This window comes from Myceligenerans cantabricum, from assembly GCF_054777735.1.
Map to the genome: position 1 here is coordinate 56,693 of NZ_BAAHAJ010000005.1, position 230,686 is coordinate 287,378.

193 protein-coding genes, 4 tRNA genes and 1 pseudogene (2 of these 198 cut by a window edge) are annotated in these 230,686 nt (G+C 72.1%); 69 read left to right on the forward strand and 129 right to left on the reverse strand.

Features of this window, described 5'->3' with window-relative positions; translation table 11 throughout:
- The 5 genes from rplK to ACYU96_RS05175 all read right to left on the reverse strand — a co-directional run.
- Positions 1 to 310 carry the 5' portion of a 50S ribosomal protein L11 gene (rplK, locus tag ACYU96_RS05155; protein WP_460749818.1) on the reverse strand. The gene continues 122 nt to the left of window position 1, outside the view, so the window shows 310 of its 432 coding nt (coding positions 1-310); it begins with the start codon at positions 308 to 310; the stop codon falls past the left edge of the window.
- Between the two features lie 69 nt (positions 311 to 379).
- The gene (gene nusG / locus ACYU96_RS05160) at positions 380 to 1,213 is read right to left on the reverse strand and encodes a transcription termination/antitermination protein NusG (RefSeq protein ID WP_460749821.1); all 834 of its coding nucleotides are present in this window, start codon (positions 1,211 to 1,213) and stop codon (positions 380 to 382) included.
- A gap of 219 nt (positions 1,214 to 1,432) precedes the next feature.
- Positions 1,433 to 1,663 carry a preprotein translocase subunit SecE gene (gene secE / locus ACYU96_RS05165; protein WP_123816635.1) on the reverse strand — a complete coding sequence of 77 codons (231 nt, stop codon included), beginning with the start codon at positions 1,661 to 1,663 and terminating at the stop codon, positions 1,433 to 1,435.
- A gap of 121 nt (positions 1,664 to 1,784) precedes the next feature.
- Positions 1,785 to 1,860, reverse strand: a tRNA-Trp gene (locus tag ACYU96_RS05170).
- Between the two features lie 148 nt (positions 1,861 to 2,008).
- Entirely contained in the window at positions 2,009 to 4,162 is a 2,154-nt protein-coding gene (locus ACYU96_RS05175; protein WP_460749823.1) for a serine/threonine-protein kinase, read from the reverse strand.
- Between the two features lie 111 nt (positions 4,163 to 4,273).
- On the opposite strand from ACYU96_RS05175, the gene ACYU96_RS05180 reads away from it, so the two are divergent.
- Positions 4,274 to 5,359, forward strand: coding sequence for an adenosine deaminase (locus tag ACYU96_RS05180; RefSeq protein WP_460749826.1), 1,086 nt, complete (start codon positions 4,274 to 4,276; stop codon positions 5,357 to 5,359).
- 129 nt (positions 5,360 to 5,488) lie between these two features.
- The gene (locus tag ACYU96_RS05185) at positions 5,489 to 6,493 is read left to right on the forward strand and encodes a L,D-transpeptidase family protein (protein WP_460749828.1); all 1,005 of its coding nucleotides are present in this window, start codon (positions 5,489 to 5,491) and stop codon (positions 6,491 to 6,493) included.
- Between the two features lie 55 nt (positions 6,494 to 6,548).
- On the opposite strand, the gene ACYU96_RS05190 is transcribed toward ACYU96_RS05185, so the two are convergent.
- Positions 6,549 to 7,403 (reverse strand): matrixin family metalloprotease, encoded by an 855-nt coding sequence (locus tag ACYU96_RS05190; protein ID WP_460749830.1) that lies wholly within the window; start codon positions 7,401 to 7,403, stop codon positions 6,549 to 6,551.
- Positions 7,404 to 7,545: 142 nt separating this feature from the next.
- Between ACYU96_RS05190 and ACYU96_RS05195 the strand changes: the two genes are divergently transcribed.
- Positions 7,546 to 8,724 (forward strand): UDP-N-acetylmuramate dehydrogenase, encoded by a 1,179-nt coding sequence (locus ACYU96_RS05195; RefSeq protein ID WP_460749833.1) that lies wholly within the window; start codon positions 7,546 to 7,548, stop codon positions 8,722 to 8,724.
- A gap of 24 nt (positions 8,725 to 8,748) precedes the next feature.
- Here the strand turns inward: ACYU96_RS05195 and ACYU96_RS05200 are convergent, their stop codons facing one another.
- Positions 8,749 to 9,873, reverse strand: coding sequence for a LacI family DNA-binding transcriptional regulator (locus ACYU96_RS05200; protein ID WP_460749835.1), 1,125 nt, complete (start codon positions 9,871 to 9,873; stop codon positions 8,749 to 8,751).
- A 63-nt stretch (positions 9,874 to 9,936) separates the two neighbouring features.
- On the opposite strand from ACYU96_RS05200, the gene ACYU96_RS05205 reads away from it, so the two are divergent.
- Complete coding sequence (locus ACYU96_RS05205) at positions 9,937 to 11,181, forward strand: MFS transporter (protein ID WP_460749838.1); 1,245 nt, start codon at positions 9,937 to 9,939, stop codon at positions 11,179 to 11,181.
- A 103-nt stretch (positions 11,182 to 11,284) separates the two neighbouring features.
- Here the strand turns inward: ACYU96_RS05205 and ACYU96_RS05210 are convergent, their stop codons facing one another.
- The 7 genes from ACYU96_RS05210 to ACYU96_RS05240 form a co-directional block, all read right to left on the reverse strand.
- Positions 11,285 to 14,551 (reverse strand): N-acetylmuramoyl-L-alanine amidase, encoded by a 3,267-nt coding sequence (locus ACYU96_RS05210; protein WP_460749840.1) that lies wholly within the window; start codon positions 14,549 to 14,551, stop codon positions 11,285 to 11,287.
- Between the two features lie 141 nt (positions 14,552 to 14,692).
- Positions 14,693 to 15,130 carry a MaoC/PaaZ C-terminal domain-containing protein gene (locus tag ACYU96_RS05215; protein ID WP_460749843.1) on the reverse strand — a complete coding sequence of 146 codons (438 nt, stop codon included), beginning with the start codon at positions 15,128 to 15,130 and terminating at the stop codon, positions 14,693 to 14,695.
- Positions 15,127 to 15,603, reverse strand: a complete 477-nt coding sequence (locus ACYU96_RS05220) for an FAS1-like dehydratase domain-containing protein (RefSeq protein ID WP_460749846.1) — start codon at positions 15,601 to 15,603, stop codon at positions 15,127 to 15,129. Before ACYU96_RS05220 ends, ACYU96_RS05215 begins: the two co-directional genes overlap by 4 nt.
- Before the next feature lie 35 nt (positions 15,604 to 15,638).
- The gene (gene rpmG / locus ACYU96_RS05225; RefSeq protein WP_123815762.1) at positions 15,639 to 15,809 is read right to left on the reverse strand and encodes a 50S ribosomal protein L33; all 171 of its coding nucleotides are present in this window, start codon (positions 15,807 to 15,809) and stop codon (positions 15,639 to 15,641) included.
- A 93-nt stretch (positions 15,810 to 15,902) separates the two neighbouring features.
- Positions 15,903 to 15,976, reverse strand: a tRNA-Met gene (locus tag ACYU96_RS05230).
- A gap of 65 nt (positions 15,977 to 16,041) precedes the next feature.
- A tRNA-Thr gene (locus ACYU96_RS05235) sits at positions 16,042 to 16,114 on the reverse strand.
- 246 nt (positions 16,115 to 16,360) lie between these two features.
- A tRNA-Tyr gene (locus ACYU96_RS05240) sits at positions 16,361 to 16,442 on the reverse strand.
- Between the two features lie 137 nt (positions 16,443 to 16,579).
- On the opposite strand from ACYU96_RS05240, the gene rarD reads away from it, so the two are divergent.
- A complete protein-coding gene (gene rarD / locus ACYU96_RS05245) occupies positions 16,580 to 17,578 on the forward strand; it encodes an EamA family transporter RarD (RefSeq protein ID WP_460749849.1) in 999 nt (332 codons plus the stop codon).
- Between the two features lie 143 nt (positions 17,579 to 17,721).
- Here the strand turns inward: rarD and ACYU96_RS05250 are convergent, their stop codons facing one another.
- Positions 17,722 to 18,570 (reverse strand): HAD-IIB family hydrolase, encoded by an 849-nt coding sequence (locus tag ACYU96_RS05250; RefSeq protein WP_460749851.1) that lies wholly within the window; start codon positions 18,568 to 18,570, stop codon positions 17,722 to 17,724.
- A gap of 204 nt (positions 18,571 to 18,774) precedes the next feature.
- On the opposite strand from ACYU96_RS05250, the gene ACYU96_RS05255 reads away from it, so the two are divergent.
- Positions 18,775 to 19,746, forward strand: a complete 972-nt coding sequence (locus ACYU96_RS05255) for an ArsR/SmtB family transcription factor (RefSeq protein ID WP_460749854.1) — start codon at positions 18,775 to 18,777, stop codon at positions 19,744 to 19,746.
- A 12-nt stretch (positions 19,747 to 19,758) separates the two neighbouring features.
- On the opposite strand, the gene ACYU96_RS05260 is transcribed toward ACYU96_RS05255, so the two are convergent.
- Positions 19,759 to 20,397 (reverse strand): TetR/AcrR family transcriptional regulator, encoded by a 639-nt coding sequence (locus ACYU96_RS05260; protein WP_460749856.1) that lies wholly within the window; start codon positions 20,395 to 20,397, stop codon positions 19,759 to 19,761.
- 114 nt (positions 20,398 to 20,511) lie between these two features.
- Between ACYU96_RS05260 and ACYU96_RS05265 the strand changes: the two genes are divergently transcribed.
- Entirely contained in the window at positions 20,512 to 22,005 is a 1,494-nt protein-coding gene (locus ACYU96_RS05265) for an MFS transporter (protein WP_460749859.1), read from the forward strand.
- Positions 22,006 to 22,130: 125 nt separating this feature from the next.
- Here ACYU96_RS05265 and ACYU96_RS05270 read toward each other — a convergent pair whose 3' ends face one another.
- The gene (locus tag ACYU96_RS05270; protein ID WP_460749862.1) at positions 22,131 to 22,703 is read right to left on the reverse strand and encodes a helix-turn-helix domain-containing protein; all 573 of its coding nucleotides are present in this window, start codon (positions 22,701 to 22,703) and stop codon (positions 22,131 to 22,133) included.
- Here ACYU96_RS05270 and ACYU96_RS05275 point away from each other — a divergent pair.
- Positions 22,702 to 23,211, forward strand: a complete 510-nt coding sequence (locus ACYU96_RS05275; protein WP_460749865.1) for a GNAT family N-acetyltransferase — start codon at positions 22,702 to 22,704, stop codon at positions 23,209 to 23,211. The two genes, ACYU96_RS05270 and ACYU96_RS05275, sit on opposite strands and share 2 nt — an antisense overlap.
- Positions 23,212 to 23,292: 81 nt before the next feature.
- On the opposite strand, the gene ACYU96_RS05280 is transcribed toward ACYU96_RS05275, so the two are convergent.
- Entirely contained in the window at positions 23,293 to 23,787 is a 495-nt protein-coding gene (locus tag ACYU96_RS05280) for a YajQ family cyclic di-GMP-binding protein (protein ID WP_460749867.1), read from the reverse strand.
- A gap of 124 nt (positions 23,788 to 23,911) precedes the next feature.
- Here ACYU96_RS05280 and ACYU96_RS05285 point away from each other — a divergent pair, with 124 nt between their 5' ends.
- Positions 23,912 to 24,661 carry a potassium channel family protein gene (locus ACYU96_RS05285; RefSeq protein WP_460749870.1) on the forward strand — a complete coding sequence of 250 codons (750 nt, stop codon included), beginning with the start codon at positions 23,912 to 23,914 and terminating at the stop codon, positions 24,659 to 24,661.
- 63 nt (positions 24,662 to 24,724) lie between these two features.
- On the opposite strand, the gene htpX is transcribed toward ACYU96_RS05285, so the two are convergent.
- Positions 24,725 to 25,615 (reverse strand): zinc metalloprotease HtpX, encoded by an 891-nt coding sequence (gene htpX / locus ACYU96_RS05290; protein WP_460749872.1) that lies wholly within the window; start codon positions 25,613 to 25,615, stop codon positions 24,725 to 24,727.
- Between the two features lie 174 nt (positions 25,616 to 25,789).
- Here htpX and ACYU96_RS05295 point away from each other — a divergent pair, with 174 nt between their 5' ends.
- The 5 genes from ACYU96_RS05295 (at position 25,790) to ACYU96_RS05315 (ending at position 30,042) form a co-directional block, all read left to right on the forward strand.
- Entirely contained in the window at positions 25,790 to 26,725 is a 936-nt protein-coding gene (locus tag ACYU96_RS05295; protein ID WP_460749875.1) for a hypothetical protein, read from the forward strand.
- Positions 26,726 to 26,780: 55 nt separating this feature from the next.
- Entirely contained in the window at positions 26,781 to 27,440 is a 660-nt protein-coding gene (locus tag ACYU96_RS05300; RefSeq protein WP_460749878.1) for a hypothetical protein, read from the forward strand.
- Between the two features lie 44 nt (positions 27,441 to 27,484).
- Complete coding sequence (locus ACYU96_RS05305; RefSeq protein ID WP_460749881.1) at positions 27,485 to 28,129, forward strand: hypothetical protein; 645 nt, start codon at positions 27,485 to 27,487, stop codon at positions 28,127 to 28,129.
- Complete coding sequence (locus ACYU96_RS05310) at positions 28,126 to 28,431, forward strand: hypothetical protein (protein ID WP_460749885.1); 306 nt, start codon at positions 28,126 to 28,128, stop codon at positions 28,429 to 28,431. The genes ACYU96_RS05305 and ACYU96_RS05310 overlap by 4 nt, the downstream gene beginning before the upstream one ends.
- A gap of 201 nt (positions 28,432 to 28,632) precedes the next feature.
- Complete coding sequence (locus ACYU96_RS05315; RefSeq protein WP_460749887.1) at positions 28,633 to 30,042, forward strand: FAD-dependent oxidoreductase; 1,410 nt, start codon at positions 28,633 to 28,635, stop codon at positions 30,040 to 30,042.
- 286 nt (positions 30,043 to 30,328) lie between these two features.
- Here the strand turns inward: ACYU96_RS05315 and ACYU96_RS05320 are convergent, their stop codons facing one another.
- From ACYU96_RS05320 to ACYU96_RS05405, 18 genes are all read right to left on the reverse strand, one after another.
- Positions 30,329 to 31,279: a class I SAM-dependent methyltransferase gene (locus ACYU96_RS05320; RefSeq protein WP_460749890.1), complete on the reverse strand. Its 951-nt coding sequence runs from the start codon at positions 31,277 to 31,279 to the stop codon at positions 30,329 to 30,331.
- An 8-nt stretch (positions 31,280 to 31,287) separates the two neighbouring features.
- Positions 31,288 to 31,920, reverse strand: a complete 633-nt coding sequence (locus tag ACYU96_RS05325) for a hypothetical protein (RefSeq protein ID WP_460749893.1) — start codon at positions 31,918 to 31,920, stop codon at positions 31,288 to 31,290.
- A gap of 166 nt (positions 31,921 to 32,086) precedes the next feature.
- Positions 32,087 to 32,857: a hypothetical protein gene (locus ACYU96_RS05330; RefSeq protein WP_460749896.1), complete on the reverse strand. Its 771-nt coding sequence runs from the start codon at positions 32,855 to 32,857 to the stop codon at positions 32,087 to 32,089.
- Complete coding sequence (locus tag ACYU96_RS05335; RefSeq protein WP_460749898.1) at positions 32,854 to 33,330, reverse strand: LpqN/LpqT family lipoprotein; 477 nt, start codon at positions 33,328 to 33,330, stop codon at positions 32,854 to 32,856. The genes ACYU96_RS05330 and ACYU96_RS05335 overlap by 4 nt, the downstream gene beginning before the upstream one ends.
- A 33-nt stretch (positions 33,331 to 33,363) precedes the next feature.
- Positions 33,364 to 34,575 (reverse strand): WXG100 family type VII secretion target, encoded by a 1,212-nt coding sequence (locus ACYU96_RS05340; protein WP_460749901.1) that lies wholly within the window; start codon positions 34,573 to 34,575, stop codon positions 33,364 to 33,366.
- 46 nt (positions 34,576 to 34,621) lie between these two features.
- Entirely contained in the window at positions 34,622 to 34,897 is a 276-nt protein-coding gene (locus ACYU96_RS05345; RefSeq protein WP_460749903.1) for a hypothetical protein, read from the reverse strand.
- Positions 34,898 to 35,075: 178 nt separating this feature from the next.
- On the reverse strand, positions 35,076 to 35,366 hold the full coding sequence (locus ACYU96_RS05350; RefSeq protein ID WP_460749906.1) for a hypothetical protein: 291 nt from the start codon (positions 35,364 to 35,366) through the stop codon (positions 35,076 to 35,078).
- 131 nt (positions 35,367 to 35,497) lie between these two features.
- Positions 35,498 to 39,970 (reverse strand): FtsK/SpoIIIE domain-containing protein, encoded by a 4,473-nt coding sequence (locus tag ACYU96_RS05355; protein ID WP_460749908.1) that lies wholly within the window; start codon positions 39,968 to 39,970, stop codon positions 35,498 to 35,500.
- Position 39,971: 1 nt separating this feature from the next.
- A complete protein-coding gene (locus tag ACYU96_RS05360; RefSeq protein WP_460749911.1) occupies positions 39,972 to 40,673 on the reverse strand; it encodes a hypothetical protein in 702 nt (233 codons plus the stop codon).
- The gene (locus ACYU96_RS05365) at positions 40,670 to 42,352 is read right to left on the reverse strand and encodes a serine/threonine-protein kinase (RefSeq protein ID WP_460749914.1); all 1,683 of its coding nucleotides are present in this window, start codon (positions 42,350 to 42,352) and stop codon (positions 40,670 to 40,672) included. The genes ACYU96_RS05360 and ACYU96_RS05365 overlap by 4 nt, the downstream gene beginning before the upstream one ends.
- 19 nt (positions 42,353 to 42,371) lie before the next feature.
- Positions 42,372 to 44,057 (reverse strand): FHA domain-containing protein, encoded by a 1,686-nt coding sequence (locus tag ACYU96_RS05370; RefSeq protein ID WP_460749917.1) that lies wholly within the window; start codon positions 44,055 to 44,057, stop codon positions 42,372 to 42,374.
- Positions 44,054 to 44,860 carry a PP2C family protein-serine/threonine phosphatase gene (locus ACYU96_RS05375; RefSeq protein ID WP_460749920.1) on the reverse strand — a complete coding sequence of 269 codons (807 nt, stop codon included), beginning with the start codon at positions 44,858 to 44,860 and terminating at the stop codon, positions 44,054 to 44,056. The genes ACYU96_RS05370 and ACYU96_RS05375 overlap by 4 nt, the downstream gene beginning before the upstream one ends.
- A 23-nt stretch (positions 44,861 to 44,883) precedes the next feature.
- Positions 44,884 to 46,776: an RDD family protein gene (locus ACYU96_RS05380; protein ID WP_460749922.1), complete on the reverse strand. Its 1,893-nt coding sequence runs from the start codon at positions 46,774 to 46,776 to the stop codon at positions 44,884 to 44,886.
- Complete coding sequence (locus ACYU96_RS05385; protein WP_460749924.1) at positions 46,773 to 49,229, reverse strand: transglutaminaseTgpA domain-containing protein; 2,457 nt, start codon at positions 49,227 to 49,229, stop codon at positions 46,773 to 46,775. Before ACYU96_RS05385 ends, ACYU96_RS05380 begins: the two co-directional genes overlap by 4 nt.
- Positions 49,226 to 50,575 (reverse strand): DUF58 domain-containing protein, encoded by a 1,350-nt coding sequence (locus ACYU96_RS05390; protein WP_460749926.1) that lies wholly within the window; start codon positions 50,573 to 50,575, stop codon positions 49,226 to 49,228. The genes ACYU96_RS05385 and ACYU96_RS05390 overlap by 4 nt, the downstream gene beginning before the upstream one ends.
- Positions 50,572 to 51,552 carry an AAA family ATPase gene (locus ACYU96_RS05395; RefSeq protein WP_460749929.1) on the reverse strand — a complete coding sequence of 327 codons (981 nt, stop codon included), beginning with the start codon at positions 51,550 to 51,552 and terminating at the stop codon, positions 50,572 to 50,574. Before ACYU96_RS05395 ends, ACYU96_RS05390 begins: the two co-directional genes overlap by 4 nt.
- Before the next feature lie 69 nt (positions 51,553 to 51,621).
- Positions 51,622 to 57,750: an Ig-like domain-containing protein gene (locus ACYU96_RS05400; protein ID WP_460749933.1), complete on the reverse strand. Its 6,129-nt coding sequence runs from the start codon at positions 57,748 to 57,750 to the stop codon at positions 51,622 to 51,624.
- Positions 57,751 to 58,020: 270 nt separating this feature from the next.
- On the reverse strand, positions 58,021 to 58,359 hold the full coding sequence (locus ACYU96_RS05405) for a DUF192 domain-containing protein (protein ID WP_460749936.1): 339 nt from the start codon (positions 58,357 to 58,359) through the stop codon (positions 58,021 to 58,023).
- Between the two features lie 482 nt (positions 58,360 to 58,841).
- Here ACYU96_RS05405 and ACYU96_RS05410 point away from each other — a divergent pair, with 482 nt between their 5' ends.
- The 12 genes from ACYU96_RS05410 (at position 58,842) to ACYU96_RS05465 (ending at position 70,535) form a co-directional block, all read left to right on the forward strand.
- Complete coding sequence (locus ACYU96_RS05410; RefSeq protein ID WP_460749939.1) at positions 58,842 to 59,654, forward strand: hypothetical protein; 813 nt, start codon at positions 58,842 to 58,844, stop codon at positions 59,652 to 59,654.
- Positions 59,651 to 60,370 (forward strand): Flp pilus assembly protein CpaB, encoded by a 720-nt coding sequence (gene cpaB / locus ACYU96_RS05415; protein ID WP_460749941.1) that lies wholly within the window; start codon positions 59,651 to 59,653, stop codon positions 60,368 to 60,370. Before ACYU96_RS05410 ends, cpaB begins: the two co-directional genes overlap by 4 nt.
- A 2-nt stretch (positions 60,371 to 60,372) precedes the next feature.
- Positions 60,373 to 62,049: a P-loop NTPase family protein gene (locus ACYU96_RS05420; protein ID WP_460749944.1), complete on the forward strand. Its 1,677-nt coding sequence runs from the start codon at positions 60,373 to 60,375 to the stop codon at positions 62,047 to 62,049.
- 1 nt (position 62,050) lies between these two features.
- Positions 62,051 to 62,419, forward strand: coding sequence for a TadE/TadG family type IV pilus assembly protein (locus ACYU96_RS05425; RefSeq protein WP_460749947.1), 369 nt, complete (start codon positions 62,051 to 62,053; stop codon positions 62,417 to 62,419).
- A 1-nt stretch (position 62,420) separates the two neighbouring features.
- Positions 62,421 to 63,914 carry a CpaF family protein gene (locus ACYU96_RS05430; RefSeq protein ID WP_460749949.1) on the forward strand — a complete coding sequence of 498 codons (1,494 nt, stop codon included), beginning with the start codon at positions 62,421 to 62,423 and terminating at the stop codon, positions 63,912 to 63,914.
- Positions 63,911 to 64,834 (forward strand): type II secretion system F family protein, encoded by a 924-nt coding sequence (locus ACYU96_RS05435; RefSeq protein ID WP_460749952.1) that lies wholly within the window; start codon positions 63,911 to 63,913, stop codon positions 64,832 to 64,834. The genes ACYU96_RS05430 and ACYU96_RS05435 overlap by 4 nt, the downstream gene beginning before the upstream one ends.
- Before the next feature lies 1 nt (position 64,835).
- The gene (locus ACYU96_RS05440; protein ID WP_460749954.1) at positions 64,836 to 65,717 is read left to right on the forward strand and encodes a type II secretion system F family protein; all 882 of its coding nucleotides are present in this window, start codon (positions 64,836 to 64,838) and stop codon (positions 65,715 to 65,717) included.
- Between the two features lie 22 nt (positions 65,718 to 65,739).
- On the forward strand, positions 65,740 to 66,975 hold the full coding sequence (locus ACYU96_RS05445) for a sensor histidine kinase (RefSeq protein ID WP_460749957.1): 1,236 nt from the start codon (positions 65,740 to 65,742) through the stop codon (positions 66,973 to 66,975).
- A complete protein-coding gene (locus ACYU96_RS05450; RefSeq protein WP_460749959.1) occupies positions 66,975 to 67,670 on the forward strand; it encodes a response regulator transcription factor in 696 nt (231 codons plus the stop codon). Before ACYU96_RS05445 ends, ACYU96_RS05450 begins: the two co-directional genes overlap by 1 nt.
- An 85-nt stretch (positions 67,671 to 67,755) precedes the next feature.
- Complete coding sequence (locus tag ACYU96_RS05455; protein ID WP_460749962.1) at positions 67,756 to 68,004, forward strand: hypothetical protein; 249 nt, start codon at positions 67,756 to 67,758, stop codon at positions 68,002 to 68,004.
- A 217-nt stretch (positions 68,005 to 68,221) separates the two neighbouring features.
- Complete coding sequence (locus ACYU96_RS05460) at positions 68,222 to 69,598, forward strand: OmpA family protein (RefSeq protein WP_460749965.1); 1,377 nt, start codon at positions 68,222 to 68,224, stop codon at positions 69,596 to 69,598.
- A 1-nt stretch (position 69,599) separates the two neighbouring features.
- Positions 69,600 to 70,535, forward strand: a complete 936-nt coding sequence (locus ACYU96_RS05465) for a pilus assembly protein TadG-related protein (protein WP_460749968.1) — start codon at positions 69,600 to 69,602, stop codon at positions 70,533 to 70,535.
- 154 nt (positions 70,536 to 70,689) lie between these two features.
- On the opposite strand, the gene ACYU96_RS05470 is transcribed toward ACYU96_RS05465, so the two are convergent.
- From ACYU96_RS05470 to ACYU96_RS05495, 6 genes are all read right to left on the reverse strand, one after another.
- On the reverse strand, positions 70,690 to 71,949 hold the full coding sequence (locus ACYU96_RS05470) for a DUF418 domain-containing protein (RefSeq protein ID WP_460749970.1): 1,260 nt from the start codon (positions 71,947 to 71,949) through the stop codon (positions 70,690 to 70,692).
- 4 nt (positions 71,950 to 71,953) lie between these two features.
- Positions 71,954 to 73,276, reverse strand: coding sequence for a DUF418 domain-containing protein (locus tag ACYU96_RS05475; protein ID WP_460749973.1), 1,323 nt, complete (start codon positions 73,274 to 73,276; stop codon positions 71,954 to 71,956).
- Between the two features lie 7 nt (positions 73,277 to 73,283).
- The gene (locus tag ACYU96_RS05480) at positions 73,284 to 75,746 is read right to left on the reverse strand and encodes a hypothetical protein (RefSeq protein WP_460749976.1); all 2,463 of its coding nucleotides are present in this window, start codon (positions 75,744 to 75,746) and stop codon (positions 73,284 to 73,286) included.
- Positions 75,747 to 75,861: 115 nt separating this feature from the next.
- On the reverse strand, positions 75,862 to 77,511 hold the full coding sequence (locus tag ACYU96_RS05485) for a hypothetical protein (RefSeq protein ID WP_460749978.1): 1,650 nt from the start codon (positions 77,509 to 77,511) through the stop codon (positions 75,862 to 75,864).
- A 130-nt stretch (positions 77,512 to 77,641) separates the two neighbouring features.
- Complete coding sequence (locus ACYU96_RS05490) at positions 77,642 to 78,340, reverse strand: hypothetical protein (protein WP_460749981.1); 699 nt, start codon at positions 78,338 to 78,340, stop codon at positions 77,642 to 77,644.
- 64 nt (positions 78,341 to 78,404) lie between these two features.
- Positions 78,405 to 78,794, reverse strand: coding sequence for a DUF1304 domain-containing protein (locus ACYU96_RS05495; protein ID WP_460749983.1), 390 nt, complete (start codon positions 78,792 to 78,794; stop codon positions 78,405 to 78,407).
- A 126-nt stretch (positions 78,795 to 78,920) separates the two neighbouring features.
- On the opposite strand from ACYU96_RS05495, the gene ACYU96_RS05500 reads away from it, so the two are divergent.
- The gene (locus ACYU96_RS05500) at positions 78,921 to 81,368 is read left to right on the forward strand and encodes a hypothetical protein (RefSeq protein WP_460749985.1); all 2,448 of its coding nucleotides are present in this window, start codon (positions 78,921 to 78,923) and stop codon (positions 81,366 to 81,368) included.
- A gap of 63 nt (positions 81,369 to 81,431) precedes the next feature.
- Positions 81,432 to 82,439, forward strand: coding sequence for a thiamine ABC transporter substrate-binding protein (locus ACYU96_RS05505; RefSeq protein ID WP_460749988.1), 1,008 nt, complete (start codon positions 81,432 to 81,434; stop codon positions 82,437 to 82,439).
- 79 nt (positions 82,440 to 82,518) lie between these two features.
- Here the strand turns inward: ACYU96_RS05505 and ACYU96_RS05510 are convergent, their stop codons facing one another.
- The 20 genes from ACYU96_RS05510 to ACYU96_RS05605 form a co-directional block, all read right to left on the reverse strand.
- Entirely contained in the window at positions 82,519 to 83,532 is a 1,014-nt protein-coding gene (locus ACYU96_RS05510) for a polyprenyl synthetase family protein (RefSeq protein WP_460750584.1), read from the reverse strand.
- 178 nt (positions 83,533 to 83,710) lie between these two features.
- Positions 83,711 to 85,609 carry an NADH-quinone oxidoreductase subunit NuoN gene (gene nuoN, locus ACYU96_RS05515; RefSeq protein ID WP_460749991.1) on the reverse strand — a complete coding sequence of 633 codons (1,899 nt, stop codon included), beginning with the start codon at positions 85,607 to 85,609 and terminating at the stop codon, positions 83,711 to 83,713.
- Positions 85,609 to 87,222, reverse strand: a complete 1,614-nt coding sequence (locus ACYU96_RS05520; RefSeq protein ID WP_460749993.1) for an NADH-quinone oxidoreductase subunit M — start codon at positions 87,220 to 87,222, stop codon at positions 85,609 to 85,611. Before ACYU96_RS05520 ends, nuoN begins: the two co-directional genes overlap by 1 nt.
- 12 nt (positions 87,223 to 87,234) lie before the next feature.
- Positions 87,235 to 89,190: an NADH-quinone oxidoreductase subunit L gene (gene nuoL, locus ACYU96_RS05525; protein ID WP_460749995.1), complete on the reverse strand. Its 1,956-nt coding sequence runs from the start codon at positions 89,188 to 89,190 to the stop codon at positions 87,235 to 87,237.
- A 15-nt stretch (positions 89,191 to 89,205) separates the two neighbouring features.
- Positions 89,206 to 89,505: an NADH-quinone oxidoreductase subunit NuoK gene (nuoK, locus tag ACYU96_RS05530; RefSeq protein ID WP_460749998.1), complete on the reverse strand. Its 300-nt coding sequence runs from the start codon at positions 89,503 to 89,505 to the stop codon at positions 89,206 to 89,208.
- Positions 89,505 to 90,374: an NADH-quinone oxidoreductase subunit J gene (locus ACYU96_RS05535; RefSeq protein WP_460750000.1), complete on the reverse strand. Its 870-nt coding sequence runs from the start codon at positions 90,372 to 90,374 to the stop codon at positions 89,505 to 89,507. Before ACYU96_RS05535 ends, nuoK begins: the two co-directional genes overlap by 1 nt.
- Positions 90,371 to 91,216 (reverse strand): NADH-quinone oxidoreductase subunit NuoI, encoded by an 846-nt coding sequence (nuoI, locus tag ACYU96_RS05540; RefSeq protein ID WP_460750003.1) that lies wholly within the window; start codon positions 91,214 to 91,216, stop codon positions 90,371 to 90,373. Before nuoI ends, ACYU96_RS05535 begins: the two co-directional genes overlap by 4 nt.
- Positions 91,206 to 92,501 (reverse strand): NADH-quinone oxidoreductase subunit NuoH, encoded by a 1,296-nt coding sequence (gene nuoH, locus ACYU96_RS05545; protein ID WP_460750006.1) that lies wholly within the window; start codon positions 92,499 to 92,501, stop codon positions 91,206 to 91,208. Before nuoH ends, nuoI begins: the two co-directional genes overlap by 11 nt.
- Positions 92,498 to 95,473: an NADH-quinone oxidoreductase subunit G gene (locus ACYU96_RS05550; protein ID WP_460750009.1), complete on the reverse strand. Its 2,976-nt coding sequence runs from the start codon at positions 95,471 to 95,473 to the stop codon at positions 92,498 to 92,500. The genes nuoH and ACYU96_RS05550 overlap by 4 nt, the downstream gene beginning before the upstream one ends.
- The gene (nuoF, locus tag ACYU96_RS05555) at positions 95,473 to 96,837 is read right to left on the reverse strand and encodes an NADH-quinone oxidoreductase subunit NuoF (protein ID WP_460750011.1); all 1,365 of its coding nucleotides are present in this window, start codon (positions 96,835 to 96,837) and stop codon (positions 95,473 to 95,475) included. The genes ACYU96_RS05550 and nuoF overlap by 1 nt, the downstream gene beginning before the upstream one ends.
- Positions 96,834 to 97,646: an NADH-quinone oxidoreductase subunit NuoE gene (gene nuoE / locus ACYU96_RS05560; protein WP_460750014.1), complete on the reverse strand. Its 813-nt coding sequence runs from the start codon at positions 97,644 to 97,646 to the stop codon at positions 96,834 to 96,836. The genes nuoF and nuoE overlap by 4 nt, the downstream gene beginning before the upstream one ends.
- Positions 97,643 to 98,956, reverse strand: a complete 1,314-nt coding sequence (locus tag ACYU96_RS05565) for an NADH-quinone oxidoreductase subunit D (protein ID WP_460750587.1) — start codon at positions 98,954 to 98,956, stop codon at positions 97,643 to 97,645. The genes nuoE and ACYU96_RS05565 overlap by 4 nt, the downstream gene beginning before the upstream one ends.
- Before the next feature lie 83 nt (positions 98,957 to 99,039).
- A complete protein-coding gene (locus ACYU96_RS05570) occupies positions 99,040 to 99,792 on the reverse strand; it encodes an NADH-quinone oxidoreductase subunit C (RefSeq protein ID WP_460750017.1) in 753 nt (250 codons plus the stop codon).
- A complete protein-coding gene (locus ACYU96_RS05575) occupies positions 99,789 to 100,340 on the reverse strand; it encodes a NuoB/complex I 20 kDa subunit family protein (protein WP_460750020.1) in 552 nt (183 codons plus the stop codon). Before ACYU96_RS05575 ends, ACYU96_RS05570 begins: the two co-directional genes overlap by 4 nt.
- A gap of 17 nt (positions 100,341 to 100,357) precedes the next feature.
- Positions 100,358 to 100,717, reverse strand: a complete 360-nt coding sequence (locus tag ACYU96_RS05580) for an NADH-quinone oxidoreductase subunit A (protein ID WP_460750022.1) — start codon at positions 100,715 to 100,717, stop codon at positions 100,358 to 100,360.
- Positions 100,714 to 102,018, reverse strand: coding sequence for a geranylgeranyl reductase family protein (locus tag ACYU96_RS05585; protein WP_460750025.1), 1,305 nt, complete (start codon positions 102,016 to 102,018; stop codon positions 100,714 to 100,716). Before ACYU96_RS05585 ends, ACYU96_RS05580 begins: the two co-directional genes overlap by 4 nt.
- Positions 102,019 to 102,423: 405 nt before the next feature.
- Positions 102,424 to 103,119: a demethylmenaquinone methyltransferase gene (locus ACYU96_RS05590; protein WP_460750027.1), complete on the reverse strand. Its 696-nt coding sequence runs from the start codon at positions 103,117 to 103,119 to the stop codon at positions 102,424 to 102,426.
- A 196-nt stretch (positions 103,120 to 103,315) separates the two neighbouring features.
- Positions 103,316 to 104,806, reverse strand: coding sequence for an isochorismate synthase (locus ACYU96_RS05595; RefSeq protein ID WP_460750029.1), 1,491 nt, complete (start codon positions 104,804 to 104,806; stop codon positions 103,316 to 103,318).
- Between the two features lie 137 nt (positions 104,807 to 104,943).
- On the reverse strand, positions 104,944 to 106,470 hold the full coding sequence (locus tag ACYU96_RS05600; RefSeq protein WP_460750032.1) for a DUF6114 domain-containing protein: 1,527 nt from the start codon (positions 106,468 to 106,470) through the stop codon (positions 104,944 to 104,946).
- Positions 106,461 to 107,054, reverse strand: coding sequence for a DUF6230 family protein (locus ACYU96_RS05605; RefSeq protein WP_460750035.1), 594 nt, complete (start codon positions 107,052 to 107,054; stop codon positions 106,461 to 106,463). Before ACYU96_RS05605 ends, ACYU96_RS05600 begins: the two co-directional genes overlap by 10 nt.
- Positions 107,055 to 107,254: 200 nt before the next feature.
- On the opposite strand from ACYU96_RS05605, the gene ACYU96_RS05610 reads away from it, so the two are divergent.
- Positions 107,255 to 107,875, forward strand: a complete 621-nt coding sequence (locus ACYU96_RS05610; protein ID WP_460750038.1) for a TetR/AcrR family transcriptional regulator — start codon at positions 107,255 to 107,257, stop codon at positions 107,873 to 107,875.
- A gap of 15 nt (positions 107,876 to 107,890) precedes the next feature.
- Here the strand turns inward: ACYU96_RS05610 and ACYU96_RS05615 are convergent, their stop codons facing one another.
- The 4 genes from ACYU96_RS05615 to ACYU96_RS05630 form a co-directional block, all read right to left on the reverse strand.
- Positions 107,891 to 108,412 (reverse strand): GNAT family N-acetyltransferase, encoded by a 522-nt coding sequence (locus ACYU96_RS05615; protein WP_460750040.1) that lies wholly within the window; start codon positions 108,410 to 108,412, stop codon positions 107,891 to 107,893.
- A gap of 196 nt (positions 108,413 to 108,608) precedes the next feature.
- Complete coding sequence (locus tag ACYU96_RS05620) at positions 108,609 to 110,111, reverse strand: S1C family serine protease (protein ID WP_460750044.1); 1,503 nt, start codon at positions 110,109 to 110,111, stop codon at positions 108,609 to 108,611.
- A gap of 125 nt (positions 110,112 to 110,236) precedes the next feature.
- On the reverse strand, positions 110,237 to 112,171 hold the full coding sequence (menD, locus tag ACYU96_RS05625) for a 2-succinyl-5-enolpyruvyl-6-hydroxy-3-cyclohexene-1-carboxylic-acid synthase (RefSeq protein WP_460750047.1): 1,935 nt from the start codon (positions 112,169 to 112,171) through the stop codon (positions 110,237 to 110,239).
- A 66-nt stretch (positions 112,172 to 112,237) separates the two neighbouring features.
- Positions 112,238 to 113,308 carry an o-succinylbenzoate synthase gene (locus ACYU96_RS05630; RefSeq protein WP_460750050.1) on the reverse strand — a complete coding sequence of 357 codons (1,071 nt, stop codon included), beginning with the start codon at positions 113,306 to 113,308 and terminating at the stop codon, positions 112,238 to 112,240.
- 92 nt (positions 113,309 to 113,400) lie between these two features.
- Here ACYU96_RS05630 and ACYU96_RS05635 point away from each other — a divergent pair, with 92 nt between their 5' ends.
- Positions 113,401 to 114,384, forward strand: coding sequence for a 1,4-dihydroxy-2-naphthoyl-CoA synthase (locus ACYU96_RS05635; protein WP_460750052.1), 984 nt, complete (start codon positions 113,401 to 113,403; stop codon positions 114,382 to 114,384).
- Here ACYU96_RS05635 and ACYU96_RS05640 read toward each other — a convergent pair.
- Positions 114,372 to 115,034, reverse strand: coding sequence for a maleylpyruvate isomerase family mycothiol-dependent enzyme (locus ACYU96_RS05640; RefSeq protein ID WP_460750055.1), 663 nt, complete (start codon positions 115,032 to 115,034; stop codon positions 114,372 to 114,374). The genes ACYU96_RS05635 and ACYU96_RS05640 overlap by 13 nt on opposite strands.
- A gap of 61 nt (positions 115,035 to 115,095) precedes the next feature.
- A complete protein-coding gene (locus ACYU96_RS05645) occupies positions 115,096 to 116,412 on the reverse strand; it encodes an AMP-binding protein (protein ID WP_460750057.1) in 1,317 nt (438 codons plus the stop codon).
- Positions 116,413 to 116,677: 265 nt separating this feature from the next.
- Between ACYU96_RS05645 and ACYU96_RS05650 the strand changes: the two genes are divergently transcribed.
- Positions 116,678 to 117,799, forward strand: coding sequence for a DUF3048 domain-containing protein (locus tag ACYU96_RS05650; RefSeq protein WP_460750060.1), 1,122 nt, complete (start codon positions 116,678 to 116,680; stop codon positions 117,797 to 117,799).
- A 67-nt stretch (positions 117,800 to 117,866) separates the two neighbouring features.
- Here ACYU96_RS05650 and ACYU96_RS05655 read toward each other — a convergent pair whose 3' ends face one another.
- Together ACYU96_RS05655 and ACYU96_RS05660 are read right to left on the reverse strand one after the other, a co-directional pair.
- Complete coding sequence (locus ACYU96_RS05655) at positions 117,867 to 118,736, reverse strand: 1,4-dihydroxy-2-naphthoate polyprenyltransferase (RefSeq protein WP_460750063.1); 870 nt, start codon at positions 118,734 to 118,736, stop codon at positions 117,867 to 117,869.
- Positions 118,737 to 118,825: 89 nt separating this feature from the next.
- Positions 118,826 to 119,104 carry a DUF4229 domain-containing protein gene (locus ACYU96_RS05660; protein WP_460750065.1) on the reverse strand — a complete coding sequence of 93 codons (279 nt, stop codon included), beginning with the start codon at positions 119,102 to 119,104 and terminating at the stop codon, positions 118,826 to 118,828.
- Positions 119,105 to 119,278: 174 nt separating this feature from the next.
- On the opposite strand from ACYU96_RS05660, the gene ACYU96_RS05665 reads away from it, so the two are divergent.
- Together ACYU96_RS05665 and ACYU96_RS05670 are read left to right on the forward strand one after the other, a co-directional pair.
- Positions 119,279 to 119,800 carry a PLD nuclease N-terminal domain-containing protein gene (locus ACYU96_RS05665; RefSeq protein ID WP_460750067.1) on the forward strand — a complete coding sequence of 174 codons (522 nt, stop codon included), beginning with the start codon at positions 119,279 to 119,281 and terminating at the stop codon, positions 119,798 to 119,800.
- An 83-nt stretch (positions 119,801 to 119,883) separates the two neighbouring features.
- Positions 119,884 to 120,087: a PLDc N-terminal domain-containing protein gene (locus tag ACYU96_RS05670; protein ID WP_460750070.1), complete on the forward strand. Its 204-nt coding sequence runs from the start codon at positions 119,884 to 119,886 to the stop codon at positions 120,085 to 120,087.
- Between the two features lie 69 nt (positions 120,088 to 120,156).
- Here the strand turns inward: ACYU96_RS05670 and ACYU96_RS05675 are convergent.
- The 3 genes and pseudogenes from ACYU96_RS05675 to ACYU96_RS05685 form a co-directional block, all read right to left on the reverse strand.
- Positions 120,157 to 121,803 (reverse strand): annotated as a pseudogene (locus tag ACYU96_RS05675) (carboxylesterase/lipase family protein); the annotation flags it as partial.
- Positions 121,713 to 122,159 (reverse strand): hypothetical protein, encoded by a 447-nt coding sequence (locus tag ACYU96_RS05680; RefSeq protein ID WP_460750072.1) that lies wholly within the window; start codon positions 122,157 to 122,159, stop codon positions 121,713 to 121,715. The gene ACYU96_RS05680 and the pseudogene ACYU96_RS05675, both read right to left, overlap by 91 nt.
- On the reverse strand, positions 122,156 to 123,634 hold the full coding sequence (locus tag ACYU96_RS05685) for a sodium:solute symporter family protein (RefSeq protein ID WP_460750075.1): 1,479 nt from the start codon (positions 123,632 to 123,634) through the stop codon (positions 122,156 to 122,158). The genes ACYU96_RS05680 and ACYU96_RS05685 overlap by 4 nt, the downstream gene beginning before the upstream one ends.
- Positions 123,635 to 123,775: 141 nt before the next feature.
- Between ACYU96_RS05685 and ACYU96_RS05690 the strand changes: the two genes are divergently transcribed.
- Positions 123,776 to 124,405 carry a TetR/AcrR family transcriptional regulator gene (locus ACYU96_RS05690; RefSeq protein WP_460750077.1) on the forward strand — a complete coding sequence of 210 codons (630 nt, stop codon included), beginning with the start codon at positions 123,776 to 123,778 and terminating at the stop codon, positions 124,403 to 124,405.
- Positions 124,406 to 124,420: 15 nt separating this feature from the next.
- On the opposite strand, the gene ccsB is transcribed toward ACYU96_RS05690, so the two are convergent.
- The 6 genes from ccsB to ACYU96_RS05720 all read right to left on the reverse strand — a co-directional run bounded on the left by ccsB (position 124,421) and on the right by ACYU96_RS05720 (position 130,147).
- Entirely contained in the window at positions 124,421 to 125,425 is a 1,005-nt protein-coding gene (gene ccsB / locus ACYU96_RS05695) for a c-type cytochrome biogenesis protein CcsB (protein WP_460750080.1), read from the reverse strand.
- A 3-nt stretch (positions 125,426 to 125,428) separates the two neighbouring features.
- Positions 125,429 to 127,366 carry a cytochrome c biogenesis protein ResB gene (gene resB, locus ACYU96_RS05700; protein WP_460750082.1) on the reverse strand — a complete coding sequence of 646 codons (1,938 nt, stop codon included), beginning with the start codon at positions 127,364 to 127,366 and terminating at the stop codon, positions 125,429 to 125,431.
- Positions 127,366 to 128,175 carry a cytochrome c biogenesis CcdA family protein gene (locus tag ACYU96_RS05705; protein ID WP_460750085.1) on the reverse strand — a complete coding sequence of 270 codons (810 nt, stop codon included), beginning with the start codon at positions 128,173 to 128,175 and terminating at the stop codon, positions 127,366 to 127,368. The genes resB and ACYU96_RS05705 overlap by 1 nt, the downstream gene beginning before the upstream one ends.
- Entirely contained in the window at positions 128,175 to 128,870 is a 696-nt protein-coding gene (locus tag ACYU96_RS05710) for a TlpA family protein disulfide reductase (protein ID WP_460750088.1), read from the reverse strand. Before ACYU96_RS05710 ends, ACYU96_RS05705 begins: the two co-directional genes overlap by 1 nt.
- Positions 128,867 to 129,511 (reverse strand): histidine phosphatase family protein, encoded by a 645-nt coding sequence (locus tag ACYU96_RS05715; protein ID WP_460750090.1) that lies wholly within the window; start codon positions 129,509 to 129,511, stop codon positions 128,867 to 128,869. The genes ACYU96_RS05710 and ACYU96_RS05715 overlap by 4 nt, the downstream gene beginning before the upstream one ends.
- A gap of 144 nt (positions 129,512 to 129,655) precedes the next feature.
- Positions 129,656 to 130,147, reverse strand: a complete 492-nt coding sequence (locus ACYU96_RS05720; RefSeq protein WP_460750093.1) for a MarR family winged helix-turn-helix transcriptional regulator — start codon at positions 130,145 to 130,147, stop codon at positions 129,656 to 129,658.
- A gap of 169 nt (positions 130,148 to 130,316) precedes the next feature.
- Here ACYU96_RS05720 and ACYU96_RS05725 point away from each other — a divergent pair, with 169 nt between their 5' ends.
- Entirely contained in the window at positions 130,317 to 130,868 is a 552-nt protein-coding gene (locus tag ACYU96_RS05725) for a YceI family protein (RefSeq protein WP_460750095.1), read from the forward strand.
- A gap of 112 nt (positions 130,869 to 130,980) precedes the next feature.
- Here the strand turns inward: ACYU96_RS05725 and ACYU96_RS05730 are convergent, their stop codons facing one another.
- A complete protein-coding gene (locus tag ACYU96_RS05730; RefSeq protein ID WP_460750098.1) occupies positions 130,981 to 131,574 on the reverse strand; it encodes a cupin domain-containing protein in 594 nt (197 codons plus the stop codon).
- A 203-nt stretch (positions 131,575 to 131,777) separates the two neighbouring features.
- Here ACYU96_RS05730 and ACYU96_RS05735 point away from each other — a divergent pair, with 203 nt between their 5' ends.
- Both ACYU96_RS05735 and ACYU96_RS05740 read left to right on the forward strand, forming a co-directional pair.
- Positions 131,778 to 133,397, forward strand: coding sequence for an NCS1 family nucleobase:cation symporter-1 (locus ACYU96_RS05735; RefSeq protein WP_460750100.1), 1,620 nt, complete (start codon positions 131,778 to 131,780; stop codon positions 133,395 to 133,397).
- A gap of 10 nt (positions 133,398 to 133,407) precedes the next feature.
- Entirely contained in the window at positions 133,408 to 134,151 is a 744-nt protein-coding gene (locus tag ACYU96_RS05740) for an aspartate/glutamate racemase family protein (protein ID WP_460750102.1), read from the forward strand.
- 62 nt (positions 134,152 to 134,213) lie between these two features.
- Here the strand turns inward: ACYU96_RS05740 and ACYU96_RS05745 are convergent, their stop codons facing one another.
- Positions 134,214 to 134,867, reverse strand: coding sequence for a redox-sensing transcriptional repressor Rex (locus ACYU96_RS05745; protein ID WP_460750105.1), 654 nt, complete (start codon positions 134,865 to 134,867; stop codon positions 134,214 to 134,216).
- A 57-nt stretch (positions 134,868 to 134,924) separates the two neighbouring features.
- The gene (locus ACYU96_RS05750; RefSeq protein ID WP_460750107.1) at positions 134,925 to 135,179 is read right to left on the reverse strand and encodes a glutaredoxin family protein; all 255 of its coding nucleotides are present in this window, start codon (positions 135,177 to 135,179) and stop codon (positions 134,925 to 134,927) included.
- Positions 135,180 to 135,311: 132 nt separating this feature from the next.
- On the opposite strand from ACYU96_RS05750, the gene ACYU96_RS05755 reads away from it, so the two are divergent.
- Positions 135,312 to 136,115, forward strand: coding sequence for an HAD family hydrolase (locus ACYU96_RS05755; RefSeq protein WP_460750110.1), 804 nt, complete (start codon positions 135,312 to 135,314; stop codon positions 136,113 to 136,115).
- Positions 136,116 to 136,242: 127 nt separating this feature from the next.
- Here the strand turns inward: ACYU96_RS05755 and ACYU96_RS05760 are convergent, their stop codons facing one another.
- Positions 136,243 to 136,914: a potassium channel family protein gene (locus ACYU96_RS05760; RefSeq protein ID WP_460750113.1), complete on the reverse strand. Its 672-nt coding sequence runs from the start codon at positions 136,912 to 136,914 to the stop codon at positions 136,243 to 136,245.
- Positions 136,915 to 137,011: 97 nt separating this feature from the next.
- The gene (locus tag ACYU96_RS05765) at positions 137,012 to 138,418 is read right to left on the reverse strand and encodes a TrkH family potassium uptake protein (protein ID WP_460750116.1); all 1,407 of its coding nucleotides are present in this window, start codon (positions 138,416 to 138,418) and stop codon (positions 137,012 to 137,014) included.
- Between the two features lie 183 nt (positions 138,419 to 138,601).
- Between ACYU96_RS05765 and ACYU96_RS05770 the strand changes: the two genes are divergently transcribed.
- Positions 138,602 to 139,780 (forward strand): acetoin utilization protein AcuC, encoded by a 1,179-nt coding sequence (locus ACYU96_RS05770; RefSeq protein WP_460750119.1) that lies wholly within the window; start codon positions 138,602 to 138,604, stop codon positions 139,778 to 139,780.
- 349 nt (positions 139,781 to 140,129) lie between these two features.
- On the forward strand, positions 140,130 to 140,228 hold the full coding sequence (locus ACYU96_RS05775; RefSeq protein ID WP_003792170.1) for a 30S ribosomal protein bS22: 99 nt from the start codon (positions 140,130 to 140,132) through the stop codon (positions 140,226 to 140,228).
- Between the two features lie 189 nt (positions 140,229 to 140,417).
- Here ACYU96_RS05775 and ACYU96_RS05780 read toward each other — a convergent pair whose 3' ends face one another.
- The 9 genes from ACYU96_RS05780 to arfA form a co-directional block, all read right to left on the reverse strand.
- Positions 140,418 to 141,143 (reverse strand): ABC transporter permease, encoded by a 726-nt coding sequence (locus ACYU96_RS05780; RefSeq protein WP_460750122.1) that lies wholly within the window; start codon positions 141,141 to 141,143, stop codon positions 140,418 to 140,420.
- Entirely contained in the window at positions 141,140 to 141,946 is an 807-nt protein-coding gene (locus tag ACYU96_RS05785) for an ABC transporter ATP-binding protein (RefSeq protein WP_460750124.1), read from the reverse strand. The genes ACYU96_RS05780 and ACYU96_RS05785 overlap by 4 nt, the downstream gene beginning before the upstream one ends.
- A gap of 117 nt (positions 141,947 to 142,063) precedes the next feature.
- The gene (locus ACYU96_RS05790) at positions 142,064 to 142,699 is read right to left on the reverse strand and encodes a TetR/AcrR family transcriptional regulator (protein WP_460750127.1); all 636 of its coding nucleotides are present in this window, start codon (positions 142,697 to 142,699) and stop codon (positions 142,064 to 142,066) included.
- Between the two features lie 4 nt (positions 142,700 to 142,703).
- Positions 142,704 to 142,844, reverse strand: a complete 141-nt coding sequence (locus ACYU96_RS05795; protein WP_460750129.1) for a hypothetical protein — start codon at positions 142,842 to 142,844, stop codon at positions 142,704 to 142,706.
- Positions 142,845 to 142,983: 139 nt separating this feature from the next.
- A complete protein-coding gene (gene mmsB, locus ACYU96_RS05800) occupies positions 142,984 to 144,168 on the reverse strand; it encodes a multiple monosaccharide ABC transporter permease (RefSeq protein WP_460750132.1) in 1,185 nt (394 codons plus the stop codon).
- Complete coding sequence (gene mmsA, locus ACYU96_RS05805) at positions 144,165 to 145,730, reverse strand: multiple monosaccharide ABC transporter ATP-binding protein (RefSeq protein WP_460750135.1); 1,566 nt, start codon at positions 145,728 to 145,730, stop codon at positions 144,165 to 144,167. Before mmsA ends, mmsB begins: the two co-directional genes overlap by 4 nt.
- A 168-nt stretch (positions 145,731 to 145,898) precedes the next feature.
- Positions 145,899 to 147,062 (reverse strand): multiple monosaccharide ABC transporter substrate-binding protein, encoded by a 1,164-nt coding sequence (gene chvE / locus ACYU96_RS05810; protein WP_460750138.1) that lies wholly within the window; start codon positions 147,060 to 147,062, stop codon positions 145,899 to 145,901.
- A gap of 176 nt (positions 147,063 to 147,238) precedes the next feature.
- Positions 147,239 to 148,306, reverse strand: a complete 1,068-nt coding sequence (locus tag ACYU96_RS05815; protein ID WP_460750140.1) for an arabinan endo-1,5-alpha-L-arabinosidase — start codon at positions 148,304 to 148,306, stop codon at positions 147,239 to 147,241.
- An 11-nt stretch (positions 148,307 to 148,317) separates the two neighbouring features.
- Complete coding sequence (gene arfA, locus ACYU96_RS05820) at positions 148,318 to 149,829, reverse strand: arabinosylfuranosidase ArfA (RefSeq protein WP_460750143.1); 1,512 nt, start codon at positions 149,827 to 149,829, stop codon at positions 148,318 to 148,320.
- Between the two features lie 340 nt (positions 149,830 to 150,169).
- On the opposite strand from arfA, the gene ACYU96_RS05825 reads away from it, so the two are divergent.
- From ACYU96_RS05825 to ACYU96_RS05840, 4 genes are read left to right on the forward strand one after another with little or no spacing between them, the layout of a single operon-like run.
- Positions 150,170 to 151,516, forward strand: coding sequence for an ABC transporter substrate-binding protein (locus ACYU96_RS05825; RefSeq protein WP_460750146.1), 1,347 nt, complete (start codon positions 150,170 to 150,172; stop codon positions 151,514 to 151,516).
- Complete coding sequence (locus ACYU96_RS05830; RefSeq protein WP_460750149.1) at positions 151,516 to 152,406, forward strand: carbohydrate ABC transporter permease; 891 nt, start codon at positions 151,516 to 151,518, stop codon at positions 152,404 to 152,406. The genes ACYU96_RS05825 and ACYU96_RS05830 overlap by 1 nt, the downstream gene beginning before the upstream one ends.
- A gap of 15 nt (positions 152,407 to 152,421) precedes the next feature.
- Positions 152,422 to 153,375 (forward strand): carbohydrate ABC transporter permease, encoded by a 954-nt coding sequence (locus ACYU96_RS05835; RefSeq protein ID WP_460750152.1) that lies wholly within the window; start codon positions 152,422 to 152,424, stop codon positions 153,373 to 153,375.
- Between the two features lies 1 nt (position 153,376).
- Positions 153,377 to 154,174: a DUF624 domain-containing protein gene (locus ACYU96_RS05840; RefSeq protein ID WP_460750155.1), complete on the forward strand. Its 798-nt coding sequence runs from the start codon at positions 153,377 to 153,379 to the stop codon at positions 154,172 to 154,174.
- A 106-nt stretch (positions 154,175 to 154,280) separates the two neighbouring features.
- Here ACYU96_RS05840 and ACYU96_RS05845 read toward each other — a convergent pair whose 3' ends face one another.
- The gene (locus tag ACYU96_RS05845) at positions 154,281 to 155,378 is read right to left on the reverse strand and encodes a LacI family DNA-binding transcriptional regulator (RefSeq protein WP_460750158.1); all 1,098 of its coding nucleotides are present in this window, start codon (positions 155,376 to 155,378) and stop codon (positions 154,281 to 154,283) included.
- A gap of 141 nt (positions 155,379 to 155,519) precedes the next feature.
- Between ACYU96_RS05845 and ACYU96_RS05850 the strand changes: the two genes are divergently transcribed.
- Positions 155,520 to 157,076, forward strand: a complete 1,557-nt coding sequence (locus ACYU96_RS05850; protein ID WP_460750160.1) for an alpha-N-arabinofuranosidase — start codon at positions 155,520 to 155,522, stop codon at positions 157,074 to 157,076.
- A 160-nt stretch (positions 157,077 to 157,236) separates the two neighbouring features.
- Here ACYU96_RS05850 and ACYU96_RS05855 read toward each other — a convergent pair whose 3' ends face one another.
- From ACYU96_RS05855 to ACYU96_RS05905, 11 genes are all read right to left on the reverse strand, one after another.
- Positions 157,237 to 158,784 carry an RICIN domain-containing protein gene (locus ACYU96_RS05855; protein ID WP_460750163.1) on the reverse strand — a complete coding sequence of 516 codons (1,548 nt, stop codon included), beginning with the start codon at positions 158,782 to 158,784 and terminating at the stop codon, positions 157,237 to 157,239.
- A 91-nt stretch (positions 158,785 to 158,875) separates the two neighbouring features.
- Entirely contained in the window at positions 158,876 to 160,435 is a 1,560-nt protein-coding gene (locus ACYU96_RS05860; RefSeq protein WP_460750165.1) for an RICIN domain-containing protein, read from the reverse strand.
- An 82-nt stretch (positions 160,436 to 160,517) separates the two neighbouring features.
- The gene (locus ACYU96_RS05865; RefSeq protein ID WP_460750168.1) at positions 160,518 to 162,005 is read right to left on the reverse strand and encodes a family 43 glycosylhydrolase; all 1,488 of its coding nucleotides are present in this window, start codon (positions 162,003 to 162,005) and stop codon (positions 160,518 to 160,520) included.
- Between the two features lie 86 nt (positions 162,006 to 162,091).
- A complete protein-coding gene (gene yjfF, locus ACYU96_RS05870) occupies positions 162,092 to 163,087 on the reverse strand; it encodes a galactofuranose ABC transporter, permease protein YjfF (protein ID WP_460750170.1) in 996 nt (331 codons plus the stop codon).
- Entirely contained in the window at positions 163,084 to 164,208 is a 1,125-nt protein-coding gene (locus ACYU96_RS05875; RefSeq protein ID WP_460750173.1) for an ABC transporter permease, read from the reverse strand. The genes yjfF and ACYU96_RS05875 overlap by 4 nt, the downstream gene beginning before the upstream one ends.
- On the reverse strand, positions 164,205 to 165,743 hold the full coding sequence (locus ACYU96_RS05880) for a sugar ABC transporter ATP-binding protein (RefSeq protein ID WP_460750176.1): 1,539 nt from the start codon (positions 165,741 to 165,743) through the stop codon (positions 164,205 to 164,207). The genes ACYU96_RS05875 and ACYU96_RS05880 overlap by 4 nt, the downstream gene beginning before the upstream one ends.
- 214 nt (positions 165,744 to 165,957) lie before the next feature.
- Entirely contained in the window at positions 165,958 to 166,956 is a 999-nt protein-coding gene (locus ACYU96_RS05885) for an ABC transporter substrate-binding protein (RefSeq protein ID WP_460750179.1), read from the reverse strand.
- Between the two features lie 219 nt (positions 166,957 to 167,175).
- Positions 167,176 to 168,687 carry an L-arabinose isomerase gene (gene araA / locus ACYU96_RS05890; protein WP_460750181.1) on the reverse strand — a complete coding sequence of 504 codons (1,512 nt, stop codon included), beginning with the start codon at positions 168,685 to 168,687 and terminating at the stop codon, positions 167,176 to 167,178.
- A 75-nt stretch (positions 168,688 to 168,762) separates the two neighbouring features.
- Positions 168,763 to 169,497, reverse strand: a complete 735-nt coding sequence (locus ACYU96_RS05895) for an L-ribulose-5-phosphate 4-epimerase (RefSeq protein WP_460750184.1) — start codon at positions 169,495 to 169,497, stop codon at positions 168,763 to 168,765.
- A 149-nt stretch (positions 169,498 to 169,646) separates the two neighbouring features.
- Positions 169,647 to 171,278, reverse strand: a complete 1,632-nt coding sequence (locus ACYU96_RS05900) for a xylulokinase (protein ID WP_460750187.1) — start codon at positions 171,276 to 171,278, stop codon at positions 169,647 to 169,649.
- Positions 171,279 to 171,339: 61 nt separating this feature from the next.
- Positions 171,340 to 172,428, reverse strand: coding sequence for a LacI family DNA-binding transcriptional regulator (locus ACYU96_RS05905; protein WP_460750190.1), 1,089 nt, complete (start codon positions 172,426 to 172,428; stop codon positions 171,340 to 171,342).
- Between the two features lie 75 nt (positions 172,429 to 172,503).
- Between ACYU96_RS05905 and ACYU96_RS05910 the strand changes: the two genes are divergently transcribed.
- Positions 172,504 to 173,841, forward strand: coding sequence for a hypothetical protein (locus ACYU96_RS05910; RefSeq protein WP_460750193.1), 1,338 nt, complete (start codon positions 172,504 to 172,506; stop codon positions 173,839 to 173,841).
- Position 173,842: 1 nt separating this feature from the next.
- Here ACYU96_RS05910 and ACYU96_RS05915 read toward each other — a convergent pair whose 3' ends face one another.
- From ACYU96_RS05915 to ACYU96_RS05935, 5 genes are read right to left on the reverse strand one after another with little or no spacing between them, the layout of a single operon-like run.
- Positions 173,843 to 174,511, reverse strand: coding sequence for a hypothetical protein (locus ACYU96_RS05915; protein ID WP_460750196.1), 669 nt, complete (start codon positions 174,509 to 174,511; stop codon positions 173,843 to 173,845).
- Positions 174,508 to 175,122: a hypothetical protein gene (locus tag ACYU96_RS05920; RefSeq protein ID WP_460750199.1), complete on the reverse strand. Its 615-nt coding sequence runs from the start codon at positions 175,120 to 175,122 to the stop codon at positions 174,508 to 174,510. Before ACYU96_RS05920 ends, ACYU96_RS05915 begins: the two co-directional genes overlap by 4 nt.
- The gene (locus tag ACYU96_RS05925; protein WP_460750202.1) at positions 175,119 to 175,886 is read right to left on the reverse strand and encodes a hypothetical protein; all 768 of its coding nucleotides are present in this window, start codon (positions 175,884 to 175,886) and stop codon (positions 175,119 to 175,121) included. The genes ACYU96_RS05920 and ACYU96_RS05925 overlap by 4 nt, the downstream gene beginning before the upstream one ends.
- Before the next feature lie 57 nt (positions 175,887 to 175,943).
- Positions 175,944 to 176,762 (reverse strand): pyrroline-5-carboxylate reductase, encoded by an 819-nt coding sequence (gene proC / locus ACYU96_RS05930; RefSeq protein WP_460750205.1) that lies wholly within the window; start codon positions 176,760 to 176,762, stop codon positions 175,944 to 175,946.
- Positions 176,763 to 176,805: 43 nt separating this feature from the next.
- Positions 176,806 to 177,453, reverse strand: a complete 648-nt coding sequence (locus tag ACYU96_RS05935; RefSeq protein ID WP_460750208.1) for a hypothetical protein — start codon at positions 177,451 to 177,453, stop codon at positions 176,806 to 176,808.
- Positions 177,454 to 177,641: 188 nt separating this feature from the next.
- Between ACYU96_RS05935 and radA the strand changes: the two genes are divergently transcribed.
- Positions 177,642 to 179,057 carry a DNA repair protein RadA gene (radA, locus tag ACYU96_RS05940; RefSeq protein ID WP_460750211.1) on the forward strand — a complete coding sequence of 472 codons (1,416 nt, stop codon included), beginning with the start codon at positions 177,642 to 177,644 and terminating at the stop codon, positions 179,055 to 179,057.
- 100 nt (positions 179,058 to 179,157) lie between these two features.
- Positions 179,158 to 180,240 (forward strand): DNA integrity scanning diadenylate cyclase DisA, encoded by a 1,083-nt coding sequence (gene disA / locus ACYU96_RS05945; RefSeq protein ID WP_460750214.1) that lies wholly within the window; start codon positions 179,158 to 179,160, stop codon positions 180,238 to 180,240.
- Positions 180,241 to 180,352: 112 nt separating this feature from the next.
- Here disA and ACYU96_RS05950 read toward each other — a convergent pair whose 3' ends face one another.
- Positions 180,353 to 181,093: a hypothetical protein gene (locus tag ACYU96_RS05950; protein WP_460750217.1), complete on the reverse strand. Its 741-nt coding sequence runs from the start codon at positions 181,091 to 181,093 to the stop codon at positions 180,353 to 180,355.
- A gap of 113 nt (positions 181,094 to 181,206) precedes the next feature.
- Between ACYU96_RS05950 and ACYU96_RS05955 the strand changes: the two genes are divergently transcribed.
- Positions 181,207 to 182,217: an HhH-GPD family protein gene (locus ACYU96_RS05955; RefSeq protein ID WP_460750219.1), complete on the forward strand. Its 1,011-nt coding sequence runs from the start codon at positions 181,207 to 181,209 to the stop codon at positions 182,215 to 182,217.
- A gap of 184 nt (positions 182,218 to 182,401) precedes the next feature.
- Here ACYU96_RS05955 and ACYU96_RS05960 read toward each other — a convergent pair whose 3' ends face one another.
- Positions 182,402 to 184,162 carry a glycerol-3-phosphate dehydrogenase/oxidase gene (locus ACYU96_RS05960; protein WP_460750222.1) on the reverse strand — a complete coding sequence of 587 codons (1,761 nt, stop codon included), beginning with the start codon at positions 184,160 to 184,162 and terminating at the stop codon, positions 182,402 to 182,404.
- 51 nt (positions 184,163 to 184,213) lie between these two features.
- Here ACYU96_RS05960 and ACYU96_RS05965 point away from each other — a divergent pair, with 51 nt between their 5' ends.
- Positions 184,214 to 184,783, forward strand: a complete 570-nt coding sequence (locus tag ACYU96_RS05965; protein WP_460750225.1) for an amino-acid N-acetyltransferase — start codon at positions 184,214 to 184,216, stop codon at positions 184,781 to 184,783.
- Between the two features lie 46 nt (positions 184,784 to 184,829).
- Positions 184,830 to 186,215 carry an alpha/beta fold hydrolase gene (locus ACYU96_RS05970; protein ID WP_460750228.1) on the forward strand — a complete coding sequence of 462 codons (1,386 nt, stop codon included), beginning with the start codon at positions 184,830 to 184,832 and terminating at the stop codon, positions 186,213 to 186,215.
- 4 nt (positions 186,216 to 186,219) lie between these two features.
- Here ACYU96_RS05970 and ACYU96_RS05975 read toward each other — a convergent pair whose 3' ends face one another.
- The 3 genes from ACYU96_RS05975 to ACYU96_RS05985 all read right to left on the reverse strand — a co-directional run bounded on the left by ACYU96_RS05975 (position 186,220) and on the right by ACYU96_RS05985 (position 190,249).
- Positions 186,220 to 187,740, reverse strand: a complete 1,521-nt coding sequence (locus ACYU96_RS05975; RefSeq protein WP_460750231.1) for an SLC13 family permease — start codon at positions 187,738 to 187,740, stop codon at positions 186,220 to 186,222.
- Positions 187,741 to 187,866: 126 nt separating this feature from the next.
- Complete coding sequence (locus ACYU96_RS05980) at positions 187,867 to 188,586, reverse strand: hypothetical protein (protein WP_460750234.1); 720 nt, start codon at positions 188,584 to 188,586, stop codon at positions 187,867 to 187,869.
- Between the two features lie 172 nt (positions 188,587 to 188,758).
- Entirely contained in the window at positions 188,759 to 190,249 is a 1,491-nt protein-coding gene (locus ACYU96_RS05985) for a helix-turn-helix domain-containing protein (RefSeq protein ID WP_460750590.1), read from the reverse strand.
- A gap of 209 nt (positions 190,250 to 190,458) precedes the next feature.
- Between ACYU96_RS05985 and ACYU96_RS05990 the strand changes: the two genes are divergently transcribed.
- The 3 genes from ACYU96_RS05990 (at position 190,459) to ACYU96_RS06000 (ending at position 194,162) form a co-directional block, all read left to right on the forward strand.
- Complete coding sequence (locus ACYU96_RS05990; RefSeq protein WP_460750236.1) at positions 190,459 to 192,390, forward strand: phosphoenolpyruvate carboxykinase (GTP); 1,932 nt, start codon at positions 190,459 to 190,461, stop codon at positions 192,388 to 192,390.
- Between the two features lie 180 nt (positions 192,391 to 192,570).
- The gene (locus ACYU96_RS05995) at positions 192,571 to 193,032 is read left to right on the forward strand and encodes a tRNA (cytidine(34)-2'-O)-methyltransferase (RefSeq protein ID WP_460750593.1); all 462 of its coding nucleotides are present in this window, start codon (positions 192,571 to 192,573) and stop codon (positions 193,030 to 193,032) included.
- Positions 193,033 to 193,175: 143 nt separating this feature from the next.
- Positions 193,176 to 194,162 carry a DUF808 domain-containing protein gene (locus ACYU96_RS06000; RefSeq protein ID WP_460750239.1) on the forward strand — a complete coding sequence of 329 codons (987 nt, stop codon included), beginning with the start codon at positions 193,176 to 193,178 and terminating at the stop codon, positions 194,160 to 194,162.
- Here the strand turns inward: ACYU96_RS06000 and ACYU96_RS06005 are convergent.
- The 3 genes from ACYU96_RS06005 to ACYU96_RS06015 all read right to left on the reverse strand — a co-directional run bounded on the left by ACYU96_RS06005 (position 194,159) and on the right by ACYU96_RS06015 (position 197,761).
- Positions 194,159 to 194,899 (reverse strand): ThuA domain-containing protein, encoded by a 741-nt coding sequence (locus ACYU96_RS06005; protein ID WP_460750242.1) that lies wholly within the window; start codon positions 194,897 to 194,899, stop codon positions 194,159 to 194,161. The genes ACYU96_RS06000 and ACYU96_RS06005 overlap by 4 nt on opposite strands.
- A gap of 127 nt (positions 194,900 to 195,026) precedes the next feature.
- On the reverse strand, positions 195,027 to 196,286 hold the full coding sequence (locus ACYU96_RS06010) for an NAD(P)/FAD-dependent oxidoreductase (protein ID WP_460750245.1): 1,260 nt from the start codon (positions 196,284 to 196,286) through the stop codon (positions 195,027 to 195,029).
- Positions 196,287 to 196,411: 125 nt separating this feature from the next.
- Positions 196,412 to 197,761 (reverse strand): NAD(P)/FAD-dependent oxidoreductase, encoded by a 1,350-nt coding sequence (locus ACYU96_RS06015; RefSeq protein ID WP_460750248.1) that lies wholly within the window; start codon positions 197,759 to 197,761, stop codon positions 196,412 to 196,414.
- A 121-nt stretch (positions 197,762 to 197,882) separates the two neighbouring features.
- Between ACYU96_RS06015 and ACYU96_RS06020 the strand changes: the two genes are divergently transcribed.
- Positions 197,883 to 198,692, forward strand: coding sequence for a MerR family transcriptional regulator (locus tag ACYU96_RS06020; RefSeq protein WP_460750249.1), 810 nt, complete (start codon positions 197,883 to 197,885; stop codon positions 198,690 to 198,692).
- 124 nt (positions 198,693 to 198,816) lie between these two features.
- On the opposite strand, the gene ACYU96_RS06025 is transcribed toward ACYU96_RS06020, so the two are convergent.
- From ACYU96_RS06025 to ACYU96_RS06040, 4 genes are all read right to left on the reverse strand, one after another.
- On the reverse strand, positions 198,817 to 200,703 hold the full coding sequence (locus ACYU96_RS06025) for a UxaA family hydrolase (RefSeq protein ID WP_460750252.1): 1,887 nt from the start codon (positions 200,701 to 200,703) through the stop codon (positions 198,817 to 198,819).
- Positions 200,704 to 200,905: 202 nt separating this feature from the next.
- Positions 200,906 to 202,231, reverse strand: coding sequence for an ABC transporter substrate-binding protein (locus tag ACYU96_RS06030; RefSeq protein WP_460750255.1), 1,326 nt, complete (start codon positions 202,229 to 202,231; stop codon positions 200,906 to 200,908).
- Positions 202,232 to 202,318: 87 nt separating this feature from the next.
- Positions 202,319 to 203,245 carry a carbohydrate ABC transporter permease gene (locus ACYU96_RS06035; protein WP_460750258.1) on the reverse strand — a complete coding sequence of 309 codons (927 nt, stop codon included), beginning with the start codon at positions 203,243 to 203,245 and terminating at the stop codon, positions 202,319 to 202,321.
- Positions 203,238 to 204,164: a carbohydrate ABC transporter permease gene (locus ACYU96_RS06040; protein WP_460750260.1), complete on the reverse strand. Its 927-nt coding sequence runs from the start codon at positions 204,162 to 204,164 to the stop codon at positions 203,238 to 203,240. Before ACYU96_RS06040 ends, ACYU96_RS06035 begins: the two co-directional genes overlap by 8 nt.
- A gap of 148 nt (positions 204,165 to 204,312) precedes the next feature.
- On the opposite strand from ACYU96_RS06040, the gene ACYU96_RS06045 reads away from it, so the two are divergent.
- The gene (locus tag ACYU96_RS06045; protein ID WP_460750262.1) at positions 204,313 to 206,331 is read left to right on the forward strand and encodes a DUF6807 family protein; all 2,019 of its coding nucleotides are present in this window, start codon (positions 204,313 to 204,315) and stop codon (positions 206,329 to 206,331) included.
- On the forward strand, positions 206,328 to 207,464 hold the full coding sequence (locus ACYU96_RS06050; RefSeq protein WP_460750265.1) for a Gfo/Idh/MocA family protein: 1,137 nt from the start codon (positions 206,328 to 206,330) through the stop codon (positions 207,462 to 207,464). The genes ACYU96_RS06045 and ACYU96_RS06050 overlap by 4 nt, the downstream gene beginning before the upstream one ends.
- 224 nt (positions 207,465 to 207,688) lie before the next feature.
- Here ACYU96_RS06050 and ACYU96_RS06055 read toward each other — a convergent pair whose 3' ends face one another.
- The 3 genes from ACYU96_RS06055 to ACYU96_RS06065 form a co-directional block, all read right to left on the reverse strand.
- A complete protein-coding gene (locus ACYU96_RS06055; RefSeq protein ID WP_460750268.1) occupies positions 207,689 to 208,894 on the reverse strand; it encodes a hypothetical protein in 1,206 nt (401 codons plus the stop codon).
- Positions 208,895 to 209,046: 152 nt separating this feature from the next.
- Positions 209,047 to 212,826 carry a carbohydrate-binding protein gene (locus ACYU96_RS06060; protein ID WP_460750271.1) on the reverse strand — a complete coding sequence of 1,260 codons (3,780 nt, stop codon included), beginning with the start codon at positions 212,824 to 212,826 and terminating at the stop codon, positions 209,047 to 209,049.
- Positions 212,827 to 213,200: 374 nt separating this feature from the next.
- A complete protein-coding gene (locus ACYU96_RS06065; RefSeq protein ID WP_460750274.1) occupies positions 213,201 to 214,640 on the reverse strand; it encodes a Gfo/Idh/MocA family protein in 1,440 nt (479 codons plus the stop codon).
- 269 nt (positions 214,641 to 214,909) lie between these two features.
- On the opposite strand from ACYU96_RS06065, the gene ACYU96_RS06070 reads away from it, so the two are divergent.
- Positions 214,910 to 216,286, forward strand: a complete 1,377-nt coding sequence (locus tag ACYU96_RS06070) for a hypothetical protein (RefSeq protein ID WP_460750277.1) — start codon at positions 214,910 to 214,912, stop codon at positions 216,284 to 216,286.
- Positions 216,287 to 216,414: 128 nt separating this feature from the next.
- Here ACYU96_RS06070 and ACYU96_RS06075 read toward each other — a convergent pair whose 3' ends face one another.
- Together ACYU96_RS06075 and ACYU96_RS06080 are read right to left on the reverse strand one after the other, a co-directional pair.
- Positions 216,415 to 217,101, reverse strand: coding sequence for a SprT family zinc-dependent metalloprotease (locus ACYU96_RS06075; protein WP_460750279.1), 687 nt, complete (start codon positions 217,099 to 217,101; stop codon positions 216,415 to 216,417).
- Positions 217,102 to 217,200: 99 nt separating this feature from the next.
- Positions 217,201 to 217,920, reverse strand: coding sequence for a FadR/GntR family transcriptional regulator (locus ACYU96_RS06080; protein WP_460750282.1), 720 nt, complete (start codon positions 217,918 to 217,920; stop codon positions 217,201 to 217,203).
- A gap of 94 nt (positions 217,921 to 218,014) precedes the next feature.
- Here ACYU96_RS06080 and ACYU96_RS06085 point away from each other — a divergent pair, with 94 nt between their 5' ends.
- The 3 genes from ACYU96_RS06085 to ACYU96_RS06095 are packed head-to-tail and all read left to right on the forward strand — an operon-like array spanning position 218,015 to position 221,141.
- Entirely contained in the window at positions 218,015 to 218,827 is an 813-nt protein-coding gene (locus ACYU96_RS06085; protein WP_460750285.1) for a (Fe-S)-binding protein, read from the forward strand.
- Positions 218,824 to 220,392, forward strand: coding sequence for a lactate utilization protein B (locus ACYU96_RS06090; protein ID WP_460750287.1), 1,569 nt, complete (start codon positions 218,824 to 218,826; stop codon positions 220,390 to 220,392). The genes ACYU96_RS06085 and ACYU96_RS06090 overlap by 4 nt, the downstream gene beginning before the upstream one ends.
- Complete coding sequence (locus ACYU96_RS06095; protein WP_460750290.1) at positions 220,389 to 221,141, forward strand: LutC/YkgG family protein; 753 nt, start codon at positions 220,389 to 220,391, stop codon at positions 221,139 to 221,141. The genes ACYU96_RS06090 and ACYU96_RS06095 overlap by 4 nt, the downstream gene beginning before the upstream one ends.
- A gap of 36 nt (positions 221,142 to 221,177) precedes the next feature.
- Here the strand turns inward: ACYU96_RS06095 and ACYU96_RS06100 are convergent, their stop codons facing one another.
- Entirely contained in the window at positions 221,178 to 221,681 is a 504-nt protein-coding gene (locus ACYU96_RS06100) for a DUF2000 family protein (RefSeq protein ID WP_460750292.1), read from the reverse strand.
- 50 nt (positions 221,682 to 221,731) lie between these two features.
- Here ACYU96_RS06100 and ACYU96_RS06105 point away from each other — a divergent pair, with 50 nt between their 5' ends.
- The 8 genes from ACYU96_RS06105 to ACYU96_RS06140 form a co-directional block, all read left to right on the forward strand.
- Positions 221,732 to 222,568, forward strand: a complete 837-nt coding sequence (locus tag ACYU96_RS06105; protein WP_460750295.1) for an AraC family transcriptional regulator — start codon at positions 221,732 to 221,734, stop codon at positions 222,566 to 222,568.
- A 65-nt stretch (positions 222,569 to 222,633) separates the two neighbouring features.
- A complete protein-coding gene (locus tag ACYU96_RS06110) occupies positions 222,634 to 223,341 on the forward strand; it encodes a uridine kinase family protein (protein ID WP_460750298.1) in 708 nt (235 codons plus the stop codon).
- A gap of 72 nt (positions 223,342 to 223,413) precedes the next feature.
- Positions 223,414 to 224,619 carry a glycosyltransferase gene (locus ACYU96_RS06115; protein ID WP_460750301.1) on the forward strand — a complete coding sequence of 402 codons (1,206 nt, stop codon included), beginning with the start codon at positions 223,414 to 223,416 and terminating at the stop codon, positions 224,617 to 224,619.
- 84 nt (positions 224,620 to 224,703) lie between these two features.
- Positions 224,704 to 225,933 carry a LacI family DNA-binding transcriptional regulator gene (locus tag ACYU96_RS06120; RefSeq protein WP_460750303.1) on the forward strand — a complete coding sequence of 410 codons (1,230 nt, stop codon included), beginning with the start codon at positions 224,704 to 224,706 and terminating at the stop codon, positions 225,931 to 225,933.
- A gap of 114 nt (positions 225,934 to 226,047) precedes the next feature.
- Positions 226,048 to 227,202, forward strand: a complete 1,155-nt coding sequence (locus tag ACYU96_RS06125) for a Gfo/Idh/MocA family protein (protein ID WP_460750305.1) — start codon at positions 226,048 to 226,050, stop codon at positions 227,200 to 227,202.
- 127 nt (positions 227,203 to 227,329) lie between these two features.
- Positions 227,330 to 228,652 carry a dihydrodipicolinate synthase family protein gene (locus ACYU96_RS06130; protein WP_460750308.1) on the forward strand — a complete coding sequence of 441 codons (1,323 nt, stop codon included), beginning with the start codon at positions 227,330 to 227,332 and terminating at the stop codon, positions 228,650 to 228,652.
- Complete coding sequence (locus ACYU96_RS06135; protein ID WP_460750311.1) at positions 228,649 to 229,611, forward strand: sugar phosphate isomerase/epimerase family protein; 963 nt, start codon at positions 228,649 to 228,651, stop codon at positions 229,609 to 229,611. The genes ACYU96_RS06130 and ACYU96_RS06135 overlap by 4 nt, the downstream gene beginning before the upstream one ends.
- Before the next feature lie 186 nt (positions 229,612 to 229,797).
- Positions 229,798 to 230,686, forward strand: the 5' end (the start) of a protein-coding gene (locus ACYU96_RS06140) for a heparinase II/III domain-containing protein (protein WP_460750314.1). The gene runs 1,010 nt beyond the window's last position; only the first 889 of its 1,899 coding nucleotides appear in the window; the start codon lies at positions 229,798 to 229,800; the stop codon falls past the right edge of the window.

Genomic DNA, 230,686 nt, shown 5'->3' on the forward strand with positions numbered 1-230,686 from the left:
TCGTCAGGTTGGCGACCTTGGTCGTGTGGGGCGTGCCCGAGCCCTTCTGGACACCCGCCGCCTTCTTGATGAGCTCCGCGGCCGGCGGCGTCTTCGTGATGAAGGTGAAGGAGCGGTCCTCGTAGACCGTGATCTCCACCGGGATCACGTTGCCGCGCTGCGACTCGGTCGCCGCGTTGTAGGCCTTGCAGAACTCCATGATGTTCACGCCGTGCTGACCCAGCGCGGGACCGATCGGCGGGGCGGGGTTCGCCGCACCGGCCTGGATCTGGAGCTTGATGAAGCCGGAGACCTTCTTCTTGGGAGGCATTTTCTGCGCTTTCTGTCGATGGGCCGACGCCGTGGGCGATGACCCGGTTGCACGGGAAAGGGGGGAGGATCAGATCTTGGCGACCTGGTCGAACCCCAGCTCGACCGGGGTCTCCCGGCCGAAGATCGAAACGAGGACGTGGAGCTTCTGAGACTCCACGTTGATCTCGGAGATGGTGGCGGGCAGCGTGTCGAACGGACCGTCCGTGACGGTGACCGACTCGCCGACCTCGAAGTCCACGTGGATGGGCGCCCTGGCCGACGCACCGGACGCACCGGCCTCGGAGGCGGCCTTCCCGCCGGCGGCCGGCTCGGCCTGCACGGTGGGCGCGAGCATCGAGTAGATCTCGTCGAACGTGAGGGGGACGGGCTGGTGGGTATGGCCCACGAAGCCGGTCACGCCCGGCGTGTGGCGCACCGCGCCCCACGACTCGTCGGTGAGATCCATGCGCACGAGCACGTACCCGGGGATGCGGACCCGGCGCACGATCTTCTTCTGCGCGTTCTTGATCTCGGCCACCTCTTCCATGGGGACCTCGATCTGGAAGATGTAGTCCTCCATGTTCAGGCTCTGGATGCGGTTCTCCAGGTTGGCCTTCACGCGGTTCTCGTAGCCCGCGTAGGAGTGGATGACGTACCAGTCGCCCGGCTGCGCACGCAACGTGCGCTTGAACTCGGCGACCTCGTCGACGACCAGGTCGCCGTCGGCGTCCTCGGCCGTGGCGCCCTCCTCGCCGGCAGGACTCTCGTCCTCGGCGTGGTCCGCCGGCTCCTCCGCCTCGTCGGCAGCGTCCGCAGGCACGTCGGCGTTCTCGGTGTCCACGGTCACATCACCGGCCGCCTCGGCGCTCTCGGCGTCGGGCAGCTCGACGTTCTCCGTCTGGTCCAGAGAATCCTGGGACACGTACGAACCTGCTTTCTTCTCCTGGCCGGGGAAGGACCCCGGCACGATCTTGCGGACGCGGTGGCTCGGATGCAGCCTTCGGAACACGACACCACACCCGGCCCCTATTGTCGCGCAGTGCGCGCGCCGAAGGGCGATGAATCATGCCCCACGACCTGTGCCGTGTGACACGGCACCGCCGCGGGGCGGGTGTGAGCCTCGAGGCTCAGCGAGCTCGCATCACTGCCCGAAGACGAGGAAGGTGAGCTTGCCGATGCCGAAGTCGAGTGCGGTCACGAACAGCATGACCACCACCAGGAAGACCAGGACCACCCAGGTGTAGTTGAGAAGCTCCGAGCGCGTCGGCGTGACGACCTTCTTGAGCTCGCCGATCACCTGGCGCACAAAGAGCGCGATCCGCGCGAAGATGTTGCGGCGGCCCTCGCCAGGCCGTTCCGCAGTGCTCTTCATCACCTCGGTGTCGCTCACTGCTACCCCACTCCTGTGGCATCTGCCCCGCCAGGAGGCGGAGCGGTCCGGCCCGGTGCCACTTGCGTGGCCCCGCTCTGCGCGACCCCGGCGGAGCCGACGCTGGCAGGGTAGACAGGACTCGAACCTGCAACCTGCGGTTTTGGAGACCGCTGCGCTACCAATTGCGCCACTACCCTTCGGCACGACGTCCTCGCCCGGCACCCCGTCAGGGGCACGCTCCAGCATGGCGACGAGCCAATCACCGGTGCATAACTGTACGGCACGGGAGCCAGTGGGTCGAACCCGAATCGGCCCCGGACCACCACAGGTCACGGAACCGGATCCTCAGGCGGTCCCCGAGCCGCCGGTGCCGCCGTCGGATCCGGCTTCGCCACCGTCACCCGCGCCGTCGCCTCCCGTGCCGTCGTCACCGGTCCCGTCGTCGCCCCCGTCCGGCGGGGGCGTCGTGTCCTCGTCCGCCGGATCGCTCGCGTCGTCCGTCGGTTCGGTCGACGGTTCCGGCTCCTCGGTGGGCTCGGTCGGCTCCTCGGTGGGCTCGGTCGGCTCGATCGACGGCTCCTGGCTCGAGGGCGCCGACGTCGAGGGGTCCGACGACGGCTCGGGAGTCGTCACCGGGTCCGGTGGCACGTACTCCTCCTCGGGCTCGGTCTCGGACTCCGTCGGCGACGGTGCCGGCTTCTCCGGCTTCGAGGCCTCCCGCGTGACCGTTCCTGCCGCCGGCCGGCCCCAGTCGCTGTTCGCGAGGCTCGCCAGGGCAAGCCCGCCACCACCGAGCACGAGCACGAGCGCGACCACGAGTGCGACGACGCGGCCCCGCCGGACGGGTTCCTTCTCCGTGGGCAGATCCACCGGCGGCGGACCGATCGACGCCGGGCCGACCGGCCCACGTGCCGCGGCGGGACCCTGCCCGGCCTCGAACGCGGCCGCCGCGGCAGCGCCGTCCGCCGCGGCAGGGACGTAGGCGCCGACGACGGTCGTGTGCGCGCCGCCGCCCAGCTCCTCGGCGAGCTGGCCCACCCGGAGCGTGCCGCCGCCGACCTGGTCGAGGTTCTCCGTCGGGTCGCTGCCGACCTGTGCGAGGTCGATCGTCGGGTCCCCCGACGGGGCCGACCCGAGCGCCCCGACGAACCCGACCGGACGGAGGCCCGGCGCGTCGAGCAGCTCGCGGAGGGCACGCGCCATCTCCGCGGCGCTCGGATAGCGGCGCACGGGGTTCTTCGCCATGGCCCGCGCGACGATCCGGTCGACCGTGCCGGGCACCGTCGGCTTGCGCGCGGACACCGCCGGCACCGGGGCCTCGACGTGGGCACGCAGCACGTCCTGGGCGGCCGAGCGCTCGAACGGAGCGTGCCCCGTGATCGCGTAGTAGGTCAGCGCGCCGACCGAGTACAGGTCGCTCCGGGCGTCGAGCGGCTGCCCCTTGGCCTGCTCCGGCGACATGCCGATGATCGACCCGGAGACGGTCGCCCCGTCCCCCGTGCCCCCGCCCGCCGCGGTGAGCCCCAGGTCCAGCAGGCCGACGCCGTACGTCCCGTCCTCGCGGCGGTCCACGATCACGTTGCGCGGCGCGATGTCGCGGTGCACCAGCCCGGCGTCGTGCACCGCCGTGAGACCGTCCAGCACGTCCGCGACGATCTCGAGGGCGGTCGGCCAGGGCAGGCCGCCGCCGGCGGCGGTGTCGGAGAGCAGGGACCCCGGGAACCGGCGCATGACGGTCCAGGGGACGACGGCGCCTGCGACGTCGTCCTCGCCCGTCGCCAGGACCTTGACCACCCCGGGGTCGTCGACACGCTCCGAGGCCTCGACCTCCCGCCGCAGCGCGGTGCGCGAGAACTCGTCGTCGACCAGGTGCGGGTGCAGCACCTTGACCACGAGGGACCAGTCGCCCACCTCGCCGGCCTCGGACGGACGGGCCTCGTAGACCGTGAACGTCGCGCCGGTGCCGAGCACGTCGCCGAGCTCGTACCGGCCGCCGAGCACGACGTGCCCGCCGTGCCGCTCGGGCTCGGCCGGCTCGCCGCTCAGGTCAGGCTGGGTGCGGTCGTCGTCGGGCTCGGGCACCTGCTCGCCGTCGTCGACGGGTTCCGCCGGACGACCGCCGGGCTCCGCGCCGGTGTCGCCGGGCTCGGCCTGCTGCTCCGCCGGGGCGTCGGTGGGCTCGGGCTCCGCGGGGCCGTCGGCAGGTTCGGGCTCCCGCTCCGCAGGGCCGGCCGGGCCGTCGCCGGAGTCGACCGGGACACCGTCGGGCTCCGGGTCGTCGCCGTCGGGTTCGGGTCGCGGCTCCGACGCGCCGGCGGCTGCCGGTTCGGGTTCCGGGTCTGCCGGCTCGACCGCCGGCCGAGCCGTGGAGTCGTCGGCGGCACCGCCGTCGTCTCCGGTCTCGGGGGCAGCGGCCTCCGGCCCGTTCTCCGGCTCAGGGGCCTCGGGGCCGTGGTCGTCGGGCACGCCCTCACCGGGCGTCTCAGGTGTGCTGGTCATTTCTCCCGGGAACTCCGGCAGGATCCGGAGACCTCGTTGCGGATGTAAGAGTCGTGGAAACGATCACGGGTCGCGCATGCCTCGCCCGACCCAGTTTGCCAGACTACGCAGATGCGAGACCTGGCGCTCCTTCCAAAGGCCCACCTACACCTGCATTTCACGGGATCCATGCGAGTCGGGACTCTCGTCGACCTGGCGGCCCAGTACGGGGTGAGACTCCCGGGGGCGCTCACCGACGGCGACCCGCTGCACCTCCCTGCGACGGAACGCGGCTGGTTCCGCTTCCAGCGCCTGTACGACGCCGCACGTCAGTGCGTCCGCTCCGAGGCCGACATGCGCCGCATCGTGGACGAGGCCGCGGCCGACGACGCCGCCGAGGGTTCCGGCCGCCTGGAGATCCAGGTCGACCCCACGTCGTACGCCCCGTTCACCGGCGGCATCACGCCCGCCGTCGAGATCGTCATCGACGCCGCGCGCAAGGCGAGCGCCGACCACGGCATCGAGGTCGGCGTGATCGTCGCGGCCTCGCGCATGAAGCACCCTCTCGACGCCCGCACGCTCGCGCGGCTGGCCGCGCACCATGTGGGGGACGGCGTGGGCGACGTCATCGGCTTCGGCCTGTCCAACGACGAGCGCCGCGGGAACACGAGCGGGTTCGCCCGGGCCTTCGAGATCGCCCGGCGCGCCGGGCTCGCCGCCGTGCCGCACGGCGGCGAGCTGCTCGGCCCCGACCACATCGGGGTGGTCCTGCGCGACCTGGCGCCGGACCGCCTCGGCCACGGTGTGCGGGCCGCCGAGAGCGACCATCTGCTGGAGGAGATCGTGCACCGTGGCGTGGCCCTCGAGGTGTGCCCCGCCTCCAACGTGAGCCTCGGGGTGTACCCGGACGCGGAAGCCGTCCCGCTCCGCCGCCTGGTCGACGCCGGGGCCCAGGTCGCGCTCGGCGCGGACGACCCGCTGCTCTTCGGCTCCCGCCTGCTGGCACAGTACGAGACCGCCCGGCACGTGCACGGGTTCTCGGACGCGGAGCTGGCCGGGCTGGCGAGGTCGTCGATCCGGGCGAGCCGTGCGTCGTCGTCCACGAAGGAACGCCTGGTCCGGGGTGTGGACGACTGGCTGACCACCCCGGACGCGGACATCCCTGCAGGTCACGGTCAATTTTCGGGCAATTGGGATCGACCTGTCACGGTTATGTGACGATCTCCGAGGGCAACGGACGTCGGTGCTGGCGCGTCATGGCTCTGTGACGGACACTCGCGAGGAGTGCTACGTCACTCGTCGAGACGGCGGGCGGCCCGACCGGGACGCCTGATGAGGAGAACCCACATGTCCAGGACACCCGGCGGAACCACCCCCCGACGCGCGACAGCGCTGCTCACGGCCCTGCTGCTGAGCGGCACCACGCTGGCCGGCTGCTCCGCCGACAGCGATCCGGAGGCGGAGGCACCCACCACGGCCGCCTCTCCGTCGGGCATGCCGTCCCCGAGCGAGGCGGAGGAGTCGAGCCCTGCGCCGTCCGACGAGCCGACGTCCGAGCCGACCGGGTCCGGCGAACCGACGCCCGACCGCACCCCGACCGACGAGCCGTCCGTCGCCGGGACGGCCGCCGCCGATGATGACGACGACCCCGGCGAGGACGAGGGCAAGCAGGACGACGACCGCGGGAACGACGACGAGCAGGACGACGACGAGAAGCAGGACGAGAACCGGACCGACGAGCCGGAGCTCCCGGACCACATCGCCTTCGGCGAGAGCAGCGAGCGCGTCGCGGACGTGCAGCAGCGGCTGCAGGAGCTCGGGTACTACGTGACGTCGGCCGACGGCGCGTACGGCGGCGAGACGCAGCAGGCGCTGTGGGCGCTGCAGAAGGCGGGCGGCCTGTACCGGGACGGCGTCGTCGGGCCGGAGACGCAGCAGGCGCTCGACGCCGGGACCGTGCCGCGGCCGAAGAGCACGTCCGGCAAGGTCGTCGAGATCGACATCAGCCGACAGCTCCTGCTGGCCGTCGAGAACGGCAGGGTCGTCAAGACCATCAACGCGGCGTCCGGCAACGGGGAGCGGTTCGAGGCGAAGGGCACTGTCTACACGGCCTCGACCCCGCGCGGCGACTTCACCGTGTACCACCAGATCGACGGGATGCATGCCTCGACTCTCGAGCTGGGCGACATGTGGCGGCCCAAGTACTTCAACGGCGGGATCGCCGTGCACGGGGCTGCCTCGGTGCCGCCGTTCCCGGCGTCCCACGGGTGCGTGCGCGTCTCGAACGCCGCGATGGACTGGCTCTGGGACACCTGGGGCGCGGACCCGGGGACCCGCGTGCTGGTGTACTGACTCGCGTCGGCGCGCGCCCGGGACTACGCGCGGCGGCGACCCGCGGCGGCGCGCGTCACGTGTCCGTGTGGCACGCCCCCTGGCCCGCGAGCGCGAAGCCCGCACGGTCACCGGCTCCCAGCTCGCGGACGTCGAGAGAGCCCTCGGGATACATGACCTGCGTAGGGTCGTCGACGTGGTCCAGGCCGAGGGCGTGCCCGAGCTCGTGCACCGCCACCGTCTCCACGTAGTCCCGTCCGTTGGGCAGGTACAGCCAGCGGTCCAGGACGTCCGCGTTCAGCGTCACCGCGCCGGTGACCAGTCGGGGCGCGCCGTCGATGGTCACCATCGTCGCCCCGCCGACGCCGGCGACCTCGCCGTCGAACACGGGCACCTCGTCGTCACCGGCCCACGCGATCAGCAGCGGGACCCAGCGATCGCCGTACCGCCTCGGCTGGACCGCCCGGCGGGCCCCGGACGGGTCCTCCTCCGTGGCGCCGTCCTCCTCGAACCGCAGCCCGGTCGCCTTCTCCACCCGCTCCACGGCGTCGCGGACCTCCTGCAGGACGGTCGCGGGCATGCCCTCGGTCCGCACCACGTAGTGCAGCGGACGGCACGGGTCGTGCCGCACGGGGGTGCCGTCAGCGGTCTCGTGCTCGAAGGCGTAGGCCTCGCCCGGCCCGGGGTCGACGGCCGGCAGGATGCGCTCGGACCGCGCGTCCTCGGGCGGCGGCGGGACGGGGACGCCGTCGATGCGCGGACGCAGCTCGGCTGCGCCGTCCCCGTCGGGGCGCCAGACGAACGGCTCCATCGAGGCCTGCTGGTCCAGCCCGAGCACCTGCCGCAGCTGGGGCAGTCCGACGGTCACCATCAAGGCGGCGACGACCGCGAAGACGACGAGCGTGAAGATCGTCCGGCCGGCTCGCTGCATGGTGCCTCCCACCCTACCGGCGCGAACTCCCAGGGCGACACGCACGAGACGCCCGATTGGTTCCCACGAACTTGACGGACTTCACCCGACCCATGTCGAAGATGTGCACAATCTTCAGCCCTCATGTAGATAGGCTTGCATGGTGACCGCAGACCAGGACGTGCTCCCACACAGCGCCGTCGTCCCGAGTCTCGCCGACCTCACGACGCTGAGGGTCGGTGGGCCGGTCGCCTCCTATGTCGAGGCGACCACCGAGCAGGAGCTCCTCGACGCCGTGCGCACGGCTGACGAGACCGGGGCTCCGCTGCTCGTCGTCGGCGGCGGTTCGAACCTCCTCGTCGCCGACGAGGGCTTCGACGGCATCGTCGTCCGCGACGTGCGCGGCGGTCTCGATGTCGCCTCCGCGGACGCGTGCGGCGGTGCGGTGGTCACCGCACCCGCGGGGCAGAGCTGGGACGAGCTCGTCCGGCAGGCGGTCGACGCGGGCTGGTTCGGTGTCGAGGCGCTCTCCGCCATCCCCGGCACGGTCGGTGCCGCACCCGTGCAGAACATCGGCGCCTACGGCCAGGAGGTCGCGTCCACCCTGGCCAGCATCCGTGTCTGGGATCGGGGGCAGGGCCGCGTGCGCACCCTGACGAACAGCGAGCTGGGCTTCGGCTACCGGACGTCGGTCCTCAAACGGTCCATGCACGCCTCCGGCCGCCAGGAGGGCCAGGGCGACCCCCGGGCGCCCTGGTACCCGACGCCCCGCTACGTCGTCCTGGACGTCACGTTCCAGCTGCGGCTCGGCACGCTGTCGGCGCCGATCGGCTACGCGCAGCTCGCGGCGCGGCTCGGCGTCGAGCAGGGCGACCGGGCGCCGTCGAAGGACGTGCGCGAGGCCGTGCTGGAGCTGCGCAGCGGCAAGGGGATGGTGCTCGACAACCCGGACGCGCCCGACCACGACCGGTGGAGCGCCGGTTCGTTCTTCACGAACCCGATCATGCCGGTCGATCTCGCGGACCGGCTGCCCGCGGGAGCACCGCGGTTCGCCGTCCGCGGGGTCACGGAGTCCGGGCGGGAGCCCACCGTCGACCCGACGCACGTCAAGACGTCCGCCGCCTGGCTCATCCAGCACGCCGGGTTCGCACCCGGCTACGGCCTGGCCGGCGAGCACAGCCCCGCGCGGCTGTCCACGAAGCACACCCTGGCGCTCACCAACCGGGGGGGCGCGTGCTCCGAGGACCTCGTCGCACTGGCGCGTGCGGTGCGCGACGGCGTCCGGGAGCACTTCGGCGTGACGCTGGTCCCGGAGCCCGTGCTGGTGGGCGTCGCGCTCTGACGGCGAGCCGGAGCGCCGGGACCGTCACAGGTCCGGGACCGGTCCCGTCGTCGTGCCCTCCTGGAACGACGTCGTCAGGACGACGTCCGCCGGGTCGTCGCCGGCCAGCACCGCCGCCACCGCGGTGCCCAGCGCGCGGCCCTTCTCGACGAGCGGCTGGCTGACGGAGGTCAGTACGTCCGGCGACAGCCACGGCAGGTCGAGGCCGTCGAAGCCGACCACCGAGACGTCCTCCGGGACGCGGAGCCCCAGCTCGCGCGCGGCGATCACCGCGCCGGCGGCCAGCAGGTCGGAGTGCGCCACGATCGCCGTCGGGCGCTCGTTGGCCGGGGCCCACTCGCCCAGGATCTCGGTGGCCGCGTCGCGACCGTGCTCCACGAGCGAGGCGGGAGTCTCCCAGGACATCACGGGCACGATCACGTCGCGCACCCCAGCCAGCCGGTTGCGGGTGGGGGTCTTGTCTGCCTGCTCGAGCCGCTCGGCGTCGACCGGCCCCGACCGCTCGCCCCGGCCGAACGGCATGGTGATCTCCGCGATCCGGGTGTGGCCCAGCTCGACGAGGTGCCGCACCACCTCCGCGGTACCGGTGCGGTCGTCTATCGCCACGACCGGGACGCCCTCGACCTTGTCCCCCTCGCCGATCACCATCGGTACGCCTCGGCGCTCGAGCGCGACGATGTTCGGGTCGTCCGGGGGCGCGCCCCACACGAGCACTGCCACGTCCATGGCGGCGGTCTCCACGAGCGGGTCGGAAGCGGCGGTGCTCTCCGGCGCGTCGCCGAGGCCGCCGACCGCCGGTGCCTTGGCACCCTGCGGCTTGCCGGGCACGAGCAGCACGCCCATCCCCTGCTCCCCGATGGCCGAGACCAGGCCGTGCATGACCTGCACCGCGACCGGGTCGCGGAAGGAACGTCCGAGCTGGTCGCCGATGACCACGCCCACGATCCCGGACCGCCCCTGGCGCAGCTGACGGCCCAGCGGGTTGGGCCCCGAGTAGTCGAGCTCTCTCGCCGCGGCCAGTACACGGTCCCGGGTCTGCGGCGTGATCGGGCCCGAGCCGGAGAAGGCCAGCGACGCCGTGGAGACCGACACTCCCGCGCGCTCCGCGACCTTCGCGAGGGTCGGCTTGCTGCCGGGCTGCCGGCTCATGAACTTCTCCTCGTGTGACGTCAATAGATTCTCGGACCGTATCGTTTCGCGGGACAATATCCCGTGCGATCTTTCAACGCAGCGTCCCGCGCCGTCTTCGTCGTCTTTGCCGCCAGCGGATTCGCGTTCGCGAGCTGGGCCTCCCGGCTGCCCGCCGTCCGTGACCACCTGGCCCTGTCCGAGAACCAGATGGGCCTCCTCCTGCTCACCGTGGCCATCGGCTCGGTCGCCGCGATCCCGCTGTCCGGTCTCATCGTGCAGCGGATCGGTACCGCCCGCACCGTGCTCGGCTTCGCCGTGCTGATGGCTGCTGGCATCGTACTCGCCGCGTTCGGCGCGCTCTGGGGCGAGGGCCTCGTCGTCCGCGGCGGGATGATCCTCATGGGCGTCGGCGCGGGCGTGTGGGACGCCGCGATGAACCTGGAGGGCGCGGCCGTCGAGCAGAAGCTCGGCCGGTCGATCATGCCGCACTACCACGCGGGGTTCTCGTTCGGCACCGTGATCGGAGCCGGGATCGGCGTGGGCGTCGCGTTCCTCGGGGTGCCGCTGCACTGGCACATGGTCGGGGCGGGGCTCGTCGCGCTCGCCTCCGTCATCGTCTCCGTGCGGTTCTTCCTGCCCGAGTCGGAGGTGCGCGCCACCGACGACGCCGCCGCGACGGCCGGGTTCGGCGACACGTACGCGGACCCCGCCACGAGCACGCCGGACACCGCGCACACCGGGATGCGCGGCATGCTGACCGCGTGGCGCGAACCGCGGACCCTGGCGATCGGGCTCGTGGTGCTGGCCGCCGCGCTGACCGAGGGCGTCGCCAACGACTGGGTCGGGCTCGCCGTCGTGGACGGGTTCGGCGTCACGAACGGCACGGGTGCGGTGGGCCTGTCCGTGTTCCTCGTGTTCATGACGGTGATGCGGCTCGCGGGGACGCGCGCCATCGACCGGTTCGGGCGGGTACCGATGCTGCGGGTGACGATGGTGCTCGCGATCCTCGGCGTGGCGATCTTCGCGCTGGTGCCCTGGTTGTGGCTCGCGCTCGTGGGCGTGGCGCTGTGGGGCATGGGTGCCGCGCTCGGCTTCCCGATGGGGATGTCGGCCTCGTCGGACGACCCGGAACGCGCGCCGATGCGGCTCGCCGCCGCGTCCACCATCGGCTACGGCGCCTTCTTCGTCGGCCCGCCCCTCATCGGCTTTCTCGCGGAGCACACCGGCTACCGCCTGGCCGTCCTGGTCCTGGCCGTCCCGACGATCCTGGGCCTGGTGGTCTCGTCCGCGATCCGCGAGCCCGCTACCGCGACGCCGGCGGCCTAGCACCGCCGGGGCACCGGGTCCCGGGGGCCGCCGCGCTGCCTCGGCGCAGGGAGCCGGACGAGGCAGCGCCGCAGCCGGTGGAGCCGGCGCCACGCGAACGGGGTCACCAGTTCGGCGTGGCGTCCGGGGTGTTCGACGGGAGCCTCAGCCTGTGGGGGTGGATGACGTACGTGAGGCCGTCCGTCGACGTCTGCCACACGCGCTCGAAGTTCTCGCGCGTGTAGACGCTCCGGACCTGCTCGTTCGAGTCCTTGTTCGGGTCGTTGAGGATCGGGTCGCCGTCCTCGGTGAAGCCGACGATCGTCAGCAGGTGCCCGTTCGTCCCGTAGCCGGCCTCGGGCATCTCCTCCGCCGCGAAGTTGATCGAGACGACCAGCGGGATCCCTGCCGCGACGAACTTCTCCGCCTCGGCCAGGGAGCGCAGGCGGGTCACGAACGACTCCAGCCCGAACCGGTGCGCGTAGGCAGTGTTGAACGGCCAGTTGCCCGCGCCCCCGTAGCTGTGGTCCCAGGTGCTGATCGCGGCGTAGTCGACCTGCGGGTCGCCGGCCGGTGCGTCGATGTCCTCCAGCAGCCGCGGGGGGACCTGGTGCTTGCGGCCGTAGGAGTACATGACCATGGTGGTCGACGTCGGCGAGCACCACACCTGGCCCCCGCCGCCGAACTCCGGGTACTCGCCGATGTGCGTGAGCTGGCTGTAGCCGGGCACGTCAAGCTCGACCGCGCCGTCGAGGGTGAACGCGCTCGTCCCGTCGTAGTGGTCGTCCGGCAGGTACTCGTTGGTCATGGTCGACACCGACGACAGACGCGGCGTCCTGCTCGTCCCCGCCGGCCGGTACAGCGTGACGCGGGTCTGGTAGGCCTCGGGCTCCCGGCCCGACTTCGCCACGTAGGTGTCGGTGAACAGGTAGGCGTCGTCGTCGGACTGGCCGTCCACCGACGTGCGGCGGATGTCGCCGACCGCGCCCCCGCCCGGCTCGAAGTCGTCGCCGCTCGCCCAGCGGCCCATCACGAACCACTTGGTCCACTCGCCCGAGTCCTTGCGGCCCCGGAACTCGACCTCCACCCACGTCCCTCGCGGAGTCCTCGCGTTCCACGAGGTCACGGACTCGTCGACGGGGTACCCGGTCTCCACCACGGGAGACGTCCACGTCCCGGTCTCGTACTCGACGGCGGCCCCGTCGCCGTGCGGGTCCGTGTACTCGACCACCGGCCCGGCACCCCTGATCTGGAGCGCGCCGCCCGCGGCGGGCCGCAGGTTCTCCCGCGTCCCGTCGGCCAGACCGCGCCTGCCGGACCAGTGCGTCGTGGTGATCAGCTCGTCGGGGGCACCGGCCTCGTCGTCGTCCCCCGGTTCCTCGGCGGCCGGCTCGTGCAGCTCGACGTCGTCCGCGCTCACGAAGAACTGCCGGTGCGCCAGCCAGACCTGGTAGTAGCGCGACTCGCCGCGCACGTCGGTGCGGTCGTCCGGGCCGGTCCCGTCGAACGTCTTGGCCCAGTAGTAGTCGGTGACGACGTCGGCGTCGGACACCGCGTACCTCTGGTCCGCGCCGATCTGGTACTCCAGGGCCCCGATCGGCTGCACGTCGATCCCCGGGTACGGGCCGTACGCGGCCTCCTCGGGATACGCCCGGCCGTAGACCGGCGCGGGCTCGTCGCCCGGGACGGTGATCGTCTGCGCCGTCGCCGGCACCACCACCGGGGCCGACGCCGGGTTGTGCAGCCACGCCTTCGCGCCCGCCCACCAGACACCGAGCCACTCGCCGTCGACCTCGTCCACGACGAGCCGGTGGCCCGACTGCACGCGGGCGCTGATGTCGCTCGCGAAGGTGCTGCCGTCCGTGCCGCCGGGCTGCCAGCCCGGGTCCCGGGACAGCGGCGCGTCCACCGACGGTGCCTGGTGCAGGTACCGGAAGTTCGTCCCCGCCCCGTCCGCGCACGGACCGCTGTTCGGCGAGGCCTCGTCGCAGCCGGTGACCTCCTGCGGGTTGTCGGCGTAGCCGGTGCGCACCTCGACGACGTCGCCCGGGGAGACGTCCGCGGTCGCCGCCGCGTCACCACCGATCGGCGCGCCGAGCAGCTCGAAGTAGTGGTCCCAGTCCCAGTAGGGACCCGGGTCCCAGTGCACGTTCTGGGTGTAGCCCTCGAGGATGCCCGGGATCTGGTCGTGGCCGATGATGTGCGCGCGGTCGAGCGGGATGTCGTACTTCTCGGCGAGATACCTCACCAGCTCCGCCGACGACTGGTACATCGCCTCGGTGTACCAGCCGGCCGTGCCCGCGTAACCCTCGTGCTCGATGCCGATCGAGTGCGCGTTCATGTACCAGTTGCCGGCGTGCCAGCCCACGTCCTTGTTCTCGATGTGGTGGGCGGCGTGCCCGTCCTCCGAGCGGACGGTGTAGTGCCAGGAGGCGCCGTTGTGCGGGTTCTGCACCAGGTTCACGGTGCCCTGGTAGGAGCCCTCCGTGTCGTGGATGACGATGTACTCCAGGCTCGGCCCGGCCTCGCCGGTCCGGTCGGCCTTGTCGTGGTTGCCGTACACGCGGGTGCCGTCGGGGTCGGACGGGTCGTGCTTGTCGTAACCCGCGGGCAGCCACTCGCAGTCGATCGTCTCCGGGCAGTCCGGGTCGACGGCGGTCGCCCCGGACCCCGTGCCCTCCCGTTCGGGAACGACGACGGACGCGTCGCCCTCCAGGATCACCGTGTCCCCGTCCGGGGTGACCTCCCCGACGCCGGACCGCAGCGTCTCGTAGACCTGGGCTGTGAAAGATTCGGAGTCGTTCATGCGTGAGACGGCCACCTCCCAGTCGTCGGCGCCGGAACCGGGTCCGGCATCCGCTGCGGACGGCTTCGAGTCCCCGGGGGCGGCGCCGTCGTCCACCGCCTGGGCCTGATAGGACGCGAGCAGGGCCGCGCCGGCGCACAGGTTCGCGCGGGCGTCGTCCTTGACGTCCGCGAGGGGGAGGCCGGCGAGCGAGGCGGCGCGGTCGAGCTCGGAGACGAGCTCACCGCCACCCGGGGCCGCGAACGGCGAGTCCCCGTCCTTGCCACCGTGCGCGACGGTCGTCGTGCCGCTCAGGTTGAACAGCCCGTAGCCGTCCTCCACGCTCGGGCGGCCGCCGTGCTGGTCCCAGCCGGACTCCAGGTGCGAGACAGCCTTGAGCAGGTCGGCGGGGACGCCCGAGGACCCGGCGGCGGCGTCGAACGCCTCGTCGAGGGATCCGGCGGCGACGACGGGCGCGCACAGGCTGCCGGTCTCGCCTCCGTCCGGCGTCGTGGTGACGGCCGACGCCGCGGCGAACGGGGCCACGGTGCAGACGAGCGCTGCGGCCGTGATCAGGGCGGTGGTGCGTCGTCGAACGTGCGTCACGACGGGGTTCCTCTCGTCGGCCTGGTCGAGCGAACGGGTCCGAGAGCATCACATCGTGAAACGGGTGGCGAGGGAAGGGGACATGCCCAATCCGAAAGGTCTTGACAAGCGCCGTCGCCCGTCGTGCTCGCGGTGGAGCCCTCAGGCGTCGAGACGGACGACGGCCTGCGTCTTCATGAGGACCTTGGTGCCCTCGAAGGTGACCGTGAGGTCGACGCGGGCGGTGCCGGCCTCCGCGTCGACGGCGCCGATCTTCCCGCTGACCTCGACGACCGCGGTGCCGTCCCCCGCGGGGACGGGCACGGGACGCGAGAAGCGCGTCCCGTAGCCGACGACGGCGCCCGGGTCCCCCGCCCACTCGGTGACGAGCCCGGCGACGCTGCCCATCGTCAGCATGCCGTGGGCGATGACGCCGGGGAGGCCGACGCTCTCGGCGAACGCCGGGTCCCAGTGGATGCGGTTGAAGTCCCCGCTCGCGCCGGCGTAGCGCACCAGGCGCGGCCGGTCGAGCTCGATGGTGCGGGTGCCGATCTCGGTTCCGACGGCGAGGTCGGCGAGCCGCGGAGCCTGCGTGGTCATGCGCCCTCCCCACGGACGGCGAGCATGGACGTCACGGTCGCGACGGGCTCGCCGGGAGCGGCGTCCGGGGCGGCGGCATGGCGCGGGACGGCGAAGATCTCGCAGCGGGTGGTGACCATGGACATCGGGCCGCGGCTCGTGACCGCGTCGACGTGCAGGACGGTGACCAGCTCGTCGCCGGCGACGATCGGCTGATGGTGCGCGAAGTGCTCGTCGGCGTGCACCACGCGGGAGAAGTCGATCCCGGCCTCGGGGTCGGTGACGTACTGCGCCTCGGCGCGCTGGGCGATCACCACCGCGAAGGTGGGCGGGGCGACGAGGTCCGGGTAGCCGAGACCCCGCGCCGCCACGAGGTCGTGGTGAGCGGGGTCCGTGGCCCCGACGGCGTCGGCGAACTCACGGATCTTCTCGCGGCCTACGGAGTAGGGAGCGGTGGCCGGGTACTCACGGCCAGCGAAGTCGGGGTTCGCCATCGTCGGTGAAGGGCTTCCGGCTGCGGGAGACGAGCTCAGCGGGTCTCGCGGTGCGACGTGTGCTTGCCGCAACGCGGGCAGAACTTCGCCATCTCGAGCCGGTCCGGGTTGTTCCGGCGGTTCTTCTTCGTGATGTAGTTCCGCTCCTTGCAGTCCACGCAGGCCATCGTGATCTTGGGGCGGACGTCAGCGCTCTTGCTGGCCATGGCTTCTCACCTCTCGCGCCTCAAGGGGAGGCGCCATGTGTGCGGATGATGTCTTACGGATTCCGCTCGGCGACGAGCACCGGGCGGAGGCGGTAGCGAGGGCGGGGATCGAACCCGCGACCTCACGATTATGAGTCGTGCGCTCTAACCATCTGAGCTACCCCGCCGCAACGTGACCGAACGCGAGGTCACCCACCAGCAACCCGATGGACGACCCCGCGCCGATTCACAGAGCCCCGAAAGGGAATCGAACCCTTGACCTTCTCCTTACCATGGAGACGCTCTACCGACTGAGCTATCGGGGCAGCGAGGAAGACTCTACATGCCCTCGGGCCTGGAGTGAAATCGAATCGTGTGTGACCTCGACCGCCCTCACCCCGCCCTCCGGCGAACCCTGCGAGCCCGCCCGGGCGAGCCCTGCGACGAGGGCACGAGGCGACCCGGCGCGAGGTCCGGGAGCGCACCTCCGGGCGGGGCGGCGTACGGGCTCCGCCCTCACAAGAAACGACGAGACCGGTGCGGCCGAACGGCCGCACCGGTCCCAGATCGCGTGGCGGGTGAGGGATTCGAACCCCCGTAGGCTGTGCCAGCTGATTTACAGTCAGCCCCCTTTGGCCGCTCGGGTAACCCGCCGTGGTGCGGGAGCAACACTAACCCGATCGGCCCCGCACGGGAAATCGAAAAGTGCGTCGCCGCCGGTGATGACCCTCACAGGCACGGCGGTGGCACCCTGGGCCCGACGCGCACCACGCGGCCCCTATCGTGACCTCGTGAGCAAGACCGCCCCCGACGGGGCATCCACGAACCCCCGCAGCAGCGCCGGACCCGGCCGGCCGGCGGCGACGCCGGAGACCGCCGGCGGCCGGAGCGACCGTTGGGGGCTTCCGCTCGGGATCGCCGCGTTCCTCTTCTGGGGCGTCGGAATGCCGCTGTTCTTCCCGCTGCTGGAGCCCGCGGGCGCGATCGAGATCATCGCGCAGCGGATCCTGTGGAGCCTGGGCTTCTGCCTGCTCGGGCTGGCGGCGACGCGGACCCTCGGCGAGCTGCGGCCGATCCTCACGAGCCCGCGCATGGTCGGGACGCTCGGGATCGCCGCGACCCTGATCGTCGTGAACTGGACGGTGTACGTGTACGGCGTCCTGACCGACCGGGTGCTCGACGCCGCGCTCGGGTACTTCCTCAACCCGGTCGTGACCGTGCTGCTCGCGGTCCTCGTGCTCCGCGAGCGCCTCCGACCGGTGCAGTGGGTCGCGGTGGGCCTGGGACTCGCGGCGGTCGTGGTGATCGCGACGGGGATGCGCGGGCTGCCGTGGATCGCGGTCTGCCTCGCGTTGTCGTTCTCGATGTACGGGCTGGTGAAGAACCGGACGGGCCGCTCGGTGGGCGCGCTGCCCGGGCTGACCGTCGAGACCGCGCTGGCGGCTCCGGCGGCGGCGGGCTACCTGATCTGGCTCGGGAGCGCGAACACGTTCGGGTCGCACGGTGCGGGGCATGCGTTGCTGCTGGTGTCGGCGGGGATCATCACCGCGCTGCCGCTGCTGCTGTTCGGCGCGGCGGCACGACGGCTGCCGCTGTCGGTCGTGGGGATGCTGCAGTACCTCGGGCCGGCGCTGCAGTTCCTGGTGGCGGTGCTGGTGCTGGGCGAGCAGATGCCCCCGGCCCGCTGGGCGGGCTTCGGCCTGGTCTGGCTGGCGATCGGGATCCTCACCTGGGACACGCTGTGGGTGGCCCGCCGCAACCCGCGGCCACGCACCGTGCCACGGTACTGAGACAAGTTCATCAGGCGTTCGAATCCATTCGAAACCGTCTGAAAGGTCCGCGAGACCCTGATGAACCATCATCCAACAGTCGGCCGTCGCTGAGTGGGCGTCGTCTCGTCGGCGGGCGTCGTCTCGTCGGCGGGCGTCGGCGGTCAGCTTCCGGCCAGGAGCTTCTCCAGCGCCACCGCGACGCCGTCCTCGTCGTTGGAGCCGACGACGTCGTCCGCGCCGGCCAGCACCTCGGCGTGCGCGTTCGCCACCGCGACGCCGCGACCCGCCCAGCGGAGCATCGGGAGGTCCACGGGCATGTCGCCGAAAGCCCAGACGTCCTGCGCGACGACGCCGAGCCGTTCGCACCACCGCGCGAGCGCGGCCGACTTGGTGACGTCCAGCGGGCTGAGCTCGGCGAGACCCACCGCGCCGGAGTACGCGAGGTTGGCTTTCCCGTGGGCGACCCGTCCGACGATCGTCTGCAGCGCTTCCGGCTCCGTGGCGGGCGACTGCGCCAGCAGCTTGAGCACCGGGTCCCGCCCGAGCGTCTGCTCCACGAGGACCGTGCGGTGCTCCGCGCCGAGGCCCGGTTCCGCGAAGCTCGGTGAGGAGACGAAGGCCGGGTCGTAGGCCGGGCCGCTGACCCGTTCGACCACCATGGCGACGTCGGACAGCGTGGCTCGCAGCGCGGCGGCGAGCGACCCGACGACGTCGTCAGCGAACCCGAACGACTCGATGACCTGGCCGCCGGCGAGGTCCCAGACCGCTCCCCCGCCGAAGCAGATCACGTGCCCGTGCCCGCCGACCAGGTCGGCCAGGTGTCCCAGCGCCCGCGCGGGCCGCGCCGTCACGAACACGACCTCGACGCCCTCCGCCTCCACGGCCGCGAGCGCCTCGCGCGACCGGTCGGACACGGTTCCCCCGGAACGCAGGAGGGTCCCGTCGAGGTCCGTGGCGACGACGCGCGGCAGGTTCGGTGAGGCGGGCCGAGGTGTGGGCGGGATGGTCACCCCGTAACGGTACTGCGACGCCGGAGGGCGCCGTGTCGGCCGGCCGGCGGGCACTGCCGCCGTCGGCCGAGCGGGAGATCGGCCACGACGCGCGCTGCGAGTTCCGTTATTTTCCTTGTGGGCTCGCGCGCGGGAGTCTTCACTGGTAGGTCAGGGGGCCATGCACAGCAGTCGGACTCCCACCATTCGCATGAAGGAGTCGCGATGCTGCGCTTCATCTTCACACCCGAGGACCTGTCGCGGGTCCGGCTCGCGCCAGGCCCGGACCCGCTGTGGGAGACGCTCCTGAGCGCCCACCTGGTGCGCGAGCTGGACGGGGCCCGGATCTTCGGCCGATGGCACCGGCGCGTGGTACCCGACCTCCCGCGTGCGGCGCTGCCCTACCTGTCGCTCACGCCGCCGGTCGGCTACTCCCCCGACTTCCTGACCCCGGAGGCGGGCTCCACCGACTTCGCGGCCGGCTCGGAGGACATGCTTTACACGTCGCCCGACCGGATCGCCGCGGAGATCGACATCCTCGGGCAGCAGCAGAAGACGGGGGCCTGGATGCGCGACCTGGCCGAGGGGTCGCCGCGGGTGGTGCGCAGCCTGCGGGCGTCGATGGCGGCGTTCCACTCGCACGCGCTCGCGCCGGTCTGGCCCCGCGTGCGGCAGGTCGTCGAGGCGGACCGGGCGGCCCGGACGCAGGTGCTCGCGGCGACGGGCGTGGAGGCGGTCCTCTCCACGCTGCACCCGACGACGACGTGGGCCGACGGTGTGCTCACCGTGCAGAGCCGCATGATGAACGGGGACGTGCTGCTGAACGGCCGGGGGCTGACGCTCGTCCCCTCGTACTTCTGCTGGCGCATGCCCATCACGCTCGCGAACCCCGACCTGGCCCCCGTGCTCGTGTTCCCGGTCTCGCACGACCGGCACCTGAGCGGCGACACGGTGACGAACGACAGCGCGCTCGCCGCGCTGCTCGGGCGGACGAGGGCCAGGGCGCTGCGGGAGCTCGCCGGGTCGGCGTCGACCACCCTGCTGGCGGAGCGGATGGACATCTCGCCGGCGTCGGCGTCGGAGCACACGACGGTCCTGCGACAGGCTGGTCTCGTGGCGTCGCAGCGCGACGGACGGCGCGTCGTGCACGTCCTGACGGAGCTGGGCCACGGCCTGCTGGAGGGGACGACGACGTAGCAGCCACCCCGGTCAGCGGCGGTCGGCGGAGGCCACCCCGGCGGCGGGCAGGATGATCCCGTCGATGGTCGAGATCAGGAAGTCGCGGTCGACGGGCCTGCCCAGCATGAGCACGCTGTAGGAGACCATCGCCGGACCGATCATGCAGAGCGTCTCGACATCGGCGTCCGCGGGGATCTCCCCCCGGTCGATCGCGCGCCGGAAGAAGATGCGGTTGAGGGACGCGCGCGGCTCGACGAGCGCCTCGTGCGCGGCGGCGGCGAGCTCGGGACTGCGGGCGATCATGGAGGCGATCCCGGCCATCACCTTGAGCTTGCGCTCGCTGTCCCGGATCGTCGGCGTCCTGATCATCGCGACGAGATCGCCGCGCAGGGTCCCCGTGTCGGGCAGGGCGTCGAAGTCGACGTCCTGGGACTTCATGCACGCGACGGCGTCGAGCACGAGCGCGGACTTGGACGCCCACCTGCGGTAGAGAGTCGCCTTGCCGGCCTTGGCGCGAGTGGCGACCATGTCGATCGTCATGCCGTCGTAGCCGGTCTCGGCGAGCACGTCGAGCGCGACCGCGAGGATCTCCGGATCCCGGGTGAGATCGCGCTTGCGCCCGAGCCGAGGCTTGTCCTCAGCCTGCTCGGTCTGCTCGATCTGCGTCATCGCAGTCGCACTCCTCTCCATCGGCCCGACCTTACCTGCGCCCATATTGCTGCACCAATCGTATCCGAAACTTGCGAGTATCGGAACTGCTGAGTTCCGTATATAGTGGTCGGCATGTCCTCAACACCCGCGACCGACAACCGTCGGTGGATCACGCTCGTCGTGGTCGGTCTCGCGCAGCTCATGGTCGTGCTGGACGCGACCGTCGTGAACATCGCCCTCCCCTCGGCACAGGCCGACCTCGGCTTCACGGACGGTCAGCGCCAGTGGGTCATCACCGCGTACTCCCTGGCTTTCGCGAGCCTTCTGCTGCTCGGCGGGCGGCTCTCCGACCTCGTCGGCCGCCGGCGCACCTTCGTCATCGGCCTCATCGGCTTCGCCGTCGCCTCCGGGCTGGGCGGTGCCGCCGGCACCTTCGAGCTCCTCGTCGCCGCCCGCGCCCTGCAGGGCGTGTTCGGCGCCCTGCTCGCCCCCACCGCCCTCGCCGTGCTGACCACGACCTTCACCATCCCGAAGGAGCGGGCACGCGCCTTCGGCGTGTTCGGCGCCATCGCCGGAGCGGGCGGCGCGATCGGGCTCCTGCTCGGCGGGATCCTGACGGAGACGCTCGACTGGCGCTGGAACCTCTACATCAACGTCTTCATCGCCGCGGTCGCCCTCATCGGGGCCATCGCCTTCGTGCCGCGCATCACCCGCGAGGGCCCGCGGCCCCGGCTGGACGTCCCGGGCACCCTCCTGGTCTCCGGCGCGCTCTTCAGCCTCGTCTACGGCTTCTCGAACGCCGAGACCGACGGTTGGGAAGCACCCTTGACCTGGGGCCTGCTGGCGGGCGCCGCCGTCCTGCTGACCGCCTTCGCCGCCTGGCAGACACGAGCGGCGCATCCGCTGCTGCCCCTGTCGATCATCCTCGACCGGAACCGTGGCACCGCCTACGCCTCCGTCCTGATCGCCGGTGCCGGCATGTTCGGCATCTTCCTCTTCGTCACCTACTACCTCCAGCTCACCCTCGGGTACTCACCGATCCGGACGGGGATGTCGTTCCTGCCGATGATCGCGATGCTGGTGCTCGCCGCACAGCTCGGCACCAACGCGTTCGTGCCCCGGTTCGGCCCGAAGATCATGGTCCCGATCGGCATGGCGCTGGGCACGGTCGGCATGGTGTACCTGACGTTCCTCGACGCGTCGAGCACCTACGCCGCCCACGTCCTTCCGCCGCTGATGATCATCGGCTTCGCGATGGGCACGATCATGCCCGCGTCGATGCAGACGGCGACGCTCGGCGTCGACCGGGAGTTCGCGGGTGTCGCCTCGGCGATGGTCAACACGAGCCAGCAGGTGGGCGGTTCGATCGGGACCGCCCTGCTCAACACCCTGGCCGCCACCGCGGCGGCCGACTACCTCGCGGCGCACACGCCCGTCACCGCGGCCGTCGGCCTGGAGGCGCAGATCGCCAGCTACGCGACGGCGTACTGGTGGGGCGCGGGCTTCTTCGCGGTCGGGGCCGTGCTGTCCGCCCTGCTGTTCCGCCGCCGTGGTGACGGGCTCTCGCTCGCCCACACCCAGCAGCCCGCCGCCGAGCCCGACAAGGAACCGGTGGCCGTCGGGTGAGGCTGCCGCACACCTGCCACCGTCCGGCCGGGGCACGGAGCTCGCTCGTGACGCCGTGACGGTGGCCGGTAGCGGCCCGCCCGCCGTCCCGACGACGGGTGGGCCGCTGCCGCCGTGCGCGCCTCCTACGGTGCCGCCCGCCGGCAGAGCACCACGACGTACCGGCACCCGGCGGCGCTCGTGCTGGCGAACTCCCGCGCGGCCGGTGCACCCAGCTCGAACACGTCGCCGGCGGCGAGAACGTGGACGTCGGGACCGTCGGTGAGGGTCAGCTCACCGTCCAGCACCCAGACGAGCTGCGCGTGGAACGCGTACGCGGCCGCCGGGTACGGCACGCGCTCCCCGGGCGGCAGGACCACGTCGGTGACGTCGGCAGGGAACGACGGTGTCGAGATCTGGCGCCGCAGGTAGCCGGTCTCGGGATCGCTCCAGTGCGGTACGACGTCGGCGCGCCGCACGGGGTGGGACGGCACGTCCTCGGGCTGCTCCATCAGCGTCGACACGCTCAGCCCGAGGGCGGCCGACAGCCGCCCGAGGAGCGCGGCAGTGGGGCTGCTCTGGCCGCGCTCGATCTTGCTGATCATCGCGCGGGACACGCCGGACGCCTCGGCGAGCCGGCTGAGAGACCACCCGCGCCGACCACGCTCGTCCCGCACCCGTTCTCCGAGCGCGGCCACGTTGTCTACTATCGTGGACATGAGTTCACTATATGCCGCAAAGGTGGCCGTGCGCGCCGCTCGCACCGACGACGCCCCGGCAGTGCGAGCGATCCGGAACCACGCCGCCGAGACGACGACGGCCATCTGGACCGGCGTCGCCATGACCGAGGGCGAGGCACACACCTGGGTGGCTGAGCACGTCGCGCGCAAGGCGATGCTCGTGGCGGAGGCCGACGGCGCCGTCGTCGGATACGCCTCGTTCGCCGCGTGGCGGGCGAAGGAGGGATACCGGTACTCGGTCGAGGACTCCGTGTACGTCGCACCCGGTCAGCAGGGCAAGGGTGTCGGGCGCGCCCTCCTGACCGAGCTGGTGGCCGCGGCCCGAGCCTCGGGAGCGCATCGCATGTACGCCGACATCGAGGCGGGCAACGCCACGTCGATCGGCCTGCACGAGAGCCTGGGCTTCCGCCGTGTCGGCCTGCTGGGCGAGGTCGGCACGAAGTTCGGGCGCTGGCTGGATCTCGCGATCCTGGAGCTGGCGCTGTAGTGAACCGCGACGCTGTCGTGAACCGCGAGGAGCGCGGCGGAGATCACCGGCTCGCACGAGCCTTCACGGACAGCAGCACCGTCACCGGTAGTTCGTGAACTGCAGAGCCACGTCCAGGTCCGCGCCCTTGAGGAGGGCGATGACTTCCTGGAGCTGGTCGCGCGACTTCGACGAGACACGGACCTCGTCGCCCGTGATCTGGGTCTTGACGCCCTTGGGTCCCTCGTCGCGGATGACCTTGGTGATCTTCTTCGCGTTCTCGCCGGCCAGCCCCTCCTTGAGGGACCCGACGAGGCGGTACTCCTTGCCGGACGGCTGCGGCTCGTTCTCGCCCGTGTCGATCGCCTTGAGGGACACCCCGCGCTTGACGAGCTTCGACTGGAACACGTCGAGCATGGCGAGCACGCGCTCGGGAGAGTTGGCGACCATCACGACGGCCTCGCCGCTCCAGGAGATGTCGGCGCCCACTCCCCGGAAGTCGTAGCGCTGCGAGACCTCCTTGGACGCCTGGTTGAGGGCGTTGTCGACCTCCTGGCGGTCCACCTTGCTGACGATGTCGAACGACGAGTCGGCCACGGCCGTGCTCCTTCTTCCTGTCGGGGTCGGATGCTGAGGTCAACCGTAGTCCGTCGAACGCGGAGGGGAGCGCCGTCAGGCACCCGGCCGTCGCCGTCGTCACCCTTCGATACAGTGACGAACCATGATCCGCAGCCTCGACCTCTCCACCTGGCGCCGACGCACCGAGTGGCCGCTCGTCGCGGTGGCCGTGCTCTTCCTCGTCGCCTACGGCCTGCCGATCGCCTTCGACGGCGTTCCCGCGTGGGTGAGCACCGCCTGCACCACGTTCATGACGGTCGCCTGGCTGGTGTTCGCCGCCGACTACACGGTCCGGCTCCACCTGTCCGGGTACTCGTGGACGTTCGTCCGGAGAAACTGGATCGACCTCCTGGTCGTCGTCCTGCCCCTGCTGCGCCCGCTCCGGCTGCTCCTGCTGATCAAGGTGATCCAGCGGTTCAGCCGCACGGGAGTGCAGCGGCTGCGCGGCCGGGTGGTCACCTATGCCACGGGCGGGACCGCGCTGCTGATCCTCACCAGCGCCCTGGCGATCACGGACACCGAACGCCACGTGGAGGGCTCGAACATCACGAGCCTCGGCGAGGGGTTCTGGTGGGCGATCGTCACGATGACCACCGTCGGCTACGGCGACTTCTACCCCGTCACGACGACCGGCAGGTTCATCGCCGCGGGCCTGATGCTGGGCGGCATCGCCCTGCTCGGTGTCGTGACCGCGACCCTCGCCTCCTGGATGGTGCAGACCGTCGAGGAGGCCAACGAGGAGGAGGAAGCGGCGACCCGCCGCGAGGTCCAGGCCCTGACGGAGGAGATCCGCGCGCTCCGCGCGGCCCTGCCCGAGACCAGCAGCCCGGAGCCGGAACGGCAGAACCGATAGGGCCGACGGCGGCCGGGGTCACCTTCCAAAGGAGGCGGCCCCGGCCGTCGTCGTGAGTGGGCCTCAGAACCCCCCGAAGCCCCCCGGCCCGAACTGGTTGCCGTAGGTGCCGCCCGCCATGCGCTCCAGGCGGGCGATGCGGTCCTTCATCGGGGGGTGCGTGGCGAACAGGCGCGCCATGCCGGCGCCGCGGAACGGGTTCGCGATCATCACGTGCGACACGTTCGTCAGCTCGCGGTCCTGCGGCAGCGGGGCGAGCTGCGTGCCGCGCTCGAGCTTCTGCAGCGCGGACGCGAGGGCGAGCGGGTCGCCGGTGAGCTTGGCGCCGTCCTCGTCGGCGTCGTACTCGCGCGTCCGAGAGATGGCGAACTGGATCATCGTCGCGGCGATGGGCGCGAGCAGCGCCGTCGCCAGCGCCGCGAGCGGGTTCCCGCCCTCGCGGCTGCCGCCGAACCACATCAGCATCGTGGCCACCGACGTGATCACGCCCGCCATCGCCGACGCCACCGACGACGTGAGGATGTCACGGTTGTACACGTGCATCAGCTCGTGCCCCAGCACGCCGCGCAGCTCGCGCTCGTCGAGCAGGGACAGGATGCCCTCGGTGCAGCACACGGCCGCGTTGGCCGGGTTGCGGCCCGTGGCGAAGGCGTTGGGCGCCTTGGTGGGCGAGATGTACAGGCGCGGCATCGGCTTGCGGGCCTGGGTCGACAGCTCGCGCACGATCCGGTGCATCTCCGGGGCCTGCAGCTCCGTGACCGGGTAGGCGTGCATGGCGCGGATCGCGAGCTTGTCGGAGTTCCAGTAGCTGTACGCCGTCGTCCCGAGGCCGATGAGGACGATGATCCACATCCAGCTCTGCCGTCCGCCCATCAGGACCCAGATCCCGAGGAGCACAGCCCACATCACGCCGAACATCGCGGCGGTCTTCAGACCGTTGTAGTGCCGATGCATCGCTACTTCCTTTCCACCCAACCCACAGAACGGCTCGTCGGGGCGAACGGTTCCCGGGGAGTTCTCCCCATGGTCCCGGGACTCGTCGGTATGGTTGAGTCTGCCTCGGCGACAGACCGGATTACCACACGTCTCACCTGGCGTGACGCATGTGGCATGTGAGAGGAGACGCAGGTGGGCGGCAACCTGTACGGCGCGGACATCGAGGCGCTGCGGCAGCTCGCGGACCGGATCGTCCGCGGCGGCGAGACGCTGGACGGCGTGGTCGGGATCGTCGAGTCCGCCATGCCCGACGCCGAGCAGTGGAGCGGCCCCGACGCCGAGGGCTTCCGGGACGAGTGGTACGGCTCGCACGGCCCCGCACTCACGGCGACCGCCCAGGCGCTGGCCGAGGTGGCCGAGACCGTGCGGGGCAACGCCGACGAGCAGGACGACACGTCGGGGAACCTGGGCGGCGTCATCGGTGGTGTCGGCATCGGCGGTGGTGTCGGTGGCAGCATCGGGAGCGGGGTCGTCGGCCAGAGCGCCGCGGCCGACTGGCGCGACGCCATCCCCGACCTGCCGGACGGGATCCGGGACATCGTCGATCTCGAGGGCCTGACGGCCACGATCGGCGGACTCGGCGCGGACGCGCTCTCCCTGCTCGGCAGCGGAGGCTGGGCGGACTTCGGCGAAGGCGCCGGCAAGGTCTTCGCCGTCGCCGGGCTGGTGACCGGCGGCTACCAAGCCCTCGACTCAGGGCTCGACTTCCTCCGCGAGGGCGGGTCCGACAACCTGTACGGCGCCGGCGACGGCGCGGTCACCGCGGTCCTCGCCGGGGGTACGCTCTTCGGCGGGCCGGCCGCCCCGGCCTTCGCCATCGCGGGAGCGGTCTGGGGCGGGGCATCCCTCCTCAACGGCCTCCTGTCGGACCGTCCGCTCACGCAGAACCTGATCGACTACAGCCCGGTCGGCATCATCTACAACAGCTTCTCCGACAGCGACTTCTCGGAGGACATCGCGGACATCGCCGATTCCGCGGTCGACGTGGCCGGTGATGTCGCGGGGAGCGTCGTCGACGCCGGCAGCGATCTGGTGGACGGCGCCGGCGACCTGCTCGGGCTCTGGTAATGACCCGGCAAGGCACGATGGGGCACGACAGCAGCACCAGAGGAAGGGCACGACGATGACCGAGACCACTGTTGACGCGCCGGAGGGCGGTGCGAAGGGCGCCGGTGCCCGGATCGATCTCGCCACGGTCGAGCTCCTCGCCCTCGTCTCGATGCGCCGCAACGCGGCGACGGACAGGGCCCGTGTCCTGCTCAGCCTGCCCGACGACGGGATCGACTCGCCGATCACCACCGCGGGCGTCGGATCTCTGCTCGTCCGGCGCATGGCCCAGGTGGCCGACGGCCGCCTCGCGCCGCAGGGCCCCGTGAACGAGATCGCGTCGATCCTGATGAACGCCGAGGAGTGGGCCGAGGCGATCGGAACCACCGGTGAAGCGACGAACGTCGCCGCCCTGGTCCGCTCGCGCACCGGGACCGTGCTGCTCGAGCCCCGCCCGTACGACGTGTGGAACGCCTGGCCGATGCCGCAGGACGACCCGCTGCCGGTGATCGGCGCACGGTTCGTCGCCGCGGCCTTCGGCAACCTGCCGGCGAGCCGGCGGTTCTCCGGCAGCGTCCGGGTCATCGCCGGTGACGGCACGACCCGGTCGGCGATCGCCACCGTGGCCGACGACGAGTCATGGACCCTGTCGACGGGCCCGGGCGGCGACCTCTCGGCACCGGCCCCCACGAACCCCGACCCGACCTTCCAGGTGCTCGCCTCGAGCCTGGCGTGACGACGACGGCCACCGCGACGCGCGCACACCACGAGAGGGAATCCATGACTGACCAGACCGCCCCACCTGACCTCCGGAAGATCGTGACGGAGTTCACCGGGTTCGAGATCACCGCGATCCTGTCCGCGACCGGCTCCGAGGCCGCGCTGCGCACCCGCGAGATGCTGCACCTGCCCGGGGTGAGCGCCGACTCGCCCGCCGTCGGCGTCGGGATGAGCACGCTCATCGCCCGCGGCAAGGTCGAGACCGGCGGCACGGGTGTCCGGCCGGTGGCCGAGGCGGCGGCACTCGCCGGCATCTGCGGTACGGCCACCACATGGATCGAAGCGGTCGCCATGGCCGGCGAGAAGAAGTCCGTCGCCGTGTTCGTGTCCGCGCCCGACGGGACCGTGTTCCTCGAGCCCGCACCGTTCGGGCTGTGGGCCGTGTACCCGGTCCGGTCCGACGTCCCGGTCGAGCAGGCGGCCGCCGGCTACCTGCGCGGGGCGTTCGAGCAGGCCGGCCGCGGGCCGTTCGGCGGAAGCGTCGAGGTGACCCGGTCCGGTGCGGCCGTCCGGACGGCCGCCGTCAAGGTGGACGCCGAGGGCACCTGGCGCATGCAGGCCGGCGAGCTCGACCGGCCGCAGCCGCCGGAGCAGATCGACGCCGACCCGACGTTCGCCGTCCTGGCGCAGGCGGTGGCCGCATGAGCCCGTCGACGACGCCGGGAGGCGTCGGCCCGCGCGGGGGAGGTCCCGCCGAGGCCAAGCGCCTGGCCCGCAACTCGACCCTGCTGGCGCTGATCTTCCTCGTCCTCGCGGCCGTGACGTGGTTCGGCTGGTGGAACGCCCAGGTCAACCAGATCGAGGGGCCGCGGTCCAAGGGCTTCACCGAGGGCGACCCGTTCCCCTGGTTCCTCGTCTACCCGCTGGCCGGTCTCGGGGTCTGGTTCGTCATCACGACGATCCGCCAGTGGGCGCGCTACCTCCGGACGCCGGGAGCGCGCCGCTGAGCCGAGCAGCGGCGTCGGCTTCGGTGCCCGCGTGGACGTCGTCCGCGCGCAGGTCGTCCGCGGGTGCGCCGGCGTCGTGGCCGGCGTCGTGCGCGTGGGTGCCGGCATCGTGGACATCATCGAGGGACGTCTGATCCGGTCGGTAGAATCGTCCGTGGCCTTCGATTGTGAATCAGTCCCTCGACCGGAAGGCGCCTCTACGTGAGCACCCGACCTTTGCGCGTCGCCGTCGTCGGTGCCGGACCCGCCGGCATCTACGCGAGCGACATCCTGTCCAAGACCGACCTCGACGTCTCGATCGACCTGTTCGAGCGCCTCCCGGCGCCGTTCGGGCTGGTCAGGTACGGCGTCGCACCGGATCACCCGCGCATCAAGCAGATCATCGTGGCGCTCCACAAGGTCCTCTCCCGCGGTGACATCCGCCTGCTGGCGAACGTGGACTTCGGCACGGACGTCAAGCTCGAGGACCTGCGGCAGTTCTACGACGCCGTGATCTTCTCCACCGGCGCCATCAAGGACGCCGAGCTGAACATCCCGGGCATCGACCTGGACGGCTCCTACGGGGCGGCGGACTTCGTCTCCTGGTACGACGGCCACCCCGACGTGCCCCGCACCTGGCCGCTCGAGGCGCGCGAGGTCGCCGTCATCGGCGCCGGGAACGTGGCCCTCGACGTGGCGCGCATCCTGGCGAAGCACCCGAGGGACCTGCTGCCGACCGAGGTCCCGGGGAACGTGTACGAGATCCTGCAGTCCTCGCCCGTGACGGACGTGCACGTGTTCGCGCGCCGCGGTCCCGCACAGGTGAAGTTCTCGCCGCTGGAGCTGCGCGAGCTGGGCCACGTCCCGGACGTGGACATCATCGTGTACCCGGAGGACTACGACTTCGACGAGGGCTCCGAGGCTGCGATCAACTCGTCGAACCAGACCAAGCAGGTCGTCAAGACCCTGACGGACTGGGCGCTCGACGACCCGGCGGCCAAGACGGCGTCCCGCCGCCTCCACCTGCACTTCCTGCACCAGCCGACCGAGGTGCTCGGCGAGGACGGGAAGGTCACGGGCTTCCGCACGGAGCGCACCGCCCTGCAGGGCGACGGCACCGTCAAGGGCACGGGCGAGTTCCACGACTTCCCGGTGCAGGCCGTGTACCGCGCGGTCGGCTACTTCGGCTCGCCGCTGTCCGAGATCCCGTTCGACGACCACAAGGGCGTCATCTCCAACCGTGAGGGCCGCGTCGTCGACATGGACGGCGAGCACGTGCCCGGCGTCTACGCCACCGGCTGGATCAAGCGCGGCCCGGTGGGCCTCATCGGCCACACCAAGTCCGACGCGTCGGAGACGGTGAAGCACCTGGTCGAGGACGTGGTCGGCGTCGCCGACGGCGCCGACGCGTCCGGCGGCGACCAGGACGGCGGACGCACCGCCCCGCAGGGCGACCCGGAGGCCATCAAGACGTTCCTCGCCGACAAGGGCGTGGACGTCATCGAGTGGTCCGGCTGGGAGCTGCTCGACGCGCACGAGCGTGCGCTCGGCGAGGCCGCGGAGCGCACGCGGATCAAGGTCGTCCCCCGCGAGGAGATGCTCGCGATCGCCAGGGGCGAGCACCAGGCCTGACACCGGCTCCGACCCGCACGACGACGGCCGGGGTCGCCTCCCACCGGAAGGCGCCCCCGGCCGTCGCCACCCCGCCCGCCACCGCGCCGCCGCCCGCGTCGCCCCGTCACCCGACCGTCTCGACCTGGTCGGTCGGTCTTTTCGTGAGTGATCGGCAGTTTGAACTGCCGATCACTCACGAAAAGACCGACCGCTCACGAAAGGACCGACCGGGCGGGCGGGCGGTTGTGCGGCTGCGGGGGAGGGCGGGGGCAGGAGGGGGAGGTGGCAGATGGGAGGTGGGGGGTCAGGTGGGGTGGCGGTTGGCTGTCAGGGTGAGGGTCGTGTACGGCATGGTGATCCTGCCGCCCAGGGCGTCGACCACTCGTGCGTTGCCCTGAAGGACGCGGGAGAGCGCGTCCGGTGACAGGCGCTCGTGCCAGGACAGGGTGGGCACCTGGTCGACCCACGTGTCGCTGGTGAACTCGACCTGCCAGGGGATGTCGTGCCGGTGCACCGCGCCGAACGCGCGCGAGCCCCAGATACCGGTGGTGGCGGCGCCGGCGAGCTTGTCGAAGCCCGTCATCGGCGACCGTTCCCACGGCACGAAGTCCAGCCCCAGGTCCACTCCGCGGTAGACGTCGGCGAGGGCCGCCGCCACCTCCGGCTCCGGGAGGCAGACGTTCCAGAAGACGGCGAGCCTCCCGCCGGGCCGGAGCACCTCGGCCGCCTTGGCCGCCCCCGCGCGCTGCTGCACCCAGTGCCAGGCCTGCCCGGAGACGACGACGTCGAACGCCCGCCCGGCCGGGTCCCAGGCGTCGAACGACCCGATCTCGACCGCGCACCCCGCCTCCCGCGCGAGGGCGGCCATGCGCTCGTCCGGCTCGACGCCGGTCACCTCGCAGCCCGCGTCCCGGAACAGCGCCGCGGCGGCGCCGGTCCCGATCCCGACGTCCAGGATCGCGGGCCGCTTCCGCCGGGGCGGAGCCTCCGGCACCGGAGGAGCCGCCCCGGCGGGACGATCCTGCCGGGGCGACGTCTCCGGCGTGGGAGGTGCCGCCCCGGCAGTGGCCTGCGAGTGGTGGTGGCTCGGCGCGGGATGGTTCGACGCGGCGAGCGGCGCGGCGTCGTCGACCACACCTGCCAGGACGACGTCGGTCAGGGCGGGCGGGTAACCCGGCCGCGTGCGGTCGTAGCGCTCCGCGTCCTCGCCGAACGAGACGGCGATCTCCCGCAGCGGACGCCGCCGGCCTGTCATGACGCGGGTCAGCCCTGCCAGTCGCCCGTGAGGTCCAGCGTCTGGTCCACCCGCGTGACGAACTGGTCCGTGATGATGGACTCCACGCCGGAGAGCTGGATCAGCGCGGGCGCACCCTGGCTGTCCGTGATGCCCCACACGACGGCAACGTAGGTCTCGCCGCCGGACTGATAGGTGTACGACGTGTTCGCCCGCTTGCCGTCCGTGCGGAGCGTGGTGAGGGGGGCGAAGTTGTCGTCGGTGGACCCGGTGCCCTTCACCTGATCGATGAACCAGTCCACGGACTCCTGCGGTCCCATCGTCTGGCCGCCCGGCATGAAGGCGATCCGGCCGGCGACGCCGCCGCTGTCGTTCGCCTTCTGATGGATGAACTTCCAGGGATCCTCGTCGGGGACGGCGGCCCAGTCGGCGGGTACCTGCGCCGTCACGTGCGAGGCCTGGACGGTCTGCAGGTCTCCGGGGGCTGCGGCGTCGTCCGTGCTGCCGTCCGTGGTGGGCTCGTCCGTCGCGCCCTCGTCCGTGCTCTCACCGGTGTCGGCCGCCGCGGTCGACTCCTCGTCGCCCACGGGCTCGAGGTCGCCGGCGGAGAACGAGCACGCGGTCAGTGCCGACGCGAGGATCCCGGCCGTCAGTACTGCCATCAGGGGACGTCGGGTTCGCATGTGAATCACTCACTTCCTGGTTGAGGGCCTTTCGGCCTGCGCGGGTGAAAAACTACCGTGTCGCGCGAGCCGTGCCCACTACGTCAGAGATGTCCGTCCGCCGGAGGGACGCCTCTCGAAGAACTGGCCCTCCTCGAAGAACGCACTACTTCTCGAACAGCCGCGCGCCGAACCAGTCGTGGCGCGGCCGCCAGCCGTTGTCGCGCAGCACCGTGAAGACCGGGATCTTGGCGTCCGCCGGCTTGATCATGGCGCCGCCCTCCCAGGACGTGCGCGTGCCGCCGTCGTCCCGGACGGTGACCTGGCCGTCGGCACCCTCGACGAACGTCGCGGACTGCCGGCCGGCGGACTTGCCGCGGGTCCACTTCCAGTTGGCGCGGACGAACGCGCCGCCGGGGTTCATCGCGGCACGGACCGACGCCGACCCGGAGTACTCGGTGAACCTGTAGTGCCCGGTCGCGGGATCGAGGTCGACCTCCATGCGCCACGCGTACGCCTGCTTCCCGCGCACGAACAGCGTCTGCCAGCGCACCTCCTCGACCTTCCAGCGCACCTCGACCCGTGCGCCCCGCGGAGTCCGCGACGCCTCGAGGAGGTACGGCAGCCCGTCGCTGTTCATCCCGAGGAGGTCGGCGACGACCCGGTCGACCGGCGTCGGGGCGTCCGGTGAACCGCCGGCGGCCGCCGGGACCCGCGCCTTCTCCTGCTGCTCGGCGGCCGCCCGCAGGCCCCGGCGCAGCGTCCACATCCCGCGGGCCAGCACCAGGACGCCGGTGACGACGACCAGCACGATGCCGAGGGCCGGGTTCCCGCCGAGAAACGCCAGGACCGCCCCCGCCGCCAGCACGAACCCGGCGACGAGGACGGCCCAGCGGCTGACGACCGCGAACCTTGCCGCTCCGTCGTCGTCCGTCACCGCTCGGCCAGCTTGACGCTGTCCTGGATCTCGCGGACCTGGGGCCAGATCTCGGCAGCCTGCGGACCTGCGCACGTGCCGGTGACCTCGACCAGGTCGCGCACGCCGTCGTGCTCGACGACGGCGATCCGCAGCGCCTGCGCGATCGTGCCGGTCTGCTCGGTGCTCCAGGCACCCTCGATACGCACGGCGGGCAGCCCGTCGAACGTCGTGCTCATGCGGCCCACCTCCTCGTAGCCCGGGGTGCTCTCGAACTTCTCGACCGCCTGCTCGATGACCCCGTCCACGGACTGGTCCGGCGCCATGCGCTGAATGACCACGACGACGTTCGGACGGAACTCGCCCGCGGGCCGCTCCTGGACGATGGCCATCTGCGCCTGCGGTACCGCGTGCGTGATCCAGCCGTCGGGGCAGTCCATGACCACGGCGGGAAACCCCGGAAAGGTCTCGCTCGGGTAGGTGACTGTGCTCATATCTCCATCCAATCAGGTAGTACCACGGTCATGTCAGAGGCCTCCGACGAAGTCGCCCACGGCGCCCGCCGCGTCACCGAACCCGTCGACGACGTCGCCACCCACGTCGGTGATCGCGTCGACGGTGTCGGCCGGCGACCACTCGAGGGAGACGTCGAAACCGGCGCCGACGCCCAGCGCGGCTCCGAGCGAGAGGTCGACGCCCACGCTGTCGAAGCCCACGTTGACGTCCGCGTCGGCCCGCACGCCGACACCTGCGTACACCTGCCCCTCGGCACCCGCCGTCACGCCGGCCGCCGTCACGGAGCCCGCGGCGGACGCCTCGGCGCCCGCGAAGGCCTCGGCACCGAGGCCGGCACCGACGCCGTGCGGACCGACGGAGACACCACCGTCGGCCTCCGCCCGGGCGCCCGCGAAGGCGTCGACCGAGCCTCCCGCACCCAGGTGGTCGCCGTACCCGACCTGGCCCTCGGCGCTGGCCCCGACGCCCACGTTGCCGCCCACCTGGCCCTCTGCCACGAGCCCGTTCTCGGACAGGCTGACCTCGCCGGAGGCGTCGTACCCGGCGCCTGCCGCCGCCCCTGCCGAGCCGGAGCCGTGGGCCCCGTCCTCGTCGCCGAACTCGCCCTCCGCACCAGCCTCGGCACCGGCGAACCCGCCGGTCTCACCCTCGGCGAGCGTGTGGTTGATGTCGCCCTTCTCGGACGCCGTGGTCGTGCTCTCCTGGGACGGCGTGTAGTTGCCGTTCTCGTCGTAGGTCCCGTGCTCCTCGTAGCTCGACCGGTAGCCGTCGTGCGTGCTGCCGCTCGTCGGGTCGTCCGGGTCGTTCGTCGCGGTCGGGTCGGAGCCCGGCGTCGGGAGCGGGTTCTCGCCCGACTCGTCGTCGCTGCCACCGCCACCGCCGCCGCCACCACCACCGGCACCGGCACCCGCCGTGCCGCCGACTCCACCTCCGACCCCGCCGCCCGCGAGATCGTCCGACGTCCCCTGCTGGTCGTCGGCGTTCTCGCGCACCTTCCCCGCGACCTCCTGCAACGCGCTCGCCGTCTCTCGCAGCCGGACCGCGTGCACGTCGGTCCACTCCGCGCGGAACTCCTCGCCGTCCGGACCGCTCCACTGCTCGAGGTCCGGCATCGCCGATTCGACGACGGCGACGACGCCGCCGAGCGCATCACCGCCCCGGGCGACCCGGTCGGCGAACGACCGAAGCGCCTCGATGTCGGCGCCGTAGAGCCCTCCGCTCATGGTTTCTCCTTAGTCTTCTCCGCGCGGCGGCGGCACGACCCGTCCCTCAGAGCGAGCTCGAGGTGCCTTCCTGCTCCGCGGCGTTGGCCTCGGCCGTCCCGGCAAAGGTCTCGAGCGCCGCGGCGATCTCGTTCAGCTTCGACGCGTGGGTGCTCGTCCACTCACCCTCGAACTGATCCGCGTCCGGCCCCATCCAGTCGGTCTCCTCGAGCTGCGCGGTGATCTCCTGCACTGTCGACCGGACCTCTTCGGCCTGTTGACGCAGGATGTTCGCCATCTCCCGGACCGCCTCGACGTCGAGGCCGAGCATGTCTCCCGCCATGTCCCACTCCTTCGCTCCCGGCCGTCTCTGGGTCGAGCGACCTCACCTGATCACCACTGCACCCACCCGGACCGGCCGGCGGATGCCGCCTCCCGACCGGCCGCCCCGTGACGCGCGATGGGTGCGGCACCGGTCCGGCACCGCACCCATCGAGTTCACGCCATCAGGCCACGACGCGTCAGAGCGCGTTCGAGGTGCCCTCCTGCTCGGAGGCGTTGCGCTCGGCGGTCTGGCCGTGCTCGACCATCCGCTCGGCGATCTGCGACAGCTGCGTGAAGAGCTCGCCGTCCCACTGCTCCTCGTACTGGCCAGCGTCGCTGCCGTTCCACTCGGTCTGCTGCATCTGCGCGTTGACCTGCTCGCCGGCCTGCTTGATCGTGTCGGCCGACTGCTGCAGAACCTGCGACAGCTGGCGGACTGCCTCGACATCGAGACCAGAGACGTTCTGAGCGCTGTGCTGAAGCGGCATTTCCTACTCCCTCTTCCGTGGCCACCCCTGCCGGGCAACCTCGATTGTTTTCGACACGATGTACTCAACCAGAGTCCGTGGTACCGCGGAATGGGGAGACCTCCCCATCCCCCCGCCATGCCCCGGGCACCTCACCCAGGCTGCGCGACGTGGATCTTCGCCGCCCGTCCGGCGGTGACGAGGAACCCGCGCCCGGGCGGGAAGTCCTGGCGCCGCAGCCGGCCGAGCGGGGTGTTCAGGAGCGTGTCGCCCTCCATGTCGCCCGGCGTCATGAGGATGCCGTTGCGGCCGGACTTGAACGGGCCGGCGAGCGCGAACGCCTTCGACCAGGTGGACGACTCCGCCTCGCCGATGACCATGATCTCCTTGCGCACCGCGGCCTTCACGAACGCCTCCAGCGGCTTCTCCGCCGGGGTGCCCGTCAGCTCGGTGTAGTTCTCGATCATGACCGTGAGGCTGCCCGGGGCGTACTTGTCCGCCTGCACCGCCTCGGTGAGCTCCTTGACGGACTCCAGGACGTCCTCGGGGGTCTGGGCCACCGTGTCCCACAGGTCCATCGAGCCGACGCTGCTGCGCCGCGACGAGAAGTACACGAGCCGGGTCCGGGTGGCCCTCCGCAGCGTCGTGGCGATCGTCACGAAGGTCGTCGTCCGGCCCGAGCCGGGCGGGCCCGAGAGCATGAGCGGCGACCGCTCCGGCAGGCCGATCGGCGAGATGTCCAGGTCCCGCAGACCGAGGGTGGGCCGGTTGCCGACCGTCGGCGGAAGAGCGGAGAGCATGAAGTCGTCCGGCAGGCGCTCGACGCCGGGCGCCCTGGGCGTCCCCGCGCGTTCCATCGCCGTCTCGAGCTTGCTCAGCTCGCGCGACTGGACGACGCCGTTCGAGTCACCGCTCAGCACGGCGATCTGGGCCTCCTGCCCGAACATGATGGCCCGGCCGGGCGCCGACGTCGCGTCGAGGACGTCCTTGGGCATGTTCAGCATCATGTAGTCGTCCTCCCGCGCCATGCGGTGCACGATGCGCTTCTGCACCGTGGACGCCAGCGACGGCGGGATGTTCGTGGCCCGGTCCCCGGTCATGACGATGTGGATCCCCACCGGGCGGCCGTCCGTGGCGAGCTGGGTGAACGCGCCGAAGATCGAGAACCCGCGCGCCACGCTGATCTCGTACGAGTCCCGGAACGCCCCGAAGCCGTCCACCAGCACGAAGATGCGCGGCTCGGCGGGCTTGTTCGCGATCTTCCGGTACTCGACGATGCTGCCCGCCCGCACCTCGGCGTACCGGGCGGAGCGCTCCTCCAGCTCCTGGGTCAGCCGCCGCATGAGGCGGGTGACCCGCTCCTCGTCCTCGCCGTCGATGATCGCGCCGACGTGCGGCATGTTCTCGAGCATCGTCAGACCGCCCGAGCCGCAGTCGATGCCGTACACCTGGGTCGGGCCGCCCCGCACCGTCAGTCCCGCGGAGATCGCGATCGTGCGCAGCGTGGTGCTCTTGCCCGAGCCGCCCGTGCCGTACACGGCCATGTTCCCGTCCGCGTCCGGCTCGTAGTGCACGGTGGGCTGCGCCTGGCCGTGCGGGTCGTCCAGGACGCCGAGCAGGAGCTTGGCGTCGGTCCGCGGGTTCGGCAGCAGCGCCAGGTCGTAGGTCTCGGCGAGCTCCGGCAGCCACGGCTTGCGGGGCTCGGGCACCCCGGCGGCGGTGGCCGCCTCGCGCATCGTCCGGACCATCCGGGAGATGTCGTTGGGGCCCGGGTCGCCGCCGTCGTCGGCCGACTCCACCGCCGGCATCTCCCACTTCCTGGCGACGCCGAAGTCCAGCTCCTCGATGTCGAGCTGGGCGGGCTCCGGCTCGTCCGAGGTCCAGCCGCCGGCGTACCCGGTCTGGAAGGTGGTGATGCGGCCCGGCCCGGTCTTCGCGGCGCCGCGCCCGGGGATCGACGCCGCGAAGTGCGCCGCCATCGGGTCGCCGAGCACGTCCTTGGAGTCCGACTCGTCGGCCATGCGCAGCGCGATACGCAGGTTCGTGTTGGCGCGCAGGTTGTCCTTGATGACACCGGCGGGGCGCTGGGTCGCCAGGATCAGGTGCAGCCCGAGGGACCGGCCACGCTGGGCGACGTCGACGACGCCGTCCACGAACTCGGGAACCTCGCCGACCAGGGCGGCGAACTCGTCGACCACGATGATGAGGCTCGGTGGCGCGTCGGGGTCGCCGGTCTTCTCCAGCGACGCGAGGTCCTTCGCCTTCTTCCGGTTCAGCAGGTGCTCGCGGTAGTGCAGCTCGGCCCGCAGGGAGGACAGGGCGCGCCGGACCAGGTGCTGCGACAGGTCGGTGACCAGGCCGACCGTGTGCGGCAGGTGCACGCAGTCGGCGAACGCCGCGCCGCCCTTGTAGTCCACGAACAGGAACGTCACCCGGTCCGGGCTGTGGGCGGCGGCCATGCCCATCACCCAGGACTGCAGGAACTCCGACTTGCCGGCACCGGTGGTGCCGCCGACGAGGGCGTGCGGGCCCTGGGTGCGCAGGTCGAGGTAGAACGGCTCGATACCGTTGTGCCCCACCAGGCCGCGCAGGTTGGTCGGCTTCTTGCGACGCACCGGGGGCGACCCGTCGCGCGGCGTGAGCGACAGGTTCTCCCTCCACCGGTCGACGATGCTGTGGGCGTCCGACGCGACCTCCGTGCCGGCGAGCGCCAGGTACGACACCGCCCGGGGCAGGTCCGTCTCGTCGCTGACCGGGGCGCCGACGTCGACCACCGGCGAGAGGATGCGGGCGATCTCGTGGGCGGTCACCAGGTCGGCGGTCTCGCAGCGCACCGGGAAGGACAGGAGGCCGTAGTGCACCTGGCCGGTGGTGGCGCTGCCGGCACCGGCCTCGGGGTCGAGCACGACGAACGTGCGGCACGCGGCGGGCAGCTGCTCGACCGAGGGGGCCACCCACACGACGTGCACGTTGGCGGACGGGCCGCGCTCGACGAGGCGGACCAGGCGCGAACGCTCCAGCGGGGCGTCGTCCTCGACGAGGACGACGACGGCCGGGAGCACCGGGTCGGGCGGAGGGTTCTCGCGGTCCTTCTCGGGGTCACGCTCCCCTCCGAAGGGCGGCGGGCCGTCGAGCTTCACGCCACGCGCCTCGATGAGCCCTTCGAGCCGGGTGAGCAGGGCCGCGCCCTGCCCGGGGTCGGCGGCGAGGTGGTCGCCGGCCCCCAGCGGGCTGTGCGGGGAGCCGGTGTGCGGCGCCCACTGCAGCCACTCCCAGTCCTGTCGCGACCGGTTCGAGGTGAGGGCGGTGACCACCACCTCGGCGGGCGAGTGCAGCGTGATCATCTGGAGGATGACGGACCGCGCCGCCCCTTCCACGGCGCCGGACCGGCCGGCGATGCCGACGCTGCCCGCGTAGCGCAGCGCGGCCGGGGAAGGCACGTCGTCGATGAAGATGCACTGCTCCTTGAGCTCGAGCACCTGCTCCCAGTGCTCGGGGAGGGCGTCGTTCTCCCGCGGCTCGCCGAACGCGGTGCGGGCGGGCGCGCGGCCGACCCCCAGGCGGACGGTGAGGAAGCCGCGATGTTCGGGCCGGTGCGTCCACATCAGGCCGCCGAGCCGGCGGACGTTGTCGATCGCTTCCGCCAGCGACGGCGTCTCGGCGGTGCGCACGGCACGCTCGACGGCGTGGGTGCGGCGGATCCGCTCCCTGGTGTACTCGACCGCCTGGAGGAACTGCTCGGTCGCCTGCTCGTACTCCTTCTTCGCGGTGACCTTGCGGTCCCACCACATGCCGATCATGAACAGGGGCGCCATGAACATGAACAGGAGCATGCGCGCGTTGTCGAAGATGAGGAACATCGACAGGCCCATGATGAACGGGACCATCATCATCAGCCAGGGCAGCCGGCGGGGCTTCGGCGGCTCGGGCGGCTTCGGCGCCATGATCTCGTGCTCGCCGAACCGGGTCACCACGCGCGGTGACCGGTTGAACTCGACGGCGGGACTGGTGGGCGCGATGCTCGTGGTGCGGTGCAGCGCGATGACGGAGACGACGTCGTTCCCGATGGTGATCATGTCGGAGCTGGTCACCGTCGCCCGGGTGACGGACTGGCCGCCCATCACGAGGCCGTTGGCCGAGTCGAGGTCGTGGATCTCGATCGACTCCCCGACCACGATGCGCGCGTGCCGCTTCGACGTCTGCTTGTCGGAGAGCCGGATGTCCATGTCGCGGCCGCGCCCGATGTAGGACGTCCCGACGGGCAGCGGGAACTCCCGCCCGGCGTCGGGGCCCTCGATCACGCGGAGCGTGGCGACGGCGGCACCGCGGTCCGCCCCGGGGACCATGAACTGGTCGGAGACCCGGACGATCTCGACCGTCGAGCCGGAGCGCAGGCCCGCCTGGGTCAGGTCGTTGTCGGGCCGGAGCACACGGCTGTCGGCGCCGCCCCCGGACTCGCCGCGGACCTGGAGGGTCAGGTTGTCGGGCGCCGCCGCGCCGTTGCGGGTCGGGTCCGCCGAGAACAGCGTCTCGGCGACGTCCCGCACGCTCGCCGTCGCGTCGGCGGTGACGGCGACGTTGGCCGAGGTCTGGTCGGGGCGATTCAGTGTCAGCTTGATCCGCACGTCAGGCGTCGTCCTTCAGATCGAGCAGGGGCAGGTCGTCGGGGGTCACCAGCCGTGAGGCGACGGCGTACTCCACGAGTCGGGCCCTGCGGTTGGTGGCCTGGGAGCCGGAGTCGCCACGCAGGCCCTTGACCCCGATCCGGTCGAGCTTCTCGCACACGTTGTCGAGCTTGCGGTTGAACCGCGTGGTGGCCCAGCCGAGCCGCCGGGCGGCGGCGGCGGAGCTGGGAATCTCGCTCAGCCCGCTGCCCTCGCGGCGCAGCATCGGCTCGGCGAGCGACACGATGAGCTGGCGCTGGCTCGTCGTGAACCGGATGGCACCGATGGTGGTGGCGCCGCTTCCCGAGTCGTCGTCCGACGAGATCTCGTGGTACGGCGCGTCCTCGAGGTGCACGGCGATCTCGTAGGTGGTGGGACCGGCCGTGAACACCACCGACGTGTTCGGGAAGACGATCGGCAGCCGGTTGCCCGGCGGGAGCCACGACTGCACCCCGCCCCCGGCGTCGCACACCGTGGCCGAGATCAGCGAGCCGACGTTCGAGAGCCACCAGATCCCCTCCTCGCGGGTCACCCGCAGGAAGCGGCGGTGCAGGTACGGGTTGTCGTCGACGGCGAGGTCACCCTCGCGGCCGATGTCGAGGGTCTCCGACTCGCCCTCCGGCCGGAACCACTCCCCGCAGAACTCGATCGCCAGTGAGCTCATCCGGCGGCTCCTTCCGGAGCCACGCAGGCGTCGGCGGCGTCGGACTGGTTGTTCTCGCGTACGGTCACCACGTCGACGCAGGTGTCGCCCGCCTCACGGGGCACGGTCACCGTGGTCACGTCACCGAGCGGCTCGTAGATCTCGATGTCCTCGGACAGGCTCCGCACCCGGTACGCGAACTCGTCGCCCTTCTCGAAGGACTGCGGCCGTTCCCAGGTCACGACGACCTTGTCGCCGTTCACCTCCGCGTCGACCTGCAGCGGGGGCGCCAGGTAGTTGGGCACCACCTGGCCGCCGACCGGCCCGCCACCGTTCGGGTCGACCGTCGACCCGCCGCCTGCGGCGGGTTCGTCGCCCTTCCACGGCTGGAGGACGACCACGAGCACCCCGATCCCGACGAGCGCGAGCGCGCCCAGGATCGGCGCCACGAGCCGCCACGGGCCGGGCCGCGGCTCCTCCTCGTCGCGCCCGGGGGCGACGTACTGCTCGGGCGCCCGCTGCCCCGCGGGCAGCGAGGTGCGTGCCACCGTCTCCTCGACGGTGCCCGTCCCGGAGCCGCCGCCAGCCACGAAGGGCAGGTCGGGCGCCGAGACCCTGCCCGTCGACGGCGCCCCGCCACCCGACGACGGCGGGCCGAACCCGCCGCCCGACGGGCCGGCGGCGGGCGGGACGCCGACAGGACCGGCCCCGGGCACCGGCGCCTGCGGGCCCGGGGCGGGCGGCGCCGCCTGGCCCGGGTCGATCGAGACGACGTTCCGGAACCTGGTGCCGTCCTGCTCGTCGTCGTCCTCCTCGTGCACGTGGCCGGACTCGTCGAGGATGTCGATGGTCGTCATGTCGCGCGACATCTCGACCTGGACCTGCTGCAGCGCACGCGCGAACGAGAGCGCGGTCGGGTAGCGCGAGGCGGGGCGCTTGCTCATGGCCGTGGCCAGCACCCGTTCCAGCGCGGGAGGCACGTCGGACCGGCCGATCGGCGGCAGAGCCCCCGTCTCGATACGGGCGATCAGGTCCGCCGAACGGTTCGAGCCGCCCGGGACCTCGAACGGTGTGCGGCCGGCCAGCAGCGTGTAGCACGTCGCGGCAAGGCCCCACACGTCGGTCGCGATCCCGCTGATCGGCGGGTCCTGGAACGACTCCGGCGGCGACCACGGGATGGACATGCCCTCGGCGGCGGAGGCCTCGTCGACCGTGGACGCGATGCCGAAGTCCGTCAGGGCAGGGTGGCCGAACTGTGTGACCAGGATGTTCGCGGGCTTGATGTCGCGGTGCAGGATGCCGAGCCGGTGCGCGGTCTCGACCGCGCCGGCGATCTGGATCGTGGTGCGCATCGCCTCGGCGAGGGAGAACCGCTCGCCGCGGTAGCGCGCGCCGAGGTTCGGCCGGGAGCAGAACTCCATGGCCAGGTAGGGGCGGCCGTCACCGGCCGTCGCGGCCTCGTACATGGTGACGATCGACGGGTGGTTGCCGAGCGTGGCCATGAGGTCGGCCTCGGCGTCGAACGTCTCGCGCTGCGTCGCGCTCGACCACTCCTTGAGCAGCACCTTGATCGCGACCTGGCGTCGCGGGCGGCGCTGCTCGTAGAGGAACACGTCCGCGAAGCCACCGGACCCGATGACCCTCTTGAACTCGTAGCCGTCGATCTGGGGCGGCGCGGACGGCGCTCGCTTGCTGCTCACTCGGTTCCCTTCGTGTTCGTCACCAGATGCCCTCGAACTTGAGGGTGGTGCCGTCGCCCAGGTCGACGACGTCACCGTCCGAGACGATCTCCTTCTCGTTCGGGTGGAGGCGCCGCGGCGGCTGCCCCGGTCGGATCAGCGTGGTGCCGTTGGTCGTGGCCAGGTCCGCGACCAGGACCTGCCACTCCTCGAGCGAGACCTCCAGGTGGGACCGGGAGATGTCCTGGTTCGGGCTCGAGACCGTCACCAGCCGCGGCATCTCCGACGCGGACGTGGTCGACGTGCGCGGACGACGCCCCACGATCACCGACCGGTCGAGCTCCACGACCTGGTCCCCGCGGGTCCCCCCGGCGCCCGCCTGCACGGTGCCGGTGGTGACCACGAGACGCCCCAGGGCTGGGCGCGACGCGTTCGCCGGTTCGCCGGCCAGGTCCTCGCCGCAGGTGCGGCACGCCGGCCGGGCCGGCGGGTTCGCGTGCCCGTTCGGGCAGGTCATGGCCAGGATCTGGACGCCGCCGGAGATCGGTTCGGAGACAGGTTCCGGGGGCGGCGTCGGCGCGCTGCCACCCGGGCCCCGCAGACCCGCGAGGTCCGCCTGCATGACCGTGTGGCCGTCGTGGTCGTCCAGGGGCACGTCGCCCGAGGGCTCGGCGTCCGAAGGCTCGGCGTCCGGCGAGGGCGCGGCATCGGCCGACGGCTCGGCGTCGGCGACGGAGGCGGCGCGGTGCGCGGCGGCCGGGGTGCCGGCTCCCGGGAGGCTCCCGGGGATCGCGGAGATCAGGCCCGGAGCCTCCGGCGGCGCGGCGTCGGCCGGGGCGGAAGGCGGCGGGGGCGGTGCGACGGGCCGGACGACAGGGCCCGACGCCGGTTCCGGCTGCTCCTCGTCCTCCTCCTCGTCCTCCTCCGGGGCGCGCACGGCCGCATCCTCGACGCTGCGCATGATCGTCTCGCCGAACAGGTGCTCGTACTCGTCGTCGCCGCCGATCTGCGTGGCCTCCGGCACGGGGCTCACCGGTGACGGGTCGCCGCCGGGCATCACGAAGGACGAGGCGACCGGCCCGGCGTCCGGGGCCGCCGGCTCCACGGCGGGCGGCTCCGCCGCGGGCGGGGGCGGGATCGGCGGGGCGCTCCCGACCCCGGGAATCTTCGCGAAGACCGCTGCCTCGTCCGGCGCGGGAACCTCGGCCGGCGCGGGAGCCTCAGCCGGCCCGGCGCCCTCCACGAGCACCCGGCTCACCGACGCCGCGGGCACGACCGCGGACTCGACGGGGAGGCCGCCGTCGAGAGCCGGGCCCTGCGGGCCAGGGGTCGCGGGCCCGGTGCCCACCACGAACGACGTCGGCTCCTCGATGATCCGCTCCGACCACGACACCACGTCCTGACCGGTCACCCGGACCGGGCCGGCGGCCGTGAGCACCGTCACGTGCACGCCCGACCCGCGCACGGCCACGTGCGCGGCACCCGTGGACTGCACCGAGACCACCGCGAACGGCGGGACCGCGCGCAGCCCGCCGGGCACCGACGTGAGCACGCCGAGCGCGGCCGCGACGCCGTCCGTGACGGCTTCCAGCTCGGTCCAGAGCTCGTTCAGCAGGTTGTCGTCGGCCTGGTCGGGCAGGACCACCACGGTCTCGCCCCGGATCACGGCGCGGGCGGGTCCCTCGGTGTAGTGCACAGTCATCTCGGTCCCTCCGGCGTTGGTCATCCGCCGTTTCGTGGTTGCGTGTCTTCCATCAGTCTTCGGCCGCCGGGCACGGCGTCGCCGTCCCGCTCGACCGTGGTGCCATCGGTGTCGTTGGGTACGCCGGTCACGTCCACGACCAGCACCGTCACGTTGTCGCGGCCCCCTGCCTCCAGGGCGGCGTCGACCAGCTCCTGGGCAGCGTTCCCCGGATCCGGGCACGCGAGCAGGATCTCCCGGATCTGCTCGTCGTCCAGCTCGGCCGTCAGACCGTCCGAGCAGACGAGGATCCGCTCGTGCGCCTCGACCGGAACATAGCGGAAGTCCGCGTCCAGCTCGTCCGGGCCGCCCAGCGCCCGCGTGATCACGTTGCGCCGGGGATGGTGCCGCGCCTCCTCCGCCGTGAGCATGCCCGCGTCGACCAGCTCCTGGACCTCGGAGTGGTCCACGCTCATCTGCTCGAGCTCGCCGTCGGACAGCAGGTAGGTGCGCGAGTCGCCGACGTTGACGATGAGCCAGTACGGGACGCCGTCCACGTAGGCCAGCACCGCCCCGGTGAGCGTGGTGCCCGCGCCCCGGCCGCGCGGGCTCGTCTCGATGGCCCGCACCTCCTTCTGCGCGACGTCCACCAGGACGTCCACCAGCTCCGGCTCGATCGTCTCGGCCTCGAGCAGGAAGCTCAGCGCGCCGAGCGCGGTGGCGCTGGCGATGTCCCCGGCGTCGTGACCGCCCATCCCGTCGGCGACCAGGAACACGCCGTTCTCGGCCAGGTACGCGTCCTCGTTGATCTTCCGGCGCCGGCCGCGGTCGGATGCGGAACCCCACATCAACGACGGCCGGTCCTGGGAACTCACACCGTCCTCGAGCCAGGGTGGACGACCACGCGCCGATCCCCGAAGTGGATCGTCGAGCCGACCGGGACACGTACTCGCGCGCCGGGCTCCGCCACCCGTGGCGGCAGCCCGGGAACCGACACCACGGTGCCGTTCGTGGAGCCGCGGTCCGTGAGCCACAGGCCCGCCGAGTCCACGCCCAGCTCGGCGTGGTTCTTCGAGACCGAGCGGGTCGGGTCGGGAATCTGGACCAGGTTCACGCCGCTGCTGTCGGGCGCCTGCGGGTTGCGCCCCACGAGCGCCGGGCCGTCCACCAGGACCGGGTCGCCCGACTCCAGCTCGAGCATGACGCCCGTGACCGCCGGCGGTTCCAGCGCGCGGCCCGAGCCCGTGGACATCTGCAGGTTCGTCGCGTCCGACGCCGGCTCGATGCGGGTGGCCTCCGGGTCCGGGCCCTGCGGGGACGCGTGCTGGCCCCGGCCCTGGCCGGGACCATCGATGCTGACGGCGCGGGTCGGCTGCGAGTCACGCCGCCGCGGCTGCGCGATCGGCGGGTACGGCGACGTCTCCAGCACCGGATGGTCGGGGATGGTGTTCGCTGCCGTCATCGGGCGCGGGGAGTTCGGCGTCGCGGGCGGCGACGGCGTGCCGGACGTCGTCGGCGGCCCGGCCTGCGGCGGGGACGACGGCGGAGCGGCGGGCGCCATGGGCTGCTGCGGCTGGGCCGACGGCGGCCGAACGGGCGGCTGCGGGGCCGACGGCGGCTGCTGAGCAGGCGGCTGCTGAGCGGGTGCTCCCGCCGACGCCGGTGGGAACGCGCCGCCCGGCGAGGCGCCGGGCACGTCGGTGATCAGCCCGCCACCGGACGGCGGCTCCGACGTCCGGGGGAACGACCACGGGTCCGGCTGCGCGGGGGCAGCCGTCCCGTCCGGTGTGAAGGATGCGGGAGCCTGCGGCGCGGGCTGCGGGCGCACCGGGTCGAACTGCGTCGCCGGAGCGGCGGTCGACGCGGCCGAGTGGGCCTGGCCGGCGGCGCGCAGCGCGCCGGGGCTGGCCGGGCCGCCCGCCGGCCTCAGCCCACCGGTGCCCGGGTTCCGGGCGGGAGCCTTCGGACGGGAGTCCGGGTCGAAGCCCGAAACCACCGGCACGGGCTTCTTCGTGACGTCGATGACGACGGTGCCGGCCGCCTTGTCGTGCCAGCCCTGCTTGCGTCCGCCCTTGTCCCACAGCGGGCTGAGCAGCACGACCCATGCCCCGACCCCGAAGGCCAGGCTGCCCGCGCCGACGACCAGCACGCGCAGGACGACGTGCCAGAAGCCGACCGGCAGCCGGTCGCTGACCGAGACGGTACGGATACCGAACGCGAGGTTGCCGAGCGTCCTGCCCGACTTCCCCTCCCAGATCCACATGGACAGGTTCCACAGCAGCATGAGACCGAGGCCGCCCCAGAGACCCACCATGAGGGTCGTGAACATCGCCCGGGCCTCGTTCTCGTCGATCGCGATCAGGCCCTCGGGGGGCTGCGCGACGGCGTACGAGATCCCGTACACGATGCCGAAGAGGAGACTGCCGACCACGCCGTCGAGCAGGACGGCGACGATCCGCCTGCCGACGTGCGCGTACACCGGCTCGGGCTCGGCCGGCCCGGGGCCCGGGTCCCGGACGGGGACCAGCGTCCCCGTCTGGAAGTCGTCGTCCCCGCCGTACGCCGCACCGTGGTGGTAGGGCAGGTCGGGAGGGTGGGGCGCGCCGGGGATGCCACCGGCCGGCTGCTGGACAGTACTCCGCGGCCCGGGCTGCTGCTCGGCCACGGGCTTGCCGGTACGCGAGAACTCGCGCCCGCACACGCCGCAGTACTGCGTCCCCGCAGCCTGGCGCGACAGGCAGCCGCTGCACACCACGTCCGTCATCGCTTCTCCTTCGAGCCTCGCGTCACCAGGTCCTCCAAGGCGCCCAGCATGCCGCGTCCGCCCGCCAGCCGCGCACGCACGCTCCGCAACGAGAGGGCGGCGAAGATCCGCTGCCGGGTGCCCACGGAAGAGCGTAGGCCGCCGAGTACCGTGTCCACCTCCCCCCAGAAGGAGTCCACCTCGTCCTGCGTCGGCTGCTTGCCGCTGAAGACCGTGGCGTCCGCCCGGTGCGCGAGCATCAGTGTGCCCGGGGACTCGTGCTTCGTCGCGATCAACCCGGCGCCCTCGCGCCGGGTCGCCGACGCCGGCACCGCCGTACCCAGGTCGGTGACGGTGTCGACCACCTCGTACCAGCCGCCGCTGAACCGGTCGGCCGGGTCCTCGGCGTTCCGGCGCCGCGTCCGGCGGCGCGCCTTGTACGCGAGGATGAGCAGGACCGGGAGCAGCAGCAGCGCCAGCGGGATGACCACCGCGAGCACGATGGTCAGGAACATGGCCCAGTCGAAGCCCTCGTTCTCGGCCTCGTCCTGCTCGTCGTCCTCCACGCTGCCGGCCTTGTTCTGCTCCGGCTCCTCCGGCGGCTCCGGCTCCTGCAGCACCGGCGGCTTCGGCACCTCCTGCGTCTGGGGCTCCGGCTGGATCTTCGTGTCCTCGTCGGGGTCGACGTCGACCGGCACCCAGCCGTACTCCTCGAACGGCACCTCGACCCAGGCGTGCACGTCCTCGCCGAGGACGGTCCACTCCTCGCCGCTCTGCCGCTCGGACTCCTCCTCGTCCTCCTTGAAGCCCATGACCACCCGCGCGGGGATGCCGGTCTGCCGGGCCAGGAGCGCGAACGCGACGGCGAACTGCTCCTCGTCGCCGATCATGTCGTCCTTCTCGAGCAGGTAGTCCACGCGTTCCGCGGCGTGCCCGGGACGCGACGGCGGCTGGCCTTCCAGGCCGCTCGAGAGGATGCCGCCCGCTTCCAGCGCGTCCCGGATGAGGGTCAGCTTGGCGGCGGGCTCGGTCTCCGTCCCGGTGTACTGCGCGGCCTTGGCGGCCACGTTCCCCGGGAGCGCCGTCTTCTCGGTCTCCGGCAGCTCGACCTCGGCCACCGTGGCGTGCTCGAGGTCCTCCTCCGACGGGGGCGTCGTCAGCAGCGTGTCGAGCTCGTAGGTGTCGCCGGGCCGCACGCCGGCCAGCGCCACGGCGGTCTCGGTCTCGCTGTTGTAGTACGTGCCCGTGCTCTGGTCCGCGGCGCGCGGCCCCGTCCAGGTCACGCCCGTGAGGTCGCCGACCTCCGGCACCCAGACGTCGTCGTACGCGAGGGACGTCACCTGGAGCGTCGTCGGCTCGCCCGTCGCCGCGGTGACGATCTCCTGGCCCACCCGGGTGTAGACGCCGGTCGCGCCGCCCTCCCCCGCGGCGTCGTAGACGACGCCGTCGTACTCGTCGAGCGTGGCCAGCCGCACGCGGGCGTTCTCGGGGAGGCCGCCGATCCGGAGGATCTCGGTCTCCTTCTCGTCCTTGGCGTAGTGCCGGAACGAGGCCAGCGGCGTCGCGAACTCGTGCAGCTCGAGCGGCGGCACGATCTCTTCGCGGAGCACCTTGCGCGGGCTGTCCGGCAGCAGCGCCGGCCCGGCGAAGCCGGCGGCGACGGCCGCCACACCGAGGATGACCGCACCCGTGCGGACGCGGTACCAGACCAGGCGGCGCGTGGCCTCACGGCTCTGGTCGGTGCTGATGGAGTGGGTCCCGACCCGGGCGCCCATCGCGCGCACGCCGCCCCACAGCAGGCCGACGATCGCGATCACGAGGCCCTGCACGACCGGCAGCGCCGTCTCCAGCGAGCCGAGCAGAATGACGCCGGCCAGGCCCGCCAGGATCGGCAGCAGCGCCCAGGACGCCTGTCGCAGCCGCAGCGCGATCGACCCCGCGACGAGCGCCACCAGCAGCATCATCAGGTACGGCACGATCGCCAGGTCGGGGAACGACGCCAGCGGCGGCACCGTCGTGACGAACGACTTCCAGCCCTGGATCGACCCGAGCAGGAGATCGCGCAGGGTGGCGATGCTCGGGACGAACCCGAAGATCGCGTGGCGCGGCAGCGCGAGCGCCGCCCCGAACAGCAGGTAGCCGACGACGGCGAGCGCGGCCACCGTCACGGCCGGCCACCGCCGCCAGGCGCACAGCCAGGCGATGATCAGGCCGAGGGCCGTACCGCCGACCGTGGGCAGCAGGTACGCCGGGGTGCCCCAGACGGGGCCGAACCCGATCAGGATCGCGCCGCACATCACGGCGACGGCCCCGACGTCGAACCAGGCGCCCCGCTTGACCGCGCGGGGGCGCGCGTCGTCGGCGCGGCGCGTGGTGCCGGTGCCCCGGGTGCTCGACCCGGTGATGCCGGACGGCCGGCCGTCCGGGTGGATCCCGCGGCGCGCTCCGCCGCGGGTGGTCTCGTCGTGGCTCATCCCTCACTCATCTTTCGCAGCGCGAGCGGCAGGTCACCCAGCTTGCCGAGCGTCAGCACGCCGAGCTCCGCGATGGCGTGACGGGACAGCGAGGCCCCGGGCACGCACTGGATCGCCATCACCTGGACGCCCGCGGGCAGGCGGGCCGAGGCGGAACGCAGCTCGGTCGGCGTGACGAGGCTCCCGGTGATGAAGGACATCACCGACGCGTCGTTCACCGTGCTGCCCGCGATCCGGGCAAGGTCCGCGAGCGTGGTCCTCGTCGAGGTCAGCTCGATCCGCGACAGGTCGTCCAGGAGCCGCGTGCGGTGGTCACCGCGCAGGCTGCCGGCGTCGTTCACCATCACCGTGACGCCGCGGTCCTCGCGGATCGCCTGGAGGCCGAGCGAGCCGCAGACGCTGACCGCGAGCTCGAACTCCTCCTCGTCGGCGTAGTCCGCGGCGCGGGTGCTCAGCAGCACGGCCAGGTGGGAGCGGCGCGTCTCCTCGAACTGGCGGACCATGAGCTGGCCGGTGCGCGCGGTGGTCTTCCAGTGGATGTGGCGGCGGTCGTCGCCGGGCACGTAGTCGCGCAGCGCGTGGAAGGACACGTCCGAGTTGGAGATGTCCTGGGTGACGCGCCCCTCCAGGTCCTTGAAGAAGCCGGTGTTCGAGCCCATCAGGTTCTTCACCTGGGGGTGCACGAAGAGCTCCTCCGGCTCGGTCCACGTGACCTCGCGGCGCAGCAGCCCGAGCGGGTCGGCGCGCACGGACTTCACCGGGCCGACCGAGATGACGCTGCGGCGCCGCGTCGGGATCGTGAAGATCTCCTCGTGCGCGCCGCCGCCCTTCAGCCGTGGCACGGGGAACGCGGCGGTGCCCGTGCCGACCGGCAGCTCCATCACCGACGGCAGCACCGGACGCCTGCTCTCGTTGCGCACGTCGAGGCGGCCGACGGCGCGATCGCCAACGGTGACGCGCCGCTGCGCCAGGTCGAGCACCACGGTGTAGCGGAACCTGCCCAGCACGAACGCGCTCGCCGCGATCAGGGTCACCGTCAGCAGCACCGCCGCGACCAGCACCTCGACCCAGGAGAACAGCAGGCCCGCCACCCACGCCGCGACCGCCGTGAGCAGCACGGCGATACCGAAGCCGCTGAACGCCTGCGTCAGCGGACGGAGCCACTCCCGCACCCGGGAGAGCCCTCGCCGGAGCCTGCCCGAGAGCCTCACCCCGCCGCGCCGGACGGCACGGCGCGCGTCCGCGCCCCGCACCCCGAGGCCGCGCCGGGCCTCCGCACGCTTCCCGTATCCCGGCCGCGACGTCGTGCTGGTGGTGACGGGCGGCCGGGTCGCCGTCGTCGTCATGCCGTCACACGCTCCTGCGGAGCGGCGACGTCGCTGAGGATGCGACCCAGGATGATGTCGGGCTGCGCGCCGGCGAACTCGGCCTCGGGGTCGAGCACGAAGCGGTGCGCCCACACAGGCTGGGCCAGGTCCTTCACGTCGTCGGGCAGCACGTAGTTGCGGCCGTGCGCGGCGGCCCACACCTTGGTGCAGCGCACGAGCGCGATCGCGCCACGGACGGAGACGCCGATCCGGGCCTCCGGCGCGTTGCGGGTCTCCTCCGTGAGCCGGGAGACGTACTCCAGCACGGCGGTGTCGGTGTAGACGGTGTGCGCCAGCGCCGACATCTCGGTGACCGCCTTGGTGGTGATCAGCGGCTGCAGGGCGAGGCTCCGGTCCTTCACCGAGGACCCCGTGAGGATCTCGACGGTGGAGGCGTGGTCCGGGTAGCCGACCGACGTCTTCATGAGGAAGCGGTCGAGCTGCGCCTCGGGCAGCCGGTAGGTACCGGCCTGCTCGATCGGGTTCTGCGTGGCGATCACCATGAACGGGTCGCCCGCGCTGTGCCGCACGCCGTCCACCGTGACGTGCCCTTCCTCCATGACCTCCAGGAGGGCGGACTGCGTCTTCGGCGAGGCACGGTTGATCTCGTCCGCCAGCACGATGGACGCGAAGATCGGGCCCTTGTGGAAGTCGAACTTGCCGGTGTTCTGGTCGTAGATCGTCACGCCGGTGACGTCGGAGGGCAGCAGGTCGGGCGTGAACTGGATGCGGCTGTGCGAGCCCTGGACCGAGGCCGCGATCGCCCGTGCCATCGCCGTCTTGCCGGTACCCGGGGCGTCCTCCAGCAGCAGGTGGCCCTCGGCGAGCATGCAGGTCAGCGCCAGGCGGATGACCTGGGACTTGCCCAGCACCGCCTGACCGACGTTGCCGACCAGACGGTCGAACGTCTGCGCGAACCAGGCCGCCTGCTCCGGTGTCATCGTGCTGGTGCTCATGTGTCCTTGCTTCCTCGTTTCAGGTGAAGTTCGTCGTGCGGGATGGACGGGCGTGGTGCCACGGCCGGGTCATCGTCCAGGGTTCGGCCAGTTGCCGGACTGGAAGAGACCCTCATCCCTCGCCATGACGCCGACAGCAGTGCCGTTGTAGCTCCCGCCCATGAAGCAGGACGTGGCGATGCTGCCGCTGTCTCCGCTGACGGAGTGCTTGGTGTCGGCCCCCGCGTAGGTCCGCGAGTGGCTCCTGATGTCGTGCCAGTAGGGAGCACCGCCGTAGGCGGTCGTGTCACCGGCGAAGCACGCGAGCCCGTGCGTTCCCGAGCCGAAGTCCTCCCAGTGCAGGACCCAGTTCCAGCAGGCGTTCGGCTCGTTGGTGCACTGGTTCGTGGAGCTGCCGCGCGTGACCCAGGCCTTCGGCTGAGGCTTCGGGTCCGTGCTGCCCGAGGCCGAGGCCCAGGAACCGCAGCCTGCCGCGTTGCACGCTCGGGCCTGCAACGTGTAGCTCTTGTCGTAGCCACCGCTCACACCGACGTTGGACGGCCAGGACGTGACCGAGCCCGACCTCGACTCCGAACGGGAGAGCTGCCACTCGATCTTCTGCACCGGGCGGCCGCCGCTCGAACCGGGTCCGCGCAGGGTGAAGTAGCCGTCGGTGGCGCTGGACTTGTGCCAGGTGACGCCCGGGGTTCCCGGCACCGTGTAGGGCCGCACCGAGTTCGACGCCGCCGACCACGCGGAGCACGCGCCCTTGTCGTTGCAGGCCCGCACGCTGAACGTATAGGTGGTGCCGTTGGTCAGACCGGTGAAGTTGTGGGAGGTGTTCGCACCGGCGCCCTGCTCGCTCGTCGCGGGGTTGGACCGCACCTCGTACCTGCCGCCCGTGCCGCGGAAGTCGCCGATGTCGCTCCATCGCACGGTCGCCTGCCCGCTGGTGTTGCTGCCCAGGCCGGCCGACGGCGTCCCCGGACGGTCCGGCGTCCCGAACGGCTGGACGGCGTTCGACTGCGGGCTGACCCCGGACTTGCCGGCCTTGTTCTCCGCCGTCACCTGGAAGGTGTAGGTCTCCTTGGTGTTCAGGTCCTCCACGGTCTCGCTGGTGCCCCCGGTGACCGTGAGCGTCTTGACCTTCGACCCGTTGGCGAGCACGTCGAGGTCGTACCGCTTGACGGCGTCACCGTTGTTCGCCGGCGCGGTCCACCTGACTTCGACCTGGCCGCCGAGATCGGTGTTCACCCGGGTCGCGGTCGGCGCGGCAGGAGCCTCCGGCGGGCCGGCGGGCACCTCGGGCGCCGACGGGTCGGACCACTCCGACGGGTCGGGCGCATCGTTCTCCGCCTGCACCCGGACCGTGTACGCCGTCCCGTTCTCCAGGCCGTCCCACGTAGTGCTCGTCGAGGCGATGCACTTCTTCTGGTAGGAACCGTTCGGCGCCGGCGGCGAGATCTCCAGGTTGACGCAGTCGATCGGCGACCGGTCGGAGTAGCTCTGGTTCTTCCAGGCGACCTTGAGGGACGCGTCACCGAACTTCAGCGTCGGGGGTGCGGGCTGGTCCGGCTTCTGGTCCGGGCGCGCCTCCTGGGACGCCGGCGACGCCTCGCCCGGGCCGACCTCGTTCTCGGCCTGCACCGTGAAGGTGTACGTCACGTTGTTGGTCAGGCCGGTGATGGTGCACGTGGTGGTGGGGCAGTTCTGCTCGTCGCCCTGCGACGAGGTGACCGTGTAGCTCTCGATGGGCGCGCCGTTGTTGTTCGGCTCGTCCCACGTGAGGACCACGGTCTCGGACCGCACCTCTTCGACACGCGGGGCGCGGGGTGCCTCCGGCTTGCCCAGCACGGTCAGGTTCACCACTCCGTCGACGTGCCGGTCCTCGTCCTGGGTGGCGTCCTGCACGGTGTACTTCACGCGCATCGCGCCGTGGAAGCCCTCCGCCGGCGTCACGACGACCTGGTCACCGCTGTAGTCCGGCGTTCCGCTGCCCGTCTCCACGACCGGCACGCCGACCAGCTCGAGCGGCGTCTCGGGGAACGGGTTGGTGTCGTTCGCCAGCACGTTGATGCTCTCCGCGACACCCTCGTGGGCTCCCTCCACGACATCCTCGCCCGTCGCGGCGAGCGGGCGGGTCGACGGCACGACCTGCACGGTCAGATCGCCCTTGACCGGGTCGGTCGTGCCGTCGGTCACCGTGAACGGGATGGTGTCCGAGGTGCCCTTGGCGACCGACGGGTCCGCCTGCGCGGTCACCGTGCTGCCCTGGACGGAGGCGTTCAGCCCCTCGGCGCCGGCCTGCACCTTGAACGTCAGGTCGTCGTTCTCCGGATCGGTCACGTAGGCGCCCAGGTCGACGGCACCCTCCTCGCCGGCCGGCACCTCCAGCACGGGCGACCCCTTGATCTCCGGAGGCTGGTTGTTCGTCGGCTTCACCTCGATGGGCAGCGTCAACGTCGCCTTGCGGCCGTCCGGGTCCTCCGGGCTGTCGCCGTCGGTCACCTCGAAGCTCACCGACGCCGGGCCGAAGTAGTCCTCCTCGGAGACATAGGTGAGACCCGTGAGCCCCGTGACCTCCACCGCACCCTCGACGGCGCTCACCGTCGAGTCCTCCGTGATGCGCGGCTTCAAGCCGTCCTCGACCACGACGTACTCGTTCAGGTCGATCTCCAGCGGCTCCCCGCTGAACGCCTCCAGCGGATCCAGACCCGGCTTCAGGTGCGGCGAGAGCGAGTCACCCGGCACCCGCACGAACGCACTGGACTCCAGCCCGTCCATGTCCGTGACCGTGTACGTGAGGATCTGCAGGTCAGACCGCACCTCGACCTGGATGTTCCCGTCCTCCGTCAGCGTCGCCCCCTCAGGCGTCCCGTCCAGGCTCACCTCGAGGTCCGCGCCCACCCCGTCCGGATCCACATCGTTGGCCAGCACATCGACCGTGACCGACTCCTTGCCCACCACGTCCGGGACCGAGAGCACGTCGTCGTGCGCTACCGGCCGCAGCAGCGGCGCATCCCTGGCAACCTCCACCGTGATCGTGCCCTGCGCGCGCGCCTTGTAGACGTCCTGGATGCCGTAGTAGAAGGGGTGCGCACCCGCCTCTTCCGGCGCGGTCACGACCACATCGTCCTCCACCACAGCCGGGTCCAGATCCCCGGTGCTCCCGAACAGGGACTCCACCAGACCGATCTCGTCGCCGTCCGGGTCCGTGTCGTTCTCCAGCGCGGCGATCGCCACAGTACGGTCCGGCCGCACCAGCGTCTCGTCGTCCTGCGCGACAGGCTTCTGGTTCGTCGCCGGCAACGGTGCGACCCCCACCCGCACCGTCCCGACCCCGACAGCACCCCGGCTGTCCGTGGCGGTATAGGTGAAGGTGTCCGTCCCCACCGACTTGGACGATGCCTCGAAGTCGATGAAGCCGTCCGTGATGCGCGCCTGCCCCATGGTCGGCGCGCCGGAGATGTCCGAGAGCATGACGTAGTCGCCGTCCGGGTCGATCCCGTCCAACGGCACGTCGATCCGCACGGTCCCACCGGACAGCACCCGCGCGTCGACGTCGGGCAGCTGCGGGGCGGTGTTCTCCGGATCGTCCCGCACGTTGATGGTGATCTGTGCGGAGTCGCGCTGCCGGTTCGGGTCCGCCACCTCATAGACAGCATGCGCCACACCGGCCTCGTCACCCGCCCTGAAGCGGACGACCTCCTGCGACACGAACGCCTCACCGAGCTCGGCCTCCGGCTCCTCCACCAGCTCCTCGGCCAGCTCCACCGGCAGACCGTCCGGGTGAGAGTCGTTCTTCAGCACCGGGATCGTCACCGTGTCACCCACGTGCACATCCACCTCGTCCGCACCCGCCTCCGGCGGCCGCAGCCGCTCCGACGCCGGAATCGGCACCACATGCACCTGCCCCGTAGCCGTCGCCTCACCGTTCGAGACCGTGTACCCGATCGTCGCCGTCGACTCCAGACGCCGGTTCTCGGTGATCTTCAAAACATGATGGTCCAGCACCGCGACCGTCAGACCGGAGTCCTCCGGAACATCAACCTCCTGCACCACCAGCACACCACCAGACGGATCGGTGTCGTTCGCCAACACGTCCACCAGACCCTCACCACCCTTGGGCAGCAGCACCTGGTCGGAGACGACGACCGGCTTGCCGGCCTCGTCCGGACGCTCGACGACGTCCACCCGGACCAGCCCGGTGGCGGAGTTCGGGCCGTCGCTGACCTGGTACGGAAGGTCGTACGAGCCTGCCTGCTCACTGACGAACCGGTAGCTGCCCGCCGTGTAGTTGGGCGTGATGTCCGCGGGCTTCGCGCTCCCCACGTTGACCAGCCGGAGCTTGTCGCCGTTCGGGTCCGAGTCGTTCTGCAGCGGGTGCACGGTGACGGGCTCGCCCGCCAGCGTGGTGACGTGGTCCTGCACCGGGATCGGCGGCTGGTCGTCCGCGACGACGTCCACCAGGACCTTGCCGTTGGCCACGGCGCCCTCGCCGTCGGAGACCGTGATGTCCACGATCTTGCGGCCCGTGCCGCCTCCGCCGTCGATGAACTCCACGGTGCCGTCCGGACGGGAGCGCACCTCGTTGTCCGGGTCGTTCGTCGTGGCCGTGGACAGGAACAGGTCGTCGCCGTCCGGGTCCTTGAAGTACGGCAGCGCGTTGAGCTCCGCGGTACCGGCCTCGGCGACCTTGAGCACCGGCTCGCCGGTCTGCTCGGGCACCTCGTTCTCCTGCGGCGGCCGGACCGTGAGCGTGACCTCCGACGCGACGACGCCGCCCTCGCGGCCGTCGTCGACCTCGTACTTGAAGGTGACGGTCCCGGTCGCGTCCGGGGGCAGGTCCGCCTGGAGCGCCGCGCCGTCCAGCACGCGGTCCACGGCGATCCCCGAGCCCACGTCCGAGCCGTCCGGCACGGAGACGGTCATGATGTCGCCATCGGGGTCGATGTCGTTCGCCAGCACGTCGAGCACGGTGGTGCGACCGGCCCGCAGGCCCAGGTCGTCCGGCTTCGGCTCGGGCGGCTTGTTCGGCTTGTCGCGGTCGGCGACCACCTGGTCCACCTGCTCGAAGACCGTCTCCTCGGAGTCGGTCTTCTCTCCCTCGTCGTCCTCGTTCTCCTTGAGGTCCCAGTCGTCGACCTTGCGGTAGTCGTCGGTGGGCAGCCAGAGGTCGCCGCCGATCACGTCGTTCAGGATGATCCTGCCGCGGTTCGTGCGGTACTCCAGGACGGCGTTCGGCGAGATCCCCTCGAGGGTCTGCCGGTCGTCCGAGTCCGAGCCGGCGCAGTCCCGCAGCACCTCGCCGGTGCTCGACCACGCGCCGTAGGTGCACCCGCCGACCTGCACGGGGGCGGCCGGGGTGCCCGAGGCCTGCTGCACGAGCGCATCGCTGCCGTCCAACGGCTGGTTGATCAGGGAGTCGGTGGTGGCGACGGCCACGGTGCCCGCCTCGCCGGACGGCTGCTGAAGCTTCGACTCGGCGAGCCCTTCGATCCGGATCCGCTCACCGCCCGGGACGATCAGGGTCTCTACCGTCTTGTCCAGCACCACCGGCTGGTCGCCGATCGCGGTGACCTCAAGGCTCGCGTTCTCCTGCACGCTGATGCGCTCGGTCTCGATCTCGCCCGGAGCACCGTGGTCGCTCGTCGGGACGATCGTGAGCGCACCGCCCTCGGCGGTCGTGGCGACGTAGACGGAGCCGTCGCCCCCGACGGCCAGGACGCCGCCCGTACCCACCTCGGCGGTGGGTTCGAGCTCCTCCTCGTCGAACGCCTGCACCCCGTCGAACGGCAGCACCCAGAGCCGGCCCGTCTCGCCGTCGTACACGGCGGAGGCAGCACCGCCCGAGGCGGCCTGCGCGCCGGACGGCAGCGCGAGGTCGGCGTCGCGCTGGAGGTGGGCGGGATCGATAGGGCTGGCCTGGGCGTTCCCGGTGTCGTCCAGGAGGACCCGGCCGCCGTCCTGCGACACGTCGAACGTCGTGGAGTTCGTCGCCATGATGCCGTCGATCGAGCTGGCCTCGAAGTTGTACCGGCCGAGCTCACCGTGGCTGGCCCTGGTCACCCAGATGCCGGAGTCGTTCAGCACGACGTCGGCGGTCGCCTCACCGTCATACCAGAGGGCGAGGCCCAGGAGGGTGCCGGAAAAGACCGTGACGACTCCTGCTGACGCGACCGCGCGCTTGTTCTCCATGAGTCGTGACGCCACGGACACGGATCTCCTCCTCGGCTGCGATGTTCTCGGTGGTCAGCGTGTCCGGAGGCCCACGATCCTTGTGCAGCCCCACAACTGGCTGTCCAAATGGTCCAGTTGATCCACGCCCAGATACCGAAGTTCACCTTACAAGGAGGCACTGACGCTCGAACAGAAATATTGCATGGGGAGATCTCCCCATCCGCGACATCTACCCACTCGTGAGGGTCGCGGGGGAGCTCCGTCCTCCGACGATTCGGCCCTGGCTGAAACGTCGCCGGACCAACCGGTTCACGACCCGACGAGCTCCACCCGGCTCCCCGCGCCGAGCCCCCAGCGCTCGAAGCTGCCGGCCGGCGCCTCCAGCACTTCTTTCACCCCACGGCGCACGGCCGAGAAACCCCATGGCCGCAGCACCTGCGCGTGCAGCACCTCGCCCTCTCGCGAGAGCAGCGCGACGTCGAGCCGCTCCCGCATCCACGCGCCGTGCACCGAGGAGCACGGACGCAGGATCAGGGCCTCGGGCAGCTCGCGGCGGAACAGCAGGCCACGCGCCCGGCCGAGCGCGGTGTCCGCCACCTCGGCCTCGGCGACCGGGCTACCGTTGACCACGAGAGTTTGCTGCTTCATCGGGGTCTTTTTACCACCGACGGCCGCCGCTGCACAGGGGGGAGCCCTCCAGAGCACGCCCGGCGTCGTCCCTGGCCGCCCGCGGGAGGCGGAGAAACCCATCTACCCCATGACCGATCACTCTCGGGCGGTGTGCATTTCGTGACTGGTCTCGGTCGCGGTCATCGCTCGTCACAATCGGACCGAGCCCCTAATTTCGGGCTTGATATCGTTTTCAGGGCCTGGTGGCCCTCCGCCCCTCACGACCCGGTCCGGTCGATTTCGTGACCGTTGTGACCGGCGCATGCTTGACTGCCCGACCCTGGCCCGCCAGCATCGCCGTGGGCCCGCCGGAGTGGCCTCGCTCACACAGGGGACTGCACGACGGAGCGGCCTGGCAAGGCAGTAAAGACAGCGCCTGGAGCGCGTGAACTTCAAGCAGGGGCCGTCCGGCCCTGGTTTGTTAGTTTCGGTAGCAAGCCACGCCAAGCGGAGGGGGACACGTGCTCGTCATCGCGATCGGAGCACCGGACGGCGTCGACCCCGCCGTCCACCGGGCGGAGCCCACGCTCGAAGCCGTGGTGAACGCGGTCCAGCGCCTCCCTGGCGACGACGTCGTCCTCGCCACCCGTGACGACGAGTCCCGCAGGGCCGCCCGGGCCGCGCGCCTGGCCCTGGGCTCCGAACGCCTCGCGCTGCTGCACCTCGACGTGCACCTCACCGCCTGGGCGATCATCCTCACCGGCCTCACCACCCCGGCGCTCCCCGCGGCGTCGGCCCAGGCGGTGGCCGACGACGTGCTCGCGCACGTCCATACCCGGGCGCTGCTCTCGACAGTCGCCTCGCTGGCCCAGCCCGCCCCCACGTTCCGCCAGCACGCCGGCAGCCTCCTGCCGTCGTCGGCATTCGTGGTGGACCCGGGCCGCGGCACCGTGGGCCGGTTCATGGGACACCTCGGCATCGGGGACGGCGAGCTGATCGTCGCCGCCCGGTCGCCGCGCGCCGTCGTCCCCGAGGCCCTCGCCCTCCTCCCCCGCCCCGCGGACGCCGAGCTGGGCGGGACGCAGGGCCTGAGGGCCGAGGTCTGGCCGGCGCCCCGCTGGTTCGAGGCCTCGTGCCTCGACGCCCCGCTCACCTCGACCATCACCAACGTGGCCTCCGGGTTCTTCCGCTGGCCGGCCTGCGAAGTCTGCGGCCGGGCCGCCCCTGGGGCCTGCCTCTTCTGCGACGTCGCCACGCGGTCCGCCCGGACCGGTCCGCGGGGCGGCGTCGCAGAACCCACCGCACATCCCGAGCCCCTGGAGGCCGTCCAGTGAACCCCCGGCAGCGGCGTGGAGTGTTCCTCCTCGTCGTCACCTCCTTCCTCGCGGTCGCCGTCTTCGTCGGCGTGCTGTATTACGTACGCACCGTGAGCACCCAGGTGGGACCGATGACCACCGTGCTGCAGCTGAACCGCGCGGTGGAGGCTCAGGAGCCCATCGAGCCCGCGATGCTGGAGGAGGTCGAGGTCCCGACGCGCTGGGTCTCCGAGTCTGCCCTGCACGACCCCGGCGAGGCCGAGGGCCTCGTCGCGGCCACCGCGTACAAGAAAGGTTCCGTCGTCCAGGACGGCATGCTGGTCGAGCGCCCGATCGTGCAGCCCGGATTTCGTGAGGTCGCCGTCATCGTCGACGCCGAGACCGGCGTGGCCGGCAAGGTGCAGCCCGGTGACCGGGTCGACGTCATCGCGACGATGCGCGCGAGCGGGAACACCGGGGACCTCGCGCGGGTGTGGGTCTCGAACGCTCTGGTCGTGGAGGTCGGGATCCCGCAGACCGTCGAGGATCCTGACGACCTCGCCCCGCGGCGAGGCCTCCCGGTGACCTTCGCGCTGAGCAACGACGACGCGCTGACGCTCGCGTACGTCGAGACCTTCTCCGAGAAGATGCGCATCGCGCTCCGCGGTGCGGGCGACGAGGCGGACGTCCCGTTCGAGCAGCGGACCTTCGACGGCAAGCTGACCAAGCCGCAGGACACGAAGCAGGGGAGCTGACCATGGCCACCAAGGTGCTGCTCGTGACGGCGTCGCACGAGGTCCGTGACCACCTGGGGCACGTCCTGTCCGAGTCGGACGGCTTCGAGCTGGCCGCCGCCGTGCCGGACAGCCCCGGGGTCATGACTGCCCTCGACCGCCACCCGGACGTCGGCCTCGTCGTGGTCGACGAGGCCGCCGACGACGGCCGGGGCCACGCCCTGACGCGCACGATCGGCATGGCGATCCCGCTCACCGGGATCGTGATGGTGGTCGACGCGCACAACGCGACCGAGATGAGCGCGGCGATGGCCGCCGCCATGGAGGTCGGCGCTCGCTCGGTGATCGCCCGCAACGCCGGCCTCGAGGAGATCCTCACCCGCTTCGAGGGGGTGGCGCAGTGGTCCGCGGTCGCGCAGGCCGCCGTCTCCGCGGAGCGCACCGGCGGCCGCAGCGGCCAGATCGTGGCCGTGGCCGGCGCGAAGGGCGGCGTGGGCACGTCCGTCATGGCGCTCCTGCTGGCGCGGGCCGCCCGGACGGGCGACACCACGCTCGTCGACCTCGACCTCGGCGCCGGCGACCTCACCGCGTACTCCGGGGTCCGCACCCGCCGCTCGGTGGTGGACCTCGCCGGTGTCGAGGGCGAGGTCACCGGCCGCATGCTCCGCGAGACCACCTACGACGTGCCCGGGGGCGTCCGGCTGCTGCCCGCGCCCGCCGAGGGCGAGCGTGGCGAGGAGGTCACCGCCGCGGCCGTCCGCTCCATCGTGGGAGCGCTCCGCTTCGAGTGCGACCTCGCGGTGCTCGACGTCGGCTCGCACCTCGACGAGGCTCGCGCCACGGCCCTGGAGTTCGCGGACCGCGTCCTGCTCGTCAGCACCCCTGACCTCCCCGCCCTGCGGTCCGCCCGCCGCACCCTCGCGCAGTGGGAACGGCTCGCCGTCCGCCGGCCGGCGTCGGTGGAGCTGGTCCTCAACCGGCGCAGCCCGAAGGACGAGGTCACACCCCAGCTCGCCGAGCGCATCGTGGAGCGCCCCGTCGCGTTCACGGTGCCCGAGGGCGGCCCGGTCTTCGCGGGCGCGGTGAACACCGCGACCCTCCTGGAGTCCCCCACCCCGGTCCACAAGGCGGTCGCCGAGGTGGGCGTCGCCGCGCTCCAGCGGGAGACGGCCAGCGCGCCGTCGGACCCGGAGGACTCCGCCACCGAGGTGGAGGCCCTCGTGGCCGGTGCCACCCGGCGGCCGGGCCGGCACGACCGGAAGGCCGAGGAGACCCAGCAGGACCCGCGCCTGCCCGCCCGGTCGCGCGCCGACCGCCAGGCCGGCCAGGCCATGGTCGAGATGCCGGTCTTCATCCTGATCGCCTTGATGACGATCCTGCTGTGCGTCCAGGGCATCGGCTGGGCCTCCGGCCTGCTGGCCGCCCGCGCCGCCGCGCAGGAGGGCGCCCGCACGGCCGGCATCGCCGGCTACGACGACAGCCCTGGCAACCCCGTCGACGAGGCGCTGCAGCGGCTGACCGAGCACCGCGTCCGCGAGGACGTGCGGGACCGCCTGCCCGACGGCCTGCGCACGTCCGTCCGCGACTCCGACATCGACGTCTCGTCCGACGAGGTCAGCGTCCGGGTCACGGTACGGACGGTGATTCCCGGCGTGGACCTGTCCGCCGCGTCGTCCGCCCCTGTGTATACGGAGGGATGACATGACCGCCAGAACCCGGAACCTGCACCGCCACGAACACGGGCAGGCCGCCGTCGAGCTCGTCGGCGTCGTGTTCGCGATCCTCCTGGTCGCGGTGCTCGCGATCCAGGGCGTCACGGTCGCCCAGACCGCCTCGATCTCCCAGGAGGCCGCCCGGAACGGCGCACGTGCCCTCAGCCAGGGGCACGACTGGGAGTCCGTGGTGGAGAACCAGATCCCCGCCGGCCTCGAGCTCGAGGACGTCGAGTTCGACGACGGCGACGGCACCGCCCGCGTACAGGTCACCGTGTCCGCTCCCCTCGGGCTGGGCGAGATGAGGGTCACCGACGTCTCGCTGACGCGCTCCGCCGAGTTCCCGATGGAGGACTGACGTGGCACTTCGCGACCGTCTCGCCGCCGAGGAGCGGCAGGACGACGACAACGACCTCGCCAAGGTCTACCGCGAGCGCCTGCTCGAGGAGATCGACGTCGACGACCTGTCCCGCCTCGCCCCGCCGCAGCGGCGGGTGCGGCTGGAGCGCGTGCTGTCCCGGATGTTGTCGGTCGACGGGCCCGTGCTGTCGGCCCGGGAGCGCAGCGCGCTGGTGCAGCGGATCGTGGACGACGCGCTGGGGCTCGGTGTGCTGGAACCGTTGCTGGCGGACGAGTCGGTCACCGAGATCATGGTGAACGGGCCGACGGACGTGTTCGTGGAGCGGTACGGCAAGGTGGAGCGGGTGCCGACGCGGTTCGCGTCGTCGGACCAGCTGTTCCAGACGATCGACAGGATCGTGTCGCAGGTGAACCGCCGCGTGGACGAGTCGTCGCCGATGGTGGACGCGCGACTGCCGACCGGTGAGCGGGTGAATGTGATCATTCCGCCGCTGGCGCTGGACGGCCCGACGCTGACGATCCGGCGGTTCCCGACACCGTTCCGGATGGCCGAGCTGGTGGACAAGGGCACGCTCGACCCGAACACCGCCGCGCTGCTGGGCGCCTGCGTGCGGGCGCGGCTGAACGTCATCGTGTCGGGCGGTACGGGCTCGGGCAAGACGACGTTCCTGAACGCGCTGTCGGGGATGATCCCGGAGCAGGAGCGCATCGTGACGATCGAGGACGCCGCCGAGCTGTCTCTCCAGCAGGGGCACGTGGTGCGGCTCGAGTCGCGCCCGGCGAACGTGGAGGGCCGCGGCGCCGTCGCGATCCGCGACCTGGTACGCAACGCGCTGCGCATGCGGCCGGACCGGATCATCGTCGGTGAGGTCCGTGGTGGCGAGACGCTGGACATGCTGCAGGCGATGAACACGGGCCACGACGGGTCGATCGCCACCGTGCACGCGAACACCGCGCAGGACGCGCTGGGGCGCCTGGAGACGCTCGCGTCGATGAGCGAGGTCGAGCTGCCGGTCATCACGTTGCGCGACCAGATCAACTCGGCGATCGACGTGATCATCCACCTGGACCGGTCGCAGGACGGCTCGCGCCGCGTGATGGAGGTGCAGGCGGTGACGTCGAGGCGGCGCGAGGACTACACGCTGTCCCCGCTGGTGAAGTTCGTGCCGGACCCGGTCGGGCCGGACCGGTCGGTGAGCGGCAGGTTCGTGTCGTCGCCCCCGCCGGAGGAGCTCGTCGAGCGGCTGCGGCGCGCCGGGGAGAACGTCCAGGCACCGGCCATGGCGGCGGCGCCCGGTTCCGCGGCATCCGCGCCGACGACGAGGGCGCCGAGCTTCCCGCCGCAGAGCCTCCAGGCGGCGACGACGCCCCCGGGTCGGCAGGCGCCGCCGACCGCACAGGCACCATCGATCCTGCAGGGCCTGCCGTCCGGGTCCGACGAGGTCCCGCCCTATGGGACCGAGAGCTCGCCCTCCGGAGGTGGTCGGCTGTGATCATCCTGATCGTGGCGGCGGGCCTGGTGGTGACGCTGCTCCTGGCGGCCGCGACCGTGGCGACCCTGGCGAACAACGCCGAGGTCGAGCGGCAGATGGTGGAGTCCGCCGAGATGGGCGTGCGGTCGCGGGTCGGCCTGTTCGCGCGCCTCGACGACCGGCTGCAGCGCTACCGCTGGGGGAAGCGCCTGATCGCGCTGCTGGCCGGTTCGGGGCTGTCGGCCTGGTCGCCGTCGATGTTCCTGGCCGGGACGGCAGCGGCATCGGTGGTCGCGGGTCTCGTCGTCCTGCCGCTCTTCGGCCGGGCCACCGCGATCCTCGCGATGCTGATCGTCGTCGTGGCCGCCCGCAGCTGGCTGGAGCGGCTCCGCAAGCAGCGCGTCGATCGTTTCGTGGCGCAGCTTCCGGAGCTGGCGCGGTTGCTCGCGAACGGTGCGTCGGCAGGCCTCGCCGTGCGGAGGTCGCTGGAGATGGCCGCGACCGAGATGCCCGAGCCCGCGGCGTCCGAGGTGGCGCAGGTCAGCTCCGAGATGGCGCTGGGTCGGTCCTTGCAGCAGGCGCTCGACAACCTGAGCGAGCGCCTCCCGTCGCGGGAGCTGTCGGTGCTGGCGCAGACGCTGACCATCCAGGGACGGGCGGGCGGTGCCCTCGTCACCGCCCTGTCGGGGATCGGCAGCACGCTCGAGGAACGACGCCGGCTCCGGCGCGAGGTCCTGACCTCCACCATCGGCGCCCAGTTCTCCGGCTACACCGTCATCTTCCTGGCGTTCGGCGCGGTGGCGCTGATGAACGCGTTCAGCCCGGGGGTCGTCGACGAGATGATCACCAACCTGATCGGCCAGGTGGTGCTGCTGGTGGCCGGTGGTCTGTTCGTTCTCGGGTACCTGCTGGTACGCCGCCTGTCGAAGGTGGAGGTGTGACGTGTTCGAGCTCCTGATCTCGCTCGCCGCCGCCGGCGTCGCGGTGCTGGGGATGACCGGGTACCGCCTGGTGACCAGCACGGGCCTGGAGGACATCGAGGTGGAGTACGCGCCCGAGGAGGAGCCGCGCCCGCGCGGGTTCGTCGCCCTGCTGGACGTCCTGGGCGCTCCGCTGCTCCGGCCGGCGTCCCGGATCCGGGGCCGCGCCCGGCTGCAGCAGCTCGACGTCCTGATCCGGCGCGCGGGCCGCCCGGACGGCATCACCCTGACGATGTTCGTGCGCCGCGAGGCGGCCCTCGTCCTGCTGGGTGCCCTGTTCGGCCTCCTGCTCGGGGTGCAGGGCCAGTGGCAGATCGCCCTCGTGCTGTTCTTCGCCCTCTCCGCCTGGATGCGGGCCTGGCTGCACCTCGAGGCCCGCAAGCGCCAGCAGCAGGTCGACCAGGAGCTGCCCGACTTCCTCGACGTGCTCGCCGTCACGGTGACCGCGGGTCTCGGTTTCCGCCAGGCGCTGGAGCGCGTGTGCGAGTTCCACGGCGGCGCGCTGGCGGCCGAGATGCGCACCGCCCTGCGGGAGATGAACGTCGGCTCCTCCCGGCGCAAGGTGTTCGAGGCGCTGCGGGACCGCACCAAGTCGCGCGCCGTGGGCACGTTCGTGACGGCGCTGCTGCAGGCGGAGGAGCTGGGCGTGCCGCTCGCCGAGGCGCTCACCTCCATCGCCGCCGACGTGCGCCGCGAGCACGCCGAGGCCGTGCGGCAGAAGGCCGCCCGGGCCGCCCCCCTGGTCTCGCTCGCCGTGACCGCGACCATCCTTCCCGGGGCGCTGATCCTCATCGTCTCGTCGGTGCTCATCGCGAACGCGGGGGTGCTCGGTGGGATCTTCTGAGAGGTCCGGGCCGCGGCGCGGCATGGATGCGACCACCCAGCAGGCCATCGGTCCCGCCGTCCGGCTGCTGTGCCAGGTGCGGCTCGTGGTCCTCGCGTTCGCCCTGGTCCTGGCGGCGGTCGACGGCGCCGGCTGGCTCGGCGTGCTCCTGGTCGTGCTCGCCACGCCGTTCTCCTTCGTGCCCGCGCTGAACTGGGACACGCGCGGCCGGGACTACGCGCGCAACGGGGTCCTGCTCGCCGCCGACATCGTCATCGCGGTCGTCGCCCTGCTCCCGCTCGCCGGGTCTCCGCTCATGTCGGTCTACGCCGCCGCGACCGCCGCGCTCTGGGGCATGTTCGCGGGCCTGCGCCTCGGTCTCGTCATGGCCGTCCCCCTCTGCCTGTTCCAGCTCACCGCGTACGAGCCGAGCTGGCGCGGCCTCGTCACCGGGATCGCCGGGGCCGCACTGACCGCTGCCATGACCTGGACCGGCACCATGTTCGGCCGGCGGCTGCGCAAGCAGGCGCTGACCGACGCCGAGCTGACCGCGACCCGCGAGCACCAGGCCGTCCTGGCCGAACGCCTGCGCCTGGCCCGTGACCTGCACGACACCGTCGCGGGCGACCTCGCCGGCCTCTCCCTGACGACCCGCGGGCTCACGGACCGCCTGGAGCGCGAGGGGTCCTCCCCCGACCTCGTCAAGGTGGCCCGGATGCTCAGCGACGCCGTCCAGACCGCCCACCGGCACACCCGGTCCGCGCTCGGCGAGCTGCGCGACGAGTCCCACGGCGTCACCGACCCCGTCACCGACATCACCCGTCGCTGGACGGAGCGCACCGGGATCCCGCTGCACCTGACGGTCCGCGCCGGCGCGGACGAGATGATCGGCCCCGGCCGCGCACGACACATCCGCGCCGTGGTCACCGAGCTGCTGGAGAACGTGCGCAAGCACGCCCAGGCGTCCCGGGTCGAGGTCCTCGTGACGACGGTCGGGCCGGCCGCCGAGGTTCTGGTCTCGGACAACGGCCAGGGCCTTCCGGACGACGTCCCGCGCGACGGCGGCTACGGGCTGCGCGGCATCCGGGAGCGCGCCGCGCTGTGCGGCGGCGACGCCATCTGGGCTCCTACGCCCGACGGCGGGACCGCCGTCCGGGTCCTGCTGCCGGCCGAACCCGCTCACGCCGACGACTCGTCCGGCGGCATGGCTGCCGGCACTCCTCACCAACTGCTGCGGATGCCCGACGGCATCGGCGGCCGGACAGCGGAGGTGGTCTGATGCGAATCCTCGCCGTGGACGACAACCCGATCATCCGGATGGGCCTGAGAACGCTCCTGGAGGGCACCGACGGCGTCACGTCCGTGATCGACACCGGCGACCCGGAAGAGGCCGTGGCGCACGTGCTGGCCGGCTGGATCGACGTCGTGCTCCTGGACGTGCGGATGCCCGCCATGAGCGGGCTGGAGCTGCTGCCCCGGCTGGCCGGGGGCGCGACGGTGGTGATGCTGACGCACACCGACGACCAGTCGACCGTCGCCGAGGCGATGGCTGCCGGGGCCTCCGGGTACCTGGTGCACGGCGCGCTCGAGCCACGGGCCATGGTGGACGCCATGCGGCTGTGCCGGGGCGGGAGCCAGGTGGTCTCCGGCGTCGTGCCCGGAGCCGCCCCCGGCGGCCACGGGTCGGACCCGGCACCCGGACCCGACCCGGCCGTACGCAGCCTGCTGTCCCCCCGGGAGGCCGAGGTGATGGACCTGGTGGCGGACGGCCTGTCGAACCGCGAGGTCGCCCGGCGGCTGTTCGTCTCCGAGAAGACCGTGAAGAACCATGTCAACAGCCTGTTCGCGAAGCTCGGCGTCACCACGCGGAGCCAGGCCATCGTGATGTGGCTCCGGCGGGGCCACGGCCCTGCTCGGACTGGGCCCCGGGACCCAGTCGGAACGGGCCCTGAACTGGGACCGCACACCCTGTGACAGGCGAGGTCGATTCCATAGATTCATCTCAGTGCTGCGGCCCAGTCCCGCAGCCGGGATCAACACCGGAATCGTGGAGGACCTCATGAACACGCTCACTCAGAAGGCCATCGCCGCACAGGTCGCCCTGAAGGCCCACGCCGAGCGCATCACGCGTCGCGCGAACGACGAGGAGTCCGGCCAGGGCACCGTCGAGTACGTCGGCGCCGTCCTGCTGGTCGTCGCGGTCGTCGTGATCGTGATCGCAGCCAGCGAGGACGTCGGCAAGTCCATCGTCGAGCAGCTCACCGAGGCCGTGAAGGACATCGGCGAGCAGGGCGGCGGCGGCGAGTAGTCCCAGCCACGAACAACGGAGGTAGTCAATGCGTCGGACCGTACTCACGGTGCTCACCCTTGCGTGCGTGGGCCTGTCGACCGGATGTGGAGTCCTCGGATCCGAGGACTCCGCCCCGGACGGCCGGGACCCGTCCGAAGCATCGGCTCCCTCGACGGCCCCGTCCGGAGGCTCCACGCCTCAGGACGGGGCCGTTCCCGTGGACGGAGCCGTCCCGGTGGACACGGCCTGGGCCGGGGCCCAGCTGCACTTCGACGTCCACCCGATCGAGACCGACGGCGAGCACGCCGTCCTGCGCTACGACATCACCGCGACACCCGACGACCCGTCGGAGTCCCCGAAGTGGTGGGTGCTCGAGCTGAGCCTCGCGGGCCTCGGCAGCTCCGCCACCGACGGCCGGGGTGTGCGGCTCTTCGACACCGAGTCCGGCGTCGTGCACCTGGTCGGCCGGACCGCCGACGACGACCCCGCGACCACCATCGAACGCGGCGAGAGCGACGACGACACGCTCCGCGGCACGGGCACGGCGGTCTTCGCCGCCCCCGCGGGCGACACCGCGGACGTGCTGCTCCCCCGCTTCGGTGCGGCGCTCGGCGTCCCCGTGGTCGATGCCGGCGACGACTTCGCCGCCGCCGTCGACCAGGCGGGTGGCGCCGCAGAGGCCGAGACCAGGAAGCTCCGCGCGTTCACCCACTCCTACGACGCGGAGTCGTCGACCGCCGCCGAGGAGGACGAGGTGACGGTCACCCTCGCCTCCGACGTCCTCTTCGCCTCCGACGAGCACACCCTGTCGAAGCAGGCCCGCACCGTCGTCGACCGCGCGGCCGCCTCGATCAAGAAGCAGGCCGACTCCGGCGACGTGCACGTCGTCGGGCACACCGACGACGTCGACTCCGACGCCTACAACCAGAAGCTCTCGGAACGCCGCGCCCGAGCCGTCTCGGACCGGCTCGAGACCGGTCTGGGCGCCGACTACACCCTCACCGAGGAGGGCCGCGGCGAGTCCGAGCCGATCGCCGAGGGCACGAGCCCCGACGCACGCGCCGCGAACCGCCGCGTCGCGATCGAGTTCCAGGGCCACCTCGTCGTCGAGGGCGAGGACGAGAGCGGCAGCATGCCGGAGACCGACGCCCCCACCGTGGAGAACGGCCCCGTCACCATGGAGAGCGCCGGCGGCGAGTACGAGGTGGAGGTCGCGTCGATGGTGCGCCGGCCCGGCGCCGTCGTCGGGACGCTGACGGCGGAGCGCACGGGCGGCGACTCGACCGACCCCGCGTGGTTCCTCCCCTCCTACCTCAAGGTCGTGGGCGACCGGAAGTTCGGCGCGGTCGCCCAGGTCGCCGGCGCGCACAACCTCGCGCTGCTCGGCGACGAGCAGCGCGTCCTCCCGTTCGACTACAAGGCGAGCGGCGCCAGCGAGGACTTCCCGCTGCGCCGGCTCCTCGGCGACGAGGAAGTCATCACCATCGACAAGGGCCGGAGCACCCGGATCACCGTCGTCTGGCCCGACACCGGCCAGGACACCGTGACCATCGACGCGCCGGACCGGTTCCGGATCACCGACGTACCCGTGACCGAAGCGACGGGAGACTGAGATGCGGCGCACGAGCACCAGCAGGCCCCGCGACCGGAGGCACGACGACGGCGAACGCGGGTCCCTGCACGTGATGACCATCCCCACCGCCGTCGCCCTGGTGACCGGCGCCGTGCTGGTCATCGCCATGGTCGGGACCGCGACCAACGACCGGCGCGAGTCCTCCTCCGCCGCGGACGCCGCGGCGCTCGCCGCGGCCCAGGAGTGGGACGAGCACCTGGGCATCCTCAGCGGGCTGCACCTCGGGGCCCTCGACTTCCTCGCGTTCTGGGGCATCGTCGACGCGCCGGTGCTCACCGGCGACGTCCGCGCCGAGATGTACGAGGCGGCCCAGGAGTATGCCGAGCGCAACGGCGCCGAGCTGACCGACCTCCGCATCGACACCGAGCGCCTCCAGGTGACCGCCGAGGTGCGACACGAGGAGGAGGTCCCGGTCGCCGAGACACGGACCGCCGCGGCCGCCACGGCGCGGGTCGAGCTGAGCGGGGGGCTCTGCCTGGGCGACGGCGGCCTGGGGTGGCGGGTCGACGGCGAGTGCGTGACCGACGCGCAGGATGCCGGGGACGACGCCGGCGACAACCTCCCCGAGGTCGGGGACGTCCCCGACAGCCGCGGGGAGATGAGCCAGTACCTGGCCAGAAAGTACGCCAACGAGCTCCCGGACAAGAACATCCTCGTCATCCACCGGGACATCGGCGTCGACTTCGGCTCCGACGTGACGGGGCTGGATCTCGTCACCACGGAGGCCGGGTTCGACGTGTACGGCCTCGACGAGGGAACGGTCACCCGTGAGGGCGACGGCGGCTTCATCAACTGGGCCTTCTACGGCCGCTTCGACAGGGACGACGAGGTGGTCAGGTTCAGGCCGCGCGGCGAGGAGGACGCGAACCTCCCCGAGGTGGCCGGGTTCGGCAGCGAGGTCGTCCTGGTCGACTGACGCCGCTCCGCGCGGCGATTCCCCGGGCAGGCTGCCCCCAAAGACTGGGTGGTCGGAAGGTTGATGAGGGTCCCTTCCGGCCACCCATCCCCGTTCTCGGGCCCAGGTCTCCCGGCCCGGGTCAAGCGGTCCTCCGGGCCGTCAGCGTCAGCCGTCAGCGGTAGGCCAGGTGCCGGAGCAGGACCTCCGCGGGACCGCGCATCCCCCGCTGCTCCTGCCGCACCGCGAACACCACCGTCAGCAGCCACACCACCACCGCGTACCCGAACATCGAGAACGACGTCAGATGCTGCCCCAACCCCAGACCCCAACCCGCCAGCACCGGCGCACACAACACCGACTGCAAGAGATAACAGGTCAGCGACCGCCTCCCCACCGCCTGAACCGCACCCGCCACAACACCATCCACGACGAGCACACTCGTGCGCTGCACCTCAGCCGGACCCACGCCCGACCGCCGCCGCCGCGCCACCGCACACCCCACCAGACCGAACACCGCGACATACCCCAGACCACCGAAGAACCCCGTGAGCAGCTGGACGAAGAGGAAGAACCCCTCCGCACGCGACGGCACGCCCAGGACCCCGACGTGGTCCAGGGCGTTGGGGAGGGCACCGAGCCAGCCGACCCCGACGCCGATCACCGCGACCCGGCGCAGCAGCGGCAGGTGGTCGCCCGGGCTCTCCAGGACACGGCGGCGGCCCGCCCAGAGGGCGAGCAGGATCATCATCGGGATCACCAAGTCCGCGATGCCCTGACCGAGCGCGGTGTACACCCACTGGCCGAGGCGTTCCGGGACGGCGGCGAGGTACGAGGTCATCGAGACCGACGGGTCGACGAAGGAGCCGGAGTCCTGCGCCGCCCCGGCCGGCGAGCGCTGGGCAGCGGCGTACGAGCCGACGGCGGTGACCGCCGTACCGATCGCGAGCAGGCCGAGCAGGATGCCCACCCACGCGAGGAGCGTGGCGTCCTTGCGGCGGAAGAAGATCCACACGAGCAGCAGCCCGGCCAGCCCGTACGCGCCCAGGACGTCGCCCATCCAGAGCAGGGCGGCGTGCACGAACCCGAAGACCAGCAGCCAGAGGTTGCGCACCTGGAGCAGCCGCCGGGCCCGGCGCGGCGACGTCCCGGCCGCCACCTGACGCGTGTACAGCTGCAGCATCCCGTACCCGAACAGGAACGCGAACATCGGGTACACCCGCAGGTCGACCGTCATGATCACGACGAAGTCGGTCGCCCGGTCGAGCCACGAGCCGTCGACCGGACGGCCGCTGCCCAGCGAGTGCTCGCGGCCCCAGAGGTACCAGACGGTGTTCGCCACGGCGATCAGCAGCAGCATGAAGCCGCGCGCCAGGTCCGGAGCGGGTGACCGCTCCGACGTCCGGACGGGGCCACGGGTCAGCGTCGTCGACACCGGCTCAGCCTAGGTACCCGGCCCCCGGGCGACGAGGGTCCGGAGGCCCATCTGCCGTGGGCACGCGGCGGTAGACCAGGCGCCGCAGGAGCACCTCCGCGGGACCGCGCATCCCCCGCTGCTCCTGCCACACCGCGAACACCACCGTCAGCAGCCACACCACCACCGCGTACCCGAACATCGAGAACGACGTCAGATGCTGCCCCAACCCCAGACCCCAACCCGCCAGCACCGGCGCACACAACACCGACTGCAAGAGATAACAGGTCAGCGACCGCCTCCCCACCGCCTGAACCGCACCCGCCACAACACCATCCACGACGAGCACACTCGTGCGCTGCACCTCAGCCGGACCCACGCCCGACCGCCGCCGCCGCGCCACCGCACACCCCACCAGACCGAACACCGCGACATACCCCAGACCACCGAAGAACCCCGTGGTCATGGGGAGCAGCGCGAAGAACTCGTCGCCGGCCGGGACGCGGAGCACCCCGGCATGATCGAGCGCGCTCGGCAGGCCACCGAGAAACCCGGTCGCGACGCCGAAGACCGCGACACGGCGCAGCAGCGGGAGGTGCTCGCCCGGGCTCTCCAGGATGCGGCGGCGGCCGGCGACGAGCCCGAGCAGGATCATCATCGGCACGACCAGGCCGAAGGTCCCCTGGGCGACCGCCAGGGGGGCCCAGGCACCGAGCCGAGCGGGAACCGACGCGAGGTAGGACGTCAGCGCGATCGCCGGCTCGTCGTGCGGGAACGGCTCGGCGGCCTGTGCCGCTTCCGCCGGCGAGGGTGGAGCCAGCACGAACGTGTCGGCGGCCACGTAGCCCGTCACGGACAGGAGCAGCCCCAGCAGGATGCTCACCGCCATCAGCAGCGTGCCCTCCCGGCGGCCGAGGAAGATCCGGACGAGCAGCAGCCCGGCGAGGCCGTACGCGCCGAGGATGTCGCCCTGCCACAGCAGGGCGGCGTGGAGGAACCCGGCGACGAGGAGCCAGAGGTTGCGCACCTGCACCAGGCGGCGCGCCCGCTTCGGGGACGTCCCGGCGGCGATCTGCCGCGAGTACAGCTGCATCATGCCGTAGCCGAACAGGAACGCGAACATCGGGTAGACCCGCTGGTCGACGGCGACGATGGTGAGGAAGTCGACGACCCGGTCGAGCCAGGAACCACCCACCGGGTGGACGTTGCCCCGGGCATGCTCCCGGCCCAGCAGGTAGAACGGGGTGTTCGCGACGGCGATCAGCAGCAGCATGGCACCGCGGGCCAGGTCCGGAGCGGGGGAGCGCTCGGCGCTCCGGACCGGACCGCGGGTCAGCGTGGTCGACACCGTGGGCTCACTCGTCCTCGTCGGGGTTCTTCGACTTGAACCTCACCACGTTCTCGTCGCCGGGTCGCTCGGCGGTGCTGGGGTCGTACGACCAGTTGAGGAAGCCGCCGTCGCCATCGCGCTCGACGGTGCCGGAGTCGACACCGACCACGTAGAAGTCGCCCACCTTGGCGAGGTGCACCTTCCCCTTGACGTCCGGGCGGAAGTCGAGGCCGATGTCCTCGTGCCGGACGATGATGTTCTTGTCCGGGAACGCCTTGCGGTACTCCACGACCAGGGACTTGGCCTTCTCCGAGCGGTCACCTGGCACGTCCCCGTCGAAGCCGGTGCCCGGGTAGGGCCCGCCGTCGTCGTCCTCGTTGTACCTCGGGTTGTCCCAGGTGCCCCCGGCACCGGTCTTGTCCTTGCCGTTGGTGTAGTAGTCGTCGTCGGGCTCGAACTTCTCGTGCGCACAGCGCGGCGCCGGCTCGATCTTGACCTTGTTGCCGTCGGCGTCGGTGATCTCGAACGAGGACTCCTTCAGGACCCGCTCCTCGTCGGAGGTGATCCACTCGTTCTTGAACAGGTCGATCCCCTCCCAGCCGACGCCGAACTCGGCGGACTCCGTGGACTTCTTGTCGTCATAGCTGAGCTCGCGGACGTTGCCGTGCTCCTCCAGCGCCTCGCGCAGCTCGCCGCCGTCGTCCTGGTCGGACTGGTCGATCTCGATGTCGCCCTTCTTCAGCTTCCCGTTGGAGTCGCGCGGGAACAGCTCGTCCACCATCGGGGCGAACTTCTCCTTCAGCTCCGGGTACTGGTTGAAGTCGAGGATGAACTCCTGGACCGAGGACGTGCCCTCCTGCTCGTTCTTGCTGTAGCCACCGCCGACCGTGAACCCGTAGGGGAGCTCCGCCTCGACGTCGATCCCAGCCTCGTAGAGGGTCTTGAGCGCCTGGTCGTCGATGGTGATGTAGATCTGCACGATGTCGCCGAGGTCGTCCGCGTCGTCGCCGTCGTCGCCGAAGTAGACCGTGGTCTTCGTCGACCCCTTCCACTCCATGCCGACCTTGCCGCTGCCCGTGACCGAGCCGCCGCCGGACTTGTTGCCCTTGCCGAAGGACTTGCCCCCGCCGAGCGACCCGCCGATGAGGAACCCGCCGATGTCCGTGGAGGTGTAGCTCACCTCGTACAGGCCGTTGTCCCACAGACGGTCCTCGACCATCACCTCGCCCTCGTACCCGCCCTCGACGCTGCCGCCCAGGCCCATGTAGTCGCCGTCGAGGCCGCCGTTGAACGAGACCTTCTTCGTGTCGGCGTGGGCGTCGTTGACGATGTGGTGGTCGGGCTCGACGCGGTCCAGCTCCTCGAGCTTCTCCCCGCGGCCGCCGTCACCGCAGCCACCGCCCCACTGGATCTGCGGACCCGTGCAGTTCGGGACGTCGTCGGAGACGTCGTCGTACTCCTCGCGCCAGTCGATCCACTCCTGGGCGTCGGCCATGTTCGTGAACTCGTACGCGGTGTCCTTCGTGACGCCGTCGATCGCGGACACACCGAAGGAGATCGGCGAGCCGAAGATGTTGTCGCCGGACACGCCGCCGCCGAACCCGGAGCCCTCGAGCATGTGCACCCGGACACGGCCGTCGCCGAGCTTCTCGATCATCACGGCCTCGGACGAGCTGAACCGGAAGAAGAGGAACGACGTCGTCTCCTCCTCGATGTGGGTGTTGACCTGGACATAGCAGTCCGGCTCCATGTTGTCGTACGCCGTGGTGACGCACTCGTCCAGGTCACCCGCCCTGGCCGCACGCTCCTTGCCGGGGTCGGCGTCCTTGTAGGCCTCCCACTCCTCGTCGCACACGTCCTCCGGGACGGGGAGCCACTTGCAGCCGGAACGCACCCTCGGCGGGTGCAGGCTGATCTCCTCGCTGGTGGGCATCGTCTTGTTGCAGTTCTCGTCGTCCGGGTCGTCGCTCGGGTCGCCCCACCCGTCGACGACGCAGTCGGCGACGTCCTGGACGTCCTCGGGGTCGTAGCTGCGCCCTTCGCTGCCGACGCCGATGATCTGGGGGCCGTCCTCGTTCACGCAGTCGCCGGGAACCGGGTACCAGACGCAGTCGATCTGGATCACCGTCCGGGGGATGTCGTCCCCCTCCACGGAGACCCCGACCACCTTGATCGTCTCCTCGCACGGCCCGTCCTCCGGGTCGTCGGGACCGCCCGAGGGCGAGCCACCGGGGTCACCCGGGTCCCCGGGACGACCGTCGACGCAGTTCTCCTGACCGTCCTCCTTGACGATCGGCGAGACCGCGCAGTACAGCTGCTCGGACACGTCCGCCCCGACCGGCGTCGCCGCCGCGAGCACCACCCCCACGACCAGGAGCATGATCCCGATGATGCCCACGTACTCCGGCAGGGCCTGCCCGGAGTCGTCCCGGAATCGGCGGGCACGGGCGGGGGCCGAGCGCTGGCGGGTGGGGTCGAGGGTCGTCACAGCGCTCAACCTAGAGAATGTCGCCGCTGGTCACGACGGCCCGGTGACCCAAGCACAGACCTAAAGAACCTGGGCCCCGGGACCCACCCGGGCACGCGTGCCGCCGACCACGGGGCTACCCGAACGTCACGGTCCTCTCGTCCTCGTCGTACTCGTAGCTGCCGGTGAAACCCCAGTTCTTCCAGCCGCCGTCGCCGGTGTTGGCGACGGTCCCCTCGTCGACCGCGAAGATGTCGACGCCGTCCACCACCGCCAGGTGCCGGAAACCCGAGAGGTTCGCGAACGTCAGATCGTTGAACTGCTTGGCCGTGATGATGTTCGTGTCCGGGAACGCCTTCGAGTACTCGTCGAGCAGCGAGTGCGTCAGCTCGGCCTTGTCGCCCGGCTTGTCGCCGTCGAAGTCCGTGCCCGGGTAGGTGCCCTCGGTGTACGCCGGCGACTCGTCGTCGAAGTCGACGGACCCGGACCCGTGAGCGGGGTCGGGATGCAGGTCGGCCGGCGCCGGCCGGTCGAACGTGACCTCCTTGTCGTCCTCACCGCCGCGCTCGAACTGGCCGTACCAGGCCCAGTTGACATAGCCGCCGTCGCCGTCGTTGGAGAACGTGCCGTCCTCGAAGACGTAGACGTCGAACACGGCGCGACCGCCGGCGATGTCGTCCCCCTCCTCGTCGTCGTGATACTTGTTCGAGTTGAGGCGGTACCGGCCCTCGTAGATCATCTGGTCCGGCTCGTCGATCCAGTGGGAGTCCTGCTCCGAGTGCATCGCGACGACGTTGTAGTCCGGGTAGCAGCGGCGGAGGTCGTTGATGAGCATCCCGACCGCCGCGGCCGACCCCTCGTCGTCCAGCGGCGAGTACATGTTGTAGTAGCGGTCCCGGTCGGGCAGGTCCTCGCCCTCGACCTGGCAGCCCTCGTCACCGGGCTGCCAGCCCGGCTTCCGCTCGGGCTTGCCCGGCTCGCCGAACGTGACGGTGCGGCGGTCGTCGCTCACCTCGAAACTGCCGTGGAACGCGCGGTTCTTCCAGCCGAGGTCGTTCCCGTCGGCCCAGGTGAACTCGCCGGTCTCGAAGATGTAGATGCGGTAGTCGTCACCGCTGATGTCGACGGTGTCGATGTACGCCGACCCGTCCATCTGCTGCAGGTTCCCGTCCTGGGGCTTCGCGATGACGATGTTGTGGTCCGGGAAGCAGTAGGCGAGGTCGTCGAGCGCCGCCCTGACCCGCTTCTCCTTGTTCTTCTCGTTGTCGATCTTGTCGATGATGAAGTTGGCGAGCTGGGCGACTCCCCAGTACGCGGCGGTGCTGGTGGGGCCGGTGCCGGGGATCCTCACCCTCGAGTTCGAGGCCCGCTCGTGCGGCTCCGAGCAGAGCGCGTCCAGCGGAGCCCCCTCGCCGTCGCCGTACGGGTCGGTCTCGGGGTCCTTGGGCCTGTCGGGGTCGTCGGCCGGGGCGCCCTCGGGGAGGTCGCCGGGGTGCTCCTCGCCCGGCACGCCGGTCGGGTCGCCGCCGGGCCCGACGTCGGCGCCCGGGCAGTCGCCGCCGCCGTCGGACCGGTCGATCGGGGAGACCGCACACCTGAGCTGCTCGCTCACGTCGGCGCCGACGGGCTGAGCGGCCGCGAGCACCACGCCGACGACGAGCAGGACGACGGCGACCACCCCGACGTACTCCAGAGCTCCCTGCCCGGCCTCGCCCGAGGCGACGGGCCGGACGCCTCGCGGTGGCGCGAGGTGTCGCGTGCGGTGCCGGCGGTCATTGCTGAACACGGACTCAAAGTTAGGAAACTCTCAACCTACCGGGCAACAGCCCAGCGGCCCAGATTCCGGCGCCGCCCCTGGGCCCGGGAACCCAGGCGCCCGCAGGGGCTCACAACCTGGGAGGGGCGAGCCGAGCCCGTCAGCACGGCACGATGCGGTCCCGGCCCTCCCAGGTGCCGTGCTCCGACAGCGGACGGAAGCGGAGCGTGGCGAACTCGTGGTGGAAGTCGCGGCGGCGACGTTCGGCCATCGCCGCCGTATGGCGATCCGGCGCCGGGACGGCACTGCGGCCGTGCACCATCTCCTCCATCTCCCGCACGGTACGCCAGACCGAGAACGTCGAGATGGTCCGCGGCGGCCGCATCGCCGCGAGCGCCAGCGTGGTTCCGGGGTGGTCCCGCACCAGCCGTTCGACCGGCTTGCCCCAGCCCAGGAAGCGTGGCACCTCCGGGAGCCGCATCCGGGCGAGCGTGACGGCCACGACCGGTTCCTCCGGGTCCCACGTCCCGGCACGTGCGGGCAGGTCGGGCAGGGCCGCGAGGCGGGACCACCGGCGCAGGAACTCCAGGCGTACGTGCCACCCGCCGGCCAGGCCGCGTCCGAGCGGCCGGTCGCTCAGGAAGGAGTCGAGCGCGGCCTCGTCCCTCCACCGCGCGAACATCGCCAGACGGCGCAGCTGCATCCGGTCGGGCGACACGGTCGGCGCGCCGAGCCGCATCAGGGCGAGGCACTCGGCGTGCAGCAGGCCGGGCACGGACACCGTCGCCGGCGCCGTGAGCAGGGCGCGCGCCGTCGCCGCGGCGGGTAGTTCGGCCAGGTGGAAGGAGAAGATCGTCATGGTGGCCCTACTCTGCCCAACGCCCCCTCACCACGTCGAGAGCCGTGCGGCCGGGCGAGGGGGTCTACGCCAGGAGACCGATCGCGAGCGCGACGACGCCGAGCAGCGGGATCGCGCCCTGCTTCGCGGCGGCGGAGGACATCGACGGGTTGGAGAGGATCAGCACCAGCGCGGCGGCCACCATCGACCCGGCGCCGACGAACACGAGCGTCGCCCCGACCGCCGTCGTCCCCGTGGACATCAGGACGATGCCGAGCACCACCTCGATCGCCAGGAACAGGTTGTAGAACCCCTGGTTGAAGGCCAGGGGCTGGGTCGCACGAGCTTCTTCCTCGGACGCGATGCCGAAGGTGGCGCGGGCCCGGCGGCTCCGCCAGGCGACCGACTCGAGGTAGAAGATGTACACGTGCACGAGGGCGGCGACACCCGCGAGGGCGAGCCCGGCGATGATCATGCGCAGACGCTATCCGATCACCCGGGCGGCACGACAGACCAGCGCTGCCTGGGCCCACGGACCCACGGGCCCGCTGGGTCCCTGGTCGGTCGCGGTGGCGGCGCCGGGCTTTGTAGGTTGGGGCGCGTGCTTCGCCCCCAGAGCTCCGACCTCCCGATACTGTCGATTCGCCGCCGCCCGCACCCGCGCGACCCGGAGGCAGGGCAGGGCCTGACCGAGTATGTCGGCATCGTCGGCGTCATCCTGCTGATCGTGCTCCTGGTCGTCGCTGCGGCGACCCCGGTCGGGGCCGACGTCGGCCGGCAGCTCGTGTGCGCGGTGCAGTCGATCGGCGACTCCGAGGGGTACCAGGAGTGTGTCGAGGGCTCCGATCCCGGCGGGCAGGACCGTCCCGGCGGAGGCCCAGGCTCTGACGACGACGGTCCCGACGGTCCGTGCGAGGAGACCGTCACGACCGACGTCGTCCCCGTCACCGTGGGCGACGACGACAAGACGCCCGCGGTGATCCAGATCGACTGCGTGTGGTACCCCGTGCCGGAGAGCTGCGTCGACGACGACGTCCGCGACCTGTTCGGCGACGAGGAGGAGGTCTACGAGCGCGAGGAGCTCGAAGACCTCGCCGGCTGCATCACCACCGGCTGGGGCGAGCCGAGCGACGACCCGGACGACGAGGACTGCAACAGGACCAAGCCGTCCAGCGAGGAGATCAGCCTCGACCCGCCGCAGGTCCGGATCGGCTGCAAGTGGTTGCCGGTGCCCGAGGACGTGTGCGACACCGAGTGGGAGCTGTACAAGGACGCCGAGCCCGGACGGGACCGGGCGGCGGCCGCCGGAATCCTGGACCAGTGCGTCACCGAGGCGTACGACAACATGGAGCCGGACTGCTACATCCAGATCAACACCCACTCCGAGGAGCAGTCCGGCAAGTTCCTCTTCTTCAAGTTCAGCTCCTCCCAGGGCGTGCTGATCGAGGAGCTCGGCGACGGGCGGGTCCGCGTCCACCGGCTGAAGGGCGACAGCCTCGGTTTCGGCGCCTCCGCCGACGAGATCTTCGGGTCCCCGATCTCCTTCGGCGTCTCCGCGCTGGAGGGGGACGTCGAGGACACCACGTACGAGTTCGTCAACCGGCAGGACGCCCAGGACTGGATCGACTGGAAGGAGAAGGAGGGCTCGATGGAGGACGCCCGGGACTCGGCCTGCGGCACCCGCATGGGCGCCCGCTGCCCCGAGGCCAACACGAACTACGACGAGTTCATGGAGGACGAGCCCGACCACCACATCGTGACCGAGGCCGACGCCGAGACGAAGACGATCACCTTCGAAGGCGGGATCTCCGGGGACAACGGCACCCTGGGCGGCGGCATCGAGGGCGGGTACGAGGGCGAGGTGATGGTCGAGGACCGCCACTGGGACAACGGCCTGTACGAGGTGAGCTACACCTCCACGGACATCGGCGGGTTCCTCATCGGGGGCTCCCTCGGCGGCGGCAAGTCCTTCGGCAAGGGCAACAAGTCCGGCGGCGGCTCGGGCGGCGGCAGCGTCGGGGCCGGCGCCGAGTGGAAGGGCTCGACGAAGACGACGGTGTACTTCGACGCGGCGGGCGATGTGGTCCAGATCTACATCACGATCGACGAGCAGGCCTTGACCCACCTCTACAACGCCGGGATCGACGTCGAGGCCGAGCTCCCCTACGGGTTCACGGCCGGTGGCGGCTACACCCGGACGGAGAGCGAGGGGAACTCGACGGTCCAGGAGTTCATCCTCGATTTCAACCAGTACGAGGGCCTGCGGGACACGTTCCAACCGATGGTCGACGAGCTCTTCCCGCGCGACGAGAACGGCGAGCTCATCAAGGGCGACATCGAGATCCACGAGAAGGACTCCGCGGACGACGAGATCGAGGAAGCGCTCAGGGACCACGGCAACGTCCGCGAGCTCACCTACGACGACACCAAGGTCGAGGAGGGCGGCGAGATCAACCTCGGGTGGCAGGGCATCGACCTGTTCAGCGCCGAGTGGACGACGGTCGACGAGGAGCGGGTCCTGAAGGAGTCCTCCTTCGAGATCACCGACGTGAACGGCGACAAGCGCGTCATCAAGCCCGCCCCGCGATGCAAGCACGAGGAGTTCGTGCCGGACGACGACTACTACACCGACGGCAAGGAGAAGACGGGCGCCGGCGGCGACGAGGGCAACCCGCTGTACGACGAGGACGACGGCGACAGCCCCTACCCGGGCACCGACTTCCACGGCGACGTCCCCGGTGGCCGCGGGGAGAAGAGCAAGTCGCTGGTGAACGAGTACCGCAAGGCCTTCCCGGACAAGAACATCATCGTCTACCACCGGGACATCGACCTGGACTTCGCGCCCGACGTGAAGGGGAGGCAGTACCTCGCCGAGGTGGACGGCTTCTACGTGGTCGGCCTCGACTCCGGCAAGGTGACCCGCAAGGGTGACGGCGGGTACATCAACTGGTCCTTCAACGGCAACTACTCCCGGCCGGGCGACGAGGTGGTCCGGTTCGAGTCGCTCGTCGAGGAGGAGGAAGAGGACGACACGTTCTTGGACGAGTAGGCGGGTGGTCCGAGCGTGACGCCCGCCCGGGTGAGATCAGCAGGAGAATCGAAGGGATCGTCCATGTCCATGTCCTACCGCAGCACGACGACCACGGTGGCGGCCGCCGCGCTGCTGCTTGCCGGATGCACGGGCGGGCCCGACGACGAGCAGGACTCCGCCCCTCCGGCGGCGCCAGGCACGGTCACGGTCGTCACCCACGGCTCCTTCCCCCTCGACGAGGGTCTGCTGGAGCGGTTCGAGCAGCAGTCCGGGCTCACGGTCGAGGTGAACGCCGCGGACGATCCGGGCGCTCTCGCGGGCCGGCTCGTCCAGGCCGGCGACACACCGCCCGGAGACGTCGTGCTCGGTGTCGACAACACGCTGGCGCCGCGCCTGGCCGGGGAGGGCGTGACCGAGGTCAACTACCTGTGGCCGATCGGCACGGCCGACGTCTGCGTCAACGCGGACACCTCCTGGTTCACCGAGCAGGGCCTCCCCGTTCCCCGGAGCCTCGACGACCTGGTCAGCCCGCGGTACCAGGGCCTGCTGGTGGTGCCGGACCCGGCGACCTCACCGCTCGGTCTCGCGTTCCTGCTGGCCGTGGTGGACGAGTACGGCGACGTCGGGATGGGCGGCTACCTGACCGGTCTCCGGGAGAACGACGTCAAGACCGCCTCCTCCTGGGAGGACGCCTACACGGACGACTTCAGCGGTGCGGAGGGCGACGGCGACCGTCCGCTGGTCGTCTCTTACTCGACGTCGCCGGCGGGCACGGCCGGGCAGGACGGCAAGCCCACCACCGCCGCCGTGCTGGAGACCTGCTTCCGGCACGAGGAGTACGCCGGGCTCCTGGCCGGGGCGGCGAACCGGGACGGCGGCAAGGACCTCCTGGAGTTCCTCGTGTCGGACGCGGTCCAGCAGAACCTTCCGGCGTCGATGTCCCTGTACCCGGCGGACGCCGGCGCGCGCCCGCCCGAGGAGTTCCGGCCGCTGCCGCGGCCCGAGGACCCGCACGAGCTCGATCCGGAGGAGCTCACCGAGCACCGCGAGCCGTCGATCGAGGCGTGGCACTCGATCATGGACGGCTGAGGGCGGCCGTCACGCGCGGCTGAGGCCGGGGCGATCCTCGGGACGGGCCGGGACAGTCCTCCCGGGGTCCCCGAGGTCGTCACACCGTCCGGTTGGCCACCGCCGCCGCGAACTCGGTCAGCGCGTCCTTGACCGGGCCCGCCGGGAGCGGAGCCAGCTCGTCCGCCGCCTCCTGCGCCCAGGTGCGCGCCAGCTCCTGGGTCTCGGCCAGGACGTCGTGCTCGCGGAGGCGACGCACGACGTCGGCCAGCGCCTCGTCCGAGGTCAGATCGCCCTCCAGCGCGGCCAGCAGCGCCACGTCGCCCGGTGCGCCGTCGGCCTCGACCCGCTTGCGCAGCAGGAGTGCCGGCATCGTCGGGACGTGCTCGCGCAGGTCGGTGCCGGGAGTCTTGCCGGAGGTGGCGCCGTCGGAGGCGATGTCGAGCACGTCGTCGGCGAGCTGGAAGGCGACGCCCACCCGCTCGCCGTACGCGTCCACGGCCTCCACCTGGTCCGCCGGCGCGCCGCCGAACATCGCACCCAGCCGGGCCGACGTCGCCAGCAGACTCGCCGTCTTGTCGCTCAGCACCTGCAGGTAGTGCGAGACCGGGTCCTCGTCCTGGTTCGGGCCGGTGGTCTCGTGGAGCTGGCCGAGGCACATCCGCTCGAACGTCTTCGACTGGATGATCACCGCCTCCGGCCCGAGCTCCGCGACGCGCTGCGACGCGCGCGCGAACAGCATGTCCCCCACGAGGATCGCCACCGAGTTGCCCCATACGGAGTGCACCGACGGGGCCCCGCGCCGCACCGGGGCGGAGTCCATGACGTCGTCGTGGTAGAGCGAGGCGACCTGCGTCAGCTCGACGACGATCGCCGCGTCGACCAGCTCGGGCCGTGTCCCGTCGCCGAGCGCGCCGCAGAGCAGCGTCAGCAGCGGCCGGAACCGCTTGCCACCGGCGACGACGAGATGGCGGGCGACGTCGTCGGCCAGGGCGTCGGCCTGCGCGACGGCGTCGGCCAGCGCCTGGTCCACCTCGGCGAGCCGGTCCGCGAGCCGGCTCGCCAGCTCGGTGTCCTGCACGGGGAAGCCCAGCGCCGCGGCGGCTGCAGCCAGGTCGGTCCGGGCCGCCGCGGTGGCGTCGGTCTCATGGGGTGCAGAAGTCACGGGACGAACTTACTTCGTACCGGCCCGGTTCCGTGAACCGGGCCGGTGCACGGGCGTGGTGGAGTCGCCCACACCGGCACACCGGCGTGATCCGCGACGACAGCACCCGCCCGCGCGATACCCGATGTCACGGGATGTACCGCGTGGCCTGCTCGGCCAGGTCGAGCACCGGCGCGGGGAACAGCCCGAGCGCCAGCGTCGCCAGCGCGCACAGCGCGATCGCGACGGCAGCGGGCCCGCGCGAGCCGACGACGACGGCGTCCGCCGCCTCGGCCTCGGTGACCTCCTCGACCTGCCGCCCGAACACGGTGGCGGTGGCGACCCCGCCCGGGGCGGCAGCCGCCTCGGACCCGCCGTCCTGACGGTCGACCGCGGTCGTCGGCGCGCCGCCCGGGGAGCCGGCCCCGGCCTGCGCGCTGTCCGAGGCCTCGCCCTCGGCGGCCTCCGCGGCAACGTGGTCCGCGTTCGACGGGGTCATGACCATGACGACGATCACCCGGACGTAGAACGCCACCGCGACGACCGACGCCAGGACGCCCACCACCGCGAGCCACCAGAAGCCGGCCGCCACCGCCGCGGAGAACACACCGAACTTCGCCACGAACCCGGCCGTCAGCGGGATGCCCGCCATCGACAGCAGGAACAGCGAGAACGCGGCCGTGAGCCACGGAGCCCGGCGGCCCAGCCCGCGCCAGGCGGTCAGGTCGGTGGCCTCGCCCAGGACCACGCCGTCGGCGGACCGCTCCCGCACCAGCGAGACGACGCCGAACGCACCGACCGTCGCCACGCCGTAGGCCAGCAGGTAGAACAGGATGCCCTGGATGGTCTCGCCCGCGAAGACGTTGCCCCCGGCGGTCTGGCTCCCGGAGACGACGGCGCCGCCGTCGACCAGCGTCGCGAACCCCACCGCACCGGTCACGATGAACCCGGCGTGCGCGATCGACGAGTACGCCAGCAGGCGCTTCACGTCGGTCTGCACGGCGCCCACCACGGTGCCCACGGCCATCGTCAGCACAGCGATCACGACCACCGCGAGCTGGAGCTGCTCCAGCACCTGGGGCGGCATGCCGAAGCCCGCACGCCACAGCACCTGCACCAGCGCCACCGCGGCCGCGGCCTTCGTGGCGGCGGCCATGAAACCGGTGATCGGCGTGGGCGCGCCGGTGTAGACGTCGGGGGTCCACGAGTGGAACGGCACCGCGCCCACCTTGAACAGCAGGCCGACGACGACGAGCACGACGCCGGTCAGGTACAGCGTCGACATCCCGTCGGGCAGCGCGCCCGACTGCGCGAGCGTCTGCTGCGCCGCGCTCGAGACCGCCGTGAGCCGCACCGTCCCGCCGAACCCGTAGATCAGCGCCACGCCGAAGATGAACAGCGCCGACGCGAACGCACCCAGCAGGAAGTACTTCGCCGCGGCCTCCTGGGACAGGAGCCGACGACGGCGTGCCGTCGCGCACAGCACGTACAGCGGCAGCGACAGCACCTCGAGCGCGATGAACATGACGATCAGGTCGTCCGTCGAGGCGAAGAGCATCATGCCGCCGGCCGCGAAGAGCAGCAGGGGGTAGATCTCCGTCTGCCGCAGGTCCGCGGTACGGGCCAGGTCCTCGTAGTGCGTCCCCGGCACCGCGGCGGCGGTCGGGGCGAAGGCGTCCTCGCCGGTCGACGTGCGGTCGGCGACGACGAGCACGCCCAGGAACGCGAGGATGACGATGATCCCCTGCGCCCCGAGCGCGAACGGCGTGAGCATCAGCGTGCCGCCCAGCACCTGCGGGTTGAGCACCACGTCGGCCTCGGACGTCGCCGTGAGGGTCTGCTGCATCATCCCCCACAGCACGCCGACGGCGACCACCGCCCCGACGAGCGCCGCGAGGGTGAGCGCGATCTGGGTGACACGGCGGGCCCGGTCCGGCACGAAGGCCTCGACCAGCACGCCGACCACGCCGGTGCCCAGCACGATCAGCAGCGGAGCCAGCGCGACCCACTCGACCTCGGGGGCGACGAACTCGGTGATATCAGGCATCACTCATTCCCTTCCGCAACGTCGGCGCCGGTGTCGTCCGCACCCGCCGCGTCGTCGTCGGCCGCGCCGTCGTCCACGGCCTCGACGACGGCGACCGTCTCGGTCGCGGGCGCGTCGACGTAGTCCAGCGCGAGCTGCGGCACGAGGCCGAGCGCGAGCAGACCGAGCACGAGCGGCGCGGCGACGAGCCGCTCCCGGGCACCGATGTCGGGCAGCTTCTCCAGGCCCTCGGCGACGTCGCCGGTGAAGATCTTCTGGTAGGTGAGCAGGATGTAGACCGCGGCGAGCACGACGCCGGGCACGGCGGCCAGCGCCCACCCGGGGGTGTCGCCGTAGGCGCCGATGAGCACCATGATCTCGGAGACGAACGTCGCCAGGCCGGGCAGCGAGAGCGTCGCGAGCCCGGCCACCAGGAACGTCCCCGCGAGCACCGGCGTGACCGTGCGCAGGCCGCTGTAGTCGGTGATGACCTGGGACCTGGCGGGGTGGCGCGAGACGAGGAACCCGGCGGTGAGGAACAGGGCGCCGGTCGCCAGCCCGTGGTTCAGCATCATGAACGCCGAACCGGCCGTGCCGAGCTCCGTGAACGTGAAGATGCCCAGGATGATGAAGCCGAAGTGGCTCACCGAGGTCCAGCCCACGAGCCGCAGCAGGTCGGTCTGCCCGATCGCCGCGATCGCGCCGTACAGCACCGAGATCACCGCGAGGCCGATCACCAGCGGAGCGGCCCAGCGGGACGCCTCCGGGAAGAGCGGCAGGCAGAGGGTCAGCATCCCGAAGGTGCCGATCTTGTCCAGCACGCAGATCAGCAGCGTGGACGTGCCGGGCGTGGCGTTGCCGGCGACGTCGGGCAGCCAGGTGTGCACCGGGACCATCGGCGCCTTGATCGCGAACGCGATGAAGAACCCGAAGAACAGCATCCGGCCGACCACCGGGTCGAGCCCCAGGCCCGTGAGGTTCGCGGTGAGGAACGCGTCCTCGGGCCGCAGCCCCGTCTCGGGGTCCACCGGCACCTGGAAGTACAGCGCGATCACGGCGGCCAGCATGATGAGCCCGCCCGCGAGCGAGAACATCAGGAACTTCACGGCGGCCTTGCGGCGCTCCGGCCCCTGCCCGAACCCGCCGATGAGGAAGTACGCGGGGATGAGCACGGCCTCGAACAGCACGTAGAAGAGGAACACGTCGCGCGCCGCGAAGACCGCGACCATGAGCGCCTCGAGGATCAGCACGAGCGCGACGTACCGGCGCAGGTGCAGCCCGTTCTCGCCCTGCTCGCGCCAGGCGGCGGCCAGCACCAGCGGCACCAGCACCACGGCGAGCGCGACGAGGAGCAGGCTCACGCCGTCGACCCCGAGCGCGTACGAGGCCCCGATCTGCGGGATCCACGCATGGGTCTCGGCCAGCTGGTACTCGGCGGCGGTCGCCGTGTCGAACTCGAGGAACGCGCCGACCAGCAGCACCACCTCGACGAGCGCGGCGGTGAGCGCCGTCGTCTTGGCCAGGCCCGCGCCGCCGGCGGTGTCACGCCGCCCGCGCACGAGCCCGGGCAGCCACACGGCCGCGGCCGCGGCCAGTGGGAAGACCACCAGGGCGGTCAGCCAGGGAAAGGTCATCTCGATGTCTCCTTACGCTCCGGCCGACTGCCCGACGGTCGCGACCAGCACGACCACCACGGCGATGATCAGCACGCCTGCCGCCATGGAGGCGGCGTACGCACGCACGTACCCGGTCTGCGCCTTGCGCAGCCAGGCGCCGACCGCGGCGACGCCGCCGGCCAGCGCGCCCCAGCCCCGGTCGACCACGCCCTTGTCCCCGGTGACGAGCACGGCGGCGACGCCCTGGCCCGGCCGCAGCACGAGCGCCTCGTTGGTCTCGTCCTGGTACAGGTCCCGGCGGGCCGCGCGAGTCAGGAACGACCCGTGCGGCGCCTCGGCCGGCACGTCGCGCCGGTACATCGCGTACCCGGCGACGGCCCCGAGGACGACGACGGCGATCGTCGCCGCCATCAGGACGGCGACCGGCAGCACCGGCTCGTGGTGCTCCGCGTGGCCCACGGACGGCTCCAGCCAGGTGCTGAAGACGTCGCCGAACGCGAGCACCCCGCCCAGCGCGATCGAACCGACCGCCAGGATCACCTGCGGCCACACCATCAGCGCCGGTGACTCGTGCGGGTGGTACTCCGGCTCCGTCCAGCGCGGGCGGCCCCAGAACGTCATCGTCATGAGGCGGGTCATGTAGAACGCCGTGACACCCGCACCGATCAGCGCGGCGCTGCCGAACGCCCACGGCTGCCAGCCCTCACCGACGAACGCCGTCTCGATGATCTTGTCCTTGCTCCAGAACCCGGAGAAGGGCGGGATGCCGAGGATCGCGAGCCAGCCGAACACCATCGACCACGCGGTCAGCGGCATGACACGGCTCAGCGCGCCGAAGCCGCGCATGTTCACCTCGTCGTTCATGCCGTGCATCACCGAGCCGGCGCCGAGGAACAGCCCCGCCTTGAAGAAGCCGTGCGTGAGCAGGTGGAAGATCGCGAACGTGGCGCCGACCGGGCCGAGCCCGGCGGCCAGCATCATGTACCCGATCTGCGACATCGTGGAGGCGGCCAGCGCCTTCTTGATGTCGTCCTTGGCGCAGCCGACGACCGCCCCGAACACCAGGGTCACGGTCCCGACGATCACCACGACGAGCTGCGCGGTGGGCGCGGCGTCGAGGATCGGTCCGGAACGCACCAGCAGGTAGACGCCGGCGGTGACCATGGTGGCGGCGTGGATGAGGGCGGAGACCGGCGTCGGGCCGGCCATCGCGTCGCCCAGCCACGCCTGCAGCGGGAACTGGGCGGACTTGCCGCACGCGGCCAGCAGCAGCGCCAGCCCGATCGCGGTCGCCGTGCCCTGGTCGAGCGTGCTCACCGCGCCGGTGGCCTCGACGAGGCCTTCGCCCGCGCCCGCGGCGCCGGCGTCGAACAGCGTGCCGAAGTCCAGGGCACCGGTGTGCGAGAACAGCAGCGCCATGGCGGCGATGAGCCCCATGTCGCCCACGCGGTTCATCACGAACGCCTTCTTCGCGGCCACCGCGTTGGGGCGCTTGTGGTCCCAGAACCCGATGAGCAGGTACGACGCCAGCCCGACGCCCTCCCAGCCGACGAACAGCAGCAGGTAGGAGTCCGCGAGCACCAGCAGCAGCATGGCCGCGACGAACAGGTTGAGGTAGGCGAAGAACCGGCGCCGGTGCTGGTCGTGCGCCATGTACTCCACGGAGTAGAAGTGGATGAGCGTGCCCACGACGGTCACCAGCATGACGAACGTCATGGACAGCGGGTCGAGCCGCAGCCCGAGGTCCACGTCCAGGCCACCCGCGGACAGCCAGGTCCACAGGTGGTGGTCGGCGACCCGCTCCGCGGGCTCCGTGCCGATCATGCGGAACAGCAGCAAGCCGCCCAGCAGCGCCGAGGCGCTGGAGGCGAGCACGCCGATCCAGTGCCCCCAGCGGTCCAGCGAACGGCCGCCGAGCAGCAGGATCGCCGCGCCGACGAGGGGGAAGCCCACCAGCCAGGGGGCGAACCCGATCACGTCTGTCATCTCTTGGTCCCTCCCTCAGCCCTTGAGCAGGTTGACGTCGTCGACCGAGGCCGAGCGGCGGGTACGGAAGATCGTCACGATGATCGCCAGGCCCACCACGACCTCCGCGGCGGCCACGACCATGACGAAGAATGCGAGCACCTGACCGGTGAGGTCGCCGTGGATCCGGGCGAACGTCACGAAGGCGAGGTTGGTCGCGTTGAGCATGAGCTCCACGCCCATGAAGACCACGATCGCGTTGCGGCGCAGCAGCACCGTCGTCGCGCCGATCGCGAAGAGGATGCACGCCAGGACGGCGTAGTTGGTGACATCCATCAGGCGTCCTCCTCACCGTGGGTCGAGGTGGCCGGTCCGGTGGCCGGTCCGGTCGAGATCTTGCTGCCGGCGGCGGAGGTCACGACCTCGCCCGACTCGGCGGACCCGCCCTCCGCGACCACCGAGATCGCCGGCGCGGACCGCTCCTGGCCCCGGATGCGCAGCACCCGCGAGACCGAGTGCTCCAGCGGCCGCCCGTCCGGGCCGAGCGCCGGGGTGTCCATCGCGTTGGACTGCGCGTACACGCCGGGGGCGGGCAGCGGGGTGAGCGTGCCGCCGTCGGCCAGGGCCCGGACGCGCTGCTCGGCGACATACCGCTGGGTCTGCTTGGGCTCGAGCCGACGCCGGTGGGTCAGCATGAGCGCACCCATCGCGGCGGTGACCAGCAGCACGCCGACCGTCTCCATGGCGAGCACGTAGTCGCCGAACAGGATCCGCGCGAGACCGACCGGGTTGGCCACCTGGTCCTCCGTGATCGGGGGCCCGGCCTGGAACGTGGCCTGCGAGACCACGCCGACCAGCACGATCGCCAGCCCGAGGCCGAGCAGCAGCCCGATCCAGCGCTGGCCGCGGATGGTCTCGGTGAGGGAGTCGGACGCGTCGACGCCGACCAGCATCAGCACGAACAGGAACAGCATCATCACGGCGCCCGTGTACACGACCACCTGCACGACGCCGAGGAACGGCGCGTTCGAGGCGATGTACATGATGGCGAGGCTCACCATGACGAACACGATGCAGAGCGCGGCGTGCACCGCGCGCTTGACGAACAGCAGCCCCAGCGCGGCGATCACCATGAGCGGCGCGAGCGCCCAGAAGAGGAACGCCTCACCGCCCGAGGTGGTCAGCCCCATCTCGTCGGGGGTCATCGCTTCACCCCCGCCACGGTGTCGGTCCCGGCGGGCCGCGCCGCGGGTGCCCGGACCGAGCCGACGGCGGCGGCTCCGGCAGCCTTCTCGGCGTCGCCGGGCCCGGCGTCCGGCCGCAGCTCGTGCTGCCGGAACGTCGGTGCGGGCTGCTTGCCGGTGGCGACCGCCTCGGCGGCGTCCAGGGTCTCGTCGTCCGGCCGGTACTCGCGGACCCAGTCGACCTGGCCCTGCGTCGCCCCGAGGACGTCGCCCTGGTAGTACTCCGTGTCGGTGGTGCCCTCGGCCATGGGGTGCGGCGCGGCCAGCATGCCCTCGCTCATCGGGGCCAGCAGGTCCTGCTTCTCGTAGATCATCCCCTCGCGCGTGTTCCCGGCGAGCTCGTAGTCGTTCGACATCGTCAGGGCGCGGGTCGGACAGGCTTCGATGCACAGTCCGCAGAAGATGCAGCGCAGATAGTTGATCTGGTAGACGCGCCCGTACCGCTCGCCGGGGCTCATGTGGGCCCCCGACGGCGAGTCGGCGTCGAGCGTGCCCGGTGCGGCGTCCGCGTTCTCGGGCAGGTCCGCGTTGGACGCGCCCTCCACATAGATCGCGTCTGCCGGGCAGGCCCAGGCGCACAGCTCGCAGCCGATGCACTTCTCCAGCCCGTCGGCGTACCGGTTGAGCTGGTGACGGCCGTGGAACCGGCCTTGCGGCGCGACCTTCTTGCGCGGGTAGTCCTCGGTCACCTGGGGCTTGAACATCGAGGCGAACGTCACCCCGAAGCCCGCGACAGGGGCGAGGAACTCTCCCAGACCGTTGGCCTGGGGACGTAGCGGCTGGTAGCCGGGATCATCGGTCATCGCCGGCGACCTCCTTTCCGAACCGCTCGGAGGCGGGGAGCTTCTGGCCGGGCAGCGGCGGTACCGGGTAGCCCTCGGCGAACGCGTCGATGGTCTCGGTCTCCTTCGGCTCGGCACGACGCCGCTTCTCCGGCCAGAACAGCATCGGGAGCAGCACCAGCACGACCACACCGGCCGCGAGGAAGAAGAACGTCGAACGGGGCAGGTCGGCGACGGTGAGCGCCCACTGCACGCCACCCAGCACCACGACCCAGCCGAGGGCGACCGGGATGAGCACCTTCCAGCCGAAGACCATGAACTGGTCGTAGCGCAGGCGCAGCAGCGTGCCGCGCACCCACACGAAGAAGAACATGACCGCCCAGACCTTCACGAGGAACCAGACGATGGGCAGCCAGCCCTCGTTGAGGAACCCGCCCAGGAAGTCGTCCGGGACCGGCGCGCGCCATCCGCCCAGGAAGAGCGTCACGGCCACGGCCGAGACGTTCAGCATGTTGATGTACTCGGCCAGGAAGAACCAGGCGAACTTCATCGACGAGTACTCGGTCATGTAGCCGGACACGAGCTCGCCCTCGGCCTCGGGGAGGTCGAACGGGAGCCGGTTCGTCTCGCCCACCATCGAGATGACGTAGATGACGAACGCCGGCGCCAGCGGGATGAACCACCAGATCTGCGCCTGGCTGTTCACGATCTGCGACGTCGACATCGACCCTGCCATGATGAACACGCTGACCAGGCTCAGCCCCATGGCGAGCTCGTAGCTGATCACCTGCGCCGTGGAACGCACCGCACCGAGCAGCGGGTACGTCGACCCGGACGACCAGCCGCCGAGCACGATGCCGTACACGCCGACGCTCGCCGCGGCGAGGATGTACAGCACCGCGACGGGGAAGTCGGTGAGCTGCGCCGGCGTGGTGAAGTCCGTGAACGGGATGGTCACGCTGGGCCCGAACGGGATCACCGCGAACACCAGCAGCGAGGCCGACACCGAGAGCATCGGCGCCAGCAGGTAGACGACCCGGTCCGCCCGCGTGACGTTGATGTCCTCCTTGAGGAGCAGCTTCATCGCGTCGGCCAGCGACTGCAGCAGGCCCTTCGGTCCGTGCCAGTTCGGGCCGGGCCGCAGCTGCATCTTCGCCACGACCTTGCGCTCGAACCAGATCGCGAACAGCACCGACGTCAGCAGGAAGACGACGATCAGCACCGCCTTGATCACGGACGCGAGAACCGGCTCGGTCGAGAAGTCGGCGGCCACACCGTCTCCGGCCGCGAGGATCACCCCGTTCATCGCTCCTCCTTCCCGAGTCGCCCGGCTCCGTCGTCCTCGGCTCCTTCGTCGCCCGCGGGCGACGTCGCCACGTCTCCGGCGGCCGGAGACCGGTGGCCCTGGTCCGCCGGTGTCTCGACGTGCCGGACCCGGACGACGTCGCCCGGGGTCGCGCCGAGCGTGTCGTGCACGCGGGAGCCGGCACTCGCCAGCGGGAGCCACACGACGCCGTCGACCATGCCGGCGGTCACCGCTACCGGCAGCGTGACCGCGCCGCGGTCGGTGGCGACCTCGGCGCGGCCGTCGTCGGACAGCCCGAGGCCGGCGGCCGTGGACGCCGAGACGCGGACGACCGGCCGCTTGGCCGTGCCCGCGAGGAAGCGTTCGCCGTCCTGGCCCCGCGCGTCGTCGAGCAGCATCCGCCACGACGCGAGGACCGCGGTCCCGGCGGCGGGCCTGCCGCGCGACCCACCGGACCCGGGCGCGGTGCCGCCGTCGTCGCCGGCCGGCGACGCGCCGTCCTCCGTCGCCGCGGTACCGGGAGCGTCCGCGCGCTCGCCCGTCCAGGCGCCCAGCGCCGCGACGGCGAGGTGCGCCTCGGCGGGTGTCCCGGCCCCGAGGTCGCTGCCCATCCGGGCGGCGAGGGCGTGCAGGGCGCGGTGGTCGGGCAGCGCCGTCGAGTCCAGCGCGGCGCCGAAGGACCGCACGCGGCCCTCCCAGTTCCAGTAGGAACCGGCGCGCTCGACGGGCGGAGCGACCGGCAGCACGACGTCGGCCAGCTCGGTCACCTCGGAGCGCCGCACCTCCAGCGAGACGACGAACCCGGCGGCCGCCAGAGCCTTGCGGGCGTGCTCCGGATCGGGCAGGTCGGCGAGCTCCACGCCGCCGACGACCGCGCCGGACAGGTGCCCGACGCTGAGCGCGTCGATGATGCCGTGCGTGTCCAGACCGGGCTCGGCGGGGAGGCGCGAGGAGCCGGGCGTCCCGGCGGCGGTCTCCGCCGTCGCGTCACCCTCCGCGGCCTCACCTTCCTGAGCGGCCGCCGTCACGGCGCCCGCGGCGGAGGACAGGCCCCATGCCTCGGCGACCTGTGCGCGGGCCGTCCCGTCCGTGACCGGGCGGCCGCCCGGCAGCAGGTTCGGCAGCAGGCCGGCCTCGACGCCGCCGCGCTCACCGGCGCGGCGCGGGATCCAGGCGAGCCGCGCGCCCGCGGACCGGGCGAGCGACAGTGCCGCGGAGTAGGCGCCGGGCGACGCGGCGAGGCGTTCGCCGACCAGGATGATCGCGCCCTCCTCCCGCAGCGCGGCAGCGGCCGACGGCGTGGCGTCACCGATGGCCGTCGTCGGCGGCGGACCGTCCACGACGACGTCGCGGAGCGCCACGAGCTGCGCGGCCTCCGCGCCCGGGACTGCCGGAAGCAGCGTGCCGGAGAGCTTGGTCAGGCCGCGCGAGGCGTAGGGCGCGACGCCGAACACCTTCGTGCCGCGCTTCGCGACCCCCTTGCGGAGCCGCAGGAACGTGACCCCGGCCTCCTCCTCGGCCTCCAGGCCGACCAGCAGCACGGCGGGCGCCTTCTCGACGTCCGCGAACGTGACGCCGACGCCCGTGCCCGCCACCGCGTGGGCCAGGAACCCGGCCTCCTCGTCGGAGTGGGCGCGGACGCGCTGGTCGACGTCGTTGGTGCCGAGCACCTGCCGTGCGAAGCGGGACCAGGCGTAGGCGTCCTCGACGGTGAGGCGGCCGCCGGGCAGCAGGCCGACGCCACCCGCGGCGCGCGCCCCGGCCAGCCCGTGGGCGGCGATCTCCAGGGCCTCGGCCCAGGAGGCGGTGCGCAGGTCGCCGGGCACGCCGTCGGCGTCCAGGTCGCGGACCAGCGGGGTGGTCAGCCGGTCCGAGGCGGACTGCCAGGTGAACGCGAAGCGGTCCTTGTCGGTGATCCACTCCTCGTTGACCACGTCGTCCTCGCCGGACAGCCGGCGCATCACCTGGCCGCGGCGGTGGTCGATCCGGATCGCCGACCCGCACGAGTCGTGCTCGGCGATGGAGGCCACGCTCACGAGGTCGAACGGCCGCGACCGGAACCGGTACGAGGACCCGGTCAGCGCCCCCACCGGACAGATCTGCACGGTGTTCCCGGAGAAGTAGGAGGAGAACCCCTGCCCGCTGACATCGGTCTCGGCACCCGGCCGCACCGCGGCCGTCTCTCCGCCGGCCAGCGTGCCGGTCCGGAGGTCAGCCTCCGCGGCGGTGACCGCCGTCGTGGCGGTGCTGTCCCGGCCGTCGGAGCCCGCCGGTGCGGCGGCCTCCGCGTCACCGCAGCCGCAGCCGCCGTCGCCGCAGCCCGGGGACTCGAAGCCCAGGATCTTCTCGTCGAAGCGCCCGATCTGCTGGTGGGCGCCCCGGTCCTGGAGCGCGATGAACGCGTCGCCCGCGATCTCGTCGCTGAACCGGGTGCAGCGCTGGCACAGCACGCAGCGCTCCCGGTCCAGCAGGATCTGCGAGCTCAGCGACACCGGCTTGGGGAACGTCCGCTTGACGTCCTCGAACCGTGAGTCGGACCGGCCGTGGCTCATCGCCTGGTTCTGCAGCGGGCACTCGCCGCCCTTGTCGCACACCGGGCAGTCCAGCGGGTGGTTCATGAGCAGCAGCTCCATGACCCCCTGCTGCGCCTTGTCGGCGACCGGGGACGTAACCTGCGTCTTGACGATCATGCCCGGCATGACCGTCATCGTGCAGGACGCCTGCGGCTTCGGCATGGGCCGCACGTTGCCCTCGCGGTCCGGCATCGCGACCTCGACGAGGCACTGCCGGCACGCGCCCGCGGGCGCGAGCAGCGGATGGTCGCAGAACCGCGGGATCTCGATCCCGAGCTGCTCCGCCGCACGGATGATCAGCGTGCCCTCGGGCACCTGCGACTCGATCCCGTCGATGGTGAGAGTCACCATCTTCGGCCCGGTCACCTCGCCCTCGGGCTTCGATGTGGTGACGGTCATCAGTGGCCTCCCGCGCCGGCGCCGACGAGCTGCTCGGAATCGGCCGTGGCGCCCGGCCTCGTCGTTCTCGGGGTGTACGGGAAGAGCGCCGACGCCGACGGGTCGAACGGGCAGCCGTGCCCGTCGATGTGCGCCTGGTACTCCTCCCGGAAGAACTGGATGCTCGACGTGATCGGCGACGTCGCGCCGTCGCCCAGCGCGCAGAACGAGCGGCCCAGGACGTTGTCGCACAGGTCGAGCAGCAGGTCGATGTCCTGGTCCTGGCCCTGGCCGGCCTCGATGCGGTGCAGCACCTGCTTGAGCCAGTAGGTGCCCTCGCGGCACGGCGTGCACTTGCCGCACGACTCGTGCGCGTAGAAGTCGGTCCACCGGCTCACCGCGCGGACCACGCACACCGACTCGTCGAAGAGCTGCAGCGCGCGCGTCCCGAGCATCGACCCGGCCGCGCCCACCGACTCGTAGTCCAGCGGGGTGTCCAGGTGCTCCTCGGTGAACAGCGGCGTCGACGACCCGCCGGGCGTCCAGAACTTCAGCGCCTTCCCGCCCCGCATCCCGCCGGCCTGGTCGAGCAGCTCGCGCAGCGTGATGCCGAGCGGCGCCTCGTACTGACCAGGCGTCGTGACGTGGCCGGACAGCGAGAACAGGCCGTGACCGGTCGACTTCTCCGTGCCCATGCCCTTGAACCAGTCGACGCCGCGCGACACGATCCCCGGCACGCTCGCCACCGTCTCGACGTTGTTCACCACGGTCGGCCGCGCGTACAGGCCCGCCACCGCGGGGAACGGCGGCTTGAGCCGCGGCTGGCCGCGCAGTCCCTCGAGGGAGTCGAGCAGCGCCGTCTCCTCCCCGCAGATGTAGGCGCCCGCGCCCGCGTGCACCGTGACCTCCAGGTCGAACCCGGAGCCCAGGATGTCCGTGCCGACGTACCCGACGCGACGCGCCTCGGCCACGGCCTCCAGGAGCCGCCGGTACACGTGCAGCACCTCTCCGCGCACGTAGATGAAGGCGTGGTTGCAGCCGATCGCGTACGACGTGATGATCACGCCCTCGATCAGGTGCTGCGGGCTCGCCATCATCAGCGGGATGTCCTTGCAGGTACCCGGCTCGGACTCGTCCGCGTTCACGACCAGGTACCGCGGGCCGCCATCGTCCGGGGGCAGGAAGCCCCACTTCATGCCGGCGGGGAACCCCGCGCCGCCACGACCGCGCAGGCCGGAGTCCTTGACTGCCTGCACGAGGTCGCCCGGCTCCATCTCCAGGGCCTTCTTCAGCCCGTCGTACCCGCCGTGCTTCTCGTAGGTGGACAGCCGCCACGACCGTGGCGCGTCCCAGGTGTCCGTCAGCACGGGAACCAGCTCGGTCATCGCGCGTCCTCCCCCGGCTTCTTGTCCTTGCCGACCTCGGCGTCCGACGGCGTCGCCGTCCCGCGCTCCGCGCTCGAACCCGCTTCGCCCGGGAAGGGCCCGCCCGGCACGCCGGACGACGCCTCCGCGCTGCGGGACGACGTCTCGCCGCGCTCACGGACGAGCCGCAGCCCGGCGAGCGTCGCGTCGCCCGCGCCCTCGCCCTCGTGCGCACGGCCGTCGGGGAACCCGGCCAGCACCCGGCTCATCTGCTTGAACGAGCAGACGCTGTCCGCCCCGCGGGTCGGTGCCACGTCCGCGCCCGCCCGCAGCCGCTCCGTCACCGCGGTGGCGGACTCCGGCGTCTGGTTGTCGAAGAACTCCCAGTTGACCATCATCACGGGCGCGTAGTCGCAGGCCGCGTTGCACTCGACCTTCTCCAGCGTGATCGCGCCGTCGTCCGTGGTCTCGTCGTGCCCCACCCCGAGACGCTCGCTGAGCACGTCGAAGATCTCGTCGCCGCCCATCACCGCGCACAGCGTGTTGGTGCACACGCCCACCGTGTAGGTGCCGTTCGGCTTGCGCTTGTACTGCGTGTAGAACGTCGCGACGGCGCTCACCTCGGCGGCGGTGATCCCGAGCCGCTCGGCGCAGAACAGGATCCCGTCGCGGCTCACGTACCCGTCCACCGACTGCACCAGGTGCAGCATCGGCAGCAGGCCGGAGCGTGGGTCGGGGTAGCGCGCCATGATCTCGGCGGCGTCGGCTCGCAAGGACGCCAGGGTCTCGCCGTCGTAGGACGCCCTGGTCTCCACCGGTTCGGCCGTCATCGGTCCACACCTCCCAGCACGGGGTCCAGGGACGCGACGGCGACGACGACGTCGGCCACCTGGCCGCCCTCGCACATCACCGACGTGGCCTGGAGGTTGTTGAACGAGGGATCGCGGAAGTGCGCGCGGTAGGGGCGGGTGCCGCCGTCGGACACGACGTGCACCCCCAGCTCGCCGCGCGGGTGCTCCACGCTCTGGAACGCCTGGCCGGCGGGGACCGGGAAGCCCTCGGTGACCAGCTTGAAGTGGTGGATCAGGGCCTCCATGGAGGTGCCCATGATCTTGCGGATGTGCTCCAGCGAGTTGCCCTGGCCGTCGGAGCCGATGGCGAGCTGGGCGGGCCAGGCGATCTTCTTGTCGGCCACCATGACCGGCTCGCCCGCGCTCGCGTCGAGCCGGTCCAGCGCCTGCTCGATGATCCGCAGCGACTGGTAGCACTCCTCGATCCGCAGCACGACCCGGTCGTAGGCGTCCGCGTTCTGCGAGACCGGCACGTCGAAGTCGTACGTCTCGTAGCCGCAGTACGGTGCCGCCTTGCGCACGTCGTACGGCAGGCCCGTGGAGCGCAGCACCGGCCCGGTCACGCCGAGCGCCATGCAGCCGGCCAGGTTGAGGGCGCCGACGTCGGTCAGCCGCGACCGGAAGATCGGGTTGGCGAGCATCAGGTCGCCCAGGTCCTTGAGGTATCCGCGGACCTTGGGCAGCACGTCGCGCGTCTGCGCGGTGAAGTCGCCGGGCACGTCCAGCGCGACGCCGCCCGGCCGGATGTACGCGTGGTTCATCCGCAGGCCGGTAGCCGCCTCGAACAGGCGCAGGATCTCCTCGCGTGCGGTGAAGCCGATGGTCATCACCGTGGTGGCGCCCATCTCGTTGCCGCCCGTGCCGAGGCACACCAGGTGCGACGTGATCCGGTTGAGCTCCATCATCAGCACGCGGATCACCGAGGCGCGCTCGGGGACGTCGTCGGTGATGCCGAGCAGCCGCTCCGTGGCGAGGCAGAACCCCGCCTCCTGGAAGAACGGCGCCACGTAGTCCATGCGCGTGCAGAACGTGGGCCCCTGCGACCAGGTGCGGAACTCCATGTTCTTCTCGATGCCGGTGTGCAGGTAGCCGATGCCGGCCCGGGCCTCGGTCACGGTCTCGCCGTCGATCTCCAGCATGAGCCGGAGCACACCGTGCGTGGACGGGTGCTGCGGGCCCATGTTGACGACGATGCGTTCCTCGCCGATGGCCTCGCGGGCGATCTCGTCCCAGTCACCGTCGCCGTAGGCCTCGAAACCGCGGACGGCACGTGCCGTCTCGTCGTCGATCGGCCGGGTCGCGCGCGCCTGGCCGGGACGGCCGGAGCCGTCCGGTCCGCCCGCGGACCGGGCACGGTCCTTCGTCCTCGCGCTCACGAGTAAGCCCTCCTCGTGTCGGGCGGGGGCACGGTGGCCCCCTTGTACTCGACCGGGATGCCGCCCAGCGGATAGTCCTTCCGCTGCGGGTGGCCCTCCCAGTCGTCCGGCATCTCGATGCGCGCCAGGCCGGGGTGGCCGTCGAACACGATGCCGAAGAAGTCGTACGTCTCGCGCTCGTGCCAGTCGTTGGTCGGGTACACGGACGTGGTGGACGGGACGTGCGGGTCCTCGTCCGGGGCCGCCACCTCCAGGCGCAGGCGACGGCTGTGCGTCACCGAGACCAGGTGGAGGACGGCGTGCAGCTCGCGGCCGGTCTCGTGCGGGTAGTGCACCCCGGAGACACCGAGCGAGAGCTCGAAGCGCAGGTCCTGGTCGTCGCGCAGCGCCTGGCAGACGGGCAGCAGGTGCTCCCGTGCCACGTGCAGCGTCAGCTCGGTCTGCGGGGCGGTGGCGTCGGCGGCGCCGTGCCGGTCGACGACCACCTTCTCGATGGCCTCGCCCGGGTCGACGCCGTCGCCGCGCAGCACCTCGGCCAGCACGTCGACCACCCGGTCGAACCAGCTGCCGTACGGGCGCGACGACGGGCCCGGCAGCGCGACGGGCTTGACCAGGCCGCCGTAGCCGGACGTGTCTCCGGAGCCGGTGACCCCGAACATGCCGGTCTTGACCTCGACGATCTCGAGCTGGGCTCGCGACCGCTCGAGCGCACCCTCGTCGGAGGCGGACGTGTCGTTCTCCTCGCTCACCGCAGCAGCCCCTTCTGCTCGAACGTGGGGGTCGCCTCCATGGCGGCGGCCTCGGCGGCACGTGCCGCCTCCACGCGGTTCGCGCCCAGCGGGGCGTTCTGAACCTCGTGGTGCAGCGCCAGGATCGCGTTGATCAGCATCTCCGGCCGCGGCGGACAGCCGGGCAGGTAGATGTCGACCGGGACCACGTGGTCCACGCCCTGCACGATCGCGTAGTTGTTGAACATCCCGCCCGACGACGCGCACACGCCCATGGAGAGCACCCACTTGGGCTCGCTCATCTGGTCGTAGACCTGGCGCACCACCGGCGCCATCTTCTGGCTGACCCGCCCGGCAACGATCATGAGGTCCGCCTGGCGCGGAGACGCGCGGAAGACCTCCATCCCGAACCGGGACAGGTCGTAGCGCGGCGCGCCGGCGGCCATCATCTCGATGGCGCAGCAGGCCAGGCCGAACGTCACCGGCCACATCGACCCCTTGCGCATGTAGCCGGCGAAGTCCTCGATCGTCGTCAGGAGGAACCCCGACGGTGCTTCCTCGACACCCATGTCTCGTCTCCTACCTCTCAGACCCAGTCGAACCCGCCGCGGCGCCACTCGTAGACGAACGGCACCGTGATGATCGCCAGGAAGGCGAACATCGCGACCAGTCCGAACGTGGCGAGGGTGGTGAAGTCGACCGCCCACGGGTAGAGGAAGACCACCTCGATGTCGAAGACGATGAACGTCATCGCCACCAGGTAGTACTTGATCGGCAGCCGGCCGCCACCCAGCGCGTTCGGCGTCGGCTCGATGCCGCACTCGTACGCGTCGAGCTTGGCGCGGTTGTAGCGCTTCGGGCCGATGACCGCGCTCGCGGCGACACCGCCGAGCGCGAGCACGGCCCCGATCCCCATGAGGATCAGGATCGGCAGATACGGGTTCATGCTGTCGGTACCACCTTCGTCATGCCGGCGATCGTGCGATCGATCCAGTCGCCGCCGCGCGGCTCGTAGCAGTCGGACAGGAGCTTGAGCACGAACTGCATCACCACCTGGCGCGGCAGCCCGTACTTCACGCAGGCCCGCATGATCTGCGGGTGCTCGATGAGCCGCACGAACCAGCGGCCCAGGGTGTAGTAGCCGCCCAGGTCCGCGCGCATGCGGTCCGTATAGGTCGCGAGCGCGGCCTCGCGGGCGGCGTCGGTCGACTTGTGCCGGGCGGAGGCGATCGCCTCGGCGGCGACGCGCCCGGCCTGGAGGCCGTAGGCGATGCCCTCGCCGTTGAACGGGGACACCATGCCGGCGGCGTCGCCCGCGAGGAGCAGCCCGTCGGCGTACAGGGGGCCGCGGTTGAAGCCCATCGGGAGCGCGGCGCCACGCACCCTGCTGGTGGCCGCGTCGGGGCTGAGCTCCCAGCCCTCCGGTGCGGAGTGGGTGAGCCAGGTGTCCTGGAGGGCCCGGTAGTCGATGCTCGCCGCGGACTGCCGGGCGGGCGTGCTGTGCACGCTGCCGAGACCGACGTTGGCGGTGCCGTCGCCGAGGGGGAACACCCAGCCGTAGCCGGGCAGCAGGTCGGACTTCCCCGGCTCGCCGGACCACAGCTCCAGGTGGGACTCCATGAACGGGTCGGCGTGCCGCGGCGTCGTGTAGTACGCGCGGACGGCGGTCCCCATGGGCCGGTCGTCGCGTCGCATCCGCCCGATGCCGGTCGCCAGGCGCGAGCTGACGCCGTCGGACGCGACGACGACGGGCGCGCGGAACGTGCGCTCCGGGCCCTCCGCGCGGCCGCGGCCGTCCAGCGGCTGGGCGGTGACGCCGGAGATCCGGCCGGTGCGCTCGTCGGCGACGGCGCCGGTGACCTTGGTGCGCGTGAGCAGCTTGGCGCCGCTGGCCTGTGCGTGCTGGGCGAGCGTGTGGTCGAGGGTCTCCCGGGCGCGTGCCATGCCGTACCCGGGGTAGGCGGTGAGGTCCGGCCAGTCGAGCTCCCAGGAGCGGCCCGTGGCGTGCACGCGGAGGCCGCGGTTGCGGATCCAGCCGTCCCGCTCGTCGGTGTCGACACCCATGCGGACCAGCTCGGAGACCGCGCGGGGCGTCAGGCCGTCGCCGCAGATCTTGTCGCGGGGGAACTCCGCCTTCTCGAGCAGGAGGACGTCGAGCCCCGCGGACGCGCACCAGTGCGCGGTGGACGACCCGGCCGGGCCGGCGCCCACCACGATGACGTCGGCGTCGTCGCTTCGGTGCTGCACGTGCTCACCCCCGATTGTGAACTCGATGCTGTGTGTAGTGACATGCCCTTGTGAACCCTGTCACAACACCGCCACCCTAGCCACACGAGCCGGACATTGGGTAGCAAGGCGAACCTAACTTCCGGGGTGACCGGCGTCACGACGCGATCGCCGCGCCCCCATCGGCCACGACACCCCAGCCGACCGAGCCCGCCGACCACCTCACCGTGCCCGAACACACTCCCCGAGCACGCTCCGAGCACGCCGTCGTGCCCGGCCGCCGTCGCCGACCACGCCATCGTCCCCGTCCCCCTCGCCGAGCACGCCGTCGTGCCGAGCGGGAGCCTTCCCGCTCGGCACGACGGCGTGCTCGGCGACGGCTGGCGGCCGGCAGGTCGGCGGCCGCAGGTCGGCGGCCGGGAGCGGCTAGACCGGGCGGGTGCCTCGGTGGAGAGCCACGACGCCGCCCGTCGTGTTGCGGTAGTGGACCGGCTTCCAGCCCGCGTCGAGCATCAGGCGGGCCAGCGCCACCTGGTCCGGCCAGGAACGGATCGACTCCGCCAGGTAGTCGTAGGAGCCCTGGTCCTTCGTGACCGCGCCCGCCACCTTCGGCAGGGCCCGCATCAGGTACTCCTGGTAGAGCACGCGGAACGGCATCCAGGTCGGCGTGGAGAACTCGCAGATCACGACGCGCCCGCCGAGCCGGGTCACCCGCAGCATCTCCGCCAGCGCCGCCGAGGTGTCCACCACGTTCCGCAGCCCGAAGCTGATCGTCACCGCGTCGAAGGACTCGTCCGCGAACGGCAGCCGCGTCGCGTCACCCGCGACGAAGGGCAGGTCGGGGCGGCGCTCCTTGCCCACCCGCAGCATGCCGAGGCTGAAGTCGGAGGGGACCACGAGGGCGCCGTCGTCGTCGAACGGCTCGCTCGACGTGCCCGTCCCGGCCGCGAGGTCCAGCACCTTCTCGCCCGGCTGCGCGCCGACGGCCTCCCGCACCAGCTTGCGCCACCGCCGGTCCTGTCCCAGCGAGATCACGTCGTTGGTGAGGTCGTAGCGCTTGGCGAGGCCGTCGAACATCGACGCGACCTCGGCAGGCTTCTTCTCCAGGCTGGCACGTGACATGCGGTCATCGTCCCACGCCCGCACTCCCGCCCCGCGCCACCCGCCGGCGCCCCCAGCCACAGCGGTCGGTCCTTTCTTGAATGATCGGCACATCAATCTGCCGATCATTCAAGAAAGGACCGACCACGCGGACGCCAACGGTCACCCCGACAGGCCGGCAGGCGCGCACCGACCGGCCAGGGGGCGGGACCGCGCGTCAGGCCTGGCCCAGCGCGTAGCGCATCGGCTGCAGCTTGGCCTCCGACTCCGCGAGCTCCGTGACCGGGTCGGACGCCGCGACGATCCCGCAGCCGGCGAAGAGCCGCACCTGGCGCGGGTCGCGCTCCGAGAGCTCGGCCGAACGCAGGGCGATGCCCCACTCGCCGTCACCGTCCGCGCCGACCCAGCCCACCGGGCCCGCGTACCGGGCCCGGTCCATGCCCTCGATCTCGCGGATCACGGCGCGGGCGGCCACGGTCGGCGTGCCGCACACGGCGGCACTCGGATGCAGGGCGGCGGCCAGCGAGAGGGACGACGGCGGCCGCTGGTCCCCCTCACGCCCACCCCGGGAGGACGGCCCCGGCGCTTCCTGACCCCCCGCGGCGGACGACGCCGACCGCTGAGCCTCGTCCTGCCCGTCGCGGACCGCGCCGTGCGGGGTACCTCCGCCGGGGCGGCCGAGCACCGCCGTCACGTCGGTAGCCAGGTGCATGACGTTCGGGAGATGCAGCACGAACGGCGCGTCGGGCACGTTCATCGACGAGCAGAACGGCTCCAGGGCGGCCGCCACCGAGCGCGCCGCGTACTCGTGCTCTTCCAGGTCCTTCGACGAGCGAGCCAGGCGCGCGGCCGTGAGCAGGTCGGACGCGTCGTGGCCGGGGCCCTCGGTGCGAGGGATGGTGCCCGCCAGCACGCGGGACATGACGAGCCCCTTCTCGCTGCGCACCAGCAGCTCCGGCGTCGCCCCCACGAGCCCGTCCACACTGAACGTCCAGCACGCCTCGTAGGCCTCGGCCAGCCGCCCGAGCAGGTGGCGCGGGTCCACGGGGTGCTCAGTGGTGGCGACGACGTCGCGCGCGAGCACCACCTTCTCGAGCTCGCCCTCCTGGATCCGCGAGACCGCCTCGGCGACCACGCCCTTCCAGTCCTCCGCCGCGACCGACCCGTCCGTGGCGGCGACCCGGCCGGGTGCGGTGACGGGCGTGCGGGGATAGGCGTCCGGCAGCACCTCCGGGGCAGGGGCCGCGCGGTCGCCCAGGAGCTCGATCGTCGTCGTCCAGCAGCGGCCGTCGCGACGGCCGACCACGACGCGCGGCACGATCAGCGCGCCGCTCGCGCGCGTGGGGTCCTCGGCCTCGTCGCCGGGGACGACGTCGTCGAACGCGAACGAGCCGAAGGCGACCGGGCCGGTGCCGGGCAGGCCGACCTCGTCGTGCACCTCCGCCCCGACGAGCACCTGGTGCCAGGCGTGCTCGGCATCGGCGAAGCGGCCGGGACCGAACGTCTCGAACCGCAGCGCCTCCCCCCAGCCGACGATGCCGTCGCCGTGCTTGACCCACGCGAGCGGGCGGGTGTCGGGCAGCCGGTCGACGAGCGCGGTGAGGTCCTCCGGCAGGTCGTCGACGCGGGAGGTACGGACCACGAGGCGCGGTGGCGCGAGGGTGCCGGAGCCCGGGGTGTCGGTGGCCGGCGGCGTAGTGATCGTCATCGCATCCAGAATAGGTCGATCCACCCGCGATCCCGCCCGGCGGCGACAGAGATCACAACCGCCGGGGTAGCGGGTCCCCGGAGGCACTCGCCGCCCCGGCGGCCGCAGGTCTCGCGGAGGACGGCGGGGTCAGCGGATCACGGGTCTCCCGCCTGGGGACCCTCGCCGACCGGGTGGAGCGGGTCGCCCCACACCTGCTCGCGGAATCCCGACCACACCTGGACGTCCGACGTCGCGCCCAGCAGGTCCATCTGCGCACCCGACAGGGCGAGCAGCCACGCGATCACCGACTCCGGCGGCTCGTCCGCGATCTGGTCGAAGTCCGGGCAGCCGAGGTTGATCCCCGAGATGTACAACGTCGCGTCGCCGTCCATCGAGACATAGCCGGCAGCCGTGTCGGTGCCCGCCTCGATGGGGGCACCCTCCGCGTCGGTGTCGTACGCATAGGACTTGAGCCAGAAGCCCGGCGCCTTCACGTGGTCCGCGACGATCCGTAGCGCGTCCCGGCGTTCGGCCTCGTGGGTCACGGGGACCGAGACGAGCGCGACGGACCTGATCCCGCTGATCTCGAGGTCCGAGGTCCTGAGGTCCGCCGGGAGCGAGAACGTGTTCGTGTTGTCCTCGCCCGCCGGGATCATCGGCAGGGTGACGTCCTGCTTCTCCCCGTCGCAGACGTACCCCACCGAGAGGCCCTTCTCGGACGCGTCGGTCGAGAACAGCTCGGCCGCCGCGTCGTCCGACCCCTCGGGCGACGCGCCGTCGTCCTCGGAGCCGTCGGAACCGTCGTCCTTCGAACCGCCCGAGCCGCCCGAGCCGCCGGTGACACCGTCGACGGCGTCGTCGAGCCCGTCGGTCACGTCGTCGACGGCCTCGTCGACCGGGCCCTCGGACCCCGAAGTGCTCGGGGACGGCGACGGGTCCGCCCCGTCCTCGTCCTCGTCGCAGGTGATGCTCGGGATCCAGTCCAGCGGGTCCCAGCAGATGTCGCCCGCGGTGCGGAGCGAGGCCGGCTGCACGCCGCCGAGCACGAGCGCACCGGCCAGCGCGACCGCCGCGGACCTCGTGTGCAGCGTCTGGCGGCCGCCGTCGATCGCGGTGATCTTCTCGGGCGCGTCACCAGTCGCGTCGTCGGGCACCTCGGGGGGCGCGTCGTCGGACACCTCGAACACGCCGCCGCTCCGGGCGTCACCACCCTCCGTGCCCTCCGCGGCCGCGCCGTCCTGCGGCGACCACGAGACGACGACGACGCCGCCGATCGCGCCGAGCAGGAAGCCGACGACCCAGCCGCCCAGGTTCACGCCGGACAGCGTGTAGACGGAGATGACGAGGGTGATCACGCCGTAGAAGACCCGGTGGACGGGCTGCAGCATGGACAGCACGCCCAGCAGGATCAGCACGATGGGCAGGACGATCGCCTGGAAGCCCTCGATCCCGACCGCGAGCTGCATGTCGGGCACGCCCGCGAGACCGAACCGGTCGGCGAGCGCGCCGAGGTCGATCGGGCCGGAGAGGAGCAGCTCCAGGCCCGCGAGGATGACGAGCACGGCGCCGACGAACGGCCGCTGCCTGCGCCACGGGCCGAACGCTCGCCGCACCGCGGCGAACCTCGCCCGCAGGTCGGGGCGGGCGCCTCCGGGCTGACCGCCCTCCCGGTTCAGAAGCACTCCTCGCCGTCCGTGAGCGTGAGCTTCAGGTCGGTCAGCTGGAACACTGCGGCCTGGGTGCTCCAGGAGACCTGCTGCAGACCGTCGATGTCGATCGAGTCGGAGTCCATGGCGAAGTCGCCCTGGTCGCCCTTCGCTGACGTGTTGACCCGCGACGCGTCCACGCCGATGCGGATGTCGCGGAACGTCGCGGTACCGGAGAGGTCCGTCATGCCGATCTGGAGGTCGGTCGCCTTGGCCGGCTCCTCCCCGTCGCCGGCGGTGATCTTGAGGCCTACCTTGCCGAGCGGGGTGTCCTCCACGACGGTCTGGCACAGGTTGTAGAGCTGAGCGTCCTTGATGTTCGCGATGGCGGCGGGGTGCTGCGTACCGTCGGCGGCGGTCGCCTGGCCGGCGTACTGCGAGAACCCCTCACCCTTGAGCTGGTCCGCGGCGATCTTGAACTCACCGCCCGCGATGGCGAACGAGACCGGCACCGCGCCCTGTGCCACGCCACCGAGAAGCAGGGAGGCGGCGGCGGCCACCGGGACCGCCGCGAGGGCCACCCGCCCCTTGCGCGACTTCGTGAGGTTGCTGAGCTTCATGTGATTCCCCTTTGGACACAGGTCGAGGGCGACTCCTTCGTCGTCGCCCGCGACCGTAGCCGACTACTGAGTTGGAGTCAATTGTCTCGGAGCGGCCGTTCGGGCGCCGATGGCGGAAAGCGCCCGGCACCTGCGGCATCGGGACGGACCGCAGGCGACTTCACCCAGGCGTCGCGCAGTTTGGTAGATATGCTCGAAGCATGGCAACCAGCCGCAGAACCCGACTCCGCCCGGAGGAACGCAGGGACCAGCTCGTGGCCCTCGGAGTGGCCACCCTGGCGAACAGACCGCTCTCCGAGGTGACCGTCGAGGAGATCGCCGCGGAGGCCGATGTCTCGACGGGCCTCGTCTACTACTACTTCGGCTCGAAGAACGGTCTGCACCACGAGATCGTGCTGCGCGCCCGCGACTCGATGCTGCACGCCAGCGAACCCCGGCCCGAGCTGCCCCCGCTCGACCGCCTGCACGACACGCTCAAGCGCCTCGTGACGTACGTCCGTGACCACGGGCCCACGTTCTACTCGCTGGTCAGAGGAGCGGCAAGCGGGGACGAGGAGGTGCGGGAGCTCATCGAGAGCGCGCGGCGCGAGCAGACCGAGCGCGCCGTCGCCGCCGTCACCGAGATGGGCGTGGAGGACACGCCCCTCCTGCGGATGGCGCTGCGCTCCTGGGTGGCGCTGGCGGAGCAGGCGCTCGTCGACGGCGGGCTCAGCACCGACATCCCGGCCACGGACCTCATCGCCTACCTGGAGAGCAGCATGTTCGGCGTCGTCAGCGCCACGGGCGCCGAGCTGGCGTCGGGCCCGCTGACGACCACCTGACGGCGGAGCGCCAGTTCAGAGCACCTTGGCCATCAGCAGGCACGGGTTCTCGACCCACAGGTCCGGGAACTCCTCGACCGGGAGGAACCCGACCGCCTCGTAGAAGGCACGGGTCTGCTCGTAGCCCGGGTCGGGCAGCGACGGGCCGAGCGTCTTGACCGTGAGCAGCCGCACGCCGCGGCTGCGCACGTCGTCCTCGGCCTGTCGCAGGAGCTCCCGCCCGATCCCCGCGCGATGGTGCTTGCGCCGCACCGCGAGCAGGTGGACCTCCGCCGTGCTGTCGTAGCGCGGGTCGAGGAGCAGGATGCCCATCACGTCGCGAACGGGTACCCGGCTGCCGTCGACAGGATCGTCACCGAGACCGCCGCCGTCCGCGGAACGCGGGTCGACGGCGAGATAGTTGGGGAACTTCCGAGCCGCGTCGACGTATTCGTCGGTGAACTTCGCGAGCCCAAACCATTCGGGTAGTTCACCGAGAATGTCATGGGCCGCGTCAGAGCGGCCGCGCGTCCGCACCACGTCATAAATCCCAATCACGCGCTTCAAGGTAGCGCCTCTTCGGACCATTCACTATGCGCGTGAGCGGTAATTCCTTAAAGATCTCTTTGCCCTATTGTCACCATAAAGGGCTTTCCGCACCATGTCGGCGCCCCGGTCCGACGTCCGCACGTTGCTCGTCGTACGGACATCGGACCGGGGCGCCGACATGGCAGCCCGGCCCGGGCGCGCGCGGTCAGTTGCCGAACAGGTCCTGCAGCCAGTCGGGGACGTTGCCGGGGTCACTCTGGTCCGAGCCCGAGCCCGAGCCGTCCTCACCCTGGCCCGGGAACCGGCCCTGGCCGGGCAGCTCCTGCTGCTGCCCCTGCTCCTGCTCCGCGAGCTCCTCGTCGTCCCGCACGGTGAGCGTCACGTCGACCTGCCTCGTCTCGCCGTCGCGCACGACCGTGAGCGTGACCTCCTGCTCCGCGGAGTGCTCCCGGACGAAGGCGGTGAGCGACTCGGCTCCGTCCACCGGGTCGTCGTCGATCGCGACGACGACGTCGCCCGTCTCGATCCCGGCAGCCTCGGCCGGCGAGTCCGCGACGACCTCCTCGACCTGCGCGCCGGCGCGCGACACGCCGTCGGCGGTCGCCGTGCTGTCCGACAGCGAGACACCGAGGAACGCGTGCTCCGCCTTCCCGTTCTCGATGAGCTGCTCGCCGACTGCCGATGCCAGGTTCGACGGGATCGCGAACCCGAGCCCGATCGACCCCGACTGCTGGGTGCTCCCCGACAGCGTCAGGATGGACGAGTTGATCCCGATGACCTCGCCCGACGTGTTGAACAGCGCACCGCCGGAGTTGCCCGGGTTCACCGCCGCGTCCGTCTGGACCGCGTTCGTGACGACGACGTCGCTCCCGTTCTCCGACGACGCGGCCACGGGCCGGTTCAGCGCCGAGACGATGCCGGTGGTCGCCGTGTTGTCCAGGCCGAGCGGGTTCCCGACCGCCATCACCGAGTCGCCCACGGTGAGCTCGCTCGAGTCACCGAGCGTCGCCTGCCGGAGGTCGTCCGGGGCGTCCTCGATCTGCACGACGGCGAGGTCGGTCGTCGCGTCGGTCCCCACGACCTCCGCCTGGAAGATCCGCCCGTCGGCGAGCGTGACCTGCACCTGCTCGGCGCCCGAGACCACATGGTTGTTGGTCAGGAGGCGCCCGTCGGAGTCGATGACGATGCCGGAGCCCTCACCCTCGCCCTGCTGCGTCGCGACCTGGATCGCGACCACGGACTGCGAGACGGCGTCCGCGACGGCCTGCCAGTCCGGCGAGTCGCCGTCGGACGAGACCGGGACCGCCTGCTGCTGCGACTGGCCGACGTCGGCCAGCGACGCCGACGTCGGGTCGTCGTCCAGCAGGGTGAGCGCCCCGGCCGTGCCCGCGCTGGCCAGGAGCGCGGCGACCGCCGCCGCACTCACCACCGGGACCCAGCGCCGGTCCTTGCGCGGCGCGGCGGCCGTGGAGGCGTCCGCCGGAAGCGCGTAGGGGTTGTCCCCCGCGCCCGACGACGGTCCGTGGGCGGGCGGGTATGTCTGCTGCGGCTCGGCGTGACCCGTCGGGTACGCCGCCTGACCGGCGTGGCCGGGCAGGAACGCCCCGTGCGGTTCCGCGGCTGCGGACGCCTCGGGGCGCTGCGGCGGCATGGTGCCGGCCGATTCCGGTTCCTGGCCCTCGGGGGTGGCGTTCTGGTGGGTGTTCACGGTGGCCTCCTTCGTCTGGAGATCACTACACACCCGCACTCTTGCGCCACCCTTGACCTTGCCTGTGAATTGGCTGCGCGCCCTGGGAGCACGCTGAGGCTCGCCGGGGCGCGCCGAGGCCGGGCTCAGGCCACCCCGCGCACGGCGTCGGCCACCCGGCGGGCCAGGTCGCGCGACTCCGTGAGGCGCTCCGCGCGCGGCACCCGCACCTCGATCACCTGCACGCCGCGGCTCGGCGCCTGCAACGCGTGCCGCAGGCTGGGCACGTCCTTCACGAGCTGGTGGTCCACCCCGTACCCCGCGCACAGCTGCGCCAGGTTGGCGCCGTGCGGTGTGCCGAAGACCCGCTCGAACCGCGCGCCCGCCGCCTCCGACGTCGCCGCCAGGTCCCCGTGCTCCAGGGTGGCGAAGATGGAGCCGCCGTCGTCGTTCACCACGACGATCTCCAGGTCGACGGGGGGCTCCCCGGGCGCGCGCAGCAGGCCGCCGACGTCGTGCAGCAGCGTGAGGTCGCCCACCAGCGCGCGCGTGCGCCGACCAGCCCGCGCGGCCGCGAGCGCGACGCCGGTGGCGGTCGAGACGGTGCCGTCGATGCCCGCGAGCCCGCGGTTCGCGAGCACGGCGGGGAGGCTGCCCTCGCCGTCCGTGCCGAGCACCAGGTCGAGGTCGCGCACGGGGTTGGACGAGCCGACGACGAGCACGTCGTCGTCCCCGAGGACCCGGGCGACGGCACGGGCGACGGACAGCGCCGTCGGGCCGCCGACAAGGGCGTCGTCGCGCGTCACGTCCTCGATCACGGTGGCGGCCGCGCGGCCCGCGGCCTGCCAGCGGCTCAGCCAGTCGTGCTCCGCCTCCTCCCGGGCCTCGTACCACTCCGGGGCCAGGCCGGGGACGACCTGGACGGCATTGCGTGCGGCGTCGGGCCAGGGCAGGCTGCCGGGCGCGACGACGGTGACGGCGACGTCGGGCCGGGACAGCAGGCGCTGCACGGGGCGGGAGAGGGTCGGGCGGCCGAAGACGACCGCGTGCTGGGCCTCCCCCGCGATCCCGTCGTCGCCGAGCACCAGGCGGTAGGCGGGGATCGCGTTCGGCCCGCCGCACGCGCCCGAGGACGGTTCGGCGACCAGGGGCCAGCCCTGGGCCTCGGCGAGCCGGCGGGCGCCGGGTCCGGCGGAGTCTCCCGCGACGACCACGGTCCGCCCGGGGTGCCCGGGCAGGGCGGGCGACGAGAGGTACCGCACCGTCTCGGGGACGACGACGGTCACGGGCCGGTCCGCTCCCACGCCGGCCGTCTCGGTGGACCTGCCGGGCTCCCGCGCGGGCGGGGCCGCCGCCGGGTGGAGCGGGTCGCGGTACGACAGGTTCAGGTGGACCGGGCCGGGCGCGCCGGCGCGCGTGCCGAGGGCCGCGGACGTGGCGCGGGCCGCGAGGGCGGCGAGGTCACGGGCCTCGGCCGCGCGGGTCGCCAGGTCCGTGCCCGACGGCGCCGGGACGTCCACCTCGTACCGCACCGCTCCGGCGAAGATGCCGGGCTGGTGGGTGGTCTGCGAAGCGCCCGTGCCGCGCAGCTCGTGCGGGCGGTCCGCGGTGAGCAGGATCAGCGGGACGCCGGTGTGGTGCGCCTCGAGCACGGCCGGGTGCAGGTTGGCGACGGCGGTGCCCGAGGTGGTGATCACCGCGACGGGCAGGCCGGGGACCGGCGTGCGGAAGGCCAGGCGACCGGGTCCCGGACCTGCCTCGCCGCTCGCGGGGACGTCGGGCCCGTCCGGCGTGCTCGCGGCCGGGGAGCCGAGCTGTGCGCCGCCCGGCACCCGGTCGGCGTCGTGGTCCACGATCTCGAAGGTGCTCCCGCGCGACAGGCCGATCGCGAGGAACCCGGCGGTGCGCTCGTCGATCCGCACGTGGAGCGTGAGCCGGCCGGCCTCGGCCGCCTCGGCGGCGGCGTAGGCGAGGGGGGCCGACCTCGATCCGGGCGCCAGGACGACGTCGTGCACCCCGTGTGCGACGAGCTCGGAGATCAGGGCGCGCGCGGCAACGACCGAGGCGGGATTCTCAGGCATACGTCCAGGCTATCGGCGCACCGGCCGCGAGGCCGTCCATCGCGCCCGACCGTTCGGCTGCCGAGGTCAGGTGGGGGCGGGGGCCGCTGCCCCGGACGCGTCGAGGACTGCCGCGAGGCGGGCGTGGCGGGCGTGCCAGCGGTGGACGAGGGCGGGCGGCGCCGCGGACGTGGCCGGAGCGGCCGGGTCCGGGGCGGGGTGGCGGACCCGGAGGACGCCGTCGGCGGGGAGCAGCGGGGACGCGACGACGTCGTGCTCCAGCAGCTGCGCCGTCGCCAGGCCGCAGGCGTACGGGAGCTCCGGGAGCGCGGCCGCGAGCGCCACGCCCGCCGCCAGCCCGACCGAGGACTCCAGCGCCGACGAGACCACCACCGGCAGCCCCACCCGCTCGGCCAGGTCGAGGCAGGCGCGCACGCCGCCGAGCGGCTGCACCTTGAGCACGACGACGTCCGCGGCCTCCAGCCGCACCACCCGCAGCGGGTCCTCGGCCCGGCGGATCGACTCGTCCGCGGCGACGGGCACGTGCTGCGCCCGGCGGACGGCGGCGAGGTCGTCGACGGACGCGCACGGCTGCTCGACGTACTCCAGCCCGCCGACGCTCCCGGCCCGCCCGTCGCCGCCGGCCGCCCGGTCGAGCACGGGAATCCGCCGGAGCGCCTCGTCCACGCTCCAGCCACCGTTGGCGTCGATCCGGATCCGCGCGTGCGCGTCCCCGTGCGCGTGCGGACCCGGGGCGTCGGTTGCGGCGAACAGCTCGTCGAAGGCGGAGCGGACCGCCTCGACGCGGGCCTGCTCGGCGGCAAGGGGTTCGATGCTGCCGTCGGGCAGGCGCTGGGCGACCTTGACCTTGGCGGTGCGGCAGCCCCCGGAGGCGAGCACGATCTCGTGCGCCGCGCCGGGGCCGACGGCGGGGACGGTGACGTTCACGGGAACGGTGTCGCGGACCGGGGCGGGCCAGCCGACGTCGGCGGCCTCGCGGGCGGCGCGGAGCCAGGTGGCGGACTCGGGGTCGTCGTAGTCCCAGAACGGGGAGAGCTCGCCCCAGCCGGCGTCGCCGCGCAGCAGCATCCCGTCGCGGGTGTCGAGCCCGCGGAACCGGGTCCGCAGGGGCGTGGACCAGACGATCTGCTCGGGCATCCCCCCACGCTAGCGCGCGACACCGGCACGCCCGGCAGCCCGCGCCCCGCCGCGCCGGCCGCCGGGGGGCTCCTGCGAACTAGGCTTCCCCCGTGAGCACCACCGCCGACCAGCCCACCGCGCCACTCCCCCGCCAGGTCTCCGAGACCTTCGACCCGCAGCAGTGGCGGGAGGTCACCGGGTTCGGGGACCTCACCGACCTGACGTACCACCGGGGGTACGACCGTGCGGCCGGCCGCGACCTTCCCGTGGTCCGTGTCGCGTTCGACCGCCCGGAGGTCCGCAACGCCTTCCGCCCGCACACCGTGGACGAGCTGTACCGGGTGCTGGACCACGCGCGCATGACGTCCGACGTCGGCACGGTCCTCCTCACAGGCAACGGCCCCTCCCCGAAGGACGCCGGCTGGGCGTTCTGCAGCGGCGGTGACCAGCGCGTCCGGGGCCGGTCCGGGTACCGGTACACGACCGCTGCCGACGGCGGCGGTGACGTCGCGACCGCCGACGCCGTGGACCCGGCGCGCGCCGGGCGTCTGCACATCCTGGAGGTGCAGCGCCTCATCCGGACGATGCCGAAGGTGGTGATCGCCGTCGTGGACGGCTGGGCGGCCGGCGGCGGGCACTCGCTGCACGTGGTGTGCGACCTGACGGTCGCCTGCCGTGACCACGGGAAGTTCAAGCAGACGGACGCGGACGTCGGGTCGTTCGACGGCGGCTACGGCTCGGCCTACCTCGCCCGCCAGGTGGGGCAGAAGCGGGCCCGCGAGATCTTCTTCCTCGCCCGCGAGTACTCCGCCGACGACGCCGAGCGGTGGGGCGCCGTCAACGAGGTCGCCGGGCACGCCGACCTGGAGGGACTCGCGATCGACTACGCGCGCACCGTCGCGACGAAGTCCCCGCAGGCGATCCGCATGCTGAAGTTCGCCTTCAACCTGCCCGACGACGGCATCAACGGTCAGCAGGTCTTCGCCGGCGAGGCCACCCGCCTGGCCTACCTGACGGACGAGGCCGTCGAGGGACGCGACGCCTTCCTGGAACGCCGGGACCCCGACTGGAGCCGGTTCCCCTACTCCTTCTGAGGCGGCTGCTGCCGGGGCGACGGGCTTCCGGTGACGGCCTCGGCGCCCGGGCCCACGAGCTCGCCGTCGTGGACCGGGCGGCCCGAGAGCGCCAGCAGGAGAGCGATCGCACTGCCGGAGACCTCGGGACCGGAACCGATCACGGCGTCGGCGTCCGTCACGACGAGCCGCACCGCCGTCGCCCGCTCCTTGCCGCCCCCGAACGCCTCCGACGTCCGCGCCTGGTATCGCAGCGCCGTCAGGACGTGCTCGGCGGGATAGTCCCGTCCGATCCGCAGGGGACGGCGGATGTCCTCCCCGTGCACGAAGGCCTCGACGAGGCGGGTGGCTCTCGGGGCCGGAGGAGTGTCGGTGCGGTCGACGGCCCCGCGGAACGACGCGAGGGTCACCTCGGCGTCGGGAGCACGCTCGCGCGCCACGCCGACCGCGTTGTCCCGGTCGAAGTCCCCCCGGGCCGCGATCATGCGACGGACGAACCCGAGGCGCGTCGTCCTGGCGCTGTCGACCAGGTGGGCAAGCACGTCGTGGACCGTCCAGCCCGCGCAGAGCGACGGGGTCTCCCACTGCTCGGCAGACAGCCCGCCGAGATCGCGGACCAGCGCGAGCCGCTCGTCATGGACGACTGGCCACACTTTGGCGGTACGACGCATCGGCACATGCTGCCCGAGAGTCCGACAGGCGCGCAACGAGGCTCGCCGGGTGCCCGCGACGTCATCGGGTGACCCCTGACGGGGCGGACACCACCGCCGCCTCGATCGCGGCGCGGTCCGGCTTGCCCGGCCCCCGCAGGGGCAGAGCGTCCGTGAGATAGACGCGGCGAGGCGCCGCGGCACGGCCCAGAGTGCTCGTGACCAGGGCTCGGGCCCGGTCGGTCAGCTCCTGGGGGGCCGGGTCCAGATACGGGCTCCCCGGGTGCGGCGACGGTCGCGCGTGCGCCCTCGGCCGGTCCCGTCCGCGCCCGAGCGCCAGGACGGCGACCACCGCGCGCCCCCATTCCGGATCGGGGACGCCCACCACGCAGACCTCGCCCAGCTCCGCGAGCGCCGCCTCGACGGCCGCGGGTGCGACGTTCACGCCACCGGTGACGATGACGTCGTCGGCGCGGCCGAGGATCGTGAGACGGCCGCTCGCGTCGAGGGTGCCGAGGTCGGAGGTGCGGAACCAGCGGGTGCCGTCGGGAGCGGTGCGGAACCCGGCGGCCGTCGCGCTCTCGTCCCCGAGATAGCCGGTGGCGAGCACCGGGCCGGACAGCTCGACGACGCCGGCCGCGGGGCTCCGGAGGGCGGTCGCACCGTCCGTGGCGACCCGGACGCGCACGCCCGGTAGCGGGACGCCGTCGTACACGCATCCGCCGCAGGTCTCGGACATGCCGTAGGTGACCACGGCGCGGACGCCGGCGTCGCGGAGGCGGGCGCGGAGCGTCGGCGGGGTGGCGGCGCCGCCGAGGAGGACGGCGTCGAAGCGGGCGAGGGCGGTGAGGCCGGCGGGGTGGCCGTCGTCGGCCGCACGGACGAGGCGGTGGGCCTGGGTGGGCACGAGCGAGACGTACGCGGGGACGCCGGCCCGCTGCCGACCGGTCTCGTCGGGCTCTGCTGCCCCGGCCGCCCCTTCCGCTCCCCCTGGCGTCTCCGGCCCGACCGCGGCTCCGTCGCCGCCGGACAGGAACGCGCTCGCCGCGGCGGCGAACCCGTCGGGCGTGAACGGCCCGGCCGCGCCGGCGCCGACCGCCGTGCCGGCGACGACGGTCCGGGAGATCACCTGGAGGCCTGCGACGTGCGTGGCCGGCAGGGCGAGGAACCAGCGGCCGGGGCCGCCGAGGCGTTCGTGCGTGGCGGCGGCGGAGGCACGGAGCGCGGTGGCGGGCAGCGCGACCTCGCGCGGCGTGCCGGTCGATCCGGAGGTGCGCACGACCAGGGCCGTGCCCTCGGGCAGGGGGGCCGCCGACAGGAGCGGCTGCGGCACGAAGGGGGCGACACCGTCCAGGGCGTCGCGGACCGCCGCGACCGTGACCTTCAGCTCGTCTCGCACCTGGTCAGCCTAGGAGATGCGGGACCAGCGGGCGTCGTCGCAGGTGGCGGACCCGTCTGCGCGATCCCCGAGAGGTGGTGCGAACCGGTGGCCCCGTGTCAGTCTAGAGGTACACGGGTGGGCGCTGCCGGCACCGGGCAGCGCGTCCTCCGACCCGCCGGAGCGGTGTGAACCGGTGTCACCCGGTCCGGACAAAAGCCATTAGTGTGGGGCGCCAGTCCGGTGGGCGGCCGGGCGACAGCGACCAGCGCGGACCGGAGGACAGATGAGAAGGACGCTGCGGGCGCAGCGCGCGGCTGGCACGGTCGCCCTGGCCATGACCCTGCTGCTGGGTTTGAGCGCGTGCACCACGCCCTGGGGTCAGGACCTCGCGTGGCCGGGGGACGAACCCCGGCCGCTGCCCACCCCGACCGAGACCGTGGAGACCAAGACCCGCGTGGACAAGGCCAAGGCCCCGAAGCCCGTGGCGCAGCCGGTGTACTGGCCGCTGACCGGGGTGGAGGGCAACGAGAAGAAGATGCGCCACCCCGCCGTCTCGGTCAAGATCGAGAACGCGCCGGAAGCACGCCCCACCCGGGGCCTGGAGTATGCGGACATCGTCTGGGAAGCGGTCGTCGAGGGCGGGATCACGCGGTTCGTCGCCACCTACCACTCCCACCTTCCCGACGCCGTGGAGCCGGTACGGTCCGTGCGGCCGATGGACGCGGCGATCGTCGCGCCGATGAAGGGCATGCTCGCCTACTCGGGTGGGCAGCTCCCGTTCATCGACAACGTGAACCGGGTCTCCACGCAGTCGATCATCATGGACGAGGGCCACGGCGGGTTCTACCGCGACCCGAGCCGCGGCGCCCCGCACAACGTGATCGGGAAGCCGAAGGAGTTCCTTCCCCAGGAGCGCACGGACCTGCGGCTCTACAGCCCTCCTCCCGCGCAGTTCGAGTACGCGCAGCGCGGCGGCGGATCGGCCCACCAGCGGGGGAAGAAGGCACGCACGATCAGTGTCCGCCTGTCGAACGCGCAGACCACCAACTGGTACTGGAACAGCACGAGCGGGACCTACCTGCGCAGCGAAGGCAGCGCGCCGTCCATGTCGGCCTCCGGAAAGCGGCACGCCGCGAAGAACGTGGTCGTGCTGTCCACGAAGGTGATCAACACCCGGTGGACCGACCCGGCCGGCTACCCCGTGCCGGAGACGAAGCTGGCGGGAGCCTCCGGCGAGGGGATCATCGCCGCCGCGGGCAAGCGGGTGCGGGTGACATGGGAGAAGAAGAAGCCCACCGCCCCGATCGAGCTCACGCTCGCCAACGGCGAGCCGGCAGAGCTCGCACCGGGCCGGACGTGGGTGGAACTGGTCCCGCGGTCCACGGGCTCCTGGAACGTGAGCTGACCGGCGACCCGACGGCCGCGGGGCAGGCCCCGCGCAGCGCGGACCTCCCGCGGAGCCGCCGCCGGGATCAGACCGCCAGGCCGAACCCCAGAAGCACGCCGTAGGCCAGCTCGAACAGCCCCGTGCCCGCCAGCACCGGGACGAGCAGCTTCCCGCGCGCACCGGCGATGATCGGCAACGTCAGCAGGAACGCCGGCCCGCCCAGCAGCACCACCAGCAACGACCACGGCGCCCAGAACGCGCACACCATCCCCAGCAGCACCGGGGCCCAGAGCAGCCCGAGGTACGCCCGGCGCGCCCGGAAGTCGCCGATCCGCACTGCCAGCGTCTTCTTCCCGGCCAGCACATCACCGGGGATGTCACGCAGGTTGTTCACCATGAGCAGCGCGCACGCGATCAGCCCCACGCCCACCGCACCGAGCAGCGCGGGCCAGGTGACGACACCGGCCTGCGTGTACGTGGTGCCGAGCACCGCCACCAGCCCGAAGAACACGAAGACCGCGACCTCCCCGAACCCCAGGTACCCGTACGGCCTCCGACCTCCCGTGTAGAACCAGGCCGCCAGCACGCACACCAGCCCGACCGCGAGCAGCCACCAGTGCCCGCTCACCGCGCACAGCGCGGCACCCAGCACCCCCGCCGCGCCGAACGCGCCGAACGCCGCGTACTTCACCGCCCGCGGCGTCGCCGCCCCGGACGCGGTCAGCCGCATCGGGCCCACCCGGTCGACGTCGGTCCCCCGCACACCGTCCGAGTAGTCGTTGGCGAAGTTCACGCCCACCTGCAGCGCGAGAGCGACGCCGAGCGCGAGCAGCGCCGGCAGCCAAGCGGCCGAACCCACCTCCGCGGCCGCGCCCGTGCCCACCATGACCGGTGCGGCCGCGGCCGGAAGCGTGCGGGGGCGCGCCCCGGAGAACCACTCGGCGGGTGTCGCCATGCCTGCGCTCCTTGAAAGTTGGTCTGCCGTCCGAACGAGTCCTCGACCCCAGAGGTTCCCGTCGAACCGGCGCCGCCCCCTGGGGGCCGTCAGTCCTCGTGCGCCGCGCGGTCCACGACGGCGTCCTCGTGCGCGGCGTCGTCGTCCGCCACCGACCCGCCCCGTCCGGCACGACGACGCCCGCGGCGCTCGGCCAGCCACCTGGCGGCGTCGTCGCGCGGGCGGGACAGCAGCACGTACGACAGCGCGAACGCGACGAGGGCGGCGACGGCGACGAGCAGCCAGCTCCGCATCCCGGCGGCGTACAGCAGGGCGAGCGCGCCCCCGAACAGGGCGAGGCGGAGCACGGTGTAGGTCACGAAGGGCACGACACCATGGTAGGTCTCCAGGCCGGCCCTCGGGACGGGGCGGTGCGGGGCGCTCGCGGCCCGCCCGTGCCCGAAGTCCGCAGGCAGCGGCCGTCCGGCGGTTCACCCGCGGTTCACTGCGGGCGGACGGGCACGATGCGCTCCTCGGGCCCGGAAAGGGCTAGCCTTCCCCACGTGCGCCCCCTACTGCTCGGAGTCCTGTACGTCGCGCTCGTCGTGTACGCGCTCGTCGACGTGATCCAGTCCGACGACGACGACCGCCACGGCCTCCACAAGGGGCTGTGGGTCGCCGTGATCATCTTCCTGCCGCTCGTCGGCTCGATCGCCTGGATCATCCTGAGCTACATCGCGCGACGCAAGAAGGGCCGGGCGTCGGCGGCCGGCTGGGACCGCGCCGGCGGCACCGACCCGACGCCGCTCCCGCCCGCCGCGGACCGCCCGCCGAAGGGCCCGGAGGACGACTCCGAGTACATGTGGCTCCTGGAGCAGGCACGCCGCAAGAAGGAACGTGAGAACCAGGCGGCCGCGGGTGCCGCCGACGGGCCAGGCGACGAGTCCCCCGGCGACGAGCACTCCGGCACCGGGCCGGCCGGCGACGGCACCGAGCCCTCCGACGGCACCGGCACCCGCGACGACCGGCCGCGCCCGGACGGCCGCCCGCAGGACGGCGGGCGCCCGCAGGACCCCACGGACTGACACCCCGGGCTCGACGAAACGGGCGGGCTCGCCCGGGGCGGCACGTGGCACACGGCACCGGCAACCGGGCCTACGCTGTAAGCATGTTGATCCGGGTAGGCATTCCGATCCTGGCCGTAGGCCTCCTGGTCTACGCGTTCGTCGACGTGCTGGACGCCCCACCCCAGGAACGGGTCGGGCTACCCCGCTGGGCGTGGATCCTCATCGTCCTGGTCCCGGTGCTCGGCCCCCTGGCCTGGATCTACGTCCGCACCGTGGTCCGCCACACGGGACGCCTCGACCGCTGAGCCGGCGGGAGTGGCCGTGGCGTGGTCGTCGTCGGCGTCGAGCCTCATGCTGGCCGGCCAGGTCTCCCACCGGGCCCCGAGCCCGCGGGTCTGCGGGCTCCCCGTGCGCACGAACTGGCGGATGCTGTCCGTCATGAGCGTCGACAGCTCCTCGCGGCCGGGCCGGTTCTGCGCGCTGAACGCGTAGGACGCCACGCTCCGGCCGAAGTTGCCGAACGCGAACGGCAGGTCCATGGCGTGCACGGCTCCGTAGACGTCGTCGAACGGGGCGGGCTCGTTGTCCCAGTCGAAGCGGTAGTGGAAGACCCGGTCGTTGCCGGTCGCCGTCATCGCGTCCATCGAGTCGCGAGCGATGCCGGTGAAGATGAGGTCGGTCAGCGCGTCGGACACCTCGTCCCACCCGCCCGGGCCGTCGACGGGCAGGTACTCGTCCACGACGAGGTCCTCGACCGTGTAGGGGCTCGGTGCGTCCGGGTCGAACTCGTACTGCATGGTGAACCGGTCGTAGTCCGTCGGCCGGAACGCCCCGACGGACCCTCCGAAGAGCTTGCCCTCCTCCAGGGTGTTGCCGGCCAGGACCGGCACGTCCTGGTGGTCGCCGGCCGCGATGACGGCGTACGGGTCCGTGGGGACGACGACGCCGTCCGCCACCACCGCCGGCGTCGCGTCGAGGCCGTGACGCAGGCTCAGGCTCACGAGCTGGTCCGCGGACAGGTCACGCAGCAGGTCGACGCCCTCGCTCGGGTCGGCCCCCGCCTCCTCGGCCGCGGCGGCCGCCAGCCGCCCCGCGTAGGCGCGCGTATCCACGGGCGACGTCGTGCTGATGCCGCCGCTCATCGGGATCGCCCGGTCGATCAGCCCGTCCGCCAGGGGCGACACGATCAGCGCCCACACGTTCACCGCGCCGGCCGACTCGCCCATCACCGTGACGTTGTCCGGGTCACCGCCGAAGGCCCGCGCGTTGTCGGACACGAACCGCAGCGCCTCGAGCTGGTCCAGCGTCCCGAAGTTCCCGGAGTCGGTGAGCGGGTCTCCGGTCTTCAGGCCCTCGTGGTCGAGCCAGCCGAGCACGCCCAGCCGGTAGTTCACGGTCACGACGACGGCACCAGCCTCCCGGGCGAGCGTCCGCCCGTCGTACATCGGGTCGCCCGACCAGCCCACGACGTTGCTGCCGCCGTGCACGAACACGATCACGGGCAGGTCCCGCCCGGCGTCCGCCGGGCGGAAGACATTCAGCGTCAGACAGTCCTCCTGGCCGACCGGCGTGCCGAGCCCGTCGCGGACGGAGAGGTCGTAGCGCGGGCCGTGCGGGGAGGGGCTGAAGAACCTCCCGGGCTGGCTGCACCCTTCGCCGTACTCCTTGGCGCGGCGCGGCGCGTGCCATCGCGCGTGCGTCACCGGAGCCTGCCAGCGCAGGTCACCGACGGGCGGCTCCGCGTACGGAATGCCCAGCCAGGAGAACGTGCCGTCCGTCCGCCTGTCGTCGATGCCGACCACCGGTCCGAGCGTCGTGCTCCGGACGACGCCGCGCTGGCGGGAGCCGCCGTCGCCGGGCGCGGGCGCGAACGCGGCGAGCAGCGCGGCCGCGGCGGCCACGCAGATCACGCCCGACAGCCTGCGGGCCCTCACGAGCCGGCTCCCGTCGCCGTGCCGGCCTGCGGGTCCGGTGCCGTGTCCGGCACCGGACCGGGCTCCTCGACGTCGTGCCGCAGCCACACCTGGTAGACCAGCGCGTACAGCAGCGGCGCGCCGACCGTGGTCAGCGGCCAGATCGCGTACAGCACGACTGCCGACGACGTCGGCAGACCCCCGAGGGTGCCGCTGCCGCGCAACGTGACCTGGGCGACGACGAAGAGCACGGCGAGAATGCCGCCGAAGGCCAGGACGGCCGCGACCGACGCGACGTGCCACCGGTCGTGCCGGTTCAGGGACCCCAGCAGCATGAACACGGTGACCATGACGGGAATCGAGTAGTAGACGACCTGCCACTGGTCCCACAGCATCCCGGCCGTGGCGGCCGCGACCGCGACGAGGACCACGGCGACGAGCTTGTCGGTACGGTCGATGCTCACTGGTGCACCTCTTTCTGCTGCGGGCCCGTGATCTCGTCGAACGTGTCCGCGGACCGGCGGGACGGGAAGACGGCGGAGATCACGATGAATCCGACCACCCCGAGCGCGGTCACCACCCCGCCGGACTGGATGTAGGCGGGCAGCGCGATGACCTCCTCGGCGGTGAGGACGGTGAGGGCGAGGTTGCCCACGACGGCGAAGATGATGCTGACGGTGGCCGCGAGCCCGGTGGCGCGCCGCCAGTAGAGGCCGAGGACCATCGGCCCGAAGATGGCGGCCGCGAACGCCGCCCAGCCGATCGCCCCGAGCAGGAACACCGCCTCTTTCAGGTAGAGGGCGAACACGATGGCACACAGCACCACGAAGGCGCTCGCGACACGGGCCCAGAGGACCTCGTCGCGGACGGTGATCCGCAGCGAGCTGGTGAGGTCCCGCATCAGGGACGAGGCGCCCACGGCGATGAACGAGTTCGAGCTCGACATGATCGCGGCGAGCAGGCCCGCCAGGACGACGCCTGCGAAGACCGGGTCGGCCATGTTGTCGAAGAACCACGTGGGGGCGTTGTCGACGTTCTCGAGCTCCGGCGCCGTGCCCTCGAAGGTGAGGGTGCGCACCGTCAGGCCGACGGCGAGGGCGAACAGGGTGGTCGTGGCATACGCGACGGCGGCGACGAGCGCGCCCCACCTCAGCTCCGACGCCGAGCGCAGCATGAGGAACTTCGTGATGAGCTGCGGCTGGGCCGCGGCGCCGAGGATCGCCATGATGACGAACGTGTAGACCCAGGTCATCGGCTGCGCGGCGTCGAGCTGGAGGAACTCCACGTCGTAGGAGGCGATGGTCTCGAGCATCCCGCCCCAGCCGCCGACCGTGCGGGTGGCCACGAAGAAGGTCCCGACCGAGATCACCACCATGAGCAGTCCCTGGATGAAGTCGGTCCACGCACCGGCGAGCATGCCGCCGGCGATCGTGTAGACGGCGACGACGGCGGACCCGATGATCGCACCCGTGGCGACGGGGATGTCGAAGAGCAGCCCCATGATCACGCCCATCGCGGTGACCTGGGCCGTCATATAGGCGACGGAGCCCACGAACATCGCCACCGACATCGAGAGGTGGGCGGGCCGGCTGGGGAACCGCAGGCGGATGACGTCGGGCACGGAGTACACGTCGTACCTGCGCGCCAGCCGGTAGAGCCGGGTGCCGAGCAGGAACCAGGACAGGGCGAAGGCCATCGGCACGAAGAGGGCCGCTGCGACCAGCGCCTGGAGACCCCAGCCGTAGGTCTGGCCGGTGTGGCCGATCATGCCGAAGCCGCTCTGGATCGACGCGAAGGTGCCGATGGCCATGACGAAGAAGCCGAGAGTCTGCCCGGCGACCAGGAAGTCCCGGGACGACTTGATACGCGATCGCGCCCAGAACCCGATCCCGAACATGAGGATGAAGTAGATCGCCATCATGGCGAGGACAGTGGTCATGTTGCTCCTTTGCAACGAACCGGGAGGCTGCTGGCGGACCCTTCCGGAGGCGTCCTCCCTGTCATACTACTGAGTAGTATGTGGCTGACGTCACACTCGGTCAAGGGTGTGACGTCGTCGATCACAACCCTGGAGGACAGGTTGAGCGCTGCGGCTGAGACGGAACCCGGCACCAAGGAGCGAATCCTCGACGCGGCCGCCGACGCGTTCATGCGCCGCGGCTTCACCAGCACCACCATCGACGACATCGCCGCGGGCGTGGGCGCCACCAAGGGCCTCGTCTACTACCACTTCCGGTCGAAGTTCGACGTGTTCCTCGCGGTGTACGGCGAGGGCATGCGACGCGTGCGCGCGGAGGTCGAGCCGTACGCACGGGGCGCCGGGACCGGTCGTGAGCGGCTGGAGGCGATGTCGGCCGCGCACGTGCTCGACCTGATGACCGACCTCTCGTACCACCACGCGGTGCATCAGGGAGTGCGGGCGCAGGAGTCGCACGAGCTGAAGGTCCGGCAACGGGACGCCCTCGTCGAGCTCAACGACCTGCGCCGCGACTACGAGCTGCTGTTCCGCCGGGTGGTGGCCGAGGGGGTCGCGGACGGATCACTGCGGCAGGTGGACGTGAAGCTGGCGACCCGCACGCTCCTGAGCAGCCTCAACGCGGTCGACGTCTGGTACCGCAAGGACGACACGCAGCCCCCGGAGAACGTGCGCGGGCTGGCCCGTCAGGTGGTCGACATCGTGGTGGGGGGTCTCACGGCGCAGGGCGCCTGAGGCCGGCGGGGCCGCTCAGCTGAGGCCCGAGTAGGAGTGCTTCCCGTTGAAGATCAGGTTCACGCCCGTGAAGTTGAACAGCACGCACGCGTAGCCCGCCACGACGAACCAGGCCGCGCGCCGCCCGGACCAGCCGCGGGTCGTCCGTGCGTGCAGGTAGGCCGCGTAGACCACCCAGACCACGAAGGACCAGACCTCCTTGGGGTCCCAGCCCCAGTAGCGCCCCCAGGCGTCCTCGGCCCAGATCGCGCCGCCGATGATCGTGAAGGTCCACAGCACGAACGCGACCGCGTTCAGCCGGAACGACAGCGCCTCCAGCGCCGCGGGCGTCGGCGTGTGGTCCAGCCAGCCCCAGCGGGCCAGCCACGGCGTCCCCTCGTCGCGCGCGTCCCGCAGGAGCTGCAGCACGGACGCCACGAACGCCACCGTGAAGATCCCGGTCGCGACGATCGCCACGCCGACGTGGATCACCAGCCAGTACTTCTGCAGCGCCGGCTGCACCCCCGTGGCCGCGATGAAGAACGCGTTCTGCGCCAGGACGAGGAACAGCGCGCCCAGCCCGGTGACGAACGCGCCGAGGAACCGCGCCTCGCGCACCACGCAGACCCCCAGGAAGACGGCGACGGCCACGAACGTCCCCACCAGCGTGAACTCGTACATGTTGGCCCACGGCGTCCGCCCCGCGGCGATCCCCCGCAGCACGATCGCCACGAGGAGCATCGCCGCGGCGAGCCACGAGAGCGACATCCCGATCCCGGCGCCCTTGCGCGAGACTCCGGTCTCCGGCGCCTCGCTCCCGGGCCCGTAGGCCGGCCCGGGGCCCGCCGTCGGCCCGGAGCCGGTCGTGCCCGACGACGCGCCGACGCCCGCCCCGACCGCGACCTTCCCCTGGGCGGCGTCACGTGTGGCCACGCGCGCGCCCGAGAGTCGCGCCAGGTCCACCGCGAACGCCACCATCGCGATCGCGAGCGCCGTGGCGGCCGCCCACACGAGCAGCACGCTCAGGTTCGCCAGCTCCATGTCTCAGTCCTTCGTCGTCTCGTTCTTGCCCGGATCCATCTCGACGGCCCCGGGGCCGTCGGCACTCCCGCCGTCCGCGACGCTGTCACCGTCCGCGGCACCGTCACCGTCCGCCTCACGGTCCGTGCCGGCGACGCCGGCGCCGGCGCCCGGCGCCGGGAGGACCGACATCGCCCGGTCCACCTCGGCCTGGAGCCCGGCGTCGTCCCCGCGCGCCAGTCCCGCGGCCTCCACCACAGTAGCCCCGCTGCCGGACACGAAAGCCCGCACCCACACGCGCCGCCGCGGCGTGAACAGGCTCAGGGCGAGCCCGCCCAGCGCGAGCAGGGCGAACGTCAGCACGAACCCGAGGGACGGGTCGTGCCGCAGGTCGAGCGCCACGTATCGCGGCACGTCCTCGCCGAGCTCCACGGTGCCGAGCCCGTCCGGCAGGTCCACGGTCTCGCCGGGCCGCACGAGCAGCTTGACGCGTTCCCCGGCGTCGTCCACCGACGACGTCAGCGTCGCGGTGTCCAGCTGGTACACGTTCTGCGGGATGCCGTCGTCGAGTCCCAGGTCACCCCGGTACACCTCGAGCACGAGCAGCGGGTCGAGCGGCTGGGGGAAGGTGGAGCGGGCGGTCCCGTCGTCGTCCACGACCGCCGTCGGGAGGAAGTAGCCGATCAGCCCGATCTGCTCGCCGTCCGAGACGTCCGGCACCTTCACGACCCCGCGCGACGTGTACAGCTGGTCCTCCGGCAGGAACGGCACGCGCTGCGAGAAGGCGACCTCGCCGTCGGCGTCGGTCACGGTGATCTCGGGTGCGAAGCCGTTGCCCTGGAGGTAGATCTTGGCGCCGTCCGTGACGAGCGGTTCGTTGACCTTGATCTGCTCGCCGTGCTGCGCGCCGCCGGGATCGGTCACGGTCACGTGCGCCGTGAAATCCCTGGCCTGCGCGAACGCCACCGCCTCGCTCGTGAACTCCGAGTCGAACGCGTCCAGCGTCATCGAGAACGGCACGAGCGACGACGGCTGGAACCACGAGCCCTCGGTGAAGGTGTCGTAGTCGACGACGGCGTTCGCGAACCCGCGGCCCTCCGTGACGATCGCCTGCCCCGTGTAGTGCAGCATCTGGCCCAGTGCCACGGAGACCAGCAGCCCCAGCAGCGCCAGGTGGAACAGCAGGTTCCCGGTCTCGCGCAGGTAGCCGCGCTCGGCGCTGATCGTGGACGCCTCGGGCCGGCCCGCCCGCGCGGGCTCCGCCCTCCGGTCCACGCGGAACGCCGGCAGGTAGCGCGGTCCGCGCAGCTTCGTCGCGACGCGGCCGACGACGTCGTCCGGCGCCAGGTCCGTGGTCGCGCTCGCCCGCGCCGGGAACCGCGCGAACCGCGACGGCACCCGCGGCGGGCGCGCCCGCAGCGCACGCCAGTGCGCCCCCGTCCGCGGCACGATGCAGCCCACCAGGGACACGAAGAGCATGAGGTAGATCGCCGAGAACCAGACCGACGTGTACACGTCGAAGAACCCGAACCGGTCGAGCCACTCGCCCAGCACCGGGTTCTCGCCCAGGTACTCGGTCACCGCTCCGGCGTCCTGGCCGCGCTGCGGCAGCACGGACCCCGGCACGGCGGCGACGGCGAGCAGCATCAGCAGCATCAGGGCGACCCGCATGCTGGTCAGCTGCCGCCAGGTCCACCGCAGCAGCCCGACGACGCCGATCCCCGGCGCGGCCGGCAGCCCGCCACCCTTCTCGCCGCCCGACGACGCCCGCGGGCCCCCGGCACTCTCGACGAACTCGTCGGCGATCCCCTCGGGCACATACCGGCCCCGCGCAGGCAGCGCCCGGCCGGCGGAGCGCACCGCCTCGGCAGCGGGAGCGGGGCCCGTCCGCGGCTCGTCCGCGGCACCGGCCGCCTCGGCGCGGCGGGCAGCAGGGTCGCCGGTCGTCTCGTCGCCCGCCATCACAGGACCGTCCAGAAACCGTTGACCCAAGACTGGAGCGACGCCGTCAGCACGCCCCACAGACCCGAGACCAGGGCCAGGCCGATCGCCACGAGGAGGCCGCCACCCGCGCGCATCACCGCGAGACGGTGCCGTCGCAGGAGGCCCATCATCCGGTCCGAGCCCGTCGCCCCCAGCGCCACCAGCAGGAACGGCACACCGAGCCCCACACAGTAGGCCACGCCGAGCAGCGCGCCGCGCCCGGCGGACGCCTCGTCCAGGGCGAGCGCCTGCACTGCCGTCAGGGTCGGGCCCATGCACGGCGTCCAGCCGAGCCCGAACACGACACCCAGCAGCGGCGCGCCCCAGAGCCCGGCCCGCGGCACCACGTCCAGCCGCGCCTCGCGCTGCAGCCACGGCACGAGACCCAGGAACGACAGCCCCATCAGGACCACCACGACACCCAGCACCCGGAACAGCACGTCCTCCCAGCGCACCAGGTAGACGCCCACGGCCCCGGCGGCCGCCATCAGCGTGACGAACACCGCTGTGAACCCGGCCACGAACAGGCCGACCCCGGCGAGCACCCGGACCCGCCCGGAGGCCACCTCGCGGGCCGTGGCGACGCCGCCCGTGGCCGCCGTCGTCCCCGACGAGCCCTCCGGCCGCGCCCGGCCGGCCGAGGCGGCCGACATGCCGCCCACGTACCCGATGTACCCCGGGACCAGCGGCAGCACGCACGGCGACGCGAACGAGACCAGGCCCGCCAGGATCGCCACCGGGATCGCGACCAGCAGCGAGCCGCTGAACGCGAGCGACCCGGCGTCCATCAGGCCTCCTCCGCCAGGACGTCGGTGATCAGGGTCTCGAGCGTGGACCTGTCGGCCTGGCCGAGGATGCGCGCGGCCACCAGGCCCTCGCGGTCGAGCACCACGGTGGTGGGCACGGACTGCAGCGACGTGATGCCGGACAGGTCCGCGATCACGCGGCCGCTGCGGTCCTCGATGCTCGGGTACGGCATGGAGAAGGTGCGCTCGAACGCCTGCGCCGTGGGGGCGTCGTCCTCGGTGTTGATGCCGAGGAAGTGGACGCCGTCGTCCTCGTACTCGTTCGCGAGGTCGGCGAGGTCGGGCGCCTCGGCACGGCAGGGCGGGCAACCCGCGTACCAGGTGTTGAGGACGACGACATCGCCCGCCCAGTCGGCAGTGCCCGCCTCGCCGCCGTCGAAGAGGTCACCGGCGATCTCCACGGGACCGTCGCGCTCGCCGTCCTCCCAGGTGCGGACCGAGCCGTCGCCGGAGACGTAGCCCTGGCCGGCGATGTCGCCGGCCCCGGAGTCGGCCGCGGTGCAGCCGGCGAGCGCGACGGCCGCGACCGCGGCGAGGGCGATCGCGAGGCCGGCCGGCCCGCGATGACCCCACGTGCGCGGCCGCGGACCGGTGGCCGGGCCGGTGGCGTGACGCGCCGAGACCGGCGGCCTGGAGCGATGAGACCGGTCGTGCAGGGGGGTGGTGGTGCCGGTCATGCGCCGGGAAGCTGCTTGACGCCGTCGTACAGGTCGGCGACCGGCTCGCTGTAGTGCACGCCGATGAACCGGCCGTCCTCGAACCGCAGGGAGGTGAGGGACGCGAGGTTGCACCGGCGGTTGCGGGGATCGTGCCAGAGACGGCGGCCCTCGAAGGAGCAGCGGGTGAGCCAGACGGGAAGCTGGTGGCTGACCAGCACGGCCTCGTGCCCCTCGGCGGCGTGGCGTGCGGTCTCGACCGCGCCGCGCATCCGCCGCACCTGCTCCTCGTACGCCTCGCCCCACGACGGGCGGAACGGGTTCCACAGGTACTTCCAGTGCGCGGGGTGCCGCAGCGCGCCGTCGCCGACACCGAACCGCATCCCCTCGAAGTGGTTGCCGGCCTCGATGAGGCGGTCGTCGGTGCCCAGCTCCAGGCCGAACGCCTGCGCGAGCGGCGTCGCCGTCTCCTGCGCGCGCTGCAGCGGGGAGGCGACCACCGCGGTGACATCGCGGCCCCGCTCGGACAGATGCTTCGCGACGCGCGCGGCCATCTCCTGGCCGCGGTCCGACAGCCGGTAGCCGGGCAGGCGGCCGTACAGCACACCCTCGGGGTTGTGTACCTCGCCGTGACGGAGCAGGTGGACGGTGGTGGAGACCATGGCCCTCAGTGTCCCATCGCATCCTGAGTGGTGAGGCATCGGGCGGGCGTGGTGTGAGCCACTGCTCGGTGCTCTTCCCCGACCCGCCGGAAGCGGCAGCCCGGGGCCCGGGTCCGGACGCGCGAGGTGGCGGGGCCGGCGGGGTCAGCGGTCGCGCGGGTCCCTGGTCAGCTCGGCGCGGGAGGCGGCGCCGATCTTGCCCATGATCCGGCCGAGCGTCTCCATCTCCGCCGGGTCGAGCACATCGACCAGCAGCCGGCGCACCGCGCGCACGTGCCCCGGTGCCGCGGCGGCGAGCGTCTCGTACCCGAGGTCGGTCAGGCGGCAGTTCACGCCCCGCCGGTCCCCGTCCGCCGGGCACCGGCTCACGAGGCCACGCTGCTCCATCCGCGACACGGTGTGGGTCAGGCGGCTGCGGGACAGCACGAGGCCGTCGGCGAGCGCCGACATCCGCTGGGTACGGTCCGGTTGCTCCGAGAGCTGCACCAGCAGGCCGTACTCCCCGAGGTTGAGGTCGAGCTCGGCGTCGTGGGCGGCGCCGAGCGCCTCGATGAATCGGGCGTTGCCCTCCAGGAAGCTCCGCCACACGGTCTGCTGACCGGTGTCGAGCCAGCGCACGCCGTTCGTCTCGCTCATGCCTCGCCGTTCTCCTCCGCCGTTGCCCCGGCCCGCCCGTCCTCTGCCGTGGGAATACTTTACGGATCGGAGTATGTTGGACCAGCGCGATAGTTGAGATCTCAACTATATCGCTCCGAGGGCCTTCCGCCCCGGACCCCGTCCGACACGATCAACCAGGAGACACTTCATGGCCACCCCGCTCCCCGCCGGCATCACCCCGGGCACCTACGACATCGACCCCTCGCACACGACCGCGGCGTTCTCGGTCCGCCACGCCGGCATCGCCAAGGTCCGGGGCACGATCGACGTCACCGCGGGCACGATCGTCGTCGGCGACGACGTCGAGTCGTCGAGCGTCACCGCGGACCTCGCCGCGACGTCGGTCAGCACCGGTGACTCCGGCCGCGACCAGCACCTGGTCAGCAACGACTTCTGGGGCGCCGACGAGAACCCGACCTGGACCTTCCGCTCCACCGGGGTCGCGCTCGACGGCGACGACATCACGGTCACGGGCGACCTGACCATCAACAACGTCACGAAGTCCGTCGACCTCGCCGGCGAGTTCTCCGGCACGGCCACCGACCCGTTCGGCAACAAGCGCGCCGGCTTCGAGGCCACCACGGAGATCAGCCGCAAGGACTTCGGCCTCACCTGGAACGCCACCCTGGAGACCGGCGGCGTCCTGGTCGGCGAGAAGGTCAAGATCACCCTGGACGTCTCGGCGATCTTCAAGGGCTGACCCCCGCCGCGGTCGGTCCGTGCGTGAGTGATCGGCAGTTTGAACTGCCGATCACTCACGCACGGACCGACCGGCCGCTCTCGGCGCGGCCGTCCCAGGGGGACGGACGGAGTCAGGGGTGGAGGATCAGCCAGGTGGCGACGGCCGGGCGCACGCCGGCGTTGCGCACCCGGTGCGGTACGGAGCACGGGTAGCTGATGGAGTCGCCGGCCGCCAGCACCACCTCGTCGTCGGCCAGCTCGACGGTGAGCTCGCCCGCGACGACGTTGCCGATCTCGTAGCCCTCGTGCTTGAACAGGTCGGCGTCGCCGAGCGTCGCCGTCGCGCCCGGCGGGTAGACCGACTCGAAGAAGTCGAGGCCCCGGGTCGGGTTCGGCGACAGCCTCCGGAAGGACACGCCACCGCCGAGCGTCACCGGCGAGACCTCCCAGGCCCGCGTGACCGCGATCCCCGCGTGCTCCAGCTCCGTGGCAGCACCACGCGGCCCGGCCACGGCGTCCGGCGCCTCGAAGACGTCGGCCAGCGGCACCCCGAGCGCGTCCGTGATGGCGAGCAGGCGCACCACCGAGGGCCGCATCACGTCGCGCTCGATCTGCGACACGGCGCTGGCGGAGATGCCGAGCGTCGCGGCGAGGCTGCGCGCCGAGACGCCGCGCGCCTCACGCAGAGCACGCAGCCGGGCACCGAGCGACGGTTCGGAGGACACGGCGGCATCGTACGGGCGGGCCGGAAGAGGCGCGCCCCGCGCCGCCACGACACGCCGCGCGACACGCGAACCGGCACGGCCGTAACACGTGTGAAGTCATTGCTGAACCTGAGCCTTACCACCTGGTTACACCCGGGAAACCGCAGGACTCCAGTTAACCCATAGCTTCATGGGCACGGATCCCCACCCGGAAGGCACGGCTCATGACCGAGAACACGGAGGTGTCCGCCTCCACGGCGGCCGCTCCGCCCAGCGCGCCCAGCACACCCCCGTCCGACCTGGTGGAGGCTGCGGGCCACCCCGTCGGCTCCGGCAACGTCAAGCCGTCCTACGACCCCCGGCTCGCCAACGAGGACCTGGCTCCCCTGCGGGAGCAGAAGTGGTCGTCGTACAACATCTTCGCGTTCTGGATGTCCGACGTGCACAGCGTCGGCGGCTACGTCACCGCCGGGAGCCTCTTCGCACTCGGCATCGCCAGCTGGCAGGTGCTCCTGGCACTGCTCGTCGGCATCGTCATCGTCCAGGTGTTCACCAACCTCGTCGCGAAGCCGAGCCAGCGGACCGGCGTCCCGTACCCGGTGATCAACCGGGCAGTCTTCGGGGTCAAGGGGGCGAACATCCCGGCGATCATCCGCGGGCTCATCGCCGTGGCTTGGTACGGCGTCCAGACGTTCCTGGCGGCGCAGTCGCTGAACATCGTCTTCCTCAAGTTCATCCCGGCCAGCGCGAGCCTCGTCGCACCCGAGTTCCTCGGTCTCAGCGCGCTCGGCTGGATCTCCTACATGATCCTCTGGTTCGCCCAGGCCGCCGTCTTCTGGAACGGCATGGAGACCATCCGCCGGTTCATCGACTGGGCCGGTCCCGCCGTCTACGTCGTCATGATCGTGCTCGCGATCTACATGGTCTCCCAGGCCGGCTGGTCGAACATCAGCCTGAGCCTCGCCGAGGGCGAGCCGCTCGGCGGGTGGCAGCAGGTCGGCGTGTTCTGCACCGCCGTCGCCATCGTGGTCTCGTACTTCTCCGGGCCGATGCTGAACTTCGGCGACTTCGCCCGGTACGGCCGCTCGTTCTCGGCGGTCAAGAAGGGCAACCTGCTCGGCCTGCCCGTGAACTTCCTGTTCTTCTCCCTGCTCACGGTGATCACTGCATCCGCGACGATCCCCGTCTTCGGCGAGCTGATCACGGACCCGATCCACACGGTCGAGCGGATCGACACCCCGTTCGCGATCCTGCTCGGCGGGCTGACTTTCGTGACCGCCACCGTCGGTATCAACATCGTCGCCAACTTCATCTCCCCTGCGTTCGACTTCTCCAACGTGGCCCCGCAGAAGATCAGCTGGCGGACGGGCGGCATGATCGCCGCCGTCGGCTCCGTCGTGCTGCTGCCGTGGAACTGGTACGACGACGCCGACGCGATCCACTACACGCTGGGCGTCCTGGGCGCCCTCATCGGACCGCTCTTCGGCATCCTCATCGCCGGGTACTACGTCGTGGCCCGCCAGCGCATCCGGGTCGACGAGATGTACTCGATGTCCGAGAGCGGAACCTACTGGTACCAGAACGGCTACAACCGCAACGGTGTGCTGGCGATCGTCCTGGCCGGTGTCCCGACCGTCCTGCTGGGCGTCCTGCCCAAGCTGGTGGCGGACCTCGGCTGGTTCGACATCTCCTGGATCGGCAACTGGACCTGGTTCATCGGCTGCGGCCTGGGCTTCGTGGCGTTCTGGACGCTGGAACGGCGCCACCCCCAGGTCCCGTCGTTCGACGACGTCACCGAGGGCGTGAACGACGGCGCCACCGGCGTCACGGGCGCCACCGCGTGAGGCGCTGCCCATGCTGATCCGCGTGATCAACCCCAACACCTCCCGGGCGATGACCGACAAGATCGGCCGCTCCGCCCGGGAGGTGGCCGGGCCCGGGGTCGACGTCGTCGCGACCTGCCCGGACCCCGGGGCCGGGCCGGCCGCCGTCGAGAGCCACACCGACGAGGCGTGGGCAGCCCTGGCCGTGGCGCGCGACGTCGCGGACGCGCGGGCCGACGGGTTCGTCGTCGCCTGCTTCGGCGATCCGGGGGTCGACGCGGCGCGGGAGCTCACCACGGGCCCCGTTGTCGGCATCGCCGAGGCCGCGATGCACGTCGCGACCCTGTCGGGCCGCACCTTCGCCGTCGTCACCACGCTGTCGCGGACGCTGGGCCGGGCGCACGACCTGGTCCGGCGGCACGGCTTCCAGGACGCGTGCGTCGCATCGTACGCCGCGGACGTGCCCGTCCTGGAGCTGGAGGACCCCGGCTCCGCCGCCCGCGAGACCATCGCCACGCTCAGCGAGCACGCGGTCCGCGTGGACGGCGCCGACACCGTCGTCCTCGGCTGCGCCGGGATGACGGACCTCTGTGCGGACCTCACCGAGCGCGTCGGCGTCCCGGTGGTCGACGGCGTCGCCGCGGCGGTCGGCCTCGTCGCCGGAATGGTCCGCATGGGCGTGGGAACGAGCAAGCGCGACGAGTACGCGCCACCCCCACGCCCTCCCGCGAGCGCCACACCCCCGGGCGGCGGCGGCCCGACTCGACTCCCCTGACTCGTCCCCCTGACTCGTCCCCGCGAGATGGCGTGGTCGGCCGTCGGGGCGGTGGTGTCCGGTCAGTCCGCCGCGCCCGCGGCGCGGGCCGCCGCGTGGAAGGCCAGGATCTGAAGCTCGCCACCGACGTCGACCGACCGCACGACGACGTCGTCCGGCACCTGGAGCGCCGTCGGCGCGAAGTTCAGGATCTCCCGCACGCCCGCCGCGACCACCTTCTCCGCGACGCCCTGGGCCGCACCGCCCGGCGTCGCGAGCACCACCATGGACACGCCGCGCGCCGTGATCACGTCGGTCAGGTCGACGACGTCGGCCACCTGGAGACCCGCCACCTTCGTCCCCACCAGCTCGGGCGAGGCGTCCAGCAGCGCCGCGACCTTGAAGCCGCGCTGCGCGTAGCCGGAGTAGTTGGCGAGCGCGTGCCCGAGATTACCGATCCCGACGATCGCCAGCCGGTGCTCGGAGTCGAGCCCCAGCGCGGCCTTGATGTAGTCCGCCAGCGAGCCGACGTCGTACCCCACGCCGCGCGTGCCGAACGAACCGAGGAACGACAGGTCCTTGCGCAGCTGCGCCGATCCCACCCCGGCCCGCTCCGCCAGCTCCGACGACGACGTGAGCAGCACGCCCTCGTCGGCCATGTCGCGCAGGGCACGCAAGTAGTAGGGCAGGCGACCTACCGTCGCCGCCGGGACCGCGTTCTCGCTGAGCTCTGCCACTGCAGCTCCTTCCCCGGGACGACGACGTCAGCCGGGCTCGCTCCTTCGCTCGTCAGATCATGCCAGGAGTCTGGCAAGCCGTGCGGGATCGATGCGCCAGAAGCCCTGCTGTACACCGTCCACCTCCACGACCGGCACGTACTCCCCGTACTTCTCGGTGAGCGCCCCGGCCTCCGGGCCGTTGGAGATGTCCACCTCGTGCCATGTCGCACCGGTGTGGGCCGTGACCGTCCCGACGACGTCGCGGGCCGCGTCGCACAGGTGGCAGCCCGGCCGGGTGTACAGGACGACGCGCGGATCGATGGTGGTCACGAGCAGAGCCTACGACGGTGGTCGCAGGCCCGGAGGAGAACCTCACCCAGCAGACGCCCCGCAGGTCCACGCACCCGGCAGCCCTCGGCGAGGTGGGTCTCGCTGCACGGATGCCCGGATAGAGTGAGGCGCATGTCGTCGACGCAACCCGGATCCGCGACCGCGGCGTTCTTCGACGTCGACAACACGATCATCCGCGGGGCCAGCGCGTTCCACCTCGCCCGCGCCGCGTACCAGCGCGGGTTCTTCCGCACCCGGGACCTCCTGCGGTTCGGCCTGATCCAGGCGCGCTACCTGATGTTCGGCGAGGACCGGGAGCAGATCGACGAGGTACGCAACCGGGCGCTCGAGCTGATCGCCGGCCGCACGGTCGCCGAGGTGACCACGCTCGGTGAGGAGGTCTACGACACCGTGCTCTCCCTGCGGATCTTCCCCGGCACCCGCCGGCTCCTCGAGGAGCACATCGCCGCGGGGCACCAGGTGTGGCTCATCACCGCGACGCCCGTCGAGATCGCCCAGCTCATCGCGCGGCGCCTCGGCGCGACCGGGGCGCTGGGCACCGTCACCGCGCACGAGGACGGCTTCTACACCGGCCGGCTGGTCGGCGACCTCATGCACGGCGCGGCCAAGGCCGCCGCCATCGAGGAGCTCGCCGCCTCCGGGGACATCGACCTGGCCTCGAGCTACGCCTACGGCGACTCGCTCAACGACCTGCCGATGATGGACGCCGTGGGGCATCCCTGCCCCATCAACCCCGACATCCGGTTGCGCCGCCACGCGCAGGACGTCGGCTGGCCCATCCGGGAGTTCCGCGGCCGCCCGCAGCGTCTCGCCGGACGCGGCGTCCGCACGGCGTGGTGGGCGGGCGCGGCCTGGGTGTTCGGCCTGATCATCCGGGCCCTGCGCCGCCGCATCCGCGGCCGCACCATGGGCTGACTCTGCTCTCCGGACCCGCCGGGCTCAGCCCAGCGGGCGCTACTGCGTCGCGTCCTCGGTCTTCACAACCGTTCCGGCGGGCCGGGACCGGTCGTCTTCGCCCCGGAGCCCCAGCCGTCCCCATCCCTCACGGACGGGCGGCGAAGCGCTCCAGGAGCTCCGCGTGGCCCGAGCAGACCAGCAGGTCGTTCGCGGAGACGCGGGTCTCCGGCGTCGCGTAGACGAACTCCTGGCCCGGGCTCTTCACGCCCATCACCGTGATCCCGTACTTCCGCCGGATGTTCGACTGCGCCAGCGTGAACCCCCGCATCTCCTTCGGCGGGCGCATCTTGACGATGGTGAACCCGTCCTCGATCTCGATGTAGTCGAGCAGCTTGCCGCTGACCAGGTGCGCGACCCGCGCTCCGGCGTCGGCCTCGGGGAAGACGACGTGGTGGGCGCCGATCCGCGTGAGGATGCGGCCGTGCTCCGCGGAGATCGCCTTGGCCCAGATCTGCGGCGTTCCCAGGTCGACCAGGTTCCCGGTGATCAGCACGGACGCCTCCAGCGACGACCCGACACCGACCACCGCCGCCCCGAACTCCTTCGCGCCGAGCTGCTCCAGCGCCTCCGGGTTGGACGCGTCGGCCTCCACGAGCGGGATGCGGCCGGACCACTGCGCCACCAGCGCCTGGTCCTTCTCCACGGCGAGCACGTCCTCGCCCAGCCGGTCCATCGTCGTCGCGAGCGACGAGCCGAACCGGCCCAGCCCGATGACGAGCACGCCCGCCTCGCGGTTCGGCTCCTTCTTCTCCGGCACAGTCGTTCCCTTCCGCCACTCCCGTCGAGGGCACGGTCCTGGTTGGACGAATCGGATACGACCCCACCAGCACCGCGCACTCGGCCGAGTGCCTGTCTCAGCCGATGATCGGGCGTTCCTCGGGGAAGCGTACGATGCGACGGCGGTCGCGGAGCGCAAGCGCCGCGGCGAACGTGATCCCGCCCGTGCGCCCCACGAACATCAGCGCGGCCAGAACATACTTGGCCCCGTCCGGGAGGCCTGCGGTGATCCCGGTGGACAGCCCCACCGTCGCGTACGCGGACAACGTCTCGAACAGGATCCTGCTCAGGTTGTGGTCGGTGATGTGCAGCAGCGCGGCGCTGCTCACCATCACCGCCGTCGCGCCGAAGAACGTCACGCCGAGCGCGAGGCGCAACGTGTCCAGCGGGATCCTGCGGCCGTAGGCGTCGATGTCCCGGTCGCCGCGGGCCTCGGCGACGATCGCCAGGAGGATCACCGCCAGCGTGGTCACCTTGATGCCGCCCGCCGTCGACGCCGAGCCTCCGCCCACGAACATCAAGGCGTCGGTGACCAGCCACGTCGACTGCTCCATCCCCTCGGTACTGACCGTGTTGAACCCGCCGGACCGCGGCATCACCCCCGCGAACAGCACGGACAGCAGCTTCACCGGCCAGTCCAGCGGCCCGAGGGTCTCGGGGTTGCGCCACTCCAGCAGCCCGATGGCCGCGGATCCCGCCACGAGCAGCGCGACGCTCGTGGTGAGCGTCAGCTTCGAGTGCAGCGACAGGCGCAGGCCCCAGCGCCGCCCGGTCCGCCGCACCCGCCCCTCGCGCAGCGCCCGGTACAGGTTCAGGATCACCGGGAACCCGAGGGACCCGATGAACACGCCCAGCGCCACGGGCAGCAGCAGGCCCCAGTCGCCGACGTGCGGCATCAGCCCTTCCTCGGTGGGGACGAAGCCGGCGTTGTTGAACGCCGAGATCCCGTAGAAGAGCGCGTGCCACGCCGCCGTCCCGGCGTGCCCCTCGATCGCGAGCAGTCGCGGGAAGAGCAGCGCGGCGATCGTCAGCTCGAGCGTCGTGGCCGTCACGATGATGGTGCGGACCAGCGAGCCCACCTCGCCGAGGCCCTTGGTCTTCGTCTCGGACGCCGTGAGGATCCGCTGGGTCAGACCGATCTTCCGGGAGACCACCATCCCGATGATCGACGCGAGCGTCATGATCCCGAGCCCACCGACCTTGATGCCGGTGATGATGATGATCTGCCCGTACAGCGACCAGTAGGTGCCGGTGTCCTGCACCACGAGCCCGGTGATGCACACCGCGGAGACGGCAGTGAACAAGGCATCCACCGGCCGGGCCGAACTGCCCGACGCCGTCGCCCACGGGGCGAGCAGCAGCATCGTGAACACTGCGATGACGGCCGCGAACACGATGATCGCGAGCCGGGCGGGGCTGTGCCGGGCGACGTCGTCCAGCCGCTCCCGGAAGGCGTACAGGCGTGTACGCAACCTCCATCTCATGCTCCGCCAGACCCTCCTCCGGTCTTCGTGCGCCTCCGGCGCCTCATCGGGACTTCCCGGACCCTATCCCCGCGGGCGCGAGAATGCGCCACGCGCCGCTCCGCGACGCACGTCCGAGGCGACGCAACGCACCGGAGCGAACGCCCGGAAGCCGGCCGCCCGATCTCGGCTACGGTGGGTCCCGTGCACCGTGCCCGACTCTCCTGGAGCCCGGAACTCCTGGAGTACGACTTCGGGCCCGGCCATCCGATGGCCCCCGTGCGGCTCGACCTGACGATGCGCCTGATCCGCGCCCTCGGCCTGCCGGAGCTCCCCTCGCTGGAGATCGTCGACGCCCCGCCCGCCTCGGACGACGTCCTGCGCTCCGTGCACGACGACGACTACATCGCTGCGGTCAGGTGCGCGTCGACGGCCCTCGAACCCGACCCCCGGCGCGGTCTCGGCACCGAGGACGACCCCCTCTTCCTCGGCATGCACGACGCCGCCGCGCGCCAGGTCGGCGGCTCGGTGTCCCTCGCCGAGTCCGTGTGGCACGGTGCGGCGGACCACGGCGTGAACGTCGCGGGCGGGATGCACCACGCGCAGCGCGGTGCGGCGTCGGGCTTCTGCGTCTACAACGACGCCGCCGCCGCGATCCGCCGGCTCCTCGACCTCGGCGCGGAACGCATCGCATACGTCGACCTCGACGCCCACCACGGCGACGGCGTCGAGGCGGCCTTCTGGGACGACCCCCGCGTGCTCACGGTGTCCGTGCACCAGGACGGCCGGACCCTGTTCCCGGGCACGGGGTACGCGGGCGACGTCGGCACCGGGCGCGCCGAGGGCACCGCGGTGAACGTCTCGCTCCCCCCGGGGACGCACGGGTCGGCGTGGCTGCGCGCCATCGACGCCGTCGTCCCCGCCGTGGTCCGCGAGCACCGGCCCGACATGGTCGTGTCGCAGCACGGCTGCGACGCGCACGGCAACGACCCGCTCTCCCACCTCGAGGTCGATGTCGACGCCCAGCGCACGGCCCAGCAGTGGGTGCACGCGCTGGCGCACGAGCTGTCCGGCGGCCGCTGGCTCGCGCTCGGCGGTGGCGGGTACGCGGTGGTCGACGTCGTCCCCCTCGCCTGGGCCTCGCTCGTCGCCGAGGCCGCTCACGCGCCGCTCGCGAGCGGCATGCCGCTCCCGCCCGACTGGCGTGCGGTGGCCCTGGAGGTGTCGGAGATCGAGCCCGCCCGGACCCTCGGTACACCCGTGCCCGTGGCCTGGAGGCCCTGGAGCGAGGGCTGGGACCCGGACGACCCGGTCGACCGCGCCGTCCAGGCGACCCGCAGGGCCGTCTTTCCACTGCTGGGCCTGGACCCTCACCACGACTGAGTCCCGGTCACCGGGCCGGGCCCGGGTCCTCGGAACTGCCCGGCTCAGCCCTGCGGGCGCCCCGGCGTCACGCCCTCGGTCTTCGTCGCCGGTCCGGCGGCCAGGCGGCCAGGCGGTCCGGCGGTCCGGCGGTCCGACGGTCCGACGGTCCGACGGTCCGGGACAGGCTGTCGGGGACTGCCCGCGATCTCACACACGCTCGATTACTGGTGTGGTCGGATCTGCCGTTATCCTGACCGACAGACTCTTTCTCGTGTTGGTCGGCGTATGTCCGCGGGACCAACCGTGGATCACGTCAGCCGCGGCCCGGCGTCGGGCCGCCCGATCACCACAGACAAGCGAGGACCTCATGGGCTCCGTCATCAAGAAGCGCCGCAAGCGTATGGCCAAGAAGAAGCACCGCAAGCTGCTTCGCAAGACGCGCCACCAGCGCCGCAACAAGAAGTGACGTGAGAGAGGGTCCGGCCATGAGGCCGGGCCCTCCGTCATTTCCTGAGCGGTCATACCGTGAGCCGCCCTCAGCGCGGTCGGTCGCTTGTTGAGTGATCGGTCGTTTGAACGACCGATCACTCAAGAACGGACCGACCGCTCAAGAACGGACCGACCGCACCGCGGCGCCCCGAGCGCCCGGCACCCCTCACTCCGTGCGGCGGCGGAGGGTGAGGATGCCCAGGATGACCGCGCCGACGATGAACAGGGCGATCACGCCCACCGAGCCCTGGACGGCCTCCCACTCCTCACCCATCGCCAGGTCCTGCATGGCCTCCACCGCGTAGGTGAGGGGCAGCACGCGCGACAGCCACTCGAGGATCTCGGGCATCTGGTCGCGCGGCATGAGCAGCCCGCAGGTGATGAGCTGCGGCAGCACGATCGCGGGCATCATCTGCACGGCCTGGAACTCGGTCCGCGCCAGCGCCGACGCGGCCAGCCCGAGCGTGCAGCCCAGGATCGCGACCAGCAGCGCCACCACGAACACCAGCCACAGCGGTCCCGCGACGTCCATCCCCAGCCAGACGCACCAGCCCACCACGACCACCGCCTGGAGCAGCGCCAGCACCGCGAACGCGAGAGCGTAGCCCGCCACGAGGTCGCCCTTGCGGATCGGTGTGGTCATCAACCGCTCCAGCGTCCCCGACTGCCGCTCCCGCAGCGTCGCCACGCTCGTGACCAGGAACATCACGATGAGCGGGAAGATCCCGACGAGCACGGGCCCGAACCGGTCCAGCACCGTGGGGGTGTCCTGGAACATCCAGGCGATCAGCCCGATGAGCAGGCACGGCAGCACGACGATGAGCGCGATGGTGCGCTTGTCGGCGCGGAGCTGGGCAAGCACGCGCCCGGCGGTCGCGAAGGTCAGGTTCATCGGGTTCCCTCCTCGGGGACGACGGCGGTCGCGGCGCCACCCTTCCCGGTGTCGGCCGTCTCCGTCGTCTCGATCAGGGCAAGGAACGCCCGCTCGGCGTCGGGCGCTCCGGTCTCCTCCAGCAGGGCCGTGGGCGTCGTGTCGGCCACCAGCGTGCCCTCCCGCAGGAGCAGCAGCCGGTCGCACTGGGTCGCTTCGTCCATGACGTGCGAGGACACCAGGAGCGACGTGCCGCCGCGGGCGAGCTCGTGGAAGGTCGTCCACAGGTCGCGCCGCAGCACGGGGTCGAGCCCGACGGTCGGCTCGTCCAGGACGAGCAGCTCCGGGTCGCCGACGAGCGCGGCAGCCAGCGAGACACGGGACAGCTCCCCGCCGGAGAGCCTGCCGACGCGCTGCTTCTCGTGCCCGCCCAGGTCGACGTCGTCCACCGCCCTGGCGACGGCGTCCTTGCGGCTCCGCGGCGGGACGCCGGCCAGGGTGGCGAAGTAGTCGAGGTTCTGCACGACCGTGAGGTCCGTGTACACGCTCGCGTCCTGCGTGACATACCCGACGCGGCGCCGCAGCGCCGCCGACCCGGCAGGACTCCCGAGCACCTCGACGGTTCCGGACACCTTGTCCTGCACGCCGACGATCGCGCGCATCAGCGTCGTCTTGCCCGACCCGGACGGCCCCAGCAGCCCGACGACGGACCCGGCGGGCACGTCCACGTCCAGGCCGGAGATGATCGTGCGCCCGCCACGTACGACCTTCAGCCCGGCGACATGAACGGCCGCGGGCGCCGCTCCGGACACATTTTTCCTCATGCGATGAATTATGCTCTCGTGCCCCGGGCACCGCAAGGCCCAGCACGACCGACCCGCCGTCCCGCACACCGGGCCCGGGCGCTCCGCGGTCCGCGCTCCGCGGTCCGCGGTCCGCCGCTACGAGGCCGCCACGAGCGCGGTCTCGGAGACCTCACCCGTCAGGTACCGCTGGAGCGTGGGCGCGACGGCCGCCACGACGGCGTCCGCGGGGAGCGACGCGATGGGCTCGAGCCCGACGACGTAGCGCGCCATCATCACGCCCACCATCTGCGTGCCGAGCAGGTTGGTCCGGATCGCCGCCTCCCGCGGAGGCAGCCTCCGCGCGATGGGTCCGAGAATCTCGGCGAGGAGGAACTGCGGCATCAGCCCGCGCAGCTCCGGGTCCGACATGACGGCCGGCAGCGCGATCCGCAGCGGCTCGGGCCCGAGGTCGTCCCAGGTCGTCAGGGCCGTGTGGAGCAGGCGCTCCCCGAGCGTCTCCAGGGGGCCGTCGACGACCTGCGCGACCACCTCGGTCGGCGCGACGTCGGCAAGCCCGAGCGCGGCCGGCAGGAGCTTGGCCTTGTCGCCGTACCAGTGCCGCACCGTCCCGGGGTCGACGCCGGCCCGCCGGGCGACGGAGCGCACGGACGCGGCCTCGTAGCCGCGCTCGGAGAACTCGGCCCGTGCCGCGGCAAGGATCGCGGCACGGGCGTCCTGCCCGGCCGGGCGCCGCCCGCGCCGGGGGCTCCGCTCGGAGGAGTTCGCAGCCATCCGCTCAGTCGAGCCCGGCGTGCGGGAGCACCGCCTCGTGCGGCGCCGCGGACCAGGAGCGCAGCCCGGCACGTTCGGTGGGGTCGCCGAGATGCCCGACGTCGGGCCTCGGAAGACTCACACCGTTCCTCACCCTGGAAGTCATGCCGTCAAGGCTACGCTCCGGCACCCACCGCACCACGCGCGAGACATCGCGGGTGGCCAGGTCCTGGCACGAGAACGGCGGCCGACACCGTGCGACGTCAAGGACGTCAGCACGGGTCGACCGCCGTTCTCCCGAAGGCTCAGGACGCGCGAGCCCCGGAGCGCTTCTTGTTCCAGATGTCGAAGCCGACGGCGAGCAGGAGCACGAGGCCCTTGACGACCTGCTGCACCGACTGGTCGACGCCCAGGATCGACATGCCGTTCGACATGACGGCCATGATCAGGCCACCGATCATCGCGCCGGGGATGGTCCCGACCCCACCGGTCACCGCGGCGCCGCCGATGAAGCAGGCGGCGATCGCGTCGAGCTCGAACATCTCACCGGCGCCGGGCTGCGCGGCGTTGGACCGCGACGAGAACACCATGCCGGCGATCGACGCGAGGAAGCCCATGTTCAGGAAGATCAGGAAGTTGACCCGCTTCACCCGCACGCCCGAGAGCTGCGCGGCCGACAGGTTGCCGCCGATCGCGTAGACGTGCCGGCCGAAGATGCTGTGCTTCGTCACCATGGTGTACGTGATGACCAGCGTCGCCAGGATGATGAGCACCACCGGCAGACCGCGGCTCGTGGCGAGCTGGTAGGCGAACCACATCACGACAGCGGCCACGAGGACGATCTTCCCGACGAACAGCGGCAGGGCCTCGACGGTCTGGTCGTAGCCGAGCTTGGCCCGGCGGTTCCGGTAGCTGGCCACGGCGTAGCCTGCGACGGCGATCCCGAAGACGATCAGCGTGAACGCGTCGTACCCGTACCCGCCCAGCAGGCCGTTGAGGAAGCCGCGACCGATCTGGCCGTACTCCGCCGGGAACGGCGAGAGCGACATGTTGCCGAGCACGAGGAGCGTCAGTCCTCGGAACAGCAGCATGCCTGCCAGGGTCACGATGAACGCCGGTATCCCTACGTACGCCACCCAGAAGCCTTGCCACACCCCGACCAGCAATCCGGTGCAGACCGCCGCCAGGACGCCGACCCACCAGGGCGCGCCTCCCTTGACGACGACGACGGCCGCGATCGCGCCTGTCAGCGCGACGACAGACCCCACGGACAGGTCGATGTGACCGCCCACGATCACGATCAGCATGCCGATCGCGAGGATGAGGATGTACGAGTACTGCAGCACCAGGTTGCTGATGTTGCCCGGGCTGAGCAGCTTCCCGTCGGTGAGGAAGGCGAACAGCAGCACGATCACGATGAAGGCGCCGGCGATGCCGCTCGTGCGCACGTTCATGGTGACCAGATCTTTCAGGTTCGCGATCGTGGTCATGCGTCAGCCTCCTGTGTCATGAGCGACATCAGTCCTTCCTGGGTGGCCGACGCGACGTCGACCTCGCCGGTGATGCGTCCGGCGGCGAGGGTGTAGATCCGGTCGCAGGTGCCGAGGAGCTCGGGGAGCTCCGAGGAGATCACCAGGACGGCCTTTCCGTCCGCGACCATCTTGTTGATGAGGGTGTAGATCTCGTACTTCGCGCCGACGTCGATCCCGCGCGTCGGCTCGTCGAGGATGAGCACCTCGGGGTCCGTGTAGATCCACTTGGAGAGGGCGACCTTCTGCTGGTTGCCCCCGGAGAGCTTGCTGACCGGGACGAGCACGGACGGGGTGCGGGTGCCCATGGAGGAGCGGTACTCCTCGGCGACGCGCAGCTCCTCGTTCTCGTTCACCCAGCCCGCACGGGACAGCTTCGGCAGACCTGCCGCCGAGGTGTTGCGCCGCACGTCCTCGATGAGGTTGAGCCCGAGCTGCTTGCGGTCCTCGGACACGTAGGCGATGCCGGCCGAGATGGCGCTCGGCACGTCCTTCACCACGACCTCCCGGCCGTGCACCAGCACGCGCCCGGAGATGCCCCGGCCGTACGACCGGCCGAAGACCGACATGGCGAGCTCGGTCCGCCCGGCGCCCATGAGCCCGGCGATGCCGACGACCTCGCCGGCGCGCACGTGCAGGTTGGCCTTGTCGACCATGACCCGCCCGGGCTGGGTCGGGTGCTGCACCGTCCAGTCCTCGATGCGCAGCACCTCGTCGCCGACGGCCTGGTTCCGCTCCGGGAACCGGTTGTCCAGCGAACGTCCCACCATGCCGCGGATGATCCGCTCCTGGGTGCTTCCCGGCTCGGCCATGTCGATCGTCTCGATCGTCTGCCCGTCGCGGATGATGGTGGTGCGGTCGGCGACCTCGGCGATCTCCCCCAGCTTGTGGGAGATGATGATGCAGGTCACGCCCTCCTCACGGAGGCGGCGCAGGATCCCGAGCAGGTGCTCGGAGTCCTGGTCGTTGAGGGCTGCCGTCGGCTCGTCGAGGATGAGCAGGCGCACCTCCTTCGAGAGCGCCTTGGCGATCTCGACGAGCTGCTGCTTGCCCACGCCGAGCGTGGCGACCGGCGCGGTCGGGGACTCGGTGAGCCCTACGCGCGCCAGCAGCTCCGCGGCCGCGTCGTTCGTCTTGTGCCAGTCGACGAACTGCCCGCCACGGCGCCGCTCGTTGCCGAGGAAGATGTTCTCCGCGATCGACAGGTGGGGGACGAGTGCGAGCTCTTGGTGGATGATGACGACGCCGCGAGCCTCGGAGTCGTTGATCGACCGGAACGTCGCGGTCGCCCCTTCGAGGATGATGTCGCCCTCGTACGTGCCGTGCGGGTGTACGCCCGACAGCACCTTCATGAGGGTCGACTTGCCGGCACCGTTCTCGCCGCAGATCGCGTGGATCTCGCCGCGGTCGACCGACAGGTTGACCTCGGAGAGCGCCTTGACGCCCGGGAACGTCTTCGTGATGTCCCGCATCTCGAGGATGGGGCCGTCACCGTTTGCAGGTGACTCAGTGGATTCAGACATGCGCTGTCCTTGTTCTCTTACAGCCTCGACGACCCTGGAACGCCGGGACAGCCGGTTCCACGCGGAACCTGCTGCCCCGGCGATTCACCGCTGCCGAGGCAGCATCTCGCGTCCGCGAGCTGCTGCCTCGGCACGGGGCGTGAGCCCTCGGCGGTCAGGAGTGACGCGTCACTCGCCCTCGGCGACGCCCGCCTCGATCTCCTCGGCGGTCCAGTAGCCGGAGTCGACCAGCTCGGACTCGATGTTGTCCGCGTAGATCGGGACGACGGGCAGGAGGTACGACGGCACGACCTTCACGCCGTTGTCGTAGTCCTCCGTGTTGTTCGCCTCGGGCTCGTCACCGGCGAGGATCGTCTCGGCCGCGGTGACGGCCTGGTCGGCGAGCAGGCGCGTGTCCTTGAAGATCGTCGCGTGCTGCACGCCGTCGGCGATGTACTTGACCGACGCGATCTCGGCGTCCTGGCCGGTCACGGGCGGCATGGCGTCGTCCTTGTAGCCACCGCTGCGCAGCGCCTCGATGATGCCGCGGGAGATGCCGTCGTACGGCGAGAGCACGCCGTCGACCTTCTCGTCGCCGTCGTAGTTCGCCGTGAGGAGGTCCTCCATACGGCTCTGCGCGGCTTCCTGCGACCAGCGCTGCGTGGCGGCCTGGTCGATGTCGGTCTGCTCCGAGGGCACCACGAGGGTGCCGTCGTCGATGAGCGGCTCGAGCACCGACATGGCGCCGTCCCAGAAGAAGTGCGCGTTGTTGTCGTCCAGCGAGCCGGCGAACAGCTCGACGTTGAACGGGCCCTCCGGCGCGTCCTCCACCGGCTCACCTGCCTCGTCGACCAGGCCGAGGCCGTTGAGCAGCGTGTTCGCCTGCGCGACACCCACCTCGAAGTTGTCGAACGACACGTAGAAGTCGACGTCCCCCGAGTCGCGGATGAGGCGGTCATACGAGATGACCGGGATGTCCTGTGCCGCAGCGGCCTCGAGCTGGCCGGTCAGGGTCGTACCGTCGATCGCGGCGATGATGAGCGCCCGAGCGCCATCATTGATCATCGCGTCGATCTGCTCCTGCTGGGTCGGGATGTCGTCGCCCGCGAACTGCAGATCGACGTCGTACCCGGCGTCCTGGAGCCCTTCCTCGACGGACGCGCCGTCCGCGATCCAACGTTCCGACGTCTCCGTCGGCATCGCGACGCCCACGAGACCACCCTCTTCGGGTGCCGCGTCCTCGTCGCCACCACCGCTGCCGGCGCCTTCGCCACCGCACGCGGCAAGCGTGACGGCCAGTGCACCGGTCGCGACCGCGGCCACGGCCCGGGTGTACCAGAGCTTGTTTGCCATGAGGTCTCCTCTTCGAGAGTTACCGGATCACTCGCCCGGCACTACCCCGAGATGTTAACGCTCACACCATTCCGCTCCAAACCTGTGAAGTCACGATCTTGTCACGGCTACGTCGCGCAAAACTACCAATCCCCCCGCCACCGAACAAGACGCCCTACCCTGCGGAGAAACAGGCCTCACCCCGGCCCGCCCGAGGACACCTCGGGCCAGCCCGCACGGTCCCAGCTCAGCTCACGCACGGCAAGCGTCGGCACGCCGCCCTCGTCACCATCATAGAAGTGGAATGCCAGATAGTACGCCGCCGACGGCGACCCCGGCGCACCCACCACCGAGACGGTCTGCCCGCCCGGCCCGATCATCCGGCCCGACGTGCTCGCCACCTCGGTGCCGCCGCCGAGCGCCATGTCCTTGCCCGCGGCGTCGAGGTACGGCCCCGTGACCTCCCGCGAGCGCCCCACCATGATCCGGTAGGTCGAGTCGACGCCGCTGCAGCACTTGTCCCAGGAGACGAACAGGTAGTACCAGCCGTCGCGCCGCACGACGAAGGGCGCCTCGACCGGGTTGCCGGGCACCCCGACCCGCGACGCGAGCGCGACGGGCACGACCCCCTCGGCCGCCTTCCCGGACGGCCATTCGAGCGGGACCACCTGGATGCCGCCCCAGAAGGACCCGAAGAACAGCCACGGGCGTCCGTCGCGGTCCTCGACCACGCCGGGGTCGATGGCGTTGTAGTGGGTCTCGCCGGGCGTCGACCGCACGACCAGGCCCTGGTCCGTCCACCCGTAGTCCGGGTCGTCGGGGTCGAGGGTGGTCCCGGTGGCGAGCCCGATCGCGGAGTCGTTCGAGCCGAACGTGGACGCCGAGTAGTAGAGGTACCAGGTCCCGTCGTGGCGGTAGAGGTCGGGCGCCCAGTAGTTCTCCACGCCGGCGACGCCGGTCCCCGGGTCGCGCACCCACTCGGGGTCGCCCGCCCGGTCCCAGGCGGTGCCGGCGTCGGCCCAGGTGACGCCGTCGTCGTCGGACCTGATGATCCGCGGCGCGCCGAAGCCGGCGCGGACGTCGCCGGTCGCGTAGACGAACCATGGCTCGCCGTCGCCCCCGGCGACCAGGGCCGGGTCGTGCACGTTCAGGTCGCCGGCGGAGGCGAGGCCGCCTCCGGCCGACGGCACGCCGTCGCGGGTCAGGAGGTACGCGCCGCCCCCGACCCCGACGGCGGCGAGCAGCCCTGCGGCCAGTGCGATCATCGTCCCGCGCCTCACGCCCGCGCCAGGCGGATCATCGACCAGGACACGGGCGGCAGCTCGGCCCGGGCGCGGTCGTCGGCGACCTTGGCGGACGTGTTGGGCTGCGGCGCCACGGACGTCGAGTCGGCGGCGGTCGCCTGCCACGTGTGGTCGGGGTTGGCGAGCGTGATCGCGTCCTCGACACGGAGGCCGGGGAAGCCGCGGAGGTCGACGTCGAGGCCGATGGCCTCGGTGACCGAGCGGTTCACGGCGAAGACGACGACGTCGCCGGACTCGGGGTCGTGGGTGGCGACGGAGTCGAGGACCGGCACCCCGCCGAACCGCTCCGTCTCCTCGACGGGCGAGTCGACGGCGATCCGGAGCACCTCACCTTTCGCGTGCGCCGAGGTGAGGGCGAACGGGTGGAACGTCGTCTGCTTCCAGGCAGGGCCGCCCGGCTCGGTCATGATCGGCGCGATGACGTTCACGAGCTGCGCGAGCGACGCGGCGTGCACGCGGTCGGTGTTCCGCAGCAGCGAGATCAGCAGGCTGCCGACGACGACGGCGTCGGCCACGTTGTACCTGTCCTCCAGCAGCACCGGGGCGACGGGCCAGTCGTCGCCCTTCGGCGGGCGCGACTCGGCACGCTGCTGGTACCAGACGTTCCACTCGTCGAACGAGACGTGGATCCGCTTGTCGAGCTTGCGGGCAGCCCGGACCTGGTCCGCGGTGGCGGAGACGGCCGCGACGAAGTTGTCCATGTCCACGCTGCTGGCGAGGAAGGACGCGAGGTCGCCGTCCTCCTCGTAGTAGTAGGCGTGCGCGGAGACGTAGTCGACGTGCTCGTACGTCTCGGTGAGCACGGTGCGCTCCCACTCGCCGAAGGTGGGCATCTGCGAGCTGGAGGAGCCGCAGGCGACGAGCTCGATGTCCGGGTCGATCATCCGCATGGCGCGGGCGGTCTCGGCGGCGACGCGCGCGTACTCGGCGGCGGTCTTGTGACCGATCTGCCACGGGCCGTCCATCTCGTTGCCGAGGCACCACATCGTGATCCGGTACGGGTCCTCGACGCCGTGGGCGCGGCGCTGGTCCGCCCAGAACGAGCCGGCCGGCACGTTGCAGTACTCCAGAAGGTCGAGGGCTTCCTGGATACCCCGCGTGCCCAGGTTGACGGCCATCATCGGCTCGACGCCGGAGCGCTGGGCCCACCTCATGAACTCGTCCACGCCGAACGTGTTCGGCTCGGTGGAGTGCCAGGCGAGATCGAGGCGGCTGGGGCGCTCCTCGACCGGCCCGACCGCGTCCTCCCACCGGTACCCGGAGACGAAGTTGCCGCCCGGGTAGCGCACGGTGGAGACGCCGAGCTCGCGGGTCAGCTCCAGGACGTCACCGCGGAAGCCGTCGGCGCCGGCCGTCTCGTGCCCTGGCTCGAAGATCCCCGTGTACACGCAGCGACCCAGGTGCTCGACGAAGGTACCGAACGTGCGACGGCGTACGGGGCCGACGACGAATGCCGGGTCGACGGTGGCGGTGGCGGCGTGCATGGATGTTCCTCCGGGAATGGATCACGCGGACCGCACTGCGGCCCAGGTCGACTTGTACATCGTTGTAGATATGGAGATGGTGCACACCCGAGCGGCCATCGGTCAAGCCGGCGGCCCGGGCCGCCGGCACGCGACACGCCCGCGGGACGGCCCGGCCCGCCTGGCGCGAGCATCGTTGCGGTCTCGTGATCACCGCTGCTTGACCATCACGCAGCTCTCGTGCCACGGTTTCACCGTCGATATCTCTTCATCGATGTAAAACGCGTCGACGGTGACGCCGGGAGAGAATCCCACCGTTGCCTCGACCGTCGCACCCAGGCAGACCCGAGAGGAACCCGTGATGAGGAAGTCACGACTGGCCGCCGGCATCGTCGCCGCGTCCGTCCTGGCCGGTACCGCTGCGTGCAGCACCGGCTCCAGCACCGACGACGACGGCAAGATCACCTTCATGTTCCGCGGAGGTGAGGACGAGAAGGCCGCCTACCAGGAAGCCATCGACCGGTTCAGCGCGGACACCGGCGTGGAGGTCGAGGTCATCGTCACCGACGCCGACCAGTACGCCACCAAGCTCCAGGCGGCGATCTCGGGCAACAACGTGCCCGACGTCTTCTACATCGAGCAGGCGAGCCTGCAGTCGTACGTCACGTCCGGCGTGCTCCTCGACATCACCGACCTCGTCGCCGAGTCCGACATCGACCTCGAGAACATCTGGGAGTACGGCGTCGACTCCTACCGGTACGACGGCCGCCTCCAGGGCACCCCGGAGGGCGCCCTCTACGGTCTGCCGAAGGACGTCGGCCCGTTCGCGATGGGTTACAACAAGACGCTGCTCGAGGAGGAGGGCATCGGCCTCCCCGACGAGGACACGCCCCTGACCTGGGACGAGTGGCTGGACATCATGAAGCAGGTCACCAAGGACGTCGACGGCGACGGCAAGATCGACCAGTGGGGCACCGGCCTCAACGTCCAGTGGAACCTGCAGGCCCTCGCCTGGTCCAACGGCGCCGACTGGACGAACGAGGACAAGACCGAGGTCACCGTCGACACGCCGGAGATGGCCGAGTCCCTCCAGTACATCGCCGACATGACCACCGTCGAGGAGGTCACCCCGTCGAGCGAGCAGCAGGCCACGCTCGACACCTACCAGCGCTGGATGGAGGGCGAGCTCGCCTTCTTCCCCGTCGGCCCGTGGGACGTCAGCACCTACAACGAGCTCGACTTCGAGTACGACCTGATCCCCTACCCCGCCGGTGCCAGCGGGGTGCCCGCCACCTGGATCGGCTCGCTCGGGATCGGCGTCTCGGCCACCACGGCGATGCCGGAGGACGCCGTCGAGCTGGTCACCTACCTGTCCGCGGACGAGACCGCCCAGCAGACGCTCGTCGACGCCGGCATCCAGGTCCCGAACCTCAAGGACGCGGCCGCCGAGTGGGCCGAGGAGGAGGGCAGCCCCGCGAACCGCCAGGAGTTCCTGGACGTCGTCGAGGACTACGGCCGCCCGATGCCTGCCGCCGTGACGTACGGCGCCGCGTGGTACGACGAGATGTGGACCAACATCCAGCCCGTCCTGGACGGCAAGCAGAGCGCGGAGGAGTACCTCGCCGAGGTCCAGCCGCGGATGCAGCAGCTGCTCGACGAGTCCAACGCACAGGCCGAGCAGGCCGCGGCGGCGAACGAAGGCGAGTGATGGCGCGTTCGTCGCGGATGCACAGGTCCGAGCACCGGTGGGCGGTGGCGTTCGTCGCCACGCCGGTGCTCGGCTACCTGCTCTTCACCGCCTACCCCGTCTGCTTCGCCGTCTACACGTCGCTGACGCAGTGGAACGGTCTGGGCGCGATGCGCTTCGTCGGCCTGGACAACTACGTCCGCCTGTTCGGGGACCAGTACTTCTGGCAGTCGATGGGCAACACCCTCTTCTACATGGCCGGCATCCCGCTCGGCCTGGCGCTCTCCCTCGCGCTCGCGATCGGCATGAACCGCGCCATCCCCCTGCGCTCCGCGCTGCGAACCGTCTACTACGTGCCGGTGATCTCGTCGCTCGCGGCGATCGCGATCCTCTGGCAGTGGGCCTACAACGGTGACTTCGGCCTGGTGAACCAGTTCCTCGCCTGGTTCGGCATCGACGGGCCCAACTGGCTCGCGAGCACGCTCTGGGCCAAGCCCGCGATCGTCATCATGCTGGTCTGGAAGGGCCTCGGGTACTCGATGATCCTGTACCTGGCCGCCATCCAGTCCGTGCCGCGCTCCCTCTACGAGGCGGCCGAGCTCGACGGGGCGAACGGCTGGCAGAAGTTCCGGACCATCACCCTCCCGATGGTTCGACCCGTGACGTTCTTCCTGGTGGTCACGCAGGTCATCGCCGGGTCGCAGATCTTCACCGAGATCAACATCATGACGCCCACCGGCGGCCCCGAGTACAGCACGGCGTCGTCCGTGTTCCACATCTGGCGCCAGGCGTTCCGCTACCAGGACATGGGGTACGGCACCGCGATGGCGATCATGCTCGGCATCCTCATCCTGATCATCACGCTCGTGCAGTTCCGCCTGAACCAGCGGAACAGCTTCGTGCTCGACTGAGAACCTGGAGACCCCATGACTGAGAGATCGGCCAGCTCCACGGCGTCGTCGAGCACGAGCACGACGCCGGCGGTCCGGCCCCCGCTCGGCGGGCCCCTGCGCACGAAGGCGCCGGCCGCGAAGCGCCTGGGCCGCAAGGCCACCGGACGCATCGCGAACTGGATCACGTTCGTCGTCCTCGCGGTCGGCGGGGTGGCGATGGTCGCCCCGCTGGTGTGGATGGTCTCCACGTCGCTGAAGACCAAGCCCGAGGTCTTCGCGCTGCCACCCGTGTGGATCCCCGAGGTCCCGCAGTGGGAGACCTACGTGCGGATGTGGGCGAGCTCCTCCGTCCTCAGCGGCTTCCAGAACAGCCTCGTCGTCGCGACCTCGGTGACGGTGCTCGGCACGCTCGTGTGCTCGCTGGCGGCGTTCGCGCTGGCGAAGATGCGGCTGCCCGGACGGAACGCGATCTTCATCGGCCTGCTGACCGGCATCATGATCCCGTTCCCGACGCTGATGATCCCGCAGTTCGTGATGTTCTCGCGGATCGGCTGGGTGGACACGCTGCTGCCGCTGATCGTGCCCGCGATCTTCGGGAACATCATCGTGATCTTCTTCCTCAAGCAGTACCTCGAGAACGTGCCGAACTCGATCATCGAGGCGGCGAAGATCGACGGCGCGACCTACTGGCAGATCTTCTGGCGGCTGATCTTCCCGATCATCCGCCCGGCGGTCTCGGCCCAGTTCATCCTCTGGTTCATGATGGTCTGGAACGACTATCTCGCGCCGATCCTGTACCTGAACACCCCGGAGCGGCAGACTCTGCAGGTGGTGATCGCGAACATGAACGTCCAGTACGCGACGCAGCGCGACTACCCGCTGATCATGGCGGCGTCGTTCGTGGCGCTGCTGCCGATCCTGGCCGTGTTCCTGGTCTTCCAGCGGCAGATCATCGAGTCGGTCGCCCTCACGGGCTCGAAGGCCTGACGTGTCCGCGCACGACGCCGGCGCCGACCGGGTCCACCAGGCAGGCGCCGACCACACCGTCTCGCGGGACGGGACCGCGACCACCCCGCAAGATGGCGCGGGGGCGCGCAGGGACGGCGTGGCGGCGGGCAGGGGTGGCGTGGGGCCGGCGGGGGACGGGGAGGGGTGGCGGGGCGACGAGGTGAGCGGGTGGAGCGGAGGGGTGATGGCTGCGCTGCGGGTGTTGACGCGGTGCGTCGAGGTGAATCTGCTCGTGGTGCTGGGGACGCTGGCGGGCGGGGGGCTGCTCGGCCTCGGGCCGGCGCTGCGAGCGGGCTCGGAGGTGCTCCACAACCCGAACCTGGCTATGGAGCCGTGGCGCGGGTTCTGGCACGCGTGGCGGACCGGCTGGCGGCGGTCCAACGTGCTCTTCGCGCCCTTCTGGCTGGTGGGCGCGCTCCTGTGGGCGGACGCGGCCGTCGTCGGGCAGGTCCCCACCGGCGCCGCGCACGCCGTCATGCTGGTCGGCCTCACGCTGGTCGGCGCATGGACGGCCGTCGTGCTGGCCTGGTGGCCACGCGTCGTGCTCACGCACGACGACGCGGCACCGGCCGTCTGGCGCTACCTGCTGCTGACCCCGCTGCTGGCCCCGGGCGTGGCCCTGGCGGTCCTGGTGACGCTGGCCGCGACAGCGGCCGTGATCCTCGGCGTGCCGCTGGTGACGCTCCTCGCGGGGGTGTCGTTCCCGCTCTGGGCCACGGGCAAGGTCGTCGACGGCAGGCTCGGCCACGGCCCGGTCGCGGTAGGACCCTCGCGCTAGGGCCCTCGCGGCAGGTCCGGCGCCGCAGTCGGTCCGCGGGCGGCCGGCAGACGAGTCGGTCGCCACACCGCCTGGAGCGGACACGCGCCCGCGAACCGCGGACCCGTCAGGCGCGGACCGTCAGCGCTGCCCGTGCCTCGACCGTCTCCGTGCCGCCCTCCTGGACGGTCACCGTCCTCTCCTCGGCGTCGCCGGGGACGTCGCCGGTCGACTCGCGGCCCACGATCCGGGAGTCGGGGACGACGCGACGGAACGGGCCGGTCTCGCCCCCGGAGATCCGCGCGGCCAGGAGCTCCACCGCGGTCTCCGCGATCTGCGCCCGGCCCGGGGCGACGGACGAGAGGGTCGGGACGGAGTAGCGCGCGTCGTCGATGTCGTCGAAGCCGATCACCGCGACGTCGCGCGGCACGTCCATCCGGCGGGCGTGCAGGGCGTGCAGCGCTCCCAGGGCGAGGGCGTCGTTGAGGGCGAAGACGCCGTCGACCTCGATGCCCTCGTCGAGCAGGCGGCCCATCGCCTCCGCGCCCGTGGAACGGTGCCACAGCCCCGCCTCCGCGACGAGCGCCGGGTCGTAGGGCAGGCCCGCCTCCGCCAGCCCTTCCCGGTAGCCCGTGGTGCGCAGCGCGGCCGATCCCACCTGCTCGCCCTCGTGACCGCCGATCACGGCGATCCGCCGCCGGCCGAGCGAGGCGAGGTGCATGGTCGCCGCCTTGGCGGCCGCCACGTTGTTCATGGTGACATGGTCGGCCGGCGCCCCGAAGACGCGCTCGCCGAGCACGACGAGCGGGAAGTCGACGTCGAACAGCTCCAGGTCCTCCGGTCCGAGCTCGAGCGGCGAGAAGATCAGGCCGTCGGTCATGTTCCGGCGCCGGCCCGTGAGGACGTCCACCTCCCGGTCCCGGCCGTGGCTCGTCTGCTCGATCAGCACGGTGAGGCCGCGGGCGTCGGCGGCGCGGATCACGGAGTCGGCGAGCTCGGCGAAGTACGGGAGCGACAGCTCCGGGACGGCTAGGGTGATCATGTCCGTGCGCCGGGTGCGCAGGCTGCGGGCGGTCTCGTTGATGCGGTAGCCGAGGTGGCCGATCGCCTCCTCGACGCGTTCGCGCGTCGAGGCCCGGATGTGCGGGTAGCCGTTGACCACGTTCGACACGGTCTTGATCGAGACACCGGCTCTCGCCGCAACGTCCTGCATGGTCACAGCCACGAAACACTTCCTCCCGACGCCGGCCTCCCAGCCCGCACGCCCAACAGCGTATGCCAACCGTCCACGGCCTGGTGCCCGGCCGCGCTCCGCCCCCGGACCACCTAGCCTCTAACGTTGAACAATCCCTGCGAAGGAGCTCGTATGCCTGACCTCGCCCTCGACGCCGTCGTCGACCTCGACGTGCCCGGCCCCACCATCGACCGCCATCTCTACGGGCAGTTCGCCGAGCACCTCGGCCGGTGCGTCTACGAGGGGTTCTGGGTGGGCGAGGACTCGCCCGTCCCGAACGAGGGCGGCATCCGGCTCGACGTGGTCGAGGCGCTGCGCGAGCTGCGGATCCCGAACCTGCGGTGGCCCGGCGGGTGCTTCGCGGACTCGTACCACTGGCGCGACGGTGTCGGCCCGCGCGGGGAGCGCCCGCGGATCGCGAACGTGCACTGGGGCGACGTCATCGAGGACAACGCCTTCGGTACGCACGAGTTCCTCGCCCTGTGCGAGCTGCTCGGCACGGAGCCGTACGTGTCGGCGAACGTCGGCTCGGGCACCGTCCAGGAGACCGCCGACTGGGTCGAGTACCTCACCCGCGGCGACGACGCCCCGATGGCCCGCCTCCGCCGGGAGCACGGCCGGGACGAGCCGTGGCCGGTGACGTTCTTCGGCCTCGGCAACGAGCCGTGGGGCTGTGGCGGCAACCTGCGCGCCGACCAGTACGCCTCGCTCGCGCGGCTGCACTCGACGTACGCGCGCGACCTGTCCGGGAACAGGCTCCGGCGCGTGGCCGCAGGGGCGAACGAGGACGACTACGCCTGGACCGAGACGCTGATGAAGCAGGTCAGCAAGGGCCTGGGTGACGAGGACCCGGCACCGCTCTTCCAGGCCGTGTCGTTCCACTACTACACGATCCCGGGCACCTGGGGAGCCAAGGGCGCCGCGACCGGCTTCACCCAGGACGCGTACTGGACCACGATGCGCAAGGCCGGTCGCGTGCGTGACCTGATCCGCGGGCACTCCGCCGTCATGGACGCGTACGACCCGCACGCCAAGGTCGCGCTCGCCCTGGACGAGTGGGGCACCTGGTTCGACGTCGAGCCCGGCACCGAGCCCGGCTTCCTGTACCAGCAGAACACGATGCGCGACGCGCTGGTCGCGGCCGTGCACTTCGACGCGTTCCACGACAACGCCCGCCGGCTCCGGCTCGCGAACGTCGCCCAGGTGGTCAACGTGCTGCAGTCGATGCTGCTCACGGACGGTGCGCGGATGCTGCGCACGCCCACGTTCCACGCGTTCGCGATGTCGGCGGGCCACCAGGACGCGTCGGCGCTGGCGGTGCACGACGTCGCCCCCCGGGCAGCACGCGGCGTCGACGGGACGCGCCTGCCCACCGTGTCGACGTCGGCCTCGGTCAAGGACGGCGCGGTGCTGGTCTCGCTGACCAACCTGGACCCGGGCGCGCCGGCGCGCGTGCGCGTCGCGCTCCGCGGCGGCTCGGTCGCGCTGGACGGCGCGACGGTCCTGGCAGCTCCGGAGGGTTCGGTGGCCGACGACGCCGTGGGTGTCCACAACACCTTCGACTCCCCGGACACGGTCGCGCCCCGTGGGCTGTCCTCGGTGTCGGTGACGTCCACGAAGGGCCAGGACGTGCTGGAGGCGGACCTCCCGCCGGCGTCGTTCACGACGGTCCGCCTGACGCCGAACTGAGTTCCGGGGGACGTGGCGCCAATCCGACCGCAAGCGATCGGTCGGTTCTTGAATGGTCGGTCCGTCCTTGAGTGATCGGCTGTTTGAGCTGTCGATCACTCAAGGACGGACCGACCACGCCGCGGGGCGGTCGGCGCACGACGGGCCCCGCGGCGTCAGCTCACGACGCCCCGTGCAGGATCCACTTCTGGACGGCGTTGCCGTTGTCCGTGTACTGGGAGATGCGCGCGCCGGGGTCGGTCGCGAAGTCGTACAGGTCGAGGGCCTTGCCCGAGCTGCGATTGAGGAACGTCACGGTCCCGTCGCCGTTGGCCCGCACCCGGAACTGCTGGTTCTCCCCTCCGGTCGCGTCCCACTGCACGACGTCGGCCCCGTTGGCGGTGCTGCCGTCCACCACGTCCAGCACCAGACCCGAGTGCCGCGCCTCGATCGTCGAGTAGCCGGCGCCCGCGTCGGCGAAGCGGAACTGCTGGTTGGCGCCACCCCACGAGCTCCACTGGGTCAGCGCGGCGCCAGGCTCGGTGGACTGCCCCGCGATGTCCCACACGAGACCCGAGTGCGCCGACTCGACCGAGTACCAGGCCCCCGGGTCCACGGTGTCCGAGCCGCCGAACGCCGCGCGCAGCCGGTCGTACTCGGCCTGCGTGACCGGCAGGACGGTGCCGTGGCGCGGGTCGGTGGGCATGTCGTAGCCGGACACCGGGGTCCAGGCTCCGGAGGCGAGGTTCGTCGTCTCGAAGGGCACGTAGCCCCGTCCGCCGAACTCGTCGATGAACAGGTACCAGCGGTCCTCGGTGTTGGACTTGAAGATCGTCGGGCCCTCACCCTGGCCGATCGCGCCCTGCCCGATGCACTCGGCGACGAAGTCCCAGCTCGTGTCCCGCAGGTCGGTCGCCTGCTCGGCGGTGATGAACTTGCCGCACGGCGCGCTGCCCGAGTTGGAGCGCTCGTCCTTGGTGAAGCGGTAGTAGGTGCCGTCGTGCTGCGTCACCGTCGAGTCGATCACCGAGTACCCCGGGTCGATCCAGGCCTGTGCCGTGCTGAAGGTGCTGAAGTCGCTGGTCGTCGCGTACATCATGCGGTTGTAGGACGAGCCCGTGTGGTTCGGGTCGCTCTCCGCGTACAGCTTCGAGGCCCAGAACACGACGAACTCGCCGCGCGCCTCGTCCCAGTACGCCTCGGGGGCCCACGTGTTGCCGGCCGTGGGCGGCGACACCAGCTCCAGCCGCGGCTCCGACCAGGTCACCAGGTCGTCCGACTCCCACACCACGATGTTCCGCGAGCCGTGCCGCTGGGCGCCGTCCCAGTCACCGTTGCCGTGGATCTTGAGGTCGGTGGCGATCTGGTAGAACCGGCCGGTCTCGGGGTTCCGGATGATGAACGGGTCGCGGACGCCGCCCGTGCCGATGTCCGACGTGAGCACGGGCTGGTTCCCGTTGAGGTCGTCGTAGTGCAGCGGGTCGTCGCCGCGGCTCAGGCCGAAGTAGACCTGCTCGCCGTCGGCCGTGCCCTCCCCGGTGAAGTAGGAGAACAGGTAGCCGGCGTACGGCTCGTCGGCAGCAGCGGCCGTCGCGGCCTCGGTCTGCTGTCCGACGGCGCTCCTGGTGGTGCCGTCCTGTCCGCTGGCAGCCACCGCCGGGGCAGCCAGCGTCACCGCGAGCGCCGTCGTGGCCAGCGCGGCCCACCGTCGTCGTGCACGTGTGGTCATGATCGTTCCTCCGTCACATCGTCGTGCCAGGTGTTCGGTCCGGCGTCGGCCGACGGGCGTGCGGCGTCGGCCGGCGGGTCGTGTGCCGTCGTCAGCCGACGGGGTGCAGGTTCCACCTCTGCGTGGCGGCGCCGCTGTCGGTGTACTGGGAGATGCGGCTGCCCGGTTCGGTGGACCACTCCCACACGTCGAGGGCCTTGCCGGAGTGGCGGTTGACGAACGTGACGGTCCCGTCGCCGTTCTGCCGGACCCGCCACTGCTGGTTCGTCGCGTTCAGGTCGTCCCACTGGGCGATGTCGGCGCCGTCGTCGGCGTTCCAGTCGTAGACGTCGAGGACGAGTCCCGAGTGCCGTGCCTGGATGCGGTGGTACCCGTTGCCCGAGTCGAGGAAGCGGAACTGCTGGTTGGTGCCGTCCCAGCGGGTGTACTGGGTGAGCAGCGCGCCCGGGGCCGTGGACTGGCCGGCGATGTCCAGGACCAGCCCCGAGTGGGCCGACTCGATCGCGTACCACCCGTCGCCGGGCACGGTCCCGCCGCCGTAGGCGCCGAGCAGCGCGGCGTGCTCGGCCGCGGTGATCGGCAGGACGGTGCCGTGCCGCGGGCTGGGCGGCAGGGCGGCGCCGGGTACGGACGTCCACTGCCCGGAGGCGAGGTCGGCCGTCTCGAACAGCATGTAGCCCTGGCCGCCGTGGTAGCTGGGCTGGTCCTGGATCATGTACCAGCGGTCGTCGGTCAGGGAGGGGAAGACCGACGGGCCCTCTCCGGCGGTGAAGGTGCCGCCCCAGGGGTTGGGCTGCCCGACGCCGACCCGCTCGGCGACCATGCTCCACCCGTCACCGAACGTGACGCCCTGGGTGCGGTGCAGGTCCGTGGACGTCTCCTGCCGCACGGTCATGTCGGACTCGTCCTTGGTGAACCGGTGGTAGACGCCGTCGAGCTGGACCACGGTGGAGTCGATCATGCCCAGCCCGGCACCCTGGCGCTCGTCGATCCACACGCGCGGCTCGGAGAAGGTCCGGAAGTCCGTGGTGGTGGCGTACATCATGCGCTGGTAGGAGTCGTTGATGTTCCGCTGCGCCGGGGGCAGGGACTCGGGGTAGAGCGCCGAGGCCCAGTAGACGACGTACTCCTGGTTCGCGGCGTCCCAGAACGCCTCGGGCGCCCACAGGTTGCCGGCGTTCTCGGGGGCCAGGTCGATCTCCCGCTGCGCCGACCAGTCGACCAGGTCGTCCGACTCCCAGACCATCATCGACCGGGATCCGGTCTCCTGGGCGTCCCCGAAGTTCCCGCCGCCGTGGATCTGCAGGTCGGTGGCGAGCAGGTAGAACGTCGAGCCGTCGCCGGACCGGATGACGAACGGGTCCCGCAGCCCCTGGGTGCCGAGCGTGGAGGTGAGGACGGGCTCGCCGCCGTTGAGGGTCTGCCAGGACGTCGGGTCGTCCGCGGTGGAGACGGCGAAGCTGATGGTCTCGCCGTCGGCGGTGGACTCGCCGGTGAAGTAGGGGAAGAAGTAGGCGTCGCCGTCACCGGGCGCAGCCGCGGCGGGCGGGGCGCCGACGACCGCGGAGGTGGCGGCCGCCGTGACGCCGAGCACGCCGGCCAGGGCGGCGGCCGCGACGGCCGCGAGGGTTCGTCTCAGGGAGAGGTGCATCGTTGCTCCATCCGTTCGGGTCTCGGTGGTGCGTGTGGGGTGCGCCGGTGTTCCGGGGCCGTGCCGCCCGGCCGCGCGCCGGTTACTCGCCCGAGGGGGGCGTGATGACCTGGCCCGACGGGACCGGCGTGCCGAAGTTCGGCGTGCCGTCACCGTTCCAGGTGATCTTCTGGACGCGCGTCTGCCGGGTGGACCCGCAGCCGTCCGTCGAGGACGGGTTCCCGTGGTAGACGAGCCAGTCCTCCGTCCCGTCCGGGCTCTTGAAGAACCCGTTGTGGCCGGGCCCGTAGACGCCGTTGCCGCGCTGGAGCGCGGGCGTGGACTGCTTGGTCCAGGCCGACGGGTTCATCGGGTCGGAGCCCGTGAGCTCGAGCAGGCCGAGCTTGTAGTCCGGCGTGTTGCACGACGATGCCGAGAACGACACGAACGTGCGGCCGCCGTGCTTCAGCACCGCGGCGCCCTCGTTGGTGCGCCCGCCCTGGGTCTCCCAGGCGTATGTCGGCGTGGAGATGGTGGTGGGCGATCCGGTCGTGGTCCACGGATCGCTCATCCGGATGATGCGGTTCGTCTGATCCGCGCCGATCCACTCCGAGAAGAGCAGGTAGAGGTTGCCGTTGTGCTCCAGGTAGGAGCTGTCGATGTTCCACCGGTCGGGCATCGGGGTACCCATGTACTCGTACGGTCCCATCGGCGTGTCACCGGTGGAGCGCAGCACGCGGATCTTCTGCCCGTCGAAGTTGGTCTGCGAGTTGCCGGACGTGTAGGTGAGGTACCACGTGCCGCCGATCCGGTGGAACTCGGGTGCCCAGTGGCTGCAGCAGCGGCCGGCGTCACCGGCGTCGTCCCACACCACCTGGTCCTGGGCGGTCTTCAGGCCGGCGAGGGTCGACGCGCGGCGCATGATCACCGTGGAGTCCCACGTGGTGGTGGACATGTAGTAGCTGCCGTCCCAGTACTCGATCCACGGGTCGGCACCGTTGCTGCGGATCGGGTTGCTCAGCCCGGCGGCGCCGTCGACGGAGATCAGGTTCCACCGCTGCGCGTCGAGCCCGTTGTCGTCGTACTGGGAGATGCGGGCGCCGCGCTCGGTCGACCACTCCCACAGGTCGAGGGCCTTGCCGGAGAAGCGGTTGAGGAACGTGACGGTGCCGTCGGAGTTCTCCCGGACCTGCCACTGCTGGTTCTCGCCGCCGAGGTCGTCCCACTGGACGATGTCCGCGCCGTTGTCGGCGTTCCAGTCGTAGACCTCGAGCACCATGGACGAGTGCCGGGCCTGGATCCGGTAGTAGCCGCCGCCCGAGTCCAGGAACCGGAACTGCTGGTTCTCGCCGTTCAGGCGGTCCCACTGCTGGAGCCCGGCGCCGGCCTGGGTGGAGATGTCCGTGACGTCGAGCACCAGGCCCGAGACGGGCGACTGGATGGTGTACCACTGACCGGTGTCGACGGCGGCGCGCGCCGTCGTCCTCGGCACCACCACCAGCGCGACCGCCACCATGGCGGCGATGGTGAGGAGCGCGGCGAGCGAGAGACCCACTCGCACGCGTCGTCCGGGGTGTCGTGCGTTCGTCATCATGATCCATCCTTCACATCGTTGTAGAGGAACGGGCGCCGTCGGCCGCTCGCCATCTCACGACGACGGGCGGCCGACGGCGGGCGCTACGTCTTGCGCAGGGACAGGACCCGCTGGAGGACCACGAAGATCAGCAGCAGCACGCCGATCACGATCCGGGTCCACCAGGAGCTGAGCGTCCCCTCGAACTGGATGATCGTCTGGATGGCGCCGAGCGTCAGGACCCCCAGCACGGAGCCCAGGACGAACCCGGTACCGCCGGTCAGCAGCGTCCCGCCGATCACCACCGCGGCGATGGCGTCCAGCTCCATGGCCACGCCGCTGAGCGCGTACCCGGAGCTGCTGAACATCGCGAACAGCACGCCGCCCAGCCCGGCGCACGTACCGCTGACGACATAGGCCAGCACCTTGGTCCGCGCTACGGGCAAGCCCATGAGCAGCGCGGACTGCTCGCCGCCGCCGACCGCGTACACCGTGCGGCCGAACCGCGTGTAGTGCAGGATCACGAACCCGACCCCGACGATGACCAGCGCGATCAGCACCGCCGTCGTCATCCGGAAGTAGCCGAACCAGGAGTCCCAGCCGGCCAGCGACCGGAACCCCTCGTCCGTGATCGGGATCGCCTGCGGGGCGATGACGAAGCACAGCCCGCGCGCGAAGAACATCCCCGCAAGCGTCGCCACGAACGGCTGCACCCCGAACCCCTGGACCATCACGCCCTGCGCCAGCCCGATCACCGAGCCGGCCAGCACCGCCAGCAGCAGGGCGATCCCGACCGGGAGCCCTGCCTGCAGGAGCGAGGCCGTGACCACCGTCGACAGCGCCAGCACCGACCCGACCGACAGGTCGATCCCGCCCGTGAGGATGACGAAGGTCATGCCCACGGCCAGCACGATGAGGTGGGCGTTGTTGATGAACAGGTTCGAGTAGACGGTCGGGGTGAGGAAGTTCTCGTACCGCGTGCCGCCGATCACGAGCATCAGCGCGAGCACCACGAACGTGCCCAGCACCGGCAGGTACCGGCGGTCGAGCCGGACGGCCCGCAGCGGCGACCGCGTCGCCCTCTCGGTCGTCGTGGTCATCGGGTGACCTCCTTCTCGTCGGCCGGTTCCGCGGGTTCGGCCGCCCCGGGGGCGGCCGAACCCGGACCACCCGCGCCGCCGGCGGACCCGTCAGCGCTCTTCGACGGGTCGGACGGTGGACGGCTGCGGAGCGCCGCCACGGCGAGCCGCTCCCGGACCCGCGGGGACTGGAGCAGCGTCACAGCGACCACGACGAGCGCCATGAACAGCGGCGTGACGTGCGGCGAGATGCCGAGCACGGTGACCGTGCGCTCGAGCGTCGCGATGACGAGGACACCGGCGAACGTGCCGGACAGGTTGAACTTGCCGCCGCTGAGCGCGGTGCCGCCGATCACGACGGCGAGGATCGCGTCGAGCTCGATGAAGATGCCCGCGTTGTTCGCGTCGGCGGCCATGGTGTCGGCGCTGACGAGCACGCCCGCGAGCCCTGCGAGCAGGCCCGCCGCGGCGTAGACCGTCCACGTCAGTGTCCGCGAGCGGACGCCCGCGAGCCGGCTCGCCGCCGGGTTGATGCCCGTGGCCTCGAGGAGCATGCCGAGGGCGGTACGCCGGACGACGATCGCCACGACCACGAACAGGCCGACCGAGATCCACACCGCGACCGGCAGCCCGAGGAAGAATCCCGAGTTGAGCGCCTTGTAGGGCGCGCTGGTGACCGTGGTGATGAAGCCACCGGTGATCAGCATCGCGACGCCGCGGCCGGCGGTCATGAGAATCAGCGTGGCGATGATCGGCTGGATGCCGAGCACCGTGACGAGGAACCCGTTCCACAGACCGAGCACCAGGGACAGCGCGAGCGCGAGGCCGACCGCCAGGAACACGGTGCCCGGGCTGCCGGGATCCGGGCTGTCGGAGATGACCTTCAGCGCGACCGCGCCGGAGACCGCGACCACCGCCCCGACCGACAGGTCGATACCGCGGGTGGCGATGACGAGCGTCATGCCGAGCGCGATGAGCAGCAACGGCGCGGCGGACCGCAGGATGTCGACCGGCGCGCCGAACAGATGGCCGTCGGCGAACGACACCTCGAGGAAGGACGGCCGGGCGACCGTGTTCGCCGCGACGAGCACGACGAGCGCTGCCACCGGCCAGAACAGATGGTGTCTCAGGGCCTGCCTCATGCTGCGTCACCTCCGGCGATCAGGTCGACGACCTGGTCCATCGTCGTCCCCCGGGCATCGACGGTGGCGACGACCTTCCGGTCGCGCAGCACCGCGATGCGCCGGCTGAGGCGCAGGACCTCCTCCAGCTCGGCCGAGATGAAGACCACGGACATGCCGTCCGTGGCGAGCTCGACGACAAGCTTCTGGATCTCCGCCTTCGCTCCGACGTCGATGCCGCGGGTGGGCTCGTCGAGCACGAGCAGCCTCGGCGCCGTCGCGAGCCAGCGGGCCAGGAGGACCTTCTGCTGGTTGCCGCCCGACAGGTTGCGCAGCAGCGCCTCCGGGTCGGCGGGGCGGATGCCGAGCCGGTCGATGTACTTGCGCACCACCGCGTCGACCTCGCGGCGCGGCAGCGGGCGGACCCAGCCGCGCTCGGCCTGCATGGCGAGCACGATGTTCTCGCGGACGGTCAGCCCGTCGACGATGCCCTCGCCCTTGCGGTCCTCCGACGTGTAGGCGATGCCGTGCGCCATCGCCGCGCGCGGGGTGTGCAGCCGTCGTGGCGTACCCTCGACGCGCGTCTCGCCCGAGTCCGGGCGGTCGGCGCCGGTCAGGAGGCGGGCCAGCTCGGTACGGCCCGAGCCCAGCAGCCCGGCCAGGCCGACCACCTCGCCGCCGTACACGTCAAGGTCGTACGGCTGGATCGAGTCCTTCCGGCCGAGGCTGAGCGCCTGGAGACGGGGGGCGGCGCCGCCCGAGCGGTCGGGACCCTGCTCCTGCACGCGCTCGACCGACTCCAGCACCTCCGCGGTCCGGCCGATCATGTGCTTGATCAGCTCGCCGGCAGGCAGGTCGGCCGTCGCGAACTCACCCACCAGGCCACCGTTGCGCAGCACCGTCATCCGGTCGGAGACGGCGTAGACCTGGTCCAGGAAGTGCGAGACGAAGAGGATCGCCACGCCGTCGTCCCGGAGCCGGCGCATCACCGTGAACAGGCCCTCGACCTCGTCGGCGTCGAGGCTGGAGGTGGGCTCGTCGAGGATCAGCACCTTGCAGTCGCTCACGGTCGCGCGGCAGATGGCCACGAGCTGCTGCACCGCGAGCGAGTGGGAGTCGAGGCTCGAGCCGGGATCGATGTCCAGCCCCATGCGCTCGAGGTGCCGGGCGGCCAGCCGCCGCATCTTCGACCAGTTCAGGCCGCCGAAGCCGCCCACCCCGCCGAACCAGCGCGGCTCGGCGCCGAGCATGATGTTCTCCGCGACGGTGAGGTTGCCGCAGAGGTTGACCTCTTGGTAGACGGTGCTGACGCCGTGCGCCCGCGCGTCGCCCGGGCCGCTGAAGCGCTGCTCGGCGCCGTCGACCCTGATGGTCCCCGCGGAGGTCTGGTGAACCCCCGTGAGGGCCTTGATGAGCGTGGACTTGCCCGCCCCGTTCTCGCCCATGAGGGCGTGGATCTCGCCGGGATACAGGCGGAAGTCCACCCCGGCGAGCGCCGTCACCGGCGGAAACTCGACCGTGATCCCGGCGAGCTCAACGACTGGTTGCGTCGTCACGTCGAACCCTTTCTCGCACGCATCAGCCCGGCCGCGCCCCCGCCGAGGCGGCGAGCTGCGCGTGCAGCCCCCTGCCTCGACGGCGCGCGGGGCCGAGGCGGCGGGTCACAGGTGCAACCCCTGCCTCGGCGGCCCGCGGTCCGCCGGGGCAGGGGGGCCGCACTCGCAGACCCCCCTGCCCCGGCGGCGTGGCCGGGTCGTCCGTTGGTGTGGATCAGTACTGACGGTCCGGGAGCGCCTCGGCCGCGCCCTCCTGGTCGAAGGCCTCGTCCTGCGTGACGATGCGTTCCTCGACCTCTTCGCCGGCCACCGTCTGCTGGATGACCTCGGCCAGGTCCGGACCCAGGAGCGGGTTGCACTCGACGATGTAGTTGAACTTGCCGTCGGCGAGGGCCTCCATGCCGTCCTTGACGCCGTCGATCGTGATGATCTTGATGTCCTCGCCCGGCGTCTTGCCCGCGGCCTCGATGGCCTCGACGGCGCCCAGGCCCATGTCGTCGTTGTGGGCGAACACCATGTCGATGTCGTCGTGGGCGGTCAGGAAGCCTTCCATGACCTTCTTGCCGCCGTCGCGGGTGAAGTCGCCGGTCTGGGAGTCGACGATCTCCAGGTCGCTGTCGCCGATCGCGTCCGCGAAACCTTCCTGGCGGTCGATCGCAGGTGCCGAGCCCGTGGTGCCCTGCAGCTCGACGACCTTGTACCCCTCGCCGTCGTACTGCTCGGCGGCCCACTCGCCGGACCGAGCGCCCTCCTCGACGAAGTCCGAGCCGATGAAGGACACGTACGCGTCCTCGACCGAGGTCTCGACCGCGCGGTCCGTCAGCACGACGGGGATGCCGGCGGTCTTGGCCTCCTCGAGCACCGCGTCCCAGCCGGTCTCCACCACGGGGGAGAACGCGATGACGTCCACGCCCTGGGCGATGTAGTTGCGGATCGCCGAGATCTGGTTCTCCTGCTTCTGCTGAGCGTCCGAGAAGCTCAGGTCGAAGCCGTTCTCCTCGGTCAGCGTGTCCTTGATGGACATCGTGTTCGCACTGCGCCAGCCCGACTCGGCGCCGACCTGCGAGAAACCGACGCTGATCAGGTCGTAGCCGCCGCTCGCCTCGTCACCACCGTCTGCGCTCGGCGGCTCCGAGCTGCACGCGCCGAGGGCGAGCAGCGCCGTCGCGGACAGCGCGGCGAAGGTTGTGCGAACGATGGTGTGACGTGCCATTTCTCCTCCTTGAGACCCCAGTCCGCTTCGACCGGAGATAGCGCACTTAGTGGGTAAGTCGCCCCACCGTCCGCTCATGTTAACGCTCACATGAGGGGTGGGGGAAGGAGGGAGAGTCACGTTCGAGTAACGACATCGCCGGGTACGGGCCGGGTCTCGACAGGACAGGAGCCCGGTCCCCCTTGCGGGGACCGGGCTCCACATCGCCGCGCAGGGGGGTCAGAGCCCTTGGGCCAGCCGGTAGTAGGCCTGGTTGAACCGCACCTGGTCGGTGAACCCGCGGCGGGTCGTCGACTCGTCGATCACGAGCAGCTCAGTCTCCGTGATCGCCGCGAACACCTCGAACGCCTCGATCCCGACAGCGGTGGACATCACGGTGTGGTGCGCCCCGCCGGCGGTGAGCCACGACTCCGCCGAGACGTCGAGGGACGGTCGCGGCTTCCAGACCGCCCGCGCCACGGGAAGGTGCGGCAGGTCTGCCGGCGGCACCACCGTGTCGACGACGTTCGCCGTCAGGCGGAACCGGTCGCGCATGTCGGCGAGCGAGACGAGGACGGCGCCCTCCACCGCGTCGGCGTTGAACACCATGCGCACCGGGTCCTCGCGCCCGCCGATCCCCAGCGGGTGGATCTCCACCCGCGGCTTCGCCGTCGTCAGCGACGGGCAGACCTCCAGCATGTGCGCGCCGAGGATCAGCTCCGAGCCGGGCGTGAGGTCGTAGGTGTAGTCCTCCATGAGCGAGGCCCCGCCCGGCAGGCCCTCGCCCATCACCTTGGCGGCGCGCACCAGGACCGCGGTCTTCCAGTCGCCCTCGGCGCCGAAGCCGTAGCCGGCACCCATGAGCCGCTGCACGGCCAGGCCGGGAAGCTGCCGCAGCCCGCCCAGGTCCTCGAAGCTCGTCGTGAACGCCTTCGCGCCGAGCCCGTCCAGGAAGGAGCGCAGCGCGATCTCCTGACGGGCCGCGTACCGGAGCGACTCGTGCCGCGCACCGCCGGCGCGCAGCTCGTCCGCGACGTCGTACAGCTCCTCGTACTCCGCCACGAGCGGGTCCACGGCGTCGTCGGCGACGGCGTCCACGACCTCGACGAGGTCGTTCACGCCCCACGTGTTGACCGACACGCCGAACCGCAGCTCCGCCTCGGTCTTGTCCCCCTCGGTGACCGCGACGTTGCGCATGTTGTCGCCGAACCGCACGAGCTTCAGCTCACGCACCGCCGCGGCACCCGCGGCGCCGCGCACCCAGGTCCCCACGCGCGCCGTGACGCGCGGGTTCGACACGTGACCCACCACCGTGGTGCGTGCCGCGCCGATCCGCGTCGCCAGGTAGGCGTACTCGCGGTCGCCGTGCGCGGCCTGGTTGAGGTTCATGAAGTCGAAGTCGATCGAGTCCCAGGGCAGCTCGACGTTCGCCTGCGTGTGCAGGTGCAGGAGCGGCTTGGTCAGCACCGACAGGCCGCTGATCCACATCTTCGCCGGGCTGAACGTGTGCATCCACGTGACGACGCCGAGCACGCGGTCGTCGGAGCTCGCCTCCAGCATGGCGCGGCGGATCGCGTCGGCGTCCTTGAGCACCGGCTTCCAGACGACGTGCGCCGGCACGTCGCCGGACGCGTCGAGCGCGCGCGCGACCTCCTGCGACTGCTCGGCGACCTGGCGGAGGGTGTCCTCGCCGTAGAGGTCCTGGCTCCCGGTGAAGAACCAGACCTCGCGGTCGGCGTAAGGCTTCGTCATGAGTTTCCTTTCTCTGCACGACGACGGTGGCGCCCGGACGGTCGGCCAGTGGCCGGCCGGGTGTCCGGCGTCGTCCTACTTCTGGCCGTAGACGTTCTGATAGCGGTCGTAGAGGGAGTCGACGTGGACCTGGTCGATCGGGAGCGGGTCACCCAGCTGACGGGAGACGTGCACCGCGCGGGCGACCTCCTCGCACATCACCGCGGCCTTGACCGCGGCGCGGGCGTCCTTGCCGATGGTGAACGGGCCGTGGTTCGCCATCAGCACGGCGGGGCTGCGGGAGCCCTGCAGCGTCTCGACGATGCCGCGCCCGATCGAGTCGTCGCCGATGATCGCGAACGGCCCCACGGGGATCGGCCCACCGAACTCGTCGGCCATCATCGTCAGCACGCACGGCACGGCCTCCCCGCGGGCCGCCCAGGCGGTCGCGTACGTGGAGTGCGTGTGCACGACGCCGCCCACGTGCGGCATGTGCCGGTAGGTGTAGGCGTGGGCGGCCGTGTCCGACGACGGCTGGTGGGCGCCACCGTGGATCATCGTCCCGTCGAGGTCGCAGACCACCATGCTCTGCGGGGAGAGCTCGTCGTACGAGACCCCGGACGGCTTGATGACCAGCAGGTCGGCGCTGCCGTCCGCGGCCCCGCCGAGGGACTCCGGGACGCGCACGCGCTGGGAGACGTTGCCCGCGGTCCAGACGACGAGGCCGTTGCGCGGCAGCTCGGCGTGCAGGTCGGACACGACCTGGCGGGTGCGGGCGATCTCCGCCCGCACCTCGGGTGCGTAGCTGCTGAATTCCTCGGCGGTGCTCATCCGTGGTTCTCCTGAGTGCTGTCGGTGTACGTCGGGCGGCCTGCTCGGGCTCCACGCACCGCGGCGCGGGCCGGTGCGGCGGGTGCCGTGGCCGTGCGGCGGGTGCCGTCGGCCGGTGCGGCGGAAGCCTGTGGCATCGGTCGGTGGCGTCAGCCGGTGGGCAGCGCCTCGACGGCGGCCCGCTCGGCGGCGAGCCCGGCCGTGTAGCGCTCGAGGTAGGCGGCGAAGCCGGCGACGTCGTCGGCGTCGGGGCGGACGACGTCGACCACCGCGTCGCCGAAGACGTCCGCGGCGAGGTACTCGTCGAGGCTCCGGCCCGCGCCCGACCGCCGGTACGCACCCAGCACGGCCATCCCCCAGGCACCGCCCTCCCCGGCCGCCTGGCCGACACCGACCGGGGCGCCGATCGCGGCGGCCAGCATCCGCTGGGCGACCCCCGCGGTCCGGAACAGGCCGCCGTGGCCGAACATCGTGTCGATGACGACGTCCTCGTCGGCGAGCACCCGCATGCCGAGGCTCAGCGTGGCGAACACGCCGTAGATCTGGGTGCGCATCAGGTTCGCGAGGGTCAGGCGGCTGTCCGGGGTGCGGATGACCGTCGGGCGGCCCTCGGACAGGCCGGCGATCGGCTCGCCGGACAGATGGTTGTAGGCGAGCAGGCCACCGCCGTCGGGCTCGCCGTCCAGGGCGGCGCGGAACAGCGCCTCGAACACCGTGTCCGCGTCGGACGGGCCGCCGACGGCGGCCGAGAGCTCACGGAACACCTCGGCCCAGGCACCGAGCTCGCTCGCGCCGTTGTTGCAGTGCACCATCGCGACGAGGTCGCCGGCGGGGGTGGTGACGAGGTCGAGCTCCGGGTGGTGCCGCTCCAGCGCGCCCTCCAGGACGACCATCGCGAAGATGCTGGTGCCCGCGCTGATGTTGCCCGTGCGGGGCTTGACGGCGTTGGTGGCGACCATGCCGGTGCCGGCGTCGCCCTCGGGCGGGCAGAGCGGTACGCCCGGCCGCAGGGTGCCGGACGGGTCGAGGAGTGCGGCGCCCTCCGGGGTGAGGGTGCCCGCGTCGGCACCGGCGGGGAGGATCTCCGGCAGGAGGTCGGCGAGGGCGCCGTCCGCCCCGTCCGAGCGCGAGGCGACGAGCTCGTCGAAGCTCGCGAGCATCCCGGTGTCGTACTGCCGGGTGGCCGGGTCGACGGGGAACATGCCGGACGCGTCTCCGACACCGAGCACCTTGCTGCCGGTCAGGCGCCAGTGCACGTAGCCGGCGAGCGTGGTGAGGAACGTGGTGCGCGGGACGTGCGGCTCGTCGTCCAGGATCGCCTGGTAGTGGTGGGCGACGGACCAGCGCAGCGGGATGTTGTACCCGAACCGGCCGGTGAGCTCGGTCGCCGCGGCCTCGGTGGTGGTGTCGCGCCAGGTACGGAAGGGCACGAGCAGCTCGTCGCCGTCGAAGGCGAGGTAGCCGTGCATCATCGCCGAGACGCCGATGGCGCCGAACGTGGCCGGTCGCACGCCGTACTGCCGCTCGACGTCGGCCGCGAGCGCCGCGAAGCACTCCCGCAGACCCGCCCATACCGCGTCCAGCGAGTACGTCCAGTGACCGCCGGTCAGACGGTTCTCCCAGTCGTGGCCGCCGCTCGCGATCGGGGCATGGTCCGGCCCGACGAGCACCGCCTTGATCCGCGTGGACCCCAGCTCGATCCCGAGGCTGGTCCGGCCCTGTTCGATGGCGTCCCGGATTCCGTCCGGGCGCCCTGTCACCACATCGTGCTCCTGCGCCATGGAGAGATGTTAACGCTCACACAACCGTACGACGAAACCGAGCAGGGTTCCGTGGCCGGCGTCACCGCCGGGGCGGCGCCGTGGACGAGCGGACCACGAGCTCCGGGGTGATCAGGTCACCGGCCGGGGTCTTGCCCGCCACCGCCTCGAAGAGCAGCTCCACGCTGCGCCGGCCCAGCTCGGCGAACTGCTGGCGCACCGTGGTGAGCGGCGGGATGAACTGGTCGGCGCCCTCGACGTCGTCGAACCCGACGAGCGAGACGTCCTCCGGGACGCGCAGGCCCGCCTCCCAGAAGGCGCGGGCCAGCCCGAGGGCGAGCGGGTCGTTGGCGGCGAACACCGCCGTCGGGCCCTCCCCGGCGGCGATGCGCTCGGCGAGCCGGCGGCCGACGTCGTACCCGCGGCCCGCGGACCAGTCGGCCACCACCAGCTCCGGCACCCGAGCCCCGCGGTCCGTCAGGGCGGCGCGCCAGCCCGCGACACGCTGCCGTGCGTCGAAGAAGTCCTGCGGGCCCGCCACGTGCAGGACCGTCTCGTGCCCCAGGTCGAGGAGGTGCCCGACGGCGAGCCCGGCGCCGACCCCCTGGTCCACGGCGAGCGGGATCGTGCGTTCCACCGCGGACTCCCGCGCCGCGATGAGCACCACGGGGATGGGGGCGTCGAAGGCGTCGACGGCGCGGCTGACGTCGTCCTGCGGCGCGATGACCACCACGCCCTCCACGGCCTGGCTCATGAAGTGCTCGAGGACGTGGTCCACCGACTCGGCGTCGTACGACCCGATGGTGGCGACCGACGTGTACCAGCCCTGCTCCCGCGCGGCCTCCTCGACGGCGATCAGGGCGCGGGTCGGCCCGTAGAGCACCGACGAGGTCGTGATCACCCCGAGCGTCGCCGAGCGTGCGGTGACGAGGGCGCGGGCCGCGACGTTGCGGCGGTACCCGAGCTCCCGGATCGCCTGGACCACTCGTTCGCGGGTCTCGGGGGCGACCCGCGGGCTGCCGTTCAGCACGCGCGACACGGTCTGGTGGGAGACACCCGCCCGGGCGGCGACGTCGGCCATGGCGGGCCGGCGCGTGGACCGACGAGGGGCGAGGTCGGCCACGCCGGGCTCGACAGCGGCGTCGCCCGATGCGGAGAATTCGAGAGTCACGCACCCGATCATGACCGATTCCCGGAGCGATGCGCGCATCGGGTCCGGTTTGCGTCAGTATGGAGCCTCATGAGGATGCTGCTGACTGCCGGCAGGCTGCTCGGGCGACACTGGCCGGCCCTGTTCACCCTCGCGTTCCTGGGCGTCGCGCTCCGTGGAGCGGCGTTCTGGGGCGCCATCGAGCTGAGCAGGTGGAACGCCTTCGGTGCGCACGTGCTGCTGCTGCTGATGCCGCTGGGGATCCTCGTCCCGGTCGTCGTGATGCTCCGGGTCTGCTCGCCCTCCCTGCCGCACCTGGCACGTCCGCGACACGACGGGATCCGGCCAGGGCTCTCCGGCAGCGGCTCCGGGTGGGGTGCGGCGTCGGCGGCCGCCCCGTCCTCGCCGTACGGCGAACCGGTCGCCGACGGCCGGCCGAGGGGGCGGCTCTCCGACGTCGCGCTGTCCGTGCTCGTGCCGTTCCTCACGGTGTACGTGGTCGAGGGGACGGCGGACTCGGACCACGCGCGATGGCTCAACGACACCGCTGCCGCGGAGCTGGCCGGCACCGACGCCTTCACGGGCGACCTGGACTTCACCGCGCGCCTCGGGCTGCTGACCGGATGGACGCTCCTGGGCGTCGTGCTCGCTCTGCTCGTGCTGCGCTGGCTGCTCGGGGTGCTGGAACGCAAGACGCACTTCCTGGCCCTGGCGCTGCTCGGCGTCGCCCTCGAGGTGTTCTGGACGGTCCAGACCGCGTACGACTCCGAGCGCCTGGCGAGCTCGCTCTGGATCACGCTGCAGGAGCGCGCGCTCGTGCACTGGGGAGTCGGGACGTATGCGAGCGTGACCGAGGACGGCCAGGGTGCCACCGCGGCAGAGGTCGCCGGAACCGTCGTCGAGGGAGCGGGGACGGTCGCCGAGTCGCTGGACGAGGTGCTGGTCGCACCGCTCGGGTGGCTCGCGATCGGCGCCGTCGTGCTGGGGCGCCAGCTCATGGCACCGCCCTCGACCGAGCACCGGTGGCTCGACCAGACGTCGATGCCCGGTGCGCTGCGCAGGATGCTCGCGGCCATCACGCAGGAGGTCCGGGACCGCTTCTCGGCGCTGTGGCAGGGGCTGAAGATGATCGTCCGGGGCGGCGTCGGCACGATGCTCGTGTTCTGCGTGGCCTACCTCGTGGTGATGCGGGCACCGTTGGCGGTGGGGTGGGTCGTCCGCACGATCACCGGGCCCGTCGAGACCCGCCTGTGGACCTACGTCATCTCCCCGTGGGAGCTGGCCGCCGGCACCGCGATCTCGCTGGCGCTGGCCGGGGCCCTGATCGCGGCCGCCGTGGACGTGATGGTCAGCCGCGGGATGGTGGTCGACGCCGAGCCGGAGAACGAGATCAGCGACGGGGAGGGCGCCATCCCGGGGACGAGCATCGCCTGAGCTACCGCGGCAGCTCGATCGTCACGTACTCCGGCGGGCCGAAGCTCACCAGCACCCGGTCCCAGGTCTCCCCCGCACGGGTGAGCAGGACGGTGCTCGCCTCCCAGGTGGACGGCCCGTGCGACGCCGAGGACGACGGCGACGGCCGCGGCGCGACGGAGTCGAAGCTCTCCTCCGGCGTGTCCGGCGTGCACGGCGCGTTCTGCCCGAGCGGATCGCCGGTCGCGGCGCTCTCGTACCTCGTGCCGTCGGACGACACCAGGATCACTTCGCACAGACCGAGGTCCGTCCCGGGCTCCGCGGCCAGCTCGAGGTCCACGCGCCAGGCCTCGGCGCCCTCCGGGACGGCGGTCAGCGTGCCCGTGAGCGAGTCGGGCAGCTTCTCGGCCCGCTCGACCCCGAGCACCCGGACGTCGAGCTCCCGCTCCACCCAGGTGTTCGCCCGCTCCGGGGCGTCGAGCCCCAGGTCGAAGTACTCCCCCGAGTAGTGCGCGGTCCCGCCGGCGGGCACGGCGTCGATCTCCTGGACGAGGACGTCGTACCGATAGAAGCTCACGAACCGGAAGGACCACGCCGCCACCGCGAGGGCGACCGCCAGCGGCAGCACGACCAGCCAGACGAGGTTGCGACGCCACCAGCCGGTCCCCGGCTCCCGGACGGTCACGGTCATGCGCTCGCCTCCTCGGAGATACCGGGAGCCGGCACCGGTCCGGGCTCCTCGATGAAGAGGGGCGCCTCGTCGGGCGCGACCTCGACGTCGTCGGACAGCCCCAGATCGACGACGGCGACGGCGTCCCGCTGCTGGAACGCGCCACTGCTGCCCTGGCTCCCGCGCCCCAGCCGCACCTGCGCTCCCGCGACGGCCTCCGCCGGGACGTCGAAGCAGAACGTGATCCGCTGCGGGTAGGCGGGCACGGCGGTCCCCGACTTCGCGCACCCCCCGCGGTCGGTCCCGAAGTAGGCCAGCTCCGAGTCGTCGACCAGCTCCGCGCCGCCGATCTGCACCCTCCGGTCGGTGCCCTGCCAGACCGTGTCCACGACGACGAACACGCCCCCGGCCCTGGCACCGTCGAGCGTCCCGCTGACCGCCTTCCCGTGCCGGACGTCCGTCACCGTGAGGTCCGCGTAGCCCAGGTTCACGGTGTCACCGACCTCGCCGGACACCTCGAACGGGGCGTCGGCGGAGCTGTCCCGCGGGACCTCGGTCACGAACCAGGTCGCCGCGGCGACGACGACCGGCACGAGGACGACGTTGCGCCAGGCGATGCCGCGCCGCGTCACGCACCGGCCCCCTTCTCGGGCGGCTCGACGAGGAACGTACCGCTGTGGGTGACCTCGTCGCGCGGGAGCCAGTACTCCTCCATGAGGTGGGCGAAGCTCTCGCCCTCGCCGATCCACTCCACCTCGGTGAGGTCGACCCGCACCTTCTCGGGGCTCGCCGTGCCGGACTGCTCCCACACGAGCGCGACCCGGTAGGTCACGCCGGGGTTGACCACGTCGAGCGGCCCGGCGTCGGCGATGTGGTAGATCGTCGGGTCCGGGCGCTCGCCGGGCGGGACGTCGTCGGGCACCGGTTCGAGCGGCTTCTCGTCGGAGCCTTCCCCCGACATCGCGTCGCGGGCGGGACCGCTCTCGGACGCGGTGGTCTCCTCGAGCCAGGCGCCGTACGGATCCACGATCCCGGCACCGGTCGGTGCGGGGACGATGTCGTGGAGCGTGACGTACTGGGCGGGCAGGTCGAAGGTGTTCGTGACCTCGGCGACGACCACGAGGAGCTTGTCCCCCTCGCGCTGCGGGACGACGTCTCCGAGCTGTTCGGCCGACACCACCTTCTCGATCGCGATCTCGAACGGCCCGGCCTCGATCCGCTCGCCGGGAACGAGCGGGGCCGCCTCGTGCCCCACCGCGGCCCAGGCGCCGAAGGGCGTGGCCGCCACGACGGCCGCGCCCGCCCAGGCGACGACCTTGCCGGTCGTCCCGAGCGACGCGAGAACATGCTGGACGATCCCGAGCAGGCCGGGGGCGGCGTTGCGGGCGTGCTTCATGAGACCAGATCGTACCGAGACACAATGGACTTATTGACAGCCATCCCGCCCGGGGCGTCAGCCGGCGCCGAGCTCCAGGGAGCGGGTACGGGCCGCCTCCACCGTCGCCAGGAAGGCCGCGCGGACCGCGCGGTCCTCCAGGACCCGGAGGCCCGCGGCCGTGGTGCCCGCCGGGGAGGTGACCCGTTCCCGGAGGACCGCCGGGTGCTCGCCCGACTCCACGGTCAGGCGGGCCGCGCCCAGCACCGTCTGCCGCGCGAGCCGGGACGCGACGTCGCGCCGGAGGCCCCCGTGCACCCCCGCCTCGGTCAGCGCCTCGATCACCAGGAAGACGTAGGCGGGGCCGCCACCGGACAACGCCGTCACCGTGTCCAGGTCCTTCTCCGCGACGCGCACGACGTCGCCCGCCCCGGACAGGAACCGCTCGACCAGCCTGAGGTGGGCCTCGTCCGCGGCGGCGCCGGGCGCGACGGCGGTGATGCCCGCGCCGATCTGCGCGGGTGTGTTCGGCATCGTGCGCACCACCGGCGTCCCGGCCGGCAGCCGCTGCTCCATCGCCGCCGTCGTGACACCCGCCGCGACGCTGGCGACGACGGCCCGGCCGGCGAGCGCGGGCCGGACCTGGTCCAGCACCCCCGGGAGGTCCTTGGGCTTGACGGCGACGAGCACGAGCCCGGCGTCGGTGACCGCCGCGACGTTGTCCGTGGTGGTGGCGATGCCGTGGCGTTCACGGAGCTCGGCAGCGCGTGCCTCGCCCCGCTCCGACGCGCGTACGGTCGCGGTGATCTCACCGGGTGACCAGCCGGCGCCGACCGCGCCCGCGAGGACCGCCTCGCCCATGTTGCCGGTACCCAGGATCGCCACACGTTCCGTCATGGCGCCATCCTCGCAGGAACCTCCGCGGCAGGCCCGGGGCCGATCAGAGCGGGTACGCGCGGTAGAACTCCTTGATCACCGCGGCGGAGCCCGTCGCCTGAAGTACGACGGTGCCGTTGCGCCAGGTCATGGTGCGGTCCCCGCCCTCACCCCGGGACAGCGCGTACCGGCCGACGACGTCGTCGCCGACCTTCACCTCGCCCGCCTCCTCGGACTTCCCGGCGGCCTTGGTCAGCGCCTCCGCCGAGTCCTTCGCCTCGCCGGCGCTCTGCCACTGGGTCGCCGTGACCGAGACCTTCAGCTCCTCGCCGTCGGTGTAGGTGGCCTTCCAGCCCTCGGTGGCGTCGGACTCGTCGGCCGCGTCGGTGCCGTCCATCGCCGTGAGGGCGAACTGCAGGACCGCGGACGGGAGCGCCTCCTGGAAGGCCGTCTCGCCGTCGGGCCGCTGCATCGGCTTGACCGCGGGCGTCGGAGCGGACGCCGTCACCGTGACGGTCGGAGCCGGCTCGGGCTCCTCGGCGTGCAGGAACCCGGGCCAGACGAGCCCGGCGAACGCCAGGATCGCCAGCACCACGACCAGCGCGAGCACCCCGACCGCGATCCGGCGGCGCCGGTACACCGCCGCGGACTTCGGGAGCCGGGCCTTCGGCTGCCACTCCTGCCCGCCCGACCCCGCGCGCTCGTCCGTCATGGTCCTCTCCCCGCGTAGAATCTTCCGCCAGCCGCTGGCGGCAGTACGAACCCTATGACGCATGGCCGACACTCACCCGCAGGCGCGCGGCCTGACCGCGCCGCGCCGGGCCCCGGGCCGGGCCCCGCGGAGGCCCGGCCCGGCGGCCCGGGCGAGCAGTGTCGGTCACCCGCAGTAGCGTTCCCCTCGTGGCGACGACGACCAAGCGGGCCAGGCCCGCATATGCGTGCACCGAGTGCGGCTGGACCACCGTGAAGTGGGTCGGCCGCTGCGGGGAGTGCCAGGCCTGGGGCTCGGTGACCGACTCCGCGCCCGCCCAGGCGGGGCCGAGGACGGCGGCGGTCACGCCGACCCGGTCCCCCGCTCAGCCGATCGCGGAGATCGACGTCGACGTCGCGCGTGCCACCCCGACCGGCGTGGGCGAGCTGGACCGTGTCCTCGGCGGCGGCCTGGTCCCGGGCGCGGTCGTGCTGCTCGCCGGAGAGCCGGGCGTCGGCAAGTCCACGCTGCTGCTCGCCGTGGCGAGCAACTTCGCCACCGGCACCACCGACACGGACCGGCAGGGCGCCGGCACACCGCACACCGTCCTGTACGTCACCGGCGAGGAGTCCGCGGGCCAGGTCCGGCTGCGCGCCGAGCGGATCGGGGCGCTCGCCCCGACCTTGCTCCTCGCCTCCGAGAACGACCTGGCCACGGTCCTCGGGCACGTCGAGGCCACCACGCCCGACCTGCTCATCGTGGACAGCGTGCAGACCGTCGCCTCGGCAGAGGTCGACGGCGCACCGGGCGGGGTCACCCAGGTCCGCGAGGTCGCCGGCGCCCTCATCGCCGCCGCCAAGGAGCGTGGCGTGCCCGTCGTCCTGGTGGGGCACGTGACCAAGGACGGCACGATCGCCGGCCCGCGCACGCTCGAGCACCTCGTGGACGTCGTCTGCCAGTTCGAGGGGGACCGGCACTCCCGGCTGCGCATGGTGCGCGCGGTGAAGAACCGCTACGGCCCCACCGACGAGGTCGGCTGCTTCGACCTGTCCGAGAGCGGGATCGTGGGCCTGCCGGACCCGTCCGGGCTGTTCCTCTCGCACACGTCGGCGGCCGCGCCGGGCAGCTGCGTCATCGTGACGCTCGAGGGGCGCCGTCCGCTCGCGGTCGAGCTCCAGTCGCTCGTCGCCCCGAGCCCCCTGTCCAACCCGCGGCGCGCCACCAGCGGCGTCGACTCCAGCCGCCTCGCGATGATCCTCGCCGTCCTGCACCGGCACGCCGGGCTCCGGGTCGCCGACCAGGACGTGTACGTCTCCACGGTGGGCGGCGCGCGGGTCGCCGAGCCCGCGGCGGACCTCGCCGCAGCGCTCGCCCTGGTGTCGGCCCGTACCGAGGAGCCGCTCCCGCCCGGCACCATCGCCGTCGGCGAGGTGGGGCTCGCCGGAGACATCCGGCCGGTGACAGGGCTCGAGCGCCGGCTGGGCGAGGCCGCGCGGCTGGGCTACCGTCGCGCCGTCGTCCCGGCGGGGACGGGCGTGTCCGCGCCCGACGGCATCGAGCTGCTCGAGGCACAGCACATCCGCGAGGCGATCGGCATGGCGCAGACCAGAGCGGACGCTGGATGAGAACCAGCTTCGCCTGACGTCACGAGCTCGGCACGGGGCCCTAAAGTCACGGCTTTGAAACAAACGGCTACGGAGGCGGCACACGACGTAGGATTTCTCCGTGGCCACGACACCGACGGAAGCCGAAGAGATCCTCCGCGCGACCTTGGCCGCCGTAGCGCCCGGAACCGAGCTGCGCGACGGCCTCGAACGGATCCTGCGTGGCCGCACGGGAGCCCTCATCGTGTTCGGCATCGACGAGTCCGTCGAGGAGATGTGCTCCGGCGGCTTCGAGCTCGACGTCGAGTTCTCGGCGACCCGCCTGCGCGAGCTGTCCAAGATGGACGGCGCGGTCGTGCTCGACCGCTCGGCGGGGCGCATCCGCCGCGCGGCCGTCCAGCTCCTGCCCGACCCCACCATCGAGACCTCCGAGTCCGGCACCCGGCACCGCACGGCCCAGCGCGTGTCCAAGCAGAGCAGCTTCCCGGTCATCTCGGTGAGCCAGTCGATGCGGATCGTCGCGCTCTACGTCGCCGGCAAGCGGCACGTGCTCGAGGACTCGGACACGATCCTCGGCCGCGCGAACCAGGCCCTCGCCACGCTGGAGCGCTACCGCGCCCGCCTCGACGAGGTGTCCGGGACGCTGTCCGCCCTGGAGATCGAGGACCTGGTCACGGTGCGCGACGTCTGCTCGGTCGTACAGCGCCTCGAGATGGTCGGGCGGATCTCCGACGAGATCAAGGGATACGTCATCGAGCTCGGCGTCGACGGCCGGCTCCTCGCGCTCCAGCTCGACGAGCTCATCGGCGACGTCGGCTCCGACCGTGAGTTCGTCATCCGCGACTACGTGCTCGGGCGAAAGGGCCGCTCCCTGGAGGACGTGCAACACGCCCTCGCGACCCTGACGTTCCAGCAGCTCCTGGACCTGTCGCAGATCGGGCGCGTGCTCGACCTGCCCGGCGGAGGCGACGCGCTCGACGCCGCCGTCGCACCGCACGGCTACCGGCTCCTGTCGAAGGTGCCCCGGCTGCCGAACACCACCATCGAGCAGCTCGTCGGGCACTTCGGCAGCCTGCAGAAGCTGCTCGCGGCGAGCGTCGACGACCTCATGTCGGTCGAGGGCGTCGGCGACCAGCGCGCCCGCGCCATCCGCGAGGGCCTCTCCCGCATGGCGGAGTCAAGCATCCTCGAACGCTACGTCTAACCCACCCCACAGCCCCCGCCAGCACAGTTCGCGGTCGGTATGTTCGTGAGTGATCGGCAGTTCAAACTGCCGATCACTCACGAACGTACCGACCGCTCCTACCCGTTCTTTCCTACCCGTCCTTGTCGGGCTGGCGCGGCTCCGACGGTGTGGGAGTCGGGGAGCCGGACGGTTCCGGTGACGGTGAGCCCGACGGGCCGGGCGACCGGGAGGCCTTGTCCGAGGACGAGGACGAGGACGACGGTGACGGGCTGGGCTTCGGCGGCTCCTGCTTGTCGACGAGGACGACCTGGCTCGCCGCGCCGTCGACGTCGTCCACCGTCACCTGGACGCTGTAGGTCCCCGGCCCGGCCTTCCCCTTCACGGGACCGCAGCCCGGCACGGAGCGCTCGTCCGTCCAGCGCACGTCATGGGTGTCGACGGAGCCCGGACCGAGCAGCAGCATCCGCTCGCCGTCGGCGCAGTCCCCGGACGACCAGACCCGGTCGGCGTCCTGCCCCGAGTCTCCGGCCCAGACCGTCACGGGACGGTTCTCGTCGGCACCGTCCACGAGGCACGGTGCGGGGCCGGAGTTCTCCAGCGTCACGGTGAACACCACCGCCTCCCCGTCGGTGACGGTGCTGCGATCCGCCACGAGCCGGACGTCCAGGTCGTCGGCGTCGCACGTCTGCGCGCCGCCGTCCGGGCCCACGGGCGCCGGCGGGTGCACCTTGGACTCGCTGACTATCGGCGGAGGCGGCTCGGGCCAGACCGCACGGACCACCAGCGCGCCGACCGCCACCAGCACCACCACGAGCACCGCCACCAGCACCGTCCGGCGCCCGCGGGCGGTCCCCCACTCGTATACCCGCACCGACTCTCCCGTCCCCGATCACGACCAGTGGCACCACGGTAGACACCCCGTTCCCGCACCTGCCGAAGCCGCGCCGCCCTGGCAGGGAGTCCGAAGGGAGAGAATGGTTCCCCGTGACCGCCTCCCTCACCGAGTCCCCCGGCCATGCAGTCCTGCGTGCCGCCGTCACCGGCTGGTTCGACGACGCCGCACGCGCCCTGCCCTGGCGCGCCCCTGACCGCACCCCCTGGGGAGTGCTGGTCAGCGAGGTGATGCTGCAGCAGACCCCGGTGGTCCGCGTCGAGCCCGCCTGGCGCGCCTGGCTGGAGCGCTGGCCCACACCGGCGGACCTCGCCCGCGCCGACACCGCCGACGTGCTGCGCGCCTGGGGCCGCCTGGGCTACCCGCGGCGGGCGCTGCGGCTGCAGGACTGCGCCGCGGCGATCGTCGCGCGGCACGACGGTGCCGTCCCCCGCACCGAGGACGAGCTGCGGGCCCTGCCGGGGATCGGTGAGTACACCGCGGCGGCCGTGCTCGCCTTCGCGTACGGGCGCCGCGCCGTCGTCGTCGACACGAACGTGCGGCGCGTGCTGGCCCGCACGATCAGCGGGACCGCGCTGCCCGCGCCGTCGTACACCGCGGCCGAACGGGCACTGGCGACGGCGGTCGCCCCCGCCGACGACACCGACGCCGCCCGGTGGGCCGCCGCCTCCATGGAGCTCGGCGCGCTCGTGTGCACCGCCCGCTCCCCGCGCTGCGACGCCTGCCCGGTGGCCGGGCTCTGCGCCTGGCGGGCCGCAGGCTCACCTCCCGACGCGCACGCCGACCGCCGTCGGACGCAGGCGTGGCACGGCACCGACCGACAGTGCCGCGGTCGGGTCATGGCGACGCTGCGTGACGCGGAGGGGCCCGTGGAGCGGGCCGTCCTCGTGGAGGCGTGGGTCCCGGGTGCGAGCACGCGGCCCGACGACGACCCGGCGACCTCCCGGTCCTCGTCCGACGACGCCGGGCGCTCAGCCGCCCGGTCCGACCGGTCCGCCCGCTTGGCCCAGCTCGACCGGGCCGTCGCGGGCCTCGTCGAGGACGGCCTGGCGGAGCAGGACCCCGCGGGCCGCCTCCGCCTCCCGCGCACCCCGCAGGCCTGACCTCGACGCCCAACCCGCTGGGGCTACGGTCGGCGCCCTGCGCGGCACGCCATGCCGCGCCATGCCGCGCCATGCCACCTCATGCCATGCCACGGTCAGGAGGCCACGGCACACCCCACGGCACGACGAGGACCCCGTGTCGCGCTCGGACGCCGACCCCGCCGCGGTGCCCCCGCCGCGCCCGTCACGAGCTCCGCAGCGGCTGCCACGGCGCGATGCGGTCGGCGCTCCGCACCGCCTCCTCCGCGGTCTCGTCGTCCGGGGACCGCAGCGCCGCCAGCTCGGCGGCGATCCGGCTCCGCCAGGCGTCGATCTCACGCTGTTTCGTGGCGTCGTCCCAGTCCAGCAGGGGCGCGACGAGGTCGGCGACCTCGGCGGCGGTGTCCACCCCGCGGTCCGGCACCTCGTAGACCAGCCGCGTGCGGTGCGCCAGCACGTCCTCGAGGTGCAGGGCGCCCTCGTGCGTGACGGCGTGGTGCACCTCGGCGCGCAGGTAGGCCGGGGCGTGCTCGAGCGGCAGGGCCAGGCTCGGGTCTGCCTCGCAGAGCTCGACGACATCGGTCAGGTTGGAGCCGTGGCGGTGCAGCAGGTGGTCGACCATCGGCGGTTTCCAGCCGAACCGCTTCGCCCACGTCCGCGCCTGGCGCTGGACCGCCTTGAGGCCGATCGCGCCGGTGAGCGGGATCTGGTGGGTGATGCTGGGCAGCGCGGCCGCCCGCTGCCCGATGGCGAAGTCGACGGCGTCCTTCGCCATGACCCGGTAGGTGGTGAGCTTGCCGCCCGCGATCACGGTGAGCCCGGCGGTGGGCGAGGCGACGGTGTGCTCGCGGGAGACCTTCGCGCTGGAGGTCCCGGCCTTGGTCCCGGGCTGCAGCAGCGGCCGCAGGCCCGCGTAGGTGCCGATGACGTCGTCGCGGGTGAGCGGGTGCGCGAGGACGGAGTTGGCATGCTCGAGCACGTACTCGACGTCGGCGCTGGTGGCGACCGGGTCCACCGGGTCGAGGTTCCACGGCGTGTCCGTGGTGCCGATCACCCAGTACCGCGACCAGGGAATGACGAACAGCACCGACTTCTCGGTCTGCAGGATCAGCCCGGCGTGCCCCTGGATCCGGTCGCGTGGGACCACCAGGTGGATACCCTTCGACGCCAGCACGCGCAGGCCGCCCGCCGGGCTGTCCGGCTGCCCGGCCAGCTCCTGGGTCTCCTCCGTCCACACCCCGGTCGCGTTGATCACGGAGCGGGCGCGGACCGTGATCTCCCGGCCGGTCTCCAGGTCGACGACGACGGCACCGTTCACCGCGCCCGTGCTGCCCTGGGTCAGCGAGACGACCTGGGTACGGCTCGCGACGTGCGCGCCGTAGGACGCGGCGGTCCGCACGAGCGTGGTCACGAGGCGCGCGTCGTCGACCGAGGCGTCCCAGTACTGCACGGCGCCGACGGCGGCGTCGTGCGCCAGGTCCGGGAACTTCGCCTCGAGCTGCGCCTTGGTCAGGTGGCGGTGGAACGGCATCGGACGACGGCCGGGGGTCAGGGTCGCCAGGATGTCGTACAGCGCGATACCGGTGCCGACGTAGGCGCGTTCCCAGACGCGGTGCTCCAGCGGGTAGAGGAACGGCACGGGCCGCACGAGGTGCGGCGCGAGCTCGCGAAGCAGGAGGTCACGCTCGGTCAGCGCCTCGTGGACCAGCTCGAAGTCGAGCATCTGCAGGTAGCGCAGGCCGCCGTGGACCAGCTTGCTGCTGCGACTCGACGTACCCTGCGCCCAGTCCTGCGCCTCGACCACGGCGGTCGACAGACCGCGGGTCACGGCGTCGAGCGCGATGCCTGCGCCGGTCACACCGCCGCCGACGACCAGCACGTCGAGCTCGGTCGCAACGTCTGTGCTGGCCTCGAGGGTGGCCAGGGCCTGAAGTCGGGATTCCGCTGTCAGCCGGGTGGATGCCATACCGCCAACCCACCACGTGACGTGGGTGGAAGCAAGAGGAGCGCGCGTACTGTGGGCGGCGTGACCGTGAACATCAGGCCCGCCGTGCCCGCCGACGTGCGGGCGATCCGCGCCCTGGTCGAGCCGTACGCGGAGCGCCGGATCCTCCTGGCCAAGGAATGGGTCGGCTACTACGAGGCGGTCCAGGAGTTCCTGGTCGCGGAGGCGACGGCGCGCACCACCGGGGCAGACGCCGTCGAAGCGGACGCCGCCGGGACGGGCCTTGGAGCGGCAGACACCGTCGTCGGCTGTGGCGCGCTGCACGTCATGTGGGAAGACCTCGCCGAGATCCGAACGCTGGCCGTGGCCTCGGACTTCCGGGGACGGCGCGTGGGGCACCGGCTCGTCGCTGCCCTGCTGGACCGGGCACGCGACCTGGGCCTGCGCCGCGTCTTCTGCCTCACCTTCGAGGTGGACTTCTTCCGCAAGCACGGCTTCGAGGAGATCGACAGCACGCCTGTCGTCCCCGACGTCTACACCGAGCTCCTCCGCTCGCACGACGACGGCGTCGCCGAGTTCCTCGACCTCGCCCGCGTCAAGCCGAACACCCTGGGCAACGCCCGCATGCTCCTGGAGCTCTGACCCGGCGGGCGCAGCGCGCGGTCGTCGGCTCTCCTAGGCTTGGTCCGTGCCCACCAGCTACACCCTGCCCGGGGTCCACGTCACCGACCGCACCGTCCAGGTTCCGCTCGACTGGTCGAACCCCGACGACGGGCGCACGATCTCCCTGTTCCTGCGCGAGCTCGTCGCGCCCGCGAGGCGGCGCGAGGACCTTCCCCTCCTCGTCTTCCTGCAAGGTGGCCCCGGCGGCAAGGGCCCACGGCCCACCGGCCCGGAGGGGTGGATCGGCTCGGCGCTGGAAAGGTTCCGCGTCGTGCTGCTCGACCAGCGCGGCACAGGACGTTCGACGGCGGTCCGCGCCGCGGCCCTGCGCGCCCTCGGCGACGCGGGCGCCCAGGCCGAGTACCTCACGCACTTCCGCGCCGACAGCATCGTGCGCGACGCCGAGTACCTCCGGGACGCGATCTACGACGGCCGCCGCTGGACGACCCTCGGACAGTCGTACGGCGGGTTCATCACGATGACGTACCTGTCGCTCGCGCCCGAGGGCGTGAACGCGAGCCTCGTGACCGGCGGCCTGCCGAGCCTGACGGCGTCGGCCCGCGAGGTGTACGAGCGCACGCAGCCGCGCGTCGCCGGCAAGAACGCGCGCTTCCGGGAGCGCTACCCGCACGCGGCGGAGCTGCTGGGGCGCGCCGCGGACCGGCTCGCCGCCGACGACGTCGTCCTCCCCGACGGCGCGGCCCTCAGCGTCCGCCGGCTGCAGAGCCTGGGCATGGACTTCGGCATGGGCGCGGGCTTCGAACGCGTGCACTGGATCCTCGACGAGGCGTTCGACGATTCCGCCGACGACGGCGGGCGTGGTGGCGACAGCGGGAAGCCCCCGGGCATCCGTGCGTCCACGGCTCCGGCGGGCGGACCCGGCGCCGACCTCACCGACACGTTCCTCGCCTCGGTCGCCGCCGCCACCGACTTCGTCGGCCGCCCGCTGTACGCGGTGCTCCACGAGTCGATCTACGCGCAGTCCCACACGGGCCCGACGGCATGGGCGGCGCAGTCGGTCCGCGACGGCGACCCGGCCTTCGGTGCGGGCGCGCGCCCGCTGCTGCTGACCGGCGAGATGATCTACCCCTGGATGTTCTCCGAGATCGCGGCGCTGCGCCCGTTCGCCGCCGTGGCCGATGCCCTCGCGGCCCGGGAGGGCTGGGGCGACCTCTACGACCTGGACCTCCTGGCGTCGAACGACGTCCCGGTCGAGGCCGTCGTCTACCACGACGACATGTTCGTCGACGCCGGCTACTCCCTGGAGACCGTCGCCCACGTCGGCAACGCGGACGCCTGGGTGACGAACGCGTTCGAGCACGACGGCCTCCGCGTCGGCAACACGTTCGCCACCCTCCTGGACCGCCTGGACGCCAGGGGCGGGCCGCTCCGGGGCCAGGCCCCCGGCTGACCCGTCACACGAGGATCGTGATGACCAGGGTGTACATCGTGGCCATGATGAGGACGATGCCTGCGACGTTCAGCAGGACTCCGCCCCGGACCATCTGACCGATCGTGACCTGGCCCGATCCGAAGACGATCGCGTTCGGCGGCGTCGCCACGGGGAGCATGAACGCCATCGTCGCGGCGAGCGCGGTCGGCACCAGCAGCATGAGCGGCTCGATGCCGAGACCACCGGCGACGCCCGCCATGACAGGCAGGAACGTCGCCGTCGTCGCGGTGTTCGACGTCAGCTCGGTCAGGAAGATCACGAGCGCGACCACGGCGAGGACGACCACCCACACGGGGATGCCCGCCATCCCGGCGACCTGCTCACCGATCCACGCCGACAGGCCGGTCTGGCCGAACTGCGCGGACAGGGCCAGGCCGCCGCCGAACAGCAGCAGGATGCCCCAGGGCAGCTCCTTCATGGCCGACCAGTCGAGGGTGCGCTGCCCGTCGCGCGTCGCGGGGACGAGGAAGAGGGCGAGCGCGGCGGCGACGGCGACCATCGCGTCGTCGTAGGTGCCGATCCACGCGTTCGACGCCACGAAGGACGCCGACTGCCCGAGGGCCCCGAACACGATCCACGCCGTCGCGGCGGCGGCGAAGACGCCGGTCACCGTCCACTCGCCCCGGCTCATGCGGCCGAGCCCGGACACCTCGTCCTGCAGGAGCCGGCGCGCCTCGTCGATGTTCCGGGACACGGGCGGGAAGGCGACGCGGGTCAGGACGAACCAGGCGACGACGAGGAACACCGCCGCCAGCGGGACACCGACCAGCATCCACTCGGCGAAGCCGATGGTGATTCCGTACTCCTCCTGCAGGAACCCCCGCAGCAGCGTGTTCGGCGGGGTGCCGATCAGCGTCGACACGGAACCGATCGATGCCGCGTAGGCGATGCCGAGCAGCAGCGCGGTGGCGAGGTTCTTGTCCGGGTTCTGCGTGTTGACCAGAGTGAGGACCGCCAGGCCGACCGGAAACATCATGATCGCCGTCGCCGTGTTGCTGACCCACATGGACACGAGGCCGGTGGCGAGCATGAACCCGCCCACGAGCATCACGGGGTTCGTGCCCACCCGGGACACGATGTTCAGCGCGAACCGGCGGTGCAGGCCCCAGCGCTGCATCCCGAGCCCGATCACGAACCCGCCCATGAAGAGCCAGATGATGGGGTTCGCGTACGGGGCGACTGCCGCCTGCATCCCGATCGCGGCGCCGGCCTCCTCGCCCTCGGCCGCGAAGTCCTCGAGGAACGGGAACACGACCATGGGAAGGAGCGCGGTGGCCGCGAGCGGGATCGCCTCGGTCATCCACCAGACGGCCATGAGCGCGGCCGTCGCGGCGACGACCCGGGCAGAGCCGTCGAGGTCACCGGGCAGGACCAGGTAGACGACGGCACCGAGCAGCACGCCCGCGGCCAGGCCGATGACGCGCCGTCTGCGGACCGCGGGAGTGGGTGGGGCGTCGCTGGGGATCGTGGTCGTCGTCGACATACGGACCTCCCTCGCAGGGCCCTCGTCGGGCCGGAACGGATCGCGCGTCAGCACCGTCGCTGGTGTGAGTCACGTCACACTAGCATCGTCGACGCTCTAACGGTGCAGGTCGGCCCGCCCGTCTGGCTACCCGGGCAGCAGGCTCGGCACCGATGCGATCAGGTAGGTGTTCGCCGCCACCACGTCGCCCACCGCCAGGTCCGGCTCGCCCGCCGGGACGCACAGGGACACCTCGAAGCCGCCCGTGCGAACCTGTGCGGCCGTGAACACCTGGCCGGTGCGCCCCACCTCGTGCCGGGCCACCTCCAGCACGGTCCCGTTCACCCGGGCGACGGCGTCGACCTGCATCGTGAACGCGCCGTCCGGGCTGAACGACTCGGGCTCGAAGCGCATCGGCTCGCCGTCGTCTTCCGCGGCCTCCTCGCCCGCGAAGGTCATCCTGCTCGCGTCTGACGCGAGGAACTCCTCCGGCCCGGTGAACACCTCCACGGAGCGGCCGAGCCCCACGATGCAGGCGTCCCGCGCCGGCACGTCCTCCGCGTCGCCCAGGAGCTGGAGCTCCTCGAGCTCGCACGCGACGCCCGCCAGGATGTCGTCCTCGGCGTCCACGATCTCCGCGATCGCCAGGCCGCCGTCGGCTGCTCGCACGTCGGCGAGCCGCGCACCGAGCGGCCCCGCGAACGACGTCGTCACAGCCCGCACCAGGTCGCCCTCGGTGGTGATGATGAGCCGCGCACCCGTCGTGTCCGTCCAGACGTACAACGTCGCGTCCCGCTCCTGGGTGATCATCTTCGCCTCGGGCAGCACCCCGTGCACCAGGTCCCGGAATCCGCTCCGGGTGGTCACATTCAGTCCGACACACGCGAGATTTGTAGCCACGGGAGGGGAAACTACCTGCTGGCACTGCGAACGGCGTACAACGAGCGACCCCTTGCGCGACCGACGCACCGGGTGACAGGCCGGACGCCCGGCTGCCGGACGCCTGGCTCCGCGCCCGCCCACCGGCGGGCAGCGGCCGTCACCGCACGTCGTCGCTACGCCCGTCGTCACCGCTCTCGTCGTCCGGCGCGTGCCGGTCCAGGAACGCGTACACCTCCGCGTCGTCGACCCCCGGGAACGCGCCCCGCGGCAGGGCGGCCAGCACCTGCTGGTGCATGCGCGCCGACGGCCACGCCGCGCCCGCCCACCGGTCGGCGAGCGCCGGCGCCGGGCGCGAGCAGCACGCCGGGTCCGGGCACGTGGACACCTTCCGCACCTGGGTGTCCCGCCCGCGGAACCACTTCGCGTGGGCGTACGGCACGCCCACGGTGATGGAGAACGCTCCCGTGTCGCCCGACCCGGTCTGCGTGGAGCACCAGTACGTCCCGGTGGGCGTGTCCGTGTTCTGGTAGTACTCGGTCGCCACGTCGCGGCGGTCGAACGCCTCGCGTGCGGCCCAGCGACGACAGACGAGCTGCCCCTCGATCGCGCCCGTCGGGTCCTGCGGAAGACGCAGGCCGTCGTTCTCGTAGCCGCGGAACAGCGCGCCGTCGTCCCCTACGCGCAGGAAGTGCAGCGGGATACCGAGCCGCACCGTGGCCAGGTTGGTCAGGCGCATGGCCGCGGCCTCGTGGGTGACGCCGAACGCGTCGCGGAAGTCCTCGACCGCGAGGTCCCGCTCGCGCTTGCGCTCCTCCAGGAACGGTACCGCCGCGGACTGCGGCACCAGGCAGGCTGCCGCGAAGTAGGTGATCTCGACCCGCTGCCTGAGGAACTCCGCGTAGGAGCGCGGCCGCTCGTGCTCCAGCACCCGGTGCGCGATCGCCTGCAACGCCAGCGACCGCAGGCCGTGACCGCCCGGGACCGAGGCCGGCGGGAGGTAGATCCGGCCGTTGCGCAGGTCGGTCACGCTGCGGGCCGACCGGGGCAGGTCGTTCACGTGCAGGATCGTGAACCCGAGCCGCTCGGCCAGGACGGCGACGGTACGGTGCGTGAGCGCCCCGCCCGTGTACCCGGCGTCCCGCACCAGGTCCTCCGCGAGCTGCTCGAACTGCGGGAAGTGGTTGTCCCGCGCCTGGCGCTCCAGCCGCAGCTCCGTGTTCGCGCGACGTGCCTCCTCGGGCGTGGCGATCGCCTCCTCGGCACGCCGCGCGAGCTCGTCGTGCAGGCCGACGAGCTGCTCCAGCACGGGAGTCGCCAGCTTCTGCGACGGCTTGACCGCCGGGAGCCCGAGCCCTGCGAAGAGCGGCCCGCGCTGCGCACGGTCCAGCGCGATCTCCAGCGCGGCCCGGCGCGACGGCGGCTCGGGGTCGAGCAGCTCGTTCAGCGACAGGCCGAGCGCCGCCGCGATCGCGCGCAGCAACGAGAGCTTCGGTTCCCGGCGCCCGTTCTCGATCAGGCTGAGCAGGCTCGGGGCCGCGCCCACCTGCTCGCCGAGCCCGTCGAGCGTGAGCCCGGCGCCGGTCCGCGCGTGCCGGACGCGCCGCCCGAGCGTGATGAGGTCGGGCTGGTCGTCGGCCGCGCCGGCCATGCCGCTCGTGTCCGACGACGGTCGCTGGGGGGTCACGTCTCGCCTGTCCTTCGCTCCGGGGACGGACTGTGCGCCAGATCACGCACACAGGAACTCACCGCTTCATCATAGGTAAAGATCGGCCGATCTTCACAGGCCCGGGCGTGGAAAATCCACCCGGCGCCGGGTGATGGTGGGAACCCAGCCACTTGTTGCAGATGGGAGCCAGCATGTCGTTCCTCGCGAACCCCCGCCGGACCAGACTCGTCGCCGAGCTCGTCTCGGAGACCTCCGAAGCGGGCGCGTCCTTCGGTGCCGGGGCCTCGCCGCAGGCAGCGCCTCCCCAGGACCTGTTCACGACCGCCACCGGCCGCCCCGACGTCCGCGCCTGGGTGAACGAGGTCGCCGAGCTCACCCGGCCCGACGAGATCGTGTGGTGCGACGGGTCCGCCGCGGAGAAGCAGCGGCTCATCGACCAGATGGTCGAGTCCGGCACCCTGACCAAGCTGAACGAGGACAAGCGCCCCGGCTCCTACCTGGCCCGCTCCGACCCGGCGGACGTCGCACGCGTCGAGTCCCGCACCTTCATCTGCTCCCAGCAGGAAGAGGACGCCGGCCCCACCAACAACTGGGTCGCTCCCTCGCAGATGCGCCCGGAGCTGCACGACGTCTTCGCCGGCGCCATGCGGGGCCGCACCATGTACGTGGTGCCGTTCTCGATGGGTCCCGTCGGCGGCCCGATCTCCCAGGTGGGCATCGAGATCACCGACTCGCCGTACGTCGTCGTCTCCATGCACGTGATGACGCGCGTGTCGGAGCGGATCGTCGACCTGATCGACGGCGGGCAGCAGTGGGTCCCGGCCGTGCACTCGGTCGGCGCGCCGCTGGCCGACGGCGAGGCCGACGTCCCGTGGCCCTGCAACGACACGAAGTACGTCGTGCACTTCCCGGAGACCCGCGAGATCTGGTCGTACGGGTCGGGCTACGGCGGCAACGCGCTGCTGGGCAAGAAGTGCTTCGCGCTGCGGATCGCCTCCGCGATGGCGCGCGACGAGGGCTGGCTCGCCGAGCACATGCTGCTGATCCGCGCGACGTCGCCCGCCGGGAAGCAGTACCACCTGGCCGCCGCGTTCCCGAGCGCCTGCGGCAAGACGAACCTCGCGATGCTGCAGCCCACGATCCCGGGCTGGAAGGTCGAGACGATCGGCGACGACATCGTGTGGCTACGGCCCGGGCCGGACGGCTCGCTGCGCGCGATCAACCCGGAGGCCGGCTTCTTCGGCGTGGCACCGGGCACGGGCGAGGGCACGAACCCGGTCGCGGTGCGCACGTTCGACCACGACACGATCTTCACCAACGTCGCGCTGACCGACGACGGCGACGTCTGGTGGGAGGGCCTGACGGACACCCCGCCGGCCCACCTCACCGACTGGCAGGGCCGCGACTGGACGCCCGACTCCGACGAGCCGGCCGCCCACCCGAACTCCCGGTTCACCGTCTCGGCGGCGCAGTGCCCCACGATCGCCGACACCTGGGAGGACCCGGCGGGCGTGCCGGTGGACGCGATCATCTTCGGCGGCCGCCGCGCGACGAACGTGCCGCTGGTGACGCAGTCGCTCGGCTGGGAGCACGGCGTCTTCATGGGCGCCACGATCTCCTCGGAGCGCACCGCCGCCGCGGAGGGAACCGTCGGCGAGCTGCGGCGCGACCCGTTCGCGATGATGCCGTTCTGCGGCTACAACATGGCCGACCACTGGGCGCACTGGCTGTCCGTCGGCGACGCGGTGGACACCACGAAGCGGCCGCTGATCTTCCAGGTCAACTGGTTCCGCAAGGACGCCGACGGCTCGTTCATCTGGCCCGGCTTCGGTGAGAACTCCCGCGTCGTCGAGTGGATCGCCGGCCAGGTCGAGGCCGCCCGCGGGGAGGGCGAGGACCGGTCCGTGGCGTCCGCCGTCGGGCGGATCCCGGCCGAGGGCTCGCTGAACGTGGACGGCCTCGACCTGCCCGCCGCGGACCTGGAGGCGCTGTTCGACGTCCCCTCCGGTCCGTGGCTCACGGAGGCCGACCTGACCGAGGAGTTCTTCGACCGCTTCGGCGACCACGTACCGACCGCGCTGCGCAAGCAGCTCGCGAACCTCCGCGACCGCCTGGACGGCTGACCGGAGCACCACAGACCCCCGGCCGGGAAATTGAGGCAGACCGGCCGGGTGCCGAGGCGGGAGGTCCCACAGGACCGACCGCCTCGGCCTTTTCCCACCACGGCGTCGGGCGGCGAGAATGAGTCCGTGCCGCACCCCACCGATGCCTCTCCGCCGCCCGAGTCGCCGCTCGCCCACGTCATGTACTTCGAGCCCCGGATCCCGGGGAACACCGGGTCCGCGATCCGGCTCGCCGCGGTCACGGGCGCCCGGCTGCACCTGGTCGAGCCGCTCGGCTTCGACCTGTCGGAGGCCAAGCTGAAGCGCGCGGGTCTCGACTACCACGACCTCGCCGTGATGGACGTGCACCCGTCGTTCGACGCCGCGCTGGAGGCGCTCCCCGGCTCCCGCGTCTTCGCGTTCACGACGCGCGGCACCACCCGCTACACCGACGTCGCCTACCGCCCGGACGACGTGCTGCTGTTCGGCCCGGAACCCACCGGCCTGCCCGGCGACGTCCTCGCGCACCCCCGCATCACCGACCGGCTCACCATCCCGATGCTCTCCGGCCGCCGCTCCCTGAACCTCACGAACGCGGCGTCGATAGCGGTCTACGAGGCCTGGCGCCAGCGCGACTTCGCAGGATCGCCCGGCGCCGCCTGAACTGGCCCCGGCGACGGCGTACCCCGGCGACGGCCTGCCCCGGCGACCGGGGCTCGGGGAGGCCCGGATCCAGCTCGGCGGTTCACGTAGGCTGCGGCCATGCTCGTTGCGTACACCGCCCCTCGACGACCGGAGACGAGCCCATGAGCGCCGGTCTTCTCGGCCTGCTGGACGACGTCGCGGCGCTCGCCCGCCTCGCGGCCGCGTCCATCGACGACGTCGGCGCCGCCGCCGGCAAGGCCACCGCCAAGGCCGCAGGAGTCGTCATCGACGACACCGCCGTGACGCCGCAGTACGTGCACGGCGTCACCGCCGCGCGCGAGATCCCGATCGTCAAGAAGATCGCCGTCGGCTCGATCCGCAACAAGCTGCTGATCATCCTGCCGATCGCGCTGGTCCTCTCGGAGTGGGCGCCCTGGGCGCTCACCCCGATCCTCATGCTCGGCGGCACGTATCTCGCGTTCGAGGGCACGGAGAAGGTCCTCGGCTGGTTCCACCGGCACGACGGTCACGAGGTTCCCGCGGCGCTCAAGGGCGAGGAGTCCGAGAAGTCGGTGATCTCGGGCGCCATCCGCACCGACCTGATCCTCTCGGCGGAGATCATGGTGATCGCCCTCAACGAGGTCGCGGACTCGAGCTTCTGGTTCCGGCTCGGCGCCCTGATCATCGTCGCGATCGTCATCACGATCGCCGTCTACGGCGTCGTCGCGCTCATCGTGAAGATGGACGACGTCGGGCTCCTCCTGGCGCAGCGCGAGTCCGCCGCCAGCCGGCGCATCGGCCGCGCACTGGTCGACGGCATGCCGAAGCTGCTCGGCGCGATCTCCGTCATCGGCACGATCGCGATGCTCTGGGTCGGCGGGCACATCCTGCTGGTGGGCTTCGACGACCTCGGCTGGCACACCCTCTACGGCTGGGTGCACGGCATCGAGGAAGCCATCCACCACGCGGTCCCGGCGGTGGGCGCGATCCTCGCGTGGCTGTTCAACACGCTCTGCTCCGCGATCCTGGGCGTGGTGGTGGGCGGTGCCGTCGCCGGCGTCATGCACCTGCTGCCGCGCCGCAGGCCGACGCACTCCGCCGACGACACGGCCGATGACACCGCCGACGGCAACCAGGGCAAGAGCTAGGGCAGGAGCCAGGCCGCGGCCGCGCGGAGGAAGGCTCGGTGAGGCTCCGAACCGTAGGAGCGGACGTCGTGGCCCAGGCCGGAGTAGACCGTGCGGCCGCCGTGCGCCTCGTTCGCCCAGGCGACGGGGTGCACGCGGGTGTCGTCGTCGGCCCCGGAGCCGAAGCCGGGCTCGGCCGGGCCACGCGTCGTCAGGAGGACCCGCGAGGACTCGGCCACCACGAGATGGCAGTACCGCTCGTCGTAGGCGTCGATCACGCCGGCGCCGCCCGGTGAGCCGGCAGGCCCGGCGGTGACGGGGTGCCCGGGGACGACGTCGAACACCGCGTCGCCGATCGGCGGATGCATCGAGACGCCCGGAACCCAGCGACCACCGAGGATCTCCTCGAATCCCGGCGCGTCGGCGAACGTGTTCGCGGCCTGGTGCAGCGCGAGGACCGCACCCCCGGACCTGGCCCAGGACGCGAGCCGCTCGTGGAAGGCCGTCCAGTCGCCGTCGGCCCCGTCGAACTCCGCATCGGTGCGCCCGCGGCCGGAGTTCAGCACGAGCAGGCCGACGTCGTCGAGCGCGTCGAGCCCGTCCAGCCAGGTCGAGCGGACCTGGACGACGACGTCGTCACGCCCCACGGCGTCCGGTGCCCCGAGGATCCCTGCCACCTCGTGCGAGGTGGCGGCGTGGTCGTGCCACGGATCCTCGTATCGCCCACGCCCGGCCAGGACAAGAATGCGCGTCGTCACGACGCCGATCCTACGGCCCACCCCGGCACCGTGGGCCGGCACCGTGGGCCCGGTCCGCGACCCGGCGCCGGAGCGCTCATGCACGAAGCGCCGCCGTGCCGGTGCACGGCGAGTGGCGAGCGGCGGTTCAGCGCAGCGGGTCGAACGCGCGGATCTCCGGCGGGGTCCTGCCCGTCATGATCTGCGCCGCGAGCGCACGGCCGGTCGCGGGGCCCAGCACGATGCCCCACATGCCGTGGCCGCCCGCCACGTACACCCCGGGTGCGGCGGTCGGGCCGACGAGCGGCAGGCCGTCCGGGGTGACGGGGCGGGAGCCGACCCACACGTCCTGCCGGTCGTCCAGGTCGACGCCGCGGAGCAGGCCACGCACGGAGTTCGCGATCGCCTCGACCCGGCGCTGCCGCAGCGGCTCCTCCGGCCCGCGGAACTCCATGGTGCCCGCCACGCGCAGCCGGGCCTGGTACGGGGTGCAGGCCACGCGACGTGCCGGGAAGTAGACCGGGTGGTCGATGGGCTCGCCCTCGACCGGGACGGTGAACGAGTACCCGCGGCCCGCCTGTACCCGGGTGCGCACGCCGAACCGTCGCGCCAGGCCCGGCAGCCAGGCCCCGGTCGCGAGCACGACGACGTCCGCCGTCAGCTCGTCGTGGTCGGCGACGGTCACGCGGGCCCGGACCTGCCCCTCGGCCCCACGGGCTGCTGCGGGCTCGACACCGGTCACCGGCGCGTCGGTCACGATCTTGGCGCCCCGCGCGCTCACCGCGTCGGCCAGCGCCTGCACAAACGGACCTGGTTCGAGGAACCGCTGGCCACCCAGCTCCCAGACGGAGGTGATGGCCGGGGAGAGGTGCGGACCGCCGTCGGACACCTGCCGCAGCGGAACGTCCTGGCCCGCGGCCGCCACCCCCTCCAGCTCGTGGACGAACGGGCCGACCTGCTTCTCGTCCTCGAAGCCGACCACCCACCGCGAGGGCCTGGTGTCGGCGGGCACGCCCTCGGCGACGAGCTCGTCGTACGCGTCGAGAGCGACCTTGTCGATCGGAGTGAGCGCGGCCATGGTGCGCCGCCACGCGCCCGGCGTGGCGTTGCGCATGAACCGGGCGAGGAACGCCCAGAGGCCGGCGTCCCAGCGGAACGGGACGGACAGCGCCGCGTCGGGATCGAGCAGGGCGCGCGGGCCGTAGGTCCAGAGCGACGGGTCGGCGAGCGGCATCGCCATGCCCGGGGTGAGCCAGCCGGCGTTCCCCCAGGAGGACCCGGCGGCGACGCCGGCGCGGTCCAGAACCGTCACCTCCACGCCACGCTCCTGCAGGTGCCAGGCGGTGGCGAGGCCGACCATGCCGGCCCCGACGACGATTGCGGACTCGGGCGGGTTTAGTACGTGCACGGGAACTCCTCGGAACGATTCGAGACGGGTCGCAGCCCTCGCCGTCGAGTGCCTCGATGCTGCCATGCTCCGCCCGGGTCTCACAGCCCGCGCGCCGCATGTGTGAAGTCCTGCGGGAGCCTGGGTCAGCGCAGCACGCCACGGGCGGCCGCGCGCAGGACGTGACCCATCCCGGCCGAGCCCTCGTCGAACATCATCGACGTCACCGTCCGCATCGCATGCTGGTCGTCACCGACGGAGCCGATGGTGAACCGGGCCCACCCGGGCGAGCGCATCAGGCGCTGCCCCAGGCCGCAGGTGCGGTGGTGGCGGGCGAAGCGCCGGGTGAACGCGCGCTCGAAGGTGCGCAACGTCTCCCTCGCGCCCGCTCCCCGCAGCGCGCCGTCCCCGCGCGCCGCCCGGGCCGCGGCCAGGTGCTCCGCGAGCTGCACGCCCGCCGCCATCGCGTAGAAGATGCCCTCGCCCGAGAGGGCGTTGATGGTCGAGGCCGCGTCGCCGATCAGGACGGCCGGGCAGGGCGGAGCCGTCATCGCCTGCCGCGCGCCCGCGTGCGGGAGCTGATGCGTGGCGACCTCCCCGACGCCCGACACCTCGAACCCGCGCCGCCGCAGGTCGGCCACATAGACGTCGAACAGCTCGCCCAGCTTCTGGTCCCGCTGCGCCAGCACGTCGACCGGGATCCCGATACCGAGGTTCGCGCGGTCGTCCGGCAGCGGGAAGATCCAGCCGTATGCGGGCAGCAGGTCGTCGATGAAGTCGAAGCGCAGCGTGTCGTGCAGCGCCATGTCCGGATGCCGCACCGTGGCGTACGCGCGCATCGCGATGATCGTGTGCTTCTTCGCGGGCCGGTCGACGCCGAGCGCACGACGCACCGCGGAGTAGGCGCCGTCGGCCCCGATCACGAGGTCGTACGGCTCGGTGGTCAGGACGCCGCCCTCGTCGAGGCCGACGACGGCGGTCGGGGCGCCGTCCGGCGTCGGCCGTCCCGAGACGGGCGCGCCCGCGCCGGCCGGGGCGCCACGCCTGCCGTCGGACAGCTCGATGCTCTTGAAGGAGACGCCCTCGCGGAACGTGGCACCGGCGGCGACGGCCGCGTCCTTGAGAGCCTCGTCCAGGTCGAGGCGCGGGACGACGTAGCCGCGGAAGTCGCCGTGCGCGATCGTGGAGTCCTCGATGGCGGCGGACACTCCGCCCGGCCCCGTGATGGCGACGCGGGTGGGGGTGTGGAAGTGCTTGAAGACCTCGGTGAGGCCGAGCTCCTCCAGGACGCGCCGGGCGCCGGGGCCCATGCCGTCGCCGCAGGTCTTGTCGCGCGGGAAGGTGGCCTTGTCGACGAGGGTGACCTCGGCGTCGGGCAGCTCGCGGCGCAGGGCGATCGCGGAGACGGAGCCCGCGGGCCCGGCTCCCACGACGAGGATCCGGGGCGGCCGGGACGACTGCACGGTGTCGCTGCTGTCTGCGGTGTCGCTGCTCATCGCCTTCGACCCTAGTCGTCAGGGCGTGCGCAGGGGAGGGCCCGCGCCGAGTCGGCGCGTCCGCGGGTGTCGGGGATCATGGGCTTGACCCTCACACCGTGTCAGGCGGGAGAACTGGACCATGTTGTCCATCGGAGCGTTCGCGCAGATCGGCCAGGTGACCCACCGCATGCTGCGGCACTGGGACACGGCCGGACTGCTGGTGCCCGCCCACGTCGACGAGTTCAACGGCTACCGCTCGTACGACCCGTCCCAGCTCGCCCGCCTGCACCGGATCGTGGCCCTGCGCCAGCTCGGGTTCGGCCTCGACGACATCTCGGCCGTCCTGGCCGAGGACATCGGGACCGACCGGCTCGCGGCCCTGCTCCGGGATCGGCAGGACGAGCTGGAACGGGAGCACGCGCTGTCCACCGCCCGGCTCGTCGACGTGGAACGGCGGCTCCGTCTCATCGAGGAGGAGAAGCACATGTCCAGCATCGAGATCATCACCAAGGACCTCCCGCCCGTCCGGCTCGCGGCTCGCACCGCGACCGTGTCGGAGCAGCCCGCGATCGGCGCCGTCGTGCAGCCGGCCTTCGACGAGATCGGCAGGATCCTGACCGACGCGCACGGCCCGGGCCGGCTCGGGACGCCGATGGCGACGTACGAGATGGTCGAGGACGGCATCCGGGCCGTCGTCGGCTACGCCTACGACGGCGAGCCGCTCGACGGGTTCGACGTCGTCGAGCTGCCCGCCGTGCCCGACGCCGCCTGCACCGTCCACCTCGGTTCGATGGCGGGCATCGGCTCGACGTGGCAGGCCCTGCACACCGAGATGGCGGCGCGCGGCTGGGCGCCGTCGGCCGCGGGCCGGGAGCTGTACGTGCGGGCGGAGAGCGCGGACCAGGCGGACTGGGTCACGGAGATCCAGCAGCCGGTGACGCGGGCGTAGTCCGAGCCCTGCCCGCGCGTCCGGAGCGGACGCGCGGGCAAGGCGCGGCGCGGGCAGGGCGCGACACCGGCAGGGCGCGACACGGGCAAGGGTCGGCGCGGGCAAGGGTCGGCGCGGGCAGGGGTCAGGTGACAGCGCCGACGTGCCAGGGGATGAACTCCTCCGCGCCGATCCCCAGGTCCTCGCTGACCGTCCGCTCGCCCGAGGCGACCGCGAGGACCAGGTCGAAGATCTCGCGCCCGACCTCCTCCAGCGACGCCGTCCCGTCCACGACGACGCCCGCGTTGACGTCCATGTCCTCGGACATCGCGGAGTACATCGGGGTGTTGGTGGCCACCTTGATCGACGGCGTCGGGCGGCACCCGAACACCGAGCCCCGGCCCGTCGTGAACACGACGACGTTCGCCCCGCCCGCGACCATGCCCGTCACCGACACCGGGTCGTAGCCCGGCGTGTCCATGAACGTGAACCCGGCTCGCGGCGCGATCGGCTCCGCGTACTCGTACACCGCGGACAGCGGCGCCGTGCCGCCCTTGGCCACCGCCCCGAGCGACTTCTCCAGGATCGTGGTCAGGCCGCCGGCCTTGTTCCCCGGCGACGGGTTGTTGTCGAGCGTCCCGCCGCCGGCCGCCACGTAGTCCCGCCACCAGTCGATGCGGTCCAGCAGCCGCTTCGCGACGGCGGGCTCCGTGGCGCGGGCGGTGAGCAGGTGCTCCGCCCCGTACACCTCGGGGGTCTCGGCCAGCACGGACGCGCCGCCGAGCGCCACGAGACGGTCCGACGCCCAGCCCAGCGCCGGGTTCGCCGTGACGCCCGAATAGCCGTCCGAGCCGCCGCACTCCAGTCCGAGGACGAGGTCCGAGACGTCGCACTCCACGCGCTCGCGCGCGTTCACCCGCGGCAGCATCTCGCGCACGGCCGCCACGCCGGCACGGACCGTGGCGCGCACGCCGCCCGACTCCTGGATGGTCAGCGACCGGACCACGGTGTCGGCCGGGATCGAGGCCAGCAGCCCGGCATCGACGCCGCTGTCAGGATCGCCGGCACCACCGTCGGGGCCGGCACCTCCGCCGGCGTGCCCCACGTCCCCGTCCCGGTCCGACGACGGCGCCGGGCCGCCCTGCTCTCCGGCGCGATCCTGCTGGGCTCCCGGTCCCGACGGGACACGGGGTGCCCCGACCGTCGGCATCCCGAGATCCACGCTCTGCCCGGACCGGGCCGACAGCGCCGCTCCCGGGACCATCTCGCAGCCGAGCCCGAGGACCAGCAGGCCCGAGACGTTCGGGTGAGCGGCGTGCCCGCGCAGGGTGCGCAGGAGCATCTGGCCGCCCTCGGACTCGGGCACCATGCCGCAGCCGCTGGTGTGGGTGAGGGCGATGACGCCGTCCACGTTCGGGAACTCGTCCAGAGCGGCGCCCAGGAACTGGTCCGCGATCATCCTCGCGGTGGTCGCGGAACAGTTCACGCTGGTCAGGATCGCGAGGAAGTTCCGTGTCCCGACCCGCCCGTCGGCCCGCGGATACCCGCGGAAGGTCGGCCGCCCGCCGCCCGCCGCCACCGCGGCGGTGCGTTCCTCGCCCGAGCGCTCGTCCCGGCCGCCCGGACCTGTCGGGGTCGCACTCGCCGCGATGCCGCCCCGGGCGCCGGGCGCCGCCGGGGGTGACGCCTGCGGTGGCGGGGCGCTGTCACGGCGGAGAGCGAGGACCGCGGCGTCGTCGAACGCGAGATTGTGGCTGTGGACGTGGTCGCCGGGTGCGATGTCCGTCGTCGCCACGCCGATGACCTGGCCGTACTTGCGCACGGGCGCACCACGGCCGACGTCGGACAACGCGACCTTGTGCCCGCGCGGCACGTCCTGCCGCACGACGACCGAGGTGGCGTCGACGCTGCCGACACCGCGGCCACCGCCGCTGCCCTCACCACTGCCGCTGCCGACGCTCTCGCCCTGGGCGAGGCCCCGGAGCGCGATCGCGACGTCGTCCCCGTCGTTCAGAACCAGGAGGTCAGCCACCGTGCCATCCCCTTCCACCCGACCGCCCCGCGGTCGTTCCTCCCGGACGACGGTCGCCCGGGCCCGGACGGTCTCTCGCGCCCATGACGATCGGTCCTTTCGTGAGTGATCGGCACGTCGATCTGCCGATCACTCACGAAAGGACCGATCGAGCGCCTGGTCGGTCCTCCGACGACCGACCAGGGCGCCCCGTCAGGATCGGTCAGGCGCCGATCGCCGCGTTGACCTCTTCGATGAACATCTGCGCCGCCTCTTGCGGGGTGACCCGCTCGAAGACGACCTCGGTGTTCACACGCTCCATGATGTCCTGCATCTCCGCCGAGCCCTCCGGCGGCACCGGCGAGGCGTCCACGATCTCGTCCTCGAGGTCGGCCATGAACTCCGCCACCTGCTGGTCGGCGTCGGTCAGGTCGTCGGTGATCACCTCGCGCACGTCGGTGTTGGCGGGCAGACCGCGGTCGGTCAGGTTGATCTTCGCGGCCTCCTCGGAGTTCAGCATGAAGTCCACCAGCTTGGCGGCGGCGTCCGGGTACTCGGTCGTCGCGGACACGGAGTAGAACATGGCCGGCTTGTAGTACATGCCGGTCCGCTCGTACTCGGTCTCGCCCGGGTACCGCAGCAGCTCGATGTCCTCGCCCGACGCCTCGGCGAGCGCGCCGAGCTGGTTGGACCAGAACGAGGCCATGCCGCCGACGTTCGTACCGACCAGCGAACCCTCCGGGCCCGCGTGCTGGTACTCGATGGTGCGGGCGGCGTCCGGCTGGCCGCCGTCCTGCATCAGGTCGAGCGAGGTCTGGAAGAACTCCGCGACGGTCTCCTCGGAGACGCCGAGCTCGCCCTCGGGCGTCCAGAGCGCCTCGCCCTTCTGCCGCGCGAGGATGTTCAGGCCGGCCTCGTTGAAGCCGTAGTCCTGCACGCCCCAGACGCCGTCACCGGCGCCCTCGGACACCTCGTTCGCGACCTCGACGTACTCCTCCCAGGTCCACGACTCGTCGTCCGGAAGGTCCACGCCGGCGTCCTCGAAGACGGCGGTGTTCGCGACGAGCGCGTAGGCGTTGACACCGGTCGGGAGCGCGTACTGGGTGCCGTCGATCCGACCGCCCGCGAGGATCCCCTCGTCGATCTCGGACGTGTCGATGTCGAGCTCGGCGAGGTCGGCGATCACGTCGCGGGAGGCGTAGTCGGAGACGTAGCGCTCCTCCTGCGTCATGACGTCCGGCGTGTCGCCCGCCGCCACCGCGGTGGAGAGCTTGTTCCAGTAGCCGTCCCAGTCGGTGAAGTCCGGGACCACGGTGATGTCCGGGTTCTCCGCCTCGAACGCGTCGATGATCTCCTGCGTGGCAGCATGCCGTTCGTCAGAGCCCCACCAGGCGAAACGGATCTCGCACGGGCACTCCTGGGCCTCGACGTCGCCGCCGGCGGCACCGGAGTCACCGCCTCCGCAGGCGGACAGGATCAGGGCGGTGGCGGCGGCACCGGCCGCCACTGCGGCGCGGCGCCTGCCGCGCTGGTCGAATGAGGTACGCATTTCTCTCCTTCTGGTGACGAACGTCGTCGTTTCTGTCGCTCGGAGGGACCGGGGTCTCGGCGGCCGCGCCCGACGGGCGCGGGCCGCCTACTTGATGCCCGTCGTGGCGATCCCCTTGACCAGGTACTTCTGGCCGAAGAGGAACACGAGGAACACCGGGATCAGGGAGACGATCGACATCGCGAACAGCGCGCCCCACGAGCTCTCGCCCGTCGAGTCGACAAAGGTCCGCAGCGCGATCGGCACGGTGTACATCTCTGGTTTGGTGAGGAAGATCAGCTGGCTGAAGAAGTCGTTCCACGTCCAGATGAACGTGAAGATCGCTGTGGTCGCCAGGGCGGGAACGGCGAGCGGCATCATGATCTGCCAGTAGATGCGCAGGTGCCCGGCGCCGTCGATCCGCGCCGCCTCGTCCAGCTCGCGCGGGATCCCGCGGAAGAACTGGACCATGAGGAAGATGAAGAACGCGTCCGTGGCCAGCAGCTTCGGCACGATCAACGGCAGGAACGTGTTGATCCACTCCAGCCTCGAGAACATCACGTACTGGGGCACGATGATTACGTGGATCGGCAGCATGATCGTCATCAGCATGACCGCGAACCACAGGTTGCGGCCGCGGAACTTCAGGCGGGCGAACGCGTACGCGGCCAGGGAGCAGGACACGAGGTTGCCGAGCACCGCGCCGAGCACCACGATCGCCGAGTTGACCAGGTAGTGGCTGAACGGGTGGAGCAGCGCGTCCCAGCCGTTGGTGTAGTTCGCCAGGTCGATGTCCGTGGGGATGAGCCCCGGCTCGCGGAAGATCAGCGCGTTCGGCTTGATCGAGCTCACCAGCATCCACAGCAGCGGGTAGAGCATCACGAACCCGAAGACGATGAGGCCGACGTGCTTGAACCCGCTCGTGAGCAGCGACCGGACGCGGCGGGCCGTGCCGCCGGCCCGTGGCGCGCCGCGCTTCGGGGACGACGCCGGTTCGGCGAAGGTGAGCTTCGAGGGCGTGGCGAGATCAGTCATCGTAGTGAACCCAATACTTCGAGGCGAGGAAGTTGACCACCGTCATCCCGCCGATGATCAGGAGCAGGAACCAGGCCATGGCCGACGCGTACCCCATGTCGAGGTCCGCGAAGCCCTTCCGGTACAGGTAGAGCGTGTAGAGCAGGGTCGAGTCGGCGGGGCCGCCGTTCCCGCCGCTCACCACGAACGCCTGCGTGAAGTTCTGGAAGGCGTTGATCAGCTGCAGGACGAGGTTGAAGAACACGATCGGCGTGAGCATCGGGATCGTGATCGACCAGAACTGCCGGAGCGGCCCGGCGCCGTCGATCGACGCCGCCTCGTAGTACATCCGGGGGATCTGGCGCAGCCCGGCGAGGAAGATGACCATCGGGGCGCCGAAGGTCCAGACGTTCAGCACGATCAGGGTGTTCAGCGCGTAGTCCGGGTGCGACACCCAGCCCTCACCCTGGATCCCGAAGAGCGCCAGGACCTGGTTGACCAGGCCGTCCGCACCGAAGATCTGCCGCCACAGGATCGCGATCGCGACGCTGCCGCCGAGCAGGGACGGCAGGTAGTACACGGAACGGTAGAGCGCCAGGCCGCGCATGCCCTTGTCGAGCACGATCGCCAGCGCGAGGGCCGCGCCGAGCTGGAGCGGCACGGACACGAACACGTACGTGAACGTCACCTGGAGCGAGTTCAGGAGCCGCGGGTCCTCGAACATCCGCACGTAGTTGTCGAGCCCGATCCAGCTGGGGGCCGACAGGAGGTCGTAGTCCGTGAACGACAGGTACAGGGACGCGGCCATGGGGCCGGCGGTAATCAGGAACAGCCCCGCGAACCACGGGGCAAGGAAGAGCGCAGCCATACGGCCGTCGCCCTTGCGTCGCTCGCCCGCGGCCTTCCGCGTGCTCGCGACCTCTTGGATCACGCTGGACATTCCGCCCTCCGGTCATCGTCGACCTGGTGCTTTCCCGGCGGATGAGCGCGGCACGAGGGCCCGCACACACCGACACAGCCGGGAAACCGGTTGCTGTCGCAGAACGTATCATATGAGGAACCGGTTTCCCATGGTGTACCTTCACCACGTGAGTATCAGGCGCCCAGCAGTGACGATCGGTGACGTGGCCACCGCAGCAGGTGTCTCCCGTGCCACGGTGTCGCGGGTGATGAACGGTCGCAGCACCGTCGCCGCGGACATCGCGGAGCGAGTTCGCGAGGTCGCGGAGTCGCTGAGCTACCGGCCCAGCAACGCCGCCCGCAACCTCGCCCTCGGCCGCACCCGGACCGTGGCCCTCGTCATGCCCGATGTCGGCAACCCCGTCTTCCAACAGATCCTGCACGGCGTCATGGCCGCTGCCGACCAGGACGGCTACCGCGTGCTCGTCGCCGACACCGCGGAGGACCAGAGCCAGGAGGCCGCGATCGCGCTGGAAGCGCGGCTGCGCTGCGACGCGCTCGTCCTGGTCTCCCCGCGCATGCCCGACGACGACCTCGCGCGGCTCCTGCCCGAGGTCGAACCCGTCGTCGTCCTGAACCGCCAGGCGCCGCCGCCCGTCAGGCAGGACGGCAGAGCCGCAGACAACGCTGTCGCACCGAGCCTCGTCGTCGACTACGAGGGCGCCGCCATGCAGGTGATCGAGCACCTGGTCGGGCTCGGCCACCACCGGCTCGCGTACCTGGCCGGCCCCGGCGCCTCGGCGTCCGGCTCGCTGCGCCGGTCCGGTATCCGGCGCGCCCTCGAGCGCCACCCCGGCCTCGACGTGCAGGAGATCCCCGCCGGCCCCGACATCGCCGCAGGTCACGCGGCGACGGGGGCCGTGCTCGCCGGCCGCGCGACCGCGGCCGTCGCCTACAACGACCTGGTCGCCTTCGGTCTGCTCGCCGGGCTGAACGAGGCCGGAGTTGCCGTGCCCGCCGACATCTCGGTGGCCGGATTCGACGACATCGACCTGGCCCGCTACTCGACACCGGCCCTCACCACGGTCGCAGTGCCGCAGTCGGAGCTCGGCCGACACGCCTGGAAGGAGCTAGCCGCAGTGATGGACGACGACGCCCAGCCTGCCCGGTCCGCCCGTTTCACGACCGACCTCGAGGTACGCGCGAGCACCGGTCCGGCTCCCGTCGGGCCCGAACGAGTCCACGCCACCGACCGGGCGGTCCCCGCCGGTACGAGCCACCCGCGCACCGCGACGAACCCGACCGACGCGGCGCAGCCACCGGCAGGCAGCGCGCTGACCTGGGAAGAAGACCAGGGCGCTGTGGTGCTCCACGGACCCGACGGCACGCCGCTCGCGCGGCGCGAGACGGGCGGCCGCATCCCGCCCGTCCACGCCCCACGGCCCTACCTGCACCCCGTGCACACCCTCGGCGGTACGCCGCTGACCGATTCCGGCCCCGTGGACCACCGGCACCACTACGGCGTCGGGATGGCCGTGGCGGACGTCAACGGCACGAGCCACTGGGGCGGCCGGACGTTCATCGAGCACGTGGGGCCGACGCTGCTGCAGAACCACGGCCGCCAGGTCGCCGCCGACGTCCGCCCCGAGGACCGCATGCTCGCCGAGTCGGTGAGCTGGCTCGACGAGCACGGCGGACGACAGCTCGTCGAGGACCGCCGCGTGACCGCCCGGCTCCTGGACGACCCCTCGACCGGGCCTGGACAGCCAGCCGGGTGGACGCTCGACTGGCGCTCCGTGCTGCACGCCACCGACGGCCCGCTGGAGATCCGGTCCCCCGCGACCAACGGCCGTCCGGGCGCCGGGTACGGCGGCCTGTTCTGGCGCCTACCGATCGCGGACGCGACGCACGTGCTGTCGGTCGGCGGCGAGGGCGAGACCCTGGCGCACGGCAGCAGCTCGCCGTGGATCGCGTTCGTGCAGCGGCACGGCGACCGTCCGACGACGCTCGTGCTCGCCCAGCCCGGCACGGTGCGGCCCTGGTTCGTGCGGTCCGCCGAGTACCCGGGCGCCTGCCCGGCGCTCGCCTGGGACGCCCCTCTTCTCGTGCCCGACGGAGGATCGGTGCAGGTCGGCCTCGTCGCGGCGCTGTTCGACGCCGAGCTCGACGCGTCCGCGGCGGCCGCCGTCGCGGCGGCGATCGTATGAGCGAGGGAGGCGTCCCGCGGATCGCCGTCGTCGGGGTGCACGGGCACGGGGCGTCGCACGTGCGGCGCGTCGGCGAGCTGGAGGCGCGCGGCGAGGCGCGGCTGACCGCCGTCGTCGACCCGCGTCAGCCCGAGGCGGGAACGCTCGGAGAGTCGCGGGCCACCTGGTTCGCGAGCCTCGGGGACCTGTTGTCGCAGGACGGCCTGCCCGACGTCGTCGTCCTGTCCACGCCGATCCACACGCACCTGCCGCTCGCCCAGGCGGCGATGGAGGCCGGGATCGACGTGCTGCTGGAGAAGCCGACGACTGCGTCGCTGGCCGAGCACGAGGCGCTCGTCGCCGTGGCCGAGCGGACCGGGCGGCGATGTCAGGTGGGGTTCCAGACGTACGGGTCGCACGCTCTGCCGGCCGTGACGAACCTGGTCGAACGCGGGGAGATCGGCGACGTCACGGGGATCGGGGCGGTCGGCGCCTGGGTGCGGACGGCGTCGTACTGGGACCGGTCGGCCTGGGCGGGCCGGCGCCACCTGAACGGCCACGACGTGGTGGACGGCGTCGTGACGAACCCGCTCGCGCACGCCGTGGCGACGGCGCTGCGGGTCGGTGGCGCACGCCGCGCGGGCGACGTCGCCTACGTCGACACCGACCTGTGGCACGCGAACCCGATCGAGGGCGACGACACGTCGTCGGTGCGCGTCGTCGGCACCGACGGGACCCGCTACGGGTTCGGCCTGACGCTCTGCACGGACGAGCGGACGCCCTCACGGGTGATCGTGTACGGGACGACGGGCACGATCACGCTCGAGTACGAGTTCGACCGGGTGCAGCTCCGCACCGGTTCGGTCACGGCCGAGAAGGAGTACGCGCGCGAAGGTCTCCTGGAGAACCTGCTCGCGGCCCGGCGCTCGGACGGTCCGCTGCTCTGCGACGTGGCCGAGACCGGTGCGTTCATGCGGGTGCTGGAGGCCGTCCGGACCGGTCCGGCCCCGCGGCCGATCCGCTCGGACGCCGTCGAGTGGCGTGGCGAGGACAGCGGCCGGTGGCCGGTGATCCCCGACGTCGAGGCGTGGTGCGAACGCGTGGCGTCGACCCAGAAGACCTTCACGGAGCTGGGTGCGCCCTGGACACGGTGAATCCGGTCAGGACCGGGCCGGTGAGCCGGTGGCCGGCGGGTGATCGGTCGGTCGGTGAGTGATCGGCAGTTTGAATTGCCGATCACTCACCGAGCGACCGATCACGGGCCCGGTCGGCACCGGCCACGCCCGTCAGGCGCCGGCCACGCGCCCGGTCGGCCACTCGGTGACCGACCGGGCGGGCCCGCAGCCGGGGGTGGTGCGGGAGAGCGATCCGGGTGCCGTCAGCAGACGTTCACCGAGGCGTTGCCCGAGATGTTCCACGTGACGTTGTCGCCGCACGGCGACTCGCGGACGCTCGTGTTGTCCACCCGGAGCGTCACGGAGACGTCGCGCGTGTTGGCGAACTCGGAGCGCGCTGCGACACGCACCTCGCCCCCGCCGTTCACGGTGCCACCGGAGATCGTGTAGTTGTAGCAGTTCTCGAGCAGGACCGAGTTGTTGCCGTTGCCGGCGAGGTCGAGCGAGTTGATCCGCACGCCACCCGACTCCGAGACGCAGAAGACGCCGCGCCCGCCGCCGCGCGAGACGACCCGGTCCACCACGATGTTCGTGGGGTAGGAGCCGTCGCTCATCCGCCCGGCCCGGTTGGCGGTGCGGAACGTGGCGTACCCGGTCCCGGTGGCGACGTCGTCCCCGTCCACCGTCCCGATGTTCGCGTTGACCGTGTTGTTGAGCAGCAGGCCGGTGCCGGCCACGTGGCGCGCGACGACGGTGCCGATCTCCAGGCCGTCGACGTTCCATGTCTCGACGCCATGGTTCCCGGTGCCCTCCACGTACACGTCGTCGATCACGACGTTCCGGCTGCCGGCGTGGTCGCGCTCGAACCGGATGCCCAGACCGCCGTCGAGGTCGAGGTCGATGTCCCCCAGGTGCAGGCCGTTCATGCCGTAGAACCGGAGCCCGAAGTACGGGTTGCCCGTCATGTTGAGGTCCCAGATGGTCACGTCCGAGGCGTTCAGCGCCTCGATCGCGCCCCGGCCGGAGCGGTTGCCGACGTTCATCGTGCCGCAGACGGAGATCGACGTGTGGCTGGGCAGCGAGATCGTGCTCGCGCCGATCGACCCGCTCGCGGGGACGGCGACGTGCTCCTGCGAGGTGCGGCCGGCCGTCAGGTTGTCGATGCCCGCCTGGATCGCGGCGCGGTAGTCGCCGCCCTGGTAGACGGTGCTGCCGTTGTTGGTGGTGGTGTAGCTGCCGGACGACCCGGTGACCATCGAGCTGCCGGAGCCGCAGTCCGCCGCGGCGGCGGGCGGGGTGGTACCCGGGATGAGGCCGAGGGGGGCGGCCAGCGCCACCGCCGCGGCGATGGCGACGGCCGCTCCGCCGCCGAGAACCGTGGCCCTGGTACGCGCCCCGGGACGACGCCGGTGGCTCTGCGGCCCGGCGTCCTGTGCGGTGCGGATGCCCCGCGCTCGCGTGATGAACATCGTTCCTCCAGTGATCGTCGTTGATCGGCCGACCGCCCCGACAGCGGCCGGAATGAATCGTTCCATCCAAGGATTGCGCTTTCCGAAGCCGGGAGGAAGGCACTAAACGGTTCGTTCCGTGACCATCGTCGGCGTGGCTTCGCAGCCGCGGGTCACCGGCACGGTGCGACCGCTCCCCAGGCACCGTGGACGTCCACGCCCGGCTCGAGACCGCGCGCCCACCAGTAGGCCACGTGGTTCACGCCGTCGTACGAGACGACGTCGCCGCGGCCGTAGGCCACGCCCGCGTCCCACGGCTCGGCGCAGTCCTCGGCGGGCGGCATACCGGCCGGCCCCGTCGCCGCCCACGGGCTCGGGTGGCGGCGTGAGCCGTCACCGGGGGTCTCACCGCGGGTCCACCAGCGCGCCTCGTAGGCGACGCCACCGTGCGTGACCACGTCACCCGCCGTGTAGATGGCGGTGGGGTACCAGGGCGCGACCGGGACCACCTCGGGCAGGAGCCCGATCTCCGTCGGGTCCGGCTCGGCGCGGAGCCGCGCTCCGGAGTCCGACGGCGCGACGTCCGTCAGCTCGTACAGGCCGTGCATCGCGACCGAGCCGTCCGGGCCGATCTCCGGCCGCAGGCTCGCCGCGTCCGTGGCGACGAACCAGTCCTCGGCGACCTCGGCGGGACGGTCACCGGGATCGCCCGCCGCGACACCGTCGAAGTAGTTCGTCGGGTCGGTCAGGAGCGAGGTGTCGTCCTGCCGGAGCTCGAGCTCGTCGGCCAGCGACGCCCGCCAGGACAGCACACCGGACGCGCGGTACTCGGTCCGGCTCGCGGAGGTCTTGAGCTGCACGTTCATCCCGCTCCTGGCCGGCGAGGCCAGGCCGTTGCCGACGCTCGTGACGTTCTCCAGCCGGACGTCCGGCCCCGAGTTGGACGTGACGCCCTTGGCCAGGTTCCCGAACGCGACGGAGTTCCGCAGGACGTGGGCGCCCGGGACGGACTCGCCGCCCAGCTTGAAGCCGTTGCCCTCGCCGAGGTCCGTCAGGCCGTCGTCGTCCTCGAGCCAGCCGTTCGCGTAGGCGACCGAGTCCTCCACCGTCACGACGCCGATCGGGCCGGTCGTGGACTTGGCGTACAGGTCCCAGCCGTCGTCGATGTTGTGGTGGGCGATGCTGCTCCGGATCACGTTGCCCTCGCCGACGGTGAGCTTCACGCCGAACCCGTCCGCGTCGTTGCCCTGCGGATCCCGGTTGTCGTGCGACTCGGACGACAGCACGAGGTTGTGCGACGGCCACATCGCGGGCGGCTCGGCGGACGAGCCCGAGATCTGGAGGCCCGAGTCCTGGTTGTGGTGGGTCTCGATCCGCTCGATCACGTTGTGGTGCCCGCTGATGTGCAGTGGCTTCTTGTACCCCTGCGACCGGGTGATCTCCAGGTCGTAGAGGTGCCAGTGGTCGCCACGCAGCCAGATGCCGCCGCTGTCGGACTCCGACAGGTCCAGCACCGCGCGGGAGCCGGGCTCCGACAGGAGCGTGATCGGGGCGTCCGCGGTGCCGTCGCGCCCGCGCTCGACGACGACGGCCTCCTGCGGGCGGTACGTACCGCCGGCGAGCACGACCTGCTGGCCGGGCTGCGCGTAGGCGACCGCGGTGTGCAGGTCGAGCGGGGCGCCCGAGGTGCCGTCCCCTCCCGGGTCGCCGTCCGGCGCCACCCGGATCGCCTGGCCGGGCGCGCCGTACGACCGCACGTCGAAGCTCAGGCCGAGCTCGACGGGGTCGGTGGACTCCAGCACCTCGCGCTCTCCGAGGTGCGGCTGCTCCTCGTCAGGTACCAGGCGGGCGGTGAGCTCGTTGGTGCCGCGGGCCAGGTCGAGCGGCACGAGGGTCCGTTCGCCGGGGACGACGTCGAGGCCGTCGGCCACGACCGCGCCGTCGGCGTCGGTGATCTCGGCCTCGCCGTACACGTTCGAGGTGAGCGGAACGTCGATCGAGTCGTGCGGCGTGGTGCGCGTGACGTCCGCGTCCAGCTCCGGCGTGACGTACACGGGCGGCGGATCCTGGGCGGGTTCGTCGTCGTCCGGGTGGATCGTCTCGAAGGACCAGTCGGTCACCGTGACCTTGATCTTGCGTGCGGCGAAGAGCCCGACGTAGAGGGCTTCGCCGTCCTGCGTGAGCAGCATGTCCGGGTCGTACTGGATCACCTCACGGTCGTCCGCGCCGTCCGCGCCGTCGCGAAGCCAGATGGCGTGGAAGCCGGTGTTCGACCGGCGCAGCGTGAGCCGGTAGTCCTCGCCCGCCTCGAAGCGCGGCGGGTTGGTGTTGCCACCCTCCTCGTAGCCGTCCTTGTAGCTCCAGTCGAACGTGCGCGAGTCCGTCATGTCGCGAGCCGCGGAGCTCTGGGTGGGCGGTCCCGTGTAGCCGTGCACGAACTTCGCGCCCGGCGTGCCGTAGCGCACGCCCTCCTCGCCGTCGAGGCCGGACGCGTACTTGGCGACCGCCGCCCCAGCGGAGTTCATGTACCGCGCCGACGGGTCGTTCGGGACGAGGTCGTCCACGGCGACGAGGCCGAACCCGGACTGGTTGTCCTTCGACGCCGCGTCGTCCACGTGGAAGGTCGCGGTGAGCGTGAAGTTCTCCGTCTCGGGGTCCACCGCGGTGTAGTGGTACCAGAACCCGTCCTCCGAGTCGGCGGCCTTGCCGGAGTTGGCGAGCGCGTCGAACGTGATCGAGCCGTCCTCGTGCTCCAGGACCTCGCCCCCGGAGCCGACACCGACGTGCGCGGTCTGCCACCGCTCGACGGAGTCGGCGACCGTGAACCCGGACGGGGCGGACGCCGCTGCGTCGTCCCCGCGGTGTGCGACGACCCGCGCCTCGTAGGTCTCGCCGACCCGCAGGCCGGCGACGTCGGCCGTGGTGCCGGTGACGCCGTCCGCCACGGTCGCGAACTCCTCGGCGCCCTGCCGGACTCCGACGGAGTAGGTCTCGGCCTCCGCGACCAGGCCCCACTCCACGGCGACCGTACCCTCCGCACCCGAGACGCCGGTGGTCAGGATCGCCGAGATCACCGGGGTGGCGAGCGGTAGCGAGTACTCCGGCGTCGCCGTACGCCCCGAGACGAGCGGCTCGGCCTCGTCAGCCCGCGTGAGCAGCACCTCCACGGTGTAGGCGCCCGAGGACGGCGGCTCGACGGCGAGAGAGCCCGTGGCGCCGGCGGTCGCGGTGAAGGCCCGGTCCACGATGCTTCCGTCCGCGTCGCGGAGGTACACGTGGGCGAGGTCGCCGCCGTCGGGTCCGACGGTTCCGGTGTAGCCGACCACCAGGTGCGACGGGTCCTCCGGGTCGACGCCGACGGTGTCGACCGCGGGTGCCGCGACCTGCGTCCAGGACGTCCGGCCCGTGTCGGGCGCGACGTCGAGTCCGACCGCGTAGACGTTGACGCCCGAGCTGGGCGAGGCCAGCCAGTAGGTGCCGTCGGCGGGGACGGCCAGGGTCTCGGTGGCGACGGGGGCGCTGTCGTCGTCGGCGGCTGCGACGACGCGGGCGACCTCCGTCCAGGCCCCGTCGTAGAGGGCGAGCGCGCGGTCCGCGGTGCCGCTGCCGCTGCGGGCGTGCACCGTGACCTCGGTCCCGGCCGTGGCTTCGAACCGCAGCGCGCGCTCGTCGGCGGTGCCCGAGCCGTTGAGCTTGAGGCGCTGCGAGTACACGTCGCCGCCGTCGGACGTGCGGTCCGAGGCGTCCACGGTGACGGCCTTGGCCTCGGACGCCATGATCGTGAAGGCGCCCGCCACGACGTCGCTGGTGGTGATTCTGCCGGGGGCGACGTCGTCGGCGACGAACGCGGTGGCGGGGTCCGCCGCCGCGGGCGCGGCAAGGCCGGCGAGGACGAGTGCCGAGGCGGCGACGGCGGTGAGTGACCTGCGAGGTCCTACGCGTGTTCGGGACATGATCTCCTCGTTGAGATGCGCGGCGTACGGCCCCCGCCACCTGCCGCCGCACACGTAGCGACGCCCATCGGGAAACCGGTTTCCCGTACGGTGGCACGAAACCCCTCGGATGCGCAAGCCTCTCTTCCCCTGGTCCCGGCACGGAGCGCCGGCGGACCTCCCGGTCGGCCCACGTCGACGCCCGGTCGGCCCGCGTCGACGACGCCGACCACGGCATCCTGGGTGGTGGAAGGCTTCCACCACCCCAGAAATGACGTGGTCGGCCGCATGAACCGCTCGGGTGGGGTCGGGTGCCGCCGGGGGAAGCTCAGCCCCCCCGGCCAGACCCGGCCGAACCAGATCAGACCGGTCCCGGACAGACCCGGCCCCGGCGGTCAGATACTCAGATCAAGATCCTCGAGTCGGATCGGGTCACCTGTCTCCAGCGAGGCGTTGCCCGCGTAGCCGACCGCCGAGGCCCGGATGCCGTCGCGGTACCCGGCGGCGCGCCCGAGCGGGTCGGGCTCACCCGACGGCGCGAAGACGTCCCGCAGCAGCAGCGTGTCACCACCGCCGTGACCACCCGGGCCGACGGCGACGATCGGACGCTCCTCCGCCTTCTCCCAGTGCCGCTGCACCACGAGCCGCTCACCGGCGGGGCGGACCAGGTCCTCGGCCTGGGCGCTGGTGGCGCTCGGGTCGAGGATCGCCGCGCCGTCCTCGGAGAACTCGACGGACCCGCGCTCCACCACGTCGAGCTCCGCGCGCCCGCGGGTCCCGTTGACCACCACCCGGTAGCCCTCCCACGGTGAGTGCGCCGTGAGCGAGTAGCTCATCGTGGCACCGCCCGCGTACTCGACCACGAGGCTGAGCGTGTCCTCGGTGGTGATTCCGGGGTCGAACACGGAGCGGTTGCGGACGTAGCCGTCGTGAGCCTGTGCCTCCGGGCCGTAGAGCCCGGACAGCCAGGGGTTCTTCTCGAGGTCGAGATGCCAGGGGTCGACGCCGCCCGCGTTCAGGGTCCTCTCCGTGGCCGTGGGCTCGTAGCCGTCCGCGTGACCGGCGTCGTCGCCGTAGAAGCGGCGGCCGCCGGCGGCGAAGACACGGCTCGGGACGTCGTCGATCCACCAGTTGACCAGGTCGAAGTGATGGCTCGACTTGTGCACCAGCAGGCCCCCGTTGTTCACCTTCTCGCGGTGCCAGCGGCGGAAGTAGTCGGCGCCGTGCACGGTGTCCAGCGCCCAGTCGAAGTGCACCGAGAGCACGCGCCCGATCTCGCCCGACGCGATGACCTCGCGCAGCGCGGAGTTCCGCGGCGCGTAGCGGTAGTTGAAGGTCATCACGAGGTCGCGCCGGGTCTCCGCGACCGCGTCGACGATCTGTCGCGCCTGGTCCGCGTGCGCGGCGATGGGCTTCTCGACGACGACGTCCGCCCCGGCGCGCAGCGCGCGGCCGACCAGGTCGCCGTGGGTCCGGTCGATCGAGGTCACGACCACGCGGTCCACGCGCTCGGTCTCGATCACCTTCTCCAGGTCGTCCGGCTCGAACACCGGACGCTCCCCACCGACGGCCGCCGCCACGCGCGCCTCGTGGAACGCCGCGCGCACCGGGTTGGGCTCGATCCAGGCGACGATCTCGCCGTCCGCGGCGTGCGCGCCGATCAGCGCGTCGATGTACATCGCGGCACGGTGCCCGGTCCCGACGACGGCGTAGCGGGTGCGGCCCTCCGGGAGCGGACCGTCGACCGGGGCCGGGGTGTGGGTGGGCCCGGTGATCGGCTCGGTCGTAGGGGTGTCAGAGGCGGGTACGGGTTGCTCGGCCGTCGGCTCAGGCATGGTTCGTGCTCCTCAGGTCGTCGTCGACAAGCAGGGTCGCCTGTTGACACTACCGATTCGACGCCGAGTTGGAAAGCGCTTCCCCGCAAGGCGGTCTCTGCCCGTCGAGCGCTCTCCCGCGCTCCCGGGCGCTCCGCCGCGGCAGGACCTCGGCGCGTCGCACCCGGCTCGGCACCGCCGCCCACGTGGCAGTTTTCCCTTACTGACAAAGAGCCGGCCGGCCTGCTGAGATGGACCGCGAGCGTCCCCTGACTCGAGCAAGGATCCCGATGCGCGCCTCCCGCATGCTCCCCGCCCTGGCCGTGACCGCCGCAGCGGCAGTCCTGACCGCCCCCGCGACCGCCGTCGGACCTGCGGACACCACCGCAGCACCCGCCGACGGCGCCTACTACGTCCAGAGCGCCGCGACCGGCCTCAACGCCGCCGACGCCGACGGCTCCGTCGAGCAGCACCGTCCGGGTGGCGACGAGGACCACCAGCAGTGGCTGGTGCGCGCGTCCGGTTCCGCCCACGTCCTGGAGAGCGCCGACGCCGCGGGCCGCTGCCTGGGCCGTGACGGCGACGACGCCCGCGTCGTCGCCTGCACGAGCGATGCCGCGGACTGGACGCTCGACGACGCCGGGGACGACCGGCACCTGCTCCGGGAACCGGGCACCGAGCGTTTCCTGACCGTGCGACCCAAGCCGTCCGGCGAGAACTACCCGGCCGGGCTCGGCATGGGCGACGGCGGGGAACTCGCCCGCTGGTACCTCACTCCGGCCGAGCCGGTACGGCACTCCGTCCCGCCGGCCGGCGACCGGACCCTGGACCAGATGTCGTTCCTCACCACGCACAACGCGTACGCGAACGGGGTCGACGGCGGCTTCGCCCCGCCGTTCGTCAACCTCGCGCCCAACCAGGTCCGCGGCATCGAGCAGCAGCTCGCGGACGGCGTGCGCGGGTTCTCGTTCGACCTCCACCAGACCGACGACGGCGCGATCCTCTGCCACAACAGCTGCTTCCTGGTCAGCAGCCCGGTGGCGCTCTGGGTGGACCTGCAGCGCATCGTCGACTTCCTGGACTCCCATCCCGACCAGGTGATCACCGTCTTCCTGGAGGACTACGTCGACCCGGAGGTGCTGCGCAGCGAGATCGAGCGCGTGAGCGGGTTGCCGGAGGTGCTCTACGACCCCTCCCGCACGGGCGTGCGGGAGAACGGCTGGCACACGATGGACGAGCTGATCGCGAACAACGACCGGCTGCTCCTCTTCACCGACCACAGCCGTGCCGCGGACGCCGACGCCGGGCTCACCAGGGACGAGTTCGGCGTCATGTACCAGCGGGAGTGGACCGTCGAGAACTACTGGTCGATGGGGGCGGGCATCGGCGAGTCCGACTGGTCGTGCTACAGCCGCTGGTACGGCGCGGGCGAGAACATCCCGCTGACCCGCACCGAACCAGGGTTCCGACCGCTGTTCGTGATGAACCACTTCCGCGACGTGCCCGTCGCGGCCACCGCGAGCACCGACAACGCGAACGCGCTCAACCGCGCCGAGCGGTTCTGCCAGCCTGCCGCCCGCAAGAAGCCGAACTTTCTCATGGTCGACCGGTACGACGTCGGGGACCCGGCCGCCGCCGTCGCGGCGCTGAACCGCTACTGGTACTGAGCGGAGCGCGCCCGCACCCCGGCGGGACACCGGCCCGCACCTCTCCGCACCTCCCAGCACCTCTCCGGCGGGGTGCGGGCCGGCACCCCGCCCGCGCCCCGCCGCCGACGGCGTGCTCGCCACCCGCCTCAGCGTGCCGGCACCGGCCTCCGCCACGGTGCGCCCGCCGGGACCTCGAGCTCCGGGTCCCCGACGTCGAGCGAGCCGAGGTCCAGCGGCTCGACGACGAGCCCGCGCCGCCCGGAGGCCGCGGCCCGGGCGATCCGCGCCTCGGTACCCGGCTCCGCCGATACCGCCACACCGAACTGCACGCACATCTGGCGCAGCTCCCCCTCGTACCGCTCTCCCATGGCCGCGTCACGTCCGCGGTAGGTCCAGGTGACGAGGTACGGCGCCGCGAAGCTCTTCGCGCCTCCGCGGCAGGAGCGGCACGACATCGGCGCCCTCGGACGCCGGAACCTGGTCGTCCGGTGCCCGCCGGGGCACACCCCGATCCACGGCCCGTCGAGCGACGGCGCGTCCGGGTCCACGTACTTGCTCCCGGAGCCTCCGATCGCCCGCGCCTTCGCCCGCCACTCGGCGCCGTGCCCGGCCTCGTGACCGACCAGCGCGTGCGCGATCTCGTGCAGCACCGTGTCGCGGACCTCGCGCGCGTCGTAGACCGTCGCGAGCGGGGCCGACAGGCTGATCCGGCGGCGCGCGAAGTGGCACATGCCGGCGCGCCGCTTCGCGTCGTCGTACTCGAACGTCCAGCCCGCCAGCCCGTGCCGGTCCATGAGGTCCCGCGCCAGGTTCTTCGCCTCGACAAGATTCATGACTGCCCCCTGATGTTCGTCGGCGTCCGGACCGCCCGGACGCCGACGAATCTAGGAAGGCTGTCTGACACGTGGCGGGAGTTGTCCACAAACCCCAGGTCAGAAGCTCGGCCGGCCCGCCAGTCCGGTCTCCGTGTAGAAGCCCTCGATGTGTTCGCGCGCGAGGTGTGCCGCCGTCACGCCGTCCCCCGCGGCGACCGCCTCGAGAATGCCGCTGTGCTCCATGCCGAGCCGCGCCGACGACGAGGGCCAGTCCCGCATCCGGCCCACGCCCTGCGCCACGTAGGCGCCGATCGACCCGCGCAGACCCAGCATGAACGCCTCCACCACCTGGTTCCCCGCGATCCGCGCGAACTCGAGGTGGAAGTCCTGGTCGCGGTCGATGAACTCGGCCGGGCCCAGGCCCGGTTCCTCCATCGCGTCGAGCAGGCCGCGTGCCGTGGCGAGCGACTCCCCCTCGAGCTCCCGGTTCCGGAACCGTTGCGCCGCCGCGCGCATCACCCAGGTCTCCAGCAGCACCCGGGTCGCGACCACATCGGTCACCGGCAGCGCGCCCGACGCCACGTGCAGCCGCACCGCGACACCCAGGCCGACCGCCGGCCTGTCGACCACCGTGGCACCCGCCTTGGGGCCGGAACCGACGGCGGTACGCACGATGCCCGCCGCCTCCAGGATCCGGATCGCCTCCCGCACCGAGGGGCGCGACACCCCGATCTCCTCCGCGAGCACCCGCTCACCCGGCAGCCGCTCCCCGAGCGCCCATCTCCCGGCCGTGAGATCTGCCTCGATCTGCGCGAGAACGCGCTCGTGGGTACGCATGGCCCCACCGTACCCCTGTGGTCGAACCACATGCGGTACGGTGTGCCGGAGCAAGCGCCCTGCCCACCGCGTCGCCGGTTTGAAAGGATTCATAATGCGCCTCGCCCTCGCGGCCACCTGCCTCGGTGACGCGATGTTTCCCCAGGCCCCGATGGCCGTCGTCCACCTCCTGGAGCGCCTCGGGCACACCGTCGCCGTCCCCGAGGGGCAGGCCTGCTGCGGGCAGATGCACGTGAACACCGGCTACCGGCGCGACGCCGTGCCGGTGATCCGCAACCACGTGCGGGCGTTCGGGCCCGTGGCCGACGGCGAGTGGGACGCCGTCGTCGTCCCGTCCGGTTCGTGCACCGGGTCCATCCGGCACCAGCAGGCCATGGTGCTCGAGCACGCCGGCCTGGCCGCCGAGGCCCGCACCGCGACCGCCGTCGCCGCCCGCACCTACGAGCTGTCCGAGCTCCTGGTCGACGTGCTGGACGTGACCGACGTCGGCGCCTGGTTCCCCCACCGTGTCACCTACCACCCGACCTGCCACTCGCTGCGGATGCTCGGGGTCGGCGAGCGACCGCTGCGGTTGCTGCGGGCCGTCCAGGACCTCGACCTCGTGGAGCTTCCCGAGGCCGAGGGCTGCTGCGGGTTCGGCGGCACGTTCGCGGTGAAGAACGCCGACACGTCGGCCGCGATGCTGGCGGACAAGGTCCGCAACGTGGCGAGCACCGGCGCGGAGTTCGTCACGGCCGGCGACTACTCGTGCCTCATGCACATCGGCGGCGGCCTGTCACGCTCGGCCGACGATGCCGCGAGCGCCACCCGTGCGGGCGAGGTGACCACGGCCCGCACCCTTCATCTCGCCGAGATTCTCGCCGGGACCCGCGACCGGCCCTGGCTCACCGAGGAGGACGCACGATGAGCGAGCAGCCCGCCCGGCCGACGTCGGGCAGCACCTCGTCCGGCCACGGACCGCCGTCGGGCGGCGCCGTCTTCCTGGGGATGCCCACGCCCGCCGACCCCCTGCGCTGGGGGCCGTCGTTCCCGGACGCCGCACGGCGCGAGCTGGGCAACGACCAGCTGCGCCGCAACCTCGGCCATGCCACCGCGACGATCCGTGCCAAGCGGGCGAACGTGGTCGGCGAGGTGCCCGACTGGGAGGCGCTGCGTGACGCCGGGTCCGCCGTGAAGACGCAGGTGATGGAGAACCTCCCGGAGCTCCTGGAGGAGCTGGAGCGGAACGTGACGGCGCGCGGCGGTGTCGTGCACTGGGCGCGGGACGCGGCGGAGGCGAACCGCATCGTCGCGGACCTGGTCCACGCCAAGGAGGCCGCCTCGGACGACGGGCGTCCCGCGAGCTCGCCGGAAGGGTCGCGCCCCGGGTCGGTCACCGAGGTCATCAAGGTCAAGTCCATGGCCACGCAGGAGATCGGGCTCAACGAGGCGCTGGAGGAAGAGGGCATCCACGCGGTCGAGACGGACCTGGCCGAGCTCATCGTGCAGCTCGCCGACGACATGCCCTCCCACATCCTCGTCCCGGCGATCCACCGCAACCGGGCGGAGATCCGCGACATCTTCACCGAGCGGATGGGCGACGCGCCGCCCGACCTCACCGACGTGCCGCGCGAGCTCGCGATGGCCGCCCGCGCGCACCTGCGGCGCAAGTTCCTGTCGGCCAAGGTGGCGGTGAGCGGGGCGAACTTCGGGGTGGCGGAGACGGGGACGCTGTCCGTGGTGGAGTCGGAGGGCAACGGGCGGATGTGCCTCACACTTCCCGAGACGCTGATCACCGTGATGGGGATCGAGAAGCTGATCCCCCGGTTCACGGACCTCGAGGTGTTCCTCCAGCTCCTGCCGCGCAGCTCGACCGGTGAGCGGATGAACCCGTACACGTCGATGTGGACGGGTGTGACGCCGGGTGACGGTCCGTCCGAGTTCCACCTGGTGCTGCTCGACAACGGGCGCACGAAGGTGCTGGCCGACGAGGCGGGGCGGTCGGCGCTGCACTGCATCCGGTGCTCGGCGTGCCTCAACGTGTGCCCTGTGTACGAGCGGGTCGGCGGGCACGCCTACGGTTCCGTCTACCCCGGGCCGATCGGCGCGATCCTCACGCCGCAGCTCACCGGCGAGCCCTCCGACCTGCCGTACGCCTCGACGCTGTGCGGCGCCTGCTACGACGTGTGTCCCGTCAAGATCGACATCCCGTCGATCCTGGTGGACCTGCGGGCGCGGGAGGTCGAGTCGGGATCGGCCGGGCGGGGCTGGGGCGCGGCCATGAAGGCCGCGTCGACGGTGATGTCCGGCGGCGGCCGGTTCCGCCGGGCGGCGCGGCTCGGCCGGGCGGGCCGGATCCTCGGCGGGAAGGACGGGACGATCTCGAAGCTGCCCGGGCCGGGCGCGGCCTGGACCGACTCGCGCGACCTGCCCGTGCCGCCGAAGCAGACGTTCCGTGACTGGTGGGCCCGCCACGAGAAGGAGAACCGATGACCGACGCACGGGCCGAGGTGCTCGCCAGGATCCGCGAGGCGCTGTCCGAGCCGACGACGGCGCAGACCGGGCCGGAGGTGCCGCGCGGGTATCGCGCGGCGGGAGAGCACGCCCCCGGTTCGGCCGAGGTCCTGGACCTGCTGGTGGACCGGCTCGAGGACTACAAGGCGCACGTCCGCCGCGTGACGCCGGACGAGGTCCCCGGCACGGTCGCGAAGCTGGTCGCGGACGCGCCACGAGCCGTCGGGGCGCCGGATGCGCACGGCCCCGCCGGCGGAGCGGCCGCACGCGCGGAACCGGCCGGTGAGCACGGCCGGTCCGACGAGGTGCGCCGCGGGAGCGTCGTCGTGCCGCCGGAGCTCGACGTCACCTGGGTCTCCGCGGTACCCGACGGCGTGCGCGTGGTTCCCGACGTCCCGGGCGCCCCGCTGACGCCGTCGGACCTGGACGGGATCGATGTCATCGTGACCGCCGCGCGCGTCGCCGTGGCCGAGACCGGCACGATCGTGCTCGACGGCGAGCCCGACCAGGGCCGGCGCGCGATCTCGCTGGTCCCGGACGTGCACGTCTGCGTGGTCCGCGCCGACCAGGTCGTCCAGACGGTCCCGGAAGCGGTTCGCCTGCTGGCGCGGCACCCCGCTCGTCCGCTCACCTGGATCAGCGGCCCGAGCGCGACGAGCGACATCGAGCTGAACCGCGTGGAGGGAGTCCACGGGCCACGGACGCTGCACGTGATCCTGGTCGGCTGACTCCCAGCGCCACCGCCCCGGAGCGCGACTCACGACTCACGGGTGCAGCTTCGCGCCCTTCACCACCTTGTCCACCACGCGTCGCTCGCCCGCCACGGCGACCCCGACCAGGTCGAGCTTCTCCGTACCGACCGCGGCGACGGCAGCCCGGTTGTCGACGTCGTTCCCCGTGGCGAACAGGTCGGCCGTGTAGACACCGATGCGCAGCCCGCGCGTCTCGGCGCGCCCGCGGATCGTGGTGAGCCGCTCGCCGTCGGCGACCATGACCAGCACCGGTGTGCCGAGCATCGGCAGGTACTCGAGGCCGTCGGCGTCGCGGTAGATGTCCCCGACGAGCTCCGGGTAGGCCGCCGTCACGGCGCTGGCCAGGAAGGCGGTGACGTTGTTCTCCTGCCAGCCGAGCAGGTCGTCGCGCAGCACGATCACGATCTTGGGCTGCTCGAAGGTCATGGGCTGCTCGGAGAAGGCGGGCTCCTCGGAGGGCACCGGCTGTTCGGAGGACGGAGGGCGTTCGAGGCGCACGGGCCGTTCGAAGGTCATGACACCCAGCGTGCGGCCACGCACGGGCGCGGGTCTTGTACATTCTTGACATGGGTCAGGATCTCGTGCGCGCCTGGCGGCCGGAGGTTCCCGGGATCGCCGAGGTGCTGCACGCCGCGTGGCGCGAGCACTCCTACCCGGCCCACACGCACGACACCTGGACGGTGCTGATCGTGGACCACGGCCTGATCGGCTACGGCCTGGACGGCCGGGAGCACGCAGCGCGGGACGTGGGGGTCACCGTGCTGCCGCCGGGCGTCGTGCACGACGGGCGGTCCGTGAGCGCGGCCGGCTTCCGCAAGCGGGTCATCTACCTGGAGGAGGGCGCGCTCGACGGCGGGCTGGTCGGCCACGCGGTCGACACGCCGCTCGTCCCGGACGAGCGGCTGCGCCGCCGCTTCACCGGGCTCGACCAGGCTCTCACCCTGCGCGAGGACGTCGCCGCGGAGAGCCTGCTCGCCCTGGTCACCGAAGGGCTGGCCCAGCACCTCTCCGGCAGCCCGGCACCCCCGCTCGAGCCGGCCGCCGCACCGACCGCCCGGAGCGCCCGGGACCTGCTCGACGCCGACCCCGCACGACCGGTCCGCCTCGCGGAGGTCGCCGGCGAGCTCGGCGTCACGATCCCCCACCTGGTGCGCGCGTTCAGCCGCGAGTTCGGCCTCCCTCCGCACCGCTACCTGGTGGGCCGTCGGCTGGACATGGCGCGACGCCGGCTCCTGGCAGGAGAGCCCGCCGCAGACGTCGCGACCGCCGCGGGGTTCCACGACCAGGCACACCTCGCGCGCCACTTCCGCAGGCTGCTACGCACGACGCCGGGCCGCTACCAGCGCGACGGGCGGGCACCGCCCCCGACTCCGCCGCCCCGGACCCGCACCCCGGGCGGATGAGCCCGCCGCCCTCACCGCTCCGCGTCGCGCACGCGGCCGGGAAACCTGCGGGAGAATGAGATCTCGTGACTGATACAGCGACCCCGGGCCACTCCGCCTCGGCGAACTCTGCCTCCGAGAGCCGGGTTCCCAGCGAGAACGCGCTGTTCGACGTCCCGCCCGGAGCCCGCGAACCCCGCACCCGCATCGCGCTGCTCACCGGCCCGAGCGGCTCGGGCAAGTCCTCTCTCACCCGCCGCCTCGGCCTGCCCGTCGTCGAGCTCGACGACTTCTACCTGGACATCGACCGTCCCGGCCTGCCGCAGGCCTTCGGCAGCGTCGACTGGGACGACCCGGCAAGCTGGGACGGCCGCGCAGCCCTCCTCGCACTGCGGGAGATCGCGACCACCGGCCGCGCGGAGCTCCCCGCCTACGACATCCCGACCTCCCGCCGCACCGGCACGCACATCTTCGACGCCGGCGGCGCGCCTCTCGTCATCGCGGAGGGCATCTTCGCCGCCGAGCTGGTCGCCGCGTGCCGTGCCGAGGGCATCCTGGCGGACGCGATCTGCCTGGCCAGGCCCCGTCTCGTGACCTTCTGGCTCCGTCTGCTGCGCGACGTCGCGGAGTCCCGCAAGCCCCTCGGCACCCTGCTGCGCCGGGGCGCCGCGCTCTACCGCACCGAGCCCCGCCTGGTGCGGCACTGGGCGCACCTGGGCTGCCGACCGCTCGGCCGCACGCGCGCCGAGGTTTCGTTGCGGAAAATCACCCGCGAGATCTCGCGGAAAAGGTGACGCGCGCGTAACCGGCACGCCACGCGCCGCACATCATCGCGCCTCACCCTGTGAGAACGGAGGTGAGGCGCGATGATCCAGCGCAACGCAATGCGAGTGCTCTCGCTCTACGAGGGCTTCTTCAGTGGTGGTGCTCGCGTACTGCACTCCACGGTCGTGACGGGCCTGCACCAGGCCGGAAGACAGCAGCACTCGGTACTCAGCCTGCACCACGAGGTCGAGCGCGAGGCGACGCTCCAACGCATGGAGGACGACCCGCGCTATCGCGAGCTGCGTGCCGCCGGCGTGCACGTCACCTCGCTGGGCCGCAGCACTGCGGGGGACCACGACCCCCGGGGCTTCACCGACGCCGAGCTGGCGGTCGCGGCGCGGCAGGCCGCGTCGTCGGACGTGATCCTGTCGCTCAAGGAGCAGCCCCTGCGGCTCCTGAACCAGCCCGGGATGCCGTACCGCCCGGTGGTCGCCTGCCTGCACCGGTCGGACCCGGAGCATCAGGGCGAGGCCCTGGACGACCTGATCACCGCGGCGGAGCGCGGGAGGCTCGCCGCCGTGCTGTGCTGCGCGGAGTCCACCCGTGACGCGTACCGCGCCGCGGGCGTGCCCGGTGACCTGTTCCGTGTCGTCCCGAACGGGGTGAACCTCGTCCGGTTCCGCCCGGTGCGCGGTGCCCGGCGCCTGGCCCTGCGCGGCTCGCTGGGGATCCCGCCGGCCGGGACCGTCGTCGTCCACGCCGCGCGGTACGACGCGATGAAGAACACCGAGCTGTTCCTGCGGTCCGCCCGGGAGTTCCTCGACCTCGATCACGACGGTCAGGTGCTGATGTGCGGCGCCGGGATGGACGCCACGAACCCGGGCCTCGCGGACGACCTCGTGCGAGTCTTCGGCGACCGCTCCGACCTGCTGCGCCGGCTCCACCTGCTGGGCGTGCGGCACGACATGGAGGTCCTGTACGGCGCGGCGGACGTGGTCGCACTGACCTCGGCGTTCGGCGAGGCCGCCCCGCTGTGCCTCATCGAGGGCGCGATGTGCGGCGCGGTGCCGGTGACGACGCCGGTCGGGGACGCCCCCTCGATCGTCGACCGGATCGGGTTCGTCACCTCGTACGACCCGGCCGACATCGCCGCGACCTGGATCGAGGCCGCGGCCTGCCGCGACGCGCTCCAGGGTGCGCGGGACGCCGTCCGCCCACGCTTCAGCCACGTCCGCATGATCGCGGGCTACGCACAGGTGATCGAGCGGACGCGGCGCGACGCGGGGGTGCGCATGGCACGGGTCTGACCGTCCGCGTCCCGACGGCGGCGGTCCCGGGCCGTGCGGCACACCCGCGACCGCCGTCGTGCACCGTGAGGCAGGATGGGGGCCATGCCCGACGGCCCTGTCACCCTCAGCCGCGTCGCCCGCGAGGCGGGCGTCTCGCTGGCCACCGCCTCCCGCGCGATCAACGGGAGCGCCACCCGCACCGTCCGCCCCGAGCTCCGTGACCGTGTCATGGCCGCCGCGCAGCGGCTCGGCTACGTGCCGGACCCGAGCGCCCAGGCGATGGCGCGCGGCCGGACCGCCGCGCTCGGTCTCGTGGTGCACGACATCGCCGACCCCTACTTCTCCGCGATCGCCTCCGGCGTCACCCGCGCGGCCGAGGCCGAGGGCCTGATCGTCACGCTCGCGTCGACCGAGCTGCGCCCGGAGCGGGAGCAGGCGTTCGTCGAGCTGATCCGCCGGCAGCGGGGCCGTGCCGTCATCCTCGCCGGAAGCCGGACGGTGTCCGACGACGGTGCGGGCGCGTCGACGCCGGGTGCGGGCCACGCCGGGGCAGCCCCTCCGGACGCGCTCCCGGCCGACGACGCGAGCCCGGACCTCGAGGGCATCCTGACCGCGTTCCGCGAGTCCGGCGGCGGGGTCGCCACCGTCGGGCAGGCGATCGGGTCCCTCCCCGTCGTGGAGATCGACAACTCGGGCGGCGCGGCCGCGCTCGCCGCCGAGCTGCACGGGCTCGGGTACCGACGGTTCGGGATCCTGGCGGGACCGGCCGGCCTGCGCACGGCCGCGGACCGGACCACCGGCTTCCGCGACGCGCTCGTGTCCCTGGGCAGCGGGGTGCGCGACGACGACGTCGTCCCCGGCGCGTTCACCAGGGACGGCGGCTACGCCGCGATGACGGAGCTGATCGCCCGGTCCGCGACGACCGGCGGAACGACGGACCGCGCCGGCGAGGCGAGCGACGGCTCGGGGAGGACGGCCGACCGCTCGGGCTCGGCTCTTCCCGATCTCGTCTTCGCCGTCAACGACGTGATGGCGGTGGGCGCGATGGCCGCGGTACGTGACGCCGGCCTGCGCGTGCCCGACGACGTCGCGGTGGCCGGCTTCGACGACATCCCCACCCTGCGGGACGTGACCCCGGCGCTGACCACGGTGCACATCGCCCTGGAGCGGATCGGTGAGGCGGCGACCCGCCTGGCGCTCGGGGAGCCGACCGGCCTGGAACCGGAGCTCGACGCCGACGTCGAGGGGAGCGAGGGCATGGAGGCCACCGCACCCGGCTCGGTCACGGTCCACGGCGAGGTCATCCTCCGCGCCTCGACCCCCCGGCGCTGACCCCACCTCACCCAGCCGACCTCCTCCCCGAGCGGAGGGTTTGCGGTACGCTCGGGAAAGCGCATTCCGCAAGCGGCCGGGTCACGCCCGGCAACACGACGAAGGAGTCCTCGCATGACACGCACCCTGCACATCGCCATGAACGGCGTGACCGGCCGCATGGGGTACCGGCAGCACTTCCTGCGCTCGGTCCTGCCGATCCGCGAGCAGGGTGGCGTCACCCTCGCCGACGGCTCGCGTGTCCAGGTCGAGCCGATCCTCGTGGGCCGCAACGCCGACAAGCTGGCGGAGCTCGCCAAGCAGCACGACGTCGAGCACTGGACCACCGACCTCGACGGCGCCGTCGCCGACGCCGACATCGTCTTCGACGCCGCCATGACCAACCTCCGCCCCGCCACGCTGAGCAAGGCGATGAAGCAGGGCAAGCACGTCTTCACCGAGAAGCCGACCGCCGAGACCCTCGACGAGGCGATCGAGCTGGCCCGGCTGAAGGAGGAGACGGGCGTGACGGTCGGCGTCGTGCACGACAAGCTCTACCTGCCCGGCCTCGTGAAGCTGCGCCGCCTCGTCGAGGAGGGCTTCTTCGGGCGCATCCTGTCGATGCGCGGCGAGTTCGGCTACTGGGTCTTCGAGGGCGACGTCCAGGCGGCCCAGCGCCCGTCGTGGAACTACCGCCTGGCCGACGGCGGCTCCATGACCACCGACATGTACTGCCACTGGAACTACGTCATGGAGGGCATCGTCGGGCAGGTCCGGTCCGTCACCTCCCGGACCGCCACGCACATCCCCACCCGCTGGGACGAGCAGGGCAAGGAGTACGAGGCCACCGCCGACGACGCCGCTTACGGCATCTTCGAGCTGGAGACCCCGGCCGGCGACGACGTGATCGCCCAGATCAACTCTTCCTGGGCCGTGCGCGTCTACCGCGACGAGCTCGTCGAGTTCCAGATCGACGGCACGCACGGCTCCGCCGTCGCGGGCCTGAACAAGTGCGTCGCGCAGCAGCGCGCCCACACCCCCAAGCCGGTCTGGAACCCGGACCTGCCGGTCACGGAGTCGTTCCGCGACCAGTGGCTGGAGGTTCCGGCCAACGACAACCTCGAGAACGGTTTCAAGGCGCAGTGGGAGGAGTTCCTGCGCGACGCGGTCGCCGGCCGCCCCCACCGCTTCGACCTCCTGTCGGCCGCACGTGGGGTGCAGCTCGCGGAGCTCGGTCTGCGGTCGTCGGCCGAGGGCCGCCGCATCGAGATCCCGGAGATCACGCTGTAGGACGGCACGGCCACCACGTGGCCGGCCGGGCGAGGGTGGTCGGCCGGACGCCGGGCGGCCACCCCTCCGACCGACCTCGTCGGCGACACGACCCTGCCTCTGGCCACGAACTGTGGAAAGGACTTCTGTGAGTACCACGAAGATCACGCTCCCCGTCTTCGACGACGCCGGGGCGCCGTCGGGCACCGAGGCGTTCGACCTCGGGGCCCCCGGCCCCTGGACCGTCCCCGACAAGCCGCTGACCAGCCGCGTCGCCTTCGCCGCCGCGCACGTCGTGCCGTACGCCGGCGCCCGGAACGTACCGGGCGAGCCGGCGTCGGTGGACTGGGACAGCACGCTGGCCTACCGCCATCGCATCTGGTCGTACGGCCTGGGCGTGGCCGACGCCATGGACACCGCGCAGCGCGGCATGGGCCTGGACTGGGCCGCGACCCAGGAGCTGGTCCGGCGATCCGCGGCGGAGGCCGCGACGTTCCGCTCGACGTCGGTCGCCGGGCACGCCGCGCGCGTCGCGTGCGGGGCCGGGACCGACCAGCTCGCGCCCGAGACCGTCGCCGGGCTCGAGCCGGGCGCTGCCGGCCTCCGGACCGTCACGGACGCCTACCGGGAGCAGGTGCACGTCGTCCAGGACGCGGACGCGCAGGTCATCGTCATGGCGTCGCGGGCGCTGGCCCGTGTGGCGCGCGGTCCGGAGGACTATGCGTCGGTGTACGACGACGTGCTCGCCGAGGCGGACCGGCCCGTCGTGCTGCACTGGCTGGGCACCATGTTCGACCCCGCCCTGGAGGGCTACTGGGGTTCGACGTCGGTCACCGACGCCACGAACGTCTTCCTGGACGTCATCGCGGCGCACCGGTCGAGGATCGACGGCGTGAAGGTGTCGTTGCTCGACGCCGGGCACGAGGTCGGGCTGCGGCGCTCGCTCGCCGCGCTGGAGCCGGTGACGATGCCGGCCGGGTACGGCGTCGCCGACGGGCCCGACGACGGAGCGCGCGACCGTCCCGCACGCCCGCGCCTGTACACGGGCGACGACTTCAACTACCCCGAGCTCGTCGTGGGCGACGACGCAGGCCACTCCGACGCCCTGCTCGGCATCTTCGCGGCGATCTACCCGGCGGCCTCCACGGCGCTCCAGGCGTTCGACGCCGCGTCCGCGGGCGAGCCCGGCGCGGCGAAGCGCGGGCACGAGATCCTCGCCGCGACCGAAGGGCTCGGCCGCAAGATCTTCGAGGCGCCCACCTACTACTACAAGACCGGGATCGCATTCCTGTCCTGGCTGAACGGTTTCCAGCCGGCGTTCTCGCTGGTGGGTGGGCTGCACTCGGGCCGGTCGGTGGCGCACCTCGTGGAGCTGTTCCGCCTCGCGGACGCCTGCGGCATGCTGCTCGAACCGGAGCTCGCGGCGCGGCGGATGACCGCGTTCCTCACGGTGAACGGGGTGAACGCATGAGCGACGACACGACGGGCCGCACGCCCGGTGACGACACGGGAACGGAGACGTCCGGCACGCCGTCGTCGCCGATCTTCCCGACCGGCCCGCGGCGGGCCTCGCTGAACACCGCGACGGTCAAGCACGCCACGCTCGCCGAAGCCTGCGAGGCTGCGGCCGGCGCGGGCTTCGGCGCCGTCGGGCCGTGGCGGGACCGGGTGCAGGAGGTGGGCGCCGCCGAGGCGGCGAAGATCATCGCGGACGCCGGCCTCGTGGCGTCGTCCCTGTGCCGCGGCGGCTTCCTCACCGCACGGGACGACGCCGGGATCGCCGCCGCGCTCGACGAGAACAGGCGGGCCTTCGAGGAGGCCGCGACGATCGGGGCACCGGAGCTGATCTTCGTGGTCGGCGGGCTTCCCGCGATGTCGGACCCCGGGGCGGGCCCACGCCCGGACGCCGGGCCGGAGGACCGGGACCTGGTCGCCACCCGGGCGCGGGTCGCCGACCGGCTCGCGGACCTCGCGCCGATCGCCCGGGAGCACGGGGTGCGGATCGTGCTGGAACCGCTGCACCCGATCTTCGCGGCCGACCGGGCCGTGATCTCCACGCTCGGACAGGCGCTGGATCTCGCGGAGCCGTTCGCACCGGAGGAGGTCGGCGTCGTCGTCGACACGTACCACGTGTGGTGGGACCCGGCGCTGCGCGAGCAGGTCGAGCGCGCGGGACGGGCGCGGCGGATCGCGTCCTACCAGGTGTGCGACTGGATCCTGCCGTTGGCGGCCGAACCGCTGAACTCCCGCGGGCACGTGGGCGACGGGTACATCGACTTCACGTCGGTCTCTCGGTGGGTGCGCGACGCCGGCTACACCGGCTACGTGGAGACCGAGATCTTCAACGAGGAGATCTGGGCGGCCGCACCGTCGCGGACGGCGACGACCGTCCTGGCCAGGTACGAGCAGCACGTGGCCCCGCACCTCTGACCGGACGGCGACGAGCACGACGGCCGCCGCGCCCCACGGCACGGCGGCGGCCGTGCTCGGCGGCTGCGTCCCGAAGACCGCCCGCGGCTCCGGCAGCGGCCGCGCTCGCCGCGCGCTCTAGTGTGAGAGGTCACGACGCCGCCCCGCACGTGTCCCCTCGACCCGACGAATGGAGAGAACCTCCCGATGAGCCGTCTTCCCGCACCCGACGTGACCGTCCGCGAGTTCTGGACCTCCGAGCGGATGGCGTCCGCCCTCGGCCCGGCGCTGGACCGGGCGGGTGCCGCCCTCGGTACACCCTGGCCGGAGGCCCGCGCCTCGCAGTTCGCCAGGTTCTGGCGCGACGGCGACCGCAAGGAGTACGAGGGCGGCGTCATCGCCCGGCAGCAGCGCCTGACCTATGCCGCGGTCGCTGCGCTGCACACCGGCGAGGACCGCTTCCTCGACGAGGTGGTCGACGGAGCGATCCTCCTCTGCGAGCAGTCCACCTGGTGCTGGGCGGCCCACGACCACACGAACAGCCGCAACGGCTATGTCGTCCCGGACGTCGCGGACCCCTGCCTCGATCTCGGCGCGGGCGAGGTCGCCGCGCAGCTCGCCTGGGTGGACCACCTCCTCGGGCCGGCGATCGACGGCCGTGCCCCCGGGGTCCGCGCGCGGATCCGGCACGAGGTCCGGCAGCGGGTCCTGCGGCCGTTCACCGACCGCCGCGACTGGTGGTGGCTCGGCATCGAACGCCCGCCGATGAACTGGACGGTATGGATCCAGGGCAACGTGCTGACGGCCGCCCTCGCACTGGAGGACGACGCCGCCCGGCGGCGCCATGTCGCCGGGCTCGTCGCCGAGGGCGTCGGCCGCTACTGGGACTCCCTCCCGCTCGACGGGGGTGTCGACGAGGGCTACCACTACTGGTGGCAGGGCGCGGCCCGCGCGCTGGAGGCGGAGGACCTGCTCGGCTGGGCCCGGGAGCAGGGCCACGCGCCCGACGGCGCCGCCGCCCCCGAGCGGCGCGCCGAGACGACCCGGCAGGTGGTCGGCTACCCGCACCGGATGCATCTGGGCGGGGACTGGTACG

Coding starts and splice junctions, on each gene's coding strand:
- secE (WP_123816635.1), bottom strand. CDS start 1,663: ATGAAGAGCACTGCGGAACGGCCTGGCGAGGGCCGCCGCAACATCTTC.
- ACYU96_RS05175 (WP_460749823.1), bottom strand. CDS start 4,162: ATGACCAGCACACCTGAGACGCCCGGTGAGGGCGTGCCCGACGACCAC.
- ACYU96_RS05180 (WP_460749826.1), top strand. CDS start 4,274: ATGCGAGACCTGGCGCTCCTTCCAAAGGCCCACCTACACCTGCATTTC.
- ACYU96_RS05185 (WP_460749828.1), top strand. CDS start 5,489: ATGTCCAGGACACCCGGCGGAACCACCCCCCGACGCGCGACAGCGCTG.
- ACYU96_RS05190 (WP_460749830.1), bottom strand. CDS start 7,403: ATGCAGCGAGCCGGCCGGACGATCTTCACGCTCGTCGTCTTCGCGGTC.
- ACYU96_RS05200 (WP_460749835.1), bottom strand. CDS start 9,873: ATGAGCCGGCAGCCCGGCAGCAAGCCGACCCTCGCGAAGGTCGCGGAG.
- ACYU96_RS05215 (WP_460749843.1), bottom strand. CDS start 15,130: ATGACCACGCAGGCTCCGCGGCTCGCCGACCTCGCCGTCGGAACCGAG.
- ACYU96_RS05220 (WP_460749846.1), bottom strand. CDS start 15,603: ATGGCGAACCCCGACTTCGCTGGCCGTGAGTACCCGGCCACCGCTCCC.
- rpmG (WP_123815762.1), bottom strand. CDS start 15,809: ATGGCCAGCAAGAGCGCTGACGTCCGCCCCAAGATCACGATGGCCTGC.
- ACYU96_RS05255 (WP_460749854.1), top strand. CDS start 18,775: ATGCTGCGCTTCATCTTCACACCCGAGGACCTGTCGCGGGTCCGGCTC.
- ACYU96_RS05260 (WP_460749856.1), bottom strand. CDS start 20,397: ATGACGCAGATCGAGCAGACCGAGCAGGCTGAGGACAAGCCTCGGCTC.
- ACYU96_RS05265 (WP_460749859.1), top strand. CDS start 20,512: ATGTCCTCAACACCCGCGACCGACAACCGTCGGTGGATCACGCTCGTC.
- ACYU96_RS05275 (WP_460749865.1), top strand. CDS start 22,702: ATGAGTTCACTATATGCCGCAAAGGTGGCCGTGCGCGCCGCTCGCACC.
- ACYU96_RS05270 (WP_460749862.1), bottom strand. CDS start 22,703: ATGTCCACGATAGTAGACAACGTGGCCGCGCTCGGAGAACGGGTGCGG.
- ACYU96_RS05285 (WP_460749870.1), top strand. CDS start 23,912: ATGATCCGCAGCCTCGACCTCTCCACCTGGCGCCGACGCACCGAGTGG.
- htpX (WP_460749872.1), bottom strand. CDS start 25,615: ATGCATCGGCACTACAACGGTCTGAAGACCGCCGCGATGTTCGGCGTG.
- ACYU96_RS05300 (WP_460749878.1), top strand. CDS start 26,781: ATGACCGAGACCACTGTTGACGCGCCGGAGGGCGGTGCGAAGGGCGCC.
- ACYU96_RS05305 (WP_460749881.1), top strand. CDS start 27,485: ATGACTGACCAGACCGCCCCACCTGACCTCCGGAAGATCGTGACGGAG.
- ACYU96_RS05310 (WP_460749885.1), top strand. CDS start 28,126: ATGAGCCCGTCGACGACGCCGGGAGGCGTCGGCCCGCGCGGGGGAGGT.
- ACYU96_RS05320 (WP_460749890.1), bottom strand. CDS start 31,279: ATGACAGGCCGGCGGCGTCCGCTGCGGGAGATCGCCGTCTCGTTCGGC.
- ACYU96_RS05325 (WP_460749893.1), bottom strand. CDS start 31,920: ATGGCAGTACTGACGGCCGGGATCCTCGCGTCGGCACTGACCGCGTGC.
- ACYU96_RS05335 (WP_460749898.1), bottom strand. CDS start 33,330: ATGAGCACAGTCACCTACCCGAGCGAGACCTTTCCGGGGTTTCCCGCC.
- ACYU96_RS05340 (WP_460749901.1), bottom strand. CDS start 34,575: ATGAGCGGAGGGCTCTACGGCGCCGACATCGAGGCGCTTCGGTCGTTC.
- ACYU96_RS05345 (WP_460749903.1), bottom strand. CDS start 34,897: ATGGCGGGAGACATGCTCGGCCTCGACGTCGAGGCGGTCCGGGAGATG.
- ACYU96_RS05350 (WP_460749906.1), bottom strand. CDS start 35,366: ATGCCGCTTCAGCACAGCGCTCAGAACGTCTCTGGTCTCGATGTCGAG.
- ACYU96_RS05360 (WP_460749911.1), bottom strand. CDS start 40,673: ATGAGCTCACTGGCGATCGAGTTCTGCGGGGAGTGGTTCCGGCCGGAG.
- ACYU96_RS05370 (WP_460749917.1), bottom strand. CDS start 44,057: ATGACCAACGCCGGAGGGACCGAGATGACTGTGCACTACACCGAGGGA.
- ACYU96_RS05375 (WP_460749920.1), bottom strand. CDS start 44,860: ATGTGGGGTTCCGCATCCGACCGCGGCCGGCGCCGGAAGATCAACGAG.
- ACYU96_RS05380 (WP_460749922.1), bottom strand. CDS start 46,776: ATGACGGACGTGGTGTGCAGCGGCTGCCTGTCGCGCCAGGCTGCGGGG.
- ACYU96_RS05385 (WP_460749924.1), bottom strand. CDS start 49,229: ATGAGCCACGACGAGACCACCCGCGGCGGAGCGCGCCGCGGGATCCAC.
- ACYU96_RS05390 (WP_460749926.1), bottom strand. CDS start 50,575: ATGACGACGACGGCGACCCGGCCGCCCGTCACCACCAGCACGACGTCG.
- ACYU96_RS05395 (WP_460749929.1), bottom strand. CDS start 51,552: ATGAGCACCAGCACGATGACACCGGAGCAGGCGGCCTGGTTCGCGCAG.
- ACYU96_RS05405 (WP_460749936.1), bottom strand. CDS start 58,359: ATGAAGCAGCAAACTCTCGTGGTCAACGGTAGCCCGGTCGCCGAGGCC.
- ACYU96_RS05420 (WP_460749944.1), top strand. CDS start 60,373: ATGGCCACCAAGGTGCTGCTCGTGACGGCGTCGCACGAGGTCCGTGAC.
- ACYU96_RS05425 (WP_460749947.1), top strand. CDS start 62,051: ATGACCGCCAGAACCCGGAACCTGCACCGCCACGAACACGGGCAGGCC.
- ACYU96_RS05445 (WP_460749957.1), top strand. CDS start 65,740: ATGGATGCGACCACCCAGCAGGCCATCGGTCCCGCCGTCCGGCTGCTG.
- ACYU96_RS05450 (WP_460749959.1), top strand. CDS start 66,975: ATGCGAATCCTCGCCGTGGACGACAACCCGATCATCCGGATGGGCCTG.
- ACYU96_RS05455 (WP_460749962.1), top strand. CDS start 67,756: ATGAACACGCTCACTCAGAAGGCCATCGCCGCACAGGTCGCCCTGAAG.
- ACYU96_RS05465 (WP_460749968.1), top strand. CDS start 69,600: ATGCGGCGCACGAGCACCAGCAGGCCCCGCGACCGGAGGCACGACGAC.
- ACYU96_RS05490 (WP_460749981.1), bottom strand. CDS start 78,340: ATGACGATCTTCTCCTTCCACCTGGCCGAACTACCCGCCGCGGCGACG.
- ACYU96_RS05495 (WP_460749983.1), bottom strand. CDS start 78,794: ATGATCATCGCCGGGCTCGCCCTCGCGGGTGTCGCCGCCCTCGTGCAC.
- ACYU96_RS05505 (WP_460749988.1), top strand. CDS start 81,432: ATGTCCATGTCCTACCGCAGCACGACGACCACGGTGGCGGCCGCCGCG.
- nuoN (WP_460749991.1), bottom strand. CDS start 85,609: ATGCCTGATATCACCGAGTTCGTCGCCCCCGAGGTCGAGTGGGTCGCG.
- ACYU96_RS05520 (WP_460749993.1), bottom strand. CDS start 87,222: ATGACCTTTCCCTGGCTGACCGCCCTGGTGGTCTTCCCACTGGCCGCG.
- nuoL (WP_460749995.1), bottom strand. CDS start 89,190: ATGACAGACGTGATCGGGTTCGCCCCCTGGCTGGTGGGCTTCCCCCTC.
- nuoK (WP_460749998.1), bottom strand. CDS start 89,505: ATGGATGTCACCAACTACGCCGTCCTGGCGTGCATCCTCTTCGCGATC.
- ACYU96_RS05535 (WP_460750000.1), bottom strand. CDS start 90,374: ATGACCCCCGACGAGATGGGGCTGACCACCTCGGGCGGTGAGGCGTTC.
- nuoI (WP_460750003.1), bottom strand. CDS start 91,216: ATGACCGATGATCCCGGCTACCAGCCGCTACGTCCCCAGGCCAACGGT.
- nuoH (WP_460750006.1), bottom strand. CDS start 92,501: ATGAACGGGGTGATCCTCGCGGCCGGAGACGGTGTGGCCGCCGACTTC.
- ACYU96_RS05550 (WP_460750009.1), bottom strand. CDS start 95,473: ATGACCGTCACCACATCGAAGCCCGAGGGCGAGGTGACCGGGCCGAAG.
- nuoF (WP_460750011.1), bottom strand. CDS start 96,837: ATGACCGAGCTGGTTCCCGTGCTGACGGACACCTGGGACGCGCCACGG.
- nuoE (WP_460750014.1), bottom strand. CDS start 97,646: ATGACGGCCGAACCGGTGGAGACCAGGGCGTCCTACGACGGCGAGACC.
- ACYU96_RS05575 (WP_460750020.1), bottom strand. CDS start 100,340: ATGGGTGTCGAGGAAGCACCGTCGGGGTTCCTCCTGACGACGATCGAG.
- ACYU96_RS05580 (WP_460750022.1), bottom strand. CDS start 100,717: ATGAACCCGTATCTGCCGATCCTGATCCTCATGGGGATCGGGGCCGTG.
- ACYU96_RS05590 (WP_460750027.1), bottom strand. CDS start 103,119: ATGTCACGTGCCAGCCTGGAGAAGAAGCCTGCCGAGGTCGCGTCGATG.
- ACYU96_RS05595 (WP_460750029.1), bottom strand. CDS start 104,806: ATGACGATCACTACGCCGCCGGCCACCGACACCCCGGGCTCCGGCACC.
- ACYU96_RS05605 (WP_460750035.1), bottom strand. CDS start 107,054: ATGAAGCTCAGCAACCTCACGAAGTCGCGCAAGGGGCGGGTGGCCCTC.
- ACYU96_RS05610 (WP_460750038.1), top strand. CDS start 107,255: ATGGCAACCAGCCGCAGAACCCGACTCCGCCCGGAGGAACGCAGGGAC.
- menD (WP_460750047.1), bottom strand. CDS start 112,171: ATGCCTGAGAATCCCGCCTCGGTCGTTGCCGCGCGCGCCCTGATCTCC.
- ACYU96_RS05630 (WP_460750050.1), bottom strand. CDS start 113,308: ATGCCCGAGCAGATCGTCTGGTCCACGCCCCTGCGGACCCGGTTCCGC.
- ACYU96_RS05640 (WP_460750055.1), bottom strand. CDS start 115,034: ATGCGTCGTACCGCCAAAGTGTGGCCAGTCGTCCATGACGAGCGGCTC.
- ACYU96_RS05650 (WP_460750060.1), top strand. CDS start 116,678: ATGAGAAGGACGCTGCGGGCGCAGCGCGCGGCTGGCACGGTCGCCCTG.
- ACYU96_RS05655 (WP_460750063.1), bottom strand. CDS start 118,736: ATGGCGACACCCGCCGAGTGGTTCTCCGGGGCGCGCCCCCGCACGCTT.
- ACYU96_RS05670 (WP_460750070.1), top strand. CDS start 119,884: ATGTTGATCCGGGTAGGCATTCCGATCCTGGCCGTAGGCCTCCTGGTC.
- ACYU96_RS05685 (WP_460750075.1), bottom strand. CDS start 123,634: ATGACCACTGTCCTCGCCATGATGGCGATCTACTTCATCCTCATGTTC.
- ccsB (WP_460750080.1), bottom strand. CDS start 125,425: ATGGAGCTGGCGAACCTGAGCGTGCTGCTCGTGTGGGCGGCCGCCACG.
- resB (WP_460750082.1), bottom strand. CDS start 127,366: ATGGCGGGCGACGAGACGACCGGCGACCCTGCTGCCCGCCGCGCCGAG.
- ACYU96_RS05705 (WP_460750085.1), bottom strand. CDS start 128,175: ATGGACGCCGGGTCGCTCGCGTTCAGCGGCTCGCTGCTGGTCGCGATC.
- ACYU96_RS05710 (WP_460750088.1), bottom strand. CDS start 128,870: ATGACCGGCACCACCACCCCCCTGCACGACCGGTCTCATCGCTCCAGG.
- ACYU96_RS05715 (WP_460750090.1), bottom strand. CDS start 129,511: ATGGTCTCCACCACCGTCCACCTGCTCCGTCACGGCGAGGTACACAAC.
- ACYU96_RS05720 (WP_460750093.1), bottom strand. CDS start 130,147: ATGAGCGAGACGAACGGCGTGCGCTGGCTCGACACCGGTCAGCAGACC.
- ACYU96_RS05725 (WP_460750095.1), top strand. CDS start 130,317: ATGGCCACCCCGCTCCCCGCCGGCATCACCCCGGGCACCTACGACATC.
- ACYU96_RS05735 (WP_460750100.1), top strand. CDS start 131,778: ATGACCGAGAACACGGAGGTGTCCGCCTCCACGGCGGCCGCTCCGCCC.
- ACYU96_RS05740 (WP_460750102.1), top strand. CDS start 133,408: ATGCTGATCCGCGTGATCAACCCCAACACCTCCCGGGCGATGACCGAC.
- ACYU96_RS05755 (WP_460750110.1), top strand. CDS start 135,312: ATGTCGTCGACGCAACCCGGATCCGCGACCGCGGCGTTCTTCGACGTC.
- ACYU96_RS05765 (WP_460750116.1), bottom strand. CDS start 138,418: ATGAGATGGAGGTTGCGTACACGCCTGTACGCCTTCCGGGAGCGGCTG.
- ACYU96_RS05775 (WP_003792170.1), top strand. CDS start 140,130: ATGGGCTCCGTCATCAAGAAGCGCCGCAAGCGTATGGCCAAGAAGAAG.
- ACYU96_RS05780 (WP_460750122.1), bottom strand. CDS start 141,143: ATGAACCTGACCTTCGCGACCGCCGGGCGCGTGCTTGCCCAGCTCCGC.
- ACYU96_RS05785 (WP_460750124.1), bottom strand. CDS start 141,946: ATGAGGAAAAATGTGTCCGGAGCGGCGCCCGCGGCCGTTCATGTCGCC.
- ACYU96_RS05790 (WP_460750127.1), bottom strand. CDS start 142,699: ATGGCTGCGAACTCCTCCGAGCGGAGCCCCCGGCGCGGGCGGCGCCCG.
- ACYU96_RS05795 (WP_460750129.1), bottom strand. CDS start 142,844: ATGACTTCCAGGGTGAGGAACGGTGTGAGTCTTCCGAGGCCCGACGTC.
- mmsB (WP_460750132.1), bottom strand. CDS start 144,168: ATGACCACGATCGCGAACCTGAAAGATCTGGTCACCATGAACGTGCGC.
- mmsA (WP_460750135.1), bottom strand. CDS start 145,730: ATGTCTGAATCCACTGAGTCACCTGCAAACGGTGACGGCCCCATCCTC.
- chvE (WP_460750138.1), bottom strand. CDS start 147,062: ATGGCAAACAAGCTCTGGTACACCCGGGCCGTGGCCGCGGTCGCGACC.
- ACYU96_RS05815 (WP_460750140.1), bottom strand. CDS start 148,306: ATGATCGCACTGGCCGCAGGGCTGCTCGCCGCCGTCGGGGTCGGGGGC.
- arfA (WP_460750143.1), bottom strand. CDS start 149,829: ATGCACGCCGCCACCGCCACCGTCGACCCGGCATTCGTCGTCGGCCCC.
- ACYU96_RS05825 (WP_460750146.1), top strand. CDS start 150,170: ATGAGGAAGTCACGACTGGCCGCCGGCATCGTCGCCGCGTCCGTCCTG.
- ACYU96_RS05830 (WP_460750149.1), top strand. CDS start 151,516: ATGGCGCGTTCGTCGCGGATGCACAGGTCCGAGCACCGGTGGGCGGTG.
- ACYU96_RS05835 (WP_460750152.1), top strand. CDS start 152,422: ATGACTGAGAGATCGGCCAGCTCCACGGCGTCGTCGAGCACGAGCACG.
- ACYU96_RS05850 (WP_460750160.1), top strand. CDS start 155,520: ATGCCTGACCTCGCCCTCGACGCCGTCGTCGACCTCGACGTGCCCGGC.
- ACYU96_RS05855 (WP_460750163.1), bottom strand. CDS start 158,784: ATGACCACACGTGCACGACGACGGTGGGCCGCGCTGGCCACGACGGCG.
- ACYU96_RS05860 (WP_460750165.1), bottom strand. CDS start 160,435: ATGCACCTCTCCCTGAGACGAACCCTCGCGGCCGTCGCGGCCGCCGCC.
- ACYU96_RS05865 (WP_460750168.1), bottom strand. CDS start 162,005: ATGACGAACGCACGACACCCCGGACGACGCGTGCGAGTGGGTCTCTCG.
- yjfF (WP_460750170.1), bottom strand. CDS start 163,087: ATGACCACGACGACCGAGAGGGCGACGCGGTCGCCGCTGCGGGCCGTC.
- ACYU96_RS05875 (WP_460750173.1), bottom strand. CDS start 164,208: ATGAGGCAGGCCCTGAGACACCATCTGTTCTGGCCGGTGGCAGCGCTC.
- ACYU96_RS05885 (WP_460750179.1), bottom strand. CDS start 166,956: ATGGCACGTCACACCATCGTTCGCACAACCTTCGCCGCGCTGTCCGCG.
- araA (WP_460750181.1), bottom strand. CDS start 168,687: ATGACGAAGCCTTACGCCGACCGCGAGGTCTGGTTCTTCACCGGGAGC.
- ACYU96_RS05895 (WP_460750184.1), bottom strand. CDS start 169,497: ATGAGCACCGCCGAGGAATTCAGCAGCTACGCACCCGAGGTGCGGGCG.
- ACYU96_RS05900 (WP_460750187.1), bottom strand. CDS start 171,278: ATGGCGCAGGAGCACGATGTGGTGACAGGGCGCCCGGACGGAATCCGG.
- ACYU96_RS05910 (WP_460750193.1), top strand. CDS start 172,504: ATGCTGCTGACTGCCGGCAGGCTGCTCGGGCGACACTGGCCGGCCCTG.
- ACYU96_RS05915 (WP_460750196.1), bottom strand. CDS start 174,511: ATGACCGTGACCGTCCGGGAGCCGGGGACCGGCTGGTGGCGTCGCAAC.
- ACYU96_RS05925 (WP_460750202.1), bottom strand. CDS start 175,886: ATGAAGCACGCCCGCAACGCCGCCCCCGGCCTGCTCGGGATCGTCCAG.
- proC (WP_460750205.1), bottom strand. CDS start 176,762: ATGACGGAACGTGTGGCGATCCTGGGTACCGGCAACATGGGCGAGGCG.
- ACYU96_RS05935 (WP_460750208.1), bottom strand. CDS start 177,453: ATGACGGACGAGCGCGCGGGGTCGGGCGGGCAGGAGTGGCAGCCGAAG.
- ACYU96_RS05960 (WP_460750222.1), bottom strand. CDS start 184,162: ATGGCATCCACCCGGCTGACAGCGGAATCCCGACTTCAGGCCCTGGCC.
- ACYU96_RS05975 (WP_460750231.1), bottom strand. CDS start 187,740: ATGTCGACGACGACCACGATCCCCAGCGACGCCCCACCCACTCCCGCG.
- ACYU96_RS05985 (WP_460750590.1), bottom strand. CDS start 190,249: ATGGCCGGCGCGGCCGACGACCAGCCCGACCTCATCACGCTCGGGCGG.
- ACYU96_RS05990 (WP_460750236.1), top strand. CDS start 190,459: ATGTCGTTCCTCGCGAACCCCCGCCGGACCAGACTCGTCGCCGAGCTC.
- ACYU96_RS05995 (WP_460750593.1), top strand. CDS start 192,571: ATGTACTTCGAGCCCCGGATCCCGGGGAACACCGGGTCCGCGATCCGG.
- ACYU96_RS06000 (WP_460750239.1), top strand. CDS start 193,176: ATGAGCGCCGGTCTTCTCGGCCTGCTGGACGACGTCGCGGCGCTCGCC.
- ACYU96_RS06015 (WP_460750248.1), bottom strand. CDS start 197,761: ATGAGCAGCGACACCGCAGACAGCAGCGACACCGTGCAGTCGTCCCGG.
- ACYU96_RS06020 (WP_460750249.1), top strand. CDS start 197,883: ATGTTGTCCATCGGAGCGTTCGCGCAGATCGGCCAGGTGACCCACCGC.
- ACYU96_RS06030 (WP_460750255.1), bottom strand. CDS start 202,231: ATGCGTACCTCATTCGACCAGCGCGGCAGGCGCCGCGCCGCAGTGGCG.
- ACYU96_RS06035 (WP_460750258.1), bottom strand. CDS start 203,245: ATGACTGATCTCGCCACGCCCTCGAAGCTCACCTTCGCCGAACCGGCG.
- ACYU96_RS06040 (WP_460750260.1), bottom strand. CDS start 204,164: ATGTCCAGCGTGATCCAAGAGGTCGCGAGCACGCGGAAGGCCGCGGGC.
- ACYU96_RS06050 (WP_460750265.1), top strand. CDS start 206,328: ATGAGCGAGGGAGGCGTCCCGCGGATCGCCGTCGTCGGGGTGCACGGG.
- ACYU96_RS06055 (WP_460750268.1), bottom strand. CDS start 208,894: ATGTTCATCACGCGAGCGCGGGGCATCCGCACCGCACAGGACGCCGGG.
- ACYU96_RS06060 (WP_460750271.1), bottom strand. CDS start 212,826: ATGTCCCGAACACGCGTAGGACCTCGCAGGTCACTCACCGCCGTCGCC.
- ACYU96_RS06065 (WP_460750274.1), bottom strand. CDS start 214,640: ATGCCTGAGCCGACGGCCGAGCAACCCGTACCCGCCTCTGACACCCCT.
- ACYU96_RS06070 (WP_460750277.1), top strand. CDS start 214,910: ATGCGCGCCTCCCGCATGCTCCCCGCCCTGGCCGTGACCGCCGCAGCG.
- ACYU96_RS06075 (WP_460750279.1), bottom strand. CDS start 217,101: ATGAATCTTGTCGAGGCGAAGAACCTGGCGCGGGACCTCATGGACCGG.
- ACYU96_RS06080 (WP_460750282.1), bottom strand. CDS start 217,920: ATGCGTACCCACGAGCGCGTTCTCGCGCAGATCGAGGCAGATCTCACG.
- ACYU96_RS06085 (WP_460750285.1), top strand. CDS start 218,015: ATGCGCCTCGCCCTCGCGGCCACCTGCCTCGGTGACGCGATGTTTCCC.
- ACYU96_RS06090 (WP_460750287.1), top strand. CDS start 218,824: ATGAGCGAGCAGCCCGCCCGGCCGACGTCGGGCAGCACCTCGTCCGGC.
- ACYU96_RS06095 (WP_460750290.1), top strand. CDS start 220,389: ATGACCGACGCACGGGCCGAGGTGCTCGCCAGGATCCGCGAGGCGCTG.
- ACYU96_RS06100 (WP_460750292.1), bottom strand. CDS start 221,681: ATGACCTTCGAACGGCCCGTGCGCCTCGAACGCCCTCCGTCCTCCGAA.
- ACYU96_RS06105 (WP_460750295.1), top strand. CDS start 221,732: ATGGGTCAGGATCTCGTGCGCGCCTGGCGGCCGGAGGTTCCCGGGATC.
- ACYU96_RS06115 (WP_460750301.1), top strand. CDS start 223,414: ATGATCCAGCGCAACGCAATGCGAGTGCTCTCGCTCTACGAGGGCTTC.
- ACYU96_RS06120 (WP_460750303.1), top strand. CDS start 224,704: ATGCCCGACGGCCCTGTCACCCTCAGCCGCGTCGCCCGCGAGGCGGGC.
- ACYU96_RS06125 (WP_460750305.1), top strand. CDS start 226,048: ATGACACGCACCCTGCACATCGCCATGAACGGCGTGACCGGCCGCATG.
- ACYU96_RS06135 (WP_460750311.1), top strand. CDS start 228,649: ATGAGCGACGACACGACGGGCCGCACGCCCGGTGACGACACGGGAACG.